Origin of the sequence: Marinobacterium maritimum, assembly GCF_039523155.1 — a bacterium.
GTDB lineage: Bacteria > Pseudomonadota > Gammaproteobacteria > Pseudomonadales > Balneatricaceae > Marinobacterium > Marinobacterium maritimum.
Genome location: NZ_BAAAET010000004.1, coordinates 1 through 216,477 on the forward strand (window position 1 = coordinate 1; position 216,477 = coordinate 216,477).

At 59.5% G+C, this 216,477-nt stretch carries 217 protein-coding genes, 5 tRNA genes, 1 rRNA gene and 1 other RNA gene; 51 read left to right on the forward strand and 173 right to left on the reverse strand.

Annotated features, from left to right (window positions below; genetic code table 11):
• Positions 1-323: 323 nt before the first annotated feature.
• The 5 genes from ABD013_RS14590 to ABD013_RS14610 all read right to left on the reverse strand — a co-directional run bounded on the left by ABD013_RS14590 (position 324) and on the right by ABD013_RS14610 (position 4,088).
• Positions 324-929: a Yip1 family protein gene (locus ABD013_RS14590; protein ID WP_343807449.1), complete on the reverse strand. Its 606-nt coding sequence runs from the start codon at positions 927-929 to the stop codon at positions 324-326.
• Between the two features lie 100 nt (positions 930-1,029).
• On the reverse strand, positions 1,030-1,935 hold the full coding sequence (gene cyoE, locus ABD013_RS14595; protein WP_343807451.1) for a heme o synthase: 906 nt from the start codon (positions 1,933-1,935) through the stop codon (positions 1,030-1,032).
• Positions 1,913-2,917 carry a COX15/CtaA family protein gene (locus ABD013_RS14600; protein WP_343807454.1) on the reverse strand — a complete coding sequence of 335 codons (1,005 nt, stop codon included), beginning with the start codon at positions 2,915-2,917 and terminating at the stop codon, positions 1,913-1,915. Before ABD013_RS14600 ends, cyoE begins: the two co-directional genes overlap by 23 nt.
• Positions 2,914-3,360: a hypothetical protein gene (locus ABD013_RS14605; protein ID WP_343807457.1), complete on the reverse strand. Its 447-nt coding sequence runs from the start codon at positions 3,358-3,360 to the stop codon at positions 2,914-2,916. The genes ABD013_RS14600 and ABD013_RS14605 overlap by 4 nt, the downstream gene beginning before the upstream one ends.
• Positions 3,360-4,088: an SURF1 family protein gene (locus ABD013_RS14610; protein WP_343807460.1), complete on the reverse strand. Its 729-nt coding sequence runs from the start codon at positions 4,086-4,088 to the stop codon at positions 3,360-3,362. Before ABD013_RS14610 ends, ABD013_RS14605 begins: the two co-directional genes overlap by 1 nt.
• A gap of 12 nt (positions 4,089-4,100) precedes the next feature.
• Between ABD013_RS14610 and ABD013_RS14615 the strand changes: the two genes are divergently transcribed.
• Entirely contained in the window at positions 4,101-4,304 is a 204-nt protein-coding gene (locus ABD013_RS14615; protein WP_343807463.1) for a DUF2909 family protein, read from the forward strand.
• 3 nt (positions 4,305-4,307) lie between these two features.
• Here ABD013_RS14615 and ABD013_RS14620 read toward each other — a convergent pair whose 3' ends face one another.
• The 7 genes from ABD013_RS14620 to msrP all read right to left on the reverse strand — a co-directional run bounded on the left by ABD013_RS14620 (position 4,308) and on the right by msrP (position 10,422).
• Positions 4,308-5,192, reverse strand: a complete 885-nt coding sequence (locus ABD013_RS14620; RefSeq protein WP_343807466.1) for a cytochrome c oxidase subunit 3 — start codon at positions 5,190-5,192, stop codon at positions 4,308-4,310.
• Positions 5,189-5,752 (reverse strand): cytochrome c oxidase assembly protein, encoded by a 564-nt coding sequence (locus ABD013_RS14625; RefSeq protein WP_343807469.1) that lies wholly within the window; start codon positions 5,750-5,752, stop codon positions 5,189-5,191. The genes ABD013_RS14620 and ABD013_RS14625 overlap by 4 nt, the downstream gene beginning before the upstream one ends.
• Positions 5,749-7,350, reverse strand: a complete 1,602-nt coding sequence (gene ctaD, locus ABD013_RS14630; RefSeq protein ID WP_343807472.1) for a cytochrome c oxidase subunit I — start codon at positions 7,348-7,350, stop codon at positions 5,749-5,751. The genes ABD013_RS14625 and ctaD overlap by 4 nt, the downstream gene beginning before the upstream one ends.
• Positions 7,347-8,492 carry a cytochrome c oxidase subunit II gene (gene coxB, locus ABD013_RS14635; protein ID WP_343808035.1) on the reverse strand — a complete coding sequence of 382 codons (1,146 nt, stop codon included), beginning with the start codon at positions 8,490-8,492 and terminating at the stop codon, positions 7,347-7,349. The genes ctaD and coxB overlap by 4 nt, the downstream gene beginning before the upstream one ends.
• 114 nt (positions 8,493-8,606) lie before the next feature.
• A complete protein-coding gene (locus ABD013_RS14640) occupies positions 8,607-8,810 on the reverse strand; it encodes a DUF2970 domain-containing protein (protein ID WP_343807474.1) in 204 nt (67 codons plus the stop codon).
• 5 nt (positions 8,811-8,815) lie between these two features.
• On the reverse strand, positions 8,816-9,424 hold the full coding sequence (locus ABD013_RS14645; protein ID WP_343807476.1) for a protein-methionine-sulfoxide reductase heme-binding subunit MsrQ: 609 nt from the start codon (positions 9,422-9,424) through the stop codon (positions 8,816-8,818).
• Entirely contained in the window at positions 9,415-10,422 is a 1,008-nt protein-coding gene (gene msrP, locus ABD013_RS14650; RefSeq protein ID WP_343807479.1) for a protein-methionine-sulfoxide reductase catalytic subunit MsrP, read from the reverse strand. The genes ABD013_RS14645 and msrP overlap by 10 nt, the downstream gene beginning before the upstream one ends.
• Before the next feature lie 212 nt (positions 10,423-10,634).
• Here msrP and ABD013_RS14655 point away from each other — a divergent pair, with 212 nt between their 5' ends.
• Positions 10,635-11,198 (forward strand): lipid-binding SYLF domain-containing protein, encoded by a 564-nt coding sequence (locus ABD013_RS14655; RefSeq protein WP_343807482.1) that lies wholly within the window; start codon positions 10,635-10,637, stop codon positions 11,196-11,198.
• A gap of 164 nt (positions 11,199-11,362) precedes the next feature.
• On the opposite strand, the gene pssA is transcribed toward ABD013_RS14655, so the two are convergent.
• From pssA to ilvC, 5 genes are all read right to left on the reverse strand, one after another.
• Positions 11,363-12,145, reverse strand: coding sequence for a CDP-diacylglycerol--serine O-phosphatidyltransferase (gene pssA / locus ABD013_RS14660; RefSeq protein ID WP_343807484.1), 783 nt, complete (start codon positions 12,143-12,145; stop codon positions 11,363-11,365).
• Positions 12,146-12,211: 66 nt separating this feature from the next.
• Positions 12,212-12,796, reverse strand: coding sequence for a protoglobin domain-containing protein (locus ABD013_RS14665; protein ID WP_343807487.1), 585 nt, complete (start codon positions 12,794-12,796; stop codon positions 12,212-12,214).
• Between the two features lie 151 nt (positions 12,797-12,947).
• Positions 12,948-13,520 carry a protoglobin domain-containing protein gene (locus ABD013_RS14670; protein WP_343807490.1) on the reverse strand — a complete coding sequence of 191 codons (573 nt, stop codon included), beginning with the start codon at positions 13,518-13,520 and terminating at the stop codon, positions 12,948-12,950.
• A gap of 182 nt (positions 13,521-13,702) precedes the next feature.
• Complete coding sequence (locus tag ABD013_RS14675; RefSeq protein ID WP_343807493.1) at positions 13,703-14,272, reverse strand: protoglobin domain-containing protein; 570 nt, start codon at positions 14,270-14,272, stop codon at positions 13,703-13,705.
• Between the two features lie 448 nt (positions 14,273-14,720).
• Positions 14,721-15,737, reverse strand: a complete 1,017-nt coding sequence (gene ilvC, locus ABD013_RS14680) for a ketol-acid reductoisomerase (protein WP_343807496.1) — start codon at positions 15,735-15,737, stop codon at positions 14,721-14,723.
• Positions 15,738-15,878: 141 nt separating this feature from the next.
• Between ilvC and ilvY the strand changes: the two genes are divergently transcribed.
• The gene (ilvY, locus tag ABD013_RS14685) at positions 15,879-16,751 is read left to right on the forward strand and encodes an HTH-type transcriptional activator IlvY (RefSeq protein WP_343807500.1); all 873 of its coding nucleotides are present in this window, start codon (positions 15,879-15,881) and stop codon (positions 16,749-16,751) included.
• 25 nt (positions 16,752-16,776) lie between these two features.
• The gene (locus ABD013_RS14690; RefSeq protein ID WP_343807503.1) at positions 16,777-18,591 is read left to right on the forward strand and encodes an SLC13 family permease; all 1,815 of its coding nucleotides are present in this window, start codon (positions 16,777-16,779) and stop codon (positions 18,589-18,591) included.
• Here the strand turns inward: ABD013_RS14690 and ABD013_RS14695 are convergent, their stop codons facing one another.
• The 3 genes from ABD013_RS14695 to ABD013_RS14705 form a co-directional block, all read right to left on the reverse strand.
• Complete coding sequence (locus tag ABD013_RS14695; protein ID WP_343807506.1) at positions 18,592-19,419, reverse strand: dienelactone hydrolase family protein; 828 nt, start codon at positions 19,417-19,419, stop codon at positions 18,592-18,594.
• Positions 19,420-19,808: 389 nt separating this feature from the next.
• A complete protein-coding gene (gene ilvN / locus ABD013_RS14700; protein WP_343807509.1) occupies positions 19,809-20,300 on the reverse strand; it encodes an acetolactate synthase small subunit in 492 nt (163 codons plus the stop codon).
• A 2-nt stretch (positions 20,301-20,302) separates the two neighbouring features.
• On the reverse strand, positions 20,303-22,024 hold the full coding sequence (locus ABD013_RS14705) for an acetolactate synthase 3 large subunit (protein ID WP_343807512.1): 1,722 nt from the start codon (positions 22,022-22,024) through the stop codon (positions 20,303-20,305).
• Positions 22,025-22,430: 406 nt separating this feature from the next.
• On the opposite strand from ABD013_RS14705, the gene ABD013_RS14710 reads away from it, so the two are divergent.
• On the forward strand, positions 22,431-22,697 hold the full coding sequence (locus ABD013_RS14710) for a hypothetical protein (RefSeq protein WP_343807515.1): 267 nt from the start codon (positions 22,431-22,433) through the stop codon (positions 22,695-22,697).
• A 29-nt stretch (positions 22,698-22,726) separates the two neighbouring features.
• On the opposite strand, the gene ABD013_RS14715 is transcribed toward ABD013_RS14710, so the two are convergent.
• The 12 genes from ABD013_RS14715 to ABD013_RS14770 all read right to left on the reverse strand — a co-directional run bounded on the left by ABD013_RS14715 (position 22,727) and on the right by ABD013_RS14770 (position 34,180).
• Entirely contained in the window at positions 22,727-23,566 is an 840-nt protein-coding gene (locus ABD013_RS14715; protein ID WP_343807518.1) for a 23S rRNA (adenine(2030)-N(6))-methyltransferase RlmJ, read from the reverse strand.
• 36 nt (positions 23,567-23,602) lie between these two features.
• A complete protein-coding gene (locus ABD013_RS14720) occupies positions 23,603-24,292 on the reverse strand; it encodes a hypothetical protein (protein WP_343807520.1) in 690 nt (229 codons plus the stop codon).
• A gap of 32 nt (positions 24,293-24,324) precedes the next feature.
• Positions 24,325-25,110 carry a response regulator gene (locus ABD013_RS14725; RefSeq protein ID WP_343807522.1) on the reverse strand — a complete coding sequence of 262 codons (786 nt, stop codon included), beginning with the start codon at positions 25,108-25,110 and terminating at the stop codon, positions 24,325-24,327.
• A gap of 135 nt (positions 25,111-25,245) precedes the next feature.
• Positions 25,246-27,171, reverse strand: coding sequence for a toxin-antitoxin system YwqK family antitoxin (locus tag ABD013_RS14730; RefSeq protein ID WP_343807524.1), 1,926 nt, complete (start codon positions 27,169-27,171; stop codon positions 25,246-25,248).
• A gap of 12 nt (positions 27,172-27,183) precedes the next feature.
• Positions 27,184-29,385: a hypothetical protein gene (locus ABD013_RS14735; protein WP_343807527.1), complete on the reverse strand. Its 2,202-nt coding sequence runs from the start codon at positions 29,383-29,385 to the stop codon at positions 27,184-27,186.
• Positions 29,386-29,673: 288 nt separating this feature from the next.
• Positions 29,674-30,264, reverse strand: coding sequence for a malonic semialdehyde reductase (locus ABD013_RS14740; protein WP_343807530.1), 591 nt, complete (start codon positions 30,262-30,264; stop codon positions 29,674-29,676).
• 172 nt (positions 30,265-30,436) lie between these two features.
• Complete coding sequence (locus ABD013_RS14745; protein ID WP_343807533.1) at positions 30,437-30,751, reverse strand: cupin domain-containing protein; 315 nt, start codon at positions 30,749-30,751, stop codon at positions 30,437-30,439.
• Entirely contained in the window at positions 30,748-31,362 is a 615-nt protein-coding gene (locus tag ABD013_RS14750) for a cation efflux transmembrane domain-containing protein (RefSeq protein WP_343807536.1), read from the reverse strand. Before ABD013_RS14750 ends, ABD013_RS14745 begins: the two co-directional genes overlap by 4 nt.
• A gap of 99 nt (positions 31,363-31,461) precedes the next feature.
• On the reverse strand, positions 31,462-32,625 hold the full coding sequence (locus ABD013_RS14755) for an AAA family ATPase (protein ID WP_343807539.1): 1,164 nt from the start codon (positions 32,623-32,625) through the stop codon (positions 31,462-31,464).
• A 54-nt stretch (positions 32,626-32,679) separates the two neighbouring features.
• The gene (locus tag ABD013_RS14760; RefSeq protein WP_343808038.1) at positions 32,680-33,099 is read right to left on the reverse strand and encodes a hypothetical protein; all 420 of its coding nucleotides are present in this window, start codon (positions 33,097-33,099) and stop codon (positions 32,680-32,682) included.
• A 172-nt stretch (positions 33,100-33,271) separates the two neighbouring features.
• Positions 33,272-33,556, reverse strand: a complete 285-nt coding sequence (locus ABD013_RS14765) for a hypothetical protein (RefSeq protein ID WP_343807542.1) — start codon at positions 33,554-33,556, stop codon at positions 33,272-33,274.
• Between the two features lie 87 nt (positions 33,557-33,643).
• Positions 33,644-34,180, reverse strand: a complete 537-nt coding sequence (locus tag ABD013_RS14770; protein ID WP_343807545.1) for a DUF924 family protein — start codon at positions 34,178-34,180, stop codon at positions 33,644-33,646.
• A 211-nt stretch (positions 34,181-34,391) separates the two neighbouring features.
• On the opposite strand from ABD013_RS14770, the gene ABD013_RS14775 reads away from it, so the two are divergent.
• Positions 34,392-35,183 (forward strand): hypothetical protein, encoded by a 792-nt coding sequence (locus ABD013_RS14775; RefSeq protein WP_343807548.1) that lies wholly within the window; start codon positions 34,392-34,394, stop codon positions 35,181-35,183.
• 41 nt (positions 35,184-35,224) lie between these two features.
• On the opposite strand, the gene ABD013_RS14780 is transcribed toward ABD013_RS14775, so the two are convergent.
• The 18 genes from ABD013_RS14780 to clpB form a co-directional block, all read right to left on the reverse strand.
• Positions 35,225-35,926 carry a response regulator transcription factor gene (locus tag ABD013_RS14780; protein ID WP_343807551.1) on the reverse strand — a complete coding sequence of 234 codons (702 nt, stop codon included), beginning with the start codon at positions 35,924-35,926 and terminating at the stop codon, positions 35,225-35,227.
• Entirely contained in the window at positions 35,923-37,692 is a 1,770-nt protein-coding gene (locus tag ABD013_RS14785) for a sensor histidine kinase (protein WP_343807554.1), read from the reverse strand. Before ABD013_RS14785 ends, ABD013_RS14780 begins: the two co-directional genes overlap by 4 nt.
• Positions 37,693-37,760: 68 nt before the next feature.
• A complete protein-coding gene (locus tag ABD013_RS14790; protein WP_343807557.1) occupies positions 37,761-39,095 on the reverse strand; it encodes a VWA domain-containing protein in 1,335 nt (444 codons plus the stop codon).
• 154 nt (positions 39,096-39,249) lie between these two features.
• Positions 39,250-41,133 (reverse strand): SLC13 family permease, encoded by a 1,884-nt coding sequence (locus ABD013_RS14795; RefSeq protein WP_343807560.1) that lies wholly within the window; start codon positions 41,131-41,133, stop codon positions 39,250-39,252.
• Positions 41,134-41,180: 47 nt separating this feature from the next.
• Positions 41,181-41,900, reverse strand: a complete 720-nt coding sequence (locus ABD013_RS14800) for a polyamine aminopropyltransferase (RefSeq protein WP_343807563.1) — start codon at positions 41,898-41,900, stop codon at positions 41,181-41,183.
• 102 nt (positions 41,901-42,002) lie between these two features.
• Positions 42,003-43,607 carry an oleate hydratase gene (locus ABD013_RS14805; RefSeq protein WP_343807566.1) on the reverse strand — a complete coding sequence of 535 codons (1,605 nt, stop codon included), beginning with the start codon at positions 43,605-43,607 and terminating at the stop codon, positions 42,003-42,005.
• Positions 43,608-43,721: 114 nt separating this feature from the next.
• Positions 43,722-44,495: a class I SAM-dependent methyltransferase gene (locus ABD013_RS14810; protein ID WP_343807569.1), complete on the reverse strand. Its 774-nt coding sequence runs from the start codon at positions 44,493-44,495 to the stop codon at positions 43,722-43,724.
• Positions 44,496-44,532: 37 nt separating this feature from the next.
• Positions 44,533-45,162, reverse strand: a complete 630-nt coding sequence (locus ABD013_RS14815; RefSeq protein ID WP_343807572.1) for a LysE family translocator — start codon at positions 45,160-45,162, stop codon at positions 44,533-44,535.
• A 103-nt stretch (positions 45,163-45,265) separates the two neighbouring features.
• Positions 45,266-46,573, reverse strand: coding sequence for a diguanylate cyclase domain-containing protein (locus tag ABD013_RS14820; RefSeq protein WP_343807575.1), 1,308 nt, complete (start codon positions 46,571-46,573; stop codon positions 45,266-45,268).
• Between the two features lie 87 nt (positions 46,574-46,660).
• Entirely contained in the window at positions 46,661-47,860 is a 1,200-nt protein-coding gene (locus ABD013_RS14825) for an efflux RND transporter periplasmic adaptor subunit (RefSeq protein WP_343807578.1), read from the reverse strand.
• Between the two features lie 3 nt (positions 47,861-47,863).
• Entirely contained in the window at positions 47,864-50,230 is a 2,367-nt protein-coding gene (locus tag ABD013_RS14830; protein WP_343807581.1) for an ABC transporter permease, read from the reverse strand.
• A gap of 2 nt (positions 50,231-50,232) precedes the next feature.
• A complete protein-coding gene (locus ABD013_RS14835) occupies positions 50,233-50,952 on the reverse strand; it encodes an ABC transporter ATP-binding protein (RefSeq protein WP_343807584.1) in 720 nt (239 codons plus the stop codon).
• A gap of 162 nt (positions 50,953-51,114) precedes the next feature.
• Positions 51,115-51,753: a pyridoxamine 5'-phosphate oxidase family protein gene (locus ABD013_RS14840; protein ID WP_343807587.1), complete on the reverse strand. Its 639-nt coding sequence runs from the start codon at positions 51,751-51,753 to the stop codon at positions 51,115-51,117.
• 174 nt (positions 51,754-51,927) lie between these two features.
• Positions 51,928-52,599 (reverse strand): nuclease-related domain-containing protein, encoded by a 672-nt coding sequence (locus ABD013_RS14845; protein WP_343807590.1) that lies wholly within the window; start codon positions 52,597-52,599, stop codon positions 51,928-51,930.
• Positions 52,600-53,191: 592 nt separating this feature from the next.
• A complete protein-coding gene (locus tag ABD013_RS14850) occupies positions 53,192-54,199 on the reverse strand; it encodes a DUF6602 domain-containing protein (protein WP_343807593.1) in 1,008 nt (335 codons plus the stop codon).
• A gap of 327 nt (positions 54,200-54,526) precedes the next feature.
• A complete protein-coding gene (locus ABD013_RS14855; RefSeq protein ID WP_343807596.1) occupies positions 54,527-55,345 on the reverse strand; it encodes a TIR domain-containing protein in 819 nt (272 codons plus the stop codon).
• A 684-nt stretch (positions 55,346-56,029) separates the two neighbouring features.
• A complete protein-coding gene (locus tag ABD013_RS14860) occupies positions 56,030-56,290 on the reverse strand; it encodes a hypothetical protein (RefSeq protein ID WP_343807599.1) in 261 nt (86 codons plus the stop codon).
• A gap of 145 nt (positions 56,291-56,435) precedes the next feature.
• Entirely contained in the window at positions 56,436-59,012 is a 2,577-nt protein-coding gene (gene clpB, locus ABD013_RS14865) for an ATP-dependent chaperone ClpB (RefSeq protein WP_343807602.1), read from the reverse strand.
• A gap of 224 nt (positions 59,013-59,236) precedes the next feature.
• On the opposite strand from clpB, the gene ABD013_RS14870 reads away from it, so the two are divergent.
• The 3 genes from ABD013_RS14870 (at position 59,237) to ABD013_RS14880 (ending at position 62,355) form a co-directional block, all read left to right on the forward strand.
• Positions 59,237-61,156, forward strand: coding sequence for a PhoX family protein (locus ABD013_RS14870; protein ID WP_343807605.1), 1,920 nt, complete (start codon positions 59,237-59,239; stop codon positions 61,154-61,156).
• Positions 61,157-61,436: 280 nt separating this feature from the next.
• Positions 61,437-61,904 (forward strand): hypothetical protein, encoded by a 468-nt coding sequence (locus ABD013_RS14875; RefSeq protein ID WP_343807608.1) that lies wholly within the window; start codon positions 61,437-61,439, stop codon positions 61,902-61,904.
• A gap of 94 nt (positions 61,905-61,998) precedes the next feature.
• Positions 61,999-62,355, forward strand: a complete 357-nt coding sequence (locus ABD013_RS14880; RefSeq protein WP_343807611.1) for a glycine zipper domain-containing protein — start codon at positions 61,999-62,001, stop codon at positions 62,353-62,355.
• A gap of 19 nt (positions 62,356-62,374) precedes the next feature.
• On the opposite strand, the gene pgeF is transcribed toward ABD013_RS14880, so the two are convergent.
• Together pgeF and rluD are read right to left on the reverse strand one after the other, a co-directional pair.
• On the reverse strand, positions 62,375-63,103 hold the full coding sequence (pgeF, locus tag ABD013_RS14885; RefSeq protein ID WP_343807613.1) for a peptidoglycan editing factor PgeF: 729 nt from the start codon (positions 63,101-63,103) through the stop codon (positions 62,375-62,377).
• Positions 63,100-64,068, reverse strand: coding sequence for a 23S rRNA pseudouridine(1911/1915/1917) synthase RluD (gene rluD, locus ABD013_RS14890; protein WP_343807615.1), 969 nt, complete (start codon positions 64,066-64,068; stop codon positions 63,100-63,102). The genes pgeF and rluD overlap by 4 nt, the downstream gene beginning before the upstream one ends.
• Before the next feature lie 134 nt (positions 64,069-64,202).
• On the opposite strand from rluD, the gene ABD013_RS14895 reads away from it, so the two are divergent.
• The gene (locus ABD013_RS14895) at positions 64,203-65,171 is read left to right on the forward strand and encodes an outer membrane protein assembly factor BamD (protein WP_343807617.1); all 969 of its coding nucleotides are present in this window, start codon (positions 64,203-64,205) and stop codon (positions 65,169-65,171) included.
• A 130-nt stretch (positions 65,172-65,301) separates the two neighbouring features.
• Here ABD013_RS14895 and ABD013_RS14900 read toward each other — a convergent pair whose 3' ends face one another.
• The 8 genes from ABD013_RS14900 to murJ form a co-directional block, all read right to left on the reverse strand.
• Positions 65,302-66,930, reverse strand: a complete 1,629-nt coding sequence (locus ABD013_RS14900) for an NAD+ synthase (RefSeq protein ID WP_343807619.1) — start codon at positions 66,928-66,930, stop codon at positions 65,302-65,304.
• Between the two features lie 16 nt (positions 66,931-66,946).
• Positions 66,947-68,053, reverse strand: a complete 1,107-nt coding sequence (gene thiO / locus ABD013_RS14905) for a glycine oxidase ThiO (RefSeq protein WP_343807622.1) — start codon at positions 68,051-68,053, stop codon at positions 66,947-66,949.
• Positions 68,054-68,116: 63 nt separating this feature from the next.
• The gene (locus tag ABD013_RS14910) at positions 68,117-68,662 is read right to left on the reverse strand and encodes a GspH/FimT family pseudopilin (protein WP_343807625.1); all 546 of its coding nucleotides are present in this window, start codon (positions 68,660-68,662) and stop codon (positions 68,117-68,119) included.
• A gap of 82 nt (positions 68,663-68,744) precedes the next feature.
• Positions 68,745-69,179, reverse strand: coding sequence for an FKBP-type peptidyl-prolyl cis-trans isomerase (locus tag ABD013_RS14915; RefSeq protein WP_343807628.1), 435 nt, complete (start codon positions 69,177-69,179; stop codon positions 68,745-68,747).
• 15 nt (positions 69,180-69,194) lie between these two features.
• Positions 69,195-69,701 (reverse strand): signal peptidase II, encoded by a 507-nt coding sequence (gene lspA, locus ABD013_RS14920; RefSeq protein ID WP_343807631.1) that lies wholly within the window; start codon positions 69,699-69,701, stop codon positions 69,195-69,197.
• The gene (ileS, locus tag ABD013_RS14925) at positions 69,701-72,517 is read right to left on the reverse strand and encodes an isoleucine--tRNA ligase (protein ID WP_343807634.1); all 2,817 of its coding nucleotides are present in this window, start codon (positions 72,515-72,517) and stop codon (positions 69,701-69,703) included. The genes lspA and ileS overlap by 1 nt, the downstream gene beginning before the upstream one ends.
• 24 nt (positions 72,518-72,541) lie before the next feature.
• A complete protein-coding gene (gene ribF, locus ABD013_RS14930) occupies positions 72,542-73,480 on the reverse strand; it encodes a bifunctional riboflavin kinase/FAD synthetase (RefSeq protein WP_343807637.1) in 939 nt (312 codons plus the stop codon).
• Between the two features lie 81 nt (positions 73,481-73,561).
• Entirely contained in the window at positions 73,562-75,055 is a 1,494-nt protein-coding gene (murJ, locus tag ABD013_RS14935; protein ID WP_425543416.1) for a murein biosynthesis integral membrane protein MurJ, read from the reverse strand.
• Positions 75,056-75,304: 249 nt separating this feature from the next.
• On the opposite strand from murJ, the gene rpsT reads away from it, so the two are divergent.
• Entirely contained in the window at positions 75,305-75,571 is a 267-nt protein-coding gene (gene rpsT / locus ABD013_RS14940) for a 30S ribosomal protein S20 (protein ID WP_343807643.1), read from the forward strand.
• A 96-nt stretch (positions 75,572-75,667) separates the two neighbouring features.
• Here rpsT and proB read toward each other — a convergent pair whose 3' ends face one another.
• The 4 genes from proB to rplU form a co-directional block, all read right to left on the reverse strand.
• Positions 75,668-76,792 carry a glutamate 5-kinase gene (gene proB / locus ABD013_RS14945; protein ID WP_343807646.1) on the reverse strand — a complete coding sequence of 375 codons (1,125 nt, stop codon included), beginning with the start codon at positions 76,790-76,792 and terminating at the stop codon, positions 75,668-75,670.
• 15 nt (positions 76,793-76,807) lie between these two features.
• On the reverse strand, positions 76,808-78,007 hold the full coding sequence (gene cgtA / locus ABD013_RS14950; RefSeq protein ID WP_343807649.1) for an Obg family GTPase CgtA: 1,200 nt from the start codon (positions 78,005-78,007) through the stop codon (positions 76,808-76,810).
• Between the two features lie 148 nt (positions 78,008-78,155).
• A complete protein-coding gene (gene rpmA / locus ABD013_RS14955; RefSeq protein WP_239040588.1) occupies positions 78,156-78,413 on the reverse strand; it encodes a 50S ribosomal protein L27 in 258 nt (85 codons plus the stop codon).
• 24 nt (positions 78,414-78,437) lie between these two features.
• On the reverse strand, positions 78,438-78,749 hold the full coding sequence (gene rplU, locus ABD013_RS14960; RefSeq protein WP_239040589.1) for a 50S ribosomal protein L21: 312 nt from the start codon (positions 78,747-78,749) through the stop codon (positions 78,438-78,440).
• Positions 78,750-79,029: 280 nt separating this feature from the next.
• On the opposite strand from rplU, the gene ispB reads away from it, so the two are divergent.
• Entirely contained in the window at positions 79,030-79,998 is a 969-nt protein-coding gene (gene ispB, locus ABD013_RS14965) for an octaprenyl diphosphate synthase (protein WP_343807652.1), read from the forward strand.
• A gap of 6 nt (positions 79,999-80,004) precedes the next feature.
• Here ispB and tmpT read toward each other — a convergent pair whose 3' ends face one another.
• The gene (gene tmpT, locus ABD013_RS14970) at positions 80,005-80,622 is read right to left on the reverse strand and encodes a thiopurine S-methyltransferase (RefSeq protein ID WP_343807655.1); all 618 of its coding nucleotides are present in this window, start codon (positions 80,620-80,622) and stop codon (positions 80,005-80,007) included.
• Between the two features lie 122 nt (positions 80,623-80,744).
• On the opposite strand from tmpT, the gene fabA reads away from it, so the two are divergent.
• Together fabA and fabB are read left to right on the forward strand one after the other, a co-directional pair.
• On the forward strand, positions 80,745-81,260 hold the full coding sequence (gene fabA, locus ABD013_RS14975) for a 3-hydroxyacyl-[acyl-carrier-protein] dehydratase FabA (RefSeq protein ID WP_343807658.1): 516 nt from the start codon (positions 80,745-80,747) through the stop codon (positions 81,258-81,260).
• A gap of 75 nt (positions 81,261-81,335) precedes the next feature.
• Complete coding sequence (gene fabB / locus ABD013_RS14980) at positions 81,336-82,553, forward strand: beta-ketoacyl-ACP synthase I (RefSeq protein ID WP_343807661.1); 1,218 nt, start codon at positions 81,336-81,338, stop codon at positions 82,551-82,553.
• Positions 82,554-82,644: 91 nt separating this feature from the next.
• Here fabB and ABD013_RS14985 read toward each other — a convergent pair whose 3' ends face one another.
• The 7 genes from ABD013_RS14985 to moaA form a co-directional block, all read right to left on the reverse strand.
• Positions 82,645-83,388 (reverse strand): lysophospholipid acyltransferase family protein, encoded by a 744-nt coding sequence (locus tag ABD013_RS14985; RefSeq protein ID WP_343807664.1) that lies wholly within the window; start codon positions 83,386-83,388, stop codon positions 82,645-82,647.
• A gap of 1 nt (position 83,389) precedes the next feature.
• Positions 83,390-83,638: a molybdopterin converting factor subunit 1 gene (gene moaD, locus ABD013_RS14990; protein WP_343807667.1), complete on the reverse strand. Its 249-nt coding sequence runs from the start codon at positions 83,636-83,638 to the stop codon at positions 83,390-83,392.
• The gene (gene moaC / locus ABD013_RS14995; protein WP_343807670.1) at positions 83,638-84,120 is read right to left on the reverse strand and encodes a cyclic pyranopterin monophosphate synthase MoaC; all 483 of its coding nucleotides are present in this window, start codon (positions 84,118-84,120) and stop codon (positions 83,638-83,640) included. The genes moaD and moaC overlap by 1 nt, the downstream gene beginning before the upstream one ends.
• A complete protein-coding gene (locus tag ABD013_RS15000) occupies positions 84,117-85,238 on the reverse strand; it encodes a 1-acyl-sn-glycerol-3-phosphate acyltransferase (protein ID WP_343807673.1) in 1,122 nt (373 codons plus the stop codon). Before ABD013_RS15000 ends, moaC begins: the two co-directional genes overlap by 4 nt.
• 83 nt (positions 85,239-85,321) lie before the next feature.
• Complete coding sequence (locus ABD013_RS15005) at positions 85,322-86,518, reverse strand: molybdopterin molybdotransferase MoeA (protein WP_343807676.1); 1,197 nt, start codon at positions 86,516-86,518, stop codon at positions 85,322-85,324.
• Positions 86,515-87,039 (reverse strand): molybdenum cofactor biosynthesis protein B, encoded by a 525-nt coding sequence (gene moaB, locus ABD013_RS15010; protein ID WP_343807680.1) that lies wholly within the window; start codon positions 87,037-87,039, stop codon positions 86,515-86,517. The genes ABD013_RS15005 and moaB overlap by 4 nt, the downstream gene beginning before the upstream one ends.
• Positions 87,040-87,078: 39 nt before the next feature.
• A complete protein-coding gene (gene moaA / locus ABD013_RS15015) occupies positions 87,079-88,074 on the reverse strand; it encodes a GTP 3',8-cyclase MoaA (protein ID WP_343807683.1) in 996 nt (331 codons plus the stop codon).
• 162 nt (positions 88,075-88,236) lie between these two features.
• Here moaA and ABD013_RS15020 point away from each other — a divergent pair, with 162 nt between their 5' ends.
• Positions 88,237-88,611 (forward strand): SirB2 family protein, encoded by a 375-nt coding sequence (locus ABD013_RS15020; RefSeq protein WP_343807686.1) that lies wholly within the window; start codon positions 88,237-88,239, stop codon positions 88,609-88,611.
• 94 nt (positions 88,612-88,705) lie between these two features.
• Here the strand turns inward: ABD013_RS15020 and rfbD are convergent, their stop codons facing one another.
• Both rfbD and ssb read right to left on the reverse strand, forming a co-directional pair.
• Positions 88,706-89,617 (reverse strand): dTDP-4-dehydrorhamnose reductase, encoded by a 912-nt coding sequence (gene rfbD / locus ABD013_RS15025; protein WP_343807689.1) that lies wholly within the window; start codon positions 89,615-89,617, stop codon positions 88,706-88,708.
• A gap of 175 nt (positions 89,618-89,792) precedes the next feature.
• On the reverse strand, positions 89,793-90,311 hold the full coding sequence (gene ssb, locus ABD013_RS15030) for a single-stranded DNA-binding protein (protein ID WP_343807692.1): 519 nt from the start codon (positions 90,309-90,311) through the stop codon (positions 89,793-89,795).
• A 177-nt stretch (positions 90,312-90,488) separates the two neighbouring features.
• Between ssb and uvrA the strand changes: the two genes are divergently transcribed.
• A complete protein-coding gene (gene uvrA, locus ABD013_RS15035; protein WP_343807695.1) occupies positions 90,489-93,311 on the forward strand; it encodes an excinuclease ABC subunit UvrA in 2,823 nt (940 codons plus the stop codon).
• 104 nt (positions 93,312-93,415) lie between these two features.
• Here the strand turns inward: uvrA and rplQ are convergent, their stop codons facing one another.
• From rplQ to ABD013_RS15300, 53 genes are all read right to left on the reverse strand, one after another.
• Positions 93,416-93,811 carry a 50S ribosomal protein L17 gene (gene rplQ / locus ABD013_RS15040; RefSeq protein WP_343807698.1) on the reverse strand — a complete coding sequence of 132 codons (396 nt, stop codon included), beginning with the start codon at positions 93,809-93,811 and terminating at the stop codon, positions 93,416-93,418.
• Between the two features lie 38 nt (positions 93,812-93,849).
• The gene (locus ABD013_RS15045) at positions 93,850-94,854 is read right to left on the reverse strand and encodes a DNA-directed RNA polymerase subunit alpha (RefSeq protein ID WP_343807701.1); all 1,005 of its coding nucleotides are present in this window, start codon (positions 94,852-94,854) and stop codon (positions 93,850-93,852) included.
• 25 nt (positions 94,855-94,879) lie between these two features.
• Positions 94,880-95,500: a 30S ribosomal protein S4 gene (gene rpsD, locus ABD013_RS15050; protein ID WP_343807704.1), complete on the reverse strand. Its 621-nt coding sequence runs from the start codon at positions 95,498-95,500 to the stop codon at positions 94,880-94,882.
• Positions 95,501-95,515: 15 nt separating this feature from the next.
• Positions 95,516-95,905, reverse strand: a complete 390-nt coding sequence (gene rpsK / locus ABD013_RS15055) for a 30S ribosomal protein S11 (protein ID WP_010324082.1) — start codon at positions 95,903-95,905, stop codon at positions 95,516-95,518.
• Between the two features lie 19 nt (positions 95,906-95,924).
• On the reverse strand, positions 95,925-96,281 hold the full coding sequence (gene rpsM, locus ABD013_RS15060) for a 30S ribosomal protein S13 (protein WP_343807709.1): 357 nt from the start codon (positions 96,279-96,281) through the stop codon (positions 95,925-95,927).
• A 137-nt stretch (positions 96,282-96,418) separates the two neighbouring features.
• Complete coding sequence (rpmJ, locus tag ABD013_RS15065; protein WP_007021200.1) at positions 96,419-96,535, reverse strand: 50S ribosomal protein L36; 117 nt, start codon at positions 96,533-96,535, stop codon at positions 96,419-96,421.
• Between the two features lie 17 nt (positions 96,536-96,552).
• Positions 96,553-97,878: a preprotein translocase subunit SecY gene (gene secY / locus ABD013_RS15070; protein ID WP_343807712.1), complete on the reverse strand. Its 1,326-nt coding sequence runs from the start codon at positions 97,876-97,878 to the stop codon at positions 96,553-96,555.
• On the reverse strand, positions 97,879-98,313 hold the full coding sequence (gene rplO, locus ABD013_RS15075) for a 50S ribosomal protein L15 (RefSeq protein WP_343807715.1): 435 nt from the start codon (positions 98,311-98,313) through the stop codon (positions 97,879-97,881). It lies immediately after the preceding gene.
• Positions 98,314-98,326: 13 nt separating this feature from the next.
• A complete protein-coding gene (gene rpmD, locus ABD013_RS15080; protein WP_343807718.1) occupies positions 98,327-98,509 on the reverse strand; it encodes a 50S ribosomal protein L30 in 183 nt (60 codons plus the stop codon).
• Between the two features lie 3 nt (positions 98,510-98,512).
• The gene (gene rpsE, locus ABD013_RS15085) at positions 98,513-99,016 is read right to left on the reverse strand and encodes a 30S ribosomal protein S5 (protein ID WP_343807721.1); all 504 of its coding nucleotides are present in this window, start codon (positions 99,014-99,016) and stop codon (positions 98,513-98,515) included.
• An 11-nt stretch (positions 99,017-99,027) separates the two neighbouring features.
• Positions 99,028-99,378 carry a 50S ribosomal protein L18 gene (rplR, locus tag ABD013_RS15090; protein ID WP_343807724.1) on the reverse strand — a complete coding sequence of 117 codons (351 nt, stop codon included), beginning with the start codon at positions 99,376-99,378 and terminating at the stop codon, positions 99,028-99,030.
• Positions 99,379-99,387: 9 nt separating this feature from the next.
• Positions 99,388-99,921, reverse strand: a complete 534-nt coding sequence (gene rplF, locus ABD013_RS15095; protein ID WP_343807727.1) for a 50S ribosomal protein L6 — start codon at positions 99,919-99,921, stop codon at positions 99,388-99,390.
• 11 nt (positions 99,922-99,932) lie between these two features.
• The gene (rpsH, locus tag ABD013_RS15100; protein WP_343807730.1) at positions 99,933-100,325 is read right to left on the reverse strand and encodes a 30S ribosomal protein S8; all 393 of its coding nucleotides are present in this window, start codon (positions 100,323-100,325) and stop codon (positions 99,933-99,935) included.
• A gap of 81 nt (positions 100,326-100,406) precedes the next feature.
• Positions 100,407-100,712: a 30S ribosomal protein S14 gene (gene rpsN, locus ABD013_RS15105; RefSeq protein ID WP_343807733.1), complete on the reverse strand. Its 306-nt coding sequence runs from the start codon at positions 100,710-100,712 to the stop codon at positions 100,407-100,409.
• 13 nt (positions 100,713-100,725) lie between these two features.
• The gene (gene rplE, locus ABD013_RS15110; RefSeq protein ID WP_343807736.1) at positions 100,726-101,265 is read right to left on the reverse strand and encodes a 50S ribosomal protein L5; all 540 of its coding nucleotides are present in this window, start codon (positions 101,263-101,265) and stop codon (positions 100,726-100,728) included.
• A gap of 14 nt (positions 101,266-101,279) precedes the next feature.
• Positions 101,280-101,603, reverse strand: a complete 324-nt coding sequence (rplX, locus tag ABD013_RS15115; protein WP_343807739.1) for a 50S ribosomal protein L24 — start codon at positions 101,601-101,603, stop codon at positions 101,280-101,282.
• Positions 101,604-101,704: 101 nt separating this feature from the next.
• Positions 101,705-102,073 (reverse strand): 50S ribosomal protein L14, encoded by a 369-nt coding sequence (rplN, locus tag ABD013_RS15120; protein WP_239040617.1) that lies wholly within the window; start codon positions 102,071-102,073, stop codon positions 101,705-101,707.
• Positions 102,074-102,159: 86 nt separating this feature from the next.
• Positions 102,160-102,423 carry a 30S ribosomal protein S17 gene (gene rpsQ, locus ABD013_RS15125; RefSeq protein ID WP_106591412.1) on the reverse strand — a complete coding sequence of 88 codons (264 nt, stop codon included), beginning with the start codon at positions 102,421-102,423 and terminating at the stop codon, positions 102,160-102,162.
• Positions 102,420-102,614, reverse strand: coding sequence for a 50S ribosomal protein L29 (gene rpmC / locus ABD013_RS15130; protein WP_343807742.1), 195 nt, complete (start codon positions 102,612-102,614; stop codon positions 102,420-102,422). The genes rpsQ and rpmC overlap by 4 nt, the downstream gene beginning before the upstream one ends.
• Positions 102,614-103,027: a 50S ribosomal protein L16 gene (gene rplP, locus ABD013_RS15135; RefSeq protein ID WP_343807745.1), complete on the reverse strand. Its 414-nt coding sequence runs from the start codon at positions 103,025-103,027 to the stop codon at positions 102,614-102,616. The genes rpmC and rplP overlap by 1 nt, the downstream gene beginning before the upstream one ends.
• Positions 103,028-103,038: 11 nt before the next feature.
• Complete coding sequence (rpsC, locus tag ABD013_RS15140; protein WP_343807748.1) at positions 103,039-103,719, reverse strand: 30S ribosomal protein S3; 681 nt, start codon at positions 103,717-103,719, stop codon at positions 103,039-103,041.
• A 25-nt stretch (positions 103,720-103,744) separates the two neighbouring features.
• Positions 103,745-104,077: a 50S ribosomal protein L22 gene (gene rplV / locus ABD013_RS15145; protein ID WP_425543414.1), complete on the reverse strand. Its 333-nt coding sequence runs from the start codon at positions 104,075-104,077 to the stop codon at positions 103,745-103,747.
• A gap of 8 nt (positions 104,078-104,085) precedes the next feature.
• On the reverse strand, positions 104,086-104,364 hold the full coding sequence (rpsS, locus tag ABD013_RS15150; RefSeq protein ID WP_010324100.1) for a 30S ribosomal protein S19: 279 nt from the start codon (positions 104,362-104,364) through the stop codon (positions 104,086-104,088).
• A 12-nt stretch (positions 104,365-104,376) separates the two neighbouring features.
• A complete protein-coding gene (rplB, locus tag ABD013_RS15155) occupies positions 104,377-105,204 on the reverse strand; it encodes a 50S ribosomal protein L2 (protein WP_343807751.1) in 828 nt (275 codons plus the stop codon).
• A 14-nt stretch (positions 105,205-105,218) separates the two neighbouring features.
• A complete protein-coding gene (gene rplW / locus ABD013_RS15160; protein WP_343807754.1) occupies positions 105,219-105,515 on the reverse strand; it encodes a 50S ribosomal protein L23 in 297 nt (98 codons plus the stop codon).
• Complete coding sequence (rplD, locus tag ABD013_RS15165; protein ID WP_343807757.1) at positions 105,512-106,117, reverse strand: 50S ribosomal protein L4; 606 nt, start codon at positions 106,115-106,117, stop codon at positions 105,512-105,514. Before rplD ends, rplW begins: the two co-directional genes overlap by 4 nt.
• An 11-nt stretch (positions 106,118-106,128) precedes the next feature.
• Complete coding sequence (gene rplC, locus ABD013_RS15170) at positions 106,129-106,767, reverse strand: 50S ribosomal protein L3 (protein ID WP_343807760.1); 639 nt, start codon at positions 106,765-106,767, stop codon at positions 106,129-106,131.
• Positions 106,768-106,878: 111 nt separating this feature from the next.
• Positions 106,879-107,190 carry a 30S ribosomal protein S10 gene (rpsJ, locus tag ABD013_RS15175; RefSeq protein ID WP_181736727.1) on the reverse strand — a complete coding sequence of 104 codons (312 nt, stop codon included), beginning with the start codon at positions 107,188-107,190 and terminating at the stop codon, positions 106,879-106,881.
• Between the two features lie 197 nt (positions 107,191-107,387).
• A complete protein-coding gene (tuf, locus tag ABD013_RS15180; protein WP_343807765.1) occupies positions 107,388-108,581 on the reverse strand; it encodes an elongation factor Tu in 1,194 nt (397 codons plus the stop codon).
• Positions 108,582-108,613: 32 nt separating this feature from the next.
• A complete protein-coding gene (gene fusA / locus ABD013_RS15185) occupies positions 108,614-110,707 on the reverse strand; it encodes an elongation factor G (RefSeq protein WP_343807768.1) in 2,094 nt (697 codons plus the stop codon).
• An 18-nt stretch (positions 110,708-110,725) separates the two neighbouring features.
• The gene (rpsG, locus tag ABD013_RS15190) at positions 110,726-111,196 is read right to left on the reverse strand and encodes a 30S ribosomal protein S7 (protein WP_343807771.1); all 471 of its coding nucleotides are present in this window, start codon (positions 111,194-111,196) and stop codon (positions 110,726-110,728) included.
• A 154-nt stretch (positions 111,197-111,350) separates the two neighbouring features.
• Positions 111,351-111,725 (reverse strand): 30S ribosomal protein S12, encoded by a 375-nt coding sequence (gene rpsL / locus ABD013_RS15195; protein ID WP_010325525.1) that lies wholly within the window; start codon positions 111,723-111,725, stop codon positions 111,351-111,353.
• A 115-nt stretch (positions 111,726-111,840) separates the two neighbouring features.
• Positions 111,841-116,067, reverse strand: a complete 4,227-nt coding sequence (gene rpoC / locus ABD013_RS15200; RefSeq protein WP_343807774.1) for a DNA-directed RNA polymerase subunit beta' — start codon at positions 116,065-116,067, stop codon at positions 111,841-111,843.
• A 77-nt stretch (positions 116,068-116,144) separates the two neighbouring features.
• Entirely contained in the window at positions 116,145-120,245 is a 4,101-nt protein-coding gene (gene rpoB / locus ABD013_RS15205; protein ID WP_343807777.1) for a DNA-directed RNA polymerase subunit beta, read from the reverse strand.
• A gap of 180 nt (positions 120,246-120,425) precedes the next feature.
• Positions 120,426-120,794: a 50S ribosomal protein L7/L12 gene (gene rplL / locus ABD013_RS15210; RefSeq protein WP_343807780.1), complete on the reverse strand. Its 369-nt coding sequence runs from the start codon at positions 120,792-120,794 to the stop codon at positions 120,426-120,428.
• A gap of 70 nt (positions 120,795-120,864) precedes the next feature.
• On the reverse strand, positions 120,865-121,359 hold the full coding sequence (gene rplJ / locus ABD013_RS15215) for a 50S ribosomal protein L10 (protein ID WP_343807783.1): 495 nt from the start codon (positions 121,357-121,359) through the stop codon (positions 120,865-120,867).
• A gap of 218 nt (positions 121,360-121,577) precedes the next feature.
• Entirely contained in the window at positions 121,578-122,273 is a 696-nt protein-coding gene (rplA, locus tag ABD013_RS15220; protein WP_343807786.1) for a 50S ribosomal protein L1, read from the reverse strand.
• Positions 122,273-122,707: a 50S ribosomal protein L11 gene (rplK, locus tag ABD013_RS15225; protein ID WP_343807789.1), complete on the reverse strand. Its 435-nt coding sequence runs from the start codon at positions 122,705-122,707 to the stop codon at positions 122,273-122,275. Before rplK ends, rplA begins: the two co-directional genes overlap by 1 nt.
• An 89-nt stretch (positions 122,708-122,796) precedes the next feature.
• Positions 122,797-123,339 carry a transcription termination/antitermination protein NusG gene (gene nusG, locus ABD013_RS15230; protein WP_343807792.1) on the reverse strand — a complete coding sequence of 181 codons (543 nt, stop codon included), beginning with the start codon at positions 123,337-123,339 and terminating at the stop codon, positions 122,797-122,799.
• A gap of 11 nt (positions 123,340-123,350) precedes the next feature.
• Positions 123,351-123,719, reverse strand: a complete 369-nt coding sequence (gene secE, locus ABD013_RS15235; protein WP_343807795.1) for a preprotein translocase subunit SecE — start codon at positions 123,717-123,719, stop codon at positions 123,351-123,353.
• 60 nt (positions 123,720-123,779) lie between these two features.
• Positions 123,780-123,855: transfer RNA gene (locus ABD013_RS15240), tRNA-Trp, on the reverse strand.
• Positions 123,856-123,921: 66 nt separating this feature from the next.
• Positions 123,922-125,115 carry an elongation factor Tu gene (gene tuf / locus ABD013_RS15245; RefSeq protein WP_343807765.1) on the reverse strand — a complete coding sequence of 398 codons (1,194 nt, stop codon included), beginning with the start codon at positions 125,113-125,115 and terminating at the stop codon, positions 123,922-123,924.
• Between the two features lie 86 nt (positions 125,116-125,201).
• Positions 125,202-125,276 (reverse strand) — tRNA-Thr (locus ABD013_RS15250).
• A gap of 25 nt (positions 125,277-125,301) precedes the next feature.
• Positions 125,302-125,376 (reverse strand) — tRNA-Gly (locus ABD013_RS15255).
• A gap of 11 nt (positions 125,377-125,387) precedes the next feature.
• Positions 125,388-125,471: transfer RNA gene (locus tag ABD013_RS15260), tRNA-Tyr, on the reverse strand.
• Positions 125,472-125,494: 23 nt separating this feature from the next.
• A tRNA-Thr gene (locus tag ABD013_RS15265) sits at positions 125,495-125,570 on the reverse strand.
• A 25-nt stretch (positions 125,571-125,595) separates the two neighbouring features.
• Entirely contained in the window at positions 125,596-126,243 is a 648-nt protein-coding gene (locus tag ABD013_RS15270) for a hypothetical protein (protein WP_343807798.1), read from the reverse strand.
• A gap of 4 nt (positions 126,244-126,247) precedes the next feature.
• Complete coding sequence (locus ABD013_RS15275; protein WP_343807800.1) at positions 126,248-126,973, reverse strand: type III pantothenate kinase; 726 nt, start codon at positions 126,971-126,973, stop codon at positions 126,248-126,250.
• Positions 126,960-127,934 (reverse strand): bifunctional biotin--[acetyl-CoA-carboxylase] ligase/biotin operon repressor BirA, encoded by a 975-nt coding sequence (gene birA, locus ABD013_RS15280; RefSeq protein ID WP_343807803.1) that lies wholly within the window; start codon positions 127,932-127,934, stop codon positions 126,960-126,962. Before birA ends, ABD013_RS15275 begins: the two co-directional genes overlap by 14 nt.
• Entirely contained in the window at positions 127,924-128,451 is a 528-nt protein-coding gene (locus tag ABD013_RS15285) for a dihydrofolate reductase (protein ID WP_343807806.1), read from the reverse strand. The genes birA and ABD013_RS15285 overlap by 11 nt, the downstream gene beginning before the upstream one ends.
• A gap of 14 nt (positions 128,452-128,465) precedes the next feature.
• Positions 128,466-129,308, reverse strand: coding sequence for a thymidylate synthase (locus ABD013_RS15290; protein WP_343807809.1), 843 nt, complete (start codon positions 129,306-129,308; stop codon positions 128,466-128,468).
• A gap of 78 nt (positions 129,309-129,386) precedes the next feature.
• Entirely contained in the window at positions 129,387-130,181 is a 795-nt protein-coding gene (gene lgt / locus ABD013_RS15295; protein WP_343807812.1) for a prolipoprotein diacylglyceryl transferase, read from the reverse strand.
• Positions 130,182-130,187: 6 nt separating this feature from the next.
• Positions 130,188-130,988: a sulfite exporter TauE/SafE family protein gene (locus ABD013_RS15300; RefSeq protein ID WP_343807815.1), complete on the reverse strand. Its 801-nt coding sequence runs from the start codon at positions 130,986-130,988 to the stop codon at positions 130,188-130,190.
• A gap of 69 nt (positions 130,989-131,057) precedes the next feature.
• Here ABD013_RS15300 and ABD013_RS15305 point away from each other — a divergent pair, with 69 nt between their 5' ends.
• Positions 131,058-131,831: an NRDE family protein gene (locus ABD013_RS15305; RefSeq protein ID WP_343807818.1), complete on the forward strand. Its 774-nt coding sequence runs from the start codon at positions 131,058-131,060 to the stop codon at positions 131,829-131,831.
• Here ABD013_RS15305 and ptsP read toward each other — a convergent pair.
• The gene (ptsP, locus tag ABD013_RS15310; RefSeq protein WP_343808044.1) at positions 131,828-134,125 is read right to left on the reverse strand and encodes a phosphoenolpyruvate--protein phosphotransferase; all 2,298 of its coding nucleotides are present in this window, start codon (positions 134,123-134,125) and stop codon (positions 131,828-131,830) included. The genes ABD013_RS15305 and ptsP overlap by 4 nt on opposite strands.
• A gap of 26 nt (positions 134,126-134,151) precedes the next feature.
• Positions 134,152-134,640 (reverse strand): RNA pyrophosphohydrolase, encoded by a 489-nt coding sequence (locus tag ABD013_RS15315; RefSeq protein ID WP_343807821.1) that lies wholly within the window; start codon positions 134,638-134,640, stop codon positions 134,152-134,154.
• A 164-nt stretch (positions 134,641-134,804) separates the two neighbouring features.
• Here ABD013_RS15315 and ABD013_RS15320 point away from each other — a divergent pair, with 164 nt between their 5' ends.
• Complete coding sequence (locus ABD013_RS15320; protein WP_343807824.1) at positions 134,805-135,473, forward strand: histidinol-phosphatase; 669 nt, start codon at positions 134,805-134,807, stop codon at positions 135,471-135,473.
• On the opposite strand, the gene ABD013_RS15325 is transcribed toward ABD013_RS15320, so the two are convergent.
• From ABD013_RS15325 to ABD013_RS15365, 9 genes are all read right to left on the reverse strand, one after another.
• A complete protein-coding gene (locus tag ABD013_RS15325) occupies positions 135,462-135,875 on the reverse strand; it encodes a CBS domain-containing protein (RefSeq protein ID WP_343807826.1) in 414 nt (137 codons plus the stop codon). The genes ABD013_RS15320 and ABD013_RS15325 overlap by 12 nt on opposite strands.
• Before the next feature lie 111 nt (positions 135,876-135,986).
• Entirely contained in the window at positions 135,987-137,024 is a 1,038-nt protein-coding gene (locus ABD013_RS15330; RefSeq protein ID WP_343807828.1) for an NADP(H)-dependent aldo-keto reductase, read from the reverse strand.
• A gap of 112 nt (positions 137,025-137,136) precedes the next feature.
• The gene (locus ABD013_RS15335; RefSeq protein ID WP_343807831.1) at positions 137,137-138,333 is read right to left on the reverse strand and encodes a class I SAM-dependent rRNA methyltransferase; all 1,197 of its coding nucleotides are present in this window, start codon (positions 138,331-138,333) and stop codon (positions 137,137-137,139) included.
• Positions 138,334-138,440: 107 nt separating this feature from the next.
• Positions 138,441-138,833, reverse strand: coding sequence for a glycine cleavage system protein GcvH (gene gcvH, locus ABD013_RS15340; protein WP_343807834.1), 393 nt, complete (start codon positions 138,831-138,833; stop codon positions 138,441-138,443).
• 22 nt (positions 138,834-138,855) lie between these two features.
• Positions 138,856-139,959 carry a glycine cleavage system aminomethyltransferase GcvT gene (gene gcvT, locus ABD013_RS15345; RefSeq protein ID WP_343807837.1) on the reverse strand — a complete coding sequence of 368 codons (1,104 nt, stop codon included), beginning with the start codon at positions 139,957-139,959 and terminating at the stop codon, positions 138,856-138,858.
• 131 nt (positions 139,960-140,090) lie between these two features.
• Entirely contained in the window at positions 140,091-141,347 is a 1,257-nt protein-coding gene (locus ABD013_RS15350) for a UbiH/UbiF/VisC/COQ6 family ubiquinone biosynthesis hydroxylase (RefSeq protein WP_343807840.1), read from the reverse strand.
• A gap of 15 nt (positions 141,348-141,362) precedes the next feature.
• Positions 141,363-142,607: a 2-octaprenyl-6-methoxyphenyl hydroxylase gene (gene ubiH / locus ABD013_RS15355; RefSeq protein ID WP_343807842.1), complete on the reverse strand. Its 1,245-nt coding sequence runs from the start codon at positions 142,605-142,607 to the stop codon at positions 141,363-141,365.
• A 19-nt stretch (positions 142,608-142,626) separates the two neighbouring features.
• Positions 142,627-143,943 (reverse strand): Xaa-Pro aminopeptidase, encoded by a 1,317-nt coding sequence (gene pepP / locus ABD013_RS15360; RefSeq protein WP_343807845.1) that lies wholly within the window; start codon positions 143,941-143,943, stop codon positions 142,627-142,629.
• 18 nt (positions 143,944-143,961) lie between these two features.
• Positions 143,962-144,570, reverse strand: a complete 609-nt coding sequence (locus ABD013_RS15365) for a UPF0149 family protein (RefSeq protein ID WP_343807848.1) — start codon at positions 144,568-144,570, stop codon at positions 143,962-143,964.
• Between the two features lie 165 nt (positions 144,571-144,735).
• On the opposite strand from ABD013_RS15365, the gene ABD013_RS15370 reads away from it, so the two are divergent.
• The 4 genes from ABD013_RS15370 (at position 144,736) to ABD013_RS15385 (ending at position 146,151) form a co-directional block, all read left to right on the forward strand.
• Positions 144,736-144,945, forward strand: coding sequence for a TIGR02449 family protein (locus ABD013_RS15370; protein ID WP_343807850.1), 210 nt, complete (start codon positions 144,736-144,738; stop codon positions 144,943-144,945).
• Positions 144,942-145,268, forward strand: coding sequence for a cell division protein ZapA (locus ABD013_RS15375; protein WP_343807853.1), 327 nt, complete (start codon positions 144,942-144,944; stop codon positions 145,266-145,268). Before ABD013_RS15370 ends, ABD013_RS15375 begins: the two co-directional genes overlap by 4 nt.
• Before the next feature lie 98 nt (positions 145,269-145,366).
• Positions 145,367-145,546, forward strand: a non-coding RNA gene (ssrS, locus tag ABD013_RS15380) — 6S RNA.
• Positions 145,547-145,554: 8 nt separating this feature from the next.
• Positions 145,555-146,151 (forward strand): 5-formyltetrahydrofolate cyclo-ligase, encoded by a 597-nt coding sequence (locus tag ABD013_RS15385; protein WP_343807856.1) that lies wholly within the window; start codon positions 145,555-145,557, stop codon positions 146,149-146,151.
• Between the two features lie 327 nt (positions 146,152-146,478).
• Here the strand turns inward: ABD013_RS15385 and ABD013_RS15390 are convergent, their stop codons facing one another.
• Complete coding sequence (locus tag ABD013_RS15390; protein WP_343807859.1) at positions 146,479-147,387, reverse strand: AEC family transporter; 909 nt, start codon at positions 147,385-147,387, stop codon at positions 146,479-146,481.
• Between the two features lie 70 nt (positions 147,388-147,457).
• Between ABD013_RS15390 and ABD013_RS15395 the strand changes: the two genes are divergently transcribed.
• The gene (locus tag ABD013_RS15395) at positions 147,458-147,973 is read left to right on the forward strand and encodes a glycine cleavage system transcriptional repressor (RefSeq protein ID WP_343807862.1); all 516 of its coding nucleotides are present in this window, start codon (positions 147,458-147,460) and stop codon (positions 147,971-147,973) included.
• A 100-nt stretch (positions 147,974-148,073) separates the two neighbouring features.
• On the opposite strand, the gene argH is transcribed toward ABD013_RS15395, so the two are convergent.
• On the reverse strand, positions 148,074-149,471 hold the full coding sequence (gene argH, locus ABD013_RS15400; RefSeq protein ID WP_343807865.1) for an argininosuccinate lyase: 1,398 nt from the start codon (positions 149,469-149,471) through the stop codon (positions 148,074-148,076).
• Positions 149,472-149,815: 344 nt separating this feature from the next.
• On the opposite strand from argH, the gene ABD013_RS15405 reads away from it, so the two are divergent.
• From ABD013_RS15405 to ABD013_RS15430, 6 genes are all read left to right on the forward strand, one after another.
• Positions 149,816-150,982, forward strand: a complete 1,167-nt coding sequence (locus ABD013_RS15405; RefSeq protein WP_343807868.1) for an iron-containing alcohol dehydrogenase — start codon at positions 149,816-149,818, stop codon at positions 150,980-150,982.
• Positions 150,979-151,767, forward strand: a complete 789-nt coding sequence (locus tag ABD013_RS15410; protein WP_343807871.1) for an IclR family transcriptional regulator — start codon at positions 150,979-150,981, stop codon at positions 151,765-151,767. Before ABD013_RS15405 ends, ABD013_RS15410 begins: the two co-directional genes overlap by 4 nt.
• Positions 151,768-151,875: 108 nt before the next feature.
• Positions 151,876-152,814: a hydroxymethylbilane synthase gene (hemC, locus tag ABD013_RS15415; RefSeq protein WP_343807874.1), complete on the forward strand. Its 939-nt coding sequence runs from the start codon at positions 151,876-151,878 to the stop codon at positions 152,812-152,814.
• On the forward strand, positions 152,807-153,580 hold the full coding sequence (locus ABD013_RS15420) for a uroporphyrinogen-III synthase (RefSeq protein WP_343807877.1): 774 nt from the start codon (positions 152,807-152,809) through the stop codon (positions 153,578-153,580). Before hemC ends, ABD013_RS15420 begins: the two co-directional genes overlap by 8 nt.
• 15 nt (positions 153,581-153,595) lie before the next feature.
• Positions 153,596-154,831, forward strand: a complete 1,236-nt coding sequence (locus tag ABD013_RS15425; RefSeq protein ID WP_343807880.1) for a uroporphyrinogen-III C-methyltransferase — start codon at positions 153,596-153,598, stop codon at positions 154,829-154,831.
• Between the two features lie 3 nt (positions 154,832-154,834).
• The gene (locus ABD013_RS15430) at positions 154,835-156,082 is read left to right on the forward strand and encodes a heme biosynthesis HemY N-terminal domain-containing protein (RefSeq protein WP_343807883.1); all 1,248 of its coding nucleotides are present in this window, start codon (positions 154,835-154,837) and stop codon (positions 156,080-156,082) included.
• Between the two features lie 65 nt (positions 156,083-156,147).
• Here the strand turns inward: ABD013_RS15430 and ABD013_RS15435 are convergent, their stop codons facing one another.
• The 4 genes from ABD013_RS15435 to trxA form a co-directional block, all read right to left on the reverse strand.
• Complete coding sequence (locus ABD013_RS15435; RefSeq protein WP_343807886.1) at positions 156,148-156,912, reverse strand: NAD(P)H-flavin reductase; 765 nt, start codon at positions 156,910-156,912, stop codon at positions 156,148-156,150.
• Positions 156,913-156,957: 45 nt separating this feature from the next.
• On the reverse strand, positions 156,958-158,433 hold the full coding sequence (gene ubiD, locus ABD013_RS15440; protein WP_343807889.1) for a 4-hydroxy-3-polyprenylbenzoate decarboxylase: 1,476 nt from the start codon (positions 158,431-158,433) through the stop codon (positions 156,958-156,960).
• A 153-nt stretch (positions 158,434-158,586) separates the two neighbouring features.
• Positions 158,587-159,846: a transcription termination factor Rho gene (gene rho, locus ABD013_RS15445; protein ID WP_239040948.1), complete on the reverse strand. Its 1,260-nt coding sequence runs from the start codon at positions 159,844-159,846 to the stop codon at positions 158,587-158,589.
• A gap of 203 nt (positions 159,847-160,049) precedes the next feature.
• Positions 160,050-160,376 (reverse strand): thioredoxin TrxA, encoded by a 327-nt coding sequence (gene trxA / locus ABD013_RS15450; RefSeq protein ID WP_106591462.1) that lies wholly within the window; start codon positions 160,374-160,376, stop codon positions 160,050-160,052.
• Positions 160,377-160,568: 192 nt separating this feature from the next.
• Here trxA and ppx point away from each other — a divergent pair, with 192 nt between their 5' ends.
• Both ppx and ABD013_RS15460 read left to right on the forward strand, forming a co-directional pair.
• Positions 160,569-162,089 (forward strand): exopolyphosphatase, encoded by a 1,521-nt coding sequence (ppx, locus tag ABD013_RS15455; protein WP_343807892.1) that lies wholly within the window; start codon positions 160,569-160,571, stop codon positions 162,087-162,089.
• Positions 162,089-163,060 carry a nucleoside recognition domain-containing protein gene (locus ABD013_RS15460; protein ID WP_343807895.1) on the forward strand — a complete coding sequence of 324 codons (972 nt, stop codon included), beginning with the start codon at positions 162,089-162,091 and terminating at the stop codon, positions 163,058-163,060. The genes ppx and ABD013_RS15460 overlap by 1 nt, the downstream gene beginning before the upstream one ends.
• A gap of 73 nt (positions 163,061-163,133) precedes the next feature.
• Here ABD013_RS15460 and ABD013_RS15465 read toward each other — a convergent pair whose 3' ends face one another.
• The gene (locus ABD013_RS15465) at positions 163,134-164,681 is read right to left on the reverse strand and encodes a phosphoenolpyruvate carboxykinase (protein ID WP_343807898.1); all 1,548 of its coding nucleotides are present in this window, start codon (positions 164,679-164,681) and stop codon (positions 163,134-163,136) included.
• A gap of 195 nt (positions 164,682-164,876) precedes the next feature.
• Positions 164,877-165,752 carry an Hsp33 family molecular chaperone HslO gene (gene hslO, locus ABD013_RS15470; protein WP_343807901.1) on the reverse strand — a complete coding sequence of 292 codons (876 nt, stop codon included), beginning with the start codon at positions 165,750-165,752 and terminating at the stop codon, positions 164,877-164,879.
• A gap of 123 nt (positions 165,753-165,875) precedes the next feature.
• Here hslO and ABD013_RS15475 point away from each other — a divergent pair, with 123 nt between their 5' ends.
• Positions 165,876-166,661, forward strand: coding sequence for a phosphatase PAP2 family protein (locus tag ABD013_RS15475; RefSeq protein WP_343807904.1), 786 nt, complete (start codon positions 165,876-165,878; stop codon positions 166,659-166,661).
• 15 nt (positions 166,662-166,676) lie between these two features.
• Here ABD013_RS15475 and hslR read toward each other — a convergent pair whose 3' ends face one another.
• Both hslR and yrfG read right to left on the reverse strand, forming a co-directional pair.
• Positions 166,677-167,102 (reverse strand): ribosome-associated heat shock protein Hsp15, encoded by a 426-nt coding sequence (gene hslR / locus ABD013_RS15480; protein ID WP_343807907.1) that lies wholly within the window; start codon positions 167,100-167,102, stop codon positions 166,677-166,679.
• Positions 167,099-167,755, reverse strand: coding sequence for a GMP/IMP nucleotidase (gene yrfG / locus ABD013_RS15485; RefSeq protein ID WP_343807910.1), 657 nt, complete (start codon positions 167,753-167,755; stop codon positions 167,099-167,101). The genes hslR and yrfG overlap by 4 nt, the downstream gene beginning before the upstream one ends.
• A gap of 48 nt (positions 167,756-167,803) precedes the next feature.
• On the opposite strand from yrfG, the gene nudE reads away from it, so the two are divergent.
• The 3 genes from nudE to ABD013_RS15500 all read left to right on the forward strand — a co-directional run bounded on the left by nudE (position 167,804) and on the right by ABD013_RS15500 (position 171,004).
• Positions 167,804-168,352, forward strand: a complete 549-nt coding sequence (gene nudE, locus ABD013_RS15490) for an ADP compounds hydrolase NudE (protein ID WP_343807913.1) — start codon at positions 167,804-167,806, stop codon at positions 168,350-168,352.
• 201 nt (positions 168,353-168,553) lie between these two features.
• A complete protein-coding gene (locus ABD013_RS15495) occupies positions 168,554-169,138 on the forward strand; it encodes a superoxide dismutase (RefSeq protein ID WP_343807916.1) in 585 nt (194 codons plus the stop codon).
• Between the two features lie 87 nt (positions 169,139-169,225).
• Positions 169,226-171,004 (forward strand): ATP-binding protein, encoded by a 1,779-nt coding sequence (locus ABD013_RS15500; protein WP_343807919.1) that lies wholly within the window; start codon positions 169,226-169,228, stop codon positions 171,002-171,004.
• Here ABD013_RS15500 and ABD013_RS15505 read toward each other — a convergent pair.
• The gene (locus ABD013_RS15505; RefSeq protein WP_343807922.1) at positions 170,889-171,506 is read right to left on the reverse strand and encodes an arylesterase; all 618 of its coding nucleotides are present in this window, start codon (positions 171,504-171,506) and stop codon (positions 170,889-170,891) included. The two genes, ABD013_RS15500 and ABD013_RS15505, sit on opposite strands and share 116 nt — an antisense overlap.
• Here ABD013_RS15505 and ABD013_RS15510 point away from each other — a divergent pair.
• The 4 genes from ABD013_RS15510 to ABD013_RS15525 all read left to right on the forward strand — a co-directional run bounded on the left by ABD013_RS15510 (position 171,505) and on the right by ABD013_RS15525 (position 175,383).
• Positions 171,505-172,200, forward strand: coding sequence for an ABC transporter ATP-binding protein (locus ABD013_RS15510; RefSeq protein ID WP_343807925.1), 696 nt, complete (start codon positions 171,505-171,507; stop codon positions 172,198-172,200). The genes ABD013_RS15505 and ABD013_RS15510 overlap by 2 nt on opposite strands.
• A complete protein-coding gene (locus tag ABD013_RS15515; RefSeq protein WP_343807928.1) occupies positions 172,197-174,659 on the forward strand; it encodes an ABC transporter permease in 2,463 nt (820 codons plus the stop codon). The genes ABD013_RS15510 and ABD013_RS15515 overlap by 4 nt, the downstream gene beginning before the upstream one ends.
• 133 nt (positions 174,660-174,792) lie before the next feature.
• Positions 174,793-174,918, forward strand: a complete 126-nt coding sequence (locus tag ABD013_RS15520) for a hypothetical protein (protein ID WP_275424700.1) — start codon at positions 174,793-174,795, stop codon at positions 174,916-174,918.
• 24 nt (positions 174,919-174,942) lie between these two features.
• Positions 174,943-175,383, forward strand: coding sequence for a heavy metal-responsive transcriptional regulator (locus tag ABD013_RS15525; RefSeq protein ID WP_343807931.1), 441 nt, complete (start codon positions 174,943-174,945; stop codon positions 175,381-175,383).
• 3 nt (positions 175,384-175,386) lie between these two features.
• On the opposite strand, the gene rpiA is transcribed toward ABD013_RS15525, so the two are convergent.
• Positions 175,387-176,061 carry a ribose-5-phosphate isomerase RpiA gene (gene rpiA / locus ABD013_RS15530; protein WP_343807933.1) on the reverse strand — a complete coding sequence of 225 codons (675 nt, stop codon included), beginning with the start codon at positions 176,059-176,061 and terminating at the stop codon, positions 175,387-175,389.
• A gap of 186 nt (positions 176,062-176,247) precedes the next feature.
• On the opposite strand from rpiA, the gene ilvA reads away from it, so the two are divergent.
• On the forward strand, positions 176,248-177,765 hold the full coding sequence (gene ilvA / locus ABD013_RS15535) for a threonine ammonia-lyase, biosynthetic (protein WP_343807936.1): 1,518 nt from the start codon (positions 176,248-176,250) through the stop codon (positions 177,763-177,765).
• Here the strand turns inward: ilvA and ABD013_RS15540 are convergent.
• The 6 genes from ABD013_RS15540 to ABD013_RS15565 form a co-directional block, all read right to left on the reverse strand.
• On the reverse strand, positions 177,744-178,568 hold the full coding sequence (locus ABD013_RS15540) for an alpha/beta fold hydrolase (protein WP_343807939.1): 825 nt from the start codon (positions 178,566-178,568) through the stop codon (positions 177,744-177,746). The genes ilvA and ABD013_RS15540 overlap by 22 nt on opposite strands.
• Positions 178,565-179,659 (reverse strand): M14 family zinc carboxypeptidase, encoded by a 1,095-nt coding sequence (locus ABD013_RS15545; protein ID WP_343807941.1) that lies wholly within the window; start codon positions 179,657-179,659, stop codon positions 178,565-178,567. Before ABD013_RS15545 ends, ABD013_RS15540 begins: the two co-directional genes overlap by 4 nt.
• 173 nt (positions 179,660-179,832) lie before the next feature.
• A complete protein-coding gene (locus tag ABD013_RS15550; protein WP_343807945.1) occupies positions 179,833-180,345 on the reverse strand; it encodes a hypothetical protein in 513 nt (170 codons plus the stop codon).
• A gap of 139 nt (positions 180,346-180,484) precedes the next feature.
• On the reverse strand, positions 180,485-181,882 hold the full coding sequence (locus ABD013_RS15555; protein WP_343807948.1) for a TRAP transporter large permease: 1,398 nt from the start codon (positions 181,880-181,882) through the stop codon (positions 180,485-180,487).
• Complete coding sequence (locus ABD013_RS15560) at positions 181,879-182,433, reverse strand: TRAP transporter small permease (RefSeq protein WP_343807951.1); 555 nt, start codon at positions 182,431-182,433, stop codon at positions 181,879-181,881. The genes ABD013_RS15555 and ABD013_RS15560 overlap by 4 nt, the downstream gene beginning before the upstream one ends.
• A gap of 92 nt (positions 182,434-182,525) precedes the next feature.
• On the reverse strand, positions 182,526-183,509 hold the full coding sequence (locus ABD013_RS15565; protein ID WP_343807954.1) for a TRAP transporter substrate-binding protein: 984 nt from the start codon (positions 183,507-183,509) through the stop codon (positions 182,526-182,528).
• Between the two features lie 392 nt (positions 183,510-183,901).
• Between ABD013_RS15565 and ABD013_RS15570 the strand changes: the two genes are divergently transcribed.
• Positions 183,902-185,509: a methyl-accepting chemotaxis protein gene (locus ABD013_RS15570; protein ID WP_343807957.1), complete on the forward strand. Its 1,608-nt coding sequence runs from the start codon at positions 183,902-183,904 to the stop codon at positions 185,507-185,509.
• Between the two features lie 83 nt (positions 185,510-185,592).
• Here ABD013_RS15570 and ABD013_RS15575 read toward each other — a convergent pair whose 3' ends face one another.
• Positions 185,593-186,960, reverse strand: a complete 1,368-nt coding sequence (locus tag ABD013_RS15575; RefSeq protein WP_343808048.1) for a sigma-54-dependent transcriptional regulator — start codon at positions 186,958-186,960, stop codon at positions 185,593-185,595.
• On the reverse strand, positions 186,960-188,855 hold the full coding sequence (locus ABD013_RS15580; protein ID WP_343807960.1) for an ATP-binding protein: 1,896 nt from the start codon (positions 188,853-188,855) through the stop codon (positions 186,960-186,962). Before ABD013_RS15580 ends, ABD013_RS15575 begins: the two co-directional genes overlap by 1 nt.
• A gap of 120 nt (positions 188,856-188,975) precedes the next feature.
• On the opposite strand from ABD013_RS15580, the gene pyk reads away from it, so the two are divergent.
• The 3 genes from pyk (at position 188,976) to gshA (ending at position 194,350) form a co-directional block, all read left to right on the forward strand.
• Complete coding sequence (pyk, locus tag ABD013_RS15585) at positions 188,976-190,412, forward strand: pyruvate kinase (protein ID WP_343807963.1); 1,437 nt, start codon at positions 188,976-188,978, stop codon at positions 190,410-190,412.
• Between the two features lie 18 nt (positions 190,413-190,430).
• A complete protein-coding gene (locus ABD013_RS15590; RefSeq protein ID WP_343807966.1) occupies positions 190,431-192,710 on the forward strand; it encodes a Tex family protein in 2,280 nt (759 codons plus the stop codon).
• 68 nt (positions 192,711-192,778) lie between these two features.
• Positions 192,779-194,350 (forward strand): glutamate--cysteine ligase, encoded by a 1,572-nt coding sequence (gene gshA / locus ABD013_RS15595; protein ID WP_343807969.1) that lies wholly within the window; start codon positions 192,779-192,781, stop codon positions 194,348-194,350.
• A gap of 8 nt (positions 194,351-194,358) precedes the next feature.
• On the opposite strand, the gene ABD013_RS15600 is transcribed toward gshA, so the two are convergent.
• On the reverse strand, positions 194,359-194,757 hold the full coding sequence (locus ABD013_RS15600; protein WP_343807972.1) for a flagellar basal body-associated FliL family protein: 399 nt from the start codon (positions 194,755-194,757) through the stop codon (positions 194,359-194,361).
• Positions 194,758-194,892: 135 nt separating this feature from the next.
• On the opposite strand from ABD013_RS15600, the gene rsd reads away from it, so the two are divergent.
• The gene (gene rsd, locus ABD013_RS15605; protein ID WP_343807975.1) at positions 194,893-195,366 is read left to right on the forward strand and encodes a sigma D regulator; all 474 of its coding nucleotides are present in this window, start codon (positions 194,893-194,895) and stop codon (positions 195,364-195,366) included.
• A complete protein-coding gene (locus ABD013_RS15610) occupies positions 195,363-196,349 on the forward strand; it encodes a WD40 repeat domain-containing protein (RefSeq protein ID WP_343807978.1) in 987 nt (328 codons plus the stop codon). The genes rsd and ABD013_RS15610 overlap by 4 nt, the downstream gene beginning before the upstream one ends.
• Positions 196,350-196,388: 39 nt before the next feature.
• On the opposite strand, the gene bamJ is transcribed toward ABD013_RS15610, so the two are convergent.
• Both bamJ and ABD013_RS15620 read right to left on the reverse strand, forming a co-directional pair.
• On the reverse strand, positions 196,389-197,093 hold the full coding sequence (gene bamJ, locus ABD013_RS15615) for a BamJ family beta-barrel-assembly machinery protein (protein WP_343807981.1): 705 nt from the start codon (positions 197,091-197,093) through the stop codon (positions 196,389-196,391).
• Positions 197,094-197,139: 46 nt separating this feature from the next.
• Positions 197,140-197,655, reverse strand: a complete 516-nt coding sequence (locus ABD013_RS15620; protein ID WP_343807984.1) for a TIGR02444 family protein — start codon at positions 197,653-197,655, stop codon at positions 197,140-197,142.
• A gap of 20 nt (positions 197,656-197,675) precedes the next feature.
• Between ABD013_RS15620 and ABD013_RS15625 the strand changes: the two genes are divergently transcribed.
• Positions 197,676-199,613, forward strand: coding sequence for an ATP-binding cassette domain-containing protein (locus ABD013_RS15625; protein ID WP_343807987.1), 1,938 nt, complete (start codon positions 197,676-197,678; stop codon positions 199,611-199,613).
• A gap of 1 nt (position 199,614) precedes the next feature.
• On the opposite strand, the gene ABD013_RS15630 is transcribed toward ABD013_RS15625, so the two are convergent.
• Positions 199,615-200,925, reverse strand: coding sequence for an HDOD domain-containing protein (locus tag ABD013_RS15630; RefSeq protein ID WP_343807990.1), 1,311 nt, complete (start codon positions 200,923-200,925; stop codon positions 199,615-199,617).
• A gap of 97 nt (positions 200,926-201,022) precedes the next feature.
• On the opposite strand from ABD013_RS15630, the gene ABD013_RS15635 reads away from it, so the two are divergent.
• A complete protein-coding gene (locus ABD013_RS15635) occupies positions 201,023-201,508 on the forward strand; it encodes an asparaginase domain-containing protein (RefSeq protein ID WP_343807993.1) in 486 nt (161 codons plus the stop codon).
• The gene (gene ggt, locus ABD013_RS15640) at positions 201,505-203,241 is read left to right on the forward strand and encodes a gamma-glutamyltransferase (RefSeq protein ID WP_343807996.1); all 1,737 of its coding nucleotides are present in this window, start codon (positions 201,505-201,507) and stop codon (positions 203,239-203,241) included. The genes ABD013_RS15635 and ggt overlap by 4 nt, the downstream gene beginning before the upstream one ends.
• A gap of 51 nt (positions 203,242-203,292) precedes the next feature.
• Here the strand turns inward: ggt and spoT are convergent, their stop codons facing one another.
• The 9 genes from spoT to ABD013_RS15685 form a co-directional block, all read right to left on the reverse strand.
• On the reverse strand, positions 203,293-205,416 hold the full coding sequence (gene spoT / locus ABD013_RS15645; protein ID WP_343807999.1) for a bifunctional GTP diphosphokinase/guanosine-3',5'-bis pyrophosphate 3'-pyrophosphohydrolase: 2,124 nt from the start codon (positions 205,414-205,416) through the stop codon (positions 203,293-203,295).
• A gap of 83 nt (positions 205,417-205,499) precedes the next feature.
• Positions 205,500-205,715: a DNA-directed RNA polymerase subunit omega gene (gene rpoZ / locus ABD013_RS15650; protein WP_343808002.1), complete on the reverse strand. Its 216-nt coding sequence runs from the start codon at positions 205,713-205,715 to the stop codon at positions 205,500-205,502.
• A 68-nt stretch (positions 205,716-205,783) separates the two neighbouring features.
• Positions 205,784-206,410 carry a guanylate kinase gene (gene gmk / locus ABD013_RS15655; protein WP_343808005.1) on the reverse strand — a complete coding sequence of 209 codons (627 nt, stop codon included), beginning with the start codon at positions 206,408-206,410 and terminating at the stop codon, positions 205,784-205,786.
• Between the two features lie 81 nt (positions 206,411-206,491).
• Complete coding sequence (locus ABD013_RS15660) at positions 206,492-207,772, reverse strand: TRAP transporter large permease (protein WP_343808008.1); 1,281 nt, start codon at positions 207,770-207,772, stop codon at positions 206,492-206,494.
• Between the two features lie 42 nt (positions 207,773-207,814).
• Positions 207,815-208,378: a TRAP transporter small permease gene (locus ABD013_RS15665; protein ID WP_343808011.1), complete on the reverse strand. Its 564-nt coding sequence runs from the start codon at positions 208,376-208,378 to the stop codon at positions 207,815-207,817.
• A gap of 50 nt (positions 208,379-208,428) precedes the next feature.
• Positions 208,429-209,448 (reverse strand): TRAP transporter substrate-binding protein, encoded by a 1,020-nt coding sequence (locus ABD013_RS15670; protein WP_343808014.1) that lies wholly within the window; start codon positions 209,446-209,448, stop codon positions 208,429-208,431.
• A 288-nt stretch (positions 209,449-209,736) separates the two neighbouring features.
• On the reverse strand, positions 209,737-211,416 hold the full coding sequence (locus ABD013_RS15675; protein ID WP_343808017.1) for a sensor histidine kinase: 1,680 nt from the start codon (positions 211,414-211,416) through the stop codon (positions 209,737-209,739).
• A 5-nt stretch (positions 211,417-211,421) separates the two neighbouring features.
• A complete protein-coding gene (locus tag ABD013_RS15680; RefSeq protein ID WP_343808020.1) occupies positions 211,422-212,264 on the reverse strand; it encodes a phosphate/phosphite/phosphonate ABC transporter substrate-binding protein in 843 nt (280 codons plus the stop codon).
• A gap of 88 nt (positions 212,265-212,352) precedes the next feature.
• A complete protein-coding gene (locus ABD013_RS15685; RefSeq protein WP_343808023.1) occupies positions 212,353-213,216 on the reverse strand; it encodes a YicC/YloC family endoribonuclease in 864 nt (287 codons plus the stop codon).
• A gap of 96 nt (positions 213,217-213,312) precedes the next feature.
• Between ABD013_RS15685 and rph the strand changes: the two genes are divergently transcribed.
• Positions 213,313-214,083 carry a ribonuclease PH gene (gene rph, locus ABD013_RS15690; protein WP_343808026.1) on the forward strand — a complete coding sequence of 257 codons (771 nt, stop codon included), beginning with the start codon at positions 213,313-213,315 and terminating at the stop codon, positions 214,081-214,083.
• A gap of 53 nt (positions 214,084-214,136) precedes the next feature.
• On the opposite strand, the gene ABD013_RS15695 is transcribed toward rph, so the two are convergent.
• Positions 214,137-214,910 carry an exodeoxyribonuclease III gene (locus tag ABD013_RS15695; RefSeq protein ID WP_343808029.1) on the reverse strand — a complete coding sequence of 258 codons (774 nt, stop codon included), beginning with the start codon at positions 214,908-214,910 and terminating at the stop codon, positions 214,137-214,139.
• Between the two features lie 170 nt (positions 214,911-215,080).
• Here ABD013_RS15695 and pyrE point away from each other — a divergent pair, with 170 nt between their 5' ends.
• Positions 215,081-215,725 (forward strand): orotate phosphoribosyltransferase, encoded by a 645-nt coding sequence (gene pyrE, locus ABD013_RS15700; RefSeq protein WP_343808032.1) that lies wholly within the window; start codon positions 215,081-215,083, stop codon positions 215,723-215,725.
• A 679-nt stretch (positions 215,726-216,404) separates the two neighbouring features.
• Here pyrE and rrf read toward each other — a convergent pair.
• Positions 216,405-216,477: ribosomal RNA gene (rrf, locus tag ABD013_RS18495) — 5S ribosomal RNA — on the reverse strand; the annotation flags it as partial.

Below are 216,477 nucleotides of genomic sequence, written 5' to 3' on the forward strand. Positions count from 1 at the left end.
TCAAGCGAGGCGCATATCTTACTACGCCGAGCTTCGATGTCAACCTTTTTTTCGTTTTTGTTTCAGTGCCGAAGCACCTCACAACGAACCGGTTGAAATCAAGGAGGTGAATTCTACATCAGAAATCTTATTGATTTCAAGAACTTACTTCCTTCTCATTTGAGGCTTCAGCGTTTCGCGAACCCTGTCGTCTCAAGCGAGGAGGCGTATTCTACGCATCCCCGAGGAGGAGTCAACGCCTTTCTGTAAAAAGTTCCAAAAAGGTTAAAAACGTAAACAGGCGCACCTTTTCTCAAAAGGGGCGCCTGCCATTAGCGTCCCCTCTACCCCCCTGTGTAGCTCAGCGGTACAAAGGTGCCCCACAGGATCACGGTGGTCGCCAACAGGCCAACCAGTACACACAATCCCACCGTCAGGATCGATGTCGAGAAGAAGAACGCCCTGTCTTCAGGAATCTGCATGATTTCCGGCACACCGGTATATAACAGATAGATGGTATAGGAGAGCGCGATCAAACCGACTATCACATTGAACCACAGCATGGGGTAGAGTCCGGCCAGCCCGGACACGAACAGCGGCGTTGCCGTAAAGGTGGTCAACACCAGGCACTCTTCATAGGACACTTGGCCGCCATAGGTCTTTTCCATCCAGTGTACGGACCAGGCAATAAACCCCACCGCTACCCACATGGCGACATAGAAAGCGATCGCTGCCGGCAGTGCACTGCCGATACTGAGTTTGACGAACTCGGTGCCGCCGAGACTCCAGCCGACCTGAGTGGTACCAATGAACAGCGAAACTGCCGGGATGGCCGCCAGTATGCTGATCTGGGCGAGGAAAACATGCATGGCCGAGTAGTGCTCCTTGCGGATCGCGCGCCACTCCTGTTTCGGATGGTAGAAAACCCCCATCATATGCTGCAAGAACATAGGTCTATCCTCCTTGCAGTCCGGGTATGCCCCGGGCCACATCTTTTTATTGTCGATAGTGCCCGCTTCCGTTCGTTTACTGCTTTATTTTCCCGAAGGGTTATACGAAGAGATGCCCGTAATGGTCTATCAGAAGTATGGCAAACAGCCACATGATGTACACAATGCTGTAACGAAACATTTTCATCGGCACAGCCACTTCAGTTGAACGATATAACTTCAGCGCCCAGTGCAGCAGACGCACATTGATCAACATCACGCCCGCCAGATACAACCAGCCACTCATGCCGGTTACAAAGGGCAGCAACGTCGCGATCAACGTCAGTAACGTGTAAAGCAGGATTTGCACTCGTGTGTAAGGCACACCATGAGTATTGGGCAGCATGGGTACCCCGGCCCGGGCATAGTCATCCCGTCGCGCGATACACAGTGCCCAGAAATGAGGAGGCGTCCAGGCGAAGATGATCAGCATCAGCAACAGCCCCTGGAAGTCGACACTGCCGGTCACCGCAGTCCAGCCCAGCAAAGGTGGCGCTGCACCCGCCACTCCTCCGATCACAATGTTCTGTGGTGTCGCCCGCTTGAGAATCGCGGTATACACCACCGCATAACCGATCAGCGAAGCCAGTGTTAACCACGCCGTGACGCTATTGACGGCGACCTCCAGCAGACTGATCCCGGCTATCCCCAGTACAGCTGCAAACATCAGGGCGTTGCGGGGACTGATACGCCCCTGCGGCAAGGGTCGCCGAGCCGTACGCGCCATACGGCAGTCAATATTGAAATCCAATACATGGTTAACGGCAGCCGCCGACGCCGCCGCCAACCCGACCCCCAGTGATGTCAGCGCCAGCAGTACCGGATCAGGCGCCAGAGGCGCCGCCAAACAGAAGCCGACCACCAGTGTAAGCAACATCACGGCCACAACTTTGAGCTTGCATAGCGCAAGATAGTCACGCCAGGACGCAGAGCCGGTTCGGGGTTCACTGAGCGACAAGGTAGCCATTATTCACCTCCTGAGCGGCGACACGCGCCTTGGAATTCAGATGCAATAGCATCAGCAACAGGGCAACTGCACCGGCATGATGTGCGACAGCCAGTCCCAATGGCAGCAGCCAGATCACGTTGGCGATACCCAACCCCGCCTGCGCCAACAACAGACACCAGTAGCCGCACAATGGCCGCCGCAGGCTGATATTCTTCCAGAGATTTTTTGTCACCAGCAGTGATACCAGTAATAACAACAGCGCACCCAGCCGATGGCTGACCTGGATGGCTGCACGCGCCTCTGCCGGCAACAACCCGCCTTCGTAGTTGGGCCCGATGCTCATTACCGGATTGAGGCCGCTGGCAAAATCGAACTCAACCGGATGATCCCGATGGCAGTACAACCAGTCACTGCACGCCCAGCCTGCGTAGTTGGTACTGGTCCAGCCACCCAGCGCCAGCTGCAGGAATAGTGCCACGCACATAAGCCTTACTCCGGCATGCGGAGACGACTCAACCTCGCCTGCCTCCAGTCGCTTCAGGCGCTGTCGCAACAGCACCAGTAACATCAGTGTCGTCAACCCACCCAGCAGGTGCAGTGTCACTACTATCGGCAGCAGTTGCAGCGTTACCGTCCACATGCCGAAAATCCCCTGGGCAATCACCAGCAGCAAGAGCCCGAATGACAGCAATACGGGATATCCCGGGTCCCGGCGCTGCCTGAAGCCAATCACGGCCAGCCCCAGAATCAAGAGCCCCAGGGTACCGGCCGCATAGCGGTGGATCATCTCGATCCATCCCTTGCGCAGGTCGATCAGTGCGTCGGGGTGTGCTTCGGCCAATTCAGCATGGTCATCCGGCAGTACCCAGGTGCCATAGCAACCCGGCCAGTCGGGGCAGCCCAGTCCAGCGTCATTAAGCCGTGTCCAGCCACCCAGCAACACCACAACCATCGCCAGGCCGATCGCAAGCGTCGTCAGTCGAAGAGGCAAGTTCATCATCCCAGCCTCGATGCCTTGAGCAGGCGCCGCATATCACCCAGCAGGGCCTTGCCTTCGTAGGACAGCGGGTGCTTGATAACCAGGTTGCCCAATGGGTCTACAACCCAAACACCCGGTTCCAGTTCACCCGATGGCACCAGATCGACCCTGACTCGATCCGCCTCTCGCCCAAGTGCATCATGAACCCTCTTCAACGCCTCCAACCGGGCTTCACACGCTTCCGAGCAGCGCGCGTCGTCGACCAGCAGCAAGGACCAATGGCCGGTATGATGGCCAACGTCCCCTCCCCACTCATCAAGTGTGCGGACCGGCTGTACCAGCTCACCCTGGTTGCTGCCTTGTTCGGGCACCCCGACCCCGCTGGCCCAGGCCAACAGCGCCAGCAACACAGGGACAAGCCCTATCCCCCATACAATCCAGAATACACCTCGACTGTTGCTCATCAGCTCACCTCATGTCGCTCCCGGCGCCCAGCCCACACCAGCCAGACACTCAGTGCCAATGCCAAGCCAAACCACTGCACGGCATAACCCAGATGACGCTCCGGCTCGATGCCGGTATATATCCTTTCTCTTGGCAGAATGACGTCACTGACCGCCGTTTTCAGATGCAACACCAAAGGTTCCACCGGCATCGCCAACGCCTCCCTGATTTGCTCAAGATCCAGCGACTGAATACGGCGTGGCCAGCCCGGTTCTATCTGACTTTCTGCCAATGTCACTGATTGCAGTGGCCGCGACAGCACAGCTTCAACCCTGACCCAGCGACGCGCCAGCTCTACTTCAGGCAGCTGCTCCCGAAGTGGTGGTGCTGCGATCCAGCCCAGACTGCCCAGCCACCAGCTGCCTTCATCGACCCGGACAGGTACTACCACTTCATAACCGACTTGCCCCTGCCGGGTTCGATTGTCGAGCAGAAACACTTTTAACGGCACCAGCTCAATCTCCAGCTGCACCGGTACCCATTCATAGTGCTCAAGCCGTTCCAATGCTCCGGTTACCGTAGTCGCGGGAGTGTCATCCAGTTGTTGCAGCCATATTCGCTTCTGTTCGGCTCGCTGTAATTGCCAGCTGCCCAAAAACAGCAGCAAAGGGACCCCCAATAGCCAGAGCCCCAGACGTACATATTTGAACCGGCGGCGGCGATCCGCTTTACTGGAGGTATTCGCCAAGGAGGTTCTCCCATGTTTCGTCTGCTGATTCTGATCCTGTTCATCGCCATCCTGGTTGCCCTGTTCAGCAGCCTCTGGTCACTGCTCAGGCATCCATCCGGTGATGGCACCACCGCCAACCGACTGCTCTGGCGAGTGATTCTCAGTGCACTGCTGATCCTGGCGCTGGTCTACGGTTTCAATACGGGACACCTGCAGCCTCATGCCCCCTGGTAGTCCTCAAAGCACATAGACAAACAGGAAGAGTCCGATCCAGACCACATCAACGAAGTGCCAGTACCAGGCCACGGCCTCAAAACCAAAATGCTGCCGTGAATCGAAATGTCCGACCACAATGCGACCGAGGATGATCATCAGCATCAGAGTACCGAGGGTCACGTGCAGTCCATGAAAACCGGTCAAAATAAAGAAGGTCGCGCCGTAGATGCCGGCATGAAGCGTCAACCCCAGCTCGTGATAGGCCTCGACATATTCGTAGGCCTGGAAGCCAAGGAACACCATCCCCAGCACGATAGTCAGGAACATCCAGCGGCGCACCTGCATACGCTCATCCTTCAGCAGCGCCTTATGCGCCAGCGTCAGGGTGAAACTTGAGGTGACCAGCAGGCAAGTATTGAGCAGCGGGATATGCCAGGGGCTGATCACCGCCTCGGGACCGGGAAAACGCTCCGCATCCGGCGGATTGAACAGCGGCCACTGGGCCGTAAAATCAGGCCAGAGCATCTGACTGACACCCTTGTCGCCCTCCCCGCCCAACCAGGGTACGGCCAACACTCGTACATAGAAAAGCGCACCGAAAAAGGCCGCAAAGAACATCACTTCCGAAAAGATGAACCAGCTCATGCCCCAGCGGAAGGAACGGTCCATCTGTTCGGAATACAACCCACCCCGGCTTTCATGAATCACGTTGCTGAACCAGCCCACCAGGATCAGCCCCATCATCAGCGCCCCTGCCAGCAGCAACACCAATCCAAGACCACCACCCCGATCGGCATTGAGGGCGTTCAACAGTGTTCCGGCACCATAGGCCAGCAAAAAAAGCGCGGTCGAAGCCAGAATCGGCCAACGACTCTGCTCGGGTACATAGTAGGTAGAGCTGCTCATAGCGTTTGCTCCTTCTCAGCCTGCTCCGCCACTGAAACCTCGGGCGAGATATCAAACAGGGTGTAGGACAGCGTCAGCGAGCGGATATGCTCGGGCAGTTGCTTGTCGATGACGAACAACAACGGCATCTCCACCGATTCTCCGGCAAGCAACACCTGCTGTTCGAAGCAGAAACAGTTGACCTTGTGCAGATACTCCGCCGCCTCGGCCGGGGCGACGGACGGGATGGCCTGAGCAACCATGCGCCGGCCAGTGGGGTTGGCCGCATGAAAAGCGGTCTGTTTCATTTCACCCGGATGGGTTTCTATCAGCCCGTCAATCGGGCCAAACTCCCAGGGCATGCCTTCATTGTGGACCGCGATCAAGCGCACCTTGATCTGTCGTGACAGGTCCGGCCCCTCCAGCGCCACAGGCCCGGTCTTGGTAATCTTGCCGTTGAGGCCGGTCACCTCACAGAAAACATCGTATAGCGGTACCAGTGCGAAGCCGAAACCAAACATCAGCACACAACTGAGTATCAGCCGCCGCACCAGACGCCAGTTGTCAGCTTGAGTACTCATCGCAGTGACTCCGGCAGCTTGGGCGGCTCAACAAAGGTGTGATAGGGCGCCGGTGACGGCACCTCCCACTCCAGCCCCTCGGCGCCTTCCCAGGCTCGCGCCTCGGCTTTTTGGCCACCACGCACACAGGCGATCACGTTCCACAGGAAGATCAGCTGCGACAGCCCAAAGATAAAGGCACCAATCGAGGCCACCATATTGAAATCGGCAAACTGCAGCGCATAGTCCGGTATACGGCGCGGCATGCCGGCCAGACCGATGAAGTGCATCGGGAAGAAAGTAATGTTGACGCCGATAAAGCTGAGCCAGAAATGCAGCTTGCCCATGCGTTCATCAAGCATGTGCCCGGTCCACTTCGGCAGCCAGTAATAGGCCCCGGCCATGATGGCGAATACCGCCCCCGGCACCAGCACATAATGGAAATGCGCCACCACGAAATAGGTGTCGTGGTACTGGAAGTCCACCGGTGCAATCGCCAGCATCAACCCCGAAAAGCCGCCAATGGTGAACAGCACCACGAAGGCCAGCGCAAACAGCATCGGCGTTTCGAAGGTCATGGAGCCGCGGAACATGGTCGCCACCCAGTTGAACACCTTCACCCCGGTGGGCACCGCAATCAACATGGTGGCGAACATGAAGAAGAGTTCGCCGGCCAGCGGTATCCCGACGGTGAACATATGATGCGCCCAGACCAGGAAGGACAGGATGGCGATCGAAGCGGTGGCATACACCATCGACGCATAGCCGAACAGCCGCTTGCGGGCGAACGTGGGAATGATCTGACTGACAATGCCGAACGCCGGCAGAATCATGATGTACACCTCGGGGTGACCGAAGAACCAGAACACGTGCTGGAACAGCACCGGGTCACCGCCACCGGCCGCATTGAAGAAGCTGGTACCGAAGTGGATATCCATCAACATCATGGTGACCACCCCGGCCAGCACCGGCATCACCGCGATCAACAGGAAGGCGGTGATCAGCCAGGTCCAGCAGAACAGCGGCAGCTTCATCATCGTCATGCCCGGCGCACGCAGGTTCAAAATGGTCGCGATGATATTAATCGCCCCCATGATCGAACTGATCCCCATCATATGTACGGCGAAGATGAAATAGGTCACGCTGGGGGGCGCATAGGTGGTAGAGAGCGGCGCGTAGAAAGTCCAACCAAAGTTGGGCGCCCCGCCATCCATGAACAGGGTGGAGACCAGCATGGCGAAGGCAAATGGAAGGATCCAGAAGCTCCAGTTATTCATGCGAGGCAGCGCCATGTCAGGCGCGCCGATCATCATCGGTACCATCCAGTTGGCCAGGCCAACGAACGCCGGCATCACGGCACCGAACACCATGATCAGCCCGTGCATGGTGGTCATCTGGTTAAAGAACCCCGGATCCACCAGTTGCAGCCCCGGCTGAAACAGCTCAGCCCGGATCATCAGCGCCATGCAACCACCGATGAAGAACATCAGCAGGCTGAACCAGAGATACAGGGAGCCTATATCCTTGTGGTTGGTGGTGAACAGCCAACGCCCTACCCCCTTTGCCGGGCCATGATGTTCATGCTCTGCTGCATGCAGGGTCGTATCCAGCGTACTCATTGCTCAGCCTCCCCTGTTGACGGTTCCAGCAGACGCATGATCTGCGCCGGGGATACCGCCTCGCCAAGGCTATTGCCCCAGGCGTTGCGTTCATAGGTAATCACTGCCGCCAGCTCGGTGGCACTGAGCTGGTCACGGAACGCCTGCATGGCGGTACCGCTCTTGCCATTGAGGACGATATCGATATGGCCGGCCACATCCCCGGTCGCCACCGGGCTACCCTTGAGCGCCGGGAAGGCCCCGGGGACACCCTCACCCGTCGGCAGGTGGCAGGCCGCACAGGCTCGCAGGTAAACCTGCTCACCCTGCTGCATCAATTCATCCAGCGTCCAGGTCCGCTCGGCGGCAGCTGCCTGGCTCTGTTTTTCAGCCTGAGCATCCACCAGCCACTGCTTGAAATCGTCCTGACTGACCGCTTCGATCACGACCGGCATGAAACCGTGATCCTTGCCACAGAGCTCGGCACACTGGCCACGGTAGATGCCCGGCTCGTCGATGATCGTCCAAGCCTCGTTGATGAACCCTGGGATGGCGTCCTTTTTCACCGCCAGCGCCGGCACCCACCAGCTGTGGATAACATCGTTGGAGGTGAGCAGGAAACGGATCTTGGTCCCCACCGGCAATACCAGGTGGCGATCCACCTCGAGCAGGTAGTGTTCCTGCTTCTCAGCCTCATTGCTGATCTGCTCGCGCGGAGTCGAGAGGTTACTGAAAAAATTCAGATCATGGTCCAGATAGTCGTAGCGCCACTTCCACTGATAACCGGTTATCTGTACATCCAGTTCGGCCTCGGAAGGGTCGTACATCTTGACCAGTGTCGCGGTGGCCGGCACCGCCATGCCAACCAGAATCAGCAGTGGAATGATCGTCCAGATCACTTCGACCAGCGTATTCTCGTGGAAGTTGTGGGCTTGAGCACCGCGCGATTTGCGGTGGTGAAAGATCGACCAGAACATGACACCAAACACCACCAGGGCGATGGCGACGCAGATCCAGAAGATCGTCATATGCAGGTCGAAAACCGAACGGCTGACATCCGTGACACCAGGTGTCAGATTGACGGTCCATTCCGCATGTGCCGAAGCGGAGTACAGCGTCAACCCGAGCCCCAAGCCGATGGTTGTTATTATTGTCCTTACCATCATTCAGGCCTCCCCCGTATTGACCCCGAGGAAGGCTCATCGTGCTCCCTCACAGGTGATCCGGTTAACTCGAGTATAGCAGGCCGTCTGAAAGCGCAAGTTCAGGACGCTGATTCAGGCCCCCGCCAGAATCAGCGCCCAGCGCACCAGCAGAATGATGGATATGACGAACAGGGCTGCCATCAACAGCCCAATCAGGATGTAATGCACGGGGCGCCCGCCGTTGAAATCGCGTTCGCGGTTACGTTCGGACTGCACCCCGAAAAAGCTGGACAGCACGCTGAGCAGCGTCTGCCAAAGGGTTGGCTTATCGGACATGACGATCACCTCCACTTGAGGTATAGGCGATAGCCGAGCAGAAAGGCCAGTATGAGGGCATAGATCAGTACTTCCAGATAGCCGGCCCGAATCAACCAGGCAAAGTGCAGCAACACCAATAATGCTATTGGGTAGACCAGCCAATGCAGTGTTTTCCAGCGCTTGCCCAAACGCCGCTGCCAGCCCTGGGTCGAGGTGATGCCCAGCGGCAGCAACAGCACCCAGGCGCTGAAGCCGACGATGATGTAGGGGCGTTCAGTCAGCTCACGCACCAGCAAGTCCGGCCGCCAGCCGAGAATGAACGTTGCCACGGCCAGCAGATGCAGGGTGGCATAGAACAGCGCATACAAGCCGAGCATACGCCGGTAGCGTTGCAACCAGCCCAGGCCAAACAGCCGCCTTGCGGGTGTCACCGCCAGGGTTATCCACAGATAGCGCAGCGCCCAGATACCAAGGAAGGTGACAATCACTTGGGCGGGATCGGCACCCAGCTTTTGCTGTACTGCCTGCAGGCTGATCCACCCCAATGGCAACAGGCTACCGACAAAAATCAACGACCAGAACAGCCAGCGACCAACCGAGTGACGATGAACAGCAGCAACACTCAATACCATTTGCGCAGATCCATGCCAGTGTAGAGATGGGCCACCTGATCGGCATAGCCGTTGAACGGCTGAGTGTCGATGATATTGGGACTGAACAGCGAAGACGGCAGGCGTCGTTCGGTGGACTGGCTCCAGCGCGGATGGTCCACCGCCGGATTCACATTGGCGTAGAAACCATACTCACCGGGCGCCGTGCGGTTCCAGCTGGTTGGCGGCATCTGTTCGGTCAAGTGGATGCGCACAATCGACTTGATGCTCTTGAAGCCGTACTTCCAGGGCACCACCAGCCGCAAGGGTGCTCCGTTTTGTGGCGGCAGCGCATCACCATAGACCCCTACCGCCAGCATGGTCAGCGGATGCATCGCCTCGTCCATACGCAACCCTTCCACATAGGGCCAGTCGATAGTGCCGAAACGAGACCGCTGACCGCGCATCTGCTCGGGATCATGCAGTGTAGTAAACGCCACATAACGGGCGTTGCCGGTGGGTTCAAAACGTTTGAGCAGGGAGGCCAGCGGAAAGCCGACCCAGGGGATCACCATCGACCAGGCCTCGACACAGCGCAGGCGGTAGATCCGCTCTTCCAGGTCGATGCCCTTAAGCAGGTCCTCCAGATGATAACGCCCCGGCTGGTGTACTTCGCCGCTGATTTCGACACTCCAGGGGTCGGTTTGCAGTGACTGTGCATACGCTTTGGGATCCCCCTTGCCCAAACCGAATTCGTAGAAATTGTTATAACCGGTGACGTGCTCGTAGGGGGTCATTTTTTCATCAGTAGAGAGACCGGCCGATTGTGTGGCCGCCCTCAACTTCTGCTGCAGCCAGTCAGGACCGGGATAACGTACCTGCTCGTCATCCAGGGCAGCACGCGACAGTGCAGCGGCAGGCCCGCTCATCAGCAGCGCCCCACCGGCTGCCAGGCCTTTGATGAATTGACGTCGCTGTCGGTAAACCGACTCAGGCGTGATTTCGGAGGAGGTTATATCAGGGGCTTGGCGAATCAACATGGGAAACTCCTGCAACAATACGCAATATTAGACACAGCATACGTAGCCGGTTCCGTTGTTGCTCACATCGCCCATAAAAAGCGGTATGGGTGCTGCAGGGAAAGCAGCTTTGTTCCCAAGTATCCAATACTGCATGAATTGTTATTACCCCGCTTGAATCCCCCCTAAACAGCACTATCTTTATTGTTAAACACGAAATAAGAAGGTTGATTATGGCGCTTGCTCGATGGGTCACAGTGCTACTGATCAGCATCACACTCGCTGCCTGCGCCTCCATGGGCCCCGGCAGCAACGCGGATAAGAAGGCACAGATTCTTGCCATGAAAGATGAGGTGCTAACTCAGCTCTATGCCCTCAAACCCTATACCCGTTCACAAATCAATTCAGCTCCCGGGTTCGCTGTTTTCAGTAATGCCAATGTGAACCTGATCCTGATTGCGGCTGGCACGGGCTATGGCGTGGTAGAAAACCGGCAGACAGGCCAGCATACCTACATGAATATGGCTGAAGGCGGAATCGGGCTGGGCCTTGGTGCCAAGGACTACCGCATTGTGATGGTCTTCCATACCATTGCCGCCATGAATCACTTTATCAATAGTGGCTGGACCGTCGGGGGAAATGCCGATGCGGCAGCAAAGGCTTCGGATAAAGGCGGCTCAGTCGAAGGCGAGGCTTATTATGGTGATGTTTCCGTGTACACCTTCACGGAGTCAGGATTAGCCCTGCAGGCCACGATCAAGGGAGTAAGGTTCTGGAAAGACAAAGAGCTTAATTGAATGACGTAAACCTGATTCGGAACACGTCAGTCCTTGGACAGACGTATGCCCTATACCAGCCATAACGTCCTGTTATCCGATGTTTTAGAGTCACTTTTCGGGGTGCGCCATTACGCTAACAACGTGAAAGCGTAATGGCTTGGCCTGAGCCTGATATTCGGTGCTTATCCCCGCTGACGCGTACGTCGCAAGACCCACAGAACAGGGCCGGAGAGGCTGTAGCAGAGGAACAGCACCCACAGCGATACCGAAGTGCTGATCGAGATGATGCCCAGGCAGAGCACGATCACCGCGAGGATCCAGAATGGCACCTTGCCCCGGAAATCCACGTCCTTGAAGCTGTAGTAGAGCGTGTTGCTGACCATCAGCACCCCGGCCAGGGCCACGAACAGCGCGATCAAATACTCCCAACCAGTGACATTGAGATTGAATTCGTCACAAACCCACACCATACCGGCCACGGTAGCGGCGGCGGCGGGGCTGGGCAGGCCAATGAAGTAACGCTTGTCGACCGAGCCGATCTGGGTATTGAATCGGGCCAGACGCAAGGCACCACCGGCGGCATAGATGAAGGCGGCGAAAAAGCCCAGCTTGCCGATGTCACCCAGTGCCCAGTTGTAGGCCACCAGTGCCGGCGCCACGCCGAAGGAGACCATGTCTGACAGGGAATCGTACTCGGCCCCGAACTGACTCTGGGTGTTGGTCATGCGCGCCACGCGGCCGTCCAGCCCATCGAGCAGCATGGCGACGAAGACGGCGATGGCCGCTGCTTCGAACTGGCCGTTCATGCCGGCCACGATGGCGTAGAAACCTGAGAACAGCGCCCCGGTGGTGAACAGGTTGGGCAGCAGATAAACCCCGCGACGACGTCGGGGACTGGTGTTCGAGGCTGCCTGTTCCGCCCCGTTTTCGGGCTCCGTCACCGGCTCCTGCGGCTGATCATTCATGATGTAACCTCTGTCAAAACGCTGAACCTGCATTCTACTCGACAGAGGCACTCAAGCCCAATGCCATCAGGCTGCGGCACTGCCCTTATCGTCCTTGTAGGCTGCTGCCAGATTATTGAACAGGGCTCGGCTGATGCCGGTAATGGCCATGAACTTGTCCAGCTCCTGTGCCAGCAGCGAACTCTGATAGGACTCCTGCATGATGATCAGACAGAAGCCGGTGACACCGTTGACTGCCTTGACCATACGCCCCAGCAGTTCGACATCATCAGCATAGACCTGAGTCAGAATGGGGATCAGGTGCTTCTTGATCAGCAGCGTTCCGCTGGACATGAACTCCACCGGCAGCTTGACCTGCACATGCACCTCGCCCACCTTGTGCATGCGGGCGGCAAAAGCTTCGTCATAGGGGCCACTGAATACAGTCTCCAGCCAAGCCTTGTGGGTCGCCTTCAGCGCGTCAATACGTCCTTCCAGAAAGGGCGCCGCCGCCGGGATCTGTTGCAGATCCTGGTAGAACTGCTCGGTTACCGCGCTCAGGTAGGGTATCAGCTTGGCGCCTTCGGCCATCAATACCTGTTCATCTTCCGCATCAAACCCTGAGCATGCCTTGCCACGCTCACAAAGAGCCGCGAAGTTGATCTGACTCATATGAGTACATTCCTTGAAATAAAGGTTAAACAAAACCGTAACGAGCAGCGGTTAAAGCCCGCCATTCTCGCATGGTTATTCCAAATATCAAGGAGATCAGAACAGGCCGGCCTGACCCGGTACTACCGGCAGGTCGGCTTGTTGTTCGCGGTCAGCCCGCCGAGACGCCGTTTTTCTCCCGGTAGGCCGCCGCCAGATTGGCATAGAGCGCTTCACTGATACCGGTCACATCCATGAAGCGATCCAGTTCATGTTCACGATAGGAGGTTTGCATGATAATCAGGCAGTAGGTGGTCACCGCATTGACCGCCTTCATTCGGCTGCTCAACGTAACCAGGTCCTCTCCGCAAACCCGGGCCAGTACCGGGATCAGGTGCTTGCCGATCAGACCAATGCCGCTGGCCATGAAGCGTTCAGGCAAGCGCACTTCGACATGTACCACACCGACATGGTGCATATAGGCGGCAAAGTCAGCATCGTAGGGGCCGGTAAAAATCCGCTCCAGCCAGCGTCGATGTGTGGCCTTGAGCGCATCCAGTCGCCCTTCGAGAAACGGCTGGGCTTCCTCGATACGCCCCAACTCTTCATAGAAAGCTTCGGTCACAGCATCCAGTTCAGCTACCAGCAGGGAGTGCGCCCCTGCCAGTACCTGTTCATCTTCGGTGTCGAATCCTGAAAACTGCTTGGCTTGCTGATTGAGCTGGGAAAAATCGATTTTTCGCATTGATAGTGTCGTCCTTGCGGCCAGGCGCACACACGCTGCATGCACCACTCCGTTGCATAAATAGTGTCAAATGACTTTGTTACGATTCAGCATTGCTGTCAAGAGACGCCTGAGCCCGACTCAGGCCGGGCTCAGGCAGGCAGATAAATAGAGGCTGGCGAATACAGGCTGGGGTGAAACGATCAGGCAGCACGCTCCCGGGAGTTGCGATAGGCCGCAGCCAGGTTGTTGTACAGTACTCGGCTGATCCCGGTAACCTCCATGAAACGCTCCAGTTCATGGCCACGGTAGGATTCCAGCATGATCAGCAGGCAGAAGCTGGTGGCGGCATTAAGCGCCTTGAGCAGCGGCCCAACCATTTCCGGTTCAGCCCGATAGATCTGTGGCAGCAAAGGAATCAGATGCTTGTTGATCAGGCCAATGCCGCTGGTCATGAATTTTTCCGGAAGTTTCACCTCCACATGGACCACACCTACATGGTGCATATAGGCGGCAAAATCTGCATCGTAGGGGCCCTGGAAGATTTTGCTGAGCCAGGCCGTATGGGTCGTTTTCAGCGCATCGATACGCCCTTCCAGAAAAGGCAGCGCTTCGGGAATGGTTTGAAGTTCAGTGTAGAAGGCGTCAGTGACCGTGTTCAGATAGGGGGATAAGCGTTGTGCCTCCTGAGCCAGAATGGCAGCGTCTTCAGGCTCAAAACCCGAATACGCTTTCGCCTGTTCACACAAGGCAGAAAAGTCGATGGTAGACATAGTAAAGTGCATCCTTGACTGATGATAGCGTGTGCTGCATCCGGTCACCGCACAAGCCCGTGCTGCGCTATCGTCTGTTATTTTTATTAGTCGCAACCATTGATAGCACGGAGCCGTGCGAGATCAAGCACACGACATGCAATTCACGACCTGGATCAATGAAAGGTGATCTACAGATCATACTTTGGGTGACACCCGAGGCAGACAGAGCCGGGTATCTCCATGGCTAAAGCAGAAGCCACGCCAAAACCTTGCAAACATTATGGTTACTGTAGATGACAGAATTATTGCTGATAATCAGCAACACTTACCGGGCAAGTCATGAGCAAAAATGGTGCGCTATTGCACCAGTAATGAGCAGATAGGGTAATGCGGCGGGAAATGAGGGGATAGAACGCAAACTGCCGGGCAAGAGCCCGGCAGTGGAGAAAGGATGCAAATCAGTGCATCAGTTCTTTTCTTTGTCGACCAGCTTGTTGGCAGCGATCCACGGCATCATCGCACGCAGTTTCTCACCGGTCTGTTCGATCGGGTGAGCCGCGTTGTTACGACGACGGGCAGTCATGGACGGGTAGTTGGTCTGGCCTTCAGAGATGAACATCTTGGCATATTCACCGTCCTGAATGCGTTTCAGCGCGTTGCGCATCGCTTCACGGGACTGCTCGTTGATCACCTCAGGGCCGGTTACGTACTCGCCGTACTCAGCGTTGTTGGAGATAGAGTAGTTCATGTTGGCGATGCCGCCTTCGTACATCAGGTCGACGATCAGCTTCAGCTCGTGCAGACACTCGAAGTATGCCATTTCCGGAGCGTAACCCGCTTCAGTCAGGGTTTCGAAGCCCATCTTGACCAGCTCAACGGCGCCGCCACACAGAACAGCCTGCTCACCGAACAGGTCGGTTTCAGTCTCGTCCTTGAAGGTAGTTTCGATGATACCTGAACGGCCACCGCCAACGCCCATGGCGTAGGACAGAGCCACTTCTTTGGCAGAACCGGAAACGTCACGGAAGATCGCGATCAGGTCGGGGATACCACCGCCTTTGACGAATTCGTTACGCACAGTGTGACCCGGCGCTTTCGGCGCGATCATGATCACGTCCAGGTCAGCACGCGGCTCAACCTGGTTGTAGTGTACGGAGAAACCGTGAGCGAACGCCAGGGTAGCACCCTGCTTGATGTTCGGCTCGATCTCTTCCTTGTACAGCTGGCCCTGGAATTCGTCCGGAGTCAGGATCATAACCAGGTCAGCAGAAGCAACAGCGTCAGCTACATCAGCGACTTTCAGACCGTGAGCTTCAGCCTTGGCACGGGAAGAAGAACCGGCACGCAGACCAACGGTCACATCAACACCGGAGTCTTTCAGGTTGCACGCGTGCGCGTGGCCCTGAGAACCGTAGCCGATGATAGAAACTTTTTTGCCCTGGATGATGGAAAGATCACAGTCTTTATCGTAATAAACCTGCATGGTTCTGATCCTTTGACTTGAATAAAGTGATTCGGGTGCTGTTAGCCGCAATGACTATAGCAATGGTGACTACATTAAGGGATCCTTCCCGTTGCGTAAAATGATATATTTGAAACATTACATTTCATTAAACGAAATATTATGGATACCCGCTCCCTGCGCCTGTTCCTGAATCTGGCCGAGACGCTGCACTTCGGCCGCAGCAGTGAAGCCTGCCATGTCAGCCCCTCCACTCTGAGTCGGGCCATCAAGCAGCTGGAAGAATCATTGGGCGTGGAATTGTTCCTGCGCGACAACCGCAGCGTGCAATTGACCCAGGAAGGGGTTCGCTTTGCCCAGTACGCCCGCGAGACCCTGCAGCAGTGGGAGCAGATCCGCAACTCCCTGCTCGAAGGCGCCAGCGAATTGCGCGGTGAAATCAGCGTCTACTGCTCGGTCACGGCCAGTTACAGCTTTCTCTATTCACTGCTGAGTCGCTTCAGGCAGCTTTATCCACAAGTGGAGATCAAGCTGCACACCGGTGATCCCGAACACGCGGTTGCTCGCGTCCAGAATGGCCGCGAGGAGATCTCCATCGCCGCCCGCCCGGCACAGCTGCCGTCGGGCATCGCCTTCCGGCCACTGGACCGTACCCCCTTGCTGTTCATCGCACCTGTCGAGCAGGCCTTCAACCAGCACGACTGGCGGCACCAGCCGATGATCCTGCCGGAAAGCGGCATCTCCCGTGAGCGCATCAACCAATGGTTCGCCAGCCAGCAGATACAGCCCGACATCTATGCTCAGGTCACCGGCAACGAGGCGATCGTCAGCATGGTCAGCCTCGGCTTTGGCATCGGCGTGGTACCTCAGATCGTGCTCGACAATAGTCCACTGGCCGACCGGGTGGAGGTGCTGGCGGTAGAACCGGCGCTGGAACCCTACGAGATCGGACTCTTTGCCCAGGAGCGCAAGTTGCGCTCACCGATTATCCATGCGTTCTGGTCCCTGCTGGACCCGGAGCACGAACCAACCTGACCCTGCCCCACCACAGGAGCCCCCGATGACAACGGATATGTGGATCGTTTTTACGCTGCTCGCGGGCGCCATCGCCCTGTTTCTGAGCGATCGTATACGTATGGACCTGGTGGCGCTGCTGCTGGTGGTCTGCCTGGCCCTGAGCGGTATCATCACACCGGCCGAGGCCGTGTCCGGTTTTGGCGAACCGGTGGTGGTGATGATTGCCGCCCTGTTCGTGGTCGGTGAAGGCCTGTTGCGCACCGGTATCGCCAGTGCCACCGGCAGCTGGCTGTTGCGCGTAGGTGGTGGCAGCGAAACCCGGCTACTGCTGTTTCTGCTACCGGTCGTCGCACTGCTGTCCGCTTTCATGAGTTCCACCGGTGCCGTGGCCCTGTTGCTGCCCGTGGTGATGAGTCTGTCGCGCCGCTCCGGCTTCGCCCCCTCCCGTCTGCTGATGCCACTGGCCTTTGCCGCTCTGATCGGCGGCATGCTGACCCTGATCGGCACTCCGCCCAACATCATCGTCAGCGGCCAGATGCGCAGCAGCGGTCTGGAGCCTTTCGGCTTCTTCGACTTCACCCCTGTGGGGCTGGCGGTGCTAGTAGTCGGCATGGCCTACCTGATCCTGATCGCTCGACGACTGCTGCCGAATCATCCGCTTGCAGCAGACGAGCGCCAGGGTATTCGCGCGCTTTATGAACGCTATAACCTGTCACGTCAGTTGCACCGGCTTGAAGTCCTGCCGGGCAGTCCGCTGGCACAGAAAACGCCGGCCGAAGCCCTGCTCCGCACCGAATACGAGGTCACACTGATTGCAATTTCTCGTAGCGGCGGCTGGCTGCCCAGCCTGATCCCGGTACTGGCCAATACCCGCATGCAGTACGCTGACCAGCTGCTGGTCTATGCCGACAGTGATCGACTCGAACGCATCTGCCGGGAACAGGCGCTGACCGCTCTCGATTGCCCGGCCAGTGCCGTGAGCCGCCTGGAACAGAGCACCGGCCTGGCCGAAGTGCTGCTGTCACCGGACTCCAAATTCTGTGGCCAGACCCTGAAACAGTTGCGCTTGCGCGAGCGGCTGGGGTTAAGCGTCATCGGCCTGCGCCGCAACCGGGAATGTTGCCCACTGGAGTTTGCCAGTACCGAACTGGCCGCTGGTGATACCCTGCTGCTGGCCGGCAGCTGGGAACGCATTCGTAGCTTGAGCCAGAGCCGTGAGCTGGTGGTATTGAACCTGCCCCCGGAACTGGAGGAAGTACCGACCCACGGCAGCAAGGCGCCGTTGGCACTGGGCATTCTGGGCGCCATGCTGGTGTGCATGACCAGCGGCTGGCTGGACAACCTCAGCGCGATCCTGCTGGCCGCACTGGCGATGATCCTGAGCGGCTGCGTCAACCTCAAGGAAGCCTACCGCTCCTTTAACGCCACCAGCCTGATCCTGATCGCCGGCATGCTGCCGATGGCACTGGCGATGGAGCGCAGCGGCGCCCTGGACTATCTGGTGCGACATCTGGTCGGGCTGATCGGTGACAGTGAGCCACTGCTGCTTTGCGCCAGCCTCTTCCTGCTCACCTCTGTGCTGAGCCAGTTCATCTCCAACACGGCCACCACGGTGCTGGTGGCACCGGTCGCGTTGAGCACGGCTCAGTTGCTGGGCATCAACCCGGAACCGGTGATGATCTCGGTCGCGATTGCCGCGTCTACCGCCTTCGCCACGCCGATCGCCTCACCGGTCAACACCCTGGTCGTGACCGCAGGCGGCTACCGCTTTGCCGATTTTGCCCGGGTTGGAATTCCGCTGCAGCTGATCGCACTGGTGCTGACCCTGCTGCTGACGCCGCTGCTGTTCCCGTTCTGATCAGCCATCCAGATAGCGGTGCAAAAAGGCCAGGGAGCGCGACCAGGCCAGCGCCGCATTCTCGTCGTCGTAGCGCGCACCGGTAGGGTTGGCAAAGGCATGATCGGCCACATACCAGTGCACCTCAAGATCGGTCTTGCCGGCCTCGGCCATGGCGCGTTGGAAATCACCCACCATTGCCTCGTCGATACTCTTGTCCAGCGTGGCGAAGTGGCCCAGCACCGGACTGCGCAGAGCCGCTAATTGCTCGGCGCTACGGCGCACATTGCCATAGTAGATAATGGTGGCATCCACCGGCCTCGCCAGGGAGGCATCCAGCGACCAGCCACCACCGTAGCACCAGCCCAGGGTGGCGACCTTGCCGTTGCTGCGCTCGTGCTGGCGCAACCAGTCGACCCAGCCGGTCAGAGTAGCGATCCCTTCCGCCTCGTTGACGGCGCTCTTGAGCGCCAGTGCCTGCTCGCGGTTTTCAGCGACACCGCCGCCATACAGATCCACCGCCAGCGCCATGAATCCCTGCTCGGCCAGCTCGTTCGCGACGGCCTTGATCGAATCGTTCAGCCCCCACCATTCATGGATCAACACTACCGCCGGGAAGGGACCCTCACCTTCAGGCAGGGCAAGATGCGCCCTGACCTGGAGGCCGCCCGGCAGAGCCAGGGAAACCTCTTCCGTTCGCTGTCCCGCCGCCTTCGCCAACAACGGATCAGCCAAGACCACGGCCAGTGGCAGGCTCGCCATACCTTTCAGAAACAGCCGCCGACGGGCAGAGGTCACTTGCAGCTCTGGTCCCGCTTCAGTCGTACCACACCCTCGCAAATCACACATTGCACACCTCCTGTCCGGGTTTACACAACACTATAGACAGAACTGGATACGCCTGTTTTGACAGTTCCACGCACCCGCGGGCACAAAAAGACAAAAACGTTTTCCACCAGTTGCAAAAAGGCTTTTTTCTGACCGCTTTTTATTCCATATTTCGCCCTTTAAGCGCCTGCCGCGCTCGCGGTCGATTCCTCCTGGGCGTCAGTCCAGAGATCAATGCGCTGGCCACCATATCGTGGCCTTGTCAGTGTCGCCGTGATCGCCGGCTTTATCCTCTGACGCCAGGAGAAGCGTAACCAGCAGGACGCTCACTGAGCGCTAACGTTCAGGCAACAAAAAACCGCTGGTCGTTTGCACGGCCAGCGGTTTTTTGTGACTTAAATGTGTGTGCCTTAGAGGCTCAGCACTTTCTCGCCACGTGCAATACCACACACACCGGAGCGCACCACTTCCATGATGGAAGCGCTGCCCAGTGCACTGATGAAGGCATCCAGCTTGTCGGATGCACCCACCAGCTGCACGGTGTAGGTGGTCGGAGTCACATCGATGATCTGGCCACGGAAGATGTCGCAGGTGCGCTTGATCTCCGCACGCATCTGGCCGCTGGCCTTCAGCTTGATCATCATCACTTCACGTTCGATATGCTCGCCTTCGGACAGGTCGACCACTTTCACCACGTCGATCAGCTTGTTCAGCTGCTTGGTGATCTGCTCCACCACACGGTCATTGCCGATGGTAGTCACAGTCAGACGCGACAGAGTCGCGTCTTCGGTCGGCGCCACAGTGAGCGACTCGATGTTGAAGTTACGCTGGGAGAACAGACCTACCACGCGCGACAGGGCACCCGGTTCGTTCTCCATCAGGACTGAAATGATATGGCGCATGCTCAGGTCCTCTCTGTCTTGCTCAGCCACATGTCACGCATGGAACCACGCGGTACCTGCATCGGATAAACGTGCTCGAACGGATCGACCGCGATATCCATGAATACCAGGCGATCCTTCAGCGCGAAGGCTTCACGCATGGCGCCTTCCAGGTCGGCGTACTTGTCGACCTTCATGCCCACATGGCCATAGGCCTCAACCAGCTTGACGAAGTCCGGCAGCGACTTCATGTAGGACTGGGAGTGACGGGACTCGTAGTTCATGTCCTGCCACTGGCGTACCATGCCCAGCGACTGGTTGTTCAGACAGAGGATCTTCACCGGCAGGTCGTACTGCTTGCAGGTGGAGAGCTCCTGAATGTTCATCTGGATGCTGCCCTCGCCGGTGACACAAGCCACGTCGGCATCCGGGAAGTTCATCTTCACGCCCATGGCCGCCGGCAGACCGAAGCCCATGGTGCCCAGACCACCGGAGTTGATCCAGCGGTTCGGCTTGTTGAACTTGTAGTACTGCGCCGCGAACATCTGGTGCTGACCCACGTCGGAGGTCACGAAAGCATCGCCATTGGTAACCTGGCTCAGCATCTCGATGACCTGCTGCGGCTTCATCAGCTCGGAATCGTCGGTACGGAAGCGACCACCGTGACGCTGACGCCACTCGTCGATCTGCTGCCACCAGGCATGCAGAGCCTCCGCATCCGGCTGCTTCTTGCTGCCCTTGACCAGCTGGATCATCTCTTCCAGTACCACCTGAGCCGGACCCACGATCGGGATGTCAGCCTGAACGGTCTTGGAGATGGATGCCGGGTCGATATCGATGTGGATGATCTTCGCCGTCGGACAGAACTTGTCCGTTGCGTTGGTCACACGGTCATCGAAACGCGCACCCACGGCCAGGATCAGGTCGGCGTGGTGCATCGCCATGTTGGCTTCGTAGCTGCCATGCATGCCCAGCATGCCGATAAACTGACGATCGGTACCCGGGAAACCGCCCAGACCCATCAGGGTGTTGGTCACCGGGAAGTTGAGCAGACGTGACAGTTCGGTCAGCTCGTTGCTGGCACCACCCAGGATGACACCACCACCGGTGTAGATCACCGGACGCTTGGCGTTCAGCAGCAGGTCGGTGGCCTTCTTGATCTGGCCACTGTGACCGCGGGTGATCGGCGTGTACGAACGCATCTTCACATGCTTCGGATACTCGTACGGGTAACGTTCGGTCGGCGTGGTCATATCCTTGGGGATATCGATCACGACCGGCCCCGGACGACCGCTTTCCGCGATATGGAACGCCTTGCGCACGATCGCCGGAATATCTTCCGGACGCTGTACGCTGAAGTTGTGCTTCACCACCGGGCGGGAGATGCCCAGCATGTCGGTTTCCTGGAACGCATCCTCGCCGATCAGGTGGCTCATCACCTGGCCGGTGATCACTACCATCGGGATGGAGTCCGTGAATGCGGTCGCGATACCGGTCACGGCATTGGTTGCACCCGGTCCGGATGTCACCAGCGCGACGCCGGCCTTGCCGGTTGCGCGCGCATAAGCATCCGCCATGTGAGTTGCAGCTTGCTCATGGCGCACCAGAACGTGCTGTACATCTTCCTGCTGGAACAGCGCATCGTATACATGTAGCAACGAGCCGCCCGGATAGCCGTAGATGTACTTGACACCCTCGTCTTTGAGGGCGCGTACCACCATTTCTGCGCCTGAAAGTAATTCCACTGTTGTACCCTCTACTCAGCACCGGCCTTTGCCGGTGAACTAACAGTTTCAGCGTTTCTGCAACGATGAACACGGCCTCACGCAGCATGATGTTGTCGTCACTGCGTCTGCCCAACGCGGCAGTATTGGATGGCTCGTGTTCGGGTGCTGGTCAGGCGAGGATCTTCTTGCCCGACAGACCTGTTCTGAGACTTAAGCCGGGTAGCGCTTAAAACCACCCGCGGTCTCGGGATTTCCTACCACCGCAAGCCTGTAAATAGCCCACCATTTTCGCACCTTGACAATGTTCGATCAACCGCCTACCCCCTAACGAACAATGATTTGCCACTAAAGGTATAGGCTGTGCCTGACCTGTCATTGGCGGTATAGTAGATGCGACTTCAGTTTCTTTGCCGGAGAGCACGAGATGAGTATTGCCGAGATTAAAAACAAGGAGCGCGTGATCAACGAGCTGCTGCGCTTCATCCGCAAGGTACTGGTGGAACCGGATATCAGTGACAAGGCGCTGGAGATTGCCCGCAAGCACTTCAACGAGAAGGATGCCAAGAACCTGATCGCGGACGAGCTGACCTCCACCACCAACGTCAAGATCCCGTTGGAACAGAGCGACGCCGACCGCCTCTTCCTCGAGCTGCTGATCGACGTCGTACGCGACGAAAAGGCGCTCTACTAAGCGCCATTCTGTCTGGACCGGCTCGGGCCTTATTCGGGCACCAGCCAGTCCACGCGCCAGCGACCACTGCCCGCGGCCACCTGCAGCTGCTCCACTAGCCAGGGCGATACATCCGCCAGCGTCTGGTCCAGCTGCCAAGGCGGGTTGATTACCAGCATCCCGCTGCCAAACATTCCCCGCTCGCCATCAGCCGAGGCCACTTCCAGCTCGCTGCACAGAATCTTGCGAATCCCGGTTGCCGCCAGGTCCCGCTTCATCTGCTGCCAGAGATCCGCCGGCAACAGCGGATACCAGATGGCGAAGCAGCCGTTGGACCAGCGCTTGCAAGCCTTGTCGATAAAGCGCACCAGCTGCTGATATTCCTGTTTGACTTCGAATGAAGGATCGACCAGCACCACGCCGCGATTAGGCTTGGGCGGCAACAGCGCCAGCACACCCTCGTATCCGTCACGATGATGAACCGCCACCCGACTGTCCTGACGGAACACCGCCTTGAGCGCCTCCGCTTCAGCAGGGTGCAGCTCCATGATGTTGATATTGTCCGCCTCCCGCGCCAGCTGCGCCGCCAGCAGCGGCGAACCGGGGTAGGTGGTCAGCGCCGCTTCGTTGACCGCCGCCACCTGTTCCAGATAGCCCTGCACCGCCTCGGGTGCCGGCTGCTGCCAAAGGCGCGCGATGCCATCGCGGAACTCGCCGGTCTTCAATGCCTGTTCACTGCTCAAGTCATAGCGCGCCCGGCCGCCATGGGTTTCCAGGTAACTCCAGGGCTTGGCCTTGCGGTTGAGGGACTGCAGCAGCAGGGTCAGGACCAGATGCTTGTGAACATCGGCGAAGTTGCCGGCATGAAAGCCGTGCTGATAACTGAGCATAAGCGATTCCGGGACGGGCGCCGCCCGCAGGCGGCGTTAGTAAACTCGGGGCACCTTCAGGTGCGGAAACTGGTGTGCCAGCAGGCTGGCAATTTGCTGCAGGGTACTCCAGTCGCGGGCATAAAGCACGGTATCACCGGATTCGACATAGGGGCCCAGGACACCGGGCAGGCCTGAACCGATCTGGAACAGCGAGCCTTTGGTCTGGCCGCTGCATTCGAATCGCCCCGGCCGGGTCTGTGAAAACGCCCAGCGATTGCCCTGCCAGCTGGGGGCACGGTCGGCACCGGTATTGAGGCAGATACGCAGCCGCTTGAACACCAGTGCGTATCCCTGGTCGCCGTCCCGCTGTACCCGGAAGGCGTTCATGACACTGCCCTGCCCGGCGGTCACCGACAGACTGCCCCAGCCCTGATCATTGTGGTAGGTCACCATCAGGCGGCGCGCGTCTGGCGTATGGAGCTCAGTACCGGCACGATACTGCTGCGCCAGCAGCAGGGGCGTTGCCATGCGGTAGTGAGGCCCCTGCAGGTAGTGCTGCACCAGCGCCTGCGCCAGTGTCACGCCCGCCTGGCGGTCATACACGGGTACCAGGTTCAGGGTCAGCGGTGTAACCCTGGGCTCAACCACCTCCGGAGCCGGCTGTGGGGGTGGGGGTGGGGGCGCCGCACAGCCGCTCAATACCAGTGCAATCAGCAATCCCAGTCGCAGCAGTTGACGGCTCATGGCGCGCTCCAATGATTCGGCGTTTACCAGCTTCAGCGTACGCTGGCGATGTATTTGGACAGGTGGGCCAGCTTGTCCGGGTCGTCATCCATGAAGCTGACGCGCACGTCGACATAGGCCGCATCCAGTTTCTGCTCGGTGGCCTGCACCGAGGTAACGAAGCCGTTGATACGTGCCACGCTATCCCCGGACAGCTGCTCGATATCGACCACCACCTGCTCCAGCACTTGGGGGAACAGGCCTTCGTTCTTGATCACCACCTTGATCTCGCGCAGATTCAGGTCCTTGATGGCACAGCGGAAGGTCTGCTGGCTGTTGCGCAACTGGGCCAGTCCCTTGGGCTTGGCCTGGGTGCGTGCCGGCTCGGCCGACGCCTTTTTCTGCTGATCGGCAGCCAGCATGGCAGAAGCACGGGCCTGCTGCTCGGGACTGAGCTGCTGACGCTTGCTCAGCACCTTGACCATCTTCTGCACCAGCTGCTCACGCGTGAACGGCTTGCCCAGATAGTCATTGACGCCAGCCTGGATCGCTTTGAGCACGTATTCCCGCTCGCCACGACTGGTCACCATCAGGAAGGGAGTGGTTCGATAGCTGTCCTGAGACCGGGTCCACTGCAACACTTCGAGCCCGCTCATTTCAGGCATCTCCCAGTCGCAGAGGATCAGATCGAAAGGCTTCTGCTGCATCGCTTGCCTTGCCTGCAGCCCGTTTTCCACCGCCAGTACGTTGAAGTCGGGAAAGGCTTCACGCACCATCGCGGTGACGCGCTCACGGATAAAGCGGGCATCATCCACCACCAGAATATTCAGTTTACTCATCGAACCCTGCGTTTCCATCACTGCTGCCTAGAGGCAACACTGTCCCACAAAGCGCCGCCGGACTGAAGCCCCGAGGGCTGCGCTGCAGCAAAAAACAGGTGTTCTGATGTTCGCGCAGCGGTCCTCGAAGCCGTCTCAGCCACCGAACAGCAGGCACTCCATGCGGGATCCCGTGCAGTCACTGGCTGAGCCCTCGTCGGCCGACTCATCCGGCAGCCGCTCACCATTTTCATAGCTTGCACGCAGCAGCGGCTTGCCGCCGACATAGCTAATGCTTTCCCCGTGCCGCTGGCCATCGCGATAACGCTCGACCTCGGTCAACAGGCCATCATCGCTGAAGGTATAGAAACTGCCCTGGGCACGCCCCTGGTCATCATACTGCTGACGTCCGGTCACGTAGCCGGCCTCGGAGCGAGCCAGCCAGTCACCGACCTGATCGCCCTGGCGGTACTCGCCCTGCCACAACATGAAGCGCACCTCATGGGGATCCTGGAACTGCCAGGAGCCATGACGCCGGTCATCACGATATTCGCCTTTCGCCTGCAGGCGCCCGGCGCTGTTGTACTCCTCGTAGGCGCCATGCAGCTTGCCGTTGCGGTAGTGCGCCAGCATGCGCAGCTCTCCGTCCGGGGTACTCTCGCGCTGTTCGCCATGCTCCTGTCCCTGGGCGTTGTAGTGGTTGATGCGGTGAATCCGCTCGTCACGATACTCCCAGCGACCGACCTTGTGGTCATCGGCATACTCGCCCTGCTCGATCAGCTCACCGGTCAACAGCCGGCTCTCATAGGCACCATGCTGCTTGCCCTTGCGGTAATGGCTGCGCGTCTCGTACTCAGGGCCGGTCCAGTCCAGGTTGCCGCGGTTGATCTGCAAACCCTGCCAGCGGTGGTCGACGCTCTCCTGACGCCCGATCAGTTCGCCCTGCTCATCAAACGCCTCGACCAGCGACCAGTTGCGCGCCTTGTCGCTGCTCCAGCGACGCATCGCGCCACCTGCCGTGAAGATTTCACGCTCTCTGAGTTCATTACCGTTGACATAACGGACTCGAGCCTCCTCGACCTTGCTGCCGTCGCGATCAAATTCCTGGGTCAGCACCAGGCGATGCTGGTCGTCAAACTGGCTGATGCTTTCGACCTGCTCACTGTTGGCAAAGTAGTCCCGATGCTCTCCCACAGGACGGTTGTCCCGGTAATGCTGAATACGGGTCAGACGACCCTTCTCGTCATAGCGGCGGCTCTCACCGTGCTGCTTGCCGTTGCGGTAATGGGATTCCTCCAGCAGCTGACCGGACTCATACCAGTAACGGTAGAGACCGTGGCGCTTGCCCTTGCGCATCTGGTCCTCGCGCTGCTTCTGCCCATTCTCGTAATAGCTGACCGCCAACCCATCCAGTCCCTGCGCCGTATCGGTTGCCTGGTAGGCCAGCTGACCATTCGAGTGATAGCGCAGGATCTCGCCCTGGCGGCTCCCTTTGACGTAATGACTGCGCTCACGCAACTGGCCGTTGGGGTGATACTCACGCTGAATGCCATGCGCCTTGCCACGACTCAGCGAATGGGTCGCCTGCAGGCTGCCATCCTCGTAGAAGTGGGCATCCACGCCGTCCTGCTCACCGCCTTTCAGCCAGTGAATGCGTTCCAGCTGGCCGTTGGGGTGGAAGCGTTTCTGTAACCCAGCAGGTTCACTGGCGACATAGTTGTTCTCGGTCTGGAGTACACCCTGTTCATCGTATGACCGAGTCGGTCCTTCGAACTGCCCCTGTTCATTGCGTCGGCCGGTGGACCTCAGCTGGCCGTTGGCGTGACGGTAGACGTAAGGTCCAACCAACGGATGCTTGCCCGGCAGCGGCCCTCCCTTGAGAGTGCCTTCGAAGCGGGCCACTTCACTGCCCTTGAAAAAGACCTTTATCGGCCAAAGTCCGTCCACTTCTTCCGGCATGGATTTCATGTAGAACGACGCCTGTTCCGCCGTGTCGACCGGCTGCCAGTCATCATCCAGCCAGACGATTTCGGCATGGACACAGGCGCTGGCCAACACCAGCAATAACATCAGATAACGCATATCAACTCATCCTTAAGGCAGCGGCGGGAAACTGTGGGTCCAGTCGATGACGATCGGCTCGGCACCCTGTTGCAGGCGGGCAACACGGCTGACATGCCCGCCCAGGCGCAGCTGGCCCTCGCCAACCAGCACGTCCTGCAACGGACGCTGGTCCAGACCCAATGGGTACCCCTGATCATCCAGCAGTCCCAGCGCTTCTCCCTGGTCATTGAAGAAGCGATACTGCTGCATGAACGCCCGAACCGGCATCTGCAGATCCACCTCCGGCAACTGCTGCACAGGTATCAGCCAGCGATGTGCGCCAGCACTCAACTCCAGGTTCTGCCATTGCGGCTCGCCACTACAGCTCAACCGGCTGCTCACATCACGGCCGTAGAAATACTGCTGTTCGCCGTCATCGGTGCTCAAACGATACTGACTCTGCTTGCGAAGACGGGGGCTGGCACGATCCTGTTCATAGGCATCGACGACGGGTTGCCACTCCAGCACATGGCCATTCAATGGCTCAGCCGCGGTCACGCTCAATACGCAAGAGGCATCCCAGTCGCTCGGCAGGTTGACCAGCGCACCCTGCCCGGTCTCATCAAGATGGGCGAGCTGAGCCGGATCGAAGGCTATCTCGGTCTCCTCGGTCTCACCCCAGTAACGATCGCCGTACAGGGTGTGCTGTCGCAGCGGCGGCAATGTCGGATCAGCCCTGTAAACCTTCGGCATGACAAAGGTCACTTTCCCGGTCAGCTCGGCGGCGGGCGAGGGCTGCAGGACATAAAGGTTGACCTGTCCTGGTTGCGCGTCCAGCTGCAGACGCCAGTGTTCCTCATTGCCCAGATTGCTGTAGCCATTGAGCAGGTTGCGCTCGCCGGGCGTGAGCCAGTCAGGGCCGAGTTTCGGCTGCTGCAGCTGCATCCGGCCCTCAAGCCCATCCATGAAGCGCATCAACATCGCCTCACCGTTACGCTGCCAGCGCAGGTCATATTGCAGCGGCATTCCTGCTACCGGCGTGATGCTCACCTTCAGGCCGTCCAGCTCCAGCGTTTGCTCCACACCCGGTGTCCAGTTCACCGCATGCACCTTGAGCAGTTCCGGTCGATAGACCAGCTCCGCCTTGAACGCATCAACCCTTTCCAGCGCCGTTTCCTGGTCCCAGCCCAGTGGCAGCAGCTGGTGGTAGCTCTCCGCCTGCCCTTCACGGTATGACGGCCCCATGCTGCCCATATCGGCCAGCTGCAGCGGCACTGTCTGTCCCTGTGCATCGAGCGCACGGACGTTACGCAGGCTCATCCGGCCCGGCGCCGCCCACTCCGGCACTTCGTGAATGACCTTCAGCGCGACACTGTCCGAGCCTTCATCGAGGAAACCGCGATCATGAGCGAACAGTTGTGCCGCGGTCACCGGGGGCTGACTCGCCAGCCCTTCGGGGGGATGCCAGATATCATCCCAGTATTCCTCGAAATCTCCATTGAGCATAAAACTCATATCGGACGGTACCTGCTGTTCCGGCAATACCAGCACGCGGGTACGCGCCCGACCCTCCTGGCCGTAAACGTGCAGCGGCGAATCCACCACCAGCAGCAGCTGCTCCAGCCAGCCCCGGTCACGACTCAGGGTCAGCTCGCCATACACCTTGCCCTTGGGCGATTCGCTCTCAAGAGTGGCCACCAGGTGGGTATCGGTAACCTTTGCGACGGTCAGTGTCGCCGGCTGGCCCTGGAAATCCGGCAGTGCAACCTGGGCGCCCATCTGCGTCGGCAGCGATTGCATCACGCCCGGCGACGTCAACCCACGGCTGAGCTGCTCGACCATCTGCTGGCCGCCACGCTCAAGCATCATCTGCCAGGTTTCCGGATCACGTCCCCTGAACGTCTGCAGCTGCCCGGTCTCGGCATTCAACGTCAACTCGAAGCCGGCCTGCATCATGCGACGCAGCTCGGGGTCTCGCTGGCTGGACTCAAGGCTGTTGAAACGGCTGCCTGCGCCCTTCATCTCCATGTATTCGGGCGTCAATGTCAGGCGCAGGTTGGGCGAGGTCTCTTCCACTCGATAACGCATCAGGCTGCGACTTTGCTGTTCCTGATAACGGCCCATGATCTTGGCTTCGGTGTGCGACCAGATCCAGAAGGCCTTGTCTTCACCGGTTTGGGGGCTGAATTCGACATCAGAGGAGCAGGCCGACAACAGCAGGGCGGCCGCAATGGGGGCAAGGTATCTCTTCATTTTTGTCCCTGAGGATAAAACTCCATGAACGGGACAGGTCACTCGGACTCCATCCCTGACCTGGTCTGGGTGAGCAGACCAACGCCTTGGCCGCGACTAAACGACCAGCGCGGGACAAGCCTAGCGGCCTCAGCAAGGCTTGAGAAGAGCGCCAGCAAAGGAAGCGACTAAAAGACGGTATTGGCCGAACAAAGCTGTTGCCAACCCAAGACAGAACAAAGGCTTACGAAAAAAGCCCCGCCGGCTGGCGAGGCAAGAGAGCTGATTGAGCACATCGGCTGCTGGCGATCAAAGCACGCGAGCGGCCTGATCGAAGGTCAGGCGATCACCGCGCGGGTGATGTCCGCCCTCAGCCCCGTAGCCCAGATTGACAATGAAGTTGGTTTTCCAACGGCCATCCGGGAAGAAGGTCTTGTCGACCTGCTCGGCATCGAAACCACTCATGGCACCGGCACCCAGCCCCAGCGCACGCGCCGCGATCATCAGGTAAGCGCCCTGCAGCGAGCTGTTACGGAAAGCGGTCGACTCGGCCAGTTCAGCATTGTCACGGAACATGGGCGCGGCGTCATAGGCCTTGAACTGGGTCGGCAGGTGTTCGTAGAACTCGGTGTCCGAAGCGATGATCACAGTCAGCGGAGCCTGGCGAGTTTTTTCCACGTTACTGTCGAGCAGTGCCGGCAACAGCTGTTCACGGGCTTCGGGGGTGCGCAGAAACAGATAGCGGGCCGGCTGGGTATTCATGGAAGTCGGCCCCCATTTGAGCAGATCGTACAGCTGCTCGATGGTAGTCTCATCGACCGGCAGGTCGGCAAACTGGTTGTAGCTGTGCGCCTTGAAAAAAAGCTGATCGAGGGCATTCTGAGTAAGTGCGGTCTGCATGGGAAACTCCTGTGTCGCTGCGTGGAGCGACCTTAGCGGGTTGACATGCACTCACTTTAATCATCAAAGGATCAGCAAAGAACGGTGATAAATCGTCCTTTATGATTCAAAAATACGATCATTAACCGTATTCCAGCCAGCATAAACCCTGTTGAGTCAGCCATCGCCGTTTTCAGCGGTAAAAGACCGCCAGCCAGATCGTGGTCTGGTCCGGGTCGGTCCAGCTGACCCGGTGTCGACGATGGGCGGGAATATTCAGATAGTCGCCGGGACCAAGGCGGATGCAGTCGCCATTATCGAAGGTCAGTTCGCCGCCTCCCTGCAGTATCAGCACCCACTCATGCTCATCCTGATCGTACCAGCCGGACTCCGGTGAGGTTTGGCCCCGTGACAGTATGCGCTCGATGCGCACCGAGCCTGCACTCAGCAGATCAGAGAAAACCTCCTGTGGCAGTTCAGCCGGGATATCGTCGTGGAGGTTATTCACTTGCCATCCTCACAGCAGTCCCCGTCTTCGGCCGCCTCCTGCAGAATACGCACGCCGCCGCGCAGCACCAGCAACGCAATCAACAGGCCGATAACAAGATCCGGCAGACGGCTGCCCAACCACCAGACCAGCGCACCGGACAGAATCACGCCCGCGTTGGCAATCACATCGTTAGCCGAGAAGATCAGCGAAGCGCGCATGTGCACACCACCGTCACGATGTTTCATGATCAGACTGAGACAGATCACATTGGCCACCAAAGCCACCAGCCCCACCGACATCATCAGCGTACTGACCGGCTCGCTGCCGTAGATGAAACGCCGCGCCACATCCACCAGCACCAGCCCGGCCAGCGCAATCTGCATCAGGCCACTGAGCCGGGCCGAGCGGCGCTTGAGCAAGTCGCTGCGACCTATCGCATAGAGACTGATCGCGTAGACCGAGGCATCGGCCAGCATGTCCAGCGAGTCGGCGATCAGGCCGGTGGACTGGGCCACCCAGCCCAGACCGAATTCGAACAGAAACATCAGCGCGTTGATCGCCAACACGATCAGTAGTGTCTTACGCTCCTGCGCATTACGCGCTTCCATTTCACAGCCGCAACCTGACATATTCGTTTCTCCCTGCACCGATCAAAGACTCGACCGCTCCATCAAATAAACCCCATCATATAAGTCCCATCAAATATTGTCGTCACCTGGCCCGAAGAGCTAATCAGGCCAGTGCCAGGCCGGCAGGTCGAACTGCCCCAGTTTGGCAGCGCAGGTTTCGCCCAACTCCTTGTCGAGACAGACCGAACAACAGTTGTCGTCGGCCTCCAGCGTGGCGATCAGGCGTGGCGCATGAGACACCACCCAGACCTGGCAGCTTTCCGAGGCTTTCAGGATCAGCCGTCCCAGTGCAAGCAAGAGGTCCGGGTGCAGGCTGGTTTCCGGCTCGTTCAGCACCATCAACTCGGGCGGCCTCGGTGTCAGCAGGGCTGCCACCCAGAGGATATACCTCAGCGTACCGTCCGACAGTTCGGCTACCGACAGGGGACGCAGCAGGCCCTCCTGCATGAACTCGAGGAAAAAACGACCATCATCATGGCGCTGCACCTCCAGCCGGGCCCCGGGAAAGGCATAACCGATCGCCTCGTCCAGCGCCGCCTCATCACCGATCTCGCGGATGGTCTGAATGGCGGCTGCCAGATCACGACCATCATGATGCAGTACAGGTGTGCGTGTACCCAGCTGCGGCCGACGTGCCGGTGCATCACTGTCGGTCCGAAAATGATCGTAGAAGCGCCAGCGGCGGATCTTTTCGCGCAGCAGAAACACCTCCGGCGTTGCCTGCACATCCGCCACCTGATCGAACAGGGAATCAAACCCGGGCAGATGCTGCGCTACCACCTGCCACTGGCGTCCGTCTCGAACCCTCACCATCGGGCCATTTCGATCCACCAGCAGGCTGGCCGGGCGGTAGTATTCGCTGTGCCAGATACATTCCCGCTTGATCTCCGGATCCAGATTGAATACCGAGCGTGGCACCGGCTCCGGCAATCCCAGCGAGATCGCATAGCCATAGTCCTCGCCGGCAAAACCGAGTCGCAGCCGCTTCACCTTCTGACGCGGTCCGCCCTGCACCGGCACCTCTCCCCGGCGCATGCGTGCACTGAGCGTTTCCGGCCCGGCCCAGAATACCGAATCCAGGCCGCCATCCGACGCCAGGGCGTTGATCACACCGCCACGCCCGGCCTGCGCCAGCAAACGCAGTGCCTTATACAGGTTGGACTTGCCACTGCCGTTGGGACCGGTGATCAGCGTCACCTGTCCCAGCGGGATGGTCAGCTTGAGGATGGAACGGTAGTTCTCGATGGACAGGGTTTTCAGCATGGGGGCTCCGGGGGCGGTGAATACAGATGAATTAGCCGGGTCGATAACAGTCCATCATCTACAGTTGCCGGATATGGGGATATACCATTTCGGTTTGATGCGGCCAAAATCACGCCGCCGATGACACTTGAGACTCTTTTTCGAGTCCAGCACAAAGCTATCCTCGCCATTGCGGACAAAGACCACCCAATGCCAAAACGGCCGTCCGTCGATCAGGCGCCATTTGATCGCCAGCAGCGCCCGCTCCGGCAGTTTTTCCCAGCTGCTGAAAGGCAGCTCGGTAGCAGCGCAGGTAATACCAAACTCGTTCAACAACCGGCGTACATAAGCAGTCTCTGACCAGAGTACTTTGTCTTCTGCGTAGATGCCCAGCCCGTTGGCCACAGCTTTGGCCTGTGCATAACTGACTCCGGCCAGCGCCGCTGACGCAGCGATGCCACAACCGGAGATTTCTTCCTGAATGACGGGTTTGATGCTCACCCCACTGTCTCCCTGACATAAGCATTAATAGCTATCTACAAGGTCAGGATTCACTTCCTGAAGCACTAAAAAACCGATATTAACCCCATCTGCGGATATTCACAGCCGCTCCGCATGGAAACGGATTATGTACATTGCTGACGGCGTCCCTGCCAGTACGCCTTGATTAATACCCCTTCGAGCGCTTCTCACGGTGCATTTCATCGTCGCGCTTGCGATCTTCACGGTACATCTCGCCCTCCTCCTTGCGCTCCTCGTGGTACATCTGATCCTGTTCCTTGCGCTCTTCGCGCATATCTTCCCGCTGCTGCTTCATCTCTTCACGCTGTTCTTCGTAGCTTTGCACGGGCATATCCGGTCGTTTGCTCTTGCCTTCTTCATGGTGCGCGGCTTGAGCCAGCCCGCTAAACGCCAGTGTCAGCCCCATGAGTACAGCCAGTCCGGTTTTCATCTTGAGTACCTCATTGGTTGGAGTCGAAGGTCTACGCTCACAGCATGGCAAGGCTTTGCTGAACAGTAAAAGTACTGCCGTGGATGATCAGAAGCCTGAACCCGGCTGACGGAGGAATGAGAGCTCCTCCGGGGTAGAAACCCTTCCCAGTATTTCATTCCGGTGTGGATAACGCCCAAACCGATCGATAATGTCCTTGTGCCTGTGGGCAAAATCCAGACTACTCTGGTCACCCAGTTCGGTATAGAGCCTGACCGATTCCTGCTGAATTACCGGCGACTCGCTGTGCATAAACGGCAGATAGAGAAAGCTGCGCTGGGCTGTAGATAATGACTTATCCACTTCCCGCTCGATGGCGTACTGGGCCAGAACCAGCGCCTGAGGATCCTGCGCAAAAGCCATGGCCCTGTCGCGGTAGATATGTCGGGAGAACTGATCCAGCAGCAGGATCTCTGCCAATGTGCCTGCTGCAGACTGACGCCAGCCGAACAGTTCACAGCGGCGGGCCTGTTCATGCAGCGACAGAAATCGCTCACTGATCTGCTGGTCCAGCAGATCATCCTTTATCCACCACTGTCGGGGCTCCAGTTCATTGAACCAGAAATCGATCACTCTCTGCGACATGATGAACCTCTCCAGGGTTGTCCGGCTATCAGTATAGGCGCTGGTCAGCAGCCACTCTGTGGAAGCCGCTCAGTCAGTATCGAAGTCAGATGTAACGGCCAAGACGGTCTATTCACAGACAGCTTCCCCATCGTTACTCTACCCACCGCCACAGGCTCCCTTGCTCATATGAAGCCCTGTCTGGCCCGCTCTGTTACCCACAAGGATGTCTATGAATTCGGAAACCCGGGACAAAATCGTGCAGATGGACCTGAGCCTGGTCGCTCCCATCTGTTATCTGACGGAAACTTTCAATGCTTTGCTAAGGGGCTGCTTCCGTATCCTCTGCCGTTACCCCAGGGCCTGCCTGAGCCTGACCGGGCTGCTGTATCTGACCGGGCTGGTGCTTATCAACGTACCCGGCCTCGAGTTTTCCATAGCCACCGCCTTCCTGACCCTAACGGCTCCCATTGCCATGCCACTGGGGTTCGTACTCGCTTATATGGGTGTGGGCGCTATCTTGCTGGCCCTCTTTGCGCGCAATCCTGCCACCCGGCTCCCGTTCGCCGCTCTGCTCGAGTTGCTGCTGCTCGGCCCCATGTTGATAACAGCCTTGAGCGATACCCGGCTGATGCTGCTGGTCGGAGACAACGGCAGCTTCGTCATATTGGTGGCCCATCTGTGTCTGATGCCCTGGCTGTTCCTGCGCTATCAAGGGTGGTTCATGCGCCATGCCCGCTGGAGTACGCCCGCGGTTTTAGTGCTGGTTAGTTTGATTGGCTTTGAAAGCCAGTCGGGTTTTACCACCACCCGGATCAGTCCTGAGTACTTTTCCCTGTCGGACTGCCGGTGGGAGCGACCGATCAATGGCGTGGGTGTAAAAGGAAAGGCGGTTCAATCCTGCGATGTGCAACTGCACCATGAGGGGCAGGAGTATCACTTCAGGGATGTGGTGATGCCATCAGGCAGGGTGAGTTATCTGGAAGTGCGCCATGCGCTGGTGGATCACTTTCAGTTGCGGTAGAAAAGCTCTGACCAGCTTCCGCCTGACGGCGGGCATTTGCACTAGCCATCAAACCGATAGCCGATGCCGTGTACCGTGATGATGATCTCGGGTGCCTGGGCATCCCGCTCCACCGCCTTGCGCAACTTGGAGATGTGCTGGTCCAGCGTGCGGCTGCTGGGCAGGTACTGGCGGCCCCAGCATTCGTCGAACAGGGTATCCCGGCTTAGTACCTTGCCCCGGTTGCGGTGCAACAGTTGCAGGATACGCAGATCGCGCAGGCTCAGGTCGATCTTGTGGCCGTTGCGCTCGGCGCGCAGTTCATCCGGGTATACCTGCAGGTCCGCCATCTGGAAACTGCCCTGCTCCGGCTCGGATGCGGCATGCGCCAGACAGCGGCGGGCGACGGCACGAATGCGGGCGATCACCTCACGGCTGCCGAAGGGTTTCTTGATGTAGTCATCGGCGCCCAGCTCCAGTCCCAGCACCTGATCGATCTCTTCCGACCTGGCGGTGATGAAGATCACCGGCAGCTGCTGGTCCTGCTGGCGGATACGGCGACAGACGGCATAACCATCGAGCTTCGGCATCATGATGTCGAGCAACACCAGCGCAGGCCCCGGCCGGCCGGCGATCTGCTCGTTGTAGAGTGCCCAGGCCTGCTCGCCATCGGCCGCCTCGATGCAGTCGTAGCCTTCCATCTCGAGCAGGTCCTTCAACCCCATGCGAATATTGAGATCGTCCTCGGCGATCAAAATTTTCATGTCAGTGTCTCCAGTCGAAGGCGGAAGCAGGCGCCGTGCTCACTGGCTTCCAGGGTTAGGTCGCCACCATGGGCACGAGCCAGATCCCGTGCCAGCCCCAGGCCGATACCCGTGCCGGTGATGCCGTCTGTAAGACGGCTGCTGCTGCGGTAGAAGGGCTCGAATATTTTATTCCTGTCCCCTGCCTCGATGCCCGGGCCGCTGTCCTGCACCTCAACGCACAGCAGGCTGCCCTCCAGCCATGAACGCACCTGCAGCTCACCGCTGTTCGGCGCGTATTTCTCACAGTTGCTGAGCAGGTTGTTGAGGATCTGCTCCAGCGTAGCCGGGTCATAGTTCAGGCTTTGGCCGATACCGGCATCAAAGTGGGGTTCAACACCACGTTGGCGCAGCAATGGTTCAAAGGTTTCCAGTATCCGAGCGATCTGCTCATCCGGGTTAACATTCTCCGGTGTTAATTTCAGCTGTTGGCGCTGCAGACGTGAGAAGCTTAATACATTGTCGATCAAACGTGACAGGCGCTGGCTCTCGTCAGTGATCACGCCAAGGTAGCGACCGACGGCAGGATCCGTATCGTCATCGAGGCGCTGCTGCAACATCTCGGCGTAAAGACGCACGTTGGTCAGCGGGGTTTTCAGCTCATGGGACACCTGATTGACGAAGTTGACCCGCTGCGTCGCCAGCCGTATTTCGCGACGATGTTCTCGATAGAGCAGATAGCCCAGCGCCGCTAACCCGACACCAAGCAGCATCAGCGGAGCCACCAGTGTCAGCCAGATCGGCGCCGCGGCCTGCTGCAGTGCCGGGGCATGGTATTCCAGGCTCCAGCTGCCCAGTGGATGACTCAGTCCCAGACTGCGCAGCGCCGGGCCGTTGTCTTGATACTTCCCCCAGCTGTACAGTGTGCCGCCCTGGCTGTCGAGCAGGCGGATCTGCGCCTCGCCCAAGGCTTCACCGCCCTGCCCGGCATCCGGCAGGCGGTTGATCAGGTCCGACAGCAGCCGGGCATCGTTGAGTACAAAGCCGAGCGTTCGGCCCGCCGGATCGCGCCACCAGTAGATATGCATCAGCCGTGCATCCACATACCAGGCGATCCAGCCGCTCTCGGTCGACGTCACGGCCGCGGCCTTGGCTTCGGCCTGACGTGCGGCGGGCGCAACCGGTTCCGCCCGGCTGTCGGCGTCTGCTTCGGCGGCATAATCATTCAGCGGCGCCGAAAGTTCCGCCGGGGCACGTTGCGCCAGTTGGCCACTGACAAAGTAGTCAGCGGATTTGGACATGGCAGAAGGGGCAAGCAATACAGCCTCTGCACGGGGCAGCGGACTCGGGGCAGCCGGATCCGTCGCCGCGGGACGCAGCAGGTCCGGCGATTGCCACAGCGGCTGCAGGCGCTCGACCAGACGCTGCTCATCCAGACTCAGCGGCTGGTTGCGCGGCGGAAACTGGCGCTGGTCATCGTGGCTCAGTACAAACAGCTGCTGCACCTGGGCGGAGTTTTTGACGAAGCTGCGCAGGCGCTCGGCCGAATAGTCCGGGTCCGCCAGACGGTAGAGACCACCCGCCTGGCGTTGCAACAGAGTTTCCAGTTGCTGGAAGTGGGTCTGCAACTGCTGGTCCACCGACTCGAGCTGCTGCTCGATCAGCTTCTGCAGTTGCAGACCCACCAGTTGCTGCTCGTTCTGCTGCAGCCGATAGCCCAGCCAGCCCAGCAACAGCAGGGGCAGCAACACCAGCAGAATCAGCAACAGCGCGGCGCGGTATTTCATGGCGCTCTCATGACACTCTCGGATAGATCAATGCCCGGTGTGGATAATTCATCCCACCGGGCTCCCTGTTAGTAACTCTGTTGCGTGGCGCGCTTATACTGCTTCTCACGCAACTCCTTGCGCTGCCGGTTCCAGTCCTCCTCGGAGGATAGCTTATCCGCATCCTGCAGCGCTTCCTCTTTCTGCGCTTCCAGTGCTGGTGAAGCCAGGGCTTCGGCCTGCGCCCCCAGATACTCGGCGCTCTTCTCCAGCAACTGACGCGCGCCCTCAACATCACCCTGGTCGCGGCGCTCGACCGCCTCGCGACTGTACTCGTTGGCGACCTGCTCCACCGCCGACTCCAGCGCCGGCTTATCCACCGCCTGCTGCACTTCGTCTTCGGACGCGCTGAAGCTGGCCAGAATGCGGCCATCCATACGGTCAGCCTTGCGTGTCGCCAGATTGGCGTAGTCCACCTGTACGCTGGCCAGCTCCAGCTCGCGACCGGCTTCCTGCGCCGGCACTTCGACCTCCAGCACCAGATACTTTTCCTGCTCGCTGTAGAGCTGGTTCAGGCGGGTACGCACACGATCACCGATCACCTCACCTTCCCGGCCCAGCAGACGCAGCGGCCGCACGCCATTGAGGCAGCGGATCTCGATAATCAGGTCCTGGGCCACCACCGACATCACATCACCGAACTCGTACTGGAAGATGCGCGCCAGATCTGAAGCGTTTTCGACAAAGGCGTGGTTACCGTCACTCATCCCCGCCAACTGGGTCATCAGGTCTTCGTTGTAGCCCAGCCCCAGACCGATAGTAGTGACACTGATCCCCTCCTTGGCCAGCGACTGTCCCAGCCGGCCCAGCTCGGACGGTGACTGCGGCCCCACGTTGGCAAGACCATCAGAAAGCAGGATGACGCGGTTGACCCGGTTGCGATCCAGAAACTTGCGCAGCTCCTGCGCCCCCTTGCTGACGCCGGCGAAGAGCGCCGTATTGCCGCCGGCATGAATCCGGCTGATCGCACGGTACACCTGCTCCCGGTCCTGCAATTTGGTCGCCGGCACCGCCACTTCCACCTGGGAGTCGTAGGCCACCACCGAGACGATATCGCGCGCATCGAGACGGCCGATCGCCATGATCGCCGCCTCACGGGCATGGCGGATCTTGTCGCCACCCATGGAGCCGGAGCGGTCCAGCACGATCGCCACATTGGCCGGCGTGCGCTCGGCACGACCTTCCAGTTCGAAACCATCGAGGGATATCTTGATAAAGGCTTTCTGCGCGGCATTGGCGGCCATCACCGGCGTCGCCAGACTGAGATCGAGCTTCACCTCCTGTGCCTGCGCCAGCAGCGGCAGACAGAAGAGGGCCAGCCAAAATGATGTGATCCATCGCTTGAGGGGATTGAGCATGTTCATGACCCGACTCCTAGTGCAGTTGATACTAAACAATCAGTTTCTGAACTGCACTCTAGGCTCGGCAGCCCTGCGGTTGGTCAGATGGATGTAGCGAGTTTGTAAAAGATTTGTAAATGCCGACAGCCGTGGTTCTGGCAGCGACTGCCGGCCCCGATCACATCGGCCATACCAGCGACAGCAGCGGGATGCTGATCACCACCACCAGAATTGAAATCGGCAGCCCCAGGCGCCAGTAGTCACCAAATTTGAAGCCGCCGGGCCCCAGTATCAGAGTGTTGTTCTGATGCCCGACCGGTGTCAGGAAGGCACAGGACGCGCCGATGGCCACCGCCATCAGGAAGGCATCGGCCGAAACCCCCAGCGTCGCGGCGGTCCCCAGGGCGATCGGGCACATGGCTGCGGCGGTAGCGGCATTGTTGACCACGCTGGAGACCAGCATGGTCAGTATCAGGATCAGACCCAGTGCCACCAGTGTGCGGCCCTGCGCCAGATGCTGCATCATCAGCTCCGCCACCAGCGTCGCAGTGCCCGTACTTTCCATCACCGACGCCACCGGCATCAGTGCGCCCAGCAAAATGATCACCGGCCAGTCGATCGCCTCGTACACCGAACGCAACGGAACCGTACGCAGCGCCATCGAGGCCAGCACACCAGCGGCAAAGGCGATGGCGGTCGGCAGCAGCGCAAAGGCAGCGGCCGCCACCGTGGCCAGCATGATCAGCGACGCGGCCAGCGCCTTGCCTCGCTCAGGCAGATGCAGCTCCCGCTCGGCCAGGGGAATACAGCCATGATCGGCGGCGAATTCGGCCAGCGCCTCCTCCGAGCCCTGCATCAACAACAGATCACCGGCCTTGATCTGCATGGTGCGCAGGCGTGCTCGGGATCGCGATCCCTCACGGGACAGCGCCAGCAGGTTCAGGCCGTAGCGGGTACGCAACTGCATATCACGGGCAGAGCGTCCCTGCAGGGAGGATTCGGTGCGTACCACCAGCTCCATCAGCATCACACCCTCGCCGTTACTGCTCGGCTCGGCAACCTCGTCCTCGGCTTCGGTCTCCTTATCGGTCTCCGGCGCGTCCGGGCTCGCGGGAATCTCGTCCTGAGTTTTGCCCTGCTGCTCAGCCTCTGTTGCATTTTCCTCTCTGGCGGACTCGGCTTCCTCCAGCTCCAGCCCCAGCGCGCCGATCACACCGGTCAGCGATTCCACATCCGCTTCAATGATCAGAATGTCGCCGGCTCGGATATAGCGGCCGGACAGAGGCGCGTTGATGCGGACATTGTTGCGGATCATGCCAATGATTTGGGCATCGGTCTCGCCCAGCGCCGCATCGGCCTCGCGCAGATGCATGCCCGCCACCTTGCTGCCCTTGAGTACACGGACCTCGGTGAAGTAGGCCCCGGTATCGAACCCTTCGGCCCCCGGCTGCTTGCGCGCCGGCACCAGCCGCCAGCCCGGCAACGCGATAAACAGCACGCACAACAGGGCAACCGACACACCCACATAGGCGAAGTCGAACATCTCAAAGCTGCTGCCGATGCTCTCGTGGCGAAAGCCGGAGACGATCAGGTTGGGCGGCGTGCCGATCAGCGTGGTCATGCCGCCCAGAATGGTGCCGAAGGCCAGCGGCATCAGCACCTGCCCCGGCGTCAGGCTCAAGCGTCCCGACAGCTGCATCGCCACCGGCATCAGCAACGCCATCGCGCCCACGTTATTCATGAAGCCGGACAGAAAAGCGCCCAGCCCGGTCAGGGCCGCAATGCTGAGCATCGGTCCCGCCTGTTTCGGCAGCAGATGACGCGTGAGCACATCCACCGCGCCGGAAATCTGCAGGCCGCGGCTGAGCACCAGTACACAGGCCACGGTCACCACCGCCGGGTGGGCAAAACCGAGAAAGGCATCCCTGGCATCGATCAGGCCGGTGAGCACACAGGCCAGCAACGCGCCCCCCGCCACCATATCGTGCCGCCAGCGCCCCCAGATGAACATCCCCATGGTGGCCAGCAGAATAAGCACGATCAGCAGTTGGTCCTGGTTCATCATCTCGGTCCTGGAGACAGTTTTTAAAGGTTAGCCCGCCGCCCGGTTCACTTCACACAGACATACACCGAGTTGGTCGATTCACCGCCCTGGAAGGGGTTGTAGAACGAGATCACATGCGACTCCACACGCGCAAAGACGGTTCTCAGCAGCGCTTCAAAATCCGGGTCCGGCAGATTCTGCGACCACATGGCAAAGACGCCCTCCGGTTTCAGCTGCTGGGCCATCAGTGCCAGGTTGTCGGTGGTATAGAAGCTGGCATTGGCCGGGTTCAGATACTCGCTGGGAGAATGGTCGATATCGAGCAGAATGGCATCGAACTGCCTGCCCGGTTGCTCCGGGTCAAAGCCCCTGGCCGGGTCGGTGGCCAGATCAAAGAAGCTGCCCAGAACATAACGGTTGCGGGGATCGGCGTTGAGCACCTTCCCCAGAGGGACGCGTTCATCCCGATGCCAGCCGATCACGGTCTCCAGCGCATCGACCACCAGCAGCTCATCGATGCGTTCATCGTTCAAGGCAGCCACGGCGGTGTAGCCCAGCCCCAGGCCACCGACCACAACACTGAGCCTGTCGCCCTGAACAGCGGCCAGGCCCAGCGTCGACAGCGCCTCTTCCGCTTCGACAAACATGCTCGACATCAGGAACTCGTCGCCCAGCTTCACTTCATAGATATCCCGATCACCAAATGCCGGCATGGAGCGTCGACGCAGGGAGATCTGCCCCAAAGGCGTGGCTTGGCTATCAATTTCTTCAAACATTAGCGACATGGCGGGTCGGTCCTGAGGTGATAAGCGGGTATTGGACAGAATGATTCTCTGTGCAGAACAGCATAACGCCTGAAGCGGGGTGCCGAAACCTTCAAGACCCTGCTAGCGGTTAATCGCCTTAACTGCCTTGATCAACACGTCAGGCTGGTGAATGGAGTCATAGACCGGCAAGACCTCTTTCCCTGTCTCAAAGAGACCATACACTGCCGTTTGAGCACAGCGCACGGAGTACTCAACGGTAAAGACACAGTCCTTTGGCACCTCGGCAAACTGGCCCAGAAACGCAAAGTTGGTCGCGCCCTGCGGCAATACCTCAGGGCGATCACCCTTTGCGCATGGCATGAACAGGCTGTCGATAAACGGCATGGAGACCGGGATACAATTGACTTTCCCGGCGTCGACGACGGGTTTCATCAGGTTCTGAATCCTGAGGTGATACCACAGCTCCTCAAGTATCTCTTTGCCATTACACTCTGACATTTTCTTCCTGATGTAATCGCCTTCGTTATCGGGGTACAAGCCATACCCCCAGAACACCTTCACATCTTTGGGCTGGTTGGGAAAATGCGGCTGACGGGCAATTACAATCGACATGAGCCAGCTTGAATCTGTCATGGTGACCAGCCCGCCGGTACCACTCAGGTTACCGGAAAACTCTTCCATATAATCATGGAAGGTATCGTCCTTGAGTGTAGCCGTGAACGAGTACCACTTCTGCAGGTTAATATTGTCACTGAATACACCGGGATTACCGAACGCCTTGTCTTTAACGGCGATTTTTTCCCACAGCATCCATGCGCCCGAGGATGCCTTGTCTTTCAGTACTGGCACTTCTGTCCAGGACCCATTGGCTGAACTTTCCGTGATTGAACCATTGGTGATGAACACATAATCCTTATTACTCAGCCCGATCCTTTTATGGTCTCCACAACTGTTGATTATGTGAACGGCCTTCGCTGTTTTCTGATCCCCAGACAGATCAAAATCGATGTTCTGGACCTGTGTCCGGGTATCGAAATGGACACCCAAACCTTCCAGGTAGCGGACAAGCGGGATAACGACCGAGTGGTATTGATTATATTTTGTACGCATCACACCACCCAGTCTGGGCATCCCTTCCAGCAGGTGGATAAAGCGCTTCATGTAACGCCTCATCACCGCCACGCTGCTCCACTTCTGAAAAGCAAACATGGTCGACCAGAGATACCAGAAATGAGTGGTGAAAAACGCGTCTGTGAACCAGTCTTCTATCCGCAGGCTGTCCAGTGATGCTTCAGACGAAAATGTCAGTTCAAGCAAATCCGCCTTGTCTTTGAAGGACAAACCGAACGATGAAACATCCAGTCTTTTGCCCTTTTTCAGCAACCGTGCCTGCGCATGGGCAACATATCGGGTGTTGAATTCAAAAGACTCATCTTTAACGGAGACACTGGGGTCATCATAGGAAGGAATGTTGGAGAGAAGATCCCAATAGCAGACAAAATGCTCTTCATGCATTCTGCCACCACGAATGAGAAAGCCATTATCCGGATCACCGGCACCATCGAGTGCGCCTCCCAGAACGTGATTCTGCTCCAGAATACGAATATTGCCACCGGGCACGCCTGCATCTTTTATAAGATAGGCTGCACTGGCCAGAGAGGCGATTCCGCTGCCAATAAGGTAGACCCTGGAATCTTTTGGATTCCTGTTTTTGCCTCTCTGCATGGTGTTGTCTTCCCCAGGGACAGAAACCAAACATTGAGCTAAAAGCAGCCCGGTAGGTGTCGAGAAAAGCATGGCACCGAAACTGCCCAGGCGCCATGTTTCCAGCGACTCTGGCTACAGCTTCCGCGCAACGAAAAACGCATAGCCGTAATAGGCCTTATAACGTTGATACAGCTGGGCTTCACGGCGCTGCTCGGCGACCAGATCCGCCGCAGCCGCGTTACCGGGGTGCTGCTGCAGAAACCTCTCCTGCATTGGCACCTGCGGCGTATAGAAGTGATCGGTCCAGCAGTTCTCCGGCAGGATAAAGTTCGCCACAGGCACATACCCGGCCTGCTGTATCTGCTGGACCTTGTTGGCGAGGGTATCGATCTCCGGATAGGCGTCAACCCAGAACCGCTCGATCTCCTCCGGCCGGCTCTCGGTAAACCAGCACGCCTCCGACACCGCCAGGTAACCACCCGGCTTGAGAAAACGCCGCCACTCCCGAATCCCGCGCTCGAAACCGATGTTGTAGATCGCCCCCTCTGACCAGATCAGATCCAGCTCTTCATCCGCAAAGGGCAAGGTCTCCATCGACCCAACCACACCCTGCACCCGGTCCTGCAGCCCCGCCGCCTGAGCCTTGGCATTGAAGCTGTGGATAAAATCAGGAAACAGATCCAGCCCGATGATCGTTCCCGGCGCATGTTCCGCCAGCACCCGCGTTTGTCCTCCAGTACCGCAGCCGATATCGGCGATCCGCGATGCTGGCGTCAGCCCGTCGATAAAGCCCAGTGCCTTGAGCGTGACTTCAGGACTGCCCGGCCCCTGACGTTCGACCGATGCAAAATATTCACAGATGAGGCGGTAATCGAAATCGTGGATGGAGTGGGTTTCATGAGTCATGGACACGCCCTTTGGTTGCGGGATCATGGTGGAGACATCAGACCCGGCTTGATGTGGACAGCAATGCCGCTGCGCCGATGAAGATGCCTCCCGTTAAGCGGTTAAACAGCCGGGCCCGGCCAGAGGCAAATATCCACCTCGATGACCGTGTTCCCAGATAGGCGTAAAACAGCAGCCAGGACAGTTCGAACACCACGAAGGTGCTCGCAAACACCAGATACTGTAGCCAGAGATTGGCCGACGGATCGATAAACTGGGGGAAGAGCGCGGTGAAGAACAGGATCGCCTTGGGGTTGCTGGCCCCGACAATAAAGCCACTGACAAAGTGAGCCCTGAAACGACGCTCGCAGGATTCATTCGCCTCAGCCTGTGCATAACTTTCCTGCCGGGAGAGCAGCGCTTTTATCCCCAGGTAGACCAGATAGGCCGCCCCAAGCCACTTCACCAGACTGAACAGAATCTCGGAAGACACTACCACCAGCCCCAGGCCAGTGAATGAGAGCGTCAGAATCCCGGTAATCGCCGTCAGGCTCCCCAGCGCGGTAAAGGCCCCCTGCTTCCAGCCGGACGTTACGCCCTTGGTCATGCACAGCAGCGAGCTGGGACCGGGCGACGCAGTCAACACCAGCACCGCCAGCAGATAGTACAGCCAGATATCGACACTCATCGGAATTCCCTGTGTGGCCTCTTGCCCGGTAGATGGTTTGGACATTTTCGGCCAGAAAGATATCACACACCTGCCAGCGCCAGGCGGAATCAATGGGTACGCCCTATTCGCCCCTGCCGCGCCCCTGCACATAGACGAAATCGTTCTTGCCGCTCTTTTTCACCTGATACATGGCCCCGTCGGCGGCTTTCAACAGCGTTTCCAGGTCCTGGCCATCCTGCGGGAAACGGGCAATACCGATGCTGGCACTGACACTGGCCTGAACACCCTCGATCGATACGGGCTGCTCCAGCGCATTCAGTATGCGAGTCGCCACCAGGGTCGTATCCGCTTCAGTATTGGCATGTGACAGCAGCACCACATATTCATCCCCCCCGATACGGGCCAGCAGGTCTTCCGAACGGATCACCGCCTGCAGACGCCTGGCCACCTCGCACAACACCTCGTCACCGGCACTGTGGCCAAAGGTATCGTTGATCGACTTGAACCCATCCAGATCGATGAACATGAGCCAAAGGGAATGTTGCTGACGCAGCGCATGCGCCATTTCGGTCCTGGCCGCTTCCTGCATGTAATGCAGGCTGTGCACCCCGGTCAGCGCATCCTTCATCGCGATGTCGTGCAGCTCGGCGCGGGCGGCCTCCACCGCTTCCAGGGCATCATAGAGTTCGGTGAAATCGTACTCCACCACCAGAAACAGGAAGTCGCCGTTCAGCGGATGCCGGGTACGCCGAATATCCAGGCTGTGCCGCCGCGGTCCCGCGGAGGTTTGCATGATGTAATCACAGCGCCCCTCTTCGCCGGCCTGAATTTTCTTGAGACAGGCACGGCCTTCGGCCGGGTCGGCAAAACGGGCGACAAAGGCACAACTGCCCTCGTCCAGCGGCTGATCGAACAGATAGTTGTAGGCGTCCGTCGCGGCGGGGTTCTCCACCACCGGGTCGCCTTCAAGGGTAAAGGTGGTGGCCGGTACGCGGGTATAGCGCATCGCCTCCATCAGCAGCAGGTTTTCAGGCTGCTCGCCCATATTCACCTGTTCGTTGATATAGGCAATGATGCCACGATGCCTGTCCGGTCCCAGCAACACGGCCCGGTGCATCATCAGCAGGGTTTTGGGCTTGCCGTTCGGGTAGGTGGTCCAGGGGTCAACGGTGAGGCCATCCCGCGCGGCCAGCTCAAAAGTCTGCAGCGTACGATCCCGCGCGCCCTGGGTGTCGCCGGACAGATCCTTGTCGATCAGCGCCTGCAGCGAACCCAGCCCCCAGAACTCCACGGCTGCCGAGTTACCCCACCACCAGCCGTGCTTGTCGATATCGAATACCCAGACCACATTGGGGATCAGCTCATAGAGCCGCAACTCATCATGGGTTTCGATATGAACCAGATGGTCATACTGACTTGGATTTGTCACGGTTGAACGACGACCTCGGCAGCACTGAACAGACTTTCACTATATTCGCTCAGGCCGGCAAGCTCCACAGCGCAACCGCCCGAGATATTACCTGGGCCTTACGGGGACACCATCATCAATCATGTTATCGGGGTGCGTAATCAGGTTTTCGCCTTCTGCGATGCCTTCCATAATTTGTGCTGAGAGGCCGTTGCGTTTACCAACCTTGACCAGGCGACGAACGGCTTTGCCGTTTTCCATCACAAACAGGGCCCAGCCACCATCGAATCGGAACAGGGCACTGGCCGGAATTTGCAGTACATCCGCCGACTCCCAAAGGATAATTTCAGCTTCGACGCGATAGCCGTCACCCAGATCCTGCCATTCGGCGGCATCGGAGGTGATATCCGAAATAACCAGTACCCGTTGCTCCTCCACACCCAATGCCGAAATCTTGGTAAACCCCACCGGTTCGACGTTGCGCACCCGGCCCTGCAGGGGCGTGTCGCCCCCCCAGCGATGAAACTCGACTCGCATGCCCGGCTTTATTTTGACGGCGTCGGCGGACAGCACGTCCGTCTCAATCTCCAATGAACGGATATCCCCAACGACCAGCAATGGCTGCCCGGCGCTCACCACGCCTTCGCACTCCTGATGGATGGCCAGAATCCGACCATCAATCGGCGACAGGACCTGAACGTTTGCGTCGGGATAGGGCTGGCGACCGGCGCCGGTGTAACTCAGCGCGGTACGGGCGGCTTCAAGCTCATGTCGCGCCACCTCAACGGAAAACCGTGCCGAGCGACTCGCTGCCCGGCTCGATTGTGCCGCCGCGGTCGCCTGATCCAGCTGCCGCCGGGCAATATGGCCCTTGTCGAACAGGGGCCGCAGGCGTGACAGCTCCTGATCCGCCAGGATCCTTTCAGACTCGGCCGATTGCGCGGTCTGTTCGGCGGCATGGAGTGCCGACTGGGCGGCGGCAACGCGGGCCTCGGCTTCCGCCCGGCTGCGCGGATCGAGCGCCTGGGATTCAAGCGGTTCGATGGTGGTCAGCAGCTGGCCTTTCTTCACCGCATCGCCCACGTTGAGATCAACGCGACAGGTTGTGCCGGCCACCGAGGCCGATACCTCATAGCGATCTTTGACGCGCGTTTTGCCTTCTTCCTCGACGCTCAAGCGCATGGGACCGTAGGCGGCCGTGGCGATATCCACCATCCTGGGCTGGGGTCGGAGGCCGTAGCCCAGCGCTGCGGCAATCAACAGCAGCAGCACCGACCAGATGAGTCTTCTTCGCCAAGCGACATTCATGTCTCACTCCTTCGTTTTCAGTACTGCGATCAGGTCGAGATGGTCCAGACGGCGCCTGACCAGAAGCCCGGAGATTGCCGTACTGACCAGAATCACTAGGGCGGCAAACGCATAGGTATGGGACGACAGTATCAAGGGGACACGGTAGAGATCATTTTCAATCGAGGCAGCAATGTACCCGCACATCAGGTTGCCCAGCAGCAGGCCGAGCGGAATCGCCAGCAACGTCAAGATCGCGAGTTCACCCAACAAAATATAGGAGATCTCACCGCGGGTGAATCCCAGCACCCGGAGGCTGGCCAGCTCATGGCTGCGTTCCGTCAGTGTCATCCGTGCGCTGTTGTAGACAACGCCCACCGCGATGATGCCCGCGAAAAAGGAGGCCACCGAGGCCCAGAACAGCATGGTTTCGTCCATGGTACGGTGATAAGCCTCGAGTGCCTGTTCACGCACCACGGTCCCCACAATACGGGGCCTCTCCTTGAGGCGCCGGAAGATCTCGTTTTGCTGTGCATCATCGATATAGAGATAGGCACCCGATATCGCATTGCCCTCGCCCATCAGACGGTTCAGTGCCTTGATATCCATATAGGCACCGACGCCCAGATCCTGATGCACCAGCGATACCACGGGGATCTGTTGTACCGGCTGACTGTCTTCGAGTACCTCAACCGTCAGCAGGTCACCGGGCCCCACGCCCAGGATCTCCTTGCCCAGGTATTCATTCAGCACGATACCTGAACTGGGCAGACTGACCGGTTGCAGATCCCGGTTCACCAGCCGCTTGATTTCGGCATTGGGCTCATAGCCACTGATATAGGTGCGGTAGCTGCGGTTTTCGAACACCAGGCGCGCCGCGACGCCGCGAACGGCCTCGCCATACTCAACGCCCGGCAGGCTGCGCAGTTCAGTGAGTGCCCTGTAGGAGGTCGGTTCGCTGAATACCACGGCGAGATCATTGCGATCAGACACGCCGTAGTGCACGTACATCATGTAATCGATGGTGTCTTCCTGAAAGCGACCGGTCATCAGGATGGCACAGGCGAACGCAATGCCCAGTACCGACAGCGCCGACTTCAGTGGCTTGTGGCCAATATGGCGCAGAATCATGCGCGTCGGCGCGGAGAACAGTCGTTGCAGCCCCCGCGTCTCGATGAAGGTCTGGCGATAAACCGCGGGGGGTTCCGGGCGCATCGCTTCCGCCGGCTGGAGCTTAACCACCATACGCACCGCGGTCAGGGTGCCCAGCAGGCCGGCCACGGCCGTGAAGGTTGCCGCCTGCACGACTCTGGCGGGCTCGAGCACAAAGTTCAGGAACGGCAGGCGAAAGAGCCCGACATAGATCTCACTTAACTCAACAGCCAGCCAGGCGCCCAGACCGCTTCCCAACAGAATGCCCGCCAACACAATCAACATGATCAGTTTCAGATAATGGATGGCAATCGCCAGATTGCCATAGCCAAAGGCCTTGAGCGCGGCGATCTGTTCACGCTGGGTACCGACCAGGCGGGTCACGACGACGTTCAGCAAAAACGCGGCCACGCAGAGAAAGATGATAGGGAACAGCCCCGACAGGTTTTCCAGTTGCTGCAGCTCCTCGGAGAGGAATTTATGTGACGCCTGGTCATCACGCACAAACGCGCCGGTGCCGCCGTAGGGCTTCAGCATCCCGTCGAGACGGTCAATGATATCCTGCGCATTGGCATCCCGGGTCAGGGAGAGGACGACGGAGTTGAAGGCGCCCTCCATGTCATAGGCATACGCCAGTGGCGTGCGCGCCATCCACATGACCCCGAAGTGCTCGTGGTCGGGGAACAGGGTGCCGGGCGCCAATTGATAGATGTACTCGGGCGACCCGCCGATGCCGACGATACGCAACTGCTTGCGCTTGCCGCGAATGATGATGTGCAGGGCATCACCCGGCTGAAAACCGTGCGCCTCTGCAAAGGGCTCGCTAATCACGACCTCATCGCTGCGACCGGCATCGACCAGCCGTCCGCTGCGCAGATAGAGGCGATTGAGCAGCGGATCGCCGCTGTCCGGGATGGAGGTGATAACACCGGTCACCGGGTCCGGAAAACCTTCGACCTCGATAGTCAGGGGCGCCACCACGCGCGTATCCACCTTGTCGACGCCGTCGATCTCGGCGATGCGCTGTCGTAGCGCATCCGGCGCGCGTTTAAGTGGCGCGAAGACTTCAGCAAAGCGGTAATCGCGATAGTACAGCCCGCGGCTGAGCTGCAGCGAGTCCAGCGTACTGAGAAACATGATGTAGCAGGCGAACCCGCTTGCCATGACGGCGGCAATGGCGAAGGCCTGCCCCCGCAGGCTAATCAGGTCTCGCCAGAGCTTGCGATCCAGAGCCTTCATGATTACCAGGCCAGCTCGGCTGGCGCCTTTTTGTCCGGGTTGGCTTCATCGCTGATAATGCGACCGTCGCTCAACCGAATGACGCGGTCGGCCATCTGGGCGATATCCACATTATGGGTGATCACCACCGTGGTGGTGCCCAGCTCCCGGTTCACACGCTCGATGGCATCCAGCACCAGAATACCGGTCTTCAGATCCAGCGCCCCTGTTGGCTCGTCACAGAGCAGCACATCCGGACGCTTGGCGATCGCGCGGGCGATGGCGACCCGCTGCTGCTCGCCACCGGACATCTGGGCAGGAAAGTGATCCAGGCGTTCCCCCAGCCCCACCAGCCTGAGCGCTTCCTCGGGCGCAAGCGGGTTAGCGGCGATCTCCGTCACCAGTGCCACATTCTCGCGCGCGGTCAGGCTGGGAATCAGGTTGTAGAACTGGAAGACAAAACCGACATGGTCACGCCGGTAACGGGTGAGCAGGGAATCCTTGTACACGGTCAGGTCATGATCCTTGTAGCGCACGGACCCACTGGTGGGTATATCCAGCCCCCCCAGGATATTCAGTAGTGTCGATTTACCGCTTCCCGACGGCCCCAACAAGACAACAAACTCGCTTTCGTAGAGGTCAAGATCGATGCCTCGCAGGGCGTGAACCTGCACCTCTCCCATCTGGTATGTCTTGGTGACGTCTTCGGCGTGGAAAACAGGGTTTGAAGCAGAGGCTTTCACATCGTGTTTCCCTATACGCTGCGTCAAAGAGTGAATGCATGAACTTCATCGCCAGAGAGCGCGATTAGATACAGTGTAGTTGGTGGCTGAGATGATGCCCGCGTGCGCAGCAGTTGGACTGGAGTACAGCGGAGTGGCAAAACGCCGGGTTAAAAGCCGTTGTCAGGGCTTTTTTACAGGCCCATCTTTAGAGTCATCTCCCTTGTCTTCCGGGCGATCTCTCGCGGGTAGTGCATCACGAAAATTATCAGATGTCTTCCAGCCAGGAACTGGCGGTGTGTAGTCGGCCTTTGGCGCGTACACAGAATGTTCAACAAGCTGCATTTTGTGGATGTATCGTGGGCAATTTGGAAAGATCCGTTCCGCTTTAACCCGAATGATGAATACTGACCCCGGATATTCTGCTCGTAGCGGGTCGTCAGCGCTAACCTGCGCTTTGCCATTGACCCGAATTCTCTGTGCATTTTCGAAGTCTATGAACAGTAATCCAATGTAAGGATTGACTAAAATATTGCCCAACGATCGATACATCCCATTCCCGTCATAATCCGGGAAGGCAATCGTGTCGCTATCGAGGACTCGAACGAATCCAGGCAAACCGCCTTTATACGAGCAATCTGGCTTACCGTCGATATCCGCAGTGGCAAGGAAGAACATGGCGCAATTCTCTATAAACGCACGGTCTTCTTCGGTAAACGCCGTATGAACGGTAACTTGCTCCAGGCGATCAGCAATGCGACGCGTATCTCGCTCGTCTTGAAGACGTCGCATCCCTTCATGATACAGAGGCTTGTCTGTCATGGTGCCACCTCGTGCCACAGTCCTGATGAGCCCTGACAGGATGTTAATGAGGTATTCCACCTTTCACACTAGACCACCTGTTTAACCCCCGCCAACCGGCCTTAAACCTCCTCCTCTCGAACTCAGCACCCCATTCCCTCTCGGGGCAGCCGAGTGTTGAGCCTTACCGGGATTTCAATTCAGGTTCAAAATTCCACGACAACTCGGAAACCTGGAGCAGCCCCAGAACTTCTGCCCCTGGCGAGCGCCTTTCTTCACCTCTCGCTGCACCATATCACTGCCACACTTGGGACAAGTCACCTGATTGGCCTTGGCCTCGACAATATTTTTTACGTGCTTCACATGCTGGCGGTTAGTCGACAACGAACGGGGATAACGCCCGGTTTCAATCTGCTGAATGATGTCTTCCACCTGCTCATCAGAGAGCAGCGGCTCTGTTTTAGACTTGATGTACTTCACATAGCCGAAACCACGGGTGACATTATCGGGCATCGGCGTTTTGAAGGTGCTATCACCGACAAACACCACCACCGAGTGCAACTGACTTTCCTCAAGCCCGAGCAGCTGCTCCAGTGCCTTAACGTGCTTGTAGTTCTGATGCAGCGGGTTCTGGAACTTGCTGGAGTGCTTGAAGATTCTCTGCGTCCACTGCTTCTGGTGCTGCCCACCAAAAATCCAGCCTTTCATGTTCTTGGTTTCAACCACGAACACGCCGAAGACCGAAACGATGACATGGTCGATCTGTGTGGTTCCATCGCCGGATGGCAGCGTCACGTTCTTGATCAGGCGATAGCGGCTCTTATCGAGGAAGTATCTGGCTGACAAATTGACAATAAATTCACCCATTACACCTTTGAACCAAGGCGCATTAAGTACTCCTGCCAAGATGAAAAGGGGAATCAGGTACCAGAAGCTGGTGAGCACATTGCTGATTATTTGGACGAAATCCATCTCATTTATTTCCTTTATTTTATAACGCCACGCTAAAGGGCCGGAGCAGCGTAGCTGCAGAGTGTCCCGTCTGTAGGGCTAACTTACCCTGTTTGTTATAAACCACTGGCACTGATCCCCAAACACCAGACTGCGATTGTAAATAATGCAAGACCGAAGAACGCATGGCGCTTGATACTTGAAACCCAATTAGCCTCAACATAGCGATCCAGACCACCTTTGACCAGTGCTACCGAAAATGCTCCAAACACCCCGTGGGTATTGGATTGTCGATGTTTCCACATCAGCAAACGAGCCTTTGCCATAAAGAAAGCAGCTAGCAGCAGTGATACAACACCGATTGTGATTAGCACTAGATGCATAGTGGTTTATAACGCTCTAGCTCAGCCGCGGCGAAGCCGTCGGCTGCAGCGCATCGTTAGGCTCTTGTTTTTGTTGGCCTATGGACATGGCTGTCCGTGTTATTCTCCGTCGTCACCGCCCCCCATTAATCGAGATAGTTCTCGTAGCCAAGGACCTCAGGATCGAAAATTCCCCGAGACATACGCTCGAGGAGATGCGCCGAGAAGACCGCATCCGCAGGCCACTCCTTACCACAAGAGCAGTCATCAACGCCATCATCCATCACATTATGGAAGCGCACCGAGCTTTCCAGCTCGCGGCGAACTAAAGTAAGCCGCTGCATCATATTCAGCACAAACCAGCCCAGTGCATTCGCTCCAGGCGGGGTTTTCGGAGGATCCTGATCAACAAATTCGTAGCACCCAACCACATGCGCCGCAGACTCGCCGTCACGATAGTTGACGGACTTTCTGGCGACAAAACAGAATTCCCCAACCACAACGACGAAATCCAGCATCTCGTCAGGATGCTCAAGCAAGACAAGCGTCTTCTCTAAGCCCTGCCGAACCGAATTCAGAGGTCGCTTCACCTTGTTCTCAATACGGTGGGACAAGGCCAGAATCCCATAAGGGATTATAGGCTTTGTTGCTCCGCTATGAGCCGCGGCCGAAGCGAACTGCTTGAGCGTTCTCTTTGTCGCCATAGCCTCTGCCACGTTGGCCAAGCTCAGCGTCAGCTTACATTCAAAGGCTGCAACTACATAATCCAGGGGATACTCCTTCCCCGCATCCAGAGAGGACGGACAAGCGGGATCGAGCACAACGATATCCATTTGTGGACTCCGTTGCCCGGCCTTGGGACCATAGATGACGCCTTTGGTGACGACTCTGAGGCCAGGAAGCATTTCTCGCAGCAATTTGGCCCAGGCTTCTTCGCCCGCATCACCAGCTGTGCCAGGATCAAATGTCGAGAGTCGCTTCTTTATGCGTTCGCACTCGGAGAGCAACCAGGCTTCATGCTTCTCTATCTGATCAAATGCAACCGCCTTAATCTCAGGCCACGACGCTCTCTCTGCAAGATACAAGTCTTGAAAAAACTGGAGCCACTCAGGAGAGTCCTTGGGAGGCCCAAACTCCTCAACAGCCTCTCGCACAATCTTCCTCCGAATACTGCGCAACTCATCACCCCCACCGGCAAAATACTTAGAAAGACAAACACCTCTTTGCACGGCTCTGGCGAAGATGCCGCGACCAAGCCGTAGCGGATGGATCCACCGGCTGCGTTGATCTTGAAGGACTGGCAAATGGACGTCTACCTACCCCGCATTGGTTCTTAGACCTAATCGAAAGGTTTCTAAGAACGTACTTGCCTATCGCTAGCCTTGCCACATTTCTCCTCGCAGGAGCCTAACGCCCGCAGCACGGGAAAAATTGGAGCGCAGCGGAAATTTTTTCCCTGTTCCTGCGCTTGTTAACTCTTTCTATATAAGCTTATTAAAGTCGATATCGTAGCCAGCGGCTTTCATTTCCTTTGCTATGTCAAGCTGCCAATCTTTATCGTTAATATACACAATCCCGCTTATATCATTTGGAAGCTCTATTGCGCCTTCAACTAACGGGGTTACATTTTCTCGGCTAAGCTTTCCAATTAGAAAACCGTGCTCAAATACGACATTTTGGCGTGCTCTAAATTTCAACTCGCCAGTTTCGGCTTCACTCTTAACATTACCCATGTCATCTGGCGTGTATAAGACTATGCCGAAACCAACATCATTTGAGTAATTCTCAATTTTTTCTATGATAGTCATGCTTCGGCTTGCTTGCTCATGAAGTATTATGGCCTCAAAACCTAGCTTTTCCACAAAGCGCGCGGTACGTTCTTTTGCTTCACCATCATGGCCGTGCACTATAAAGACTTTGTTCTTTGGTTTTTGATTCTGACTCAGTTTTACTACCGGCTCTTCATCTTTGTCCACTTCTCTAAAATCATACTCATCGTTTTCTACATCAATTATTAAAGAATCAATGTATGCCAACATCGTTTCGCCATCTTCACGCCAAAAGGTTTCGGCATCACTCTCACCATGTCTTATTGAGAAAGCAAAATGCATCAATTTTGCATTAAGTACAGAAGTCTCTCCAGGAAGGTTGTCATCCAAAAACTGAGAAAACTTGCGTCGCCACGTGTTGAACCTTTCTTGTCCAAAGTCGCGTCCGCGAGAGTGGAATGCTTGCAGAACCTCTCCTGTCAGCCTCTCTTTGAAAATATTTAAGTTCTCAATGACTTTCTGTTTGTCCATGTGATCTCTCTTGAGAGTTAACAGTCTGTTAATGAGGTCTTCGACCTCATAATAATTATTATCGGGTATACCTTTTAATTCGCCCACCATCACATAATTAATTGATAGATAAGGCTTTAATTCCCGGGAAATTGACAAAAAGGTAAATCCGCTCGACAGGAGCGTGCTCAGCGAGTACAGCCATCGAAGACAGCCAAGAAGGCATAAAAGATAAGCTTTGACGGGGTGTAACCATCCCTAATACTCCTTCATTACGTGCTGACCGCATCCGTGCTCGCAACCATTAATCAGCACGGTACTCCCTGTCATCCATTCCCAACACTATAGCCAGCCCAATCTCAGCTGACCAGCCACCCTAAGTAAAATCCCCAACCCCCGAACCCGGCACCAAATCCCCCCTCGGGGCAGCCGAGCATCGGAGCCCAGACGGGATCAGTGGCTGAATTGTCTGAAGCGCGCAGCGCCGAGTTGTTCAGCCACCCCGGCTGGGCGAGACGCGCAGGGAAGCCGAAGGCCTGTCCCGCGGGGGTGCCCTTTCTTTTGGTTAGCTTCGTCTGTGCCCTCTGGGTATTCTTTGGACAAGCAAAGAAAAGTCTCTCGCCCCGTCAGGGGCGAAACCCAGACAACAAAAAGCCCACCGATCGCTCGGCAGGCTTTTGCACTTTCATTCAGATCCCTGCGGTCTTACATGCCGGTGGCGTTCAGCAATATCCGCATCGCCTCGGCCAGCTTCTTCTCAGCGTCCTCATGATTACCGGCCTTGTGTGCTGCCATGCCTTCATCGTGCAGCTGCATGACCTTGGTACGCACTTCGTCGCTCACCTGGATATTGGCCAGTCCGTTCTCGATCGCTTTGGCATCCAGCGGGCAGTGGTAGGCGAGAACCGGTGCAGACAGAGCAGACGCCACCAGCGCCGTAACGAACATGGTTTTTATTCTGGACATGACTCACCTCTCATTCGAGTGATAATCAGCCATCTGAGTATAGTGCAGCGGACCCTGCCCATGTTTCAGTACCGCTTGAACATGAAAAAAGCCCACTGATCGCTCAGCGGGCTTGTGTTCTCAACATGAATCAGGAGGCCTGAGATTACCTGAAGGTAAACTCCCCGGCCTCCACATCCACCACGATCTCTCGACCCGGCTCGTACTCGCCAGCCAGCAAGCGCTGCGCCAGCGGGTTCTCGATCCACTGCTGAATCGCCCGCTTCAGCGGACGCGCGCCGTAGATCGGTTCGAAGCCCACTTCCACCAGCTTGTCCATGGCGGTGCTGGTCAGCTTGATGCTCAGCTCGCGCTCGGCCAGTCGACGACGCAGACGATCCAGCTGGATCTCGGCGATGCCGGCCACCTGATCCTTGCGCAGGCTGTGGAACACCACCACCTCGTCGATACGGTTGATCACCTCGGGACGGAAGTGAGTACCTACTGCTTCCATCACCGCCTGTTTCATCAGGTTGTAGTCATCGTCATCGCTGTAGTTCTGGATCAGGTCAGAGCCCAGGTTGGAGGTCATCACCACGATGGTGTTGCGGAAGTCCACGGTGCGGCCCTGGCCATCGGTCAGACGACCGTCTTCCAGCACCTGCAACAGGATGTTGAACACATCCGGGTGCGCCTTCTCCACCTCGTCCAGCAGCAGCACCGAATAGGGCTTGCGACGCACCGCTTCGGTCAGGTAGCCGCCCTCTTCGTAACCGACGTAGCCCGGAGGCGCACCGATCAAGCGGGCGACGGAGTGCTTCTCCATAAACTCGGACATGTCGATGCGCACCATGGCGTCCTCGGTATCGAACAGGAAGCTGGCCAGCGCCTTGCACAGTTCGGTCTTGCCGACACCGGTCGGGCCGAGGAACAGGAAGGAACCATTGGGGCGGTTGGGGTCCGACAGGCCGGCACGGGAGCGACGCACGGCATTGGACACGGCGACCACGGCTTCGGCCTGGCCGACCACGCGCTGATGCAGAGCATCTTCCATGCGCAGCAGCTTTTCGCGCTCACCTTCCAGCATCTTGCTGACCGGGATGCCGGTCCAGCGGGCAACCACTTCGGCCACTTCTTCTTCGGTCACCTTGTTGCGCAGCAGCTTGTGCTCTTCGGCCTGCTGCTCGCTGCTGTCGGCGGCCTGCAGCTGTTTTTCCAGCTCGGGAATCTTGCCGTACTGCAGCTCGGACATCTTGGCCAGATCACCGGCGCGGCGCGCCTGTTCCATCTCGACACGGGCCTGGTCGAGCTGTTCCTTGATCTGCTGCGAGCCCTGCAGGCTGGCCTTCTCGGCTTTCCACACCTCTTCGAAGTCGGCGTATTCCTTCTCCAGGTTGGCGATGTTGTGCTCCAGCTCCTCCAGACGCTTGCGCGAGGCTTCGTCCTTCTCCTTCTTCAGCGCTTCGCGCTCCATCTTCAGCTGGATCAGGCGACGGTCGAGACGATCCATCTCTTCCGGCTTGGAGTCCATCTCCATGCGGATACGGGAGGCGGCTTCGTCGATCAGATCGATCGCCTTGTCCGGCAGCTGGCGGTCGGTAATGTAACGCTGGCTCAGCTTGGCCGCAGCGATGATGGCGGAGTCGGTGATATCCACACTGTGGTGAATCTCGTAGCGCTCCTTGAGGCCACGCAGAATGGCGATGGTATCTTCCTCGGAGGGCTCATCGACGATCACCTTCTGGAAGCGGCGCTCCAGGGCAGCGTCCTTCTCCACGTACTGGCGGTACTCGTCCAGCGTGGTGGCACCAACGCAGTGCAGCTCACCGCGCGCCAGCGCCGGCTTGAGCATGTTGCCCGCATCCATGGCGCCCTCGCCCTTGCCGGCGCCGACCATGGTGTGCAGCTCGTCGATGAACAGGATGATCTGCCCTTCTTGCTTGGCCAGTTCGTTCAGCACGGCTTTCAGGCGCTCCTCGAACTCGCCGCGAAACTTGGCGCCGGCGATCAGCGCGCCCATGTCCAGTGACAGCACCTGCTTGCGCTTGAGCCCCTCAGGTACTTCACCGTTGACGATGCGCTGCGCCAGCCCTTCGACGATGGCGGTCTTGCCCACACCGGGCTCACCGATCAGCACCGGGTTGTTCTTGGTGCGGCGCTGCAGTACCTGGATGGTGCGACGGATCTCGTCGTCACGGCCGATAACCGGGTCCAGCTTGCCGGACTCGGCGCGTTCGGTCAGGTTGATGCAGTACTTGTCCAGCGCCTGGCGGGTCTCTTCCGCATTGGGGTCGCTCACGTTTTCGCCTCCGCGCATGTTGTTGATCGCGCTTTCAAGCGCCTGGCGATTCACGCCACAGTCTTTCAGTACCTTGCCGGCATCGCTCTTATCGTCCAGCATCGCCAGCAGCATCAGTTCACTGGCGATGTACTGGTCGCCGCGCTGCTGCGCCAGCTTGTCGGTCAGGTTGAACAGGCGGGCCATGTTCTGCGACAGTCGGATCTCGCCGTCCGGGCTGCTCACTACCGGCAGGCGATCCAGCGCTTCACCGACCTTGGCGGTCAGCGTCATGCGGTCGGCACCGGCCTGGCGCAGCAGGGGCGCCACCGATCCGTTTTGCTGCTGCAGGAATGCGGCCAGCAGGTGGATCGGTTCCATCATGTTGTGGTCCTTGCCGATCGCCAGCGACTGGGCGTCGGACAGGGCTTCCTGAAGTCGTGAGGTGAATTTGTCGGGTCGCATGAGGTCTCCTGTGGATCTCTCTGAGCCGGGGTCCGACACTCACAGTCAGACATTTCGGCGTTTCTGTTACCTACATAGATAGGGACCAATTGCCGCAGCTTCAAGAGCCGGGTGCATTTAAATTAGTTATTCCTTATACAGAAACACACCCGACTTATTCCTGTAATAGCACAGCGGTACAACATCGGCCTGATCGAGCAGTAACCCAACACAGGAAGAGTGACATGAATCAGCACGACCGCTTTGACCCCGAAGATCATCCGGAACTGGAACAGACCGATTTCGACCGCCTGACCGCCAAGGGTGTCAGCCGCCGCAACTTTCTGCGTGGCGGCGCAGCGGCCATGGGCCTCTTCCTGGCCGCCAGCCCGCTGGCTCAGGCCGTCGCGGCCGCGACTCGCACCGAAGCCAGCAAACTGATCGGCTTCAAGGCTGTACCGGCCAGCACCGCCGACAGCTTCGTGGTACCCGAAGGCTATGTGGCCAAGCCGCTGATCTCCTGGGGTGATCCCATCCTCAAGGGTGCCCCGGCCTTTGACGAGTCCGGCACCCAGAATGCGGCAGCCCAGGCCGGCCAGTTCGGTGACAACACCGACGGCATGAGCTTCTTCCCGCTGGCGGAAGACCGTGCCCTGCTGGCGGTGAACAACGAATACACCAACTACGAGTACCTGTTCGCGCATCAGGGCAAGCAGCCGCTGACCGCCGATGAGGTGCAAAAGTCCCAGGCGGCACACGGCGTGTCCATCTTCGAGATCCGTCGCAACGCCAGGGGCGAATGGGAAGTGAACCGCGATTCCGACTACAACCGCCGCATCACTGCCTACACGCCGATGGAGCTGACCGGCCCGGTCGCCGGCCACGCGCTGATGAAGACCGCGCATGACGCTACCGGCACCCGCGCTCTGGGCACGTTCAACAACTGCGCCAACGGCCAGACCCCCTGGGGCACCTACCTGACCTGCGAAGAGAACTTCCACAAGTACTTCGCCTCGCCGGAAGACGAGATGGATGTGGAACTGCCCGCCCGCGAGAAGCGCTATGGCCTCAAGTCCGGCAACCGTGGCTACCAGTGGTACCGTCACGACGAGCGTTTCGACCTGAGCAAGCACCCGAACGAACCGCACCGTTTCGGCTGGGTGGTCGAAATCGATCCGATGGACCCGACCGCGACACCGAAGAAGCGCACCGCACTGGGCCGCTTCAAGCACGAGAACGCCGCCCTGACCATCGACCCGTCCGGTCATGTGGTGGTTTACCTCGGCGATGACGAGCGTGGCGAGCACCTGTACAAGTTCGTCTCCAAAGGCAAATACAACGCCGACAACCAGCAGGCCAACCGTGAGCTGCTGGAAGAAGGCACGCTGTACGTGGCGCGCTTCTCCGCCAATGATGGCGAGATCAAGGGCCAGGGCGAGTGGATCGAGCTGACTCACGGCAAGAACGGCCTGACCGCCGAGAACGGCTTTGCCGACCAGGCGGAAGTGCTGATCTTCGCCCGTGAAGCGGCCACCCAGGTAGGCGCCACCACCATGGACCGCCCGGAATGGGTTGCGGTGCACCCGAACAACAAGACGGTGTTCTGCACCCTGACCAACAACAAGAACCGTGGCAAGGAAGGCCAGCCGGTGGGTGGCCCCAACCCGCGCGCCAAGAACAACTACGGCCAGATCCTGCGCTGGTGGCCGCATAACGGCGATCACACGGCCAACCGTTTCGACTGGGACCTGTTCGCCATCGCCGGCAACCCGGCCGTGGCTGAAGGCCTCTACGCCGGCAGCGACAACATCACCGCCGACAACATGTTCAACAGCCCGGACGGCATCGGTTTCGACGACACCGGCCGCCTGTGGATCCAGACCGACGGCAAATACTCCAACAAGGGCGAGTTTGCCGGCATGGGCAACAACCAGATGCTCTGCGCCGATCCGCAGACCGGCGAGATCCGCCGCTTTGCTACCGGCCCGATCGCCTGCGAGATCACCGGCCTGACCTTCTCGCCGGATCACCGCACCGTGTTCATCGGCGTGCAGCACCCGGGCGAAGACCTGGCCCCGTCGCACTTCCCGGCAGGCGGCAACGCCAAGCCGCGTTCCACCATCATGGTGGTACAGCGTGAGGATGGCGGCATCATCGGCGCCTGATCACTAACCTGTAACGACAAGGGGCTGCTCTTTCATCGCGGGCAGCCCCTTTTTTATGCCCGCATCTCGCCCCCGGGGCCGCCTTCCTGTCGGCTGCCTGCTGGGTGCCTGATGGGTGCCCTGCCCGCGCCAGTCCTCTCCCGGCTTTACATAACTTTACCTTCGATCTCCCGAATCAGGCCCGCCGTTTAAGATCCGATTCAGTTGCTCTGGTGTCTTATATAAAGGCACAACAGCGGCCGGATTGGGACGACCGACCGCATAGCACGAGGAGAGTCCTATGAACAAATTCATCCTGACGGTCTTGATGGCCCTGTTGTTGCCGGCAACGGCGATGGCGCGAGACCTGAGCGCTGATGCCGCCATCGGAGGCGCCCTCGGGGGCGCGATTGGCGGCGCCCTGGGGGCAGAACTGGGGGGGCGTGATGGTGCCGTAGCCGGTGCCAGTATCGGCGCGGCGGTCGGCACGGCGATCCGTACCCGGGACTACCGTGACCGGGATAGACACCACCGAGACAGGCACTACCGGGACCGACACTACACATACAGGCACCGGGATTATCATGGCGGCTACAGAACCTACCGCCCACTGGAACGGCATCGCTATGTTGTGATCGAGCGCCACTCTCACCCGGTGAAGCACCATGATCATCGCTACCGCGATCACAAGCGCAAATACAAGCACCGGGAGCGGGGATGGGACCGGCGGCATGACCATCGCCGCCGTGATGGCCACTGGCATCACTGACGCTCCCTAACCCACTGACCCGTTGCAACGCCCTGCCCCCGCCTCAGGCGGGGGCAATTATTTCACGCGAACAGAACTGTCCCCGGACAGAATCATGTTGAAAGGAACACTGATGAACAAGACGACTATCGCCATCGCCGTACTGACCCTGCTGCCTGCCGTGTCCATGGCCAAAGACCTGACCCTGGATTCCGCCATCGGTGGTGCTATCGGCGGCGCCGTGGGTGGAGCCGTGGGGGCCGAGCTGGGGGGACGTGATGGTGCCGTGATCGGTTCCGGTATCGGCGCGGCAGTGGGCACTGCCGTCAATACCCGGGACCACCGTGACGAGCGCCGACACGATGATCGTGAATACCGACGCTATCGGGAGGACGACCACTACTATCGCGGTGATCGCCACAACAACGCAACCTTCTGTCCGCCCGGACAGGCTAAGAAGGGGCGCTGCTAAGGAACCGCAAAGCAGAGTATCAGTCGATCCAGATCAGGCTGGCCATGCGGCCGGTCTGACCGTCGCGACGGTAGGAGAAGAAGCGTTCATGCTCGTCATGGGTGCAGTAATCGCCTCCCCGGATAGTGCACACTCCCGCCGCCTGCAGTCGCCGACGGGCCAGGGCATAAAGATCCGCCAACCAGCGCCCTTCATGCCAAGGCGAGGGTTTGAACGCCAGTTCAGCAGCGGCATCCACGGCCAGAAAGGCCGCGCGTACTTCCGGCCCCACTTCAAACGCCGCAGGACCGATCGCCGGCCCCAGCCAGGCATTCACCTGTGACGGTTGCTCGAACACCTCCAGCGTGGCTTCCAGCACACCATTGAGCAGTCCGCGCCAGCCGGCATGGGCCGCTGCAACACAACGGCCATCGGCCGCGGCAAAGAGCACCGGCAGGCAGTCGGCCGTCATCACCGTGCAGACCACACCGGGAGTCCGCGTCCAGCAGGCGTCGGCCTCGCGTACCACACCATCGGGCTGAGCTTCGACCACCTGAACACCGTGCACCTGTGACAGCCACTGCGGCTGGCCGATATTCAGCGCCGCCTGCAGACGCCGGCGGTTCTCGGCCACGGCCGCAGGATCGTCATCGACATGGTCGCCGAGGTTGAGGCTGTCCCAGGGCGCGACGCTGACGCCGCCATAACGAGTGGTGGTCAGTGCCTGCACGCCGGAGGCGAGCGGCTGCTCAGGCAGGATCAGCTTCATAGCTCGTAGTCATATTCCTGGGCGTCACGCTTGAGCACCGCCAGCAGCTGCTGCATGTCCTCGGGCAGATCCACCTCCCAGGAGACCAGCTCACCGGTGGTCGGGTGCCAGAGTTCCAGTTTCTTGGCGTGCAACGCCTGACGGCGGAAGTTGCGCAGCGTCTTCTGCATCGCCGGGCTGCAGCCCTTGGGCAGGCGGAAGCGGCCACCGTAAAGCGGATCGCCCACCAGCGGGTAATTGATATGCGCCATGTGGACACGGATCTGGTGGGTACGGCCGGTTTCCAGCTTCAGCCGGATATGGGTGTGGGCGCGGAACTTCTCCAGTACCCGGTAATGCGTTACCGCCTCCTTACCCAGACCGACCACCGCCATCTTCTGTCGGTTCTTGGCATGACGCCCCATGGGCTCGTCGACGCAACCGCCGCCGGTCATCACGCCGTTGACCACCGCCTCATACTCACGCCCCATGCTGCGCTCCTGCAGCTGGGACACGATCTCGGTTTGCGCCGCGATGGTCTTGGCGACCACCATCAGGCCGGTGGTGTCCTTGTCCAGGCGGTGCACGATGCCGGCACGGGGCACCTGGGCGATATCGGGGCAGTGGTGCAGCAAGGCATTCATCAGCGTACCGCTGTCATGACCTGCCGCCGGATGCACTACCAGCCCCGCCGGCTTGTTGATCACCAGGATGTCGTCATCTTCGTAGATGATGTCGAGCGGAATCGCTTCGCCTTCATGGTTCTCGATCCGCGCCAGCTCGGTGCGTACCTCGATCAATTCACCGCCGTTGAGCTTGTCACGCGGACGCTTGACCTCTCCGTCGACCTTGAGGTTGCCGTCCTTGATCCAGCCCTGAATGCGGGAGCGAGAGTAGTCCGGAAAGAGCTGTGCGGCGGCCTGATCCAGGCGCATACCGAACATCTCGGCCGGTACCTGTACATCGAGTTCTAGCTGTTCTGACATCTGTATGATTCTTCGTCGGCGGAGGTTTGGGCATGGGCTCCGGTTATGTTTAAATAGACCGGAAATTACCGGCCAGTATAACTGAATACGGCCAGTCACGCCGAGTCCGGCTCCAGTATCAGGAATGATCAAACATGCGACCCTTGAAAGTCTTCGCCACAGTGGTGCTTTTCAGCCTGCTTTCCGCCTGCTCCTGGTTCGGCGGCGAAAAGGAAGTGGCCCCGGATGTACCCGAACAACAGCTCTATGATGAAGCGCTGAGCGCGCTGGAGGCGGACAACTACGCCCTGGCGATCGAAAAGCTGCAGCTGCTGGAGGCGCGCTACCCGTTCGGACGCTTCTCCGAACAGGCCCAGCTGGAACTGATCTACGCCTATTTCCGCAACTACGAGCCGGACTCGGCCCGCGCCGCAGCTGACCGTTTCGTGCGTCTGCACCCGAACCATGACAACGTGGACTACGCCTACTACCTGAAAGGCCTGACCGCGTTCGAGGAAGACCGTTCCTTCTTCGAGAAGTACCTGCCGATCGACGTCAGCCAGCGTGATCCCGGTGCCGCTCTGGAGTCTTTCGAAAGCTTCTCGACCCTGCTCAACCGCTACCCGGACAGCGAGTACGCCCCGGATGCACAGAAGCGCATGCAGTACCTGAAAAACCGCCTGGCGGCGCACGAGGTTCACGTTGCTGCCTACTACATGAAGCGTGAAGCCTGGGTCGCCGCCGCCAACCGTGGCCGTTACGTGGTCGAGAACCTGCAGGAAACCCCGGCCGTGCCCGATGCGCTGGCGATCATGGCCGAAGCCTACACCGAACTGGGCATGCATGACCTGGCCAACAACTCGCTGGAAGTGCTGCGCCTGAACTACCCGGAATATGAAATTCGTCCGTTCAAGAAGGCCCGCGCCACCCTGCTGCAGACCGCCACCTTCGGCCTGGTCGGTGGTGATGAGCCGGCTGAACCGGCGCGCCCGATTCCACCAGCCGAGCGTCTGCGCTCCGAAGCGCAGGAACGTGCCGATGCCGAGGCTGACAAGGACGAGCGTTCCCTGTTCAGTCGCATGACCTTCGGCGTCTTCGACGACGAGGACGAAGCCGCCAAGTAAACGGCACACTCCGCATACGAAAAGGGCCAGCATCTGCTGGCCCTTTTGCGTTGGGTCGAGTAAACAAACAGGTTGTTGAAAGGCGTTATCGAGGCAGCGAGAGCAAGGCAGGTAGCTTTTCAGCAGCCTGTCAAATCCCGGCCTTCCAGCCTGAAGTAATCGGATAGCGACGGTCACGGCCGAAACCGCGCTCGGTCACTCTGGGCCCTACCGGCGCCTGACGGCGCTTGTACTCGTTGATATCGACCAGACGGATCACCCGGTTCACATCCGCAGGCTCGAAGCCCTCGTCGATGATCGCCTGGGCGGAGTAGTCACGCTCGACATAGAGTTCCAGAATACGGTCCAGCACATCGTAGTCCGGCAGGTTGTCCTGGTCGGTCTGATCCGGTGCCAGTTCTGCTGACGGCGGACGGTCGATGACCCGCTGCGGAATCACCGGTGACAGCGTATTGCGGTAGCGCGACAGCTGGTACACCAGCGTCTTGGGAATATCCTTGAGCACATCAAAACCGCCGGCCATGTCGCCGTACAGCGTTGAATAGCCCACCGCCATCTCGCTCTTGTTGCCGGTGGTCAGTACCAGATAGCCCTTCTTGTTGGAGATCGCCATCAGCAGCACGCCGCGACAGCGCGCCTGCAGGTTCTCCTCGGTGGTATCCGGGGCGTAGCCGGCCAGTTGCCCCTGCAGCTGCTGCATGAAGCTGTCATACAGCGGCTCGATAGAGATGACATCGTATTTAATGCCCAGCGCCTTGGCCTCGGCCTCGGCATCCTCGACACTCATCGACGAGGTCCAGCGGAAGGGCATCATCACCGCCTCAACGCGGTCGGCCCCGAGGGCATCCACCGCCACGGCGACACTAAGTGCCGAGTCGATGCCGCCGGACAGGCCCAGCACCACACCGGGGAAGCCGTTCTTGTTGACGTAGTCGCGCACGCCCATCACCAGCGCCTGATAGACATTCGCTTCCAGCGCCTGTGCCGGGACCGATGCCTGTTCAGGTGTCAGCGTACCCGTCGCGGGATCGAAGCTCGCGGTGTACAGCGCTTCCTCGCAGTGAGCGCCGCGGAACAGGGTCTCACCCTCGGCGGAGATCAGCAGCGAGTTGCCGTCGAAGATCAGCTCGTCCTGGCCACCGGTCTGGTTCAGGTAGACCACCGGTGCACTGACCTGGCGTGCCCGCTGGGCCACGACCTCGGCACGCTGGAGCTCCTTGCCCATGTGGTACGGCGAGGCGTTGAGGCTCAGTACCAGATCCACCCCGGCCTCGGCCAGCTGCTCGGTCGGGGCGCTGTGCCAGATATCCTCGCAGATGCTCAGACCGATGCGTACGCCCTGATGCTCGAACACACCAGGCTGAGTGCCGGCCACGAAGTAGCGCTGCTCGTCGAACACCTGGTAGTTGGGCAGGCACTGCTTGGCGTATTCGCAGATCAGTTCACCGTCACGGATCACGCCCGCCATGTTATAGAGCGCGCCCTCGACATAGCGGGGGTAGCCCAGCACCAGCGTGATGCCACTGACTTCGGACTTGATCCGCTCCAGTGCCTCGTTGATACGCAGCTCCAGACTGGGGCGCAGCAACAGGTCTTCCGGCGGATAGCCGCTCAAGGCCAGCTCGGGGAAGAGCACGAGATCAGCCTGGTGCTCATCCCGTGCCTTGAGTGCGGTTTCTATAACGCGACTGGTATTGCCGGGGATATCCCCGACGCGCAGATTCAGCTGGGCCATCAGGACCCGTAAAGGTGTACTCATCGATCTCCCGCTAATGTCAGCGTACTTTTAAACGTCCAGCCGGAGAGTATGCATCAGGATCGATCACGGGTGAACGCTCCAGCAGCAGATCGGCCAGCAATTGCGTCGAGGCCGGCGCCAGCACCAGGCCGTTACGGTAGTGGCCGGTATTCAGGTGCAGGCCTTTCCAGCCCGGCACGGCACCGATGAAGGGGACACCATCCGGAGATCCCGGACGCAACCCGGCCCAGTGGTGCTCGACCTCGTAATCGGCCAGCTCCGGCACGATGCGGGTGGCGGTATCGAACAGCGCGCGGCTGGCGTCTTCGGTGGTGGACTTGTCGAAACCGACATGCTCCAGCGTACTGCCGACCAGCACCCGGCCATCGTTGCGCGGAATGACATAACGGCCTTCCAGCATCACCACGCGGTCGACCACGCCCGGTACCGCCTTGAACACCATCATCTGGCCACGCACCGGCTCAACCGGCAGCTCCAGTCCCAGTTGCGCCAGCAGCTGGCCGCTCCAGGCGCCGCCCGCCAGGATCACTTCGTCCGCCTTGTGTTCACCACGGGCGGTTTTGACGCCGTTGACCCGTTCACCGAAGGTGGTGAAGCCGATCACTTCGCTGTCTTCGCACAGGGTGATGTTGGCATGTTGCTGTACGCTCTTGCGCAACGCCTGTCCCAGACGCGGGTTGCGGATACTGGCCACTTCCGGCATCCAGATCGCCGATTCGAAGCCGGGCCCCACATGCGGCTCGGTCTGGTAAATGAAGTCAGCCTCAACCCGGGTCAGCGGACGGTGGAAACGGCGGGCCCACTCCAGCGCGACCTGCTCTTCCCGCGGGTCTACCTGCAGCATCAGCATCCCTTTCTGACGCAGCTCGGGATCGCAGCCGGTTTCGGCCAGCAACTCCTGGGACAGGTGTACATAGCTGCTCTGCGACCAGAGCGCCAGCGCCGTGACTTCGTCCTGATAGCGCCAGGGGTACAACGGCGATACGATGCCGCCGCCGGCCCAGGAGGCTTCGCGGGCACTCTGGCCGCGTTCAATCAGTTTTACTCGGGCCCCAGCCTGGGCCAGCAAACGTGCCGTCATCAAGCCGATGACGCCGGCACCCACAATCAGAAAATCGGACATGGATCGACGCTCCCTCATTACGTCTTGATAGCCGGCCCCACCCCTTGTGGAGCCGTTGATAAATCATGGTGCCAGGGTGACCCGCACCGAGCGCACGCGCCCGATCAGCGACACAACGACCAGTTGTTCCTGATCACTGTTGGGCACCTGAATACGGAAGGTGCCGTTGGAACCGCCCAGTGCGGTACCGTCCGGCTGGTATACGAGTGAATCACCCCGATTCCAGAGTATGGTCGCAGCTGGATGAAAGTTCGCAACGTAAAACACTGTTTCGCCATTGCTCACAACGCTGTTCTGATCCAGATCAACGAAGATCAATGCTCCTGTCCACTGCCGGGTACCCTGACGGCTACTGCCGGCACACTGAAGGCCATTTTCGGATCGACACAGGGTCACGCGCCGATTTCGCGTCAGCGCCGCCGAGCGGGTCGATGCCAGCAGGCTGGTCAGGTCGGACTCAACGGCATTCAGGCGACTGCTGGCCAGGAGGTGTGTGAACGAAGGCGGCCCCAGCGACGCCAGGATGCCCAGAATAGTGATACCGAGCAGCAGCTCGATCAGCGTGAGCCCCTGCTGGGCAAACGCCAAGGATATACGGTGATCGTCCATGATCAGCCTCTTGGTTCAGGTTTTGCTAACGGCTTTTCCCTAAGCCGCGAACCTCAGAGACTGATCAAAGAGTGTTCAGCTGTCAAGCCGCTTCGATCGCCTTCACTTCGACTTCGAAAATCAGCGTCTTGCCGGCCAGCGGATGGTTGAAATCCACGGTGACCTTGTCGTCATTAAAGTCGGTTATCACGCCCGGCAGTTCGCCACCCGGCTCCTGAAAGGAGACCACCAGACCAGGCTCCAGATCCATGTCCTTGAACTGGCTGCGCGGCATCACCTGAATGTTGCTCGGGTTGTGCATGCCGAAGCCACGTTCGGGCGCGATGGTCAGCTTGACGTGATCGCCCTCTTTCAGGCCCAGCATGGCCTGCTCGAAGCCCTCGGGGATGTTGCCGTCACCGAAAGTAAACTGTGCCGGCGCGGCGTCGAAGTTGCTGTCGATCACCTGACCATCTTCCAGCGTGATCGCGAAGTGCAGCGTAATGGCCTTGCCCGGGCCAATAACAGCGTCTGTCATTCTTTGGTTCCTATCTTAGTCGGTCTCTTTGCTGCCGAGGAAGAACATGTCGATCAGCAGCAAACAGGTGCCCAGAGTGATGGCACAGTCGGCGATGTTGAACGCCGGGAAGTAGTGGTTGGCCCAGTGCAACGAAATGAAATCGATCACATGACCATGCACACTGCGATCGAACAGGTTGCCCAGCGCACCGCCCAGTACCAGCGCCAGCCCCATGCCCAGGCAGCGCTGGGTGCGTGGCGTACGCCACATCCAGTGCAGCAGGAAGGCACTCATGCCGACCGCAATGGCGACAAACAGCCAGCGTTGCCAGCCGCCGGCCGAGGCCAGGAAACTGAAGGCAGCGCCGGTGTTGTACAGCAGCGTCAGGTCAAAGACCGGCAGCAGCGGCACCGGGCTGGCGTAGCTCAGCAGGCTGTCGGCCAGGTACTTGCTGACCAGGTCGACCACCAGCACCAGCAGCGTCAGCCAGAGCCAGCGCAGGGCACTGGCTCCGCTCGTGGGGGAGGCAAGGGTGCTCATCAGGCAAACTCGCGCTCTTCGCCCTCACCTTCCACGTTGCTGACACAGCGACCGCACAGCTCTTCATGCTCGCTGTTGCTGCCCACATCTTCACGGTGGTGCCAGCAGCGGCCACACTTGGCGTGCTCAGATGCAACCACGGCCACTTTCAGCCCTTCCACATCGGTCAGACGGGCATCACCGGCTTCGCTGAGCGGCTTCAGGGTTGCCTTGGAGGTGATCAGTACGAAGCGCAGCTCGTCGCCCAGACGCTCCAGGTCGGCACGCAGGTCTTCATCGACGAACAGGGTCGCTTCCGCAGCCAGGGACGCCTTGACCAGCTTCTCGTTACGGGCATCTTCCAGACACTTGTTGACGGCATCTTTCACCGCCATCACGCGCTGCCAGAATTCGCGGCCGAAGGAATCGTCCTCGGACAGTTCGAACAGGTCCTCATACCAGGTGGTCAGCAGGACGGAGTCCTTGTGCTCACCCGGCAGTACCTCATAGATCTCGTCAGCGGTGAAGCTGAGGATCGGAGCTACCCAGCGCACCAGCGCCTGAGCGATGTGGAACAGCGCGGTCTGACAGGAACGACGCGCCAGGGAATCCGGCTTGGTGGTGTACTGACGGTCCTTGATGATATCCAGGTAGAAGCCGCCCAGTTCCTGCACGCAGAAGTGGTGCACCTGCTGGTAGACATCAAGGAAGCGGTAGCTGTCGTAAGCGGCCAGTACCTTCTGCTGCAGGCGTGCTGTGGCATCCACCGCCCAGCGGTCCAGCGCCAGCATGTCGGCAGCTGCAACCATATCCGTGGCCGGATCGAAACCGTTCAGGTTGGCCAACAGGAAGCGCGCGGTGTTACGGATACGACGGTAGCTGTCGGCGGTGCGCTGCAGGATCTGCTTGGACACGGCCATCTCGCCGGAGTAATCGGTCGACGCCACCCAGAGACGCAGGATGTCGGCACCCAGGCTGTCGGTCACTTCCTGAGGCGCGATCACGTTACCGAGCGACTTGGACATCTTGTAGCCCTTTTCGTCGACGGTGAAGCCGTGCGTCAGCACCTGCTTGTAGGGGGCGCAGCCGTTGATGGCGATAGAAGTCTTCAGCGACGACTGGAACCAGCCGCGGTGCTGGTCGGAACCTTCCAGGTAGAGATCCGCCGGGAAGCGCAGACCATCACGCTGACGCAGGACTGCATGGTGGGTCACACCGGAGTCGAACCAGACATCCAGCGTATCGGTAACCTTGTCATAGTCGGCCGCTTCGTCGCCCAGCAGTTCAGTAGCGTCCAGCTCGAACCAGGCATCGATACCACCCTGTTCGATCTTCAGCGCCACCTGCTCGATCAGCTCGGCGGTACGCGGGTGCAGTTCACCGCTCTGCTTGTGGGTGAACAGCGTGATCGGCACGCCCCAGGTACGCTGACGAGAGACACACCAGTCCGGGCTCTGATCGACCATGGATTCGATGCGGTTCTGACCCCATTCCGGGAACCACTGCACGCCCTTGATCGCGTCCATCGCCTGGTTTTTCAGCTGCTTGGCTTCCATCGAGATGAACCACTGCGGCGTCGCGCGGTAGATCAGCGGCGTCTTGGTGCGCCAGCAGTGCGGGTAGCTGTGCTGGAAACGCTTCAGATGGACCAGTTTGCCTTCACGTTCCAGCGCTTCGCACACCGGGCCATCGGCCTTGTAGACGTGTACGCCGGCAAATTCGCCAGCGGCATCGGTGTAGGTACCGTTGGCCTGGACCAGGTTCAGTGTACCCAGACCATAAGCCTGACCGACCATGAAGTCTTCCATGCCATGATCAGGTGCGGTGTGTACCGCACCGGTACCGGCATCGGTGGTGACGTGATCGCCCAGGATCACCGGCACCTGCTTGTCATAGATCGGGTGCTTCAGCTGCAACAGTTCAAGAGCACTGCCGTTGCAGGTGGCCAGCACGTCGAACTTGTCCACGCCCCAGCGCGCCATGATATCGTCGACCATCGACGCTGCCAGTACCATGCGATCCACACCCTGCTCGGTGTGTGCGTCAACCAGTGCATAGTCCAGCTCGCCATTCAGCGACACGGCCTGGTTGGCCGGGATGGTCCAGGGGGTGGTGGTCCAGATCACCACGGAAACCGGTGCTTCGCCGGCAGCGGTGTCGAACAGCGCCAGCACCTTGTCCTGATCGACGAAGGTGAAGCGCACGTCGATGGCGGTGGAGGTCTTGTCCTGGTATTCCACTTCGGCTTCGGCCAGCGCAGACTGACCGACCACGCTCCAGTAGACCGGCTTGTAGCCTTTCACCAGGTGACCGTTCTCGATGATCTTGCCCAGGGCGCGAACGATGTTGGCTTCGGTGTCGAAGTTCATCGTCAGGTAGGGGTTATCCCAGTCGCCCAGCACGCCCAGGCGAATGAAGTCGGCCTTCTGTCCCGCGACCTGCTCGGCGGCATACTCACGGCACTTCTGGCGGAATTCGCGGTAGGGCACCTTCTCGCCGGCCTTGCCGATCAGGGTCTCGACCTTGTGCTCGATCGGCAGACCATGGCAGTCCCAGCCCGGCACGTAGGGCGCATCGAAGCCGCTCAGCGTCTTGGACTTGATGATCATGTCCTTGATCACCTTGTTAACCGCATGACCGATGTGGATGTTGCCGTTGGCATAGGGAGGGCCGTCGTGCAGGATGAACGGCTCACGTCCCTTGCCCGCTTCGCGCAACTGACGATACAGGTCGATTTCATCCCAGCGCGCCAGACGAGCGGGCTCGCGCTGCGGCAGGTTGCCACGCATCGGGAATGCCGTTTCCGGCAGGTTCAGTGTCGCTTTGTAGTCGGTCATAACAGGTCGCTTCCAGAGGTAAGGTCAGTCCCGGCCCGCCTGGGCGAACCAGGCGCGGACATGTTCAATATCGGCTTCTATCTGTGTCTTGAGCGCATCCAGCCCGTCGAAGGCACGCTCCTCGCGGATGAAATGGAGGAACTCGACCCGCATCAGGCGGCCGTAGAGTTCCGCTCCGCTATAGTCCAGCAAATGGACCTCCAGCACCGGCTGGCGGCCGTTCACGGTGGGGCGCATGCCGACGTTGCAGACGCCCGGCAGGCAGCGCCCGTCGAAGTGGGCATGCACGGCAAAGACCCCGCGCAGCGGACAGGCGTAGCGGTGCATGCGCACGTTGGCGGTCGGCACCCCCAGCTGACGGCCCAGCTTTTGGCCATGCATCACCCGGCCGGTGACTGCATAGCGCCAGCCCAGCAGTTCTGCCGCCAGGTCGAAGTCGTTCTGCTGCAGGACACCGCGGATACGGGTGCTGCTGACCCGGTCGCCAGCCAGCAGGAAAGTGGCGGTGCCCTCGACGCTGAAGCCATGACGCTCACCGGCGGCACAGAGCATGTCGAAGTCGCCGCGGCGATCGCAGCCGAAGCGGAAATCGTCGCCGACGACGAAGTGCTCCACCGCCAGTCCCTGCAGCAGCAGTTCATCGATGAAGGCCTCGGCCGACATGCTGCGCAGGCGGGCGTTGAAGGTCAGGCAGAGCACCCGATCCACGCCCTCCGCTTCGAGCAGGCGGACCTTCTCGTCAAACCGGGTCAGGCGCGGCGGGACGCTGTCGCCCCCGAAGAACTCACGCGGCTGCGGCTCGAAAATGATCGCCACGCTGGGCAGCCCCAACTCGGCGGCCTTGGCCTTGACCTGAGCGAGCACCTTGCGGTGTCCCAGGTGGACGCCATCGAAATTGCCGATCGTGGCAACGCAGCCACGGTGTCGGTCTCGCAGATTGTGTAAGCCTCGTATCAGTTCCATGCAGTTGCTGAGCCAGCGCCAGAAATATGGACTGCGCAGTATACCGTACTCTGGCCACTGCGAGTACCGCTCAGAAAGTGTTCAACCACGCAAATGGCGCAGGCGCAGGCCGGTCGCAACCAGGGTCAGCAGATAGGCCCCGCCACCGGCCAGCACCAGCAGTGCCATCCACTGCACCCGGGTCCAGAGTTCGGCACTGAGCCAGTCACCCTGTTGCTGCTGGATCAGCAGCAGCGTTGCCACCAGCATGGCCGACGCACTGAGCAGGCGGAACAGCATCGCACCCCAGCCCGGCTGCCAGCGGAACACGCCTTCCTTGAGCAGACCATGTAGCAGCCAGCCGGCATTCATGAACGCCGACAGCGAGGTCGCCAGCGCCAGCCCGGCATGATCCAGCGGCCAGATCAGGATCAGGTTGAGTACCATGTTGGCGATCATCGCCTTGACCGCGATTTTCACCGGGGTTTTGGTGTCCTGACGGGCAAAGTAGCCCGGCGCCAGTACCTTGATCAGCATGAACGCCAGCAGGCCAAAGGCGTAGGCGCGCAGACTGAAAGCCGACATCATCACGTCACGATCGGTCATCTCGCCGTAGTGGAACAGCGTCGCGATCAACGGCTCCGCCAACAGCGCCAGCGCCAGCGCCGCCGGCACGCCGATCAACAGGATCATGCGGATGCCCCAGTCGAGCATCTGCGCGAAGCGCTCGGGGTTCTGAGCCGCATGGGTACGTGACAGGCTGGGCAGGATCACCGTGGCGATGGCGATGCCGAATACACCCAGCGGCAACTCGGACAGGCGGTCGGAGTAATACAGCCAGGACACGCTGCCGGTCTGCAGGAAGGACGCCAGCACCGTATCCAGCAGCAGGTTGATCTGCGCCACCGAGACACCGAACAGCGCCGGCAGCATCAGCTTGAGAATGCGGCGCACACCTTCATCACGAAAATTCGGCTGAGGCACCGGCAACAGACGCAGCCGCGCCAGAAACGGCAACTGGAACAGCAGCTGCACCGCCCCGGCCATCAGCACTCCCCAGGCCAGCGCCATCACCGGCGTCTCCAGCAGAGGGCTGAGCCAGACCGCCGCTCCGATCAGGCAGAGGTTGAGCAGTACCGGGGTGAACGCCGGCACGGCGAAGCGCTCGTAGCTGTTGAGGATGGCGCCACAGAAGGCGGTCAGCGAGATCAGCAGCAGATAGGGAAAGGTGATCCTGAGCATCTCGGCCGCCAGGGTAAACTTCTCGCCACCCGCCATGTAGAAGCCGGGGGCGAACAGGGCCGCCAGCAGGGGCGCACCGATCACGGCCAGCACGGTGACCGCCACCAGCACCGAGCCCAACGCACCGGCGACCCGATTGACCAGCGACTGCACCGCCGCCAGATCCCGCTGGGTCCGATATTCCGACAGTACCGGAACGAACGCTTGGGAGAAGGCCCCTTCGGCAAACAGGCGACGCAGGAAGTTGGGAATTTTGAACGCCACGAAGAAGGCGTCGGCACTGCCGCTGGCACCAAAGTAACCGGCAATCACCACGTCCCGAATCAGCCCCAGCACCCGCGACAACAGGGTCATCACTCCGACTACACCACTGGAACGCAGCAGTCCTCCACCCCTTTTCTTCGCCTGTTCAGCCACAACCCGTCCTTACCGCTCACCAAAATGTGCGCCGATCATAGCCCTGATTACAAAACAGACAAAGTCCGACATCGAAACAGGGTCATTTAGTTGACATCAAGCACCGGGACATGAATAATGTCGCGTCTAATTTTCGGCAACACAGCGCCGTAATCTGATCAACTCAATTATTGAAGGAGCCGGATCGTGGCTAATTCCGCAGGATCCAAAAAACGCGCTCGTCAGGCGGAGAAGCGTCGTCAGCACAACGCTAGCCTGCGCTCCATGGCGCGTACGTACATCAAAAAAGTAATCGCTGCTATCGACAGCGGTGACCAGGCAGCTGCACAGGAAGCATTCAAGGTCGCTCAGCCGATCATGGACAGCTCCGTGAACAAGGGCATCTTCCACAAGAACAAGATCGCCCGCACCAAGAGCCGCCTGACTGCTCGCATCAAGGCAATGGCCGCCTAAGCCAAGCCTGATCAAGCACAAAAAAAACCGGCATTTGCCGGTTTTTTTGTATCTGTCTTCAGGGACAGCCTCGTCGAGACCGCCCCATCCAAAGCCTCAGGCCAGCACCAGATTATCCCGGTGCACCAGCTCTTCCTCACCCATGAAGCCCAGCAAGGATTCAATCTCACTGCTCGGCCGACCGATGATACGGCGCGCATCCTCGGCACCGTAGTTGGCCAGACCACGCGCGACCACGCGCCCCAGCTCATCCATCATGATCACCATCTCGCCACGCGAGAAGTCACCACTGACCGAGCGCACACCCGCCGGCAACAGACTCTTGCCCCGCTCGGTGAGCGCCGCCACAGCCCCGGCATCCAGCACCAGCGTACCGCGTGCCTGCAGATGGCCGGCGATCCATTGCTTGCGCGCCGCCATCGGCTCGCGCTCCGGCAACAACAGGGTGCCGATCGGCTCAGCCGCATGCAGCTTCAACAGCACATCCGGCTCGCGCCCACTGGCGATCACCGTCACCGCACCCGAGCGCGCCGCCAGCCTGGCCGCACGCACCTTGGTCGCCATGCCGCCACGCCCCAGCTTGCCGCCGCCGCCCGCCATCGCGGTCAGGCGATCATCCTCAGCCATCGCCTCGGAGATCAGCTCAGCCTCAGGATTGGAACGCGGATCAGCGGTATACAGACCATTCTGGTCGGTCAGCAGGATCACCGCATCCGCCTCCACCGCATTGGCCACCAATGCACCCAGGGTATCGTTATCACCAAAGCGGATCTCGCTGGTCACCACGGTGTCGTTTTCATTGACCACCGCCACCACACCCAACTCAATCAGCGTACGCAGAGTGGAACGCGCATTGAGGTAACGCTTGCGATTGGACAGGTCATCATGGGTCAGCAGCACCTGCGCCGTATGCATGCCGTGACGACGAAAATTGGTCTCGTAGGCCTGCACCAGCCCCATCTGACCGACAGCCGCGGCCGCCTGCAGACGATAGATCTCCGGCGGTCGCTCGGACCAGCCCAGACGGGTCATACCCTCTGCCACTGACCCCGAGGACACCAGAATCACCTCGACGCCACGCCGGGTCAGCTCAACCAACTGATCCACCCAGCCTGCGATGGCGATCTGATCCAGCCCCTGACCATCATTGGTCAACAGGGCACTGCCGATTTTGACGACCCAACGCCCTGACTGGGCCAGGCCTTTACGTCCCGCTGTCACCTTGCTCTTACTCCGTCAGCGCACATACTCCACTTCGATGTCGTAATCATCGTCATCGAAGTCATCATCATCCAGATCATCTTCCGCTTCGCGACGTGCACGCATTTCAGCACGCAGACGACGCAGGTTTTCACGCGCTTCTTCATCGATAATGGCGCGGATACGACGCTCTTCATCCAGCAACTCCGGATTCTCGGCAATCGCTTCAGCGCGCGCATCGAGGAACTCCTGCAGGTCGTGCACCAGCGGTGTCAGACCCGTCTTGTTCAGCGCCGACACGCGATACACCGGACCTTCCCAGCCCAGCGCCTCGATCACCGCCTGACAAGCCGCATCCTGCTCCTCTTCGGGCAGCATATCCAGCTTGTTCAGCACCAGCCAGCGCGGCTGAGCAGCCAGGGTTTCACTGAACTTCTCCAGCTCACGTACCGCCGTCACCGCCGCTTCCGCCGGCGTGGTTTCATCCCAGGGCGCCATGTCGACCAGGTGCAGCAGCACGCGGTTACGCGCCAGGTGCTTGAGGAAGCGAATCCCCAGACCCGCCCCTTCGGCAGCCCCTTCAATGATGCCCGGAATATCCGCGACCACGAAGCTGCGATGCGCCTCGGTACGCACCACACCCAGGTTGGGCACCAGGGTGGTGAACGGATAGTCTGCCACCTTCGGCTTGGCGGCCGAGATGGAACGAATCAGCGTCGACTTGCCGGCATTGGGCAACCCCAGCAGACCCACATCCGCCAGCACCTTCAACTCCAGGCGCAGGTTGCGCAACTCACCCTCGCTGCCTTTGGTGGTCTGGCGCGGGGTACGGTTGACGCTGCTCTTGAAACGGGTGTTACCCAGGCCGTGCCAGCCACCCTGAGCAACCTTCTCGCGCTGACCGATATGGGTCATATCCGCCAGCACCTCGTTGGTATCCACATCCACCACGGTGGTACCCACGGGCACCTTCAGCACCAGATCTTCACCCTTGGAACCGGTACAGTTACGACTGGCGCCACCCTGACCGTTCTGGGCGTTGTAGCGACGGGTGAAACGGTAGTCGATCAGCGTATTGAGAGACTCATCGGCCTCGACGAAGATGGAACCGCCATCACCGCCATCACCGCCGTCCGGACCACCCTTGGGAATGAACTTTTCGCGCCGGAAGCTCAGACAGCCGTTACCACCCTTGCCAGCTTCCACCGTGATGGTCGCCTCGTCGACAAATTTCATCTTTACCTCCAACAATTGTCATTCCGGGAGTGCCCTTCAGCATACACCCTCACCGGATCTCCGGCAGCCAGCGACCGCCGACACCCGGGTTTACAACGAAAAAAGCTCCGCCTGGGCGGAGCTTTTTAACGCGGTCATCGCTCACTGCTTAGGCAGGAACAACGCTCACGTATTTGCGGTTTTTCGGACCCTTGGTCTCGAACTTCACAACGCCATCAGCAGTTGCGAACAGAGTGTGGTCCTTGCCCAGGCCAACATTGGTGCCAGCGTGGAACTTGGTGCCGCGCTGACGAATCAGGATGTTGCCTGCTGCAACAGCCTGGCCGCCGAAGCGCTTAACGCCAAGGCGTTTCGATTCCGAGTCGCGGCCGTTACGCGTTGAACCACCAGCCTTCTTATGAGCCATTCTTCAATCTCCTAATTCGGTTTATCAGGCACTGATGCCAGTGATCTTGACTTCAGTGAACCACTGACGGTGACCCTGACGCTTCATGTGGTGCTTACGACGACGGAACTTGATGATAGTCACTTTGTCGCCACGGCCGTGAGACACGACTTCAGCAGCCACTTTGGCACCATCTACAACCGGCGCGCCGACCTTGATGTCGTCGCCATTGCCAACCAGCAGAACGCGGTCGAACTCGATGCTGGAACCTGCTTCAGCAGCCAGTTTTTCCAGCTTCAGTGTCTGTCCTTCCTGCACGCGGTACTGCTTACCGCCGCTTACGATTACTGCAAACATGCTTTTCTCCAAGGTTTAACCTGCCCGGCTACTGGATACGAAACCTACTTCTAATGGCCGGGATCCGGAGGATCTCTGGCACCCTATGGTAGGGAGCGTCGGTGGACAGGTTTAAGGCGCGGGATTTTACTGCATTTACCCCCCGTTACGCAAGCACATTACCCCTTTCCAGCCAGCATTTCCGCCGAGGCGCTGACGCCGCCGCAGCCCTCGACTTGACACTCCAGAGGCCGCCGCCTAGCATGCGGCGGGTGTTCAGTCCATATACAGAACCCCGTCCATGCAGCCACACCAGCTTAACCCGGCGATTGAGCCGCAGTTTGATGCCGTTACCGACTACATTCTCAACCATCTCGGCTCCAATGTGCCGCTGGTGGAGAAAATCGGCCATTACATCGTATCCGGCGGCGGCAAGCGTCTGCGCCCCCTGCTGGTACTGCTGAGCGCCAACGCCTGTGGCTATAAGGGCGAGCAGCACATTCCGCTGGCCGCCATCATCGAGTTCATCCACACCGCCACGCTGCTGCATGATGATGTGGTCGACAACTCGGATCTGCGCCGCGGCAACGCCACTGCCAACGCCAAATGGGGCAACGCCCCCAGCGTACTGGTCGGCGACTTCCTCTATTCACGCTCTTTCCAGATGATGGTCGAGATCGGCCGCATGGAGATCATGCAGGTCATCTCCAACGCCACGACCGTTATCGCCGAAGGTGAAGTGCTGCAGCTGCTCAACCAGCGCAACCCGGATACCACCGAAGAATCCTATATGCAGGTCATTCTCGGCAAGACCGCGATGCTGTTCGAGGCGGCCACCGAAGTCGGCGCCATCCTGGCCGATGCTACCGCTGCCGAGCGCGAAGCACTGCGTCTTTATGGCCGCCACCTGGGCATCGCCTTCCAGATCGTCGATGACCTGATGGACTACCTGTCCGACAGCGAGACCATGGGCAAGAACGTCGGCGATGACCTGGCCGAAGGCAAAGCGACCCTGCCGCTGATCTACGCCATGCGCGTCGGCAGTGATGAGGAGCGCAAACTGATCCGCCACGCCATCCGCGAAGGTGGCCTGGATGATCTGCAGCCGGTGATGGAAGTGGTACAACGCACCGGCGCCATCTACTATACCCGCCAGCAGGCTCAGGCCGAGCTGGACAAGGCAGTGCAGGCACTGGATGCCCTGCCGGCCAGCTCCTTCCGCGATACACTGATCACGCTGACCGAACTGGCCCTTGGCCGCACCAGCTAAGCCGTATTACTGACGCGTGAGGTGGTAGACCACTTCACGCCGCTCCTCTCCCGCCTCCGCCTGATCCAGGCGCACCACGGTAAAGGCCGGCTCGAACAGTTGCCGCACCTCCGCCTCCGTGACGGAAAACGGCGGCCCTTCGCTTCCTGTGAACTCCAGCGTCACCAGCAGCATTTCAACACCGCTTGCCAACTGTTCACGTAGATGAGCGGCATAAGCCTTGCGCATGGCTGGCGGCAGCGCAATCAACGCCGCACGGTCATAGACGGCCGCCACCTCGCCCCAGTGCTCAGCCCCCAGTTCGAAGATGTCCGCGCACCAGAGGGTAATGCCGTCTCGCTCCCGGGTGTGCCCCTCGGGCACCGCCACCGGAGTCACCTGGGTGCCGTGCTCGACAAAGAAGTCGCGACAGGCCAGATCACTGAGTTCGACGCCGACCACCGGATGCCCCTGCTCGCGCAGCCAGAGCATGTCGCTGGATTTGCCGCACAGCGGCACCAATACCCGCGCCTCGCCGGCCACATTCAGTCGGGACCAGTACTGCCGCAACCAGGGATTGATATCGGCCTGATGGAAACCGATACGCCCCTCCTGCCAGCGGGCATGCCAGAATGCATGTTCCATCCTACTCTCCCTCTTTAGCCCTATGGATGAGCAAATTACATGACACAGCTCGTGCCTGAAAGGCTGCAAACCGGTATAATCGCCGAAATATTGATGAAATGCCTCTGGATATACGGTTTCTTATGACACGACCTTCCTCATTTGAACGCGAAGAGCTGCTGCAGTGCGGCCACGGCGAAATGTTCGGCCCGGGCAATGCACAGCTGCCGGTCGGCAACATGCTGATGCTGGACCGCATCATCAACATCAACACCGACGGTGGCCAGTACGGCAAGGGCGAGATCATCGCCGAGCTGGATATCCATCCCGACCTCTGGTTCTTTGAATGCCACTTCCCCGGTGACCCGGTGATGCCAGGCTGTCTGGGTCTGGACGCCATGTGGCAGCTGGTCGGCTTTTTCCTCGGCTGGCGCGGCAACGAAGGTCGCGGACGTGCTCTGGGCTCGGGCGAGGTGAAGTTCACCGGCCAGGTACTACCCAGCGCTTCCAAGGTGACCTACCATATCGAGCTCAAGCGCGTCATCGAGCGCAAGCTGGTAATGGGTATTGCTGACGGCACCGTGGCGGTAGACGGGCGTGTCATCTATACCGCCAAGGATCTGCGTGTTGGCCTGTTCAAACAGACCGACAACTTCTGAGCCCGAATTCAAGGCTCGCTGATCCGCCTATAATAAGACTGCCACATTGTTGAATGATTTAAAGAGAGGCTACACATGCGACGCGTCGTAGTGACCGGTATGGGAATCGTATCCTGCTTGGGTAACGATCTGGAAACAGTTCTGGACTCACTGAAACAGGGCCGCTCCGGTATCAAGTTTCAGCCGGAATACAAAGAACTCGGCTTCCGTAGCCAGGTGGCCGGCAGCATCGATATCGATCTGGATGCCCTGATCGACCGCAAACTGCGTCGTTTCATGGGTAACGCATCGGCTTACGCCTATCTGGCGATGAAGCAGGCGATCGAAGACTCCGGCCTGAGCGACGACCAGGTATCCAACGTGCGTACCGGTCTGATCGCCGGCTCCGGTGGTGCATCTTCCGCTGATATCGTGGAAACGGCCGACATCCTGCGTACCAAGGGCGTACGCCGTGTAGGCCCCTACCGTGTGACCCGCACCATGGGCTCTACCGTGTCAGCCTGTCTGGCCACCCCGTTCAAGATCAAGGGCGTGAACTACTCCATCACCTCTGCCTGCGCCACCAGCGCGCACTGCATCGGTAATGCCATGGAGCAGATCCAGCTGGGTAAACAGGACGTGATCTTCGCCGGTGGCGGTGAAGAGCTGCACTGGTCCCTGAGCGTGATGTTCGACGCCATGGGCGCCCTGTCCAGCAAGTATAACGACACCCCGGAAAAGGCTTCCCGTGCCTACGACGCCAACCGTGACGGTTTCGTCATCGCTGGCGGTGCCGGCATGCTGGTACTGGAAGAACTGGAGCACGCCAAGGCGCGCGGTGCCAAGATCTACGCCGAACTGGTGGGCTACGGCGCCACGTCCGACGGTTACGACATGGTTGCCCCGTCCGGTGAAGGCGCGGTGCGCTGCATGCAGCAGGCGATGGCCACCGTCGATGGCAAGATCGACTACATCAACTCCCACGGCACCTCCACTCCGGCCGGTGACATCCAGGAGCTGAAAGCGATGAAGCAGACCTTCGGCGACGACATGCCGCCGGTCAGCTCCACCAAGTCGCTGACCGGCCACTCGCTGGGCGCCACCGGCGTGCAGGAAGCGATCTACTCGATCCTGATGCAGCAGAACAAGTTCATCTGCGCGTCTGCCAACATCGAAGAGCTGGATCCGGAAGCGGCAGGCTTGCCGGTGGTGACCGAGCGCCAGGACAACGTCGAGCTCAAGCGCGTCATGTCCAACAGCTTCGGTTTCGGTGGCACCAACTCCACTCTGGTGTTCGAACAGTACGAAGGCTGATCATCAGCCTCCGAGATTGGCAGCCCCCGCTGCCGATCAGCCATAAAAAAACCGCTCATTGAGCGGTTTTTTTATGGCCGCAAAGCCGGCCTCAGTCGAGGCTGCCCTGCTCACGCATGGTGTTTTCCAGCCAGACCGTGGCGGCCTCATGGACCTCTTCCACGCTCCTGCCACGGGTCTCGATCGCAGGCCCAACCGCCACCTCAACGGTCCCGGGAAACTTGATGAACGATTTGCCCGGCCAGAACAGGCCGGCATTATGCGCGATCGGCACCATCGGCACTTCACTGCTCACCGCCAGCATGGCGCCCCCCTTGTTCCAGCGGCCCAGCTGCCCCACGGGCAGCCGGGTGCCCTGTGGGAAGATCAGCAGCGGGATGCCATCCGCCAACCGCGCCTTGCCCTGCTCCAGCAACTGCTTGAGCGCACCGCGCTTCTTGCTGCGGTCCAGCGCGATCGGCTTGAGCAGCGCCAGCGCCCAGCCGAACAGCGGAATGCGCAGCAGCTCCTGCTTCAGTACCACCGCCTGAGGACGGATCAGCAGCTGGAAATAGAGCGTTTCCCATTCGCTCTGGTGGTTGGCGATCGCCACATAGCTGCCTTCGGCCGGCAGATGCTCACGACCGGTCACCTTCACCTTGACGCCGCAGCAGATGCGCAACCAGATGATGTAGAAGTAGTTGATCAGGGTCAGAAACTTGAACCTTGCCCGAAACGGCAGCAAGGGCCCGATGATCAGGCAGATGGTTGAAAACACCATGGTCACCGGATAGAAGCCGGCATAGTAAATCAGTGAACGTAGAAACAGCAGTGGTGTCGCCTTGGGGGTGTTCAAATCAACCTCCTGTTACCGGTGGAAAGAACGCCACCTCGTCATTATCGGACAGGGCGGCCTCCAGGCCGGCCACTTCCTGGTTAAGCGCACAGATCAGATCCGGTGCCGTCAGAACACTGCGCCAGGGCTCGCCGCGCTGCGCCAGCCAGTCGATCAGCTCGGCCAGAGTCGCCACGCCGGACGGCAGCGCCAGCTCCTCTTCATCGCAGCCCAGCTGCTCGCGGATACGGGCAAAGTAGACCAGTTTCATCAGCCCTCCTCCCGACGCCAGTCACCACTCTTGCCACCGGTCTTTTCGACCAGCTCGATACCGCTGATGCGCATCCCCTTGTCCACCGCCTTGCACATGTCATACAGGGTCAGCGCAGCCACGCTGACAGCGGTGAGCGCTTCCATTTCGACCCCGGTCTGGCCACTGAGGCGACAGCGTGCCTCGATGCGTACCCGGTTGTGTTCAGGCTCAGGCAGCAACTCGACCTTGACCGAGCTGAGCATCAGCGGATGGCACAACGGAATCAGGTCAGGGGTTTTCTTGGCAGCCTGAATACCGGCAATCCGCGCTACCGCCAGCACATCCCCCTTGGGGTGACCGCCTTCAAGAATCAGCTGCAGGGTTTCAGGCTGCATCTCGACCCAGCCGGACGCCAGGGCTTCACGCACCGTCACCGCCTTGTCGCTGACATCGACCATGCGGGCCTGGCCGCGGGCGTCCAGATGGGTCAGATCGCTCATGAGTGCTCCTGTTCAGCCTGACGCTGATTGATCACGGGGTTGGCGTACATCTGCTGCAGGAAAGGCCTTGCTTCTGCATCGACACTGGCCAGACGGGCTTCGAACGCCTGCTGCTGCTCAGCGCTGACCTCTTCTCCGGCGGCCGCCAGATTGGTCGGGTGCAGACGGTAGTTGAGATGGATCTGACGATCGATCTCGGCCGCCAGCAGTTCGGGCGACTCAAACTCGCCACTCAGCGGTGTACCGAAGGCCACATGCACGGCGCCCTTGTCGCCGGTAATGCCGCGCACAATGCTGCTGATATCCTCGAACTCCGACTTCTGGTAGCTGCCATGCAACGCCACCGCCGCCAGCTCCTGCGCCTTGAGTGCATCACAAGGGTCCAGCTCATAGGAGATTGACACCGGCACGATGTTGAGCCGTTCCACCATCTCGCTCAGCGAGCGCTGCTTGCGGTGCGACATGTAAAACATCTTCATCAGCGCCGGATCGGTGCGGTCGTTGCCGTCCTTCGCGCGCCCTTCACGCTGGGCGATCCAGACCGAATGGCCACTGCAGACGCTGTGATCGATATAGGCGGAAAGCTGGGTCAGCGCCGTCATCATTTCACGTCCCTTGGCGGAGCGGTTGACGATGAAGCTTTTGTTCAACCGCATCAGATCTGACACATAGGGCTTGCGCAGCAGGTTGTCGCCGATGGCGATGCGCACCGTGGACATGCCCGCCTGATGACGCACCCAATTGACGAACGCCGGGTCCATGGCGATATCACGGTGGTTGGAGACGAACAGATAAGCCTCATTCGGATCCAGTCGCTCCAGCCCCGAGCAACTCACTCTGGTGGTGGTACGGGCGATCATCTTCTGCATGTAATTGGCGACCATCATCTGGAAGCCTTGAACATCCTCGATATCACCAACACGTGCCGCCACGGCGATACGCACCAGCGGCCGCAGCAGCCAACCCAGCGGCCCGGAAGCGCTGGGGAACTGGTAGCGGGTCAGGGCCGAGATACATTCATCATCCCGAACCAGACGCTGCAGCACTGATTCGACTTCGTTATCTCGATAGGGACGGATCTCCTGATAGGGATCTTCTGCCTGGCGTTGTGCATTCATTCGCGGCTATCAGCCTCTAGCTGCTGAAAAAGCGCACATTTTACCCTGTTGAGGCCCGCTTTTGCAGAGTAGCTGCCAACAGACTAGCCCGAGAGCAGGCTGAACGGCAGAAATTCCAGCGGCTGTCCCGTCGCCACACAACTGTCTGCCGGCACTCGCGCCAGCCCACCGGCCTGCAGGCTGTTACTGAGCACGCCGGAACTCTGGTTGCCCTGAGGCACCAGCTGGCCATTTTCCACTCTGACACGCAGGTATTCGTCACGACCGATCGGTCGGTCCCGGCTGAATCCGGCGGGCAGCTGCCAGCCACACACTGGCTCGTCCGCCATGCCCTGCAGGCGCCTCAGCGCCGGCAGCGCCAGCAGATAAAAGGTCACCAGACTGGAAGCAGGGTTGCCGGGCAGGCCGATAAACGGCGTACCCGATACCTGCCCTGCGGCAAACGGCTTGCCCGGCTTGAGTTTGATGCGCCAGATCTGCAACGCCCCCAGGGCCTCGACCTGGCTGCGCACATGATCCTCTTCCCCCACGGAGACGCCGCCACTGGACAGAATCAGGTCGCTGTCTGCTGCCGCTGCGCGCAATACCTCGGCCGTCGCCGCGGCGCTATCCGCCACATGCCAGGTCCGGATCGATACCACACCCGCCTGCTGCAGCAGGCCGGTCAGCAGAAAGCGGTTGGCATCGTAGATCTGCCCCGGCGCCAGCGGTTGTCCCGGCTGAACCAGCTCGTCGCCGGTGGACAACAACGCCACTCGGGGACGGCGGTAAACACTCACCCGCTCAATACCAGCCGAGGCCAGTACGCCCATTGCCTGAGCCGAGAGTTTCGTGCCCGCCGCCAGCAGCGACTGTCCCGCCTCAAGATCCTGACCCTGAGGACGGATATTCTGTCCCGGATGCACGGCCGCCGTGAAGCGAACGCCCTGCTGCTCCTCGACCGTTTCTTCCTGCATCACCACCGCATCCGCCCCCGCCGGAATCGGCGCTCCGGTGAAAATACGAGCGGCCGTGCCCGGTTGCAGCGGCTCGGGCGCGGTTCCAGCCGGAATCCGCTGGGAGACCGGCAGTATCGCGTCAGCGGTTAGATCTTCTGCCCTGATCGCATAGCCATCCATGCTGCTGTTGGCCTCTGGTGGCACATCTACATCAGCAATCACCGGCTCGGCCAGCACCCGCCCCCAGGCATCCGCCAGCATCAGCTCTTCGTGAGCGGTCGGCGCCGGCATCAACTCAAGCAATTGCGACAGCGCGGCCTCGACCGGTATCAGTGAACTCATTGACGCGCCTCCCGTGCCGCCTGCAACAGGCCGACAAAATTGCAGGGCTTGAAGCGGCTGTCCAACTGCTCCGCCAGCAGCTGATCCCAGCCGGTGGCGCAGGCTCCGGTAGAGCCAGGCAGACAGGCGATCAGGGTGCCGTTGGCCAGCCCGGCCAGCGCCCGTGACTGGATGGTGGACGTACCTATCTCGCCATGGGAGATCTGTCGGAACAGCTCGCCGAAGCCTTCCACCTGCTTGTCCAGCAGCGGCGTCACCGCCTCCGGGGTGGAATCACGCAGGGCGAAGCCGGTGCCACCCGTGGTAATCACGACCTGCACGCCGGCATCGGCGATCCAGACCGACAGGCGAGCACGGATCTGGTAGATGTCATCTGCGACGATGGCGCGGTCCGCCAGACAGTGTCCGGCCTGCTGCAGGCGCTCGACCAGCAGGTCGCCGGAGCGATCGGTTTCTGGGGTACGTGTATCGGAGATGGTCAGGACCGCTATATCCAGCGGCTGCAGTCTGCTTTCGTTCACCGGCTATCCTCTTCGGTTATCGCGAATCTGTATAGGGCTTCAGCCCCCGGTCATGTTCATGAAACGCAGGATCTGGGGCTCGTCATCCAGGTCGAAATGGTGCCGCTCGGGCTTGAGCTGCATGGCGTCGATCACCGCCTGGCGCAACTGCTCCGAACTACACTCGGGATCACGCAACAGGGCACGCAGATCCAGCGAGTGTTCGTTGCCCAGACAGAGCAGCAGGCGACCTTCGGCGGTCAACCTGACCCGGTTGCAGTCGGCACAGAAGTTATGGCTGTGGGGCGAGATGAAGCCGATACGACTGTTGCTGTCGGCCATGCGGTAGTAACGGGAGGGACCACCGGTACGTTCAGCCGTCGGCATCAGGGTGTAGCGCTGTTCCAGTCGCTCCCTGAGCGTATCACTGGAGCAGAAGGCCTCAGCCCGGTCATGCTCACTGATCTGGCCCAGCGGCATCTCTTCGATGAAACTGATATCGAGTCCCCGTGCACGGGCGAATTCGACCAGTGCCGGTACCTCATCCTCATTGCGGCCATGCAGCACGACGGTGTTCAGCTTGATGCGATCAAATCCCGCCTCGCAGGCAGCATCGATACCGGCCAGCACCTGCTGCAGGCGATCGCTTCGAGTCAGACCGCGAAAGCGCTCGGGATTCAGAGTGTCGAGACTGATATTGAGACGGCTGACACCGGCACGGCGCAGGGGCTGGGCAAAGCGCTGCAGCTGGGAACCGTTGGTGGTCAGCACCAGCTCCACCGGCAGTTCACCAAGTCGTTCGATCAGCCAGAGAATATTGCGCCGGACCAGGGGCTCACCACCGGTCAGGCGGATCTTGCGCACGCCCAGTTCAACGAACAGCTGTGCCAGCGTCAGCATCTCCTCCAGCGACAGCACCTGCTCGCGCGGCAGAAATTTCATCTGCTCACTCATGCAGTAGACGCAACGGAAGTCACACCGATCGGTCACCGAGAGGCGCAAGTAGTGAACATGACGACCAAAACGGTCGATCAGGGCGGTATCATTTTGACTCATGATTCAAAAGACCCTATCCGCCGGTTATAGTTCTTATCACGGATCGACTGTTTGGAAAGCCAGGACCTGTTCATGGCTTCCCTTGTAAGCAGTACCTGGGTCTCAGTATATGCACAAAACCCAACAATTGGTTATAGGGATAGACATACCTTGAATACGTACATGATTCTGAAGCACAGCCACCTGACGATGGTGGGCCTGAGCATCGCACTTTTTCTGCTGCGTGCCTTTCTGCTCTATACCTGGCCGCGCGCGCTCAACACCCGCTGGCTGAAGGTAGTGCCACACGTCATTGATACGCTGCTGCTGCTCAGCGCGATCGGCCTGATGCTGGTGATTGAACAGTATCCGCTGACCCACCACTGGCTGACCGCCAAGGTCCTGGGACTGGTCGCCTACATCGGCTTCGGGACGGTGGCACTGAAACGGGGCAGAAATCTGAAGACTCGCAGTCTGGCACTGATGGCGGCCCTGCTGAGCCTGGGCTATATCCTGGGTGTGGCGATGACGCATTCAGCGACACTGGGCCTGGCTTGATCAGCTGAACACCTGCGGTGCGCCGGCAACAGACGGTTGAAAAGCGCTATCGAGGCCGCCCGAGCGGTAACGCAGATAGAATTTCAGCCGTCTGCTAGAGTTCGCCGTAGACTTCTCGTACCACCCGTTGCAGTTCGCTGCGCCAGGGACGCTGACGGATACCGAAGGTCGCCAGCAGTTTGCGGCATTTGAGCACGGAAGAAGCCGGGCGCTGGGCCAGGCATTGCAGATTGGCCGAGGATACCGGCTGCAGCTGTTCGACCACCAGCTCTTCATACTGGCGTGCGGCTGCCACCAGCGCTTCACTGAAGCCGTAGCGGGTGGTGATCTCGGCACCGCAGTAGTGATAGGTACCCCACACGTCGATGCCGCAGGTCAACTGACGCAATATCGCCAGCACGACACGCGCCACATCCTCGGCCGAGGTTGGACAGCCACGGCGGTCGTCAGCCGCTTCAATCGTGCGTTCATGACGCGCCTGCTCCAGCGTCCGCAGCAGGAAGTTCTCGCCACGGGCACTGAAGATCCAGCTGACTCTAAGGATAAGGTGCTGCGGCTGCGCGGCCCGGATCGCCTCCTCTCCCAGCCACTTGCTGCGTCCAAAGACACCCAGCGGCGAAGCTTCATCCTCTTCACTGTAACCACTGGCATAGTGACCATCGAACACGTAGTCAGATGACAGGTGCAGCAGCGGAATGCTCAGTGCAGCCGTGGCAACGGCCAGGTTCTCGGCACCATCACGATTGATCGCCATCGCCTGGTCCTGCTGACGCTCGGCCGCATCAACCCGGTTGAACCCGGCACAATTGATGACGTAATCGGGCAGGTGTTTTTCCAGTTGCTTGCGCACCGCGGCAGGGTCGGTGATATCCAGTTGACGCCGACTCAGGGCGACGGGCTCGATACCGGATGTCTGCTCCAGAAGTTCCGTCAGTGCATGACCGACCTGGCCTGCTGCCCCGATGATCAGGACTTTGGCTGAAGTTGTATAGGCGCTCGCTGGCATACCGGAATAGTTGACCTGTACGACTGAAAAGTTGGCTTTTACGCTGTTGCGGTAAATTCGAGCATACCCGAAAGCGGGGCGGCGGCACACCCGTGCCGGGCGAAAAAAATGCCCCGAAGAAAGTCAAAAGCCCCGCGGGTAAGGCGGGGCTTTCGAGGCGCAGAAGCGGAACGGTTTAGAACGGGATATCGTCGTCGAAATCGTCGAAACCGGGTGCCGGCTGCTGAGGAGCCTGCTGCGGCTGCTGCGGTGCCTGCTGTTGCGGTGCCGGCTGGCGACGCGGTGCCTGCTGCTGCGGCTGACCGTAACCCATGGGGTCAGGCTGTGACTGGTAACCACCAGCATCACCGGCGCCACCACGGCTGTCGAGCATCTGCATTTCGCTGGCAACGATCTCGGTCGTATAACGATCCTGACCGTCCTGTCCCTGCCACTTGCGTGTACGCAGGGATCCTTCCACGTAGACCTTGGAACCCTTGCGCAGATATTCACCGGCAATCTCGGCCAGGCGATTGAAGAATACCACCCGATGCCACTCGGTGCGTTCCTGCATTTGACCGGTCTGCTTGTCTTTCCAGCTTTCGCTGGTAGCCAGTGTTACATTGGTTACGGCATTGCCGGACGGCATGTAGCGCACCTCGGGATCGCCTCCCAGGTTGCCGACCAGAATAACCTTGTTGATGCCACGCGCCATCAGTTATCTCCCGTTGTTCGGTTGTATCGTGCTGCAGCGTCCTGCCGCTTCATAGGGGATTGAGAATAGCACACAGCGCCTTCCTATAGTAAGTCGCGTCCACTTGGGAATGGCGGTTTAGCGACCAGTAGCAAACCTCTATAATGGTTCTTTTTTGCCAGTTACAGCGGAGCAGTAATGGACAAGATTCTGGTCAGGGGCGCACGTACCCACAACCTGAAGAATGTGGATCTCGATATCCCGCGCGACCAGCTCATCGTGATCACCGGCCTGTCCGGTTCGGGCAAATCCTCGCTCGCCTTCGATACCCTCTATGCCGAGGGGCAACGGCGCTACGTCGAATCATTGTCGACCTATGCCCGCCAGTTCCTGTCGATGATGGAAAAGCCGGATGTGGACCATATCGAAGGCCTTTCCCCGGCGATCTCGATCGAGCAGAAATCCACGTCACACAACCCTCGCTCCACGGTCGGTACCATCACCGAGATCTATGACTACCTGCGTCTGCTGTTCGCTCGTGCCGGCGAACCGCGTTGCCCCGAGCATGACCTGCCGCTGGCCGCACAGACCGTGAGCCAGATGGTCGATCAGGTGCTGGCCCTGCCCGAAGGCAGCAAGGTGATGCTGCTGGCCCCGGTGATCCAGGGACGCAAGGGTGAACATCTGCATATCCTTAACCAGCTGCGCACCCAGGGCTTCGTCCGCGCCCGTATCGATGGCCTGGTGGTGGACCTCGATGATGCTCCCGCGCTCGACAAGAACCGCAAGCACGACATCGAGGTGGTCATTGACCGTATCAAGGTGCGTGACGACCTGCAGACCCGCCTGGCCGAATCCTTCGAAACCGCGCTGGAACTGGCCGACGGCATTGCCAAGGTGGCACCGATGGAGGAAGGAGTGGAGGAGATGGTGTTCTCGGCCCGCTTTGCCTGCCCCACCTGTGGCCACAGTATTCAGGAGCTGGAGCCGCGCCTGTTCTCGTTCAACAACCCGCACGGTGCCTGTCCTTCCTGCGATGGTCTCGGCGTACGCCAGTACTTCGACCCGCGCAAACTGGTCCAGGACCCGACCCTGCCGCTGGCACAGGGCGCCATCCGTGGCTGGGACAAGCGCAGTCTGTACTATTATCAGCAGCTGCAGGCCGTTGCGGATCATTACGGCTTCAGCCTGGATACGCCTTTTGAAGCCCTGTCTGAGCATCACCGCAAGGTGATCCTCGAAGGCAGTGGCAATGAAGAGGTCGCCTTCTATTACCGTAACGACCGCGGCGAACGGCTGCAGAAGCTGCACGCCTTCGAAGGCGTAATCAACAACCTGGAACGTCGCTACCGCGAAACCGAGTCCGACAGCGTACGTGAGGACCTGGCCAAGTATCTCAACATGCAGCCCTGCCCATCCTGTCACGGCAGTCGTCTGCGCCGTGACGCCCGGCATGTCTTTATCGACGAACACACGCTGCCGCAGATCGTCTGCCTGCCGATCGGCCAGGCACAACACTACTTCCAGAACCTGCACCTGAGCGGCAAGCAGGGCGAGATCGCCGAAAAGATTCTCAAGGAGATCCGCGACCGCCTCACCTTCCTGGTCAACGTGGGACTCGATTACCTGTCACTGGAACGCAGTGCCGAGACTCTGTCCGGCGGTGAAGCCCAGCGCATCCGTCTGGCCAGCCAGATCGGTGCCGGCCTGGTCGGCGTCATGTACGTACTCGACGAGCCCTCCATCGGCCTGCATCAGCGTGACAACGAGCGCCTGCTGCAGACGCTGAAACACCTGCGCGATCTGGGCAACACCGTAATCGTGGTCGAGCACGACGAAGATGCGATCCGCATGGCGGACTACCTGATCGATATCGGCCCCGGCGCAGGCGTGCATGGTGGCCAGGTGATCGCCGCCGGCAAGCCCGAGCAGATCATGGCTACGCCCGAGTCAGTCACCGGCCAGTACCTCAGTGGCGAACGCTGCATCGCCGTTCCCGCTGAACGTCGAGCCGCTGACCCTGAACGCGTGCTCAAGCTGATCGGGGCCCACGGCAATAACCTGAAAAGCGTGAACCTGGAAATTCCGGTTGGCCTGCTGACCTGCATCACCGGCGTGTCCGGCTCTGGCAAGTCGACACTGATCAACAATACCCTCTACCCGGTCGCCGCCACCGAGCTGAACCACGCCACCACCCTGGATGCAGCACCACACGAACGCATCGAGGGACTGGAGCTGTTCGACAAGGTGATCGACATTGATCAGAGCCCGATCGGACGCACACCACGCTCCAATCCGGCGACCTATACCGGCATCTTCACACCGATCCGTGAACTCTTTTCCGGCACCAAGGAGGCCCGTTCACGCGGTTACAAGCCGGGACGGTTCAGCTTTAACGTCAAGGGCGGCCGCTGCGAGGCCTGTCAGGGTGATGGTGTAATCAAGGTGGAGATGCACTTCCTGCCCGACATCTACGTCCCCTGCGATATCTGCAAAGGCAAACGCTACAACCGGGAAACACTGGAAGTGACCTACAAGGGCAAGAGCATCGACGAAGTACTGGAGATGACCGTGGAGGATGCACGGGAGTTCTTCGATGTGATCCCCGCACTGGCCCGCAGACTGCAGACCCTTATCGATGTGGGCTTGAGCTATATCCGACTGGGCCAGGCTGCCACCACACTGTCCGGCGGTGAAGCACAAAGGGTCAAGCTGGCACGGGAACTGAGCAAACGCGATACCGGCAAGACACTGTATATCCTCGACGAACCGACAACGGGTCTGCACTTCTACGATATCCAGCAGTTGCTCAACGTGCTGGATCGACTGCGCGACCACGGCAACACCATCGTGGTGATCGAGCATAACCTGGATGTGATCAAGACCGCTGACTGGATCGTCGATCTGGGACCTGAAGGTGGCAGTGGCGGTGGTCAGATCATCGCCACAGGCACACCGGAACAGGTGGCCGACAGCGAAGTGTCACACACCGGCCGCTTCCTCAAGCCATTGCTGGGTTGAATCCACCCAGGGGGCGCTGGCGCGCGCCCCTGATTTCAGTTATCCACAGGCACAAAAAAACCCGGGCCTTTCGGACCGGGTTTTTTAATGCTGTGCAGTAGTGATTAATCTTCAGCAGATTCTTCAACTACAGCCTGGCCAGCAGGACGATCAACCAGCTCAACGTAAGCCATCGGTGCTTTGTCGCCAGCGCGGTAGCCGCATTTCAGGATGCGGACATAACCACCCGGACGAGTCGCGTAACGCGGGCCCAGTTCGTTGAACAGTTTACCAACAGCTTCGTTGCTGCGGGTACGGGAGAACGCCAGACGACGGTTAGCAACCGAGTCAGTCTTAGCCAGAGTGATCAGCGGCTCAGCAAAGCGGCGCAGTTCTTTCGCTTTAGGCAGAGTAGTCTTGATCAGTTCATGTTCGAACAGAGACACTGCCATATTCTTGAACATCGCTTTGCGGTGAGCACTTGTACGATTCAAGTGTCGACCAGATTTACGATGACGCATTTTCTAAATCCTTTGTAACTAGGGTTACGAAGTCAGACTCAAGAGGCAACCTTGTCATCGCCTTTCAGGCTGGCCGGAGGCCAGTTTTCCAGACGCATGCCAAGTGACAGACCTTTGGATGCCAGCACATCCTTAATCTCGGTCAGTGACTTCTTGCCCAAGTTAGGAGTCTTCAGCAGTTCTACTTCGGTACGCTGGATAAGATCACCAATGTAGTAGATCTGCTCTGCTTTCAGACAGTTCGCGGAACGTACAGTCAGCTCCAGGTCATCGACCGGACGCAGAAGAACAGGATCGATCTCCGGTTCATTCGGCTCTGCACGGGTCTGTTCGCCAGCATCTTCAAGATCGACAAACACAACCAGCTGCTGCTGCAGAATGGTCGCCGCCCGACGGATGCACTCTTCGGGATCGATCGTGCCGTTAGACTCGATATCGATCACCAGTTTATCCAGGTCGGTGCGCTGTTCCACACGTGCGCTTTCAACAGCGTAGGATACGCGCAGAACAGGGCTGTAGCTGGCATCCAGCTGCAGGCGTCCAATGGCACGAGTTTCGTCTTCGTCGCTCACACGTGCGTCAGCCGGCACGTAACCGCGGCCACGCGTCACACGCAGCTGCATGTTCAGCGAATGGCCCGGGTTGAGGTGCGCAATCACATGTTCCGGGTTGGCAACCTCAACGTCCTGATTCAGCTGGATATCACCTGCTGTCACCGGACCAGCCTCTGACTTGGAGAGAGTCAGGAGCGCTTCATCACCGTTATGCAGAGCGATGGCAACACCTTTGAGGTTCAGCAGGATCTCAATGACATCCTCCTGAACACCCTCGATGCTGCTGTACTCGTGCAGTACACCTTCAATTTCCACTTCCGAAATTGCACAACCCGGCATGGAAGAGAGCAGGATACGGCGCAGCGCATTGCCCAGAGTATGGCCGAACCCTCGCTCAAGCGGCTCAAGAGTCACTTTAGCGCGGGTTTTGCTAATCTCCTGCACGTCAATGTGACGTGGGTATAGAAACTCGTTTACTGAACGCTGCATAGTTCCACCAGTCAAGAGTTCAAAATTACTTCGAGTAGAGCTCGACAATCAGGTGCTCGTTGATGTCGGCTGACAGATCACTACGTTCCGGCAGGGACTTGAAAGTACCTTCCATCTTCGCAGAGTCAACTTCAACCCACTCAACCGGAGCACGCTGAGCAGCCAGTTCCAGAGCGTGTTTGATACGCAGCTGGTTTTTGGCTTTTTCGCGAACTGCTACTACGTCGCCAGCCTGTACCTGGTAGGAAGGAATGTTCACAACCTGACCGTTGACAGTGATCTGACGGTGAGAGACAACCTGACGTGCTTCAGCACGGGTAGAACCGTAACCCATGCGGTATACAACGTTGTCCAGACGGCCTTCCAGCAGCTGGAGCAGGTTTTCACCGGTTGCACCCTTACGGCGTGCAGCCTCTTTGTAGTAACCACGGAACTGACGTTCCAGTACGCCGTAGATGCGACGTACTTTCTGTTTTTCACGCAGCTGCAGACCGTATTCAGACAGACGACCGCGACGGGCGCCGTGAACACCAGGTACTGTTTCTGCTTTGCACTTGCTATCAAGCGCGCGGACACCACTCTTCAGGAAGAGGTCGGTGCCTTCACGACGGGACAGCTTGCACTTTGGTCCAAGATAACGAGCCATATTACCGTCTCCAGATTAAACGCGACGCTTCTTCGGCGGACGACAACCGTTGTGCGGAATCGGTGTCACGTCCGTGATGTTTGTGATTTTGTAACCACAGCCGTTCAGGGCACGAACAGCGGATTCACGACCCGGTCCCGGGCCCTTCACAAACACGTCGAGGTTTTTCAGACCGTATTCCAGAGCTGCCTGACCGGCACGCTCGGCCGCAACCTGAGCTGCGAACGGGGTGCTCTTACGGGAACCACGGAAGCCGGAGCCACCTGAAGTTGCCCAGCTCAGAGCGTTACCCTGGCGATCGGTAATAGTGATGATGGTGTTGTTAAAAGAGGCATGGATGTGCGCGAGGCCATCCGCCACCTGCTTTTTAACCTTTTTACGAGTGCGATTACCTGGCTTAGCCATATTCGGAAATTCCTATCGCTTACTTACGGATCGGCTTGCGCGGTCCTTTACGGGTACGCGCATTCGTCTTGCTGCGCTGACCACGTACCGGCAGGTTACGACGGTGACGCAGGCCACGGTAGCAACCGAGGTCCATAAGACGCTTGATGTTCATGTTGACTTCACGACGCAAATCGCCTTCTACAGTCAACTTGGCAACTTCACCACGAACATTATCGAGCTGCTCTTCAGACAGGTCTGCGATTTTGGTGCTCGGCGCAATGCCGGTCGCTTCGCAGATCTGGTTGGCAGTCGTGCGGCCAATCCCGAAAATGTAAGTCAGAGAAATTACCGCATGCTTATTGTCAGGAATATTGACGCCAGCTATACGGGCCATTCAATGTACTCCATATTAGTGTTCTGGGAGATGCTCACCAGAACCAATCATTCTTTAGTTCGTGGAAGGCGCGCAATAATATACCCTGATCAAAAATAAATCAAGGCTGCGCGCTTCCACTCCCGGCCAGCTGTGGATTAACCCTGGCGCTGCTTGTGTCGGGGTTCCACTTTGCAGATCACGCGCACGGAACCGTTGCGGCGTACGATCTTGCAGTTACGGCAAATCTTTTTGACAGATGCGCGTACTTTCATGATCCACCTCGTTAGGCTTAGCGCAGGAGACCTGCGCCGCCTTTAAGATTCGATTTTTTCATCAGGGACTCATACTGGTGTGACATCAGGTGTGATTGCACCTGCGCCATGAAGTCCATCACCACAACCACTACGATCAGCAGTGAAGTACCGCCGAAGTAGAACGGCACGTTCCACGCTACCACCAGGAACTGGGGCATCAGTGAAACCGCTGTGATGTAAAGCGCGCCAAACAGAGTCAGACGGCTCAGCACGGAGTCGATGTACCGTGCAGACTGATCACCAGGACGGATCCCTGGAATAAAGGCACCTGATTTTTTCAGGTTATCTGCCACATCACGCGGATTGAAAACAATCGCGGTGTAGAAGTAGCAGAAAAATACAATCGCCATTGCGAACAGCAGAATGTACAGCGGCTGTCCCGGACCCAATGCCAGAGCCACATCCTGGAGCCACTCCATGCCTTCAGACTGACCAAACCACTGGCCAACGGAAGCAGGAAACAGCAGGATGCTGGAAGCGAAGATCGGCGGAATAACACCCGCCATGTTGACCTTCAGCGGCAGATGGCTGGACTGAGCTGCATACACGCGACGGCCCTGCTGACGCTTTGCATAGTTAATGGTGATACGGCGCTGGCCGCGTTCCATGAACACTACAAAGCCCACAGTGGCAATCGCCAGGACAGCGATGGCCAGCAGCGCCAGGATATTGAGATCACCCTGACGCGCTGCTTCAAAGGACTGGCCGATCGCGCTGGGCAGACCCGCCACAATACCGGCAAAGATCAGAATCGAGATACCGTTACCGATGCCGTGCTCGGTGATCTGCTCACCCAGCCACATCAGGAAGACAGCACCTGCCACCAGAGTCACAACTGCTACAAAGTAGAAGCTGAAGTCAGCCACGAAGGCGACACCCTGATTAGCCAGACCAACCGCCATACCAAACGCCTGCAGAGTCGCCAGAACGACCGTACCATAGCGGGTATATTGGCTGATTTTACGCCGTCCGGCTTCCCCTTCCTTCTTCAACTGTTCCAGCTGCGGGCTCACAACGGTCATCAACTGCATAATGATAGAGGCAGAGATGTAGGGCATGATACCCAGTGCCAGGATCGACATGCGCTCCAGTGCACCACCCGAAAACATGTTGAACAGACTGAGGATAGTTCCCTGGTTCTGATCAAACAGCGCAGCAAGGCGATCGGGGTTGATACCGGGAACGGGGATATGCGCCCCGATCCGGTAAACAATGATCGCGATCAGAACGAATCTGAGTCGAGCCCAAAGCTCTTTCAGTCCGCTCTGCATGCCTGCCGGTATTTGTCCTTGTTTAGCCATTTACGCCTCGACTTTGCCGCCAGCAGCCTCGATCGCAGCCTGTGCACCTTTGGTCACTTTAAGACCTTTAACGGTGACTGCCTTGTTGATCTCACCAGACAGAATCACACGTGCAGATTTGATCTCTTCACGGATGATGTCAGCCTGTTTCAGCGCAGCCAGATCGACAACGTCGACACCGGCAGCAGCCAGTTCGTTCAGACGAACTTCAGCTACGTAACGCGCCTGACGAGAAGTGAAACCGAATTTCGGCAGACGACGCTGAATTGGCATCTGACCGCCTTCAAAACCCGGCTTAACACTGCCGCCAGAGCGGGATTTCTGACCCTTGTGACCACGGCCACAAGTTTTACCCAGACCGGAGCCGATACCACGACCTACACGCTTGGGAGCGTGCTTGGAACCAGCGCCCGGGCGCAGAGTATTCAAACGCATTGGGTGACTCCTCTTACTCGCCTACTACACGAACCATGTAGTTGACTTTGTTGATCATGCCACGCACCGCCGGAGTATCTTCCAGCTCAACGGTGTGACCGATGCGACGCAGACCCAGGCCTTTAACGGTCTGGATGTGCTTCGGCAGACGACCGATGGTGCTGCGTACCAGGGTAACCTTGATAGTGTTCGCCATGGTTTAACCCTCCAGGATGTCTTCGACGGTTTTGCCACGCTTGGCTGCAACATCTTCCGGAGCAGACATCTGCTTCAGACCGTTGATGGTTGCACGCACTACGTTTACCGGGTTGGTAGAACCGTAGCACTTGGCCAGTACGTTGTGGACGCCTGCCAGTTCCAGCACTGCACGCATCGCACCACCGGCGATTACACCAGTACCTTCAGATGCCGGCTGCATGTAAACCTTGGAAGCACCGTGACGGGCTTTCACCGGGTACTGCAGAGTGTGGCCGTTCAGCTGAACGCTGATCATGTTACGGCGAGCCTGCTCCATCGCTTTCTGGATAGCAACAGGTACTTCGCGCGCTTTACCGCGACCGAAGCCAACGCGACCGTTACCGTCACCAACGACAGTCAGCGCTGTGAAACCGAAGATACGACCGCCTTTTACCACTTTAGCGACGCGGTTTACCTGAACCAGCTTCTCTTGCAGTTCACCGTCTTTCTGTTCGTGATTTGCCATATTAGAAACCTTTAGAATTCCAGGCCGCCTTCGCGAGCAGCATCAGCAAGAGCTGCAACACGACCGTGGTATTTGAAACCGGAGCGGTCAAACGCTACCTTGGATACGCCTGCTTCTTTAGCACGGCTGGCAATCAGAGCACCCACTTTCTTGGCTGCTTCGATGTTACCGGTAGCACCTTCACGCAGATCCTTTTCCACTGTAGAGGCAGAAGCCAGAACCTGGCTGCCATCAGCAGAGATAACCTGCGCGTAAATGTGACGCGGAGAGCGGTTCACGCAAAGGCGAACAGCACCCTGATCACGCATCTGCATGCGCGAACGACGCGCACGACGAATACGAGCTTGTTTTTTATCGTTCATGACCCTGCCTTACTTCTTCTTAGCCTCTTTACGGCGTACATATTCATCAGCATAACGAACACCCTTGCCTTTGTACGGCTCAGGCGGACGGAATGCGCGAATTTCTGCAGCCACCTGACCAACACGCTGTTTGTCAGCACCGCTGACAACGATAGTAGTGTTGTTCGGGGTTTCGGCAGAAACACCTTCGGGCAGTTCGTAATCGATCGGGTGAGAGAAGCCAAGCGTCAGGTTAACAACCTTGCCTTTGGCCTGCGCACGGTAACCAACACCCAGCAGATTCAGGGTCTTGGAAAAGCCTTCGCTTACGCCGATAACCATGTTGCTGACCAGGGCACGTGTAGTACCTGCCAGAGCCATGGACTGTTTGGCGCCATCACGCGGAGCAAATACCAGCTGACCTTCAGCCTGCTCAACAGTAACTGACGGGTGCAGGTCCAGGTCCAGCTGACCGTTCTTGCCTTTAACAGCCAGAGACTGGCCAGCCAGCTTAACTTCTACGCCTGCCGGTACAACTACGGGTTTCTTCGCAATTCGTGACATTGGAATACCTCTTAGAAGACCGTGCAGATAACTTCACCACCGATGCCTGCTTTGCGAGCAGCGCGATCAGTCATGACGCCTTTGCTGGTAGAGACAATTGCGATACCCAGACCATCTGCCACTTTCGGCAGGTCAGCTGCGCTCTTGTAGATACGCAGAGACGGGCGGCTTACGCGCTTGATCTCTTCGATAACCGGCTTGCCTTCGAAGTACTTCAGCTCGACAGACAGAACAGGTTTCACATCACCTTCAACAGAGAAGTCAGCGATGTAGCCTTCATCCTTCAGTACAGTTGCAACTGCAACCTTCTGCTTGGAAGACGGCATGGCAACATGGGCTTTTTCAGCCATGTGTCCGTTGCGGATACGGGTAAACATATCCGCGAGGGTGTCTTGCATACTCATGCTATTAACGTCCTCTTAAGTGCAGCTCAGTGCGGTAGCAGGCAGAGCCTGCCCAGACCACTGGGCTTACCAATAGCAAGCTTACCAGCTTGCCTTCTTCAGGCCCGGAACATCTCCGCGCATTGCAGCTTCACGCAGCTGGTTACGGCACAGTCCGAACTTGCGGTAAACCGCGTGCGGACGACCTGTAACCTGGCAACGACGCTGCTTGCGCACCGGGCTAGCATCACGCGGCAATTTCTGCAGCGCGACCTGTGCATCCCAAACTTCGTCTTCAGAGCTGTTCGGGCTTGCGATAATTGCTTTGAGCTCAGCACGTTTGGCGGCGTATTTGCCAGCCAGTTTTTCGCGCTTGAGCTCACGCTGGATCATAGAAACCTTAGCCATTACTCAACCCTTCTTATTTCTTGAACGGGAACTGCAGCGCAGACAGCAGTGCACGACCTTCGTCGTTGTTCTTCGCGGTGGTGGTGATGGTGATATCCAGACCACGCAGCTTGTCGACCTTGTCGTAGTCGATTTCCGGGAAGATAATCTGCTCTTTCACGCCCATGCTGTAGTTGCCACGACCATCGAAAGATTTCGGGTTCAGGCCACGGAAGTCACGGATACGCGGGATGGAGATATCCACCAGACGATCCAGGAATTCCCACATCTGCTGACCGCGCAGAGTGACTTTACAGCCGATCGGCCAACCTTCACGAACTTTAAAGCCCGCGATGGATTTACGTGCCTTGGTAACAACCGGCTTCTGACCTGCGATTGCAGTCATGTCAGCCACAGCGTTTTCCAGCTGTTTCTTGTCACCCAGAGCTTCACCCACACCCATGTTCAGGGTGATTTTGGTGACACGAGGAACAGCCATGACGTTCGGGCTGCTCAGCTCTTCTTTAAGCTTCTGCTTAATTTCGTTTTCGTAAAGCGCTTTCAATCTTGACATTGCACCAACCCCTCTTACTTATCACCGCCGACGAGTTCGCCGGTGGACTTGAAGAAACGTACCTTGGTGCCGTCTTCAAGCAACTTGAAGCCTACTCGATCACCTTTGCCGGTCTGCGCGTTGAAGATAGCAACGTTAGAAGTTGCGATAGCCGCTTCCTTCTCAACGATACCACCCTGCTGACCCAACATCGGATTCGGCTTCTGGTGCTTCTTGATCATGTTGATGCCAGACACGATCAGACGATCGTTAGCGAGCACGCGCATAACCTTGCCACGCTTGCCCTTGTCTTTACCTGCGATAACGATGATTTCATCGTCGCGACGAATCTTACGCATTATTTTACCTTGTCGTTTCCTGCTACCCTCTCATGCTCAAAAACGCCAAACCCTATCGGGAGTGGCGTTTTCATCATAAGAACAAACTCAAAAGAGTCGTCTTACAGCACTTCAGGCGCCAGGGAAATGATCTTCATGAACTTCTCAGTACGAAGCTCACGCGTTACTGGCCCGAAGATACGAGTTCCGATCGGAGCGTCGTTGGCGTTCAGCAGAACCGCAGAGTTAGTATCAAAGCGGATCAGTGAACCGTCCGGACGACGAACACCTTTACGGGTACGTACTACGACAGCCTTAAGTACCTGGCCTTTCTTTACCTTGCCACGCGGAATTGCTTCCTTGACGGTCACCTTAATGATGTCGCCAACAGAGGCGTAGCGGCGGTGAGAACCACCCAGGACCTTAATACACTGCACTCGCTTGGCGCCGCTGTTGTCAGCAACATCAAGCATCGTTTCAGTCTGAATCATGGTCTACTCCACAAACTGTATAAACCGTCACCGCAACATCATTTCAGCCGCGGTGAACTGGCATAATGGAGCAAAGGCGCACTAGTTTACACCTTTGCTGCACGCTCTTCAATGCGAACAAGTGACCAAGTTTTGGTCTTGGACAGCGGACGGGATTCGGCGATAGTCACCAGGTCACCCATCTGACACTCATTCTTCTCATCGTGAGCATGCAGTTTGGTGGAGCGCTTCACAAACTTACCGTAGATCGGGTGTTTTTCTTTACGCTCAACCAGAACAGTGATGGTCTTATCCATCTTGTCACTGACGACCTTACCGGTCACAGTACGAGTACGTTTTTCCGCGCTCATTTAGTCACCTGCTTTTCGTTCAGTAGAGTCTTAACGCGAGCAATATCGCGACGAACCTGACCCAGCAGGTGAGTCTGTGCCAGCTGGCCAGTAGCTTTCTGCATACGCAGGTTAAACTGGTCCTTCAGAAGACCCAGCAGAGCCTGCTGAAGCTCTTCAACGGACTTGTCACGCAGTTCAGCAGTTTTCATTACATCACCGTCCGCTTAACAATAGTTGTAGAAACCGGCAGTTTGGCAGCAGCCAGTGCGAAAGCTTCGGTAGCCAGTTCTTCCGGGACACCGCTCATTTCGAACAGCACTTTACCCGGCTGAATCTGGGCAACCCAGTACTCTACGCTACCCTTACCCTTACCCATACGTACTTCAAGCGGCTTGGTAGTGATCGGCTTGTCCGGGAATACACGGATCCAGATCTTACCACCACGCTTTACGTGACGAGTCATGGTACGACGGGCCGCTTCAATCTGGCGAGCAGTGATACGGCCACGACCGGTCGCTTTCAGTGCAAATTCACCAAAGCTGACCTTGCTGCCGCGCTGTGCCAGGCCACGGTTGCGACCTTTCATTACCTTGCGGTATTTCAGTCGTTTCGGTTGCAGCATTGACGTCTACCTCACTTACCTTTCTTCTTGGGTGCGTTCTTCTCGGCACGTACCTGTTCGATACCACCGAGGACTTCACCCTTGAAGATCCAGACTTTAACGCCGATCACACCGTAAGTGGTGTGGGCTTCGTAGGTAGCGTAATCGATGTCCGCACGCAGAGTGTGCAGCGGTACACGACCTTCACGATACCATTCAGTACGCGCGATCTCGGCACCACCGAGACGACCGCCCAACTGAATTTTGATGCCTTTGGCGCCCTGACGCATAGCGTTCTGAACCGCGCGCTTCATGGCACGACGGAACATCACACGACGTTCCAGCTGGCTGGCAACGCTCTGTGCAACCAGTTTCGCATCCAGATCCGGCTTGCGTACTTCTTCGATGTTGATGTGAACAGGCACACCCATCATCTGGGAAACAGCGTTACGCAGCTTCTCGACGTCTTCGCCTTTCTTGCCGATCACGATACCCGGACGCGCCGTGTAGATGGTGATCTTGGCATTCTGTGCCGGACGCTCGATTTCGATGCGGCTTACAGATGCATTTTTCAGCTGCTCGTCCAGGTACTTACGTACCTGAAGATCGTTCAGCAGCTTTGCAGAGTATTCAGCCTTGTCGGCGTACCATACAGAGGTATGGTCCTTGACAATACCAAGCCGAATACCGGTCGGATTGACTTTCTGACCCATATTGAACTCTCCTAGCAATCAGCTCTTAGTCTGCCACCTTGACGGTGATATGTGACGAACGCTTCAGGATGCGATCGGCGCGACCCTTGGCACGCGGCCGGATACGCTTCATGGTCATCCCTTCATCAACGAAGACAGCTGATACGCGCAGATCATCAATATCGGCACCTTCGTTATGCTCCGCATTCGCGATAGCAGACTCCAGAACCTTCTTGACCAGATCGGCACCTTTCTTCGTGCTGAACGCCAGGATATTCAGAGCTTCGCCCACAGATTTACCACGGATCTGATCAGCGACCAGTCGGGCCTTCTGGGCGGAGATGCGGGCGCCTGTGTGCTTGGCGATAACTTCCATCATCTACTCCCTTACTTCTTCTTGGCCTTCTTGTCGGCTGCATGACCGCGGTATGTACGTGTCGCAGCGAACTCGCCCAGTTTATGGCCGACCATGTCTTCGGTAATGAATACCGGGACATGCTGACGACCGTTGTGTACTGCAATGGTAAGACCGACAAACTGCGGGAACACAGTTGAACGACGTGACCAGGTCTTGATCGGACGACGTTCGTTAGCCTCGATTGCAGCCTCTACCTTCTTCAGCAGGTGAAGGTCGATAAAAGGACCTTTCTTCAGTGAACGTGGCACAGCTGATTCCTCTTATTTAGCCTGACGACGGCGTACGATCAGTTTATCAGTACGCTTGTTCTTGCGAGTCTTGTGACCCTTGGTCGGCACGCCCCACGGAGTAACCGGGTGACGACCACCAGAGGTACGACCCTCACCACCACCATGCGGGTGATCAACCGGGTTCATCGCCACACCGCGAACGGTCGGACGAACACCACGCCAGCGCTTGGCACCAGCTTTACCCAGCTGACGCAGGCTGTGCTCAGAGTTGCTCACTTCACCCAAGGTAGCGCGGCAATCAACCAGCACCTTACGGGTTTCGCCAGAACGCAGACGCAGAGTCGCGTAAGCACCTTCACGGGCTACCAGCTGTGCGGAGGTTCCTGCTGAACGCGCGATCTGAGCACCTTTACCAGGCTTCAGTTCGACGCAGTGAACAGTACTACCCAGCGGAATGTTACGCAGCGGCAGAGTGTTACCGATTTTGATATCAGCATCATCACCAGAGATGATGCGAGCACCGGCCTGCAGACCTTTCGGCGCGATGATGTAGCGACGTTCACCGTCAGCGTACTTCACCAGCGCGATGTTGGCAGAACGGTTCGGATCGTATTCCAGGCGCTCAATCTGTGCCGGGATACCATCCTTGTTGCGACGGAAGTCGATAACACGGTAGTGAGCCTTGTGACCACCACCGATGTGACGAGTCGTGATACGACCGTTGTTGTTACGACCACCAGTCTTGCTTTTCTTCTCGACCAGCGCAGCAAACGGCTTGCCCTTGTGCAGGCCTTCGCTGACCACTTTAACGACGTGACGACGTCCAGCAGAGGTCGGCTTTGCTTTAATAACTGCCATGGTTCAACCCCTCGTTATTCGCCTGCCAGGAAATCGATTTCAGAGCCTTCGGCCAGACGAACGTACGCCTTGCGAACATCGTTGCGCTTGCCCATGCCACGCATGGTACGCTTGGTTTTACCCTTGATGTTCAGCACGTTAACGCCTGCAACCTTAACGTTGAACAGTTCTTCAACGGCTTGTTTGATTTCCTGCTTGGTTGCGTCTTTGGCCACACGGAAAACTACCTGCTCGCTGCCTTCAGCAACGATGGTGGCCTTTTCAGAGATGTGCGGTCCGAGCAGCACTTTATAAATGCGTTCCGGGTTCATGCCAGCACCTCCTCAATTTTCTTCAGAGCAGGAACTGTCACCAGGACCTTCTCGAAACCAACCAGGCTAACCGGGTCGATACCAGCAGCGTCGCGTACGTCCACATGCGGAACGTTGCGGGCAGCCAGATACAGATTCTGCTCGACGTTTTCGGTGATCAGCAGCGCGTTGTCCAGCTTCAGATCTTCCAGCTTGGCAACAAACTGCTTGGTCTTCGGTGCTTCCAGCTGGAAGTCTTCAACGACAACCAGACGCTCCTGACGCACCAGCTCAGACAGGATGCAACGCATGGCAGCGCGGTACATCTTCTTGTTTACTTTCTGAGCGTAGTTACGCGGCTGAGCGGCGAAGGTTACACCACCCGCACGCCACAGCGGTGAACGGCTAGTACCCGCACGGGCACGACCGGTACCTTTCTGACGGAACGGCTTGGCGCCACCACCAGATACTGCGGAACGGTTTTTCTGCGCTTTGCTACCCTGACGGCCTGCTGCCATGTAGGCAGTGACAACCTGGTGCACCAGCGCTTCATTGAACTCTTTACCAAATGCCAGATCGGATACTTCGACCGATCCAGTGGCTCCAGTCAGATTCAGATTCATAGCAATCCTCCTCAGGCGCGTGCTTTAACAGCAGGTTTAACGATGACGTCGCCGCCGGTGGCGCCCGGGATTGCACCCTTGACGATCAGCAGGTTGCGCTCAGCGTCTACACGCACGACTTCCAGAGTCTGTACGGTGCAACGCTCGTCACCCATGTGACCGGCCATCTTTTTACCTTTGAATACACGACCCGGGGTCTGGCACTGACCAATGGAACCCGGAGCACGGTGAGAAACGGAGTTACCGTGAGTCGCATCCTGAGTAGCGAAGTTCCAGCGCTTAACGCCGCCCTGGAAGCCTTTACCCTTGGATTGACCGGTAACGTCAATTTTCTGACCTGCTTCGAAGCGCTCAACAGTCAGCGAATCGCCAACGTTGATTTCCTCGTCACCATTCACACGGAACTCCCACAAACCGCGACCGGCTTCTACGCCAGCCTTGGCAAAGTGACCTGCTTCCGGCTTGCTCAGGCGGTTAGCCTTCTTGCTACCGGTAGTCACCTGTACCGCCGCATAACCGTCAGTTTCGACAGTTTTAACGCTGGTCACACGGTTCGGTTCCATCTCGATGACGGTGACTGGCACGGACACGCCATCTTCAGTGAAGATGCGGGTCATACCCGCTTTACGTCCGATAAGTCCTACAGACATGTTTATACCTCTTGCCAGTTGTGTACGGGGCTGTCACCCACTATGGCTGCCCTTTTCAGGGACATTCCACAAATAGCGCTTCATTAATTGAATAATTCTGCGCAGTGCGTATTAGCCGAGGCTGATCTGCACTTCAACACCCGCAGCGAGATCCAGCTTCATCAGTGCGTCGACAGTTTTTTCTGTCGGCTCAACGATGTCCAGAACACGCTTGTGCGTACGAATTTCGTACTGATCACGCGCGTCTTTGTTGACGTGCGGGGAAACCAGTACGGTGTAACGCTCTTTGCGAGTAGGAAGTGGGATCGGACCACGCACCTGAGCACCCGTCCGCTTAGCAGTCTCAACGATCTCCTGAGCAGATGAGTCAATCAGGCGATGATCAAAAGCCTTCAGACGAATTCTGATTTTTTGGTTCTGCATTCTGATCACGCATTTCCTGTTAGTTTTTTAACGGCAATAGCCGACCACCCCTAGGAAGAAGGGGACGCAAATTTTACTCATTGCACCGGTTAGCGTCAACCAAAAGTTTAATTTTTAACCAGCCAGGAGCAGCCATTCGCAAGGCCACAAAAAAGCCCTCCGAAGAGGGCTTTTTCAGATCAAATCAAACGAGTGGATTACTCGATGATTTTGGATACAACGCCAGCGCCGACGGTACGACCACCTTCACGGATGGCGAAGCGCAGACCGTCTTCCATCGCGATCGGGTTGATCAGGGTAACAGTCATCTGGATGTTGTCGCCCGGCATTACCATTTCAACGCCTTCCGGCAGTTCACACGCACCAGTGATGTCAGTGGTACGGAAGTAGAACTGCGGACGGTAGCCCTTGAAGAACGGAGTGTGACGACCGCCTTCTTCCTTGCTCAGTACGTAGACTTCGCCTTCGAACTTGGTGTGCGGAGTGATGGAACCCGGCTTAGCCAGGACCTGACCACGCTCAACTTCGTCACGCTTGGTACCACGCAGCAGCGCACCAACGTTCTCGCCTGCACGACCCTGGTCCAGCAGCTTGCGGAACATCTCAACACCAGTACAGGTAGTCTTGGTGGTGTCCTTGATACCAACGATTTCGATCTCGTCACCAACGTTCAGGATGCCACGCTCGATACGACCGGTTACTACGGTACCACGACCGGAGATAGAGAATACGTCCTCGATCGGCATCAGGAACGGCAGGTCAACAGCGCGCTGCGGCTCAGGGATGTACTCATCCAGAGTCTCAACCAGCTTCTTGACAGCAGAAGTACCGTAACCGTTGTCGTCTTCGCCGTTCAGCGCCATCAGAGCAGAACCCACAACGATCGGAGTGTCGTCGCCCGGGAATTCGTACTGGTCCAGAAGTTCACGAACTTCCATTTCAACCAGTTCCAGCAGCTCTTCGTCGTCAACCATGTCCGCTTTGTTCAGGAACACAACGATGTACGGTACGCCAACCTGACGAGACAGCAGGATGTGCTCACGAGTCTGCGGCATGGGGCCGTCTGCAGCGGAACATACCAGGATAGCGCCGTCCATCTGAGCAGCACCAGTGATCATGTTCTTAACGTAGTCAGCGTGTCCCGGGCAGTCTACGTGCGCGTAGTGGCGAGTCGGAGATTCGTACTCTACGTGTGAAGTAGAGATGGTGATACCACGCTCACGCTCTTCCGGTGCGTTGTCGATACCGTCGAAAGCAACGGCGTCGCCGCCCCATACTTCTGCACATACGCGAGTCAGTGCAGCGGTCAGAGTGGTTTTACCGTGGTCAACGTGACCGATGGTACCTACGTTAACGTGCGGCTTGCTACGTTCAAATGCTTGTTTAGCCACGATTAAATCCTCTTAATTGAGCAATTGGCTTATCAGTTCTGCTTAATAACGGCTTCGGCAATATTCTGCGGAGCTTCGGCGTAGCCTTTGAACTCCATAGAATAAGTCGCACGACCCTGAGATGCGGAGCGCAGATCGGTTGCATAACCGAACATTTCACCCAGCGGTACTTCAGCGTTGATCACCTTACCAGATGTCGTATCTTCCATACCCTGCACCAGACCGCGACGACGGTTCAGGTCGCCCATGACGTCACCCATGTATTCTTCAGGGGTCACGACTTCGACCTGCATCATCGGCTCCAGCAGGCACGGATTGGCTTCCTGCGCGTACTTTTTCAGAGCCTGAGATGCGGCGATTTTAAACGCCATCTCGTTGGAGTCAACTTCATGGAAGGAACCGTCGTACAGACGAGCCTTCAGGCCGATGAGCGGATAGCCGGCGATAACACCGTTCTTCATCTGCTCTTCGACACCTTTCTGAACGGCCGGGATGTATTCCTTCGGAATAGCACCACCCACGATCTCGTTCACGAACTCCAGACCTTCTTCATCGCTCGGCGTGAATTCGATCACAACGTGACCGTACTGACCACGACCACCGGACTGACGAGCAAACTTGTGGTTTGCCACAACAGCAGAGCGAATCTTCTCACGGTAGGCCACCTGCGGCTTACCGATGTTGGCTTCTACCTTGAACTCACGCTTCATGCGGTCAACAAGGATATCCAGGTGCAATTCACCCATGCCGGAGATGATAGTCTGACCGGTTTCTTCGTCGGTTTCGACGCGGAAAGAGGGGTCTTCCTGGGCCAGTTTGCCCAGTGCGATACCCATCTTCTCCTGGTCAGCCTTGGACTTCGGCTCTACCGCCACGGAGATTACCGGCTCGGGGAACTCCATACGCTCCAGGACGATCTTGTTGTCCAGGTCGCACAGGGTGTCACCAGTAGTAACATCTTTCAGGCCGATCAGAGCCGCGATGTCACCTGCCAGTACTTCCTTGATCTCTTCACGGCTGTTGGCGTGCATCTGCACCATACGACCAACACGCTCTTTCTTCTGCTTGACAGAGTTGTATACGCTGTCACCAGAATTCAGAACACCAGAGTAAACACGCACGAAGGTCAGGGTACCTACGAACGGGTCGGTCGCGATCTTGAACGCCAGCGCAGAGAACGGCGCGCTATCGTCGGCTTCACGGGTTTCAACGGTTTCAGCCGCATCATCCAGAGTACCTTCGATCGCCTTAACCTCAGTCGGAGACGGCAGGTATTCAATAACGGCATCCAGTACTGCCTGCACGCCCTTGTTCTTGAACGCGGAACCAGCCAGCATCAGGATGACTTCGTTAGCCAGGGTACGCTGACGCAGAGCAGACTTGATCTCTTCTTCGGACAGCTCACCTTCTTCCAGGTACTTGTCCATCAGCTCTTCGCTGGCTTCAGCTGCCGCTTCGACCATCATCTCGCGGTATTCTTCAGCCTTGGCCTGCAGATCAGCCGGGATGTCTTCCAGCTCGTAGGTCATGCCCTGGTCTTCTTCGTTCCACATGATAGCTTTCATGCGGATCAGGTCGACGACGCCCTTGAAGTTGTCTTCTGCACCGATCGGAATGTTGATCGGCACAGTAACAGCACCCAGACGCTTCTTCAGCTGAGATTCAACCATGAAGAAGTCAGCACCGGCACGGTCCATCTTGTTGACGAACACCATACGCGGTACTTCGTACTTGTTGGCCTGACGCCATACAGTCTCGGTCTGCGGCTGCACACCGGAAGAGGCACACAGAACTACAACAGCGCCATCCAGTACACGCAGGGAACGTTCTACTTCGATAGTGAAGTCAACGTGTCCCGGAGTATCGATGATGTTGACGCGGTGCTGATCGAACTGCTGGTTCATACCAGACCAGAATGCGGTAGTAGCAGCAGAGGTAATGGTGATACCACGCTCCTGCTCCTGCTCCATCCAGTCCATGGTAGCCGCACCATCGTGTACTTCACCAATCTTGTGAGACAGACCTGTGTAGAACAGGATACGCTCAGTGGTGGTGGTCTTGCCGGCGTCTACGTGAGCGCAAATACCGATGTTACGGTAGCGCTCGATAGGTGTCTTACGAGCCACGACAATATCCTCTGATGTTTAGAAGCGGTAGTGAGCGAAAGCCTTGTTGGCTTCAGCCATGCGATGCACGTCTTCACGTTTCTTGACAGCAGCACCACGGCCTTCAGCAGCGTCAGCCAGCTCACCAGCGAGACGCAGCGCCATGGATTTTTCACCACGCTTACGGGCAGCATCTACGAGCCAGCGCATGGACAGAGCCATACGACGAGCGGGACGTACTTCTACAGGCACCTGGTAGGTAGCACCACCTACACGGCGAGACTTAACCTCGACCAGCGGCTGTACGGTTTCCAGTGCTTTTTCGAACAGCTCCAGCGGGTCCTGCTTGGTGCGTTCTTCAATTTTTTCCATCGCACCGTAAACGATACGTTCAGCAACAGACTTCTTGCCGTGTACCATCAGGTGGTTGATGAATTTTGCCAGTGTAATGTTACCGAACTTAGGATCCGGCAGGATTTCACGCTTCGCAGCGACGCGTCTTCTTGGCATGGATAAGCCCTCTAAAAAATGTTTAAGGTCTTCAGGATTATGCGGTATGTATACACATCCGCCCTTACTCTTATCGTCTTTCGGTCTTGCTTTAACAGCTGCGCAACCCTAAGCGGCCACCGGCTGGAACAGCTTTACCGTCGGACTGACGGAATCAGGACTTGGGACGCTTGGTACCGTACTTGGAACGACCCTGTTTACGATCGTTAACACCGGAGCAGTCCAGAGAACCGCGAACAGTGTGGTAACGAACACCCGGGAGGTCCTTTACTCGACCGCCACGGATCAGAACAACGGAGTGTTCCTGCAGGTTGTGACCTTCACCACCGATGTAGGAAGACACTTCAAAGCCGTTGGTCAGACGCACACGACATACTTTACGCAGAGCCGAGTTCGGCTTCTTCGGAGTAGTAGTGTAAACACGGGTACATACACCGCGACGCTGAGGACAAGCCTGAAGCGCACGTACGTCGCTCTGCTGTACCTTGCGCTTACGCGGCTTGCGTACCAACTGGTTGATTGTTGCCATTAAGCAAACTCCACGTTTGGTTTATAAGCACCATTAAAAGCTGGATCTGTCTCCAGCACGAAAGGGCCGGAATTTTAATCAATTCCGGCCCCACACGTCAATTATTGAGCAATATTTACTCAGCGTCTGGCGACATGGAGGCGTTCAGCGCTTCAGTCAGTGCCTGTTGCACTTCTTCTGCACTCACGGTTACCCCTTCTGTTGCCATCTGACGTTTACGCTTGCGTTCGCTGTGGTACGCCAGGCCGGTACCGGCCGGGATCAAACGACCCACAACAACGTTTTCTTTCAGGCCACGCAGGAAGTCCTGCTTGCCGGTTACCGCACCTTCGGTCAGTACGCGGGTGGTCTCCTGGAAGGAGGCCGCGGAGATGAAGGACTCGGTCGCCAGAGATGCCTTGGTGATACCCAGCAGTACGCGTTCGTACTTGCACGGGATCTTGCCTTCCGCTTCCAGACGCTTGTTCTGTTCAACAATCGCCTGGTATTCAACCTGGTCGCCCGGGATGAAGTCGGAATCGCCGGCATCCAGAATCTCGGCCTTGCGCAGCATCTGACGCACGATTACTTCGATGTGCTTGTCGTTGATCGCTACGCCCTGGAGGCGGTAAACCTCCTGGATCTCGCTGACGATGTACTTGGCCAGATCCTTCACGCCCAGAACGCGCAGGATATCGTGTGCGTTGGACGGACCATCGGAGATCACCTCACCGCGCTCAACGCTTTCGCCTTCGAACACGTTCAGGTTACGCCATTTCTGGATCATGATCTCAACCGGATCATTGCCATCATTCGGCGTGATCACGATACGACGCTTGCCCTTGGTCTCCTTGCCGAAGGTCACGGCACCGGAGATCTCGGCCAACACGGCGGATTCCTTCGGTTTACGCGCTTCGAACAGGTCGGCAACACGCGGCAGACCACCGGTGATGTCCTTGTTGACCGAGCCTTCCTGCGGGATACGCGCCAGGATGTCACCGATCTGAACATCTGAGCCATCGTTCATGTTGACGATCGCTTTTGCAGGCAGCAGATACTGCGCCGGCATTTCGGTACCCGAGTGGTAAACGTCATTACCGTTGGCATCGACCAGCTTGATCATCGGACGGATGTCCTTGCCCGCCTGCGGACGGTCCTTGGCATCCAGGATCTCGATGGTGGACAGGCCGGTCAGCTCATCTGTCTGACGCTTGATGGTGATACCATCTTCCATGCCCACGAACTCAACCTTACCGGCCACCTCGGTGACGATCGGGTGAGTGTGCGGATCCCAGTTGGCCACGACCGCGCCGGCTTCTACGCTGGAGCCGTCACGCACCTTGATGATGGCACCATACGGCAGCTTGTAGCGCTCACGCTCACGACCGTGCTCGTCGGTCACACCCAGCTCGCCGGAACGGGACGTCGCCACAAGGTTACCGTCAGTACGTTCTACGAACTTCAGGTTATGCAGACGGATTTCACCGCCGTTCTTCACCTGAATGCTGTCGACAGCCGCTGCTCGAGATGCCGCACCACCGATGTGGAAGGTACGCATGGTCAGCTGGGTACCCGGCTCACCGATGGACTGTGCCGCGATAACACCGACGGCTTCACCACGGTTGACCAGGTGTCCGCGACCCAGGTCACGGCCATAACAGTTGGAGCAGATGCCGTGCTGAGATTCACAGGTGATCGCGGAGCGCACGAAGATCTCGTCGATGCCGCTATAGGCTTCGTCGTTCTCCAGACGGTGCACCCAGGCTTCATCGATCAGCGTGCCTGCCGGAATCAGGGTTTCGGTCTCAGCCGGGTTCAGCACATCTTCGGCCACAACACGGCCCAGGACACGCTCACCCAGAGTCACGATCACGTCACCGCCTTCGATCATCGGCTGAACCATGACGCCACGCTCGGTGCCGCAGTCCTCTTCGGTGATGACCACGTCCTGTGCCACGTCGACCAGACGACGGGTCAGGTAACCGGAGTTCGCGGTCTTCAGTGCCGTATCCGCCAGACCCTTACGAGCACCGTGGGTCGAGATGAAGTACTGGAGTACGTTCAGACCTTCACGGAAGTTTGCCACGATCGGCGTTTCGATGATGGAGCCGTCCGGCTTCGCCATCAGACCACGCATACCGGACAGCTGACGGATCTGGGCGGCACTGCCTCGCGCACCGGAGTCGGCCATCATGTAGACGGAGTTGAACGACTCCTGCTCGACCTGGTTGCCTTCGGCATCGGTGACGATATCGACCTTCAGGTTGTCCATCATCTTCTTCGCCAGCAGTTCGTTGGCGCGGGACCAGATGTCGATAACCTTGTTGTACTTCTCGCCCTGGGTTACCAGACCGTCGGCGAACTGACGCTCGATCTCCTTCACCTCGGCATCTGCCTCAGCGATGATGGTGACCTTCTCGGCCGGGATCTCGAAGTCGTTCACACCGATGGAGGAACCGGACATGGTCGCCTGACGGAAGCCCATGTACATCAGCTGGTCAGCAAAGATGACCGTGTCTTTCAGACCACAGCGACGGTAGGCTTCGTTCAGCAGTCGAGAGATCGACTTCTTCTTCATGGTCTGGTTGACCAGGGAGAACGGCAGTCCATTCGGCACGATATCGAACAGCATGGCACGACCGACAGTGGTCTCCTGCAGACCGTAACGCTCTTCGACGTTACCGTGGATATCACGGATCACCTCAGGAATACGCACCTTGATGCGCGCCTGCAGGTGAACCTGACCGGCACCGTGTGCACGCTGCACTTCCTTGATGTCGGAGAAGACCATGCCTTCACCCTGGGCGTTCAGGCGCTCACGGGTCATGTAGTACAGACCCAGCACCACGTCCTGGGACGGTACGATGATCGGCTCGCCGTTGGCCGGTGACAGGATGTTGTTGGTCGACATCATCAGGGCACGGGCTTCAAGCTGGGCTTCCAGCGTCAGCGGTACGTGTACCGCCATCTGGTCACCGTCGAAGTCGGCGTTGTAGGCCGCACACACCAGCGGGTGCAGCTGGATCGCCTTGCCTTCGATCAGTACCGGCTCGAACGCCTGGATACCCAGACGGTGCAGGGTCGGTGCACGGTTCAGCAGTACCGGATGCTCGCGGATCACCTCGTCGAGGATATCCCATACCAGCGGCTCTTCGCGCTCGACCATCTTCTTGGCCGCCTTGATGGTGGTCGCATGACCACGCAGCTCCAGCTTGGAGAAGATGAACGGCTTGAACAGTTCCAGCGCCATTTTCTTCGGCAGACCGCACTGATGCAGACGCAGGTACGGGCCCACCACGATTACGGAACGGCCGGAGTAGTCAACACGCTTACCAAGCAGGTTCTGACGGAAACGACCCTGCTTACCCTTGATCATGTCAGCCAGGGATTTCAGCGGGCGCTTGTTGGAACCGGTGATGGCACGGCCGCGACGGCCGTTATCCAGCAGCGCATCGACGGATTCCTGCAGCATGCGCTTCTCGTTGCGCACGATGATATCCGGTGCGTTCAGGTCGAGCAGGCGCTTCAGACGGTTGTTACGGTTGATCACGCGACGGTACAGATCGTTCAGATCCGAAGTCGCGAAACGACCACCATCCAGCGGTACCAGCGGACGCAGGTCCGGCGGCAGTACCGGCAGCACTTCCATGATCATCCAGGCAGGGTTGTTGCCGGACTTGTGGAAAGCTTCCAGCAGCTTCAGACGCTTGGACAGCTTCTTGATCTTGGTCTCGGAGTTGGTCTGCGGCAGCTCTTCACGCAGCTGCTGGCACTCTTCTTCCAGCTCGATGGAAGCCAGCAGTTCCTTGACCGCTTCGGCACCCATGCGGGCGTCGAATTCGTCGCCGAACTCTTCCAGCGCTTCGAAGTACTGTTCATCGTTGAGCAGCTGGCCACGCTCGAGGGTGGTCATGCCCGGCTCGATTACGACGAAAGATTCGAAGTACAGCACGCGCTCGATATCACGCAGGGTCATATCCAGCATCAGGCCGATACGGGACGGCAGTGACTTCAGGAACCAGATGTGGGCAACCGGAGAGGCCAGTTCAATGTGACCCATGCGCTCACGGCGCACCTTGGTCTGGGTCACTTCAACGCCACACTTCTCACAGATCACACCACGGTGCTTCATGCGCTTGTACTTGCCGCACAGGCACTCGTAGTCCTTCACCGGGCCAAAGATCTTGGCACAGAACAGACCGTCACGCTCCGGCTTGAAGGTACGGTAGTTGATGGTTTCCGGCTTTTTGACTTCACCGTAGGACCAGGAACGGATCATGTCCGGTGATGCCAGGGAGACGCGAATGGAGTCGAACTCTTCGGATTGTCCCTGGGACTTCAGCAGATTCAGCAGATCTTTCATTGTCTATAGCTCCTCGCGGAGTTCTCTGCGCCGGGAACCTTGTCAACCAAGGCCCCCGGCTGGTGATCATTCAGGACTTATTCGCTCTCGAGCTCGATATCGATACCGAGCGAGCGGATTTCCTTGATCAACACGTTGAACGATTCCGGCATGCCCGGTTCCATACGGTGATCGCCGTCGACGATGTTCTTGTACATCTTGGTACGGCCGTTCACGTCGTCCGACTTCACGGTCAGCATTTCCTGCAGGGTGTAGGCGGCACCATAGGCTTCCAGTGCCCAGACCTCCATCTCACCGAAGCGCTGACCACCGAACTGCGCCTTACCACCCAGCGGCTGCTGGGTAACCAGGCTGTAGGAACCGGTGGAACGTGCGTGCATCTTGTCGTCGACCAGGTGGTTCAACTTCAGCATGTACATGTAACCGACGGTTACCGGACGGTCGAAGATATCACCGGTACGGCCATCGAACAGACGTACCTGACCACTGTCATCCAGGTCAGCCAGACGCAGCAGGGCCTTGATTTCGCTTTCCTTGGCACCGTCGAAGACCGGCGTTGCCAGCGGAACACCGCGGCGCAGGTTGGCCGCCAGTTCCAGGATTTCGTCATCGCTGAAGCTGTCCAGATCTTCCTGATGACCTGCGGCCAGGCCGCCGTGTTCACCATTGTAGACCTGATGCAGGAATTCACGCAGCGCCTTGACCTTCTCGGCCTTGGCCTGCTCCTGCTCCAGCATCGCATTGACCTTGCGACCCAGACCGGTTGCCGCCATACCCAGGTGAGTCTCGAGAATCTGACCCACGTTCATACGGGACGGTACACCCAGCGGGTTGAGGACAATATCAACCGGCTCGCCATGGGCGTCGTACGGCATATCCTCGACCGGCATGATCACGGAGATAACACCCTTGTTACCGTGACGGCCCGCCATCTTGTCACCCGGCTGTACGCGGCGCTTGGTCGCAACGTATACCTTGACGATCTTCAGTACGCCCGGAGCCAGGTCATCACCGGTCTGCAGCTTGCCTTTCTTGTCTTCGAAGCGCTTGTCGAGGTTTTCGCGACGCTCTTCCAGCTGCTTCTTGGCCAGCTCCAGCTCTTCGCTGATCGCTTCGTCAGCAACGCGGATCTTGAACCAGTCAGCTTTCTTCAGACCGTTGAGGAATTCCTCGGTGATCTCTTCGCCCTTCTTCAGGCCAGCACCGCCTTCAGCAGACAGACCGACCAGCTTGCGCTGCAGACGTTCGAATGTTGCCTGTTCAACGATGCGGAACTCTTCGTTCAGGTCCTTGCGGATCGCATCCAGCTCGGACTTCTCGATGGACAGAGCACGTTCGTCTTTCTGCACGCCATCACGGGTGAATACCTGAACGTCGATAACCTTACCAACGGTACCGGTCTTCACGCGCAGAGAGGTGTCCTTAACGTCGGACGCCTTCTCACCGAAGATCGCACGCAGCAGTTTTTCTTCCGGCGTCAGCTGGGTTTCGCCCTTCGGCGTTACCTTGCCGACCAGGATGTCGCCCGGACCCACTTCGGCACCGATATGCACGATACCGGCCTCATCCAGCTTGGCCAGTGCAGACTCGCCCACGTTGGGGATGTCGGAGGTAATCTCTTCCGGCCCCAGCTTGGTGTCACGCGCCACACAGGTCAGTTCCTGAATGTGGATAGTGGTGAAGCGATCTTCCTGAACCACGCGTTCGGAGATGAGGATGGAGTCCTCGAAGTTGTAGCCGTTCCACGGCATGAACGCGATGCGCATGTTCTGACCCAGAGCCAGCTCGCCCAAGTCGACGGACGGACCGTCAGCCATGACGTCACCACGCTGCACGGATTCACCCGGGCTCACGATGGAGCGCTGGTTGATGCAGGTGTTCTGGTTGGAACGCACGTACTTGGTCAGGTTGTAGATATCGACACCGGCGTCACCGGCCTGTACCTCGTCATCGTGCACACGCACCACGATACGTGCCGCATCGACGGATTCGATGATGCCGCCGCGACGGGCCACAACACAGACACCGGAGTCCTGCGCCACGTTACGCTCGATACCGGTACCCACCAGTGGCTTCTCGGCACGCAGAGTCGGCACGGCCTGACGCTGCATGTTGGAACCCATCAGGGCGCGGTTGGCGTCATCGTGCTCGAGGAACGGGATCAGGGATGCCGCAACGGATACCACCTGGCGCGGAGACACGTCCATGTACTGAACACGCTCAGGGCCCATAACGGTGAATTCGTTCAGGTGACGTACCGCCACCAGCTCATCGGTCAGGCGACGCTCTTCGTCCATGGCCGCAGAGGCCTGGGCGATCACGTACTTGTTCTCTTCGATCGCCGACAGGTAGTCGATCTCGTCGGTAACCTGGCCATCGACCACGCGACGGTACGGCGTTTCCAGGAAGCCGTAGTCGTTGGTGCGGGCAAATACCGCCAGCGAGTTGATCAGACCGATGTTCGGACCTTCAGGGGTCTCGATCGGGCAGACGCGACCGTAGTGGGTCGGGTGCACGTCTCGCACCTCGAAGCCGGCACGCTCACGAGTCAGACCGCCCGGGCCCAGTGCGGATACACGACGCTTGTGTGTAACCTCGGACAGCGGGTTGTTCTGGTCCATGAACTGGGACAGCTGAGAGGAACCGAAGAATTCCTTGATCGCTGCGGCCACCGGCTTGGCGTTGATCAGGTCCTGCGGCATCAGGTTGTCGGATTCCGCCATGGACAGACGCTCACGCACGGCGCGCTCGACACGGACCAGACCGACACGGAACTGGTTCTCGGCCATTTCACCGACGGAACGGATACGACGGTTGCCCAGGTGGTCGATATCGTCGACGGTGCCCTTGCCGTTACGGATGTCGATCAGGGTCTTCATCACGTCCAGGATGTCATCCTTGTCCAGGATGCCCGGTCCAGTGACGGCATCGCGACCCAGACGACGGTTGAACTTCATACGGCCGACGCCGGACAGGTCGTAGCGCTCGTCAGAGAAGAACAGGTTCTCGAACAGCGCTTCCGCAGATTCCTTGGTGGGCGGCTCGCCCGGGCGCATCATGCGGTAGATTTCGACCAGAGCTTCCAGCTGGTTGCGGGTCGGGTCGATACGCAGAGTGTCTGAGATGAACGATCCGCAGTCCAGATCGTTGGTATACAGTGTCTCGATGCGATCGATGCCCAGCACCTGCATCTTGCCGATCAGCTCTTCAGTGATCTCGGCGTTGCAGTTGGCAACCAGTTCACCGGTGCTCGGATCTACCAAGTTGCGAGCCAGCGCCTTGCCGATCAGGTATTCGGCCGGCACGTTCAGCTGTTCCATGCCCGCTTTCGCCATCTGACGGATGTGACGCGGCGTAATACGACGACCCGCTTCCACGATGACGTTGCCTTCCGGATCCTTGATCTCGAAGGACATGGTTTCGCCACGCAGGCGCTCCGGAATCAGATCCATCCAGATGCTGTCGCCTTCCAGCGTCCAGCCGGTGTTCTCGAAGAAGGTTTCCAGAACCTCTTCTGCTTCGTAACCCAGGGCACGCAGCAGGATGGTCGCCGGCAGTTTACGACGACGGTCGATACGCACGAACAGGCTGTCCTTGGGATCGAATTCGAAGTCGAGCCAGGAGCCACGGTAAGGAATGATGCGTGCGGAGTACAGCAGCTTGCCGGAGGAGTGTGTCTTACCCTTGTCGTGGTCGAAGAACACACCCGGTGAACGGTGCAGCTGAGATACGATGACACGCTCGGTACCGTTAACAACAAAGGTACCGTTTTCGGTCATCAGGGGCATTTCGCCCATGTATACTTCCTGCTCCTTGATGTCCTTGACCGCTTTGGTAGACGAATCACGGTCATAGATCACCAGGCGCACTTTGACGCGCAGAGGCGCTGCGTAGGTGATGCCACGCTGCTGACACTCTTTCACGTCGAATACGGGTTCGCCCAGACGGTAGCCGGCGTACTCGAGGGCTGCGTTGCCAGAGTAAGAGACAATTGGAAATACGGAATTGAACGCAGCGTGCAAGCCTTCGTCACGACGTCCTTCGCCAGCGCTGCCGTCCTGCAAGAAGCGACGGTAGGAGTCGAGCTGAATTGCCAACAGGTATGGCACATCCATAACCTGCCGCAACTTAGCGAAATTCTTGCGAATGCGTTTCTTCTCAGTATATGAATAAGCCATCAGTGTTCCCCAGCATCTGCACCCAGGTTGAGAAGCCAGTCCCCCTCGCATGCCTGCGAACGGGCTGTGTAGCCATTATTTATTTGCTGTCTATAAATAACGGAAAAAGGCCGGTGGCGCTTCGCCACCAGCCATACGCTTTTTAAGCAGTTTTACGCTGCTTTTTGCGCATCAACGCGATTACTTGAGCTCAACAGTCGCGCCAGCTTCTTCCAGAGCTTTCTTCAGCTCTTCAGCTTCAGCTTTTTCTACGCCTTCTTTGATGGTAGACGGAGCGCCGTCAACCAGCTCTTTGGCTTCTTTCAGGCCCAGGCCAGTAGCGCCGCGGACAGCCTTGATGACGTTTACTTTCTTGTCGCCGGCAGAAGCCAGAACAACGTTGAACTCAGTCTGCTCTTCAGCAGCACCAGCGTCGCCAGCCGGGCCAGCCATAACGGCAGCAGCAGCGGTAACACCGAATTTTTCTTCCATTGCTTCGATCAGAGCAACAACGTCCTTAACGGACATTTCAGCAACAGCGTTGATGATATCTTCGTGAGTCAGAGACATGATTCAAATCCTGATAATTGGGTAGAGCGATAGCTCGTTAAAACTTTCAAGAAACAGCCAAGAACAAGTCTTAGGCAGCTTCCTGCTCTTTCTGGTCGCGAATTGCCGCAATGGTACGAACCAGCTTGCCAGCAGATGCTTCTTTCAGAACGCTCATCAGCTTGGCGATAGCTTCGTCGTACGTCGGCAGGCTTGCCAGCATTGCGATGTCAACCACTTCGCCTTCGAACGCAGCAGTTTTCAGTTCAAACTGCTCGTTACCTTTCGCGAAATCCTTGAGGATACGCGCACCGGCACCCGGGTGCTCGGTGGAGAATGCGATGATGGTCGGACCGACAAAGCTGTCCTGCAGACATGCGTAGTCAGTGCCTTCTACTGCGCGGCGAGCCAGGGTGTTACGTACGACTTTCAGCCATACGCCGTTCGCACGGGCTTCTTTACGCAGAGCAGTCATGTCTTCTACAGTTACGCCGCGAGAATCGGCAACTACTGCAGACAGAGCAGACTTGGCAGCTTCCTGGACTTCAGCGACGATCGCTTTTTTGTCTTCGAGTCCTAATGCCACGATTTACTCCTGGATTTAGTCTTTCGACTGTTTACCAACCACCCCTTGCGGGGCTTCTGAGTACGGTGGTTTTCGATTCGCGTGAATCTCACCGTCTGCGCAGGCTGGTGTTTCCATTAAGATGCCGCCACCCGAAGGTATGACATCACCTGCGGTCTTTGACGGCCTTCGTCTCTGTATTACAGGTCACGAAGACCCTCAAAAAACCTTTACGTCGATCAGAAGCTCAGAGAGGACTGATCGATCGCCAGACCCGGGCCCATGGTAGTGGACAGGGTCACTTTCTTAACGTATACGCCTTTGGCAGATGCAGGCTTCAGCTTCTTCAGCTCAGCCAGCAGCGCTTCCACGTTCTGCTGGATAGCCTGGCCTTCGAAGCCCAGCTTGCCAACGGAACAATGGATGATGCCGTTCTTGTCAGTACGGAAACGTACCTGACCAGCCTTGGCGTTGTTGACTGCAGTAGTCACGTCCGGAGTCACGGTACCGACCTTCGGGTTCGGCATCAGGCCACGCGGACCCAGGATCTGACCCAGCTGACCGACAACACGCATAGCGTCAGGAGTCGCGATCACAACGTCAAAATCCAGGTTACCGGCCTTAACCTGTTCAGCCAGGTCATCAAAGCCAACCACGTCAGCACCGGCTGCTTTTGCTTTCTCAGCGTTTTCACCCTGAGCGAAGACAGCAACACGGACTTCTTTACCAGTACCGTTCGGCAGTACGCTTGAACCACGCACAACCTGGTCGGATTTACGCGGGTCAACACCCAGGTTCACAGCAACATCAACAGACTCGGTGAACTTGACTGAAGAGATCTCACCCAGCAGAGCAACTGCATCTGCTACCGGGTACAGCTTACCGCTCTCAACCTTCTCACGGATCGCCTTCTGGCGCTTAGTCAGCTTAGCCATTACTCATCACCCTCTACGACCAGACCCATGGAACGTGCGCTACCAGCGATGGTACGAACAGCCGCATCCATATCGGCAGCGGTCAGATCCGCCATCTTGGTAGTTGCAATCTCTTCCAGCTGAGCACGGGTAACAGTACCCACTTTCTCAGTGTTCGGACGTGCAGAACCGCTCTTCAGGCCAGCGGCCTTCTTCAGCAGGATTGCAGCCGGAGGAGTCTTGGTGATGAATGTGAAGCTGCGGTCGCTGTATACAGTGATAACAACCGGCACCGGCAGACCCGGCTCCATGCTCTGAGTCTGGGCGTTGAACGCTTTACAGAACTCCATGATGTTAACACCGTGCTGACCCAGAGCCGGACCTACGGGAGGACTCGGGTTAGCCTGACCTGCTTTTACCTGCAGCTTGATATAAGCATTGATTTTCTTAGCCATTAAGCTACTCCTTTGGGTTCAAACGCCCCTCGGGGCTCCCCATTTCTAACAACAACGAAAACCGCCCTCGGGCGGCTTCGTTACCAGACTCAGGCCTTTTCGACCTGGGTAAATTCCAGCTCGACCGGAGTCGAGCGACCGAAAATGAGCACAGCAACCTGCAGACGGTTCTTCTCGTAGTTGACCTCTTCGACCACGCCGTTGAAGTCAGCAAAGGGACCGTCGATGACACGCACCATCTCACCCGGTTCAAATACGGTTTTCGGCCGCGGCTTGTCTACACCGCTTTCAACGCGCTGCAGAATCTCGTCCGCTTCCTTCTGGGTAATCGGCGCCGGCTTGTCCGCCGTACCACCGATAAAACCCATAACCCGAGGCGTGTTCTTGACCAGGTGCCAGGTCTCGTCATTCATGACCATCTGCACCAGAACATAGCCCGGATAAAACTTGCGCTCTGACTTGCGCTTCTTGCCGTCACGAATCTCGACCACTTCTTCGGTCGGCACCAGAACATCACCAAACAGATCCTGCATACCATGCAGCTCGATCCGTTCTTTCAGGGTATTCATGACGCGCTTTTCGTAGCCGGAGTAGGCATGCACGACATACCAACGCTTCTTGTCCATGTCCATGCTTACACCTCTTAACCAATAGCGCCGGAAACCAGCCACCCCAGCAGGGAATCAAGCCCCCAGAGCGCCAGACCGACCAGCAATACAGCCAATACAACGATAGCGGTAGTCTGCAGCGTCTCCTGGCGCGTCGGCCAGACAACCCTGCGAATTTCATTCTTGGCTTCTTTGAACAGCTGGAAGAACGCCTTGCCTTTCGCAGTCTGCAGCGCAACAAAGCCTGCAACCACTGCCAACGCAACCAGCGCCAATACCCGATAGAGCAGAGACTCACCAGCAAAAATGGAGTTCCCTACAACACCAGCCGCCACCAATGCGACCACAATAACCCATTTCAGGCCATCGAGTTTAGATCCTTCGGAAGTCACTTTAGAGTTCACGCTTGGAGCCTCGGCTTAATGAAAGCTTGCGCTTTGTGTGACACCATTCCTGACTAGGAATGGCAGGCCAGGAGGGAATCGAACCCCCAACCTGCGGTTTTGGAGACCGCTGCTCTGCCAATTGAGCTACTGGCCTGTTGCGTAACAGGGAGGCACATTATAGGCGCCTCCCCACCTGCATGCAACAGGTAATTATCGATAATTACTCGATAATTTTGGATACCACACCGGCACCCACGGTACGACCACCTTCACGGATGGCGAAGCGCAGACCGTCTTCCATCGCGATCGGGTTGATCAGGGTAACAGTCATCTGGATGTTGTCGCCCGGCATTACCATTTCAACGCCTTCCGGCAGTTCACACGCACCAGTGATGTCAGTGGTACGGAAGTAGAACTGCGGACGGTAGCCTTTGAAGAACGGAGTGTGACGACCGCCTTCTTCCTTGCTCAGTACGTAGACTTCGCCTTCGAACTTGGTGTGCGGAGTGATGGAACCCGGCTTAGCCAGGACCTGACCACGCTCAACTTCGTCACGCTTGGTACCACGCAGCAGCGCACCAACGTTCTCGCCTGCACGACCCTGGTCCAGCAGCTTGCGGAACATCTCAACACCAGTACAGGTAGTCTTGGTGGTGTCCTTGATACCAACGATTTCGATCTCGTCACCAACGTTCAGGATGCCACGCTCGATACGACCGGTTACTACGGTACCACGACCGGAGATAGAGAATACGTCCTCGATCGGCATCAGGAACGGCAGGTCAACAGCGCGCTGCGGCTCAGGGATGTACTCATCCAGAGTCTCAACCAGCTTCTTGACAGCAGAAGTACCGTAACCGTTGTCGTCTTCGCCGTTCAGCGCCATCAGAGCAGAACCCACAACGATCGGAGTGTCGTCGCCCGGGAATTCGTACTGGTCCAGAAGTTCACGAACTTCCATTTCAACCAGTTCCAGCAGCTCTTCGTCGTCGACCATGTCCGCTTTGTTCAGGAACACAACGATGTACGGTACGCCAACCTGACGAGACAGCAGGATGTGCTCACGAGTCTGCGGCATGGGGCCGTCTGCAGCGGAACATACCAGGATAGCGCCGTCCATCTGAGCAGCACCAGTGATCATGTTCTTAACGTAGTCAGCGTGTCCCGGGCAGTCTACGTGCGCGTAGTGGCGAGTCGGAGATTCGTACTCTACGTGTGAAGTAGAGATGGTGATACCACGCTCACGCTCTTCCGGTGCGTTGTCGATACCGTCGAAAGCAACGGCGTCGCCGCCCCATACTTCTGCACATACGCGAGTCAGTGCAGCGGTCAGAGTGGTTTTACCGTGGTCAACGTGACCGATGGTACCTACGTTAACGTGCGGCTTGCTACGTTCAAATGCTTGTTTAGCCATGGCAAGGTCAACCTGATCAAGTCGTTTCAAGTACGCCAAATACGACAAAGGGTAGACATATCGCTATATCTACCCTTCATCAAAACTGGAGCTCATGGGCGGATTTGAACCGCCGACCTCACCCTTACCAAGGGTGTGCTCTACCCCTGAGCTACATGAGCATAACTCTTTTCCTTTTGCCCCATTTGGAGCGGGTAGCGGGAATCGAACCCGCCTCTTCAGCTTGGAAGGCTGAGGTAATAGCCACTATACCATACCCGCTTAAACGGAGATGGTGGTGGGAGGTGGATTCGAACCACCGAAGCTTGCGCGTCAGATTTACAGTCTGATCCCTTTGGCCACTCGGGAACCCCACCAGCCTTTCAATCTTCTCCAGACATGGTGCCGGCACGAGGAGTCGAACCCCGGACCTACTGATTACAAGTCAGTTGCTCTACCAACTGAGCTATACCGGCCTTGCCTGTCGAAGTGGTGCGTATCTTACTGATCCGATTGGGGCTGTGCAACCCCTTCGCACAACTTTTTTTCAATTTTTATGCCGGGCCAGCCGGCAGCCATCAGCTGAGCCAGTCGCGCCTCATCCATATGGCCTTCAGCAATAGCGGCCAGAATCTGAAACCCGGGCGTATCATCCAGGATAGGCTCCTGCTGAAGTTCCAGCTTCAGCACCGCATGAATCGCCTCCCGCTCGGCCCTGGCCTGCCGCAACGCATCTTCGCCCATAAATGGCCCGAGCACGAAATCACCATCACGAGTTTGCGGCACCCATCCCGCCAGCGCCAGTCGATCCAGCAGTTCAAGCTGCGCCGCCGGCTCTGCCGGTCGCGGCAGGCGCAAGCGGTAGCCCAACACGGCCGGCGCTGCCGGCTCTACCTCGGTATCAAAGCCGCGCTCCTGCAGCCTTTCCACCGCCGTCGCGACTTCCGCCCGAGAACCGAAAGCGCCCAACTGGTAGCACTCCTGCGCCCTTGGCTGCAGGGTTTCACCCCCGCCCAGCTCATGCAGCAGCCGCAGCCGGCTGATCTGCTCACTGACCATTTCGGGCGTCTCAGCACTCTGCTGCTGTGCATACCAAAGCAACATCAGCGCATTGAGCAATAACAGCAGCAGCGCCACCCATCGCATCATTCCCTTACTCCAGCGCCCATCTCAGGCCATCCATAACCAGATCGGGACAGAGTTCTGCCCCCGGCATCAGCTCCATCAGTTGTGCGCCATCACCACCTGTCACCAGTATTCGTGCAGGTGCTGCCAGCCCTGGAATCCCGGCATGCAGCTGCTGCGCCAGTGCCAACAGCAGCAGGTTGGCACCATGCGCAACCGCGCTGCTGGTATCGCAGCCTGGCGCGACTGAAGGGTGCACCACATCCCTGTCCACTCTCACTTCAGCGGTATTCCCCAGCAGTGACTGTTGCATCAGCCGAATGCCAGGCAGGATGTACCCCCCCTGGTGGCAGCCTTCGGCATCAAGCAGATCCACCGTGATCGCACTGCCGCAATCCACCACACAGCAGGACTGGCCAACACGATTCCAGGCCGCCAGCATCGCCAGCCAGCGATCCACCCCCATGCGTGAGGGGTCCTCATAGCTGTTGCGCACCCCCGCAGCCTCTGCCACTGTCAGCGCACGACGCAACGGCACCTGCCAACACCGCTCCACGCCTTCCGCCAGCACCTGGTTGAGCCCCTCGCCAGCGACCGAGGCCAGCCAGACCTCACTGGGGGGCTGCCGACACGCCAGCAGCTGCTCAGCTGCGAATTCAGCCGTCAGCCAGCGCCCCCGCTCCAACACCCGCTCCTCATCGAGCAGGCGCCATTTGATGAAGGTATTGCCCGCATCCAGCTCAAGCCGTTTCATGCGCTCGCACACTCACTTCGCCACCATGAAAGACTTCCTGCCCCTTGTCGGTCTGCAGCCGAAGCCCACCCTGATCCGTAACGCCCAGACAGATGCCTTCGAAGGTATGCGCCCCCGAGATCAATCGCACCGGCCGCCCCTGGAACACGTTGGCCGCCTCCCAGGCGGGCCGCAACTGGGCAAAGCCACCGGACTCGAAACGCTGCAGCACCTGCACCAGCTGACGCACCAGGGTTGCCAGCAGTTCGGTTCGATCACCCTTGAAACCCAGTGCTTGCAGGTCGATGCAAGGCTGATCCAGTTGCTCGGCCAGCCCTTCCGGCAGGGCCACGTTCAAGCCCACACCGATCGCCACCTGACACTCGCCGGCTGCATCGCCGCTCAACTCGATCAGGATGCCGGCCAGCTTGGCATTATCGACCAGCAGATCATTGGGCCACTTCAGCCCCACCTGCTCGACACCCAGCTCGGCCAGTGCCTGCTGCAGCGCCAGCCCCACGGCAAGACTCAGCCCTTCCAGCGCGGCCACCCCGGTGTTGAAACGCCAGGCCAGGGTAAAGCAGAGACTTGAGGCCAGCGGGCTCAACCACTGGCGGCCGCGCCGGCCTCGCCCTGCATGCTGATACTCGGCAACAAAGAGACCACTGTGCACACCCTGCTGCAGCGCCTGCAGCCCCTGAGCGTTGGTCGAATCGGTCTCGATCGTCACTTCTACCGCCGCCAGTCGCTCGACCAGACTGCCTGCCAGCAGGCGCTCACGCAGGCGATCAGCATCAATCAGGTCAACACCACCAGGCAAACGGTAACCGCGCCCCTTGACGCTGTAGACCTCAAGCCCCAGCTCCTGCAGACGCTGCATATGCTTCCATACCGCGCTGCGACTGATTCCCAGCTCCCGCCCCAGCTCACTGCCGGAGTGAAAGGCACCATCACCCAGCACCGACAGCAATTTATCCAGCATGCTCAACCTCGGTCTGGCAGCGGTCCAGCACGATGAAACTGTAGTCATAGGGGTTGGGCTCGATGGCCGCAAAGTCTTCCCGCGCCACCTCCTGCCAGACACTTGCTTCCAGTGCCGGGAAGAAGGCATCACCGTTGATCTCGGCATGCACCTGGGTCAGATAGAGGCGATCCGCACGCGGCAGACAGAGCGCATAGATCTCGGCACCGCCAATCACCACCGCTTCCTCGACGCCATCGATCAGCGCCAGACTCTCGCCGAGCGCCACGCCCTCATCCAGACTGTGCACAACCCGCACCCCGGGATGATCCCAGCCGGTATCGCGGGTAATGACGATATTGGTTCGCCCCGGCAGCGGTCGACCGATCGACTCGAAGGTCTTGCGACCCATGATGATCGGCTTGCCGAGTGTGACCCGTTTGAAATACTTCAGGTCCTCCGGCAGATACCAGGGCAGTTTGTTATTGATACCGATCACCCGGTTCTCGGACTGGGCGACAATCATGGCCAGACGCATGCGTTCTCCTTGCATCAGACGGCGATGGGGGCTCGAATGACCGGGTCAGGGTCGTAACCGCTGACCTCGAAGTCCTCATATTCATAGCTGAAGATATCGGCGGGACGGCGACGGATGCTCAGCTGCGGCAGCGCCTTGGGCGTGCGCGACAGCTGCTCCTGCACGATGGCCGGGTCATTGAGGTGGTTGTGATACAGGTGCAGATCGCCGAAGGTGTGCACGAACTCGCCCACCTCAAGATCACACTGCTGAGCCACCATATGGGTCAACAGCGAGTAGGAGGCGATATTGAACGGCACGCCGAGGAAGTAGTCGGCGCTGCGCTGGTACAGCTGACAGCTCAACTTGCCCTCGGCGACATAGAACTGGAACAGGGTATGGCAGGGCGGCAGCGCGGCACGCCCCTGACGCACATTATCCTGCGGACTGATGGTTTCGTCCGGCAGATCGGCCGGATTCCAGCCGCTGACGATCAGGCGGCGGGAGTTGGGCGTACGCTTGATCTGCTCCACCACGGTGGCGATCTGGTCAATGGTGGAACCATCAGGGCAGGCCCAGGAGCGCCACTGCTTGCCATAGATCGGCCCCAGATCACCATCTTCCAGTGCCCACTCGTTCCAGATGCGCACACCACGCTGCTGCAACCAGTTGTTGTCGGTACTGCCGGAGAGGAACCAGAGCAGTTCGTAGATCACCGATTTCAGATGGACCTTTTTGGTGGTCAGCAGCGGAAAGCCCTGCGACAGATCGAAGCGCAGCTGACGACCAAACACCGAGCGAGTCCCCGTTCCGGTTCGATCACCCTTGTCCACGCCGTTGTCGATGATGTCCCGCATCAGGTCCAGATACTGCTGCATAATCGCCCCATCCCAAAAACAAATAGCCGCCATTTTATGCCGCTGGCCGTTCTTTAGCCAGCATAGACCATTGCGGCACTAGGCCTGCTGTACTGCCTCGCGCCGATAGGCCAGCAGCATCAGCAGTGCCCCCAGCAGGATCATCGGCAGCGACAGCAGCTGCCCCATGGTCAACCAGTCGAAGGCGATAAAGCCCAGATGGCCGTCCGGCTCACGTACCAGCTCCACCAGCGAGCGGAAAGCACCATAGCCCAGCAGGAACAACCCCGAGACCGCCATGCGCGGACGCGGACGCGCCGAATACCACCAGAGCAGTACGAACAGCGCTACGCCTTCCAGCGCCATCTCGTACAACTGTGATGGATGCCGCGGCAGGCCGTCACCGGCACGCGGAAAGATCACCGCCCAAGGCACATCGGTCACCCGCCCCCAGACCTCACCGCCGATAAAGTTGCCCAGACGACCGGCACCCAAACCGATCGGCACCAGTGGCGCCACGAAGTCGCCGATTTCGAAAAAGGTCTTGCCGTAGCGGTGAGCAAAGAGCGCCAGCACGACCAGCACACCGATCAAGCCACCATGGAAGGACATCCCTCCTTCCCAGACGGCAAACAGCCACAGCGGATCCTGCAGAAAATAGTCGAAATTGTAGAACAGCACATAGCCCATGCGACCGCCGAGAATCACACCGACAGCGCTCCAGAACACCAGATCGGACACCTGCTGCTCGGTCCAGCCGGAACCGGCCTTGCGTGCCCGATAGTTACCCAGCCACCAGGCCGCACCGAAGCCGATCAGGTACATCAAACCGTACCAGTGAATCTTCAACGGCCCCAGCTCCAGTGCCAGCGGATTGATGTCATGCACCCACATAGATACTTATCCCAGGTTGGAAAGAATAAAACGGCCGCCCACGACCACGAGAAACACCGCGAACACTTTTTTCAGTACCGGCTGCGGCAGGCGGTGTGCCAGCCTGGCACCCAGCGGCGCCGTCAGCGAACTGGCCATAACAATGCCAACGAAGGCCGGCAGGTAGACGTACCCCAGGCTCCAATCCGGCAGTTGCGCTTCACCCCAGCCAACCCAGACATTGGTCAGGGCCCCCATCAGCGCAATCGGCAGACCGCAAGCCGCCGATGTGGCCACCGCCTGCTGCATTGTGACCTGGCGCCAGCTCAGATAGGGCACGGTCAAGGTGCCGCCACCGATGCCAAAGATCGACGAGGCCCAGCCGATGATACCGCCGGATATACCGAGTTCTGTCCTGCCCGGCCCCTTATCACCGGCACCGGGCTTGAGACCGAACGCCATCTGCGCCGCAACGAGCAGGGCAAAGGTGCCGAGCGCAACCTGCAGGACACCGCCGCTCAACTGCACCGCTGTATTTACCCCCAGTACCGCACCCGCCAGAATTCCGACTGCCAGCGGCCGAAACAGTTCCCAGCGTACGGCACCATGCCGGTGATGGGCGCGCACCGAACTGAGCGAGGTAATGACGATGGTCGCCAGCGACGTCGCCACAGCCATGTGAGTCAGCACGGCGGCATCAACGCCCTGCAACTGGAAAGAGAAGATCAGCACCGGCACAATCAGCAAGCCGCCACCAATGCCAAACAGACCGGCCACGATGCCTGCAACGGCACCAAGGAGCAGGTAAAGCGCAAGAGTCATCAACATGATCGATTTATCCGCAGGGTAAAGCGGTTTATCTTAGAGCCTGAACCCTCTGGATGAAACCGAACCACCATGTGTCTAGCCGTATTTGCCCTCAACGCTCACCCCGACTGGCCGCTGATACTGGTGGCCAACCGTGACGAATTTCACCAGCGCCCTACCCAACCACTGAGCGTCTGGCCAGACTTGCCCATACTCGGCGGACGCGACCTGCGCGCCGGCGGCAGCTGGATGGGACTGGGCGACAACAACCGCTTCGCACTGGTCACCAACCACCGCAACCTGCGCCGCCCGGTGCCGGAGCAGGCCCGCTCGCGCGGCAACCTGGTCAATGACTTTCTGGATTCATCCATGCCCGCGACCCGCTTCTGCAATGAGCTCAAGGCCTCGCGTTACGCCGGCTTCAACCTGCTACTGCGGGACGAACAAGGCTGGTACCACTACAGCAACGTCACCGACCACTGCCAGCCGTTACAACAAGGGGTCTTTGGCCTCAGCAACGCCCTGCTCGACACGCCCTGGCCCAAGACATTGCTGGCACGCGCACGCCTGCAGCAGGCGCTGGCGCAGAACCGACTCAACCCCGACCGCCTGCTACACCTGCTGCACGACCGCAGCCGACCGACCGACCCACAGCTGCCGGACACCGGCCTGCCCCTGGAACGGGAGCGCCTGCTGTCGTCCTGTTTTATCGTCTCGGAGGATTACGGCACCCGGGCCTGCACGCTGATGATGCAGCACCATAGCGGTCGCCTGCTGCTGCTGGAGGAAAGTTACGATGCGGCCGCTCGGCGGACGGGGCGACGACGCTTTCTGCTCGACCGCCCACTACTGGTATCGACCTAACCGGACGGCTGATTCGGCAGGCGCGGCCGCGTCAGCTGCCCCAGCCCCAGCTGTTTCAGCACCTGGCGCAGATACTGGTGAATCTCTTCGGCATCATCCATGCGCAGTACCCGGCTCAGCAATGACTGGGCACGGGCCAGACTGACACCCCGGATCGCCGATTTGACGCGCGGCAGGTTGTTGGCGTTCATCGACAGCACTTCATAGCCCATCGCCATCAGCAGCAGGGCACCACCCGGATCCGCCGCCATCTCGCCACAAATGGAGACCGGCTTGCCCTCTTTGCGCGTTTCACGGGCGATATACTGCAGTGCCCGCAGCACCGCCGGATGATAGGCAGCATAAAGCCCCGCCACCCGGGGGTTATTGCGGTCCACCGCCAGAATGTACTGGGTCAGGTCGTTGGAGCCGACGGAAACAAAATCAACCAGGCGAGCAAAGCGACGCACCTGATAGACCGCCGCCGGTACCTCGACCATCACGCCGACCAGCGGGCGCTGCACCTCATAACCTTCGTCCTGCAGCTCACTCAGCGCCCGATCAATCTGGCGTAACGCCTCCTCGACCTCATGCACACTGGTCACCATCGGTAACATGATGCGCAGGTTGTTGAGCCCTTCCGACGCCCGCAGCATCGCCCGCACCTGTACCAGGAAAATCTCCGGATGATCCAGGGTTACGCGAATACCACGCCAGCCCAGGAAGGGGTTGTCCTCTTCGATGGGAAAATAGGGCAGCGCCTTGTCACCACCAATATCCAGGGTACGCATGGTCACCGGGCGCGGCGCGAAGGCTTCCAGCTGGCTGCGATAGCTCTGCAGCTGCTCGTGTTCACTGGGGAAGAAGTCGCGGATCATGAACGGAATCTCGGTACGGTACAGGCCGATACCTTCAGCCCCCCGCTGCAACGAGCGACTCACATCAGCGACCAGCCCGGTATTGACCCAAAGCGGCATACGATAACCATCGGTGGTTTCCGCCGGCAGATCCCTCAACCCTTCCAGTCCGGCCGCCACGGCACGCTCTTCGCGGATCACCTCACGGAAGGCTTCCAGCAGCTGTTCGGACGGATTGACGTAGACACGCCCCGAGTAGCCATCGACGATCACCTGACGCCCTTCCAGACGGGTAAAGGGCAGGTCGACGACCCCCATCACCGTGGGTATGCCCACGGCCCGCGCCATGATCGCAGCATGAGAGGTCCCCGAGCCACTGACCGACACCAGACCCACCAGCTTGTCTTCCGGCACCAGACCCAGCATCGCCGGCGACAGCTCGTCGGCTACCAGGATACTCTCTTCGGCACACTCCACTTCCGGTGGCCCGGCACTCTCCTGCAGATAGCCGAGAATGCGCCGCCCCAGATCGCGGATATCACTGGCCCGCTCACGCAGGTAGGCGTCCTCCATCGAGTTGAACTGACGCACCTGGGTCAGCACGACCTCGCGCAGCGCCCCTTGGGCCCAGCTGCCCGCCCGGATACGCTCCTCGATCTCACCGGCCAGCGCCTGATCGTCGAGCATGCGCAGGTAAACATCGAACAGTGCCTGCTCGTCCGAGCGCAGCCGTCGTGCCAGACTGTTGCTGACGGTGCGAATATCGTCGCGTACCGACTCCAGCGCCGCCTTGAAAGCATCCAGCTCCTGCTGCACATCCTTCGCCGGCTTATCCGCCACCGTTTCCAGCTCCGCCGCCAGCGTCGCCACCACCACGGTACCGATCGCCACACCAGACGCGGCAGCGACACCATTGAAATGACGGTCGCGCTGCGGCTTGGCCTTGGCCTGAGGGTGCTGCTCGGAATTGACGGAACCGGTCGCTTCGGCATGAGCAATGATGCCGGCCAACTGAGCCGACAGGGTGACCATAAACGCTTCTTCGCTTTCATCGAAGCGCCGATGCTCCATCTGCTGTACCACCAGCACACCCAGTACACTGCGGTGATGAATGATCGGCACCCCAAGGAAGGCATGGAAACGCTCTTCGCCGGTCGATTTGAGGTAATGGAAGGCGGGATGACGGGAAGCATCCTCGAGGTTGATCGGCTCGGCACGCTGGCCGACCTGACCGACGATCCCCTCGGTCGAGGACAGGCTGACCTTGCCCACCGCCTCCTGGTTCAACCCCTGAGTGGCGCGCAGCACATAACGCTGGCGCACGGGGTCGAACAGGAAGATGGAGCATACCTGAGTCTTCATCGCCTGCTGAATGCGGCGCACGATCAGGTCGAGCACAGAATCCAGGTCCGGTGCCGTGCTGACCTCCTGAACGATCTTGCGCAGCACACTCAGCATACTCATCAGGCGGCTCCTCTGTTTTGTTAGTGTGCGGCCTGCAGGCGCGCCAACCGGGGCGACAATTCCTTCATCGCCTTGCGGTACACCTCACGCTTGAAGGACACCACCTGCCCCAGAGGGTACCAGTAACTGACCCACTCCCAGCCATCAAACTCGGGGGAATCGGTATGATCAATTCGCACGGCGCTGTCATCACTGAGCATGCGCAGCAGGAACCATTTCTGTTTCTGGCCCACGCACACGGGGTGTGAGTGGCGCCGGATCATGCGTTTGGGAAGTCGGTAGCGCAGCCAGCCGCGCGTCACCGCCATAATCTCCACATCCGAGGGCGTCAGTCCGATCTCTTCACCGAGCTCACGATACATCGCCTGTTCGGGTGACTCGTTTGACTGTATACCACCTTGCGGGAACTGCCAGGCGTTCTGCCCGATGCGTCTTGCCCAAAGAACCTGACCCTGCGAATTAACCAGAATGATTCCGACATTGGGTCTGAATCCATCTGCATCAATCACAATTTTGATCCCGATCTATACCTGTTTTGGTTTTTATTGTTCCACAGATCGGCTGTTTGGCAAATAGCCGACCGGTACGCCGATTGCACCCGCCCCCTCTGCAGGTCTATGCTTGCGCTTTTGTCTGCCCGGCCCCGCGCCGGCCCAATGCTGAGGAGTCCTGCGTGAGCCTTGCGATTTTTGACCTGGACCACACCCTGATCGGGGGTGACAGCGACCATGCCTGGGGCGAGTTTCTCTGCCGCAAGGGCGTGGTCGATGAACATGAATACCGTGCCGCCAACGACCGCTTCTACGAGGAGTACCTGCGTGGCGAGATGGATATCCACGAGTTTCTGAACTTTGCCCTCAACCCGCTGGCCCAGCACACCCCGGAGCAACTGGACATCTGGCACGCCGAGTTCATGGCCGAGTGCATCGAGCCGATCATTCTGCCCAAGGCCGAGCAGCTGCTGTCCGAACACCGCGCAAAAGGGGATTTCCTGCTGATCATCACCGCCACCAACCGCTTCGTCACCGCCCCGATCGCCCAGCGCCTCGGCGTGGACGCCCTGCTGGCGACAGATCCTGAGATGATCGACGGCCAGTTCACCGGCAAGGTCGCCGGCACGCCCTGCTTCCAGAGCGGCAAGGTCTCGCGTCTGCATGCCTGGCTCGAAGAAACCGGCCACAGTCTGACCGGCAGCTGGTTCTACAGTGACTCCAACAACGACTTGCCGTTGCTGGAAGTAGTGGACAACCCGGTCGCCACCAACCCCGACGACCGCCTGCGCACAACGGCGCAGACACGGGGCTGGCCCATTCTGGAGCTGATGCCCGCCTCAGACGCGTGAGCGACAGCCTTTCATGCTGGCATTCAGGGCCTGCATGATCTGACGGCGGCTGATCACCCCGAGCAGCCGCCCCTCTCTGGCGACCGGCCAGGTTTTCGGCTTGTTGCCCCCCATCTTCTGCACCAGATCGATGATGCTTTCCGTCGGTGAGGCACACAGCGGTTCGCGGTACATGATGTCATTCACCTGGATACGGCTGTCACAGTGATAGCTGCCGCTGACCAGGTAGTCGATACAGTCGTGCTCGGAGACGAAACCCACCACCTGGTGCTCATCATTAACCACTGGCAGGCCCATCTGGCCGGACTGCAGAATCAGGTCAACCGCCTGAGACAGCGACATCTCCACATGCAGAGGGTTGGGCACGGGCTGCATCAGATCCTGGACTTGTTGTTGCTGCATGCTGCTTCTCCTTCAGCTGGGGTTTGCTTTGAGTATGGCAAATGCAGCGACGGATCGGCCAGTGATTCAGGGCAGGACGAGATCCGACCTGCCGCTGATCAATAGCTGGCGTCAGGGACAGGGATTGGGGTAGCGCTGATGGATCGCTTCGATCTGCGCCAGCAGCTCGGCACTCAGCGTCACATCCAGCGAATCCAGATTTGCCTTCAGCTGATCCATTCGTGTGGCACCGATGATGTTGCTGCCGAGGAAAGGACGGCTGTTGACGTAGGCCAGCGCCATCTGCGCCGGGTCGAGGCCCGCTTCCGCCGCCAGTTCCAGATAGCACTGGGTGGCTGCCAGCCCCTGCTCGGTCAGGTAACGCTGGTATTCCGGGAACAACGCCAGGCGCGAGCCCTCGGGACGGGCACCACCGGCATACTTGCCACTCAGCACACCAAAGCCCAGCGGCGAATAGGCCAGCAAGCCGACCTGCTCCCGCAGCAGCACTTCAGCCAGGCCCACTTCCGCACTGCGGTTGAGCAGGCTGTAGGGGTTCTGTACCGAAACGATCCGCGGCAGCCCCAGCTCCTCGGCCAGTTGCAGACACTTCATGGTGCCCCAGGGCGTCTCGTTGGACAGACCGATATGGCGGATCTTGCCTTCGGCCACCAGCTCAGCAAGAACACTCAGGGTTTCCGCCAGTGGCGTACCGCTGTTATCCGGATCATGGCGATAGCCGAGCTGACCGAAGAAGTTGGTACTGCGGTCCGGCCAGTGCAGCTGGTAAAGGTCGATATAGTCGGTCTGCAGCCGTTGCAGACTGCCTTCGAGGGCGAGGCGCAGGTTACGCGCATCATGGCGGATATCCGGGCGCAGGTAGCTGACCATTTCGCCCGGGCCGGTCGCCTTGGTGGCCAGAACCACCTTGTCACGGTTGCCACGCTGGCGCATCCAGTTACCGATGTACTCTTCGGTACGGCCCTGGAATTCCGCGGCGGTGGGCACCGGATACATCTCGGCGGCATCGATCAGATTGACACCGCGCGCCAGCGCATAGTCGAGCTGCTCGAACGCCTCGGCTTCTCTGTTCTGGCGTCCGAAGGTCATGGTACCCAGCGCGATACGACTGACCTTGAGGTCCGATTGTCCCAGTGTCAGATAATCCATCGATACTCTCCTCGTGCTGTCCTCATAGTGTCAGGAACAACAGGCCCGCCAGAAGCGAAGTTTTCGGTCGGCGAGCCCGTCAGTCAGCCAAGCGTATCATGGATCCGGCAGATCAGTTGGACGGCAATACGCGCAGAAAGTAGGCCTTCAGGTACTCGGTCTCGGGAATGGCCGGGTGGATCGGATGGTCAGCCCCCTGATAGCCCTGGGCGAAAATTTGCGCGTTACGATCCAGTTCACGGCTGTTGGCGCGCAGGATATCGACCAGACGGTCCTTGGCCAGATGCATCGAGCAGGACGCCGAAATCAGGATGCCATCCTTGTTCAGCAGACGCATCGCCAGGTTGTTGATACGGGCATAGGCACGCTCGCCGTTACGGATATCCTTGCGCTTGGCGATGAACGCCGGCGGATCCACAACCACCACATCGAAACGCTCCTTGTCCGCCACCAGCGCCTTGCACAGATCGAAGGCGTCGCCCTGCAGACCACGGAAACGGGTTTCACCGTCATTCAGACGGGCGTTCTCGGCGGCCACTTCCAGCGCGGTGACCGAAGCATCGACACAGACCACTTCACTGGCGCCAGCCGCCAGCGCCTGAGCACCCCAACCACCTACATAGCTGAACAGGTCCAGTACCCGCTTGCCCTTGACCAGCGTCTGCATGCGGGCACGGTTTTCACGGTGGTCATAGAACCAGCCGGTCTTTTGCCCAGTCAGCACCGGTGCGACCAGATTGACACCATTTTCATTCAGCGGCGCCAGCTCGGGCACTTCACCCTGAACCACCTCGATGTAGGTTTCCAGGCCTTCGGTTGCACGCATCTTGCCATCGTTACGCAGCACAATCGCCTGCGGCTGGAACACCTTGTTCAGCGCATCCAGAATCTGCTCCAGCGCCGCTTCCATACCGGCGGTGGAGATCTGTACCACGAAGATATCGTAGAAACGATCCACCACCAGGCCCGGCAGACCATCGGCATCACCGAAGATGACCCGGTAACAGGGCTGATCGAAGCACTGCTCACGCAGCGACTTGGCCACGTTAAAGCGGTGCACCAGCAGCGAGCGATCCAGCGGGTGACGCAGATCCCGGCTCAACAGGCGACCACAGATCAGCGTGTTGGGGTTAACCGAGGCGATGCCCAGTGCCTTGCCGCGTGCATCCTGCACAATAACCTGTTCGCCCGGCTCGAAGCCTTTCAGCGGCGTGGCCTTGTTGTCGACTTCATTGCTGTAGATCCACAGGTGGCCGCCACGCAGGCGCCGATCGGCACCGGACTGAAGAATGAGTGGTTTGAGGTTCATCGTGCTCTGTCTTTGGTCTGAAATGACTGTCCCGGCAAAGGCCGGGACAGTGGAAAGGTTCGGTCGGTCACTGCAATCGCGTCAGTACGACCGATAGGGCGACCTGCTCAGCCTTCGGCTTCACAGTGGGCGGCATAGCCGTCCGCATCCAGCAGGTCATCCAGTTCGCTGGTATCGCTCAGCTTCAACTGGAAGAACCAGCCATCACCGTAAGGATCCGAGTTGACGGTCTCCGGCGCGTCTTCCAGCGCCTCATTGATGGCAACCACTTCACCGCTCAGCGGCGCGTAGACATCGGAGGCAGCCTTGACCGACTCGACGACACCCGTGTCATCACCGGCAGCCACTTCGGCGCCTACATCGGGCAGCTCGACAAACACCACATCACCCAGCAGGTCCTGGGCATGGTCAGTGATACCGATGGTCACGATGCCGTTACCTTCGTCACGGATCCACTCGTGGCTGGCCACATATTTCAGTTCATTCGGGACATTGCTCATCTCGGCTTCCTATCTGGCTCGTTCAGGAAAATACTTTTTCACCATGGCGCACGAACGGCGGTTTGACCACCTGTACCGGTACTCGCTTGCCACGCATCTCAACTTCGGCGCTGCTGCCGGTACCGGCCGGCACGCGGGCCAGTGCAATCGAATACCCCAGCGTCGGCGAGAAGCTGCCGCTGGTGATTTCACCTTCGCCCTGACCATCGACCACCACCTTCTGGTGGGAACGCAGCACGCCACGCTCGGTCAGCACCAGGCCGACCAGCTTGCGCTCGGCGCCTTTGGCCTTGAGTGCTTCCACCGCCTCACGGCCAACAAACTGACGGTCCGCCGGCTCCAGCGCCAGGGTCCAGCTCATGCCGGCCTCCAGCGGCGAGACCTGCTCGTCCATATCGGAACCGTAGAGGTTCATGCCCGCTTCCAGACGCAAGGTATCGCGTGCGCCCAGGCCACAGGGCGCTACGCCGGCATCAACCAGCTGCTGCCAGAACGCTTCCGCTTCGTCTTCCGGCAGCATGATCTCAAGGCCGTCTTCGCCAGTATAGCCGGTGCGGGCGATAAACCAGCCTTCGGATTCCTGACCGACAAAGGGCTTGAGCTCGGAAATCAGCCGTGCACGGGAGTCGCTGACCACCTGCTCGACGCGCTGACGGGCCTTGGGCCCCTGAATGGCGATCATCGCCAGCTCCGGCTGCTCGGTCAAAGTCACATCGAAACGCACCGCCTGGTCGGCCATCCAGCGCAGGTCTTTCTCGCGAGTACCGCAGTTGACCACGACGCGGTACCACTCGCCGGCAACATCGGGTTCGGTCATCAGGTAAACGATCAGATCGTCGATGACGCCACCCTCTTCGTTCAGCATGGCGCTGTACAGGGCCTTGCCCTTCTGCTTGAGGCCGGCCACGTCGTTGGCCAGCAGGTGGCGCAGGTAGCTGCGCGCCTGGGATCCGGACACATCGACGATGGTCATGTGCGAGACATCAAACATGCCCGCGCTCTGACGTACCTTGTGATGTTCCTCTACCTGAGAGCCGTAATGCAGCGGCATTTCCCAGCCACTGAAGTCGACCAGTTTGGCGCCCAGTGCATGATGTTGTGCGTGAAGTGCGGTCTTGTGTCCCATCGGCAAACTCATCTGCAGCAGTGTTCCGAACCTCAGCCGAAGCCGCGTCGCAACTGGTTAACAGAAAAAAAGGGAAGACAATGTATCGGCATTTGCGCCGCAGATCAATCTTTAACCGCCTGTCAAGTGAGTCAGCGCTGCAGGCGCTGCGGACGTTCGCCAGACAAACCCATGGCCTGCAGCACCAGATGCTGCTTGACCGGCTCGAGCCGATTCATCAGATTCATGCCACAGCTGCGCAGCAGACGCACCGGCGCCGGCTGGGGTGCAAACAGGCGACGAAAGCTTTCCATCGCCGCCGACATGCTCAGGTTGGCACTGCGGCGCTGGCGCTGATAGCGCCGCAACACCGACTCGTCGGCGATCGATTCGCCACGCTGCCAGGCAGCCTCAATCACATCAGCCAACGCGGCGGCATCCATGAAGCCCAGATTCACGCCCTGGCCGGCCAGCGGGTGAATAGTGTGTGCCGCATCCCCGACCAGTGCCAGCCCCGCCTCGACGTACTGATGAGCATGACGCTGGCGCAGCGGAATCAGCTGGCGTTCGGCACTGTCGACCACCGCGCCCAGGCAGTAATCGGAAGCCCGCCCCAACGCTTGACGGAAGTCCTCGTCGGACAGAGCCATCAATTCGCGCGCGTGTTCCGGCGAGGTCGACCAGACGATCGAGCTCTTGCGTCGCCCGCCGCCGGCCAGTGGCAACAGGGCCAGGGGGCCATCCTCGGTAAACCGCTGCCAACAGGTCTCGGCGTGTTCGCGTTCAGTGGTAATCGTGGTCACCAGCGCATGGTGACCATAATCCCATTCGGTCGCCCCCAGGCCACTGAGCTGACGGGTCCGTGACAGGGCACCGTCCGCCCCCACAACCAGCATGACCGACAGGCGGCGGCCGTCGCTCAGCTGCAGCGTTCGACTGCCATCGGCCGCGGGCGCCGACAGCTGCTGCAGGCCGACACCGGTCAGCAACTGCAGGTTGTCATGTTCCGGCAGCTGCTGCAGCAGCCCCGCCTGGATCATGGAGTTTTCGACGATATAGCCCAGCTGATCTTGATGCAGGGCGTCGGCACTGAACTGGATACGGCCACTGCCTTCACCGTCCCAGACCTCCATGTCACGGTAAGCACAGGCACGGAACAACGACTGGATTGCCGACCAGGCTCCCAGCTGATCAAGCAGTTTGACCGACGCCAGGTTCAGTGCACTGACACGCGGGTCATACTGCTGCTCCGGCTGCGCACAGAGCTGATCGAGCCAGTCTGCGACACAGCCCGAGCGCTGCTCCAGCAGACAGATTCGTTTCCCCGATGGCGCCAGCGCCAGTGCCAGCGCCAAGCCGACCATCCCGGCTCCCACAATCACCAGATCCGCATGCTGCTCGGTCGTCATTTCGGTTCTCCGATATCAGCGCAGACGCGCCGCAGGTTGATCCAGGCCCATGGCGGCACGGGCAAACAAAGTCTTGCCCGCCGGACAGCTGTCCAGCAGTTGCAGCCCCAGACCACGCCCCAGCCGCAGCAACGGATTGCCACTGGTAAAGAGTTTCAGGGTACGGTCACTGAACTGGATGGTGCGCTGCTGGTCCTGGCGGCGCTGCTCGACAAACTCGCTCAGCCCGTCCAGCGCACCCAACGGCAAACCTGAGCGCTTGCGATCAATGATCAGATCAGCCAGCGCCACCACGCCACGCAGCGCCAGGTTGTAGCCCTGTCCGGCGATCGGGTGCAGCGCATGGGCCGCATTGCCCAGCACCACCAGTCCCGTGCGCACCTGCTCCTCGGCCTGGGTCAGTTTGAGCGGGTAGTGGTAACGCTCGCCCACCGCGGTGAAGCGCCCGGCACGGTAGCCAAAGGTTTGCTGCAGGCGCGCCAGAAAGGCCTTATCATCCAGCGCCAGCACTTCGTCCAGCACCTCATCGGCCAGTGTCCAGACCAGCCCACAACGTACCTGTCCATTCAGACTTTCACCGGGCAGCAGTGCCACCGGCCCCGCTTCGGTGAAACGCTCGTAAGCGATGTTGGCATGGGCGCGATCCAGCGAGACATTCGCCACCAGCGCATGCTGGCCGTAGGCCTGTTCGCGATAGTGGATGCCCAGTCGCTCACGCAGGGCAGAACGGCCACCATCGGCCATCACCACCAATTCCGCGTTCAAGCGCTGCTCTCCGGCCTCGGTCTGCAACCGAACCTCATTACCGCATGCTCCGGGAGTCAGCATCGCGACCTCGGCAGGCGAGATCAACGTCAGATGCGGACCGGCATGCTGTTGCAGATGACGGATCAACACCTGACCCAGCCAGTGGTTCTCCACCACATAACCCAGTGCCGGCACCCCTTCCTCGTCCGCATGCAGGCGGGTACTGCCAAAATGCCCCCGATCCGAGACATGGATCTGGTCAATAGGGGTCAGGTGCGCTTCCAGCGCCGACCAGATGCCCATGCGCCGATAGAGCGTCCTCACGCCCTGTGCCAGCGCCGTGGAACGGGCATCATAGCTGGGCGTAAAAACCGCTTCGCCCGCTTCCGGCAGCGGCTGTGCCTCGACCAGAGCCATGCGCAGCCCCAGCTCTTCAGCCGTCGGCAGCAGCGCCGCCGCCAGGCTGGCACCGACCATGCCGCCACCAATGATGATCAGGTCATACTGCTGCATCGTCCGCGTCTCCGAGCACTCAGTTCTGCGCCATCAGCGCTTCGATATCGGCGATGCTTTTCGGCACGCCGCGGGTCAGCACGTCCGGGCCCTGCTCGGTGACCAGGACATCGTCTTCGATGCGAATACCGATCCCTCGCCACTCGGGCGCCACGCTCTCATCGTCGGGTGCCACATAGAGCCCCGGCTCAATGGTCATCACCATGCCCGGTTCCAGCGGCCGCCACTCGCCATCAATCTTGTACTGGCCAACATCATGCACATCCATGCCCAGCCAGTGGCCGATGCGGTGCATATAGAAACGACGATACGCGTCCTCCTCGATCAGGGCATCCCGCTCACCCTGCAGCAGGCCCAGCTCGATCAACCCTTCGGTCAGCAGCTCCACCGACAGGTCATGAATACGGTTCCAGAGTACGCCGGGCTGCATCGCATCGATACAGGCCAGCTGCGTATCCAGTACCAGCTGATACAGCGCCTTCTGCTGTGGCGAGAAGCGGCCATTGACCGGGAAGGTACGGGTGATGTCACTGGCATAGTTGTCCAGCTCGCAGCCGGCATCGATCAGCACCAGATCACCGTCCTGAAGCTCGGCAGTATTCTCGATATAGTGCAGAATGCAGCCATTGGCGCCACCCCCGACGATCGGCGAGTAGGCCTGGAAGCGGGCGCCCTGCTGAATGCTGTAACCGGTAATCTCCGCTTCCAGCTGATATTCGTACAGGCCCGGCCGGGACAACCGCATGGCACGACAGTGGGCTTCGGCGGAAATTTCGGCCGCGCGGCGCATCACCGCCAGCTCAGCGTCGCTCTTGAACAGGCGCTGCTCGTGCAGCAGGTTGTCCAGCAGTACCAGTTCCTCCGGTGCCTGGGCGCCCTGTCGCGACTGGGCACGAACCTGGTTCAGCCAACCACGCACCCGGGCGTCCAGCGCTTCATCACTGCCCAGGGCATAATAAAGCCGGTGCACGCCGTCCAGCAGCTGGGGCATCTGTACTTCCAGCTCGTCCAGTGCAAATGCCTGGTCGGCGCCGAAATCACGCACACAACCTTCAGGGCCGGCCCGATAGCCGGTCCAGATCTCCATCTGCGGGTCACGTGGCGGACAGAAGAGGACAAATTCGCCTTCGACGCGTCCCGGAATCAGCAGCAGCAAGGCATCGGGCTCATTGAAGCCGGTCAGGTAATAGAAGTCGCTGTCCTGGCGGAAGGCATACTCGGCATCACGGTTACGACTTTTCAGGTGACTGGCCGAAACCAGGGCCACACTGTTGCTCGGCAGTTGCTGCAGCAGGGCTGCACGTCGACGGGCAAATTCATCCTGAGCAATTTTCATATCGGATCCTGCCACCCTTCAGTGCAATACCGGCGCCGGCGCATTCTCATCCGGCGCGGCCTGACCATCTGGCTCGTTGCATTCGCTGAACACCAGCAGAGCCGCCATACGTACGTACTCCTGCACCTCCATCAGATCCCCTTCATCTTCTTCGGAATCGGTGTCGGCTTCCGTACTGATCTGGACGATCTGAGCCAGGTCGCGCAGTGTTTCCTGCCCTTCGACCGACAGCCCCTGCGCGCCCTTGCGTTCCTGCAGACCGAAGCCACTGAGAAAACCGCTGCACCAGATGCCTAGCGCCTCCGCCCGGATCGGCAGTGGCTGATCATCATCAGGCAACAGCAACTCAAAACTGAAATCGGGCGCTTCAAACTGCTGCAGCGTGGCCAGATACAGCTGCATGATGCTCTTGCACACACCTTCGCCTTTTAATGGCTCGATATCGAACAGCTGCTGTATACGCTGCAACAGACTGACCGGATCGAAACGGGCTCCTGCTGCAACCTGACCGGCCAGCAATCCATGCAACTCCGACGGCGATACGGTCATCGCTCCCTCTTCAACCAGCCAGTCGGCCAGGGTATCGAAATCCGGCAGTTCTACTGCAGCGGCCTGTTCGTGGGTCATAGTCATCTATCCGGGGTTATGTCTGTTGTGCCGAGGGTAACCGGGCAGGGCCGGCACCGCATTGATCTCTATGCTAGCATTTCACTATAAACAGAGCCACGGAGTGTCGATTGACCCTGTGAGGTCAGCTGTTTATAGTCAGCAGGTTATTGCATGGGGTCTGGCATGAGCGAACACTATTTCAACGCACTCGAACAGAAAATCGACCAGCTGCTGACACGCGTTCAACAGCTGGAGCAGGAAAACCGCCAGCTGCGCCAGCAGGATGCCCAGTTGCGCGACGAGCGCGCCCAGCTGGTACAGCTCAACGACCAGACCCGCAGCAAGGTTGAAGGGATGATACAGCGACTCAAGGCACTGGAGCAGAACTCATGAGCGCGGATGCACGCACGGTAACCGTCAAGCTGCTGGACAAGGAGTACACCATCAGTTGCCCGGATGGCGCCGAGGCTGAGTTGCTGGCATCCGCCGACTACCTGAACCAGAAAATGCAGGAGATCCGTCACTCAGGCAAGATCATTGGCCTGGAGCGGATCGCTGTGATGGCCGCGCTCAACATGTCTCACGAGCTGATCAAGAGCCGAGAAGAACAGCGCCAGAACATCGAAACCAACCTGCGCCGACTGGGTCACAAGATCGACCAGGGGCTCGCCCGCGACACCACTGCCAAGCCCCATGAAAACTCTTCAACTTCCTGAAAAAGCCATTATCTAACAAAGGGATAAACCGTCCTCTTAGCAGAGCCGGATAAAATTGCAAGGGCTGACATCGAGTCGCGAACGGGTATAATGGAATCAGGTTCCTGGAGTGTTCGACAGTCGGTCAAGTCCCTCGAGCCGATAAGCAGTACCCAGGAAGTGTGCAACAGGTGTTGTGAGCATGTCCGCTTGACGGAAAGCCTAATTCGCTTGTAAACGCTTCCACTCTGAACCTTAGGGTTCAGGGCCACGACCGACACCGGCACTCTGGGAAGCCTCTACTACCATGATGCAGGATCGCAAGACACTCCGCCGCCAGATGCGCGCCCGCCGCCGGGCACTCAGTCCGCGACAACAGCGCCAAGCCGCTCGCTCACTCTGCCACAACCTCAGATCGCAACTCTGGTTCCACCAGGCCCGTCATATCGCGCTATATCTTCCCAACGATGGCGAAATCGACCCGACTCTGCTGATCGACCTTTGCCGCAGGCAAGGCAAGCAGCTCTATCTGCCGGTACTGCACCCGATCCGGCACAATCGTCTCTGGTTTACGCCTTACAACCGCAATACACCGATGCGCCGCAACTGCTACCGTATTCTGGAGCCCGTACTTCAGGGTAAGCCGATACGCCCGGCTCAGGCACTGGATCTGGTATTAATGCCGCTGGTGGCATTCTCGGCCGATGGCGGGCGCATGGGGATGGGGGGCGGCTATTACGACCGCACTTTCGCGTTCAAGCTACAGGAAAAAGCGCTCAGGGGGCCCCGCCTGATCGGTCTGGCACATGACTTCCAGCGCCAAGAAAAACTGCCACTTGAGCCCTGGGATGTCCCTCTGGACGGAATCGCAACGGAGCGCTGCGTCTACCGGATCAGCTGTTGAAGACGTCCTGCACCATGGCCGCGATCTGCAGATCACTTTGCGAGATCCCGGTCATGACCGCACCAACGACGAAGACAACAACAAGTACCAATACTAGATCCGGGCTTTTGTTCATGGTTATCAGAACTTTTGCGAAAAGATTATGGAAAGTTGGCTGAAGTTCAGGGAAATGCGCCCCCGAATGACCACCCTAGTCTTCCATAAGGGCGTTTTTTTGCAACCCCCGCAGGCTTTTTTTTACCTTTTCGCTTCAACTTTTCAGAATTTGCATGATCTTCGGCAAAAACAGCCTGTACACAGCATTAACATGTCGCCTCTTCGATACACTTAGACCAGCATCAATACCAGCGGCAGACTCAACATCGCCAGCAAGGTCTGCGCCGTGATGATTGCGGCCATCAATTCGGCATCGCCTCCAAGCTGTCGCGCCAGGATATAGGCCGAGGTCGCGGTTGGTACGGCGGCAAACACCACCAGTACCCCGGTCATGGTTCTATCCAGCTCCAGCCAACCGGCCAGCAGTAAAGTCGCGAGTGGAAACAAAAGCAGTTTGATCAAATTGGCGGCCCACAGCGCCCGACCGCCTTGCCGCAGAGCACGCAGATTCAAACCGGCCCCAACTGCCAGCAGCCCCAGCGGTAGCGCCATTCGGCTCAACAACTCCAACACCGAGGCCATCGGTTGCGGCAACCCCACTCCTGTTACACTTAACGCAATCCCCAGCAGACACGACAGGATCAGCGGGTTAGTCAGTAATGTGCGCAACATCTGTAGTAGCGATGGACGCGCAGCAGCCGTGGCGGCAAACGCAAGGATGCAGAGCAGATTAAGTGTCGGGATCATCACTGCTGTAATCACCGCTGCATAAACGATGCCTTCATTCGCATAGAGCGCAGCGGTCACGGCCAAAGCCACATAGGTATTGAACCGCATCGCCCCCTGAAAGAATGAGGTGTACGCAGATCCACTCAAGCGCAGCAGCGGCTGAAGCAATACACACAAAAGGCTGCCGCCCAACAACAGTGCCAACATGGTTACGATTAACTGGAACGAGGCTTCACCACCCAGCTCTGCCTGAGATAAGCGCCCAATCAGCAGCGCCGGAAAAAGTACGTAGTAGGTCGCCTTTTCAGCCGGCTGCCAGAAACCCTCACCGGGGAAGTCACTACGCCGAGCCCAGAAACCCAGCAGCAAGAGCGCAAAAACCGGCCACAGAGCGGTGATAATCTGCTGCATCTGATATACATTCCTTTACAAGACGGCAACACAGGTTGCCACCAACCTATCCAAGAAAAGGCCGAACATCATGCTGACATCATTGGTTCTTACGGTCATCGGGCCGGACAAACCGGGCCTGGTCGGACTCCTGTCCCACACCATCGCCGAACATCAGGGTAACTGGCTCGAGTCCGGCATGTCACGCCTTGGCGGCAAGTTCGCCGGCATCCTGATCACCCAGGTACCGACCGATCAGGCGGACGACCTGATCACCGCCCTGGAAGCCCTGAGCACCCAGGGACTTAAAGTCACGGCAGAGCGCAGCGAAGAAACCGCGCCGGTCAGCGAGATGCAGCCGATGATTCTGGAACTGGTCGGCCACGACAAGCCAGGCATCGTACGCGAAATTTCCCAGGCGCTGGCGGCCCGCCATATCAACGTGGAGCGGCTGAGCACCGAACTGACCTCAGGCTCGATGTCGGCGGAAGAGCTGTTCAAGGCGGAAGCGGAACTGCTGGCACCAGCTGATCTGGATCCGGACGAGCTGCAACAGGCGCTGGAAGCCATTGCCGGCGACCTGATGGTGGATATCACCCTTCGCTGAGGCCGACAAGGATAGACAAGTACGGAAACACAAAAGCCGCCCGAGGGCGGCTTTTGAACATCAGGGGCGGATGCACAGCCTCCGCCCACATCAATGCCGATCAGTCAGCACGAGCACCAAGCAGATCGCGACCGCGGATCACTGCCGCGCGCACCTGATCCGGCGCAGTACCACCGATATGGTTACGTGCCGCAACCGAGCCTTCCAGCGTCAGTACCTCGAACACGTCCTGCTCAATGGTATCGGAGAACTGCTGCAGCTCTTCCAGCGTCATGTCGGACAGGTCCTTGCCGGTCTTGATGCCGTAGGCCACGGACAAGCCAACAATTTCGTGAGCATCACGGAAGGCCACGCCCTTGCGCACCAGATAGTCCGCCAGATCGGTCGCGGTGGAGAAACCGCGACGCGCTGCTTCGCGCATCTCGTCCTTGCGCGATTCAATCGCCGGCACCATGTCACCGAAGGCGCGCAGACAGCCCTTCACGGTATCCACGGCGTCGAACAGCGGCTCCTTGTCTTCCTGGTTATCCTTGTTGTACGCCAGCGGCTGGGACTTCATCAGCGTCAACAGTGACATCAGGTGACCGTAGACACGGCCGCTCTTGCCACGCACCAGTTCGGGCACGTCCGGGTTCTTCTTCTGCGGCATGATTGAGGAACCGGTGCAGAAGCGGTCCGGCAGGTTGATGAAGTTGAACTGGGCAGACGTCCAGAGCACCAGCTCTTCCGACATGCGCGTCATGTGCATCAGCAGCAGGCTGGCGGCGGCACAGAACTCGATACCGAAGTCACGGTCGGACACCGCATCCAGGGAATTGCCGGCCGGGGCGTCGAACTGCAGCAGCTCAGCGGTGTAGGCACGATCGATGGGGTAGGTGGTACCGGCCAGCGCGGCGGCACCCAGCGGCATCACGTTGACACGCTTGCGGCAGTCGGCAAAGCGCTCGTAGTCACGGCTCAACATCTCGAACCAGGCCAGCAGGTGGTGACCGAAAGTCACCGGCTGAGCGGTCTGCAGGTGTGTAAAACCAGGCATGATCGTGTCCGCTTCCTGCTCGGCCAGATCCAGCAGCCCCTGCTGCAGGCGGCTGATTTCGGACAGGATCAGATCGATCTCGTCGCGCATGTAGAGACGGATATCGGTGGCCACCTGGTCATTACGTGAACGGCCGGTGTGCAGCTTCTTGCCGGTAATACCGATCTTTTTGGTCAGCGCCGCTTCGATGTTCATGTGCACATCTTCCAGCGCCACGGACCATTCAAATTCACCACGCTCAATCTCGACGCGAATTTCGCCCAGCCCCCGGATGATCGCATCACGCTCATCTTCGGTCAGTACGCCGACCTTGGCCAGCATGCGTGCGTGCGCCACAGACCCCTGGATATCCTGCTTGAAGAGGCGCTGGTCGAAATCGACGGAAGCGGTAAAACGGGCTACGAAGGCGTCCGTCGGCTCATTGAAACGGCCACCCCACTGCTGATTGGTCTCTTTGCTCATACACCTCATACCTCGCTGACGCTGAATCGGCCCGCACGGGCGGACCGGTGAATGTCGATAGCCTGATTATACAGCCCTTTCCGGCCAACAGCATTGCCAATGCCCGCCCCGGCCGCACACCGAGCAGAACCACTACACAGCAACCAACCAGGTGTTATTTTGAGACTTTTCATCTCATTCTTATTGACCAACACCCAAAACCCTTCTATCCATAACGGGACCTGTCTTCTCGAAACAGCAAAGATGATCCGGCATAACACTGCTCTCCAGCATCTTCAACCGTATCGAGCGGCCCCTGACCGGCCCCCATGGCCTGTTCCAACTGATACCTTCGGAGAATAACAATGAGTAATCGAATCATTCTGCCCCGCCTGATGGAAGTAGGGGCCGGTGCCAGTCGCAAGACCCCCGAAATATTGGCGGCACTGGGCTGCAACAACCCGCTGATCATCTCCGACCCGATGATGGTCAAGCTGGGCTATGTGGCTAACCTGCAGACGGTCCTGAGTGAAGCTGGCGTTGACAGCGATCTCTTTGCCGACACCCTGCCGGAGCCCACCGAAGCCTCGATTCTGGCCGGCGTGGCCAAGGTCCGTGACGGCAACTACGATTCGATTATCGCCCTTGGGGGCGGTAGCCCGATCGACTCGGCCAAGGCGATTTCAATCCTGGGCAAGTTCGGTGGCCAGATGCGTGACTACAAGTTCCCGCGCGATGTCAGCGAGCCGGGACTGCCTGTCATCGCCATCCCGACCACGGCCGGTACCGGTTCCGAGGCAACCCGCTTCACCATCATCACCGACGCCGACAAGGACGAGAAGATGCTCTGCGTCGGTCTCGGTTTCATGCCGGCCGCCGCGCTGATCGATTATGAGCTGACCCTGTCGGCCCCACCCCGCGTGACCGCCGACACCGGCATCGATGCATTGACCCACGCCATCGAGGCCTATGTCAGTGCCAAGGCCAACCCTTACAGCGATAGCCAGGCACTGGCGGCAATGCGGCTGATCGGCCCGAATCTGCGCCGTACCTACCACCAACCGGACGACCGGGAAGCGCGCGAAGCGATGATGCTGGGAGCCACCCTGGCCGGTGTTGCCTTTTCCGCCGCCTCTGTGGCGCTCGTGCATGGTATGAGCCGCCCCATCGGTGCCTTCTTCCATGTGCCCCATGGCCTGTCCAACGCCATGCTGCTGCCCACCGTCACCGCCTTCTCGCTGGACAGCGCACCTGAGCGCTACGCCGACTGTGCCCGCGCCATCGGTACCGCACTGCAGAGCGACGATACCGCTACCGCCAACGCCAAACTGGTGGCTGAGTTGCGTGCGCTGAACCAGGAACTGGAAGTACCCAGCCCCGCCGAGTACGGCATCGATGAGCAACGCTATTTCGAGCTACGCGCGACCATGGCCGAACAGGCATTGGCGTCCGGCTCCCCCGGCAACAACCCCCGTGTTCCCAGCGTCGATGAATTGATCGATCTCTATGCCGCGGTCTGGCATCAGCAATGACACGCATCAGCAGCACAAGACGCCGGCAAAAAGGCTCCTCAATTCTCCGGGTTCTGGAAATCATCGAAGCCGTGGCCAATGCCGGCCGGCCGATGAATGCCGCGGAGCTGTCAAAGCAGCTGGATATCCCCAAGGCCACCGGCCATCGCCTGATCCAGACGCTGGAGAAGGAAGGCTTTCTGCAGACCAACATGGGAGGGGTCATCATCCCCGGCGCACGCCTGCACCAGGCCGCACTCGGGGTCATCTACGCCAGTCGTTACAAGGCCCAGCGCCGGGCCATTCTACAAGGGCTGTCCAACCAGATCCGGGAAACCATCGGCCTGGCAATCCCCGATGGCACCGAGATGCTCTATTTCGATCGCGTGCAGACCAACTGGCCACTGCAGATCAACCTGCCGGTAGGCAGCCACACCCCGGCCTGGTGTACGGCCAGCGGCAAGCTGTACCTGTCCAACCTGCCGACCAGCCAGCGCAAGCTGATGCTCGAGAAGCTGCCCATGCAGCGGTTGGCACGCAACACCCTGACCGATCCCAAAGAACTGCTCGACGAGCTGGAGCATGTCGCCGAGCAGCGACTGGCCGTTGATAACGAGGAATTCATCGACGGCATGGTAGCCGTCGCAGTTCCGGTCAAGGATATCAACGGCCGCCTGATCGCCTGCCTGTTCACCCATGCGCCGGTGATTCGCTGTTCGCTCGAGGACCTGCTGACATTCGAACCGTTGCTGCGCGAAGCCGCCCATGAACTCGAGCAGGTGATCAACGTGCCGGCGCAGAGCTGAGCCGCATCAGTCAACCGCTGTGCCGCTTTCTGTTACACTGCCGGTCATTCAATTCGATCTGGCGAGGCTCGACCCGGCGAGGCTCCGCCTGCTGACAAGGATTCAACCATGAGCAGAACCATCCGCATCGCTACCCGTCGCAGCCTGCTGGCCCTCTGGCAGGCCGAATACGTCAAGGCCGAGCTGGAAAAGCACCACCCGGGCATTCAGGTCGAACTGCTGAAAATCGAATCCCGCGGTGACAAGATCCTCGATACCCCGCTGGCCAAGATTGGCGGCAAAGGCCTGTTCGTCAAGGAACTGGAACATGCGCTGCTCAACGGCGACGCTGATATCGCCGTGCACTCGATGAAAGATGTGCCGATGGAGTTCCCGGAAGGGCTGGGCCTGCCGGTGATCTGCGAACGTGAGCGCCCCACCGACGCCTTTGTCAGCAACACCTACAACCGTTTCGACGACCTGCCCCAGGGCGCCGTGGTTGGCACCTCCTCGCTGCGCCGTGAAGTACAGATCCGTGAACGTCGTCCCGACCTGCAGGTCCGCTTCCTGCGTGGCAATGTGCAGACCCGCTTGGGCAAACTGGATGCCGGCGAGTATGACGCCATCATCCTTGCGACCGCCGGCCTGCTGCGGCTGGAGCTGGGCGAGCGGATTCGCGAGGAGATCACGCCGGAACAGAGCCTGCCGGCTGGCGGCCAGGGCGCGGTCGGCATCGAGTGCCGCAACGACGATGCCGAGCTGATCGCACTGATCAAGCCGCTGCACCACGCAGAAACCGCCAGCCGAGTACTGGCCGAACGCGCCATGAATCGCCGCCTTGAAGGGGGTTGCCAGGTGCCAATCGGCTGCTACGCCACCCTGAACAGCGATAGCGACGAGCTCTGGCTGCGCGGTCTGGTCGGTCGCCCCGACGGCACCCGTGTGCTGCGTGACGAGATTCGTGGCCCCAGCGCCGACGCCGAAACCCTGGGCATCACCCTGGCCGAGCGACTGCTGGAGGCCGGTGCCGACGAGATCCTGCGCGAGGTCTACAGCGAACGTGGCTAAACCGCTGAGCGGCCTGCGGGTGCTGGTCACCCGCCCGGCGCACCAGTCCGCCAGCCAGATCGATTATCTGCAGCGCCTGGGGGCAGAGCCTGTCCCCCTGCCGCTGCTGGAGATCGTTGCCACCACAGAACAGGACGGCGCCGACTACCAGCTGTGCAAGGCCTGCATCCTCGATCTGGACCTCTACCGTGACGTCATCTTCGTCAGCCCCAACGCCGCCCGTATCGGCGCCGACTGGATCGACGAGTACTGGCCCCAGTTGCCACTGGGCGTACGCTGGGTCGGCATTGGCAAGCAGACTGCCGACACGTTGGCACAGCTGGGCTTCGAGGCCTGGCACGCCGAGGGTGGCTTCGACTCAGAGACACTGCTGGCCGACCCGTCGCTGCAGGAGATGTCCGGCGAGCGCGTGCTGATCTTGCGCGCCGAAGGCGGTCGCGACCTGCTGGCCGATACCCTGCGCCGCCGCGGTGCCCGTGTCGACCTGGCCCATATTTACCGCCGCGCCTGCCCGGCATACGCCGACGCAGTTATCCAAAGTACTATTTATGCACAACCGTTATCGGCTATCCTGATCACCAGTGGTCAAGCTTTGCGCAATCTGCTGCAGCTGTGTGGACCAGCAGCCGCCACCTTGACCGAGACCCTGATCATCGTTCCCAGCGCCCGCCTTGCCGAGCTGGCCCATTCGCTGGGATTCAACCGAATCCGGGTAGCCCAGGGACCGGACGACCAGTCGATGGTCGATACCTTGCTACCCGCCTGACCATCGGAACACGGCATGAAAGAGACCCGCAACGAAACAGCTGAACAACAGGAAGGCGAGACCTCAACACCTATGCCCGACGACAAGACCAGCAAGACTGACGACAACCTGGCTGCCGAACCGACAGACGCTGAACAGGCCTCTGCGACCGTCAGTCCGGCGAAGGCGTCCGGACAAGCCGTACCGGCCACACCGACCGAAAATGGCAAGCGTTGTGGTGCGACCTGGCCGGGCAAACTGGCCCTGCTGCTCTCTGTTGTCGCTCTGGGCGGTGGTGCCTATATGGCCTGGGAAGGCTGGCAGATGAAGCAGCAAAACGGCCAGCTGCAGAACCAGATCAGCCAGCAGGTGGAAACACTGATCGCCACCAGCCGCGCTCAAGCGGCCGAAACCCTGGCCGGCGTCAGCCAGCAGCTGGGCCAGTTGCAGGCCCGTGCCGAGGCCGACAAGGCCAATATCGATGAACTCCAGGACCGTCTGACCCGCAGCATCCAACAGGTCACCGCCGATGCCGAAGTCAGCCGCAAGGACTGGCTGCTGGCCGAAGTGGAATACCTGTTGCGCCTAGCCAATCAGCGTGTACTGATGGAGCAGACCGCCACCGGCGCCCTGACGCTGCTCAAATCAGCCGACGAGAGCCTGCGCGAAACCGATGACGTTACCCTGTATGACGTGCGCAAGGCGCTGGCCGAGGATATCGCCGCGCTGGAAGCCGTGCCCAGACTGGATACCGAAGGCGTCTTCCTCAAGCTGGCGGCATTGAACCGCCAGGTCAGCGAGCTGCGTGTCACGCCGATTACCGACAAACGCAAGCTGCCAGCCCTGCTGGAAGAGATCACCCCGGAAAGTGTCGAGCAGTCCTGGGGCGATGGTCTCAAGGCGAGCTGGAACAAGGCGATGGACAAGTTCGAGACACTGATCGTAATCCAGCATCATGACGAGGCGGTCAAGCCGCTGATGTCGCCTGAGCAGACCTTCTTCCTGCAACAGAACCTGCACCTGATGCTGGAGCAGGCGCAGATGGCGCTGTTGCAGCGCAAGCAGCAGGCCTATGACGCCAGCCTGAGCAAGGCCCATGACTGGGTCGGCACCCACTTCGATGCCAAGAACGCCGCCACCCAGGCCATACTGCGAGGCCTCGAGGAACTGCAGCAGGTCAATGTAGCACCGGAACTGCCGGACATCTCCGGCTCTCTGGCCAGCCTGAAAACCTACCTGCGCCAGATGCAGGAACTGCGGGCGGAGGGTTGATCGATGAAGAAGCTGTTCATCTTCCTGCTGATCTTCCTCGTCGCCGGTGCCTGGCTCGGTCAGATGATGGTACAGGACCCGGGCTATGTACTGCTGGCCTACAAGCAGACGACGGTGGAAACCAGCCTCTGGGTTCTGCTGCTGTTACTGATCGTCGCTTTCGCCCTGGGGCACTGGCTGCTTAACCTGGCATCAGGCTTGCGCCTTCCCAGCAACAAGGTGCGCAGCTGGCAAAGCCGGCGCAACCAGCGCCTGAGCCAGCGCAAATCACTCAAGGGGATGGTCGCCCTGTCCGAGGGCAACTGGTGGAAGGCGCAACGCTACCTCAGCCAGGCGGCCGAGCGCTCCGAACTGCCGGCGATCAATTATATGGCCGCCGCCCGTGCCGCCCATGAACAGGGCGACAACAGTGGCACCGATGCCCTGCTGAACAAGGCCCGTGCGGCAACGCCGCAGGCTGAAGTAGCGATCGGCCTGACCCAGGCCCAGTTCCAGCTCGAGCGTGGCCAGCTGGAACCCTGTCTGGCCAACCTGCTCAACCTGCGCCGCCAGGCCCCGAAGAACACCCAAGTGTTGCGTCTGCTGCAGCAGGTCTACCTGCGCCTGGAAGACTGGCTGTCCCTGATCCAGCTGTTGCCCGAACTCAAACGCCAGGGCGTGCTCAACGAAGGCCAGCTGGCCGAGCTGGAGCAGCAGTGTCACCTGCAGCGCCTGCAACAGAGCCTGGCTACCCTGCCCGCCGAGGCCGATGAGCAGGAGCAACTGCGCGTGCTTAGCCGCAGCTGGCAGGCGGTCCCCCAGCACCTGTTGCGTGACCCGGCACTGGTGCGCCGCTACAGCGAACTGATGCGCCAGATCGGCGCCGAGGCGGAAGCCGAACAGGTACTGCAGGATCTGATCAAGCGCAAGTGGGACCTGACGCTGGTCGAGGTCTATGGCACCCTGGCCGGCAAGGATCCGCAGAAACAGCTGGACACCGCCAAGGGCTGGTTGAAGAAGCATCCGGACTGTGCCGAACTGGAGCTGACCCTGGGCCGCCTGAGCATGCGCAATGAGCTCTGGGGGCAGGCGATCAGCCACTTCGAGCGCAGCTTCGAGCTGGACCCGCGCGTGGAAACCTTCGGCGAGTTGCAGCGTCTGCTGCAGCATCTGGGTGAAACCGAACGGGCCTCCCAGCTGATGCAGGCCAACTTCAACCGGGTTGCACCTCAGCTGCCGGCGTTGCCGCTGCCGGAAAACGCCAGCCACTGAGCCAGCGATCCAGCACTAAAAAGGGCAGCCTCGGCTGCCCTTTTTAATGTCTGTTACCTGAGGAGTCAGGCAGAGGTCGTTTTCGCCGGGCGCGGCGCCCAGGCAAACACATCCGAGTGAATCTGCGCTTCGCTGACGCCCTTCTCTTCCAGACGATCCACCAGCGCATGCACCATGCCCGGCGAGCCACAGGCGTACACTGCCAGATCGGCATCAACGTCAGTCAGGTCTTCGGCAATGGCGTCCGGCATCAGACCGGTGCGGCCCTGCCAGCCGGGGCTGTTTTCCGGTTCGCTGACCACCGGGATAAAGTGCACATTGGCGTGCTCGGCCGCCCACTGCTGCGGCAACTTCTCCAGATAGATGTCCGCTTCTACACGCGCGCCCCAGTAGATTTCGATCGGATTGCCCGCCTGATTGGCCAGCAGGTGCTCAACCATGCTCTTGATCTGGGCGAAGCCGGTGCTGGCGGCGGCAAAGATGAAGCGGGTCTCCGGCTTCACGTCGGCCTGACTCAGGTGCACCTTACCCTTGGGCAGCTCCACATCGATCTCGCTCTGGCTGCGCAGGGTATCCAGGATCAGCGCGTTGAATTCGCTGCCCGGCACCTGACGGATATGCAGCTCCAGATCTCGGCCCTGATCCGGTGCCGAAGCGATGGAGAAGGAGGCCTGCTTACCGTCGGGCAGGCAGATGTCCAGGTACTGACCGGCATGGTAGTGCATGTTTTCGCGGTCGCTACTCTCAAGGCGCAGGCGTACGCGGAAAACGTCATGGTTCAAGGCCTCAAAGCCGGTGATGTCGCAATGCTTCTTTTCTACGGGGAACACGTATTCACTCCCTGGCCGGACAGACCTGCCGCCCGGTCGGTTGATTTAACAGATATCCAGTTGATCCCAGATCTCGTCGACCCGCGCTTTTACCGCCGGGTCCATCTGGATCGGCTCGCCCCACTCGCGGTCGGTCTCGCCGGGCCACTTGTTGGTGGCGTCCATACCCATTTTCGACCCCAGCCCCGATACCGGCGAGGCGAAGTCGAGATAATCGATCGGCGTATTATCGATCATCACCGTATCACGCTGCGGATCCATGCGAGTGGTGATCGCCCAGATAACATCCTGCCAATCGCGAGCGTTGACATCGTCATCACAGACGATGACGAACTTGGTGTACATGAACTGGCGCAGGAAGGACCAGACACCGAGCATGATTCGCTTGGCATGCCCCGGGTACTGTTTCTTCATCGTCACCACCGCCATGCGGTAGGAGCAGCCTTCCGGCGGCAGATAGAAGTCCACGATCTCGGGGAACTGCTTCTGCAGGATCGGCACGAACACCTCGTTCAGCGCCACGCCCAGCACCGCCGGTTCATCGGGCGGACGGCCGGTATAGGTACTGTGGTAGATGGCGTCCTTGCGCCGGGTGATCCGTTCCACGGTGAACACCGGGAAGGAGTCCACCTCGTTGTAATAGCCGGTATGGTCGCCGAACGGGCCCTCATCAGCCATCTCGTCGGGGTCAATGTAGCCCTCGAGAATGATCTCGGCGCTGGCCGGCACCTGAAGGTCATTACCCAGGCACTTGACCACCTCGGTCTTGCCACCACGCAGCAGACCGGCAAAGGCGTATTCGGACAGGGTATCAGGCACCGGGGTGACGGCCCCGAGAATGGTGGCCGGGTCGGCGCCCAGTGCCACTGCTACCGGGAATTTCTCGCCGGGATGGGCGGCCTTCCATTCACGGAAATCAAGAGCACCGCCACGGTGGGCCAGCCAGCGCATGATCAGCTTGTTGCGGCCGATCAGCTGCTGACGGTAGATACCCAGATTCTGGCGCGGCTTTTCCGGGCCTCGGGTGATGACCAGCGGCCAGGTCACCAGCGGACCGGCATCACCTGGCCAGCAGGTCTGGATCGGGATCTGGTAGAGGTCGACATCGTCACCTTCGATGACCACATCCTGGCAGGGCGCCTTGCGCACCTGCTTCGGCCCCATATTGAGCACCTGTTTGTACAGCGGCAGCTTGTCCCAGGCATCCTTCATGCCCCGTGGCGGCTCCGGCTCCTTCAGCTGCGCCAGCAGCTTGCCAACTTCTCGCAGGGCAGCCACGGATTCTTCACCCATGCCCAGCGCCACGCGTTCCGGAGTACCAAAGAGGTTACCCAGCACCGGCATGTCGTACCCCTTGGGGTTTTCGAACAGCAGCGCCGGACCACCGGCCCTGAGCGTACGATCGCAGATTTCGGTCATTTCCAGCACCGGGTCCACCGGCATGCTGATCCGTTTCAGCTCCCCGCGCGCTTCCAGCATCTTGATGAAATCGCGCAGGTCCTTGTATTTGGGAGTCGACATGAAAAGCTCGTTCCAGCCAGGCCGCCTGAACGACAAGAGGCGGCTCGGGTGACGTCAACACAGGGCGTAACGCCACCGTTCACATACAAAAAAGGGCAAGTCGTCGCTTACCCTTTTTACCCGGTTCGGTTCACACAGTCGTGTGAGCCCGGATTACTTGCGTTTCATCGACAGGAAGAACTCGTCGTTGGTCTTGAAGTCCTTCAGCTTGTCGATGACAAACTCGGTCGCGGCCGCATCTTCCATCGGGTCCAGCAGCTTGCGCAGGATCCACATGCGCTGCAGCTCTTCTTCGGAGGTCAGCAGGTCTTCACGGCGGGTGCCGGAACGACGGATGTTGATCGCCGGGAAGACGCGCTTCTCGGCCACTTTGCGGTCCAGGTGTACTTCGGAGTTACCGGTACCCTTGAACTCTTCGAAGATCACTTCGTCCATCTTGGAGCCGGTGTCGACCAGCGCCGTGGCGATGATGGTCAGGCTGCCGCCTTCCTCGATGTTACGTGCCGCACCAAAGAAACGCTTCGGACGCTCCAGCGCGTGGGCATCGACACCACCGGTCAGCACCTTGCCGGAAGACGGGATCACGGTGTTGTAGGCACGGGCCAAACGGGTGATGGAGTCGAGCAGAATCACCACGTCCTTCTTGTGCTCGGTCAGACGCTTGGCCTTTTCCAGCACCATTTCCGCAACCTGAACGTGACGCGCCGGCGGCTCGTCGAAGGTGGACGCGACCACTTCGCCGCGCACGGTGCGCTGCATCTCGGTCACTTCCTCGGGACGTTCGTCGATCAGCAGAACGATCAGGTAGCATTCGGGGTTGTTACGGGTGATGCTGTTGGCAATGTTCTGCAGCATCAGCGTCTTACCGGCCTTGGGCGGAGACACGATCAGCGCACGCTGGCCCTTGCCCATCGGGCAGACCAGGTCGATCACTCGAGCCGTCAGGTCTTCGGTACTGCCGTTACCGATCTCCATGCGCAGACGTTCCTGCGCGAACAGCGGTGTCAGGTTCTCGAACAGGATCTTGTTCTTCGCGTTTTCCGGACGGTCATAGTTGATCTCGTTGACCTTTAGCAGCGCGAAGTAACGTTCGCCATCCTTCGGCGGACGAATCTTACCTGCAATGGTATCACCGGTACGCAGGTTGAAGCGGCGGATCTGGCTTGGCGATACGTAGATATCGTCGGGGCCGGCCAGGTAGGAAGAATCAGCAGAGCGCAGGAAGCCGAAGCCATCCTGGAGAATTTCCAGTACGCCGTTGCCATAGATATCTTCACCGCTTTTGGCATGTCGCTTCAGAATTGCGAAGATAACATCCTGCTTGCGGGAGCGGGCCATGTTTTCGAGGCCCATTTCGGTAGCAATTTCCAGAAGTTCCGGAACGCTTTTCAGTTTGAGTTCGGTAAGATTCATAGTTTTCAGGAAGCAGCCGCTGTCGACTGGTTACGGATGGAAACCGGACGGTTAGTCAGAAGAACAAGGTTAAGATACAGCTTTTGAAGCCCACGCAATGGATCGCCGGGCCGACAAGTCAATCTACTATAAAAGCTAACCCGGGCAGTGTCCAGCCGGGATCAAGAAAAACGCAGCCGGGCGGCTGCGTTTTCCTCACGCCATTAAAGGTTGGCGTCGATGAAGGCGGCCAGCTGTGACTTGGACAGGGCACCGACCTTGGTCGCTTCCACGTTACCGCCCTTGAACAGCATCAGGGTCGGGATACCACGGATACCGAACTTCGGCGGAGTTTCGTTGTTCTCGTCGATGTTCAGCTTGCAGACCTTCAGCTTGCCCGCATACTCCTTGGCGATCTCTTCCAGAACCGGCGCGATCATTTTGCAAGGTCCGCACCACTCGGCCCAGTAGTCTACCAGTACAGCGCCGTCCGCCTTGAGGACATCTTCTTCGAAGGACGCGTCAGTTACATTGACGATATTTTCACTCATGGATGGATTCTCCAGTGCACCAGGTGCGTTAGAAACAATGGTTTCGATGATAACACCTAGCACGAATTCCCGCCATATTCCGACCTTGCCACTCCTGCGCTGACAGATGTCATCAAAATAGGGTAGCGCGTCAGGCCACATAACCGGTATTTTTGAACGCTTGTACGCGTTTGATACAGAGGACAACGTTTGATGCACGCTCAGGATCCATCGCAGGCCCCCACTTCCGATACCTCTTTGCTGGCTGCCATCGACCTGGGGTCGAACAGCTTTCACATCATGGTGTCGCAACTGTTTGCCGGTGAGCTGAAGCCGCTGGATGTACTGTCAGAAAAGGTCCAACTGGCCGCCGGTCTCGATGCCGACGACTGCCTGACAGAAGAAGCCATGAGCCGGGGACTGGAATGCCTGAGCCGCTTTGCCCAGCGCATCAGTGAACTGCCGCGTCAGTCGATCCGTGTAGTCGGCACCAACGCCCTGCGCCAGGCACGCAACAGCGCTGAATTCATCGAACGGGCTCAGGCCCTGCTCGGTACGCCGGTGGAAGTAATTGCCGGCCGTGAAGAAGCCCGCCTGATCTACCTTGGCGTGGCCCACACCCTGGCAGACGACACCGGCCGCCGCCTGGTGATCGATATCGGCGGCGGCAGTACCGAGTGCATCATTGGCGAACGCTTCGAACCCAAAGTCTGCGAAAGTCTTCACATGGGCTGTGTCAGCTATACCGACCAGTTCTTTGCCGATGGCCGCATCACCGCCGAAGCGATACAGGCGGCCCGCACAGCCGCCCTGCGGGAACTGCTGTCGATCCGCCGCAACTACCGCCGTCTGGGCTGGAACAGCAGTGTCGGCGCCTCCGGCACGGTGAAAGCCGCTCGCCAGGCCTGCCTGTCACTCGGTTTCAGCAGCGAACAGATCACCCGCGAGGCGCTCAACCGTCTCTGCCAGTATCTGATCGAACAGGGCGACGTGGACAGCCTCAGCATCGATGGCATCAAACCGGAACGCCAGGCGGTTCTGCCCGCCGGCGTGGCGATCCTCAGTGCCATCTTCGAGTCCCTCAATGTCGAGCAGATGAGCTTTTCCGAAGGCGCCCTGCGTGAAGGCGTGCTCTATGACATGGCCGGACGCCTGCGCCACGAAGACGTGCGCGAACGCACCATCAGCGCGCTGACCCGGCGCTACCACGTGGATCGCAAACAGGCGACACGTGTCGAGGCCACGGCGCTGATCGCGCTGGCACAGGTCAAGGACAGCTGGCAGCTTGAAGCCAGCAACTACCACGAAATGCTGAGCTGGGCCGCCCGCAGTCACGAAATTGGCCTGGCGGTCGCCCACAGCCAGTTCCACAAGCACAGTGCCTACCTGCTGCAGCACTCCGACCTGCCCGGTTTCACTCACCTGGAGCAGCAACTGCTGGCCTTTCTGGTCCGCGGCCACCGGCGCAAGTTCCCCAAGGAAGAGTACCGTCAACTGCCGGAGAAACAGCGCCAGCCCTACCGTTATCTCTGCCTGCTGCTGCGCCTGTCGGTGATCATGCACCGCAGCCGCAGCAAGGCACGGCTGCCGGCGTTCACGCTGAAGGTAGATGGCCAGAAGCTTGAGCTGAGCTTCCCCAACGGCTGGCTCAACCATCACCCGCTGACCCGGGCCGATCTGGAACAGGAAGCTACTTACCTGCGCAGCATCGACTTCAAACTGAAAATCAGCTGATGCGCCCAGGCTTCATCCAGGGCTGTCGCGAAATCCTCGACGACAGCCTCAAGGTGATTCTGACCCTGTTCAGGATCATGATCCCGGCCATGCTGATCGTGAAACTGCTGACCGAACTGGGTGCCGCCGAGCATCTCGGTCAGCTGTTCGCTCCCATCATGGGCTGGATGGGACTGCCACCCGAGGCGGGCCTGATCTGGGCCACCACCCTGCTGACCAACATCTATACCGGCGTGGTGATCTTCTTTTCCACCCCTGGCACGAATGACTGGACACTGGCCCAGGTGACCGTACTGGGTACCCTGCTGCTCAGCGCCCACAACCTGCCGGTTGAGCTCAGCGTTGCCCGGAAAGCCGGCTGCCGGTTGCTGCCACAACTGCTGCTGCGCATCGGCGGCGGCATTCTTCTGGGTATCCTCCTGCACCACAGCTACCGCCTCAGTGACAGCCTGCAGGCAAGCGATCCGGTTCCCTGGACCCTGGAGCCGACGGGAACGGGTTGGCTCGACTGGGGGCTGGGACAGCTGCAGACCCTGGCCTGGACCGCACTGGTGATTGTGCTGCTGCTCACCGCGTTGCGGTTGCTTCGACTGCTCGGTATCGAGCGACTGCTGGAGTGGCTGCTGCGCCCGCTGCTGAAACTGATCGGCATCGCCCCGAGCGCCCTGTCGATCACCCTGATCGGCATGACTCTGGGACTGGCCTATGGCGGCGGCCTGCTGATCCGGGAGGCGGAAAGGGGCGACATAGAACCCGCCGACATCTTCTGCGCCATCAGCCTGCTCGGTCTATGCCACAGTCTGATCGAGGATACGCTGCTGGTGCTGCTGATCGGGGCCGATCTGTCCGGCATTTTCTGGGCACGGCTGGCCTTTGCGCTGACGACAATCGCTCTGCTCAGTCGCCTGCTGCGCCGCCTGCGGCATCATCACTGGCTGGTTCGCCCGGTGCGACGACCCGCTTCACACTGACAAGCCGTAACCGGCACAAACAAAAACGCCCTGCGAATGCAGGGCGTTTGTCCGGTTTGCTTTCAGGTCAGGCTCAGGCCTTGGGACCCGCGGCGATGATCTCTTCGGAGACGCCGGCAAACTTGGTGAAGTTGTTGACGAACTGCTGCGCCAGATCGGTCGCGGCAGCGTCGTAGGAGGCCTTGTCAGCCCAGGTATCACGCGGATTCAGCAGATTGGAGTCCACACCCGGTACCGCAGTCGGTACCGCCAGGTTGATGCCGTCCAGCTGTACGGTTTCGCAGTCTTTCAGCGCACCGCTCTGGATGGCGCTGATGATGGCACGGGTGGTCGGGATGCTGAAACGCTCACCAACACCGTAGGAACCGCCGGTCCAGCCAGTGTTTACCAGGTAAACACGGGAGCCGTATTCTTCGATACGCTTCATCAGCAGCTCGGCGTAGACGTGAGCCGCACGCGGGAAGAAAGGCGCACCAAAGCAGGTGGAGAAGGTGGACTTGATGCCGCCACCGGAACCCATTTCGGTAGAACCGACCAGCGCAGTGTAACCGGACAGGAAGTGGTACGCAGCCGCTTCCTTGGTCAACACGGATACCGGCGGCAGGACGCCGGTCAGGTCGCAGGTCAGGAAGACGATGGAATCCGGCTCGTCACCCATGTTGGTGGCAGAGCGCTTCTCAACGTGATCCAGCGGGTAGGCGCAACGACCGTTCTCGGTCAGAGAGGTATCGTTGTAGTCAGCCTTGCGAACGCCATCCAGCTTGACGTTCTCGACGATGGCACCGAAACGGATGGCGTCCCAGATGATCGGCTCGTTCTTCTTGCTCAGGTTGATCGTCTTGGCGTAGCAACCACCTTCCAGGTTGAACACCACACCCTTGCCCCAGCCGTGCTCGTCGTCACCGATCAGGTAACGCTCAGGGTCGGCGGACAGGGTGGTCTTGCCGGTACCGGACAGACCAAAGAACAGAGTAGTGGAACCGTCTTCGCCTATGTTGGCGGAGCAGTGCATCGGCAGTACATCTTTTTCCGGCAGCAGGAAGTTCTGCACGGAGAACATCGCCTTCTTCATTTCGCCGGCATAGCGCATGCCCGCGATCAGCACCTTACGCTTGGCGAAGTTCAGGATGACACAGCCGTCAGAGTTGGTACCATCACGCTCGGGATCACACTGGAAACCGGCCACGTTCAGGATCTGCCACTCTTCCTTGCCCTTCGGGTTGTACTCGTGCGGACGGATGAACAGGTTCAGACCAAAGAGGTTCTGCCACGCGGTTTCGGTGGTCATTTTCACCGGCAGGTAGTGGTTGTGATCAGCACCCACGTGAACATTGGCGACATAATGTTCCTTGTCGGCCAGATACTCTTCTACACGACCCCAGAGGGCATCGAACTTGTCGGCATCGAACGGGCGGTTGATGTTGCCCCAATCGATAACGTCAGCCGTGCTGGGCTCTTCAACGATGAAACGATCCATCGGCGAGCGGCCAGTACGCTGTCCGGTGGTGACAACCAGTGCTCCGGTGTCAGCCAGGACACCTTCATTACGCTGAATCGCACACTCCACCAGCTCAGCCGGGGTCAGATTCACGTGTACGCTATTGACGGTTTCTTTGGTCATTACTGGATTCCCTTGGCACTTCGCCAAACTATTACCTGAAAGCAAATAAGGCTGCTGCGTTCCGGTCAACGCAGTTCGAATCGTTATTTTTGGGGCGCTATTATTGCACAAAATGTGCGCTGAGGGGACTGCATTGAATCATTCTCATTTGGCGTCCCGACAGCGTCCGAAAAGTGCTCGCTAAGCCACTGATTCTCAGTGCATGCGGCCATCCTGATCGAGATAGCCAGGCTCGCTGAACAGGGCCCGAATATCGGTTTCGTCGAAATGGTACTGCTGGTTGCAGAACTGGCAGCCCACATCGATGCTGCCATCCTGCTGCGCCAGGATCTCCAGCAGCTCTTCCTCCGTCATGAACTTCAGCGCTTCGGCACTGCGTTCGCGCGAGCAGTCACATTTAAACCGCAACGACTGGGGCTCATACAGGCGACAGGTTTCTTCGTGGAACAGGCGATACAGCAGCGCTTCGTTATCCAGTTCCAGCAGTTCAGCATCTTTCAGTGTTGACGCCAGCATGCTGACCCGGGACCAGTCCTCGTCCCCGGTCCCTTCGGCCGGCAATACCTGCAGCATCAACCCAGCCGCGCGCTGACCATCGGCCGCCAGCTGAATCGAGGTCCCCAGCTGTTCGGACTGCTCGAAGTAGGCCTTCAGGCACTGCGCCAGCGTCGGGTGTTCCAGCGGCACCACCCCCTGGTAGCGCTGACCGTTTTCCGGCTCGATGGTCAGCGCGATGCGGCCGTTGACCAGCAGTTCATTGAATGCCAGATCGTCAGCCACCGCTCCCTCGTAGCGGGCGATCGCGCGCAAGTCCTGATGATGGTTGCACTCCGCCATCAGCAACTTGACCGCACCATCCCCCTGGGCCTGCAGCAGCAGCCGGCCTTCGAACTTCAGTGTCGAACTGAGCATGCTGACCGCCGCCAGCATTTCACCGAGCAGGCGCTGCAGGGTCTGAGGGTAATCGTGCCGGGCCAGTACTTCCTGATAGCTGCTATCAAGGCCCGCCACAACGCCGCGGACATCGATCTGGTCGAAAAGGATACGCTGAATCTGATCAGGGTTGCTCATCAAGGGGTTCCCGGGTCTTCTGAAATAAGTGTTCTGGTCTGAGTTTTCTGGTCTGACCAGGTGAGTCAGCCAGACGGTGTTGCTAGAATAGATAAACCGTAATTCTAGCCGAATGAGTTCGTAATGATCACCCCAGACCCCGTGTTTTCCACCCGCTGGCGCCCCGCCGCACTGATCGGCATGCACCTGGCCGCCGCCCTGTTGCTGCTCAGTTTCATTAATGACGCGGGCCACAGCCTCTGGCGAAGCCTGGATGCGCAGGTTTTCCAAGCCCTGAACGGTTCCCTGTTCGCCAGCGAAGGCTGGGCCAGCTTCTGGGCCTGGATGAACACCCGCGAGGTGGACGCGGCTTCGGCCGTATTGATGCTGGTATTTCTGGTCTTTCCCGGCCTCGGGCTCAAGCGCAGCCAGTTGCAGTCCGGCTTTACCGGTTTCCTGCTGCTGATGATTCTGATGCTGCCGATGCGTGAGGCACTGTCCGAATACTCGGTCAGCACGGGCCTCAGTGGCCCCAGCCCGTCATTGCAGCTGGAACCGGCCTACCGTTTCAGCGCCGAGCTGCCTGACATTCCAGCCAAGGACAGCGCCTCCACCAGCTTTCCCGGTGACCATGCCAGCGTACTGATGGTCTGGCTCGGCTTTTTGCTGTTCAACCGCCGCAGCCTGGGGACATTGGCCGCCACTGCGCTGGCCCTGTTCCTGATGCTGCCCCGCCTGTTTGGCGGCGCGCACTGGTTTACCGATGCCGCCGTGGGTGGCCTCAGCCTGGCGCTGGTCACGCTGGCCTGGGCCTTTGCTTCACCACTGCCGCACCTGATCAACCAAGGGCTGATGCGCCTGCTTGGGCCGCTCTATCGACTGGCCGGCCGCATCCCGCTGCTCGGCCGCCTGCCCTTCTTTACCGGCTGATAGCATTCGGGCAGCTCAGTCCCAGCTGCCCTTGATTCTGAGCAGTTCGCGCCGGCTCTTCTTGTTGGGACGCTGGTCCGGCGCACTGCCTTCAGTCTTGCGCGCCAGAGCCCGCTCTTCTCGTGCCCGAATGCTGTCCTCGGTTTCGCGGTACAACAACTGAGCCTCGCTGGCGCCGCGACGCTGATCGGACAGCAACAGCACTTCAACCGTTTTTTCCTCATAGCCCTGGCGCAGCTGGATCAGCGCACCGATCTCGACCGCCTTGCTGCACTTGGTGCGTTGGCCGTCATAGTGCACCTTGCCGCCCTCAATCATCTGCTTGGCCAGTGCTCGCGTCTTGTAGAAACGGGCCGCCCAGAGCCATTTGTCCAGTCGAACTGCCTTGTGCACCTGCTGCTCCCTGTCGCGTTCCTGTTGTTCTTTGTAGTGGTGGCTCATAGTGCGGCGATTACCTCGCTGAAATCATTGGTGGCTTCATAGCCCTCGATCCGGCGCGCCGGCTGAGTGGAATCCGGCTGGGTAATCGACAGCAGGTGACCCAGGCCGTAACGCCGGGCCGAAGCCAGCACGGCCAGGCTGTCATCCACCAGCAGCGTGCGCTGCGGGTCGAAGGGCTCCACTTCCTGAAGCGCATGCCAGAACGCCTGCTCCTCCTTGGGATAACCGAAGTCGTGGGAGCAGATCACCAGATCGACCAGGGTATCGATCGCGGTCACCTCGATCTTCAGCGACAGACTGCCGCGGTGGGCATTGGTGGCGATCACCGTGCGTCGGCCACTGGCTCTCAGGGCCTGCAAAAACTCGCGGGCACCGGGACGAAAGCCGATGCGGTCCATGATTTCACGCTTCAACTGAGCAATCGGCAGGCCCAGCTGCTCGGTCCAGTAGTCCAGGCAGTACCAGCTCAGCGCACCCTGCTCCTGGCGGATACGCTTATGCAACCAGCGGCGCGCCGCTTCAAGCTCCAGCCCATGGTGCCGGGCATAACGCTCAGGCAGCAGCTCCAGCCAGAAGTGGGAGTCGAAGTGCAGGTCGAGAAGGGTACCGTCCATATCGAGGAGAACGGTGTCTATGGCTTGCCAATCAAGCATAATCAGGGAACACTCTGACAGCTAATAACAGTTTCCGGATATTTCAGTATGACTGCCAAACCCGAGATTTTGAAGTTGACCAAAGTGGCCAGCAGCCGGTTGTTTCATATCGAGGCCATGGATCTGCGTTTCAGCAACGGTACCGAACGCCGTTATGAACGTCTCAGAACCGGCGGTCACGGCGCGGTGATGATTGTCGCCATCAACGCACAGGACGAGGTACTGCTGATCCGCGAGTACGCCGCAGGGCTCGAGGACTATGTCCTGACGCTGCCCAAGGGGCTGATAGACCCGGGCGAGGATGCGGCCACCGCGGCCAATCGCGAACTGCAGGAAGAAGCGGGCTTCGGTGCCCGGGAGGTTTCCCATGTACGCCAGCTCACCGCCGCGCCCAACTATATGGGCCACCGTCTGGAAGTCATGCTGGCCCGGGACCTGTACCCCAGCAAACTCGAAGGCGACGAACCCGAACCGCTGGAAGTCGTGCCCTGGCCACTGAGCCAGCTGCCGAAACTTTTCGAGCGCGAGGAATTCTCCGAGGGGCGTGCCATCGCCGCCCTCTGTCTGGTACAGCAGCGCCTTACCGCGATGGGATGACCCCTTGTTTTTGCCGTTATCGCCCATATAAACAAAGCATCAGGTTCAGCAGCCCAAGTGCCCGTTTGTACCTGATGTCCGTACAAACTGTGTCATGATAATGCCGAACATCAGTGCTATTATCGATATCACTATGGGGGCTCGCCTCCACACACAACAATCAGTTTTATGCTGAACCTGTCAGATATATAGGGGATTACTATGAGCTTCGAACTGCCTGCTCTGCCGTACGCAAAAGATGCACTGGAACCGCACATCTCTGCCGAAACCCTGGAATTCCACCACGGCAAACACCACAACACCTACGTTGTGAAGCTGAACGGCCTGGTACCGGGAACCGAGTTTGAAGGCAAGTCTCTGGAAGATATCATCAAGACTGCACCGGCAGGCGGCATCTTCAACAACGCAGCGCAGGTGTGGAACCACACCTTCTACTGGCACTGCCTGTCTCCGAACGGTGGTGGTGCTCCGACCGGCGAGATCGCTGATGCCATCGCTGTAAAATGGGGTTCTTTCGAGAAATTCCAGGAAGAGTTCAACGACAAGGCTGTAAACAACTTCGGTTCCAGCTGGACTTGGCTGGTGAAGAACGCCGACGGTACCCTGGACATCGTCAACACCAGCAACGCCGGCACGCCGATGACCGCTGGCCAGACTGCGCTGCTGACTGTCGACCTGTGGGAACACGCCTACTACATCGATTACCGTAACGTACGTCCGGACTATCTGAAAGGCTTCTGGGCGCTGGTTAACTGGGACTTCGTCAACGAGAACTACGCTGGCTAAGCTCCACCTGCTCGATATAAAGGCGCCTCCGGGCGCCTTTATTGTTTATACTGGCGTCAAACCCAGAGGTATGGATACCTGTAAGCAATGCCCCGATCCCCCACCCTGATTGCCGGCACTTTCTGGCTGCTGATCACGCTGTGCGTGTCGACTATTCTGGTCCGGCAGGACCTGGCCAGCCTTGAACGCCACCAGGACAGCCTGTTGGCCGCTCTCGAACAACAACTCGATGATCGACTGCAGCAAAGTCATAGACTGCTGCAACAGGCCGCCCACCTCACCGACCTGGATCAGCACGCCCTCTTCGCTCCGGCTCTGCGCATCGAGTTGAACAGCCTGCGACAACTGACCCCTGTCGTCAAACGCATCCAGGTGCAACAACTGGTTCGCGACGATGAGGTGCAGGCTTTCGAGCAGCAGATGCGGCAGCGTTATCCGGATTTTCTGCTGCACGGCCTCAGCGCCATGACACCGCCGGCGACCGAGCGCTCCGGCGTCCCCGTGTTTCATCCGCTGGTGCTGGTGGTACCCGATACCCCAGAGGCCCAGCCGCCCCTGCTCGGCACCGACCTGAGCCTGATCCCCGAACTCAAGGGGGCGCTGCTGACCGCTCGTGCCAGCCACGACATCACCTACTCCCGCGTGTACAACCAAAGCCGAGGCGAGCCCTTGCTCAATCTTTTTCTGGTGTCACCGGACCAGCGGCAACGCATTCTCTCCGTCGTGGTTGAACTGAACCAGCTGTTGGACGCCCGCCTGCTGCCGCCAGGAGGCCGTGTTTTCCTGACCCTGGCCCCGGGCCAGGATGCGGTCATGCTGACCGCATCCGAAGGCCCCGCACCGCTGTTGCGGCAACGCCGGGAACTGCAGCTCCGCCGTGACAACCTGGCAGCGCAGCTGGAGCTGGAATACCCGGTGCGCTGGCACGACCTCAACGGCTGGGCGCTGCTGCTGTCACTGGTACTCAACACCGTAGGCGCACTGCTGCTGCGCGCCTGGCTTTGCCAGCGCCAGGCCACCAACAGCTGCTACCTGGAAAGTGCGGAAGTACATCACCTGCAGCAGCACCTGAAGCAACACTCCGAACAGTTGCAACAGCAGTTGCAGGAAAACCAGCGCCTGACCCACCGCATTCTCGATATTCAGGAACGGGAGCGACGTCACTTGGCGCAGGAGCTGCATGATGAACTGGGGCAGTGCCTGACCGCCATCCGCACCGATGCCCGCATGCTGCTGCAGGAACATCCAGACAGTCACGACAGCGTCAACCAGCATGCCGAGAGCATCGACGCTGTCGCCGGCCATATCTACGACGTGACCTACGACCTGATGCATGCGCTCAGGCCAACGCTGCTGGACGACCTGGGGCTGGTCGACGCCGTGCGCGAGTTGATTCGAGGCCAGCAGCTGGAACGCCAGGGCATTGTCATGGAGCTGCACCTCAAGGGGGCGCTCAATGACATGGAAGAGCGCTACAACATCAACCTCTACCGCATGATCCAGGAAGCATTGACCAACCTGCAGCGCCACGCCCACTGCACCCGGGCCAGTATCCGGCTGCAGCGTTTCGATGCCGACACGGACAATGACCGTCTGGAACTCGAGATCCGCGACAACGGCGGCGGTTTCGATCCTCAGATCATCAGCCAGAAAGGCCGCTTCGGCGTACTGGGCATGCAGACCCGCGCCAAGGCTCTGGGCGGCTCACTGCAGCTGTGCAGCGCTCCCGACCAGGGGACACGGCTGCTGCTCAGGATTCCTCTGGCACCAGCAGCGGATACAGGTGCGGCCAGACCGTCTGCAACAGAATCGGCTGTGCCGCCGCTGTCGGATGCAGGCCGTCCGACTGCATCAGCTGAGGCTTGAGCGCCACCCGCTCCAGCAGGAAAGGCACCAGCGGCAACTGATACTCCCGCGCCAGATCGGGGTAAATCGAATAGAACCTTTGCGTGTATTGCGGTCCATAATTGGGTGGAATCCGTATCCCGATCAGCATTACATCGGCACCCGAGGCCTGGCTCAGTTCCACCATTTGGCGCAGGTTCTGTTCCATCACCTGCAGCGGAGTACCTCGCAGGCCATCGTTGGCGCCCAGCTCAAGCAACACCAGATCGGGACGGTAGTCGGCCAGCAGGCGTGGCAGGCGCTGTAGCCCGCCACTGCTGGTTTCACCACTGATACTGGCATTGACCACCCGGTCGGCGAGCCGGCGTTGCTGCAGCTCCTGTTCCAGCAGGCTGACCCAGCCCTGCTCGGCCGGCAGGCCATAGGCTGCAGACAGGCTGTCGCCCAGCACCAGCAGCGTCTTTGCCTGCAGCGGAGACACCCAGACAACCAACACGAACAGAATCGAAATCAGGGATCGCATGTCACACCTCAATCGTGAAGAGCCGATTATTGAGGCTCAAGATGTCGCAAAAAGTTTCCGCACACAAGCCGGAGCGGTCGAACTCTTCCGTAATCTCGACCTGCGTATCCTGCCAGGCGAGAGCCTGGCGATCATCGGCCGCTCCGGCGCCGGCAAGTCGACCCTGCTGAGCCTGCTGGCCGGTCTGGATACGCCCACTGAGGGCCACATCCTGTTTGCCGGCCAACCGCTGGACCAGCTCGACGACGCCGCCCGAGCCGCACTGCGGCTGGAGCAGATCAGTTTCATCTTCCAGTCCTTCCACCTGCTGCCGGAACTGGACGCACTGGACAACGTACGCCTGCCACTGGAGATTCAGGGACACCAGGATGCCGACCGCCAGGCCCGTTACTGGCTGGAGCAGGTCGGGCTGGGAGCCCGGCTTGACCACTATCCGGCACAGCTGTCCGGCGGCGAGCAGCAACGGGTGGCGATCGCCCGCGCCTTCGCCACCGAGCCCAAAGTGCTGTTCGCCGATGAACCCACCGGCAATCTGGATGACGACACCGGTCACCAGATCATCGAGCAGCTGTTCCATCTCAACGCCGATACCGGCACCACCCTGATTCTGATCACCCACGATATCGACCTGGCCGGGCGCTGCCAGCGCCGCCTGCATCTGCACAACGGCCGCCTGGAGGAGGTGAGTCCATGAGCCTGCTCACTCGCCTGGCCGGACGTCAGCTGCTGACACAGCTGCGTACCACCGAATGGCGCGCCCTGCTGCTGGCCAGCTGGATCGCCATCGCCCTGACCACCCTGCTGGCTGTACTCGGCGACCGTTTGGAACGCGGCCTGCTGCGTGAAAGCGCGGCCCTGCTCGGTGCCGACCTGGTACTGAGCAGCAGTCGCCCCATTCCGCCCGACCGCCTGCAGGGCCTGCCGCTGGCGGGAGTCGAACAGACCCCGGTGATCCAGTTTCCGAGCATGGTCGGCCAGGGTGACAACCTGATGCTGGTGTCGGTGCGTGTGCTTCAAGCGCCCTACCCACTGCGCGGCGAGCTGGTCACCGAACCGGCCGGCAGCGGTATTCCGGCTCCGGGCGAGGTCTGGATCGAACCCCGGGTAATGACCCAATTGCAGCTGCAGCCAGGCGACAGCCTGGAGTTTGGCTATCAGCCGCTCAAGGTGACCCGGGAGCTGCTTGCCTCGCCCGACCGCGGCAGCGGTTTCCGCAGTTTCAGTCCCCATATCCTGGTCAATGCCGCCGACCTTGACGCCAGTGGTGTGCTCGCTCCCGGGAGCCGGGCCAACTACCGTATGCTCTTTGCCGGTTCACCCGAAGCGATCCGCACACTCGATCAGGCCCTGCGGCCAACCCTGGCCAGCCATGAGCATCTGCATGCCTTGAGCACCGACCAGCCCCTGACCGGCAACGCACTGGGCAATGCGCTGGGGTACCTCAAGCTTAGTGCCCTTATTGCGCTGCTGCTGTCGGCGATGACCATCGTACTGGCACTGCGCCGTTTCAGCCTGAGCCAGCACACTCGTAGCGCGCTGCTGCTCAATCTGGGCCTGCGACCAGGCCAACTGGTACGCGTCTACCTCTACCAGCTGCTGCTCGCCTGGCTGCTGACCGCCATCGCCGGCGTGGTCAGCGGCTATCTGCTGGAGCTGGCTGTGTACCATTGGCTCGCCGACCTGCTGCCCCAGGCCCTGCCTCAGGCGCACTGGCTGCGCTGGCTCAGCGGCGCCGCATTGGGGCTGGCATTGCTGGTACTGCTGGGCTTGCCACCGATTCTGCAGCTGGCACGCATCCCGGTGGCCCACTTGCTGCGCGGCGATACCCCACCGCGCGACCGCACCGCCCTGCTGCTGCAGGGGGTATCACTCCTGTTGCTGGCCGCGACTCTGCTGGCCTTTCTCGAAGCCCCGCTGGCGGCACTGGGTCTGCTGCTGTTTCTGCTACTGGGCGGCGCCCTGTTCGGCTGGATCGCCCAGACCGGGCTGCAGTTACTGGCTCGACCACTGGCCCAGCGCCTGTTGCTCGGCCGCCTGCTGACCATGCGCCTGCGTCAGCAGCGCCGCTGGCACCGGCTGCAGGCGGCTGTCGTGGTGATGCTGCTGACCCTGCTCAGCGTAGTCTGGGTCAGCCGCTCGGACCTGATCGAGCAGTGGCAGGCGCAGTTCCCCAGCGACACGCCGAACTACTTCCTGATCAACATCCAGCCCTGGCAAAAAGCCGATGTGGACAGTTTCTTTGCCGAACACCGGCTGGAGACCGAACTCTACCCGATGATTCGCGGCCGCATGACTCAACTCAACGGCGAACTCATCCGGCCCCAGCTCAATGCCGAGCAGCAGGGCCACAACACCCTCCGACGCGAACTCAACCTGAGCTGGCGCGCGGAGCGCCCGGCGCACAACCCGCTGATCGCCGGCAGTTGGTGGCAACCGGGTGATACCGGTGCCATCTCGATCGAGCAGAGCATGGCCGAGGAACTGGGACTGAAGCTGGGCGACCGCCTTGGCTTCGATGTTGGCGGTATTCAGGTGGAAGGCGTGATCCGCAATATCCGCGAAGTGGTCTGGACCTCCTTCCGGCCCAACTTCTACATCATCTTCAACCCGGAGGCGCTGCAGAACGCGCCCTCGACCTGGATCACCAGCTTCTATCTGAACGCGCAACAGCGACCGCTGACGCGCGACCTGCTGCAACAGTTCCCGTCACTGACCCTGATCGATATCGATCAGCTGCTCAATCAGCTGGCCGGCTGGCTGCAACGCCTGGGTGACAGTTCGGCGCTGATCCTGGCGCTGAGCCTGGGTTGCGGCCTGATGCTGCTGGGAGTAACCCTGCTGCAGGCGCTGGAGCAGCGCCGCTTCGAAAGCGCCCTGTTGCAGACGCTGGGTGTCACCGCCGATCAGGCGCGGCGACTGGATCTGCTCGAGTTCCTGCTGCTGGGGCTGGTATGCGGCCTGTTGGCCAGTGCCGGCGCCGAAGCGGTGCTGGCGATGCTGAACCAGTGGCTGCTGCAGATTCCGCCGCGCCTGCATCTGGAGCTCTGGCTGAGCCTGCCGCTGCTGGCAGCGCTGGTATTCGTCCTGATCGGCGGGCTGATTCGACGACCACTTCGACTGGACCAATGCTACCGCCTGCTGCGCGCCGGTTAAGGCTCGGAGGTGTTAATCCTTTGTCCCTACAAAAACAATGCCAATACCTGGCTATAAAAGCGCCAGCGTATTGGCTATAATCGCCCGCCTTGATACTGATCAACAAATAAACAGTTCTTTGTGAGGTTAGACGATGGCACATCATGACGAAAACTTCCGTGATCCCGCCGGTTTCGGTTGGCTGTTCATCAACATTCTGGCACTGCTGTGGATCACCATGCCGGTGAGCATCGCACTGACCAAAGTGGTGCAGTGGTAAGCCACTGACCTCACGGCGGCCATGATGACCTTTCTCAAGATCGGTGAGCTGGCCCGCCGTTCGGGCCTCAGCGTCGAGACACTGCGTTACTACGAACGCAGAGGCCTGATCCCTCCTCCTGACCGGCTGCCCTCCGGCTACCGCGTCTTCCCGCAAGATACCCCGAAACGTCTGGCGTTCATCAAGCGCTGCAAAACCCTTGGCTTTACCCTCGAAGAAACCCTGGAACTGCTGCAACTGCAGCACCATCCCGAACAGGAATCGGCGGTGGTCAAGCAGCGGGTGGATGAACGCATTGAGGAGATCGGCCGCAAGATCAGCGATCTGCAGCAGATTCAGCAGGCACTGCAGGGGCTGTCAGCCCTGTGCAGCGGCAAGGGATCGACGGCGGACTGCCCGATCCTCGCCTTTCTGGAGCAGGAGCCTACCGACACCAGCGCGACAGACTCCAATACCCGGGGCTGAGCTTCAAGCGTGACGGATGGTCTGTACACCGTCCGGCGTGCCCATCAGGATGATATCGGCACCACGGCGGGCGAAGAGGCCGTTGGTAACGACACCAACCATGTTGTTGATCTGCGCTTCCAGCGCTTTGGGATCCAGGATCTCCAGATCCTGCAGGTCGAGAATGATATTGCCGTTATCGGTAACGAACCCTTCACGGTACACCGGCTGTCCACCCAGCGCCGCCAGCTGACGACCGACGTAGGAACGTGCCATCGGGATCACTTCCACCGGCAGCGGGAAGGCGCCGAGCAGATCAACCTGCTTGCTCTGGTCGACGATGCAGACGAACTCCTTGGCCACGGCCGCGACGATCTTCTCGCGGGTCAGCGCACCACCACCGCCCTTGATCAGGTTCAGGTGCGGGTCGAATTCGTCGGCGCCATCGATGTAGAACTCCATCTCGCTGACCGAGTTCAGGTCGAACACCTCAATGCCATGGCCACGCAGACGCTCGGCCGTCGCTTCGGAGCTGGCGACAGCACCGGCGAAGCTGTTCTTGATCGCAGCCAGCGCATCGATAAAACAGTTGGCGGTGGAGCCGGTGCCCACGCCGATAATGCTGTCGCTGTCGAGGCGGCCCTTGATATGGTCGACGGCTGCCTGTGCGACCGCCTGTTTCATCTCGTCTTGTGTCATGGTTGTGCCCGTTGCTGATTCAAACTGAGCCTTAATTATACGCAACCCGCCGTTGCCCTTGTAGACGCTGAACAGTGGAGCCGATACCATTTGGCCATACTTTATGCACCCCAGACCGGGGTCATCACCGACTTGGCAACCCGGCCCGCTCAGCCGCGGCCCTATCGAGATACAGATACCTGTCCTATGCCACATCGATATATCAAGAAGATCCTCGAAGCGCGGGTCTACGACGCCGCCATCGAAACGCCGCTGGACGAAGCCCGCGGCCTGACCGAACGTCTTGGCAACCGCGTGTTGCTCAAGCGCGAAGACGAACAGCCGGTTTACTCGTTCAAACTGCGCGGTGCCTACAACAAGATGGCGCAGCTGACCGATGAAGAGAAGGCGCGTGGCGTGATTACCGCCTCGGCCGGCAACCACGCCCAGGGCGTGGCCATGGCGGCCCGACTGCTCGGCGTCAAGGCAACCATCGTCATGCCCAAGACCACCCCCGACGTGAAGGTCAACAACGTCAAGCGTCTGGGTGGCAAGGCCGTGCTGATCGGCGATGCCTTTGATGATGCGCGCAAGCACTCCGAAAAGCTGATGGAAGAGAAAGGGCTGGTTTACGTCCACCCCTATGACGATCCCGATGTCATCGCCGGCCAGGGCACCATCGCCATGGAGATCCTGCGTCAGGAAAGCGGCCCCATCGATGCCATCTTCGTACCCGTCGGTGGTGGTGGCCTGATCGCAGGCGTGGCGGCCTACGTCAAATACCTGCGTCCGGAAACCAAAATCATCGCCGTGGAATCGGCCGAATCGGCCTGCCTGGCGCTGGCGATGGAGAAGGGCTACCGCGCCGTGCTGGATCAGGTCGGCATCTTCGCCGATGGTGTTGCCGTGGCCCAGATCGGCGAGAACACCTGGGAGATCTGCAAGGACTATGTCGATGAGGTGATCACCGTTTCCACCGACGAGATCTGCGCCGCGATCAAGGACATCTTCGACGACACCCGTTCCGTGACCGAGCCGGCCGGCGCCTTGGGCGTGGCGGGCCTGAAGAAATACGTCGCCCGTGAAGGCGTCAGTGGCCAGACCCTGATCGCGATCGACTCCGGTGCCAACGTCAACTTCGACCGCCTGCGTCACATCGCCGAGCGCTCGGAGCTGGGTGAGCAGCGCGAAGCGATCATCGCCGCCAAGATTCCGGAGAAACCGGGCAGCTTCAAGCAGTTCTGCAAGGTACTGGACAAGCGCAACATCACCGAATTCAACTACCGCTACAGCGATGACCAGGAAGCAATCGTCTTCGCCGGCGTGCAGATCCGGCCCAACAATGACGGCCGCGAAGAGCTTCTGGCGGAGTTGAGCGAACATCTGGATGAAGTGGTCGATCTGACCGACGACGAAACCGCCAAGCTGCACGTCCGTTACATGGTCGGCGGCCACGCTCCCGCCAGCGTCGATAACGAGGTGGTCTACCGCTTCGAGTTCCCGGAGCGCCCGGGGGCACTGATGAAGTTCCTCAACAAGCTGGGCGGACGCTGGAACATATCCATGTTCCACTATCGCAACCACGGTGCTGCCTATGGCCGGGTACTGGTCGGCATGCAGGTACCGGAAGGGGAACGCGAACAGGTGGTGCAGTTCCTCGACGAGATCGGCTACACCTTCTACGACGAAACCGACAACCCGGCCTACCAGCTGTTCCTCGGCTGAACCGGAGGCGCAGTCTCCGCACGGAACTGCGCCAGCCGCTCCAGCAGCCAGTCCGGATCATCATGGGGCAGGTCATGCCCGGCCCAGGGATGCTCATGGGCTCGGCACTGCCAATGGCGTGCCAGCGCCCGGCTGCAGCGGGGATCGACCAGTCGATCCCCCCGTCCGCTGAGGATCAGCACCGGCGAATGAGATATCGCGGCGGGCACGCGATAGCGCACGGCGGCGCAAAGCTGGCGCAGAAAATTACCCCGTGACACCGGGTATTCGCGGGCGTAGTCAACCCAGCGGCTCAACGTCGGCCGTAGATCGTCCTGGCGCACACAGGTCAAACGGTAGAGCACCTCCTCCCGTTGTGCGCTGGGCAGACACAACGCCTTCAGGACACCGGGCAGCGCACCGGGGCGCATTCGCTGCCAGGGCGGACTCAGGGCAGCGCTGCTGCTGTTGATCAGCACCAGCCCCGCCACTTTATCCGGATAGCGACTGGCCCACTCCGCCACCACCAGCCCTCCCATCGATAGCCCAAGCAGATACACTGGGCCCTCAAGGCTGATCTCTTCATGCAGCTGGTCAAGCATGGCCCCGATCGACAGCGGACTGCGTCGAGCATGATGGATGCCATTGCCGGGCAGATCGTGGCAATGCACCGAAGCACCGACACGATCGGCCAGACGCAGAGGAAAATCACCCCAGTGGCGTGCCTCGCGCACCAGTCCGCGCAACAGAATCCAGCGGCCGCCGGTCGGCTTGTCGACGTTGATGCCCCTGGGGAGAAAGGTCACTGCGGGCTGCCCGCTCATTCAGGCGCTTCCTTAGGTGCCCAGCGCCGTTCGGCACGCCGTTGATGCTGATGCCACTGGCGCCCCTGAGGCAACCAGTGGTCCCAGGCCGCCAGCGCCCGCAACAAAAAGTCCAGCAGCAGATGATGGCGACGCAGGGTACGCTGGTGACGATGGGGTACCAAAGGGTTGAACAGGCCGGTGTAGCTGGTCAGCTGGCGCAGGTTCTTTTTCACCCAAAGCCAGGAGCCCAGCTCCAGGGTCAGCGGCAGGAAGGGCTGACCGCCGTGCTGACGATGCTGCTGATACAGATAGTCCCAGAGATCGCCGTGGGTGCAGTACTGGTGGTATTGGGGCTCAAAGATATAGGGGTGGTGCGGGTGGCTGCGCTCGAACAGTTGCACCAGCGCATGCAATTCGGCAGCATTTTCCAGCAGCCGCGCCTGCCCCGCGTAGGGAAACCAGACCCGGTCACGCATGCCGAAGCCGGAGTGGCAGTCCAGCGCCAGACTGAACGGCGCCCGCACAATCTGTTCCCGTACCAGACAGCACAGGCTCTGGGCTTCTTCCTGCATGGGCCGATCCGACTCCCCTCTGTACCAGGGCAGCCAGCGCCCCAGCCGATGCCCGGCCAGTAGCCCGTGACTCGGGGTATCGGCTTCCACCGGGGCATTACGCATCAGGTCGACACCATTGCCGTTGCTGCGCCAGCCGCGCGCCATCCCCACCGGGTTGAGCAGTGGGCAGCAAACGATGCGCACCCCGGCCAGCAGCTGCTGCAGACTTGTATCCCAGCGCAGGCGATGAATCAGGTTGGCGAGATGTGCCAGCAGCAGCTGAGTACCGATACGCTCGATACCGTGGATACCGCCACAGAGCAGCAGCACCGGCGCGGCGGGATGGGAGCTGCCCAGCTCAAGGGCGTAGACCGGCAGGCTGTAGGGCCCATCTTCCACTTCGGCCAACACCCGCCAGCGCAGCGCCGGCTCCCCCTTGCGGATCAGCCGCTCAAGCCGCTGCAGCTCAGGCAGGCTACGGCGCAGATACTGGGCGCGGCCGGACTGTGCCTCATCGGTGACGCCGGGGAGCTGCCGCAGCAAGCGAGAATCCATTGTTCGGAACCTTTACCTGTTGGCTTAGCTTGAGTGTAGCCCCTGGTCGTGTCTGTCGCTGCGTTGAAGCGGACGGTCTGACCTGCAGATTCCTGACGTCATCCAAGAACACCCTGGCCGTCAGATCGGCACAAAAAAACCGGCCAGGGCCGGTTTCTCTTTTCCTGTGGCAACTACCTGGGTTCCACCGGAGTTTCCGGGGAATAATTGAACTCCTTGTTCACAAAGGCCTGCAGGGTAAACGCCGCCAGCGATACGATACCCCAGGTCAGCCCCAGTACCACACCGGCATCGATAATCCCCCGCCAGGGCTGCTCCAGCAGACGCACCAGCAGTACCAGGCAGATAATCCCGCCGGTCAGGCAGAAGGTCACGATCTGACGCCGACGCTGGGCATGAAAAAAGCCCATGCAAAACACCGGAGCCAGCAACGCCCTTAACGGTGTCACGTTCTGCTTCAGATAGCGAATACGGGCCGCTACACGTGGTGAGAAGTTCTGCTGGAAGCCACGATAGCCTTCGGCAAAGCCCATGAAGGCCAGACACAGCACCAGTGCCAGCCAGTGGTACCACTCGAAACTGGCCAGCGGCATCTCCAGCGCCATGCCACCCAAACGGTAGATCGCACTGGAAAACAGCAGGCAGATGCCGGTGAAGCCCCAGAGTGCAGCAATTACTCCGAGCATGTTGACTCTCTATCGGGTTATTCGAAAGGGCAGCTATTATAGCGCCAATTGACCGACATAAAAAAACCGCCACCCGAAGGTGGCGGTGACAGGTCCCTGCCATCGTCCTGATGGCAGGGACGGGATCTCCTGGTTGGGATCAGTAACCTTTCATCTCGTCGATCAGTTCCGGCAGGAACAGCGATATCTGCGGGATGTAGGTAATCAGGATCAGGAAGAACAGCAGCAGGCCGAGCCAGGGCAGGCACGCCTTGATCACCCAGACCATGTTGCGCCCGGTGATGCCCGCAGTGACGAACAGGTTCAGCCCCACCGGCGGTGTCAGCATGCCGATCTCCATGTTGACCACCATGATGATGCCCAGATGGATGGGGTCGATACCCAGCTGCACGGCGATCGGGAACAGGATCGGCGCCATGATCAGCAGGATCGCCGACGGCTCCATGAAGTTGCCCGCGATCAGCAGCAGGATGTTCACCACGATCAGAAAACCCCAGGCCGGCAGCCCCCACTCGATGATCACTTCGGCTATTTCGTGCGGAATACGCTCGGTGGTCAGCACATGGGCGAACAGCATGGCGTTGGCGATGATGAACAGCAGCATCATCGATACCTTGGACGCATCGACAAACACCTTGCGCACTTCCGGATGGGCCACGGAGCGCGGCAGCGCCAGCAGCATCTGCAGGGTGTTGCGCAGGATCGCCGCCAGCAGGGATTCGCCTTCGTTGCGCCAGGCCACGCCCTTCATCGGGCCGATGTCACGGTAACCCATCACCGCGATCAGGTAGGCATAGACCGCCGCCACGGCAGCGGCCTCCGTCGGCGAGGCGATACCACCATAGATGGAGCCCAGTACGATAACGATCAGCATCAGGCCGCCCATGGCGATGGCGCCGGAACGGAACAGCTGACCAAACCCCGGGAAGGGCTGGGACGGCAGCTTCTTGATCCGCGCCGCGATGTAGATCGCGATCATCAGCAGCAGGCCCATCATCAGGCCCGGAATGAATCCGGCCATGAACATGCGCGAGGCCGACACCTCTGTGGCGGCGGCATAGACCAGCATGACGATGGACGGCGGAATCAGGATGCCCAGGGTACCGGCGTTGGCGATAACACCCGCAGCAAAGGATTCCGGGTAGCCGGAGCGCACCATGCCGGCAATGACGATGGTACCGATCGCGGCTACGGTGGCCGGCGAAGAACCGGATACCGCCGCGAACAGCATGCACGCCATTACCGACGCCATTGCCAGGCCGCCGCGGACATGACCGATGGCGTCGATGGCGAAGTTGATCAGGCGCTTGGCCACACCGCCGGTGGACAGGAACGCCGACGACAGAATAAAGAAGGGAATCGCCAGCAGGGTATAGTGCTCGGAAGTCGCCTCGAACAACTTCAGCGCCACCGACGCCAGAGAATCGTTGGAAAACAGCAGGATCGTGGTGACACTGGAAAGGCCCAGCGCAATCGCGATCGGCATCCCCATCAGCATGCAGCCGAAGAGGATGATAAACAGCATGGCGGTGGTCATTTGCGCGCCTCCTCATCGGACTCTTTCAGCTCACGGGCAATCTCCATACTCTCCTCCGCCTCATCGGCAAAGTGGAAACCGTCGGCCTCACCCTTGAGCACCTTCCAGCCCAGCTGCAGGAACCGGATCGCCAACAACCCGAAGCCGATCACCAGGATGGTCATCACCGTCCATTTGGGAATGGGCAGGTCTTCCAGCTCGATGCCGATCATTTTCATCTTCGCCAGATAGACCCAGGAGCCGTACAGGAACAAACCGCAGTAGAACAGGCAGAGCGCCACCGCGATCAGCGTCACGCCACGGTGCAGGCCCGCCGGCAGTTTGTTGACGAACACATCGACGCCGATATGGGCACCGACCTTGACCCCGTAGGAGGCACCGAACAGCACGAACCAGGCAGACAGCAGCAGCGTCACTTCCTGGGCCCAGTGGATGCCGGCGTTGAAACCGAAACGGGCAATCACTTCTGCAAATACCAGCAGCGTCATCGCCAGCAACAGCAACGACAGGATCGCCTCTTCTATATGAGTGACCAGATTACGAACAGACATAGTATTTCCCCGGTGTCCGGCCGGACTCCCCTCCCGGGAGCCGGCCTGGGGGGAGCCTGGAGGCTCCCCGGTGGATCTCGATCAGAGCAGGATCAGTGGTTGGCCTGCAGGGCGGCGTCGATCAGCTCGGCACCGATCTCGCCCTCGAACTCTTTCCATACCGGCTTCATCGCGTCCACCCACTGCTGACGCTCTTCGGCGGTGATCTCGATCACTTCGGAACGACCGGAATCGATGATCGCCTGACGATCCTTGGCCGCCTGCTCGCCGGAGATGGTATTGCCGTAGGCGATGGATTCGTCCAGCGCCTTTTTCAGCTCGGCACGGACATCTTCATCCAGACCGTTCCAGAATTCGGCAGAGGTGACGACCAGGTAGTCCAGCACACCGTGGTTGGTTTCTGTGATGTAGGGCTGAACCTCGTGGAACTTCTTCGAGTAGATGTTGGACCAGGGGTTTTCGGCACCGTCGATCGCCTTGGTCTGCAGCAGGGTGAACACTTCGGAGAACGGCTTCTTCAGCGGTACCGCATCCAGCGCCTCGAACTGGGACTGGAGCACGTCGGACGTCATGATGCGGAATTTCTTGCCGGCGGCATCCGCCGGTACACGCAGCGGATCATTGGCGGACAGCTGCTTCATGCCGTTATGCAGGTAACCCAGACCGACCAGGCCACGCTTGCGCAGGGAGTTCAGCAATTCCTGGCCCTGAGCGCTCTGCTGGAAACGGTCAACCGCCGTCATGTCTTCGAACAGGAACGGCAGATCAAAGATCTGCAGCGACTTGGTGTATTTCTGGAACTTGGACAGGGAAGGCGCGGCCATCTGCACATCACCGAGCAGCATCGCTTCCAGCACCTTGTTGTCGCCGAACAGCTGGGAGTTCGGGAATACTTTCACTTCCACCTTGTCACCGAGACGCTCAGCGACCAGGTCACGGAATTTCAACGCCATCTGGCCCTTCGGGGTGTTCTCGGCTACCACGTGGGCGAATTTCAGTTCGATCGGGGCCGCGCAGGCCATCTGGGCACCCAGTGCCAGAGCGATGGAGGTTACGGCTGCAGTCAGTAAACGCATGGGGTATCTCCTGGTGTTGCTGTTGTTATTAACAGTTGTTATTTGTCGGTCAGCCACTCCTCTTTTGGGGGACGGGAGCGGTCATGCATGAACACAGGAGCTATAAGCAAGCGTGGTGCCAGACTGAAAAAAGCCGCGTAAAAAATTGAAATATTATTTAAATATCAAGGTGATATAAAAGGATGACGGACCTTTCATCAAGGACAGGCCCGCACCGGAATCGGCGGTAAGCGACCCAAACTCCCGCGCAAAATGGGTGGATTTCCACCCATCTGACTGAAACACCGGCAATTGTGGCAGATCAGCGTTTTTTCACTTAGGATCTGTATACTGTCAGCGTCAGTTTTATCCGGCTTACCCAATTTCACCAGTCAAATGCGGGATGGAATACAGTGCAAAAAGGGCTTTCAATTCAACACAAGGTCAACCTGTCTCTGGTTGCTGTATTTCTGGTTATCCTGATCAGCTCGCTGACCACTATCTACCGTAGTGAAACCTCGCTGGTCGACCAGGTCGTCACCCGCAGCACTCTGGATGCCGCCGACTCCTATTTCGACAGCATCAACATGCTGATGCTCAGTGGTGCCATGGCCAACCGCAGCACCCTGCAGCAGAAGATTCTGTCCAACGACGCCATCACCGAAGCCCGTATCATCCGCGGAGAACAGATCACGGCCGTCTACGGCCCCGGCAGCGATGACTCCCACCCGATGGACGAGTATGACCGCCGCGCCATGCAGGGTGAGCACATCGTCGCCGAGCTGGATGATGACCAGGGCCACCGCCTGACCGTGGTCACGCCGATGAAGGCCCTGCCCAACTACAAGGGCACCAACTGCCTGCTCTGCCACCAGGTCAGCGAGGGCGAAGTCATCGGTGCCGTGCGCGTCACCTATTCGTTCGAGGCACTGGACAAGCAGATCAACCACAACCTGGTTAGCGTGGCCCTGATTGAGCTGGGCCTGTTCGTAGCGGGTATCATTCTGGTCAGCCTGCTGCTGCGCCGCATCGTGGTCACGCCGGTGAACCGCCTTGCCGACACCATCCACGCCATCGAGCGTGACAACAACCTGAACCTGCGCACTGATGTAACCTCAGGCGACGAGGTCGGCCAGATGTCCGCGGCATTCAACTCCATGCTCGACAACATTCATGACAGCATGAAACAGGTCAACCAGACCGTCGCCCGCCTGGCGGATTCCGGTAACCGCATCAGTCAGGTCGCCAGCGAATCGACCCAGGCCGTGCACCATCAGCAGATGCAGACCAGCTCCGTCGCCTCCGCCATGGAGCAGATGGAAGCCGCAACCCGCAGCGTCGCGGCCAGTGCCGAGAATACGGTCTCGGCCTCCGACATGGCACTGCAGGAAAGTACCGATGGCGCCGGCATCGCGCAGCAGGCGATCACGGCTATCGAGCAGCTGCAGCAGAACATTGAGCAGGCCACCGGTGTGATCGAGAAGCTGGACAGCCAAAGCCAGAACGTGGGTACGGTGCTGGAGGTGATCCAGAAGATCGCCGAGCAGACCAACCTGCTGGCGCTGAACGCAGCGATCGAGGCCGCCCGTGCCGGTGAGCAGGGACGTGGCTTTGCCGTGGTCGCTGACGAGGTCCGTACCCTGGCCAGCCGTACCCACAACTCCACCGAGGAGATCAACGCCATCATCGCGGCGCTTCAGGATGACGCCAAGGATGCGGTCAGGGTAATGACCCATGCACAGGAAGCGGCCGGCGCCGGCGTCGAGCAGGTACAGCGTTGTAACACGGCCCTGACCAACATCAACGAGGAGGTTCGGGTGATCAATGACCTGAACCACCAGGTAGCCAGCGCCGTGCGCGAGCAGAGCGAAATGGCCGGCAGCGTCGAGCACAGCGTCACCGAGATCAGCCGCAGCGCTGACGAGACCGCCGAGCGCTCCGAACACCTCAATCATGTCTCGGACGAGCTGGCCCAGCTGGCCCATCAGCTGGAGAAAATGGTCAACCGCTTCAAGCTCTGACCCCAGCTCAGGCACAAACGCACACCGCCCGGCTCTGTCCGGGCGGTGTGCGTTTGAGATCCGGCAAAGTGCCGCAGCGGCGGTTACTGCTTGTAGTCGTTCTTGTCCAGGCCGTACTTCTTCATCTTGTCGTACAGCGTCTTGCGCGGCAGGCCCAGACTGGCCAGGGTATCCTTGATCGAACCACCGTGGCGCCCCAGTTCGGTATGAATCAGCATCTTCTCGAATCGCTCCACCTGCTCCGACAGCGTCATCCCGTCCGTGCTTTCCGCTAGCGTGATCGGCCGGTTGTCGAAGTCAAAGGTGCAGCTCTCGCCCAGCAGCACATAACGTTCCGCCAGGTTACGCAGTTCACGCACGTTGCCGGGCCAATCATGTGTCATCAGGCTGTGCATGCGCTCGGCGGACAGCTGCGGAATCTCGCGGCCATACTGTGACGAGGCGATCAGGGCAAAGTGCTGGAACAGCAGCGGAATATCCTCGCGCCGCTTGCGCAGCGGCGGGATATCCAGCCGCACGACATTGAGCCGGTAGTACAGATCCTCACGAAAACGGCCGGCGGCCGCCTCCTGCTTCAGATCCACCTTGGTCGCCGCGATCACGCGCAGGTCCAGCGGAATGACATCATTGGAACCCAGCCGCTCAATCGCCCGCTCCTCCAGCACCCGCAGCAATTTGATCTGCAGCGCCATCGGCATGCTCTCGATCTCGTCCAGGAACAGGGTGCCGCCGTTGGCGTGCTCGAACTTGCCGATGCGCTGGGTCTTGGCATCGGTGAAGGCCCCCGCCTCATGACCGAACAGTTCACTCTCGATCAGGTTCTCCGGCACCGCGCCGCAGTTGATGGCGACAAAATTATGCTCGCGGCGCTTGCCATGTTCATGCAGGTAGCGCGCCAGCAGGTCCTTGCCACAACCCGTCTCGGCCTGGATCAGGATATCGGCTGGCATGTCAGCGACCGAACGGCTGAGTTGACGCAGGGCAACGATCGGCGGCGTGTTACCAATGATGCGCGGCCCGGGGGCACTCTGCGCGTCCAGTTCGTCACGCAGGCGGCGGTTCTCCAGCGTCAGGCTGCGCTTGTCCAGCGCTCGCCGTACCACATCCAGCAGCAACTCAGATGCAAAAGGCTTTTCAATAAAGTCGTAGGCCCCGTCGCGGATAGCGCTGACCGCCATGGAGATGTCACCGTGGCCGGTAATCAGGATCACCGGCAGGTCGGCATCGATCGCACGTACCTGGCGCATCAGCTCGAGCCCATCCATGCCGGGCAGGTTGATATCGGTCACCACGACACCGGGCCAGTCGGTGCCGATCAACCCCAGCGCCGGCTCCGCCTGTTCCAGAGTGGTCACCTCGTAACCGTCCAGCTCCAGCGTCTGCCCTGCCGCCATGCGGATATGATGCTCGTCATCAATCAGAATCACGGGTAAAGCTGCGGTATCGCTCATCATGCGTCCTCGTTCGGCGGCAGTTGCCCGGGCTGTTCCGGCTGCTTTGGGTCAGGCTGCGCGACGGCCGGCAGCTCCAGAGTAAAGACGGCGCCCCCACGGGGGTGGTTGGCGGCCGTCAGGGATCCGCCCAGATTCTCCATGATCCGGTGCGAAATCGACAGCCCCAGCCCCAGCCCCTGGCCACTGGACTTGGTGGTGTAGAAAGGCTCGAACACACGCTGCGGATCGTCAACGGCGATCCCAGGCCCCGAATCGTGCACTGACAACCGCACGCGCCCTTCTCGCCGTTCCAGCGTCACTTCAATCCGTTTTTCATCGCTCGACTCCATCGCCTGCAGCGCATTCGCCAGCAGATTCACCAGCACCTGCTCCAGCCGCAGGGTATCGCCCAGCACGAAAACCTGCTCCAGATGAGGCGGCCAGATCAATTCGACCCCCTTCTGGTCGAGCCGACCATACATGATCGACATGGCACCGTCGCGCACCGCCTTGAGCGAGGTCGGACAGGGCTGACCGCTGCTCTGGCGTGAAAACTCCTTCAGCGGATGGATAATCTTGGCCATGCGTTCAGTCAGGCCAGCAATCTCCTGCAGGTTGGTTTCGGCCCGTTCCGGCTTGCCCAGGCGCAGGAAAGCCGCCGCATTGTCGGCATAGTTGCGGATCGCGGTCAGCGGCTGGTTCAGTTCATGGTTGATCCCGGCCGCCATCTGTCCCAGCACGGCCAGCTTGGCCGTCTGGATCAGCTCGTTCTGGGTACTGCGGTGCTGCGCCATCTCATCGAGCAGCCGGGCATTGGTGCTGCTGAGGTCGGCGGTACGTTCAGCCACCCGGGTTTCCAGTGCATCACGGGCGTTCTGCAACTCTTGCACGTATTGCTGCCGCTCACGCACCATGCGCCAGCGCGCCTGCAGGAATAGTACCAGCAGCACCAGTGCCAGGTAGATGCAGCCGGCCAGCACTACCGCCTGGAGCACCGACTCCTGTACCGGCTTCAGTCGGGCCATCACCGAGACCTTTAGCCCGGTCTCGGGCACCGGCCGCTGCAGCAGCAGGTATTCGCGGGTCATCACCCCGTCGAGCGCACCATTACTGATCCGCTCCCCTTCCAGCAGGGTAATCAGCTGGGCATGGTCATTGAAGGTTTCACGCTTGACCACCTGCAGCGCCGACAGCGGATGGTCCAGATAGCGCAGGCTGGCAAGAATGCGCTGCAGATCGGCCCGGGGCAGGGCTCTGAGCGCATGGAATTTCCACTCGGGGCGGGTGGAGATGACGATGATACCGTCTTCATCAGTGACGGCGATATCCTGCAGCGGATCGTTCCAGTCCTGCTCGATCTCATGCAGATCGATCTTGACCACCACCACGCCAATCACCCGATCCTCATCATGAACCGGCCAGGAGAAATAATAGCCGCGCTTGCGCGAGGTCGTTCCCAGCGCAAAGTAGCGACCGGCATGGCCGGCCAGCGCATCCTGAAAGTAGGGCCGGAAGCTGAAGTCGAGGCCAACAAAACTGTTCGGTTTGTACCAGTTGCTCGCCGCTACGGTGATACCGGCGGCATTCATCAGGTAGCTGTCGGCAGCGCCGATGATCGCGTTGACCTGCTGCAGATACTCGTTGGTGCGCTGTACCTGAGCCGCATCGGTCGCCTTCAGCGCCTGACGCAGGCTGGAGTGGGTTGCCAGCAGCCGAGGCAGATCCTTATAACGGTCAAGTTTCTGCTGTACGCTCAGGGCGTAACGTGCCAGGTCCGCCTCTGCCCGCTGCTGCAGTTCCGACAGGGCCTGCTGACGACTCAGAAAGGCGGTCTGCATCAGCACCAGCAGAAACATGATGCTGACCAGCAGCAGGGTCAGTGGGCGATAGCGACGCGCGCGACCGGTTTTCATGGCCAAACCTGTTCGACGCCAGCCGAAACACTGTTTAAACCGGCTGTAACTTGAAAAAAACCTTCTGCAGCCATACTTTAGTCGTAACCACGACCCTCCAACGACATGAGATCCGAATCGATGCTTAAGCGTACCAAAATTGTAGCTACCCTGGGTCCCTCAACCGACGCCCCCGGTACTCTGGACGCGCTCATCCGCGCCGGCGTCAACACCGTGCGGCTGAACTTTTCCCATGGCAGCTCCGCCGACCACCGTCGCAGGGTCGAAGCGGTCCGCGAAGCCTGTCGTCGCACCGGCGAGTCCGTCGCTCTGCTGGGAGACCTCCAGGGCCCCAAGATTCGCATCTCCCGTTTCAAGAATGGTCCGATCCAGCTGGCCATCGGTGACCGTTTCACTCTGGATGCCGCCATGGACGAAACCGCCGGTGACCAGAACGCCGTCAGCGTCGATTACAAGGCGCTGCCTCAGGACTGTGAGCCGGGTGACATCCTGTTGCTGGACGATGGCCGTGTACAGCTGAAAGTGCTGCAGATCGATGGCAGCCGCATCGAGACCGAAGTGACCGTGGGTGGCCCGTTGTCCAACAACAAGGGCATCAACCGTCAGGGCGGCGGCCTTAGCGCGGCGGCACTGACCGACAAGGACAAGCACGACATCAAGGTCGCCGCCGAGCTGGAAATGGATTACGTTGCCGTCTCCTTCCCGCGTACCGCCGACGACCTGAACACCGCTCGCAGCCTGCTGGAGGCCGCCGGCAGCCGCGCCGAGATCATCGCCAAGGTCGAGCGTGCCGAGACCGTGGCCACCCCGGAAGCACTGGACGAGATCATCAACGCCTGTGACGGTGTCATGGTGGCCCGTGGCGACCTGGGCGTAGAGATCGGTGATGCCGAACTGATCGGCGTGCAGAAGCACATCATCAAGCGTGCGCGCCAGCTTAACCGCGTGGTGATTACCGCTACCCAGATGATGGAAACCATGATCCAGAACCCGATGCCGACCCGTGCCGAGGTATTCGACGTGGCCAACGCCATCCTCGACGGCACCGATGCGGTGATGCTGTCCGCCGAAACCGCCGCCGGCAACTACCCGGTAGAGGTGGTTGAGGCGATGACCCGCATCTGCCAGGGCGCCGAAAAGCATCAGCTGTCACGCCCGGCCCCGGTAGCACCGGATCATCTCTGCACCCGCACCGACGAGGCGATCGCTCGCGCCGCCATGTACACCGCCAACGGCGTGGAGAACATCAAGGCGATCATCTGCCTGACCGAATCCGGCTCCACGCCGCTGTGGATGTCGCGTATCCGCTCCGGCATCCCGATCTTCGCCATGACCCGCAACCACCGCACCATGCGCCGCATGGCGCTGTATCGCGGTGTGATGCCGATGTTTTTCGACGCCACCGCCGTGGCCGAATCCCGCCTCAACGACGAAATCCTGGCCGGACTGGAAGCCCGTGACCTGCTGACCAGCGGTGATCGCGTTATCTTGACCCGCGGGGCCAGCATCGGCGAGCATGGCGGTACCAACTCCCTGCAGATCCTGCAGGTGCCCTGAGTCCTGAACCGAGCCGCCATGTCGATTGAACAGCAACTGGCGACCGAGCTGAGCATCAAGCCGGCTCAGGTCGCCGCCACCCTCGCCCTGCTGGACCAGGGTGCCACCCTTCCCTTTATCGCCCGTTACCGCAAGGAGCAGACCGGTGCGCTGGATGATACCCAGCTGCGCCAGCTGCACGAGCGACTGGGCCAGCTGCGTGAGCTGGAGAGCCGCCGCGATTCGATCCTCGGCCGCCTGCGCGAACAGAACCAGCTGACACCGGAACTGGAACAGGCGCTGAACGCCGCCGACAGCCGCGCGCGACTGGAAGACCTCTACCTGCCCTACCGCCCCAAGCGGCGCAACAAGGCGCAGGAAGCCCGGGAAGCGGGACTGGAGCCGCTGGCGCAGGACGCCTTGCAGAACGGCACCCTGCCCCAGGACAAACTGGAGCAGTTTCTCAACCCGGACGCCGGTTTTGCCGACCAGGATGCGGTGGCCGAAGGGGTGCGCCAGATCCTGCTGGAAACCCTGAGCGAAGATGCCGACCTGACTGGCGAGCTTCGCCAGCGTCTCTGGCAACAGGGTGAGTTCCAGGTCCGCGCCGCTCGCGGCAAGGCCGACCCGGACAGCAAGTTCCGTGACTATTTCGACTACGCCGAGCCCGTCGCCCGCGTCCCCTCGCATCGGGCGCTGGCCGTGCTGCGTGGTGTTGCAGAAGGCGTGCTCAAGGCCAGCCTGCAGCTGCCGGACAGCCTCGATGGCTGGCCGGAAGAGCAGATGGCCCGACGTCACCAGCTGCGCGCCGCTCAGCTGGACAGCTGGATGCAGCAAACGCTGCAGCAGGCCTGGCAGAAAAAACTGCGCCCCTCGCTGGAAACCGAGCTGATCAAGCGTCTGCGCGAACAGGCCGATCAATCGGCCATTGAGGTGTTCGCCCGTAACCTGAACGATCTGTTGCTGGCCGCACCGGCCGGCGCCAAAACCACCATCGGCCTGGATCCGGGCCTGCGTACCGGCGTCAAGGTGGCAGTAATCGACGCCACCGGCAAGCTGGTCGACTACACCACCATCTACCCGCACGCACCGCAAAAGCAATGGGACAAGTCACTGCATACGCTGACCACGCTGGCGAAAAAACATGGCGCCGAGCTGATCGCGGTCGGCAACGGCACCGCCTCGCGTGAAACCGAACAGCTGGCGCAGGCCGTGTGCAAGGCGGTGCCCCAAGCCATTCAGGCGGTGCTGGTCAACGAGGCCGGTGCGTCGGTTTACTCCGCCTCCGAACTCGCCGCCGCCGAATTCCCCGATATCGATGTCACCATTCGCGGTGCCGTGTCCATCGCCCGCCGTCTGCAGGACCCGCTGGCGGAGCTGGTCAAGATCGATCCCAAGTCGATCGGTGTCGGCCAGTACCAGCATGACGTCGACCAGAACCGCCTTGGTGAGTCCCTCGACGGCGTCATCGAACAGTGCGTGAACCATGTCGGTGTCGACGTAAACACCGCCTCGGCCGCTCTGCTCAGCCATGTCGCCGGTCTCAACCGCACCACCGCCGAGAACATTGTTGCCTGGCGCGACGAGCACGGCGCGCTGCGCAACCGACGCCAGCTGCTCAAGGTGCCGCGGCTGGGGCCCAAGGCGTTTGAACAGTGCGCCGGTTTCCTGCGCATCCGCGACGGCGAGGAACCGCTGGACAACTCGGCGGTCCACCCGGAGAGCTACCCGCTGGCCCAGGCGATCGCCGCCAGCTGCGGTTTGAAGCTGCAGGCACTGCTGCAGCAGAGCGACAAACTGAAACAGGTGAATCCGAGTCAGCTGGAAGCTCAGGGCTACGGCAGCTATACCGTGCGCGACGTGCTCAGCGAACTGGAAAAACCGGGCCGTGACCCGCGGCCGGAATTTCGCTCGGTGCAGTATGCCGAGGGCGTGGAAACGCTGAAGGACCTGCAACCCGGCATGGAGCTTGAGGGCGTGGTCACCAACGTCACCCACTTTGGTGCCTTCGTCGATATCGGCGTGCATCAGGATGGCCTGGTGCATATCTCCCAGCTGGCCGACCGTTTCGTCAGTGACCCCCATGCGGTGGTCAGCAGTGGTCAGATCGTCAAGGTCCGGGTACTGGAGGTGGATGAGGCGCGCAAGCGTATCTCGCTGACGATGAAATCGGAGACCCGTGCCGCTCCCACTGCACCGGCGGGCAACCCCCGCTCGGAGCGCCCTCGCCCGACCCAACAGCGCCCGGAGCCGGCGCCAGTGAAAGGCTCGCTGGCCGACAAGCTGCAGGCCGCCGGTCTGGGCCGGAAGAAACGCTGACGGGTCCGGCATGACACCGGGCCCGCAAAGCGCTGTATAATGCGCCCCCTACAGGCTTAACCACAGGAATGACAACGGTGCTGGCTACTCTGGAACACCAACTCGAACGCCTGGCCCATGCGGGCCATGCCGCTCTGCTCACTCAGACCCGCCAGGGGATCGAGAAGGAAGGCCTGCGTGTCATGCCTGATGCCCACATTGCCCAGACGCCGCACCCCCGCGGCCTGGGTTCGGCACTGACTCACGAGTTCATCACCACTGATTACTCCGAGGCGTTGCTGGAGTTCATCACCCCGGTACATGACACCCCGGCCGAGGCGCTGGCGTTTCTGACCCAGCTGCACGCCTTCACCTATGGCCAGCTTGGCGAAGAGCAACTCTGGTGCGCCAGCATGCCCTGCGAGATCCCGTCCGAGGATGCCATTCCGATCGCCGAGTACGGCAGCTCCAATGTGGGCCGGCTCAAGCATGTCTACCGTCAGGGGCTGAAATATCGCTACGGCAAGATGATGCAGACGATTGCCGGCATCCACTACAACTTCTCGCTGCCGGAGGCCTTCTGGCCCGCCTGGCAGCAGCTTGAGGGCAACAGCGAAAGCCTGCAGGCATTCCGCTCCGCCGGCTATTTCCGTCTGATCCGCAACTTCCGCCGTTACGGCTGGCTGTTGCTGTATCTGTTCGGCGCTTCACCGGCGCTGTCCGCCTCGTTCATGGCCGGACGCAGCCACAACCTGGAACAGCTCGATCCCGACACCCTGTTCCTGCCCTATGCCACCTCGCTGCGCATGAGCGACCTGGGTTACTCCAACAAGGCACAGGCCGACCTGCAGATCTGTTTCAACCATCTCGACAGCTACGCCGACTCCCTGCACCGGGCGATCCATACCTCGCACCCGGCCTATGAACAGATCGGCGTACTGGTAGACGAGCACTATCGCCAGCTCAACACCAACGTGCTGCAGATCGAAAACGAATACTACAGCGACGTGCGTCCGAAACGGGTGACCGAGTCCGGCGAGAAGCCGGTGCATGCGCTGATGCATCGCGGCGTCGAGTATGTCGAGGTGCGCAACACCGATATCAACCCGCTGCTGCCGCTGGGTATCGATACTGAACAGGCGCAGTTCCTCAACGCCTTCCTGATCACCTGCCTGCTGGGCCAGGCCGATGACCTGGATGAACGCGAATGTGCGCTGGTGGCGGAAAACCACGCCCGCATCGTCAACCGCGGTCGTGAGCCGGGCCTGCTGCTGCACAGTCGTCGCGGCGAGCTGCCCCGGGAGCAACTGGCTAATGAGATTCTGGACAAGGTAGCGCAAACCGCTGCCCTGCTGGATGACGTGGCGGGCGGTGACGCCCATCGCCGTGCGGTCGCTGCCCAGCGTGACAAGGTCGCAGCCCCCGAGCTGACACCCTCAGCCCAGGTACTGGAAGCCCTGCGCAGCAGCGGCCTGAGTCACAGCGAATGGGTGCTGGAGATGAGCCGTCAACACCGCAGCAGCACCGAGCCGCTGCTGGCCAGCGAGACGGCGAGCCGACTGCAGCAGGCCGCCCAGGACTCTCTTGGCCAGCAGGCCGAGCTGGAAGCGGCACCGGCTCCGGCCTTTGCCGATTTCCTCGCCGACTACGTCGCCGGCTGAGTTCACACTTACTGGGTCACGAAGCTGGTGAAGAAGAGGTCGGAAACCTGGGTCTGCCCGGTCTCTTCCTTCAGCAGCTGCTGCACCGCGTGTAGCGCCTGCTCGGCCAGCACCTGCTGGGCCGCCACACTGCCCACCTGATCCTCTTCCACCGCCGAGAACAGGAACACCAGATCATTGCGGATATGCGCCATATGCGCATTGACGGCATGGTGAGCGTCCGGGGTTTCCACCTGAATGGTCACCTCGGCCTTGAGGAAACGCACCTTGCCCGGCCCGCCAAAGTTGGTCACGAAGGGCTTGAGTTCGATGTAGTTGATGTAGTCTTCCGCCGTTTTCTCAGCCTGCACCGGCAGGCTCAACAGCGCGGCCAGCAGGGCCAGGCACAGCCCCAGATTTCGCCACATGGCATTTTCTCCGTTTGTCCGTAAGCACCCAGTATACCCCTGTGCGAGGGCTCTTCTCCACGCCTGCGGTGGGTGTATTGCACCCTCCCGGGGCTGGCAGTAGTATGGAGTCAACCAACGTCGGAGGGACAGATCATGCTCGAGAAGTGTCGCAACGCCAAAGAACGCTGGGGCGGTGTCAGTACGATCATCGACCACTGGCTGGAGGAGCGGCAGCAGCTGATCTCCACCTTTGTCTCCATCCCGGCCCAGGAAGCCGGCGCACCGCTGAACAGCTCAGTGGGCGAGTTCTGCGACCTGCTGATGGACTATCTTTCCTCGGGTCATTTCGAGGTCTACGAGCAACTGCTGCGTGAAGGCAGTGAATTCGCCGACGGCAGCCTTGAGCAGGCCCAGCAGCTGTTCCCGCTGATCCAGCCCTCGACCGACCAGGCACTGGATTTCAACGATGCCTACGGCAGCCTCGATACCCCCACACTGCAGCAACTCTGCCAGCTGTCACGGGATCTGTCCGATCTGGGTGAAACGTTGGAAGAGCGCTTTGCCCTGGAAGATCAACTGATCGAAATTTTGCACAACGCACACAAGGACCTGGTAGACGCGTCGTGATCCCTCTGCGCCACGTTTCCCTGCTGCTGGCAGGATTGCTGCTCGCCGGTTGCGGCAGCAGCGCCGACTCCGCTTCCGAATCCCTGGCCCTGACCGAGCAGAGCGGCGCCTACAGCGCCGACCTGTCGCCCGGTGGCCAGCATGCCCTGGTCGGCGCCGTCACGCATGGCGGCAGCCTCTGGGACCTGTCGCAGCGCGCCCGCCGGTATGACTGGAATCACCAGCCGCGCACCTTCAGTGTGCTGTCCGCCGTCGATTTCTCGCCCGAGGGACGTTACGCTCTGACGGCCAACCCTCAGGATCTGGTACTGTGGAACGTTGAAACCGGCGCTTCCGAGGGATTCTGGAGCTCACCGGGTGAAATTCTGGATGCCGAGTTGTCCACACAGGGCAACTATGCCCTGCTGGGGCTGGGCAACTTCGAAGCGGTGTACTTCGATATCCGTCAGGGCGGCGTCCGCACCAGCCTGCGCCATTCCGCGCGGGTACGCAGTGTTGCCCTGAGTAGCGATGAACGCTTTGCCCTGACTGGGGCCGATGACCGCATCGCTCGCTTCTGGGACCTGGAAAACGCCACTGAACTGCAGCGCATGGAGCTGGGTAATACCGTGGATACGGTGGCGCTGTCACCCAACGGTCGCCTGGCGTTCAGCTCGGGCAGCCTGGATCAGGCACTGGTGTGGCACACCGACAGCGGCGAGGAGCTGTTCAGTCTCAGTGGCGACGAAAGCCTGTTCCCGCGCCGGCTCAGCTATCTGAGCGCCCGCTTCTCCGCCAACAGCGACCAATTGCTGACCGGACGAGCCGATGGCACCGTTGAGCTCTGGGATCTGAACCGCCAGCAGGTGCTGCGGCGCTGGAAGCTGGACAAGCGTGCCGCCTACGGGCCGACCAGTACCGGGGTGATTGCCGTGGCGTTTGGCCAGGACGGCAACAGCTGGCTGGCCGTCGGTTCCAACGGCATGGTCAACTGGCTGCGCTAGAGGAAAATGCCTGCCACCGGCCGGTGGCAGGCGGAGACATTACTCTTTCTCTTCGGACGGATTGACTTCGAGCAGCTCGACCTCGAACACCAGCGTCTCGTTGGGGCCAATCGCATTGCCCATACCGCCCGGACCGTAGGCCAGTTCAGCCGGAATCACCAGACGGCTCTTGCCACCTTCCTTCATCAGCTGCAAACCTTCTGTCCAGCCGGGAATAACACCGTTCAGCGGGAAGGAAACCGGTTCGTTGCGGGCATAGGAGCTGTCGAACTCGGTACCGTCGATCAGTTCACCGCGGTAATGTACCTTGACCGTATCCTCGGCGCTCGGGCTCTCGCCCTTGCCGGCGGTCAGCTCTTCATACTGCAGCCCGGACTCGGTGGTTTTCACACCATCCTTCTTGCCGTTGTCGGCCATGTAGGCCTGGCCCTTATCCAGATTGTCCTGAGCCAGCTTGGCCATCGCCTGACGCTGTTCTTCCATCTTGCGGGTCTGGAATGCCTGCATCACCTCGGCCACCTGCTGCTGGTCAAGCAACGGGGTTTCATCCTTGTAGATCGCTTCAACCCCACTGGTAAAAGCATCGATATCCAGCTCGTCGATGTCCGCCTGCAGGCGTTCGCCCAGGATCAGGCCAAGGCTGTAGCTCAGTTTCTGCTGTTCCGTTTCCAGTGCTTCGGCCTGAGCGCCCGCGCTGGCCACCAGGGCGCCACTCAGGGCGATGGCAAGCATGCTTTTCTTCATATCATCTTATCCTTCGTTCGCGTTATTCAGCGTACACAGTGAGTGATTAGTGTTCGTGTCCGGAGGAAAGTTCAGCCTCCTCCACCGACAGTTCGGTTGCCGCCCGTGCCAGATGCCGCAGACAGGTTTCGTCCAGAGCATGTCCGGTCAACTGACGATAGCTGATCAGGTTGGCCAGGATCAATGCCTCGGGATCACAGGAAGCATCGCTGCACCACAGGGCAGACGCCTGCCACAGTTGCATCAGCTCGACCTGCTCCGCCGCCAGCTCCGCCTGACGCAGAGCGTGGTAACAGGCCTCGACCTCAGGCTGTTGAGCCCGCAGCGCCCGGACCCGGTAGCGGATCTGGCGCAGCGGTTCCGTAATTGCCCGCCGCCAGTCCGTATCCAGTACTTGCCAGCGATCAGTGTCAAGCGCAATGCCGCGATGCCCCAGCCAGCAGGCCAGCAGCAGCCGGTTGACCGCCGCTCCCTGCCCCTGAAGCTCCAGGCAAGATGTCTCCACCCCGGGAGATGCATAAAGTGCCAGCGCATAGCGCCAGAGAGGATTGTCCAAGGCCATGCTGTGGTAATATCCCCGCCATGATTCAGATACAGAACCTTAGCTTACATCGCGGCCCGCAGCAGTTGCTAGCCGAGGCCAACCTGACCCTGCATGCCGGCTGGAAAGTGGGTATTGTCGGCGCCAACGGCGTCGGCAAGTCTTCGCTGTTCAAGCTGCTGCTGGGCGAGCTGCACCCGGATGCCGGCGAGCTGCAGCTGCCCGGCCAGCTGCGCATCGCCCACATGGCCCAGGAGGTCAGCGCCAGCACGCGCAGTGCGCTCGATTACGTTATCGACGGCGATCACCGCCTGCGGGCCATACAGGCCGATCTGGCGACCGCTGAAGCACAGCATCAGGATGGCCGTATCGGCGAGCTGCATGCTGCGTTGGAAGCGATGGATGGTTACCGGGCCGAATCCCGCGCCCATCAGCTGCTGGCCGGCCTGGGCTTCGCCCCCGGCGATGCCGAACGACCGGTGAGCAGTTTCTCCGGTGGCTGGCGCATCCGCCTCAATCTGGCGCAGGCACTGATGTGCCCGTCCGACCTGCTGCTGCTCGACGAACCCACCAACCACCTGGATCTGGATGCCACCATCTGGCTGGAGCAGTGGCTGCGTCAGTACCCGGGTACCCTGCTGCTGATCTCCCATGACCGCGACTTTCTCGATAACGTGGTCAGCCATATCGTGCACCAGGCACACCAGGAACTGACCCTGTACAAGGGCAACTACACCGCCTTCGAGCGCCTGCGCGCCGAGAAACTGTCCCAGCAGCAGGCCGCATTCGAGAAGCAGCAGTCCCGTATCGAGCAGATCGAGCAGTTCGTACGCCGCTTCAAAGCCAAGGCCTCCAAGGCCAAACAGGCGCAGAGCCGCCTGAAAGAGCTGGAGCGGATGGAGCAGATCGCCCCGGCCCATGTGGACTCGCCGTTCACCTTCCGCTTCGACGCCAGCGACAAGCTGTCCTCGCCGCTGCTGACCCTCAGTGACGCCGATCTCGGCTACCCGGATCGCAGCATCCTGCGCCAGCAGTCGCTGACCTTGATCCCCGGCGCCCGCATCGGCCTGCTTGGCGCCAACGGCGCCGGCAAGTCCACGCTGATCAAGACCCTGGTCGGCGACCTGGCACTGCAGGCCGGCGAGCGCCACGAAGGCGAACACCTGCGCATCGGCTACTTCGCCCAGCATCAGCTTGAAGCACTGGACATGCAGGCCTCGCCACTGCTGCACCTGCAGCGGATCAGCCCCAAGGCCACGGACCAGGAGCTGCGCAACTTCCTCGGCAGCTTCGGCTTCCTCGGCGACGATGCGCTGGATCCGGTGGGACGTTTTTCCGGCGGCGAGAAGGCCCGTGTGGCGCTGGCGCTGATCGCCTGGCAGAAACCCAACCTGCTGCTGCTCGACGAACCGACCAACCACCTGGACCTGGAAGTGCGTCATGCCCTGACGCTGGCGCTGCAGGGCTTTGAGGGCGCGCTGATTCTGGTGTCCCACGACCGCCATCTGCTGCGCAACACCGTCGACCAGTTCCTGCTGGTCCACGACGGCGAGATCAGCGAGTTCAACGGCGACCTGGACGACTACCACCAGTGGCTGGCGCAACAGCGCCGGGAAGAGCAGAAACGCGATGCAAACAGCTCCGATGCCGGTGCTGCGGATGCGCCCCGCTCGCTCAGCGCCGCCGAGCGCAAGGAGCAGAAACGTCTGGAAGCCGAACAGCGCGCCAAGCTGCGTCCGCTGAAGCAGGCCGTCAGCAAGCTGGAACAGCAGATGGATAAGCTGTCATCCGGCCTGGACGAGATCGAGACGGCCTTGGCCGATACCGGCCTGTATACGGATGAACGCAAGGAGGAGCTGAAGCAGTTGCTGCAGCGTCAGACCGAGCACAAGCGCCAGCTCGAGGACACCGAAGCCAACTGGCTGGAGCAACAGGAAGCACTGGAGGCTCTGGAGCAGAGCCTGGCCAGCGCCGACTGAGTCAGTTACGGGCGTCGAACAGCCTGGAAATCTGCGCCAGGCTGTCCGCCTGCGCCTTGACCTCATCCACCGCCTGACGCACCTGATCCGGCGCCAATTGCAACTGCTCCAGCAGACTGGCCGGCACCTCCACCCGAGGACCGTCGCTGAGCCCTTCGGCGCGCAGCAGGCGGCTGGCCAGAAACAGCAACTGAGCATAGACCTGATGCTCACCGGCCTCTTCCGGTACCTGCTGGCAGCGTACCGCCATGGACACCTCGTCCGGCAGCTTCCAGCTTTCCAGCAACCAGCCACCGATCTGCTCACGGGTCACATGCAGTACTTCCTGCTCGACCTGCTGTTGTTCCAGATGCGGATTGGCCTCGATATAGCGTGACAGGCGCGAGAAATAGGGCGGGAACAGGTGGCCCAGTACCAGATAGCCAAAGTTGTGCAGCAAGCCCGCCAGATAGGCCAGACCGGGCCTGGGCCGCTCGTCCAGCTGCGCCTTGGCGGCCAGTTTTTCGCACAGCGTCGCGGTGAAAATCGCCTGATCCCAGTGGTAGATTGAGCCGCGGGGAATATCCTCGGGCAACTGCAGCACCTTGCCCATGGCCACACCCAGCGCCAGGTTAATCACCAGGTCAAACCCCAGCACCCGGATCACCGCATCTTCGATTGAGCGCACCTTGCCCGGCGCCGCATAATAGGGCGAAGAGGCCCAGCCCATCACCTGCGCGGACAGACTTGGATCGCGCTTGACCACCGGCACCAGGTCATCGACCCCGGCATCGGGATTGGAGCGCAGCCGCACGATGCTGTGCATGCTCTCGGACAGACCCGGCAGGCCCAGCAGGTCCTCAAGACGCTGCTGTACGCGCAGGCCGGTGAAACGCTCAACAGCACGATTGATCACCTGAGTATCACTGAGGCCGACCGACTCCTGCGGTGTCTGGGCCGGCAGGGCGAAACTGCCGATCTGCACCCGTTCGTGTGCCGGAGGCTGAGCCAGTGCAAACTGCCAGCCCGAATGCGGCTCCCTGCATTGCCAGTCAGCCTCAGGACACTGTTCATCCACCAGCAGCGGCAGTGACAACAGCTGCTCCAGTCCGGACTCACTCCGCAGTGCCGGCTGACTGAAAAAACGCTGGGCATCTTCGGCCTTCACCGGCTGCAGTTCACGCCCGGCCAGCTGACACAGGCGCCCCAGGTCCAGCAGGGCGGCCGCCGGCAACAGCGCCAGCACCTTGCCTTCACGATCATGCAGCAGCACCGGACGGACCGGTGTCGTACTGCTTTCAGTCAACGGCTGAACAGGAACTCCGATAGGCAAGGTTTTCTCTCCCATAAGGCGATTGGGTTAAGCTGTAATGACACCACGCTTGGATTACTGTATCCAAGCCTATCCCAAACAGGAAGTTCACACAGCTATGCAGATCAAAATTCTGACCGCAGGCGGCACCATCGACAAGGTCTACTATGATGCTTTGAGCGAATACAGCATCGGCGACCCCATGGCTGAGGAGCTGATGCAGATGGCCGCTGTCAGCTGCGAATACCGGGTCCGCAGCGTCCTGCGCAAGGACAGTCTGGACATGGACGATGCCGACCGGGACGCACTGCGTGCCGCCGTGGCCGAAGACGACTGCCGTCATATCGTCATCACCCACGGCACCGATACGCTGGTACAGACCGCCATGGCGCTGCAGAGCTTCACCGATCGCACCATCGTACTGACCGGTGCCATGCAGCCGGCCCGCTTTCGTGACAGCGATGCGGCCTTCAACCTGGGTGGTGCCGTGGCCCTGGCTCAGGCCATGCCCCATGGCGTATACATCTACATGAACGGGCGCGTGCTTCATCCGGAACGCACGGTGAAAAATCGCGCCGCCGGCACTTTCGAGGAGCACCCATGACCCGATTCTGGTGGCTGCTGTCGCTGCTGCTGATCCTGACCCCGGTCCATGCGGTCAACGAATCGCTGGCGCCGGAAAGTGCCACCGGCTGGCAGCGCCGTGATCCCGTTGTCGTCGACCAGGCACTGGTAGTCAGTGCTCACCCGCTGGCAACCCGAGCCGGCCTTGCCATGCTCGATAACAAGGGCAGCGCACTGGATGCCGCCATCGCCGTACAGGCGATGCTGACGCTGGTGGAACCCCAATCTTCCGGTATCGGTGGTGGCGCCTTTCTGCTCTATTGGGACGCCAGGCGCCAGCAACTGTTCGCCTATGACGGCCGCGAGACCGCGCCAGCGGCTGCAACACCCGATCTTTTTCTGAACGACGACGGCAGCCCCATGCCCTGGCAACAGGCGCTGGTGGGTGGCCGCTCGGTCGGTACGCCAGGCGTGCTTCGCATGCTTGAGCTGGCCCACCACCGCCACGGCCAACTGCCCTGGCAGCAGGTGTTCGGCCCGGCCATTCAACAGGCACGGGAAGGCTTCCGCGTGACGCCCCGCCTGCACAAGCTGATCGCCGATGGCATCAATCCAGGCCTGGTGCGCTACCCGGAAGCGCGCAGTTATTTCTTTACTGCCGAAGGTGAGCCGCTGCCGGTGGGTACACGGCTGCGTAACCCGGCGCTGGCAGACTCGCTGACCCTGATCGCCGAACAGGGCGCCGATGCCTTTTACCGGGGCCCGCTGGCAGAACAGATAGTCGCGGCGGTACGAGCCGCCGGGGATAATCCCGGCCGCCTGCAGGCGCAGGATCTGGCCGACTATCAGCCTCGTGAGCGCGCACCTCTGTGTCGTCCCTACCGTGAGTACAGGGTCTGCGGCTTCCCGCCGCCTACCTCGGGCGGCACCACCCTGCTGCAGATACTGGGCCTGATGGCCACCCAGGAGCTGCATATCGGCACACTGCCGGACCTGGTATTCAGCCACCGGCTGACCCAGGCCAGCCGACTGGCCTATGCCGACCGGGGCCGCTATCTGGCCGACAGCGACTTCGTCGAGGTCCCCGTTGATGCACTGCTGGCGCCCGACTACCTGCAACAGCGGGCAAGGCTGATCGACCCGGCACGGGATATGGGCCAGGCACAAGCTGGCGAACCCACCTCACTCAGGCGCAGCGATGACCAGGCGCCGGAGCGACCATCCACGAGCCATTTCGTGATCCGCGATGCCGAGGGCAACCTGGTGTCGATGACCACCAGCATCGAGATGGCGTTCGGCTCCACCCTGATGGCCGGCGGTTTCCTGCTTAACAACCAGCTGACCGACTTCTCCTTCCTGCCCGAGCAGGACGGCAAGCCGGTGGCCAACCGCATTGCGCCAGGCAAGCGGCCGCGCAGCTCCATGGCACCCGTGATCGTGTTTGATAAGGACAACCAGCCGCTCGCCGCGTTGGGTTCTCCAGGCGGCAGCCGCATCATCAACTACGTGGCCCAAAGCCTGCTGCTGATGCTGCATACCGACCTGTCGCTGCAGGAAATCCTGCATCAGGGACATGTCAGCAACCGCAACGGCGTGACCGAGCTGGAGCAGGACACGAGCGCCGAGCAGCTGCTGTTCGAGCTGCAGGACAGGGGACACAGCGTGAAGATCCGGGAGTTGAACAGCGGTATTCACGCACTGCGCCGACGCGGCGATGGCCGTTGGGAGGCAGGGGTCGATCCGCGTAGAGAAGGGCTGGCACTGGGGCGCTGAGCAGCGCCCCATGAGGTTGACCGGGCATGGCGCCATGCCCGGTCCCGGCCGTTACTGGCGAGTGATATGGGTGACCGAGCTGAGGCCACGCAGCTTGCGGATCACCCGCGCCAGGTGGACACGGTTGAATACGGTCAGCTCCATCTGCACGCTGCACAGCTGGCCGTCCCGCTCACCGCTGTCGATCTTGAGCAGGTTGGCGCCGACAGCCGCGGCAGCGGTGGCCAGGTTGGCGATGATACCCCGCTGAGAGCGAACCTCCAGCTGCAGCCCCACCACGAACTCTTCCTCATTGTCCTGAGGCGCGGACCATTCCAGATAGATGGTCTTCTCGGGGTTGTCACGCAGGTAACCGATGTTGCGGCATTCGGTACGGTGCACCACCAGCCCGCGACCACTGCTGATATGTCCAATGATGGCATCGCCGGGTATCGGGTGGCAGCAGCGGGCATACTGCATCACCATCCCTTCGGCGCCGCGGATCGCCAACGCCCGGCCCTGTTCGGCCGGCTGGTCTTCCTGGTCGCTGTGGGATTCGGGGCGCAAGCGACGGGCCACCACATAGGCCATGCGGTTACCCATGCCGATATCCTCGAGCAGGTCATCCAGCGTTCTGAAATCCGCTTCCTGAAGCAGCTGAGCCAGACGTTCGGGGTCTATATCATCCAGCGAGGCACCGTAGTTGCCCATGAACTGTCCCAGCAGGCGACGGCCCAGTTCGATCGATTCGTTACGCTGCTGGTTTTTCAGGAAGTGGCGGATACTGGTACGCGCCTTGCCGGTGACGACGAAATTGAGCCAGGCCATGTTGGGCTGGGCACGCGGCGTGGTGATGATCTCGACGGTCTGGCCGCTTTCCAGCGGTTCGGACAGCGGTGCCAGGCGGCGGTTGATACGGCAGGAGACGCAGGAGTTGCCGATATCGGTATGCACGGCATAGGCGAAGTCCACCGGGGTAGCGCCGCGGGGTAACTCCAGAATGCGCCCCTTGGGGGTAAAGATATAGACCTCGTCGGGGAAGAGATCCTTCTTCACGCTCTCGATGAACTCCATGGAGTCACCGGCGTTCTGCTGCATCTCCAGCAGCCCCTGTACCCACTTGCGGGCTCGGTTGTAGGAGCCCAGCGCCGTTTCGGTACTGCCCTTGACCTTGTAGTGGCTGTGTTCTGCAATACCCTGACTGGCCACGGCATCCATGTCTTTGGTGCGAATCTGTACTTCGATGGTCATGCCGCGAGCCCCAAAGAGTACCGTGTGCAGGGACTGATAGCCGTTGGCCTTGGGAATAGCGATGTAATCCTTGAAGCAGCCCGGTACCGGCTTGTACAGGTTATGTACCGCACCAAGGATGCGGTAGCAGTCGTCAACGCTGTCGGTGACCACACGGAAGGCGAACACATCCATGATGTCAGCGAATGCCTTGCGCTGTACTTTCATCTTGCGATAGATGCTGTACAGGTGCTTCTCGCGACCGCTGACCCGACCACTGAGCCCTTCCTGATCCAGCCGGTTCTGCATGCTTTCGCGCACCTGCTCGATAATGTCCTTGCGCTGGCCACGGGCGTGGACCACGGCGCGACGGATGCGCTTGGCGCGCATCGGATAGTAGGACTGGAATGCCAGATCCTCCAGTTCGACCTGGAGGTCGCGCATGCCCAGACGGGCAGCGATGGGGGCGTAGATATCGAGGGTTTCGCGGGCGATGCGGCGCTGTTTGTCGGGGCGCATGGCACCGAGGGTGCGCATGTTGTGCAGACGGTCGGCCAGCTTGACCAGGATGACGCGGATATCCTCGGCCATCGCCAGCACCATCTTCTGGAAGTTCTCCGCTTGGGCCTCGGCCTTGGTTTCGAATTCCAGATGGGTCAGCTTGGACACACCATCCACGATATCAGCTACCGAGGTGTCAAACTGCCCTTCGATACCGGCATAGTCGATCTCGGTATCTTCGATCACGTCGTGCAGCATGGCAGCCATCAGGCTCTGATGGTCCATGTGCATGCCGGCGAGGATGTTGGCCACCGCCAGCGGATGCGTCACATAGGGCTCGCCGCTCTTGCGCCGCTGACCATCGTGGGCTTGCTCAGCGTAGAAATAGGCACGCCGAACCCGGGCGATCTGCTCCGGGACCAGATACTCTTCGAGGCGATGGGAAAGGGCGTCTATCGTCGGCATCAACATCTCCGCTAAGGGTTGAAGGCTGGCAGGCGCCAGCCACCTACCCCTGATGATGCCGTATTACGGTCGCGGGGAAAAGATCAGTCCTGATCCTGAGCGTTCAGAATTTCCGCACGGTCGACCAGGTTTTCAGCAATTTCACGCAGGGCTACAACGGTCGGCTTGTCGTTTTCCCAATCGACCTTGGGGTCCTTGCCACCGACGGCGATCTGGCGTGCACGCTTGGACGCAACCATCACCAGTTCAAAGCGGTTTTCAACATTTTCCAGACAATCTTCAACGGTTACTCGTGCCATTGCGACCTCGAACGGGTTGGAAGGAACTATTAGAACTACTAAAAAGGACCGTACAGTTTACGGGGCTTTCAGCCCTCAGACAAGAGCTGCTCCAGCAGCACCTGATGACGGGTCTGCTGTGCGGACTGGCGCAGGCGCCGTGCCCGGAACAGGCTGGCCAGCTGCTGCAGGGCGATATCGAAATCATCGTTTATCAGCAGGTAATCGTATTCGGGATAGTGACTCATCTCGCTGGTCGCTTCGGCCATGCGCCCTTCGATCACCTCGTCACTGTCCTGACCACGGGCATTGAGGCGCTCACGCAGTGCGGCGCGGCTCGGCGGCAGGATAAAGACGGTAACGGCCTCCGGCATCAGCCGACGTACCTGCTCGGCGCCCTGCCAGTCGATCTCCAGAATCACGTCGCGGCCGGCGGCCAGCTGTTCCTTGACCCACTGCTGGGAGGTGCCGTACTTGTTGCCGAAGACCTCGGCATATTCCAGGAACTGACCCTGTTCAATCAGCGCATTGAAGTCATCCATGCTAACGAAGTTGTAATCGACGCCATCCGCTTCGCCCGGGCGCATGGCACGGGTGGTATGGGACACCGACACCCCGACCTGATCATCCTGCTGCAGCAGAGCCTTGACCAGGCTGGTTTTGCCTGCGCCCGAAGGGGCCGAGAGAATGTATAAAGTGCCGGCGAGTTGGGTCATCTGTGCCTTCCGATCATGTGACTGTCAAAGCGCGCACTATAGCCCGGGGCCGCCGGTCGATCAAACCGCCGGCCCCGGAACTCAGAACGCCAGATCGCGCAGAAAGAGCGCTATCTGCGGGAAGATAATCAGCAGAGCCGCCGCCGCAACCAGCATCAGCACGAAGGGTGGCGTGCCACGGATCACCTCGATGTAGGGCCGCCGAAAAATGGCGATGGCGGTAAAGATGTCGCAGCCGAAGGGTGGTGTCGCCGAACCGATGGCGACCTGCAGCGTGATCAGTACCCCCACCAGCACCGGGTCCAGTCCGGCAGAATCCACCACCGGCGCAAAGATCGGCACCAGCACCAGGATCACCACGATCGGGTCGACGAACATGCAGCCAATGAAGAAAGCGACCGATATCGCGATCAACACACCGGTCGGGCTCGCTTCGGCCAGCCCCAGCGAGGCCAGAATCGTCTGCGGAATCTGGGCGAAAGAGATGATCCAGGAAAAGGCCGCGCCAGCCGCCACCAGAATGAACACCACCGCGGTGATCAGGCCGGTGGACTTGGCAATCGTGTACAGTTCGACCGGTTGCAGCGCCCGGAACACGATGAACTCCAGGATCACCGCATAGAGCACACAGACCGCCGCGGCTTCCGTCGGGCTGAACACACCGCCGTAGATACCACCGACGATAATCACCGGAAAGCCCAGCGGCCAAATCGCCTTGCGCACCGCCTGCCAGCGCTCAGGCCAGGTCGCTTTCTCTTCAGTCGGAACCTTGTGGATACAGGCATAGATATAGCTGTACAGGGCAAACATGCCCAGAATCAAAAGACCCGGCCCTATGCCGGCGATGAACAATTCGGAGATCGAGGTGTTGGACACCACGCCATAGATGATCATGCCAATGCTGGGCGGAATCAGAAAGGCGATATCACTTGAGTTGATGATCAGCGCCAGCACGAAACTGTCCTTGTAGCCGGCCTTGAGCATCTTCGGGCGCAGTGGCGAGCCTACAGCCACTACCGTGGCCTGGGTCGACCCCGACACGGCCCCAAACAGGGTACAGGCCGTGGCCGTACTGATCGCCAGACCACCGCGGACATGGCCGATGAACTTCATCACCAGCTCGATCAGTCGATCCGCGGAATGACCCCGTGTCATGATATCGGCGGCCAGAATGAACATGGGCACCGCGATCAGCGAGGCAGGCCGGATACCAGCCATGAACTGCTGAATCATGAAGTCCATCTGTTCGATGCCGCCAAACATCGCATAAAACCCGATGAACGCCGCCACGATCAGCGGAATCATCATCGGAAAGCCCAACAACAGCAGCACGATCATCGTGCCTACCATAACTGCGGTCATCCCTGCCCTCCTGTACTGCCCGAATACCGCTGCTTGATCGGTTCAGTCATCGTCATAGCCATCCTGTACCTGAGTCGACAGATAGACATCGCGGCTCATCAGGTTCTTCAGCGCCGTCAGCAGGTACTGTATCCCGGTGACCGCCAGCCCCAGCGGGACCCAGAGAAAGATCCACCAGACCGGAATCTGCAGCGCCGGAAGAATACGTCCCGAGTCGGCCACGCTGCCGATATAACGCACCGCGAACCAGGTCAGGGCAAACATCACCAGCGACGTGCCCAGGGCGATGAACATCATCAGCCATCGCCGCCCCGTGGCTGGCAGAACGTCAAACAAGGCCGACATGCGAATATGACGGCCATGGCGGGCGGCATAGCCGATGCCGGCAAAGGTAATCATGACGATGAGGATACGATTGACCTCTTCGGTGAAGAAAAGGCTGTTCTGAAACAGAAAGCGGCCCACGACATTGGCCACGGTATTAAACGCCATCAGCAGGACGCCGGCGCCCAGCATCAGCGCTTCGGCACGTCCGAGCCAGGTATCCACCCAGCCCAGAATGCCCGGTAGACTGGAGCCCCGCTCGGACGGGCGGTGTTCGGACATGTTGATACTTTCTCGTCAGGGGCCGGCCCCGACCAGGCCGGCCGGAGGGCTTACTGAGCCTTGGCGGCTTCCAGGTCCTGCTTGAACTGCTGCAGCAGTGCCTTGCCGGAGTCACCGGTCATGTCGATAAACTTGGCCTCGACGTTCTCAGCGGCGGCACGGAAAGGCGCACGCTGTTCCGCGGTCAGATGAACCACCTTCATCTCCGGCTTCTGCTCGAGGATCTTCGCCAGTGAGCGCTCACTCAGACCTTTCTGATACTCCATGATGTGGTCAAACGCAGCCTGCATGGCATCACGTACCAGTTTCTGGTCTTCGGCCGGCAGGCCATCGAAGAAGCGCTTGTTGGCCATCACCGCCGTGGTGAAGTTGTTGTGGCCGGTAAAGGTGATCACGTCGGTCACCTCATACATCTTGGCCGATTCTACCCAGAACAGCGGGTTTTCCTGTCCCTGGATGATGTTGGTCTGCAGGCCGCCATAGACCTCACCCCAGGGCAGCGGGGTCGGGGTAGCGCCGAACGCCTTGTAGGACTCCACCAACAGCGGGTTGGTCATGACACGGACTTTAACGCCATCAAGCCCGGCGGGACTGTCAAAAGGCTCCTGAGTGGTCACTACGACTTCCCCTTCCGGGAACATCTTCAACAGCTCCAGGCCATGCTGAGCGTAGATCGATTTGAAGTCTTCGTTGATGGCCTTGCTGTTACGGAAGAAATGATCCAGCGCTTCCTGGGTTTCCGGCAACAGATAGGGAATGAAAAAGATCTGGGCTTCCGGAATCAGCGAACCGGTAAAGCCGGGGGACTGATCGACAAACTGCAACAGGCCGGCCTGAGTCTGCTCCATGATATCGGCCGACTCGCCGAGCGTGCCGTAGGGGAACAGCTGAATCCTGTGATCCGAATTGGCTTCGATGTGCTCCTTGAATTTGCTGGCATAGACCCCCTGAACATCGGTGAGGGCTTCCTCAAACGCATAACGCCAGGTCGCAGCTTCAGCTGTTGCCATGGTTCCCAGTGTCGCCAGCGCAAGAGTACATGCGCCTGCCAGTGCTTTGAGTTTACGCATTGATCTATCTCCATGTTTGATCGCTGCTGCCGATGCCGGCAATGGGGTTCAGATGCAGTGTTTTAATACAGCGCAGCTGAATACTTAGCATATCTAAATATATATTTGCAAAAAACGGCTCGCCCCCCGTGGATAGCAAAAAGCCGGAAAAGACCTTAAATACGACAAAAACGGCATACGAAAACGAAATATCGGCCATTTTCACAGCTTTATGAACAGTCAGAAATGTTCATTTCGCCCCGAAAAGAGCGACAAAAGGCGAGGTTAATTCAACGCATTACGTATGTTCTACCCCCTGCCGCTCTGCCCTTCAGCCTCAGAGCGCCAGCCGGACAGGTCTGAGAGTGGCTGTGATGGACGTCGCGGCAGCACCAGGGTGAAGCAGCTGCCCTGGCCCGGCGTGCTGGTCACCTCCAGGTCACCCTCATGCTCCTGCACGATACTATAGGCAATTGCCAGCCCCAGCCCCGTACCTTCCCCCACCGGCTTGGTGGTATAGAAAGGATCAAACAGCCGCGCCAGATCATCGGCATCGATGCCACAACCGGTATCCCGAACACTGACCCGAATCCGCTGCGCCGCTTCATCCAGTACACTGCTGATGCTGATCCTGCCCTGCTCCTTGCACGCATAGGCCGCGTTGACCAGCAGGTTCAACAGCACCTGCTTGATTTGCCCTTCTGCGCACAGTACCTCAGGCAACGGCTGTAAATCGGTCTCGATGTCCACTTGCTGATATTTGAACTGGGCTCTCACCATTCGGATGGTCGTGGTAATGCATCGGTTCAGGTCGGTTTCGACCCATCTGGTGCTGCTGCCACCACGCGAGAACTCATTCAGTGCCGAAACAATTTCGGTAATGCGCCGACAGCCGTCGATGGAGTCCTGCAGCAGGTCCGGCAGATCTTCCAGCAGGTAGTCGATATCCTGATCATCCAGTGCCGCCGCCAGCGCCTGTACCTGCGGGTGTGATCCCAGCTCAGCGGATGTGAGCAGTTGCTCACAGGACTTTCTCATCGCGGCAAACGCCGTCTGGTAACTGATCAGGGCCTGGAGGTTGCTGTAGACATAGGCGACAGGGTTGTTGATTTCATGTGCCACACCGGCCGCCAGTTGCCCAACCGATGCCAGGCGTTCACTCTGAACCAGGCGCGCCTGCTGCGCGCGGATCGAGCTGTTGGCCCGCTCCAGCTCGTCATTGCGGCTCCGCAGCTCTTCGGTTCGTGCCTGAACCCGCTGCTCCAGCCCGGCATTCAGCTGCTCCAGTTCCTGTTGATACTGTTCAGCCCGGATCCGCGACTGGCGCAAGTTGCGTACCATCAGATTGAAAGTACGTGAAACCAGTGCGGTCTCATCCGACCCACTCTCCGGTATATTGACATCCAGTTGCCCGGTCGACACCCGCTCTGCCGCTTGCCGAAGCTCATTCAGTCGTCGCGTCAGATAGAGGCCGAGAAGCGTCGAAAAGGCTGCGACCAGCCCCATTTCAAGCATGACGATCAGCGTACTCCAGTGCCTTGCATCCGCTACCGCCGCCTCGATCTCAGAGGTGTCGAGCCCGACCTGCACCTTGCCGTAGACTGCTCCGCCGGCACGAATCAGTGCCTCGGCCACAAAAACATGGCTGGGATTCTCTGCATCCACAACCCTGGCGGATTCGGTAAAGCGTCCAATATCACCGGCTTGTGCCAGCAGCACGTCATCGTCCGTCAGAACCCGTGCATAGACCATACCGGGGTTATTCATGACCTCCCGGACGAAGCTGTCGAGAGATGCCAGATCATAACTCAACACCGCATCCTGCGTTGTCGTCGCAAACAACCTGGCGATGGACTCCCCGCGGCGTTCCATGCTGTCCGTGTTGGTCTCTCGAATAAAATCCAGCAGCATCATCACCAGCAACACCAGCATGAAGCCTTCGATAATGGCGATCCCCAGGACCGTTTTGGCACGTAGCGACAACTTCATCGGCATTACTCAATCAAGGGCAGCAGCAACTGGATATCCAGCGCCCGGACATCATCCCAGTCGCTGTCGGTCGCCGCTTCGATGCCGGAAAAGCGGATGGTGGACAGCAGTGAACGCCCGCTCTCTGTTATATCCATATCAATCAGTGCCTGCTGCAGGCGCGCTTTGGTTGCAGCGCTCAGCCGTGGGTGTACAGCAAAGGCGTGGGGCGTGAAGCCATGAGTTCGCCAGAGAATTCGCAACTGCCCGCGCAATGACTCGGGCAGGTTGCTCAGAGTCCTATCGATCCCGCCACCCGCCGGGAAAAGCCCCTGAGCCACGCCCAGATAGACCGAGTCATGGGAAGACACATAACGGGGTGTGAACTGGATGCCCAGCTGCTTCAGCTCTCCACGCGGCAGAATACTGGCGGCAAAAGCAGCTGGTGAAGGGAAGGCCAGCGTATGACCCTGCAACTCTTGCAGGGACATAATCGGGCTATCCCTGCGCACTACCAGCAGGCCATGAATCCGGGCACCTTTCTGGCGTGCGATCGCGGCATAGCCCGGTTGCTGGTGGAACACGGTGTAATGATAGGGGTTCATGTACGCAAGATCGTATTGCCCCTCTGCCAGACGCCTCTCAAACGCCGGTATATCAGGCGCCGTCTCGAAGTCCAGCTGATAACCGGACTGCCTGGACAGGTATGCCAGTATCGGTGTCCATAGCTCAGCCAAACGCGCAGCCGACTGCTGCGGCACTATGCCAACCCGGAGAACAGGCCGGCCGTCCGCTGCCTGCAGGCCTGCTGTTGGAAAGACCAGAAAGAACAACAGGATAACAGCCAACAAACGGTGGTGATTCAGCATGGGTAGCGCTCCTCAGCCTCGGGAATGGAGATTCCCCGCCTGCGTCACAGACGTTTTCAGTAGTGATGACAACAACGAGGAACGGATATCACTCGATATTCTGGATCTGCTCGCGCATCTGCTCGATCAATACCTTGAGCTCTACAGCACTCCGTGTGGTAGACGCCACGATCGACTTGGACGACAGGGTATTGGCTTCGCGGTTCAGCTCCTGCATCAGGAAATCCAGGCGCCGGCCAATCGGGCCTTTCTGGGTCAACACACGACGAACTTCCTGTACATGCGTCTGCAAGCGGTCGATTTCTTCATCCACGTCGGCCTTCTGGGCCAGCAGTGCAATCTCCTGCTCCAGACGGCCTGCATCCAGTTCAGCGGTCAGTTCAGACAGCTTCTGCTGCAGGTTGTCCCGCTGCGCCTGGAGAATTTTAGGCATCATCAGTTTCACGTCCGCCACAATAGATTCGATACTGTCGAGACGCTGAACAATCAGCTGATTCAGCTCCACACCTTCACGCTCACGCCCCTCAAGCAGATCCTTCAGGCCTTCTCGAAACAGGGCTTGCGCCTGCTGTTTGACTTCTCGCATATCCAGGGCGGACTCGACCAGCACCCCGGGCCAGGACAGTAACTCGAGCGGGTTCAATGCCTGCATCTCAGCGCCCGCCACCCGCAATTCCCGGGTCGCCGCCAGCACGTCCTGCAGACACTCCTGATCGACCTGTAAAGCCCCGCTGGATTTCTCCGGCACGAACCTCAGCGTCGCTTCTACCTTGCCGCGGCTGACCGCCTTGCGTAACGCCTCACGCAGAGGGCCTTCGATATCCCGCAGCGACTCAGGCAGGCGAAAGTGGGGTTCCAGATAACGATGATTGACCGAACGCAGTTCCCAGATCAGGGTTCCCCAGGGTTGCTGCATCTCCTGTCGAGTAAAGGCGGTCATGCTTCGTGTCATAATCGATCGATCTCTATTAGAATTGCGTTTTCATTATTCTAACAGCCATCCGTACGCCTTGCGCGAACAGGATGGCGACACATAAGGGTAGGCCAAATGAGTTCGAGCTTTTCTGAACAACTGCAGAACCTAGGACTGAACAAGATGCGTCCCAGCGGCAGGCAGCCGGACCAGATGCGCGATATCCGTATCACTCGCAATTTCACACGCCATGCCGAAGGCTCCGTACTGGTTGAGTTTGGCGATACCAAAGTGATCTGCACGGCTACCGTTGACCGTGGCGTCCCCCGTTTCCTGCGTGGCAGCGGTTCGGGTTGGGTCACCGCCGAATACGGCATGCTGCCCCGCGCCACTAACTCTCGCAGTGACCGCGAAGCAGCACGTGGCAAACAGACCGGCCGCACCATCGAAATTCAGCGCCTGATCGGTCGTTCCCTGCGGGCGGCCCTGGACCTGAACAAACTCGGTGAAAACACCATCACCATCGATTGCGATGTCATCCAGGCCGATGGGGGCACGCGTACGGCTTCCATTACCGGTGCCTGTGTCGCCCTGATGGATGCAATCAACGTGCTGAAACAGGACAAGAACGGCGCCATGAAAGGCAACCCGATCAAGCAGATGATCGCGGCCGTATCGGTCGGCATCTATAAGGGCGAGCCGGTGCTGGATCTGGATTATGCCGAAGACTCAGCGGCTGAAACCGACATGAATGTAATCATGACCGATGCCGGTGGCTTCATTGAGGTTCAGGGCACTGCCGAAGGTGCACCCTACTCACAGGACGAACTTAATGCCATGCTGGCATTGGCTCAGAAGGGTATCAGCGAGCTGGTGGAGCTGCAGAAACAGGCACTGGCGAGCTAAGCTGGCCAGTCGGGCAAGCAAGCGGGCCGCTCTCCGGAGCGGCCCGCTTGCGTTCAGATCTCGATATCGTAATCGATGGTCAGCGGCGCATGTTCAGAAAAACGCTGATCACGGTAGATACGCGCGCTCTTAACCGTCTTGCGCAGATTGGCCGTGGTAAGCTGGTAGTCCAGACGAGCCCCTTCATTCAGCGTCCAGGCACGGTTGTAGTCCGGCCACCAGGTATACTGACGTTCAGCCTTATTGACCTCGCGGAACGCATCCGCGTAGCCCATCTCACCGAATACTTCTTCGATCCATTCCCGCTCTTCAGCCAGGAAACCTGACACTCGCTGGTTTACATACCAGTTGCTCAGGTCAATCGGACGATGCGCAATGTTAAAGGTGCCGGCAAAAATGAATTCCCGACGCTTGCGCAGGGTTTTCTTCAGATGTCCCATGAACAGCTCAAGGTATTCCATTTTGGCCGCCTGAGCTTCATCGCTGCGCAATCCCGAAGGAATGGTCATCGAGCTGACACTGACCTTGTCGAAGTCCGCCTGAATGAAGCGACCATTAAAATCGCACTGCTCGAAGCCCAGTCCAGTCATGATCGCCTTGGGCAAGTGGCGAGTATAGAGCGCCACACCACTGAAACCATCCTCGAAAGCATCGAAGAAATAGGCGTGATAACCCTCCGGGTGATAACGATCGCCATCAAGCTGATACTCCTTTGCCTTGAGATTCTGCAGACATACCACATCGGCATCCTGCTGGCTCATCCAGTCAAAAAAGCCATTGTCTGCAGCCTGTTCAATACCCTGAGTATTGAAGGTGATCACACGCATAGTGTCTTAGCCCCGTTGAGCGTATTCGAACGAATATGGGATGGAAGGTAAAAGCGAATTGTACCCATTGAGCAGCCAAATTTGAAATTTTTCTAGCCGGATCCTGCATGGATGCGGCTTGCCGCAGCAGGTATCATAGCCCTGATTTTATTACCGCTGCGGAGAAAACCATGCTGGACTATCAACGTGAATTTATCGAGTTTGCCCTGGAAAAAAATGTTCTGCGCTTTGGCGAATTTACGCTCAAGTCCGGCCGTAAAAGCCCCTATTTTTTCAATGCCGGCCTTTTTGATTCCGGACTGGCTCTCGCCAAGCTGGGCCGCTTTTATGCCGCTGCTCTGGAAAATTCAGGAATCGAATACGATGTGATGCTGGGCCCTGCCTACAAGGGTATCCCACTGGCCGCAGCCACCTGTGTGTCCCTTGCCAGCGAGTACGCCAAGGACGTTCCCTACGTTTTCAACCGCAAGGAAGCCAAGGATCACGGAGAAGGCGGCAACCTGGTTGGGGCGCCTCTGGAAGGCCGTGTCCTGATCATTGACGATGTCATCACCGCCGGTACCGCCATCCGTGAAGTCATGGCCATCATCGAACAGGCAGGCGCCCAGCCAGCCGCAACCCTGATCGCCCTGGACCGTCAGGAAAAAGGCAAGGGTGAGCTATCCGCCATCCAGGAAGTGGAGCGTGACTACCAGATGCCGGTTATCAGCATCATCAGCCTGGCCGACCTGGTGGAGTACCTGCAGGAGCAGGGCAACATGGCCGATGAGCTCGCCGCAATCCAGGCCTACCGAGAGCAATACGGCATTCAGTGAGGAATTAGGAATTTTTCCTATATACCCACTCTTTTTGAATGGATACTATGTGTTTCGAGGTTCACAGGACGTGACAAGCTGAGTGGAGTCTCGGTACCTCAACGCCTGCGTCGGAGGCACGCAGCGGCTGACATGGAAGTCGGTGACAGGGCCCTAAGCAATGGATGCTCCGGGGCCCTTCTTTCCCCCCTTTTTATCCACCGGCGGACTCGCCTCATCTTTCCAGCTTCATCCCAAACCTTTTCCATATCTGTCTCTGTCCCATGGCCGCTTGAATAAGCGCCGTGGATAACGCCTGTTATGCACAGCCATAAACCTGTCGAGCCTTCCACCAGCCAGGACAGGTTATGCACAAGCCTTCTGTGCGTCACAGTTGATGTTCGGCTCGGGAGGCGTTATTCACACACGTACGGTTATCCACAATGTACCCCTGCTCGCCGCTGCGCCCATGAGGCAAGAACAGCCAGACGCTGTTCTGAGACAGCTCAATAAAACGCCGGTGTGCTGCTGATGCGAGGCTAGCGTGACAGGAACAGACTGAGCAAGCGGAATCATATATCGATGCCGGCCACCACTTGATGGCGTAGTAACGCTGTGAGGGAAGATGAAGCTGATGACAGGGACCCCATAACGCAAAAACCCCGGCCTCATCGAGACCGGGGTTTTCACTTAATTAAATGCTTGGCGATGACCTACTCTCACATGGGGAAGCCCCACACTACCATCGGCGATGACGCGTTTCACTGCTGAGT

What these genes read in the sequence shown, in the direction of transcription:
- ABD013_RS14855 (WP_343807596.1), bottom strand. Translation starts at nt 55,345, where the DNA reads ATGGACAAACAGAAAGTCATTGAGAACTTAAATATTTTCAAAGAGAGG.
- ABD013_RS15495 (WP_343807916.1), top strand. Translation starts at nt 168,554, where the DNA reads ATGAGCTTCGAACTGCCTGCTCTGCCGTACGCAAAAGATGCACTGGAA.
- rpsQ (WP_106591412.1), bottom strand. Translation starts at nt 102,423, where the DNA reads ATGAGCGCGGAAAAACGTACTCGTACTGTGACCGGTAAGGTCGTCAGT.
- bamJ (WP_343807981.1), bottom strand. Translation starts at nt 197,093, where the DNA reads ATGAAGAAAAGCATGCTTGCCATCGCCCTGAGTGGCGCCCTGGTGGCC.
- tmpT (WP_343807655.1), bottom strand. Translation starts at nt 80,622, where the DNA reads ATGGAACATGCATTCTGGCATGCCCGCTGGCAGGAGGGGCGTATCGGT.
- fabA (WP_343807658.1), top strand. Translation starts at nt 80,745, where the DNA reads ATGACACGACCTTCCTCATTTGAACGCGAAGAGCTGCTGCAGTGCGGC.
- rplK (WP_343807789.1), bottom strand. Translation starts at nt 122,707, where the DNA reads ATGGCTAAGAAAATCAATGCTTATATCAAGCTGCAGGTAAAAGCAGGT.
- spoT (WP_343807999.1), bottom strand. Translation starts at nt 205,416, where the DNA reads ATGCCGACGATAGACGCCCTTTCCCATCGCCTCGAAGAGTATCTGGTC.
- rpoC (WP_343807774.1), bottom strand. Translation starts at nt 116,067, where the DNA reads ATGAAAGATCTGCTGAATCTGCTGAAGTCCCAGGGACAATCCGAAGAG.
- ABD013_RS15405 (WP_343807868.1), top strand. Translation starts at nt 149,816, where the DNA reads ATGAGTAATCGAATCATTCTGCCCCGCCTGATGGAAGTAGGGGCCGGT.
- gmk (WP_343808005.1), bottom strand. Translation starts at nt 206,410, where the DNA reads ATGACCCAACTCGCCGGCACTTTATACATTCTCTCGGCCCCTTCGGGC.
- pgeF (WP_343807613.1), bottom strand. Translation starts at nt 63,103, where the DNA reads ATGAAGCTGATCCTGCCTGAGCAGCCGCTCGCCTCCGGCGTGCAGGCA.
- ABD013_RS15325 (WP_343807826.1), bottom strand. Translation starts at nt 135,875, where the DNA reads ATGCAGCAACAACAAGTCCAGGATCTGATGCAGCCCGTGCCCAACCCT.
- rpsM (WP_343807709.1), bottom strand. Translation starts at nt 96,281, where the DNA reads ATGGCCCGTATAGCTGGCGTCAATATTCCTGACAATAAGCATGCGGTA.
- ABD013_RS15425 (WP_343807880.1), top strand. Translation starts at nt 153,596, where the DNA reads ATGAAAGAGACCCGCAACGAAACAGCTGAACAACAGGAAGGCGAGACC.
- ABD013_RS15600 (WP_343807972.1), bottom strand. Translation starts at nt 194,757, where the DNA reads ATGTGGCGAAATCTGGGGCTGTGCCTGGCCCTGCTGGCCGCGCTGTTG.
- hslO (WP_343807901.1), bottom strand. Translation starts at nt 165,752, where the DNA reads ATGAGCAACCCTGATCAGATTCAGCGTATCCTTTTCGACCAGATCGAT.
- ABD013_RS14815 (WP_343807572.1), bottom strand. Translation starts at nt 45,162, where the DNA reads ATGAGTGTCGATATCTGGCTGTACTATCTGCTGGCGGTGCTGGTGTTG.
- rplX (WP_343807739.1), bottom strand. Translation starts at nt 101,603, where the DNA reads ATGCGTAAGATTCGTCGCGACGATGAAATCATCGTTATCGCAGGTAAA.
- birA (WP_343807803.1), bottom strand. Translation starts at nt 127,934, where the DNA reads ATGCTGGATAAATTGCTGTCGGTGCTGGGTGATGGTGCCTTTCACTCC.
- rpsE (WP_343807721.1), bottom strand. Translation starts at nt 99,016, where the DNA reads ATGGCAAATCACGAACAGAAAGACGGTGAACTGCAAGAGAAGCTGGTT.
- ABD013_RS14800 (WP_343807563.1), bottom strand. Translation starts at nt 41,900, where the DNA reads ATGTCGCTAATGTTTGAAGAAATTGATAGCCAAGCCACGCCTTTGGGG.
- rpmD (WP_343807718.1), bottom strand. Translation starts at nt 98,509, where the DNA reads ATGGCGAACACTATCAAGGTTACCCTGGTACGCAGCACCATCGGTCGT.
- ABD013_RS14720 (WP_343807520.1), bottom strand. Translation starts at nt 24,292, where the DNA reads ATGAGCCGTCAACTGCTGCGACTGGGATTGCTGATTGCACTGGTATTG.
- ABD013_RS14665 (WP_343807487.1), bottom strand. Translation starts at nt 12,796, where the DNA reads ATGAGTCAGATCAACTTCGCGGCTCTTTGTGAGCGTGGCAAGGCATGC.
- ABD013_RS14780 (WP_343807551.1), bottom strand. Translation starts at nt 35,926, where the DNA reads ATGAAAATTTTGATCGCCGAGGACGATCTCAATATTCGCATGGGGTTG.
- pyk (WP_343807963.1), top strand. Translation starts at nt 188,976, where the DNA reads ATGCTTAAGCGTACCAAAATTGTAGCTACCCTGGGTCCCTCAACCGAC.
- ABD013_RS15500 (WP_343807919.1), top strand. Translation starts at nt 169,226, where the DNA reads ATGCCCCGATCCCCCACCCTGATTGCCGGCACTTTCTGGCTGCTGATC.
- moaD (WP_343807667.1), bottom strand. Translation starts at nt 83,638, where the DNA reads ATGAAACTGGTCTACTTTGCCCGTATCCGCGAGCAGCTGGGCTGCGAT.
- hemC (WP_343807874.1), top strand. Translation starts at nt 151,876, where the DNA reads ATGAGCAGAACCATCCGCATCGCTACCCGTCGCAGCCTGCTGGCCCTC.
- ABD013_RS14740 (WP_343807530.1), bottom strand. Translation starts at nt 30,264, where the DNA reads ATGCAGACCGCACTTACTCAGAATGCCCTCGATCAGCTTTTTTTCAAG.
- ABD013_RS14785 (WP_343807554.1), bottom strand. Translation starts at nt 37,692, where the DNA reads ATGAAATACCGCGCCGCGCTGTTGCTGATTCTGCTGGTGTTGCTGCCC.
- rpsJ (WP_181736727.1), bottom strand. Translation starts at nt 107,190, where the DNA reads ATGCAGAACCAAAAAATCAGAATTCGTCTGAAGGCTTTTGATCATCGC.
- lspA (WP_343807631.1), bottom strand. Translation starts at nt 69,701, where the DNA reads ATGAGCACCCTTGCCTCCCCCACGAGCGGAGCCAGTGCCCTGCGCTGG.
- ABD013_RS14675 (WP_343807493.1), bottom strand. Translation starts at nt 14,272, where the DNA reads ATGTCTACCATCGACTTTTCTGCCTTGTGTGAACAGGCGAAAGCGTAT.
- ABD013_RS15580 (WP_343807960.1), bottom strand. Translation starts at nt 188,855, where the DNA reads ATGAAAACCGGTCGCGCGCGTCGCTATCGCCCACTGACCCTGCTGCTG.
- moaA (WP_343807683.1), bottom strand. Translation starts at nt 88,074, where the DNA reads ATGAGTCAAAATGATACCGCCCTGATCGACCGTTTTGGTCGTCATGTT.
- ABD013_RS15350 (WP_343807840.1), bottom strand. Translation starts at nt 141,347, where the DNA reads ATGACGACCGAGCAGCATGCGGATCTGGTGATTGTGGGAGCCGGGATG.
- ribF (WP_343807637.1), bottom strand. Translation starts at nt 73,480, where the DNA reads ATGGAACTGATACGAGGCTTACACAATCTGCGAGACCGACACCGTGGC.
- rplL (WP_343807780.1), bottom strand. Translation starts at nt 120,794, where the DNA reads ATGTCTCTGACTCACGAAGATATCATCAACGCTGTTGCTGAAATGTCC.
- ABD013_RS14900 (WP_343807619.1), bottom strand. Translation starts at nt 66,930, where the DNA reads ATGAGTACACCTTTACGGGTCCTGATGGCCCAGCTGAATCTGCGCGTC.
- ABD013_RS15540 (WP_343807939.1), bottom strand. Translation starts at nt 178,568, where the DNA reads ATGAGCGGGCAGCCCGCAGTGACCTTTCTCCCCAGGGGCATCAACGTC.
- rplQ (WP_343807698.1), bottom strand. Translation starts at nt 93,811, where the DNA reads ATGCGTCATCGTAAATCTGGTCGACACTTGAATCGTACAAGTGCTCAC.
- rpsN (WP_343807733.1), bottom strand. Translation starts at nt 100,712, where the DNA reads ATGGCTAAGGTTTCTATGATCCAGCGTGAGCTCAAGCGCGAAAAACTG.
- nusG (WP_343807792.1), bottom strand. Translation starts at nt 123,339, where the DNA reads ATGGACATGGACAAGAAGCGTTGGTATGTCGTGCATGCCTACTCCGGC.
- rpsK (WP_010324082.1), bottom strand. Translation starts at nt 95,905, where the DNA reads ATGGCTAAGCCAGGTAATCGCACTCGTAAAAAGGTTAAAAAGCAGGTG.
- gshA (WP_343807969.1), top strand. Translation starts at nt 192,779, where the DNA reads ATGACAACGGTGCTGGCTACTCTGGAACACCAACTCGAACGCCTGGCC.
- ppx (WP_343807892.1), top strand. Translation starts at nt 160,569, where the DNA reads ATGCACGCTCAGGATCCATCGCAGGCCCCCACTTCCGATACCTCTTTG.
- rplU (WP_239040589.1), bottom strand. Translation starts at nt 78,749, where the DNA reads ATGTTTGCAGTAATCGTAAGCGGCGGTAAGCAGTACCGCGTGCAGGAA.
- ABD013_RS15335 (WP_343807831.1), bottom strand. Translation starts at nt 138,333, where the DNA reads ATGAACCTCAAACCACTCATTCTTCAGTCCGGTGCCGATCGGCGCCTG.
- ABD013_RS15680 (WP_343808020.1), bottom strand. Translation starts at nt 212,264, where the DNA reads ATGCTGAATCACCACCGTTTGTTGGCTGTTATCCTGTTGTTCTTTCTG.
- ABD013_RS14770 (WP_343807545.1), bottom strand. Translation starts at nt 34,180, where the DNA reads ATGTCGCAGAGAGTGATCGATTTCTGGTTCAATGAACTGGAGCCCCGA.
- ABD013_RS15510 (WP_343807925.1), top strand. Translation starts at nt 171,505, where the DNA reads ATGTCACACCTCAATCGTGAAGAGCCGATTATTGAGGCTCAAGATGTC.
- ABD013_RS15675 (WP_343808017.1), bottom strand. Translation starts at nt 211,416, where the DNA reads ATGAAGTTGTCGCTACGTGCCAAAACGGTCCTGGGGATCGCCATTATC.
- rpsC (WP_343807748.1), bottom strand. Translation starts at nt 103,719, where the DNA reads ATGGGTCAGAAAGTCAATCCGACCGGTATTCGGCTTGGTATTGTCAAG.
- rpmJ (WP_007021200.1), bottom strand. Translation starts at nt 96,535, where the DNA reads ATGAAAGTACGCGCATCTGTCAAAAAGATTTGCCGTAACTGCAAGATC.
- ileS (WP_343807634.1), bottom strand. Translation starts at nt 72,517, where the DNA reads ATGACCGACTACAAAGCGACACTGAACCTGCCGGAAACGGCATTCCCG.
- ABD013_RS14805 (WP_343807566.1), bottom strand. Translation starts at nt 43,607, where the DNA reads ATGCAGAGAGGCAAAAACAGGAATCCAAAAGATTCCAGGGTCTACCTT.
- ABD013_RS15685 (WP_343808023.1), bottom strand. Translation starts at nt 213,216, where the DNA reads ATGACACGAAGCATGACCGCCTTTACTCGACAGGAGATGCAGCAACCC.
- ilvA (WP_343807936.1), top strand. Translation starts at nt 176,248, where the DNA reads ATGCCACATCGATATATCAAGAAGATCCTCGAAGCGCGGGTCTACGAC.
- ABD013_RS14645 (WP_343807476.1), bottom strand. Translation starts at nt 9,424, where the DNA reads ATGGTATTGAGTGTTGCTGCTGTTCATCGTCACTCGGTTGGTCGCTGG.
- ubiD (WP_343807889.1), bottom strand. Translation starts at nt 158,433, where the DNA reads ATGTCGACTCCCAAATACAAGGACCTGCGCGATTTCATCAAGATGCTG.
- ABD013_RS15330 (WP_343807828.1), bottom strand. Translation starts at nt 137,024, where the DNA reads ATGGATTATCTGACACTGGGACAATCGGACCTCAAGGTCAGTCGTATC.
- clpB (WP_343807602.1), bottom strand. Translation starts at nt 59,012, where the DNA reads ATGCGACCCGACAAATTCACCTCACGACTTCAGGAAGCCCTGTCCGAC.
- ABD013_RS15665 (WP_343808011.1), bottom strand. Translation starts at nt 208,378, where the DNA reads ATGTCCGAACACCGCCCGTCCGAGCGGGGCTCCAGTCTACCGGGCATT.
- ispB (WP_343807652.1), top strand. Translation starts at nt 79,030, where the DNA reads ATGCAGCCACACCAGCTTAACCCGGCGATTGAGCCGCAGTTTGATGCC.
- ABD013_RS14860 (WP_343807599.1), bottom strand. Translation starts at nt 56,290, where the DNA reads ATGTCCAGAATAAAAACCATGTTCGTTACGGCGCTGGTGGCGTCTGCT.
- ABD013_RS15515 (WP_343807928.1), top strand. Translation starts at nt 172,197, where the DNA reads ATGAGCCTGCTCACTCGCCTGGCCGGACGTCAGCTGCTGACACAGCTG.
- hslR (WP_343807907.1), bottom strand. Translation starts at nt 167,102, where the DNA reads ATGAGCCACCACTACAAAGAACAACAGGAACGCGACAGGGAGCAGCAG.
- rluD (WP_343807615.1), bottom strand. Translation starts at nt 64,068, where the DNA reads ATGTCAGAACAGCTAGAACTCGATGTACAGGTACCGGCCGAGATGTTC.
- rplN (WP_239040617.1), bottom strand. Translation starts at nt 102,073, where the DNA reads ATGATTCAGACTGAAACGATGCTTGATGTTGCTGACAACAGCGGCGCC.
- rplO (WP_343807715.1), bottom strand. Translation starts at nt 98,313, where the DNA reads ATGCGTTTGAATACTCTGCGCCCGGGCGCTGGTTCCAAGCACGCTCCC.
- coxB (WP_343808035.1), bottom strand. Translation starts at nt 8,492, where the DNA reads ATGGTAAGGACAATAATAACAACCATCGGCTTGGGGCTCGGGTTGACG.
- secY (WP_343807712.1), bottom strand. Translation starts at nt 97,878, where the DNA reads ATGGCTAAACAAGGACAAATACCGGCAGGCATGCAGAGCGGACTGAAA.
- ABD013_RS15385 (WP_343807856.1), top strand. Translation starts at nt 145,555, where the DNA reads ATGATGCAGGATCGCAAGACACTCCGCCGCCAGATGCGCGCCCGCCGC.
- ABD013_RS14795 (WP_343807560.1), bottom strand. Translation starts at nt 41,133, where the DNA reads ATGAACCAGGACCAACTGCTGATCGTGCTTATTCTGCTGGCCACCATG.
- ilvC (WP_343807496.1), bottom strand. Translation starts at nt 15,737, where the DNA reads ATGCAGGTTTATTACGATAAAGACTGTGATCTTTCCATCATCCAGGGC.
- fabB (WP_343807661.1), top strand. Translation starts at nt 81,336, where the DNA reads ATGCGACGCGTCGTAGTGACCGGTATGGGAATCGTATCCTGCTTGGGT.
- ABD013_RS15670 (WP_343808014.1), bottom strand. Translation starts at nt 209,448, where the DNA reads ATGCGTAAACTCAAAGCACTGGCAGGCGCATGTACTCTTGCGCTGGCG.
- pyrE (WP_343808032.1), top strand. Translation starts at nt 215,081, where the DNA reads ATGCTGGACTATCAACGTGAATTTATCGAGTTTGCCCTGGAAAAAAAT.
- ABD013_RS15620 (WP_343807984.1), bottom strand. Translation starts at nt 197,655, where the DNA reads ATGGCCTTGGACAATCCTCTCTGGCGCTATGCGCTGGCACTTTATGCA.
- ABD013_RS15625 (WP_343807987.1), top strand. Translation starts at nt 197,676, where the DNA reads ATGATTCAGATACAGAACCTTAGCTTACATCGCGGCCCGCAGCAGTTG.
- ABD013_RS14750 (WP_343807536.1), bottom strand. Translation starts at nt 31,362, where the DNA reads ATGTCAGGTTGCGGCTGTGAAATGGAAGCGCGTAATGCGCAGGAGCGT.
- msrP (WP_343807479.1), bottom strand. Translation starts at nt 10,422, where the DNA reads ATGTTGATTCGCCAAGCCCCTGATATAACCTCCTCCGAAATCACGCCT.
- rph (WP_343808026.1), top strand. Translation starts at nt 213,313, where the DNA reads ATGAGTTCGAGCTTTTCTGAACAACTGCAGAACCTAGGACTGAACAAG.
- ABD013_RS14670 (WP_343807490.1), bottom strand. Translation starts at nt 13,520, where the DNA reads ATGCGAAAAATCGATTTTTCCCAGCTCAATCAGCAAGCCAAGCAGTTT.
- rpmA (WP_239040588.1), bottom strand. Translation starts at nt 78,413, where the DNA reads ATGGCTCATAAGAAGGCTGGTGGTTCAACGCGTAACGGCCGCGACTCG.
- trxA (WP_106591462.1), bottom strand. Translation starts at nt 160,376, where the DNA reads ATGAGTGAAAATATCGTCAATGTAACTGACGCGTCCTTCGAAGAAGAT.
- ABD013_RS14715 (WP_343807518.1), bottom strand. Translation starts at nt 23,566, where the DNA reads ATGCTCAGTTATCAGCACGGCTTTCATGCCGGCAACTTCGCCGATGTT.
- ilvY (WP_343807500.1), top strand. Translation starts at nt 15,879, where the DNA reads ATGGATACCCGCTCCCTGCGCCTGTTCCTGAATCTGGCCGAGACGCTG.
- rpoZ (WP_343808002.1), bottom strand. Translation starts at nt 205,715, where the DNA reads ATGGCACGAGTAACCGTTGAAGATTGTCTGGAAAATGTTGAAAACCGC.
- rplA (WP_343807786.1), bottom strand. Translation starts at nt 122,273, where the DNA reads ATGGCTAAGCTGACTAAGCGCCAGAAGGCGATCCGTGAGAAGGTTGAG.
- ABD013_RS14690 (WP_343807503.1), top strand. Translation starts at nt 16,777, where the DNA reads ATGACAACGGATATGTGGATCGTTTTTACGCTGCTCGCGGGCGCCATC.
- ABD013_RS14895 (WP_343807617.1), top strand. Translation starts at nt 64,203, where the DNA reads ATGCGACCCTTGAAAGTCTTCGCCACAGTGGTGCTTTTCAGCCTGCTT.
- ptsP (WP_343808044.1), bottom strand. Translation starts at nt 134,125, where the DNA reads ATGCTGAGTGTGCTGCGCAAGATCGTTCAGGAGGTCAGCACGGCACCG.
- rplR (WP_343807724.1), bottom strand. Translation starts at nt 99,378, where the DNA reads ATGAACGATAAAAAACAAGCTCGTATTCGTCGTGCGCGTCGTTCGCGC.
- ABD013_RS15290 (WP_343807809.1), bottom strand. Translation starts at nt 129,308, where the DNA reads ATGCAGCAGTATCTGGACCTGATGCGGGACATCATCGACAACGGCGTG.
- ABD013_RS14875 (WP_343807608.1), top strand. Translation starts at nt 61,437, where the DNA reads ATGAACAAATTCATCCTGACGGTCTTGATGGCCCTGTTGTTGCCGGCA.
- ABD013_RS14615 (WP_343807463.1), top strand. Translation starts at nt 4,101, where the DNA reads ATGTTTCGTCTGCTGATTCTGATCCTGTTCATCGCCATCCTGGTTGCC.
- moaC (WP_343807670.1), bottom strand. Translation starts at nt 84,120, where the DNA reads ATGAGCGATCTGACCCATCTGGACGCCCGCGGCCAGGCCCGCATGGTC.
- rpiA (WP_343807933.1), bottom strand. Translation starts at nt 176,061, where the DNA reads ATGACACAAGACGAGATGAAACAGGCGGTCGCACAGGCAGCCGTCGAC.
- ABD013_RS14840 (WP_343807587.1), bottom strand. Translation starts at nt 51,753, where the DNA reads ATGACAGACAAGCCTCTGTATCATGAAGGGATGCGACGTCTTCAAGAC.
- ABD013_RS15370 (WP_343807850.1), top strand. Translation starts at nt 144,736, where the DNA reads ATGAGCGAACACTATTTCAACGCACTCGAACAGAAAATCGACCAGCTG.
- thiO (WP_343807622.1), bottom strand. Translation starts at nt 68,053, where the DNA reads ATGTCCGATTTTCTGATTGTGGGTGCCGGCGTCATCGGCTTGATGACG.
- rpsL (WP_010325525.1), bottom strand. Translation starts at nt 111,725, where the DNA reads ATGGCAACAATCAACCAGTTGGTACGCAAGCCGCGTAAGCGCAAGGTA.
- ABD013_RS15565 (WP_343807954.1), bottom strand. Translation starts at nt 183,509, where the DNA reads ATGCGTTTACTGACTGCAGCCGTAACCTCCATCGCTCTGGCACTGGGT.
- rplP (WP_343807745.1), bottom strand. Translation starts at nt 103,027, where the DNA reads ATGCTGCAACCGAAACGACTGAAATACCGCAAGGTAATGAAAGGTCGC.
- tuf (WP_343807765.1), bottom strand. Translation starts at nt 125,115, where the DNA reads ATGGCTAAACAAGCATTTGAACGTAGCAAGCCGCACGTTAACGTAGGT.
- ABD013_RS14655 (WP_343807482.1), top strand. Translation starts at nt 10,635, where the DNA reads ATGGCGCTTGCTCGATGGGTCACAGTGCTACTGATCAGCATCACACTC.
- ABD013_RS14910 (WP_343807625.1), bottom strand. Translation starts at nt 68,662, where the DNA reads ATGGACGATCACCGTATATCCTTGGCGTTTGCCCAGCAGGGGCTCACG.
- ABD013_RS15590 (WP_343807966.1), top strand. Translation starts at nt 190,431, where the DNA reads ATGTCGATTGAACAGCAACTGGCGACCGAGCTGAGCATCAAGCCGGCT.
- ABD013_RS15285 (WP_343807806.1), bottom strand. Translation starts at nt 128,451, where the DNA reads ATGCGTCTGGCCATGATTGTCGCCCAGTCCGAGAACCGGGTGATCGGT.
- gcvH (WP_343807834.1), bottom strand. Translation starts at nt 138,833, where the DNA reads ATGAGCAATGTCCCGAATGAACTGAAATATGTGGCCAGCCACGAGTGG.
- ABD013_RS15390 (WP_343807859.1), bottom strand. Translation starts at nt 147,387, where the DNA reads ATGCAGCAGATTATCACCGCTCTGTGGCCGGTTTTTGCGCTCTTGCTG.
- yrfG (WP_343807910.1), bottom strand. Translation starts at nt 167,755, where the DNA reads ATGCTTGATTGGCAAGCCATAGACACCGTTCTCCTCGATATGGACGGT.
- ABD013_RS14830 (WP_343807581.1), bottom strand. Translation starts at nt 50,230, where the DNA reads ATGAAGGCTCTGGATCGCAAGCTCTGGCGAGACCTGATTAGCCTGCGG.
- rplC (WP_343807760.1), bottom strand. Translation starts at nt 106,767, where the DNA reads ATGTCTGTAGGACTTATCGGACGTAAAGCGGGTATGACCCGCATCTTC.
- ABD013_RS15545 (WP_343807941.1), bottom strand. Translation starts at nt 179,659, where the DNA reads ATGGATTCTCGCTTGCTGCGGCAGCTCCCCGGCGTCACCGATGAGGCA.
- rfbD (WP_343807689.1), bottom strand. Translation starts at nt 89,617, where the DNA reads ATGCCAGCGAGCGCCTATACAACTTCAGCCAAAGTCCTGATCATCGGG.
- argH (WP_343807865.1), bottom strand. Translation starts at nt 149,471, where the DNA reads ATGAGCAAAGAGACCAATCAGCAGTGGGGTGGCCGTTTCAATGAGCCG.
- ctaD (WP_343807472.1), bottom strand. Translation starts at nt 7,350, where the DNA reads ATGAGTACGCTGGATACGACCCTGCATGCAGCAGAGCATGAACATCAT.
- rpoB (WP_343807777.1), bottom strand. Translation starts at nt 120,245, where the DNA reads ATGGCTTATTCATATACTGAGAAGAAACGCATTCGCAAGAATTTCGCT.
- ABD013_RS15560 (WP_343807951.1), bottom strand. Translation starts at nt 182,433, where the DNA reads ATGTCTGTTCGTAATCTGGTCACTCATATAGAAGAGGCGATCCTGTCG.
- ABD013_RS15695 (WP_343808029.1), bottom strand. Translation starts at nt 214,910, where the DNA reads ATGCGTGTGATCACCTTCAATACTCAGGGTATTGAACAGGCTGCAGAC.
- ABD013_RS14880 (WP_343807611.1), top strand. Translation starts at nt 61,999, where the DNA reads ATGTTGAAAGGAACACTGATGAACAAGACGACTATCGCCATCGCCGTA.
- ABD013_RS15020 (WP_343807686.1), top strand. Translation starts at nt 88,237, where the DNA reads ATGATTCTGAAGCACAGCCACCTGACGATGGTGGGCCTGAGCATCGCA.
- rplW (WP_343807754.1), bottom strand. Translation starts at nt 105,515, where the DNA reads ATGAACCCGGAACGCATTTATAAAGTGCTGCTCGGACCGCACATCTCT.
- ABD013_RS14810 (WP_343807569.1), bottom strand. Translation starts at nt 44,495, where the DNA reads ATGACTCATGAAACCCACTCCATCCACGATTTCGATTACCGCCTCATC.
- ABD013_RS15660 (WP_343808008.1), bottom strand. Translation starts at nt 207,772, where the DNA reads ATGACCGCAGTTATGGTAGGCACGATGATCGTGCTGCTGTTGTTGGGC.
- ilvN (WP_343807509.1), bottom strand. Translation starts at nt 20,300, where the DNA reads ATGCGCCATATCATTTCAGTCCTGATGGAGAACGAACCGGGTGCCCTG.
- rpsD (WP_343807704.1), bottom strand. Translation starts at nt 95,500, where the DNA reads ATGGCTCGTTATCTTGGACCAAAGTGCAAGCTGTCCCGTCGTGAAGGC.
- ABD013_RS14915 (WP_343807628.1), bottom strand. Translation starts at nt 69,179, where the DNA reads ATGACAGACGCTGTTATTGGCCCGGGCAAGGCCATTACGCTGCACTTC.
- ABD013_RS14765 (WP_343807542.1), bottom strand. Translation starts at nt 33,556, where the DNA reads ATGAAAACCGGACTGGCTGTACTCATGGGGCTGACACTGGCGTTTAGC.
- ABD013_RS14640 (WP_343807474.1), bottom strand. Translation starts at nt 8,810, where the DNA reads ATGTCCGATAAGCCAACCCTTTGGCAGACGCTGCTCAGCGTGCTGTCC.
- ABD013_RS15525 (WP_343807931.1), top strand. Translation starts at nt 174,943, where the DNA reads ATGACCTTTCTCAAGATCGGTGAGCTGGCCCGCCGTTCGGGCCTCAGC.
- rpsH (WP_343807730.1), bottom strand. Translation starts at nt 100,325, where the DNA reads ATGAGTATGCAAGACACCCTCGCGGATATGTTTACCCGTATCCGCAAC.
- ABD013_RS14620 (WP_343807466.1), bottom strand. Translation starts at nt 5,192, where the DNA reads ATGAGCAGCTCTACCTACTATGTACCCGAGCAGAGTCGTTGGCCGATT.
- pssA (WP_343807484.1), bottom strand. Translation starts at nt 12,145, where the DNA reads ATGAATGATCAGCCGCAGGAGCCGGTGACGGAGCCCGAAAACGGGGCG.
- ABD013_RS14870 (WP_343807605.1), top strand. Translation starts at nt 59,237, where the DNA reads ATGAATCAGCACGACCGCTTTGACCCCGAAGATCATCCGGAACTGGAA.
- ABD013_RS14695 (WP_343807506.1), bottom strand. Translation starts at nt 19,419, where the DNA reads ATGTGTGATTTGCGAGGGTGTGGTACGACTGAAGCGGGACCAGAGCTG.
- ABD013_RS15375 (WP_343807853.1), top strand. Translation starts at nt 144,942, where the DNA reads ATGAGCGCGGATGCACGCACGGTAACCGTCAAGCTGCTGGACAAGGAG.
- rplD (WP_343807757.1), bottom strand. Translation starts at nt 106,117, where the DNA reads ATGAATCTGAATCTGACTGGAGCCACTGGATCGGTCGAAGTATCCGAT.
- ABD013_RS15275 (WP_343807800.1), bottom strand. Translation starts at nt 126,973, where the DNA reads ATGAAACGGCTTGAGCTGGATGCGGGCAATACCTTCATCAAATGGCGC.
- ABD013_RS15270 (WP_343807798.1), bottom strand. Translation starts at nt 126,243, where the DNA reads ATGATGCGATGGGTGGCGCTGCTGCTGTTATTGCTCAATGCGCTGATG.
- ssb (WP_343807692.1), bottom strand. Translation starts at nt 90,311, where the DNA reads ATGGCGCGTGGCATCAACAAGGTTATTCTGGTCGGCAACCTGGGAGGC.
- ABD013_RS15460 (WP_343807895.1), top strand. Translation starts at nt 162,089, where the DNA reads ATGCGCCCAGGCTTCATCCAGGGCTGTCGCGAAATCCTCGACGACAGC.
- ABD013_RS15395 (WP_343807862.1), top strand. Translation starts at nt 147,458, where the DNA reads ATGCTGACATCATTGGTTCTTACGGTCATCGGGCCGGACAAACCGGGC.
- rpmC (WP_343807742.1), bottom strand. Translation starts at nt 102,614, where the DNA reads ATGAAAACTGCTGAACTGCGTGACAAGTCCGTTGAAGAGCTTCAGCAG.
- ABD013_RS14775 (WP_343807548.1), top strand. Translation starts at nt 34,392, where the DNA reads ATGAATTCGGAAACCCGGGACAAAATCGTGCAGATGGACCTGAGCCTG.
- ABD013_RS15005 (WP_343807676.1), bottom strand. Translation starts at nt 86,518, where the DNA reads ATGAGTTCACTGATACCGGTCGAGGCCGCGCTGTCGCAATTGCTTGAG.
- ABD013_RS14735 (WP_343807527.1), bottom strand. Translation starts at nt 29,385, where the DNA reads ATGAAGAGATACCTTGCCCCCATTGCGGCCGCCCTGCTGTTGTCGGCC.
- rplE (WP_343807736.1), bottom strand. Translation starts at nt 101,265, where the DNA reads ATGTCAAGATTGAAAGCGCTTTACGAAAACGAAATTAAGCAGAAGCTT.
- ABD013_RS14730 (WP_343807524.1), bottom strand. Translation starts at nt 27,171, where the DNA reads ATGCGTTATCTGATGTTATTGCTGGTGTTGGCCAGCGCCTGTGTCCAT.
- ABD013_RS15300 (WP_343807815.1), bottom strand. Translation starts at nt 130,988, where the DNA reads ATGTTGATGACTCTTGCGCTTTACCTGCTCCTTGGTGCCGTTGCAGGC.
- cyoE (WP_343807451.1), bottom strand. Translation starts at nt 1,935, where the DNA reads ATGGCTACCTTGTCGCTCAGTGAACCCCGAACCGGCTCTGCGTCCTGG.
- ABD013_RS14605 (WP_343807457.1), bottom strand. Translation starts at nt 3,360, where the DNA reads ATGAGCAACAGTCGAGGTGTATTCTGGATTGTATGGGGGATAGGGCTT.
- rpsG (WP_343807771.1), bottom strand. Translation starts at nt 111,196, where the DNA reads ATGCCAAGAAGACGCGTCGCTGCGAAGCGTGAAATCCTGCCGGATCCT.
- ABD013_RS14845 (WP_343807590.1), bottom strand. Translation starts at nt 52,599, where the DNA reads ATGGGTGAATTTATTGTCAATTTGTCAGCCAGATACTTCCTCGATAAG.
- rho (WP_239040948.1), bottom strand. Translation starts at nt 159,846, where the DNA reads ATGAATCTTACCGAACTCAAACTGAAAAGCGTTCCGGAACTTCTGGAA.
- ABD013_RS15000 (WP_343807673.1), bottom strand. Translation starts at nt 85,238, where the DNA reads ATGAATGCACAACGCCAGGCAGAAGATCCCTATCAGGAGATCCGTCCC.
- rsd (WP_343807975.1), top strand. Translation starts at nt 194,893, where the DNA reads ATGCTCGAGAAGTGTCGCAACGCCAAAGAACGCTGGGGCGGTGTCAGT.
- ABD013_RS14725 (WP_343807522.1), bottom strand. Translation starts at nt 25,110, where the DNA reads ATGAGTAAACTGAATATTCTGGTGGTGGATGATGCCCGCTTTATCCGT.
- ABD013_RS15465 (WP_343807898.1), bottom strand. Translation starts at nt 164,681, where the DNA reads ATGACCAAAGAAACCGTCAATAGCGTACACGTGAATCTGACCCCGGCT.
- ABD013_RS15550 (WP_343807945.1), bottom strand. Translation starts at nt 180,345, where the DNA reads ATGCTCGGAGTAATTGCTGCACTCTGGGGCTTCACCGGCATCTGCCTG.
- ABD013_RS14710 (WP_343807515.1), top strand. Translation starts at nt 22,431, where the DNA reads ATGAGTATTGCCGAGATTAAAAACAAGGAGCGCGTGATCAACGAGCTG.
- ABD013_RS15520 (WP_275424700.1), top strand. Translation starts at nt 174,793, where the DNA reads ATGGCACATCATGACGAAAACTTCCGTGATCCCGCCGGTTTCGGTTGG.
- ABD013_RS15555 (WP_343807948.1), bottom strand. Translation starts at nt 181,882, where the DNA reads ATGACCACCGCCATGCTGTTTATCATCCTCTTCGGCTGCATGCTGATG.
- ABD013_RS14590 (WP_343807449.1), bottom strand. Translation starts at nt 929, where the DNA reads ATGTTCTTGCAGCATATGATGGGGGTTTTCTACCATCCGAAACAGGAG.
- ABD013_RS15365 (WP_343807848.1), bottom strand. Translation starts at nt 144,570, where the DNA reads ATGACCCACGAACAGGCCGCTGCAGTAGAACTGCCGGATTTCGATACC.
- ABD013_RS15410 (WP_343807871.1), top strand. Translation starts at nt 150,979, where the DNA reads ATGACACGCATCAGCAGCACAAGACGCCGGCAAAAAGGCTCCTCAATT.
- ggt (WP_343807996.1), top strand. Translation starts at nt 201,505, where the DNA reads ATGACCCGATTCTGGTGGCTGCTGTCGCTGCTGCTGATCCTGACCCCG.
- ABD013_RS14600 (WP_343807454.1), bottom strand. Translation starts at nt 2,917, where the DNA reads ATGATGAACTTGCCTCTTCGACTGACGACGCTTGCGATCGGCCTGGCG.
- nudE (WP_343807913.1), top strand. Translation starts at nt 167,804, where the DNA reads ATGACTGCCAAACCCGAGATTTTGAAGTTGACCAAAGTGGCCAGCAGC.
- rplF (WP_343807727.1), bottom strand. Translation starts at nt 99,921, where the DNA reads ATGTCACGAATTGCGAAGAAACCCGTAGTTGTACCGGCAGGCGTAGAA.
- ABD013_RS14790 (WP_343807557.1), bottom strand. Translation starts at nt 39,095, where the DNA reads ATGAACATGCTCAATCCCCTCAAGCGATGGATCACATCATTTTGGCTG.
- ABD013_RS15430 (WP_343807883.1), top strand. Translation starts at nt 154,835, where the DNA reads ATGAAGAAGCTGTTCATCTTCCTGCTGATCTTCCTCGTCGCCGGTGCC.
- lgt (WP_343807812.1), bottom strand. Translation starts at nt 130,181, where the DNA reads ATGTGGGTGCATGACATCAATCCGCTGGCACTGGAGCTGGGGCCGTTG.
- murJ (WP_425543416.1), bottom strand. Translation starts at nt 75,055, where the DNA reads ATGACCCTGTTGTCGCGGGTGCTGGGGCTGATTCGGGACGTGGTGATT.
- pepP (WP_343807845.1), bottom strand. Translation starts at nt 143,943, where the DNA reads ATGAAAATTGCTCAGGATGAATTTGCCCGTCGACGTGCAGCCCTGCTG.
- ABD013_RS14625 (WP_343807469.1), bottom strand. Translation starts at nt 5,752, where the DNA reads ATGAGTACTCAAGCTGACAACTGGCGTCTGGTGCGGCGGCTGATACTC.
- rplV (WP_425543414.1), bottom strand. Translation starts at nt 104,077, where the DNA reads ATGATGGAAGTTATCGCCAAGCACACAGGCGCCCGCATCTCCGCCCAG.
- ABD013_RS15505 (WP_343807922.1), bottom strand. Translation starts at nt 171,506, where the DNA reads ATGCGATCCCTGATTTCGATTCTGTTCGTGTTGGTTGTCTGGGTGTCT.
- ubiH (WP_343807842.1), bottom strand. Translation starts at nt 142,607, where the DNA reads ATGCAGCAGTATGACCTGATCATCATTGGTGGCGGCATGGTCGGTGCC.
- ABD013_RS14755 (WP_343807539.1), bottom strand. Translation starts at nt 32,625, where the DNA reads ATGCTGAAAACCCTGTCCATCGAGAACTACCGTTCCATCCTCAAGCTG.
- ABD013_RS15635 (WP_343807993.1), top strand. Translation starts at nt 201,023, where the DNA reads ATGCAGATCAAAATTCTGACCGCAGGCGGCACCATCGACAAGGTCTAC.
- gcvT (WP_343807837.1), bottom strand. Translation starts at nt 139,959, where the DNA reads ATGGGACACAAGACCGCACTTCACGCACAACATCATGCACTGGGCGCC.
- ABD013_RS15475 (WP_343807904.1), top strand. Translation starts at nt 165,876, where the DNA reads ATGATCACCCCAGACCCCGTGTTTTCCACCCGCTGGCGCCCCGCCGCA.
- ABD013_RS14825 (WP_343807578.1), bottom strand. Translation starts at nt 47,860, where the DNA reads ATGAATGTCGCTTGGCGAAGAAGACTCATCTGGTCGGTGCTGCTGCTG.
- rplB (WP_343807751.1), bottom strand. Translation starts at nt 105,204, where the DNA reads ATGGCAGTTATTAAAGCAAAGCCGACCTCTGCTGGACGTCGTCACGTC.
- ABD013_RS15305 (WP_343807818.1), top strand. Translation starts at nt 131,058, where the DNA reads ATGTGTCTAGCCGTATTTGCCCTCAACGCTCACCCCGACTGGCCGCTG.
- ABD013_RS15575 (WP_343808048.1), bottom strand. Translation starts at nt 186,960, where the DNA reads ATGAGCGATACCGCAGCTTTACCCGTGATTCTGATTGATGACGAGCAT.
- uvrA (WP_343807695.1), top strand. Translation starts at nt 90,489, where the DNA reads ATGGACAAGATTCTGGTCAGGGGCGCACGTACCCACAACCTGAAGAAT.
- ABD013_RS15045 (WP_343807701.1), bottom strand. Translation starts at nt 94,854, where the DNA reads ATGCAGCGTTCAGTAAACGAGTTTCTATACCCACGTCACATTGACGTG.
- cgtA (WP_343807649.1), bottom strand. Translation starts at nt 78,007, where the DNA reads ATGAAATTTGTCGACGAGGCGACCATCACGGTGGAAGCTGGCAAGGGT.